174 protein-coding genes, 1 tRNA gene and 1 other RNA gene (1 of these 176 cut by a window edge) are annotated in these 230,686 nt (G+C 39.8%); 55 read left to right on the top strand and 121 right to left on the bottom strand.

Translation table 11 applies throughout. The annotated features are described in order from the left end of the window. Positions 1-1,422 carry the beginning of a ligand-binding sensor domain-containing protein gene (locus WG954_RS21425; protein WP_340439156.1) on the bottom strand. The gene continues 1,647 nt to the left of window position 1, outside the view, so 1,422 of the gene's 3,069 nt are visible here — the first part of the coding sequence; it begins with the start codon at positions 1,420-1,422; the stop codon falls past the left edge of the window. A 256-nt stretch (positions 1,423-1,678) separates the two neighbouring features. Between WG954_RS21425 and WG954_RS21420 the strand changes: the two genes are divergently transcribed. The 8 genes from WG954_RS21420 (at position 1,679) to WG954_RS21385 (ending at position 10,362) form a co-directional block, all read left to right on the top strand. Next, positions 1,679-2,158 carry a GIN domain-containing protein gene (locus WG954_RS21420; protein WP_340439155.1) on the top strand — a complete coding sequence of 160 codons (480 nt, stop codon included), beginning with the start codon at positions 1,679-1,681 and terminating at the stop codon, positions 2,156-2,158. A 191-nt stretch (positions 2,159-2,349) separates the two neighbouring features. Further along, positions 2,350-2,637, top strand: a complete 288-nt coding sequence (locus WG954_RS21415) for a hypothetical protein (RefSeq protein ID WP_340439154.1) — start codon at positions 2,350-2,352, stop codon at positions 2,635-2,637. Positions 2,638-2,803: 166 nt separating this feature from the next. Continuing rightward, positions 2,804-5,344 (top strand): phosphoenolpyruvate carboxylase, encoded by a 2,541-nt coding sequence (locus WG954_RS21410; protein ID WP_340439153.1) that lies wholly within the window; start codon positions 2,804-2,806, stop codon positions 5,342-5,344. A gap of 214 nt (positions 5,345-5,558) precedes the next feature. After that, entirely contained in the window at positions 5,559-6,044 is a 486-nt protein-coding gene (locus tag WG954_RS21405) for a hypothetical protein (RefSeq protein ID WP_340439152.1), read from the top strand. A 150-nt stretch (positions 6,045-6,194) separates the two neighbouring features. Further along, positions 6,195-6,860 carry a hypothetical protein gene (locus WG954_RS21400; RefSeq protein WP_340439149.1) on the top strand — a complete coding sequence of 222 codons (666 nt, stop codon included), beginning with the start codon at positions 6,195-6,197 and terminating at the stop codon, positions 6,858-6,860. 78 nt (positions 6,861-6,938) lie between these two features. Further along, complete coding sequence (gene gltS / locus WG954_RS21395) at positions 6,939-8,171, top strand: sodium/glutamate symporter (RefSeq protein WP_340439148.1); 1,233 nt, start codon at positions 6,939-6,941, stop codon at positions 8,169-8,171. A gap of 197 nt (positions 8,172-8,368) precedes the next feature. After that, complete coding sequence (locus WG954_RS21390; protein WP_340439147.1) at positions 8,369-9,244, top strand: carbon-nitrogen hydrolase; 876 nt, start codon at positions 8,369-8,371, stop codon at positions 9,242-9,244. Positions 9,245-9,312: 68 nt separating this feature from the next. After that, positions 9,313-10,362: an agmatine deiminase family protein gene (locus tag WG954_RS21385; protein ID WP_340439146.1), complete on the top strand. Its 1,050-nt coding sequence runs from the start codon at positions 9,313-9,315 to the stop codon at positions 10,360-10,362. Positions 10,363-10,599: 237 nt separating this feature from the next. Here WG954_RS21385 and WG954_RS21380 read toward each other — a convergent pair whose 3' ends face one another. From WG954_RS21380 to WG954_RS21320, 13 genes are all read right to left on the bottom strand, one after another. Next, the gene (locus WG954_RS21380; protein ID WP_340439145.1) at positions 10,600-11,676 is read right to left on the bottom strand and encodes a porin; all 1,077 of its coding nucleotides are present in this window, start codon (positions 11,674-11,676) and stop codon (positions 10,600-10,602) included. A gap of 119 nt (positions 11,677-11,795) precedes the next feature. Beyond that, positions 11,796-13,196 (bottom strand): ammonium transporter, encoded by a 1,401-nt coding sequence (locus WG954_RS21375; RefSeq protein WP_340439144.1) that lies wholly within the window; start codon positions 13,194-13,196, stop codon positions 11,796-11,798. Positions 13,197-13,421: 225 nt separating this feature from the next. Then, positions 13,422-14,927 (bottom strand): glutamate synthase subunit beta, encoded by a 1,506-nt coding sequence (locus WG954_RS21370; protein WP_340439143.1) that lies wholly within the window; start codon positions 14,925-14,927, stop codon positions 13,422-13,424. A 39-nt stretch (positions 14,928-14,966) separates the two neighbouring features. Beyond that, on the bottom strand, positions 14,967-19,484 hold the full coding sequence (gltB, locus tag WG954_RS21365) for a glutamate synthase large subunit (RefSeq protein ID WP_340439142.1): 4,518 nt from the start codon (positions 19,482-19,484) through the stop codon (positions 14,967-14,969). Positions 19,485-19,618: 134 nt separating this feature from the next. Then, positions 19,619-20,872: a threonine ammonia-lyase gene (gene ilvA / locus WG954_RS21360; RefSeq protein ID WP_340439140.1), complete on the bottom strand. Its 1,254-nt coding sequence runs from the start codon at positions 20,870-20,872 to the stop codon at positions 19,619-19,621. Position 20,873: 1 nt separating this feature from the next. Continuing rightward, on the bottom strand, positions 20,874-22,358 hold the full coding sequence (ilvC, locus tag WG954_RS21355; RefSeq protein WP_340439139.1) for a ketol-acid reductoisomerase: 1,485 nt from the start codon (positions 22,356-22,358) through the stop codon (positions 20,874-20,876). 34 nt (positions 22,359-22,392) lie between these two features. Next, positions 22,393-22,857 (bottom strand): DinB family protein, encoded by a 465-nt coding sequence (locus tag WG954_RS21350; protein WP_340439138.1) that lies wholly within the window; start codon positions 22,855-22,857, stop codon positions 22,393-22,395. 6 nt (positions 22,858-22,863) lie between these two features. Continuing rightward, positions 22,864-23,454, bottom strand: a complete 591-nt coding sequence (gene ilvN, locus WG954_RS21345; RefSeq protein WP_182801680.1) for an acetolactate synthase small subunit — start codon at positions 23,452-23,454, stop codon at positions 22,864-22,866. A 36-nt stretch (positions 23,455-23,490) separates the two neighbouring features. Beyond that, positions 23,491-25,272: a biosynthetic-type acetolactate synthase large subunit gene (gene ilvB / locus WG954_RS21340; RefSeq protein ID WP_340439137.1), complete on the bottom strand. Its 1,782-nt coding sequence runs from the start codon at positions 25,270-25,272 to the stop codon at positions 23,491-23,493. A gap of 55 nt (positions 25,273-25,327) precedes the next feature. Next, the gene (gene ilvD / locus WG954_RS21335; RefSeq protein WP_340439135.1) at positions 25,328-27,010 is read right to left on the bottom strand and encodes a dihydroxy-acid dehydratase; all 1,683 of its coding nucleotides are present in this window, start codon (positions 27,008-27,010) and stop codon (positions 25,328-25,330) included. A 52-nt stretch (positions 27,011-27,062) separates the two neighbouring features. Then, positions 27,063-27,986: a branched-chain amino acid transaminase gene (locus WG954_RS21330; RefSeq protein ID WP_340439134.1), complete on the bottom strand. Its 924-nt coding sequence runs from the start codon at positions 27,984-27,986 to the stop codon at positions 27,063-27,065. Between the two features lie 287 nt (positions 27,987-28,273). After that, positions 28,274-29,389: a 3-isopropylmalate dehydrogenase gene (gene leuB / locus WG954_RS21325; protein WP_340439133.1), complete on the bottom strand. Its 1,116-nt coding sequence runs from the start codon at positions 29,387-29,389 to the stop codon at positions 28,274-28,276. Between the two features lie 31 nt (positions 29,390-29,420). Beyond that, positions 29,421-30,581, bottom strand: a complete 1,161-nt coding sequence (locus WG954_RS21320) for a 2-isopropylmalate synthase (protein WP_340439131.1) — start codon at positions 30,579-30,581, stop codon at positions 29,421-29,423. Positions 30,582-30,778: 197 nt separating this feature from the next. On the opposite strand from WG954_RS21320, the gene WG954_RS21315 reads away from it, so the two are divergent. The 3 genes from WG954_RS21315 to WG954_RS21305 all read left to right on the top strand — a co-directional run bounded on the left by WG954_RS21315 (position 30,779) and on the right by WG954_RS21305 (position 35,057). Further along, positions 30,779-32,332: a hypothetical protein gene (locus WG954_RS21315; protein WP_340439130.1), complete on the top strand. Its 1,554-nt coding sequence runs from the start codon at positions 30,779-30,781 to the stop codon at positions 32,330-32,332. 21 nt (positions 32,333-32,353) lie between these two features. Then, complete coding sequence (locus tag WG954_RS21310; RefSeq protein WP_340439128.1) at positions 32,354-34,408, top strand: penicillin acylase family protein; 2,055 nt, start codon at positions 32,354-32,356, stop codon at positions 34,406-34,408. Positions 34,409-34,622: 214 nt separating this feature from the next. Continuing rightward, positions 34,623-35,057, top strand: a complete 435-nt coding sequence (locus WG954_RS21305) for a response regulator (protein ID WP_340439127.1) — start codon at positions 34,623-34,625, stop codon at positions 35,055-35,057. Between the two features lie 87 nt (positions 35,058-35,144). Here the strand turns inward: WG954_RS21305 and WG954_RS21300 are convergent, their stop codons facing one another. From WG954_RS21300 to WG954_RS21285, 4 genes are read right to left on the bottom strand one after another with little or no spacing between them, the layout of a single operon-like run. Next, complete coding sequence (locus WG954_RS21300; RefSeq protein ID WP_340439126.1) at positions 35,145-35,756, bottom strand: hypothetical protein; 612 nt, start codon at positions 35,754-35,756, stop codon at positions 35,145-35,147. A gap of 3 nt (positions 35,757-35,759) precedes the next feature. Beyond that, positions 35,760-36,302: an RNA polymerase sigma factor gene (locus WG954_RS21295; RefSeq protein WP_340439125.1), complete on the bottom strand. Its 543-nt coding sequence runs from the start codon at positions 36,300-36,302 to the stop codon at positions 35,760-35,762. An 8-nt stretch (positions 36,303-36,310) separates the two neighbouring features. Continuing rightward, a complete protein-coding gene (locus WG954_RS21290) occupies positions 36,311-37,162 on the bottom strand; it encodes a hypothetical protein (protein ID WP_340439124.1) in 852 nt (283 codons plus the stop codon). A 37-nt stretch (positions 37,163-37,199) separates the two neighbouring features. Continuing rightward, positions 37,200-38,747, bottom strand: coding sequence for a hypothetical protein (locus tag WG954_RS21285; protein WP_340439123.1), 1,548 nt, complete (start codon positions 38,745-38,747; stop codon positions 37,200-37,202). 306 nt (positions 38,748-39,053) lie between these two features. Between WG954_RS21285 and WG954_RS21280 the strand changes: the two genes are divergently transcribed. Both WG954_RS21280 and WG954_RS21275 read left to right on the top strand, forming a co-directional pair. Beyond that, complete coding sequence (locus tag WG954_RS21280; protein WP_340439122.1) at positions 39,054-42,752, top strand: M4 family metallopeptidase; 3,699 nt, start codon at positions 39,054-39,056, stop codon at positions 42,750-42,752. A gap of 181 nt (positions 42,753-42,933) precedes the next feature. Then, entirely contained in the window at positions 42,934-45,858 is a 2,925-nt protein-coding gene (locus tag WG954_RS21275; RefSeq protein ID WP_340439121.1) for an FAD-binding and (Fe-S)-binding domain-containing protein, read from the top strand. 8 nt (positions 45,859-45,866) lie between these two features. Here WG954_RS21275 and WG954_RS21270 read toward each other — a convergent pair whose 3' ends face one another. From WG954_RS21270 to WG954_RS21215, 12 genes are all read right to left on the bottom strand, one after another. Continuing rightward, positions 45,867-47,195, bottom strand: a complete 1,329-nt coding sequence (locus tag WG954_RS21270; RefSeq protein WP_340439119.1) for an alpha-L-fucosidase — start codon at positions 47,193-47,195, stop codon at positions 45,867-45,869. Positions 47,196-47,291: 96 nt separating this feature from the next. After that, positions 47,292-48,692 (bottom strand): TolC family protein, encoded by a 1,401-nt coding sequence (locus WG954_RS21265; RefSeq protein ID WP_340439118.1) that lies wholly within the window; start codon positions 48,690-48,692, stop codon positions 47,292-47,294. A 7-nt stretch (positions 48,693-48,699) separates the two neighbouring features. Then, a complete protein-coding gene (locus tag WG954_RS21260) occupies positions 48,700-49,380 on the bottom strand; it encodes an ABC transporter ATP-binding protein (RefSeq protein ID WP_340439117.1) in 681 nt (226 codons plus the stop codon). A gap of 14 nt (positions 49,381-49,394) precedes the next feature. Next, entirely contained in the window at positions 49,395-51,758 is a 2,364-nt protein-coding gene (locus tag WG954_RS21255) for an ABC transporter permease (protein WP_340439116.1), read from the bottom strand. 11 nt (positions 51,759-51,769) lie between these two features. Next, a complete protein-coding gene (locus WG954_RS21250) occupies positions 51,770-54,124 on the bottom strand; it encodes an ABC transporter permease (protein WP_340439115.1) in 2,355 nt (784 codons plus the stop codon). A 9-nt stretch (positions 54,125-54,133) separates the two neighbouring features. Further along, positions 54,134-56,539 carry an ABC transporter permease gene (locus tag WG954_RS21245; RefSeq protein WP_340439113.1) on the bottom strand — a complete coding sequence of 802 codons (2,406 nt, stop codon included), beginning with the start codon at positions 56,537-56,539 and terminating at the stop codon, positions 54,134-54,136. Between the two features lie 32 nt (positions 56,540-56,571). Next, complete coding sequence (locus WG954_RS21240; RefSeq protein WP_340439112.1) at positions 56,572-58,998, bottom strand: ABC transporter permease; 2,427 nt, start codon at positions 58,996-58,998, stop codon at positions 56,572-56,574. 10 nt (positions 58,999-59,008) lie between these two features. Next, on the bottom strand, positions 59,009-61,462 hold the full coding sequence (locus tag WG954_RS21235; RefSeq protein ID WP_340439111.1) for an ABC transporter permease: 2,454 nt from the start codon (positions 61,460-61,462) through the stop codon (positions 59,009-59,011). Positions 61,463-61,473: 11 nt separating this feature from the next. After that, entirely contained in the window at positions 61,474-63,903 is a 2,430-nt protein-coding gene (locus WG954_RS21230) for an ABC transporter permease (protein ID WP_340439110.1), read from the bottom strand. Between the two features lie 74 nt (positions 63,904-63,977). Beyond that, complete coding sequence (locus WG954_RS21225; protein WP_182801700.1) at positions 63,978-64,655, bottom strand: ABC transporter ATP-binding protein; 678 nt, start codon at positions 64,653-64,655, stop codon at positions 63,978-63,980. A gap of 12 nt (positions 64,656-64,667) precedes the next feature. Further along, positions 64,668-64,838, bottom strand: coding sequence for a hypothetical protein (locus tag WG954_RS21220; RefSeq protein ID WP_340439108.1), 171 nt, complete (start codon positions 64,836-64,838; stop codon positions 64,668-64,670). Between the two features lie 3 nt (positions 64,839-64,841). Continuing rightward, positions 64,842-66,095 (bottom strand): efflux RND transporter periplasmic adaptor subunit, encoded by a 1,254-nt coding sequence (locus tag WG954_RS21215; protein ID WP_340439107.1) that lies wholly within the window; start codon positions 66,093-66,095, stop codon positions 64,842-64,844. A 302-nt stretch (positions 66,096-66,397) separates the two neighbouring features. Here WG954_RS21215 and WG954_RS21210 point away from each other — a divergent pair, with 302 nt between their 5' ends. Further along, the gene (locus tag WG954_RS21210) at positions 66,398-67,789 is read left to right on the top strand and encodes a sigma-54-dependent transcriptional regulator (protein ID WP_340439105.1); all 1,392 of its coding nucleotides are present in this window, start codon (positions 66,398-66,400) and stop codon (positions 67,787-67,789) included. 56 nt (positions 67,790-67,845) lie between these two features. Then, the gene (locus tag WG954_RS21205; protein ID WP_340439104.1) at positions 67,846-69,186 is read left to right on the top strand and encodes a sensor histidine kinase; all 1,341 of its coding nucleotides are present in this window, start codon (positions 67,846-67,848) and stop codon (positions 69,184-69,186) included. A gap of 12 nt (positions 69,187-69,198) precedes the next feature. On the opposite strand, the gene WG954_RS21200 is transcribed toward WG954_RS21205, so the two are convergent. Beyond that, a complete protein-coding gene (locus WG954_RS21200; protein ID WP_324228353.1) occupies positions 69,199-69,621 on the bottom strand; it encodes a DM13 domain-containing protein in 423 nt (140 codons plus the stop codon). Between the two features lie 10 nt (positions 69,622-69,631). Then, positions 69,632-70,357, bottom strand: a complete 726-nt coding sequence (locus WG954_RS21195; protein WP_340439101.1) for a hypothetical protein — start codon at positions 70,355-70,357, stop codon at positions 69,632-69,634. Between the two features lie 167 nt (positions 70,358-70,524). Between WG954_RS21195 and WG954_RS21190 the strand changes: the two genes are divergently transcribed. Both WG954_RS21190 and WG954_RS21185 read left to right on the top strand, forming a co-directional pair. Beyond that, entirely contained in the window at positions 70,525-70,974 is a 450-nt protein-coding gene (locus tag WG954_RS21190) for a YHS domain-containing (seleno)protein (protein ID WP_340439099.1), read from the top strand. 80 nt (positions 70,975-71,054) lie between these two features. Further along, positions 71,055-72,401 carry a GH1 family beta-glucosidase gene (locus WG954_RS21185; RefSeq protein WP_340439098.1) on the top strand — a complete coding sequence of 449 codons (1,347 nt, stop codon included), beginning with the start codon at positions 71,055-71,057 and terminating at the stop codon, positions 72,399-72,401. A 15-nt stretch (positions 72,402-72,416) separates the two neighbouring features. Here WG954_RS21185 and galA read toward each other — a convergent pair whose 3' ends face one another. From galA to WG954_RS21160, 5 genes are all read right to left on the bottom strand, one after another. Continuing rightward, positions 72,417-75,818 carry a beta-galactosidase GalA gene (galA, locus tag WG954_RS21180; RefSeq protein ID WP_340439096.1) on the bottom strand — a complete coding sequence of 1,134 codons (3,402 nt, stop codon included), beginning with the start codon at positions 75,816-75,818 and terminating at the stop codon, positions 72,417-72,419. A 219-nt stretch (positions 75,819-76,037) separates the two neighbouring features. Then, positions 76,038-77,084 (bottom strand): glycoside hydrolase family 53 protein, encoded by a 1,047-nt coding sequence (locus WG954_RS21175; RefSeq protein ID WP_340439095.1) that lies wholly within the window; start codon positions 77,082-77,084, stop codon positions 76,038-76,040. Between the two features lie 88 nt (positions 77,085-77,172). Beyond that, entirely contained in the window at positions 77,173-77,910 is a 738-nt protein-coding gene (locus WG954_RS21170) for a GDSL-type esterase/lipase family protein (protein ID WP_340439093.1), read from the bottom strand. Between the two features lie 255 nt (positions 77,911-78,165). After that, positions 78,166-79,692: a RagB/SusD family nutrient uptake outer membrane protein gene (locus tag WG954_RS21165; protein ID WP_340439092.1), complete on the bottom strand. Its 1,527-nt coding sequence runs from the start codon at positions 79,690-79,692 to the stop codon at positions 78,166-78,168. An 18-nt stretch (positions 79,693-79,710) separates the two neighbouring features. Then, positions 79,711-82,812, bottom strand: a complete 3,102-nt coding sequence (locus WG954_RS21160; RefSeq protein WP_340439091.1) for a SusC/RagA family TonB-linked outer membrane protein — start codon at positions 82,810-82,812, stop codon at positions 79,711-79,713. Between the two features lie 491 nt (positions 82,813-83,303). Between WG954_RS21160 and WG954_RS21155 the strand changes: the two genes are divergently transcribed. Beyond that, positions 83,304-87,437: a two-component regulator propeller domain-containing protein gene (locus tag WG954_RS21155; RefSeq protein ID WP_340439089.1), complete on the top strand. Its 4,134-nt coding sequence runs from the start codon at positions 83,304-83,306 to the stop codon at positions 87,435-87,437. 199 nt (positions 87,438-87,636) lie between these two features. After that, a complete protein-coding gene (locus WG954_RS21150; RefSeq protein ID WP_340439088.1) occupies positions 87,637-88,425 on the top strand; it encodes a GDSL-type esterase/lipase family protein in 789 nt (262 codons plus the stop codon). Positions 88,426-88,518: 93 nt separating this feature from the next. Here the strand turns inward: WG954_RS21150 and uxuA are convergent, their stop codons facing one another. The 9 genes from uxuA to WG954_RS21105 all read right to left on the bottom strand — a co-directional run bounded on the left by uxuA (position 88,519) and on the right by WG954_RS21105 (position 103,665). Continuing rightward, a complete protein-coding gene (uxuA, locus tag WG954_RS21145) occupies positions 88,519-89,697 on the bottom strand; it encodes a mannonate dehydratase (protein WP_340439087.1) in 1,179 nt (392 codons plus the stop codon). Between the two features lie 164 nt (positions 89,698-89,861). Beyond that, positions 89,862-92,126, bottom strand: a complete 2,265-nt coding sequence (locus WG954_RS21140) for a GH92 family glycosyl hydrolase (RefSeq protein ID WP_340439086.1) — start codon at positions 92,124-92,126, stop codon at positions 89,862-89,864. Between the two features lie 96 nt (positions 92,127-92,222). Then, positions 92,223-93,980 carry a hypothetical protein gene (locus WG954_RS21135; RefSeq protein WP_340439085.1) on the bottom strand — a complete coding sequence of 586 codons (1,758 nt, stop codon included), beginning with the start codon at positions 93,978-93,980 and terminating at the stop codon, positions 92,223-92,225. 36 nt (positions 93,981-94,016) lie between these two features. Then, complete coding sequence (locus WG954_RS21130; protein ID WP_340439084.1) at positions 94,017-95,648, bottom strand: sodium:solute symporter family transporter; 1,632 nt, start codon at positions 95,646-95,648, stop codon at positions 94,017-94,019. 36 nt (positions 95,649-95,684) lie between these two features. Further along, positions 95,685-96,890: an acyltransferase family protein gene (locus WG954_RS21125; protein WP_340439083.1), complete on the bottom strand. Its 1,206-nt coding sequence runs from the start codon at positions 96,888-96,890 to the stop codon at positions 95,685-95,687. Between the two features lie 7 nt (positions 96,891-96,897). Next, the gene (locus WG954_RS21120) at positions 96,898-97,890 is read right to left on the bottom strand and encodes a purple acid phosphatase family protein (RefSeq protein ID WP_340439082.1); all 993 of its coding nucleotides are present in this window, start codon (positions 97,888-97,890) and stop codon (positions 96,898-96,900) included. Positions 97,891-97,978: 88 nt separating this feature from the next. Further along, complete coding sequence (locus WG954_RS21115; RefSeq protein ID WP_340439080.1) at positions 97,979-99,652, bottom strand: RagB/SusD family nutrient uptake outer membrane protein; 1,674 nt, start codon at positions 99,650-99,652, stop codon at positions 97,979-97,981. 19 nt (positions 99,653-99,671) lie between these two features. Beyond that, positions 99,672-102,713: a SusC/RagA family TonB-linked outer membrane protein gene (locus WG954_RS21110; protein ID WP_340439077.1), complete on the bottom strand. Its 3,042-nt coding sequence runs from the start codon at positions 102,711-102,713 to the stop codon at positions 99,672-99,674. 76 nt (positions 102,714-102,789) lie between these two features. Then, positions 102,790-103,665, bottom strand: coding sequence for an inositol oxygenase family protein (locus WG954_RS21105; RefSeq protein WP_340439076.1), 876 nt, complete (start codon positions 103,663-103,665; stop codon positions 102,790-102,792). Positions 103,666-103,961: 296 nt separating this feature from the next. On the opposite strand from WG954_RS21105, the gene WG954_RS21100 reads away from it, so the two are divergent. Continuing rightward, entirely contained in the window at positions 103,962-104,987 is a 1,026-nt protein-coding gene (locus WG954_RS21100; protein ID WP_340439075.1) for a LacI family DNA-binding transcriptional regulator, read from the top strand. A gap of 163 nt (positions 104,988-105,150) precedes the next feature. Here WG954_RS21100 and WG954_RS21095 read toward each other — a convergent pair whose 3' ends face one another. The 12 genes from WG954_RS21095 to WG954_RS21040 all read right to left on the bottom strand — a co-directional run bounded on the left by WG954_RS21095 (position 105,151) and on the right by WG954_RS21040 (position 128,853). Beyond that, positions 105,151-106,413, bottom strand: a complete 1,263-nt coding sequence (locus WG954_RS21095) for a serine hydrolase domain-containing protein (RefSeq protein ID WP_340439073.1) — start codon at positions 106,411-106,413, stop codon at positions 105,151-105,153. A 154-nt stretch (positions 106,414-106,567) separates the two neighbouring features. Then, positions 106,568-107,578 (bottom strand): GntR family transcriptional regulator, encoded by a 1,011-nt coding sequence (locus WG954_RS21090; protein WP_340439072.1) that lies wholly within the window; start codon positions 107,576-107,578, stop codon positions 106,568-106,570. Between the two features lie 115 nt (positions 107,579-107,693). Next, positions 107,694-109,097: a sulfatase family protein gene (locus tag WG954_RS21085; protein ID WP_340439070.1), complete on the bottom strand. Its 1,404-nt coding sequence runs from the start codon at positions 109,095-109,097 to the stop codon at positions 107,694-107,696. A gap of 53 nt (positions 109,098-109,150) precedes the next feature. Further along, positions 109,151-110,269: a glycoside hydrolase family 88/105 protein gene (locus WG954_RS21080; protein WP_340439069.1), complete on the bottom strand. Its 1,119-nt coding sequence runs from the start codon at positions 110,267-110,269 to the stop codon at positions 109,151-109,153. Positions 110,270-110,278: 9 nt separating this feature from the next. Then, entirely contained in the window at positions 110,279-112,882 is a 2,604-nt protein-coding gene (locus tag WG954_RS21075) for an endo-acting ulvan lysase-like protein (protein WP_340439068.1), read from the bottom strand. A gap of 87 nt (positions 112,883-112,969) precedes the next feature. Then, positions 112,970-113,869, bottom strand: a complete 900-nt coding sequence (locus tag WG954_RS21070; RefSeq protein ID WP_340439067.1) for a DUF5017 domain-containing protein — start codon at positions 113,867-113,869, stop codon at positions 112,970-112,972. 15 nt (positions 113,870-113,884) lie between these two features. Next, positions 113,885-116,002, bottom strand: coding sequence for a RagB/SusD family nutrient uptake outer membrane protein (locus WG954_RS21065; protein WP_340439065.1), 2,118 nt, complete (start codon positions 116,000-116,002; stop codon positions 113,885-113,887). A 9-nt stretch (positions 116,003-116,011) separates the two neighbouring features. Further along, complete coding sequence (locus WG954_RS21060) at positions 116,012-119,323, bottom strand: SusC/RagA family TonB-linked outer membrane protein (protein WP_340439064.1); 3,312 nt, start codon at positions 119,321-119,323, stop codon at positions 116,012-116,014. Positions 119,324-120,212: 889 nt separating this feature from the next. Continuing rightward, positions 120,213-121,487, bottom strand: coding sequence for an MFS transporter (locus WG954_RS21055; protein WP_340439062.1), 1,275 nt, complete (start codon positions 121,485-121,487; stop codon positions 120,213-120,215). A 115-nt stretch (positions 121,488-121,602) separates the two neighbouring features. Beyond that, the gene (locus WG954_RS21050; RefSeq protein ID WP_340439060.1) at positions 121,603-124,056 is read right to left on the bottom strand and encodes a hypothetical protein; all 2,454 of its coding nucleotides are present in this window, start codon (positions 124,054-124,056) and stop codon (positions 121,603-121,605) included. A 41-nt stretch (positions 124,057-124,097) separates the two neighbouring features. After that, entirely contained in the window at positions 124,098-125,783 is a 1,686-nt protein-coding gene (locus WG954_RS21045; RefSeq protein WP_340439059.1) for a RagB/SusD family nutrient uptake outer membrane protein, read from the bottom strand. A 28-nt stretch (positions 125,784-125,811) separates the two neighbouring features. Then, positions 125,812-128,853, bottom strand: a complete 3,042-nt coding sequence (locus WG954_RS21040; protein WP_340439058.1) for a SusC/RagA family TonB-linked outer membrane protein — start codon at positions 128,851-128,853, stop codon at positions 125,812-125,814. A gap of 166 nt (positions 128,854-129,019) precedes the next feature. On the opposite strand from WG954_RS21040, the gene WG954_RS21035 reads away from it, so the two are divergent. Next, positions 129,020-130,366 (top strand): hypothetical protein, encoded by a 1,347-nt coding sequence (locus tag WG954_RS21035; RefSeq protein ID WP_340439057.1) that lies wholly within the window; start codon positions 129,020-129,022, stop codon positions 130,364-130,366. A 91-nt stretch (positions 130,367-130,457) separates the two neighbouring features. Here the strand turns inward: WG954_RS21035 and ssrA are convergent. After that, positions 130,458-130,830, bottom strand: a transfer-messenger RNA (tmRNA) gene (ssrA, locus tag WG954_RS21030). Between the two features lie 114 nt (positions 130,831-130,944). Here ssrA and WG954_RS21025 point away from each other — a divergent pair. After that, the gene (locus tag WG954_RS21025; protein ID WP_340439056.1) at positions 130,945-132,747 is read left to right on the top strand and encodes a MutS-related protein; all 1,803 of its coding nucleotides are present in this window, start codon (positions 130,945-130,947) and stop codon (positions 132,745-132,747) included. Between the two features lie 138 nt (positions 132,748-132,885). On the opposite strand, the gene rseP is transcribed toward WG954_RS21025, so the two are convergent. The 3 genes from rseP to WG954_RS21010 form a co-directional block, all read right to left on the bottom strand. Beyond that, positions 132,886-134,256 carry an RIP metalloprotease RseP gene (rseP, locus tag WG954_RS21020; protein WP_340439055.1) on the bottom strand — a complete coding sequence of 457 codons (1,371 nt, stop codon included), beginning with the start codon at positions 134,254-134,256 and terminating at the stop codon, positions 132,886-132,888. Positions 134,257-134,349: 93 nt separating this feature from the next. Next, positions 134,350-135,516: a 1-deoxy-D-xylulose-5-phosphate reductoisomerase gene (locus tag WG954_RS21015; protein WP_340439054.1), complete on the bottom strand. Its 1,167-nt coding sequence runs from the start codon at positions 135,514-135,516 to the stop codon at positions 134,350-134,352. A gap of 70 nt (positions 135,517-135,586) precedes the next feature. Then, the gene (locus tag WG954_RS21010; RefSeq protein ID WP_340439053.1) at positions 135,587-137,083 is read right to left on the bottom strand and encodes a GH3 auxin-responsive promoter family protein; all 1,497 of its coding nucleotides are present in this window, start codon (positions 137,081-137,083) and stop codon (positions 135,587-135,589) included. A 139-nt stretch (positions 137,084-137,222) separates the two neighbouring features. Here WG954_RS21010 and rplU point away from each other — a divergent pair, with 139 nt between their 5' ends. The 3 genes from rplU (at position 137,223) to WG954_RS20995 (ending at position 138,059) form a co-directional block, all read left to right on the top strand. After that, positions 137,223-137,525 carry a 50S ribosomal protein L21 gene (gene rplU, locus WG954_RS21005; protein WP_182801766.1) on the top strand — a complete coding sequence of 101 codons (303 nt, stop codon included), beginning with the start codon at positions 137,223-137,225 and terminating at the stop codon, positions 137,523-137,525. Positions 137,526-137,580: 55 nt separating this feature from the next. After that, positions 137,581-137,847 carry a 50S ribosomal protein L27 gene (gene rpmA / locus WG954_RS21000; protein WP_324228328.1) on the top strand — a complete coding sequence of 89 codons (267 nt, stop codon included), beginning with the start codon at positions 137,581-137,583 and terminating at the stop codon, positions 137,845-137,847. A gap of 77 nt (positions 137,848-137,924) precedes the next feature. Next, positions 137,925-138,059: a hypothetical protein gene (locus tag WG954_RS20995; RefSeq protein WP_340439051.1), complete on the top strand. Its 135-nt coding sequence runs from the start codon at positions 137,925-137,927 to the stop codon at positions 138,057-138,059. 71 nt (positions 138,060-138,130) lie between these two features. On the opposite strand, the gene ftsY is transcribed toward WG954_RS20995, so the two are convergent. The 4 genes from ftsY to rpmB form a co-directional block, all read right to left on the bottom strand. Further along, positions 138,131-139,096 carry a signal recognition particle-docking protein FtsY gene (ftsY, locus tag WG954_RS20990; protein WP_340439050.1) on the bottom strand — a complete coding sequence of 322 codons (966 nt, stop codon included), beginning with the start codon at positions 139,094-139,096 and terminating at the stop codon, positions 138,131-138,133. A 114-nt stretch (positions 139,097-139,210) separates the two neighbouring features. Further along, positions 139,211-139,384, bottom strand: coding sequence for a DUF4295 domain-containing protein (locus WG954_RS20985; RefSeq protein ID WP_129132649.1), 174 nt, complete (start codon positions 139,382-139,384; stop codon positions 139,211-139,213). A 60-nt stretch (positions 139,385-139,444) separates the two neighbouring features. Next, positions 139,445-139,627 (bottom strand): 50S ribosomal protein L33, encoded by a 183-nt coding sequence (gene rpmG, locus WG954_RS20980; RefSeq protein ID WP_182801770.1) that lies wholly within the window; start codon positions 139,625-139,627, stop codon positions 139,445-139,447. Between the two features lie 24 nt (positions 139,628-139,651). Then, complete coding sequence (gene rpmB, locus WG954_RS20975) at positions 139,652-139,888, bottom strand: 50S ribosomal protein L28 (RefSeq protein WP_182801771.1); 237 nt, start codon at positions 139,886-139,888, stop codon at positions 139,652-139,654. Between the two features lie 151 nt (positions 139,889-140,039). Here rpmB and WG954_RS20970 point away from each other — a divergent pair, with 151 nt between their 5' ends. From WG954_RS20970 to WG954_RS20960, 3 genes are all read left to right on the top strand, one after another. Beyond that, entirely contained in the window at positions 140,040-140,456 is a 417-nt protein-coding gene (locus WG954_RS20970) for an OsmC family protein (protein ID WP_340439048.1), read from the top strand. Positions 140,457-140,513: 57 nt separating this feature from the next. Continuing rightward, positions 140,514-143,111: a DNA mismatch repair protein MutS gene (mutS, locus tag WG954_RS20965; protein ID WP_340439047.1), complete on the top strand. Its 2,598-nt coding sequence runs from the start codon at positions 140,514-140,516 to the stop codon at positions 143,109-143,111. Positions 143,112-143,189: 78 nt separating this feature from the next. Beyond that, positions 143,190-144,191, top strand: coding sequence for a helix-turn-helix domain-containing protein (locus WG954_RS20960; protein WP_340439046.1), 1,002 nt, complete (start codon positions 143,190-143,192; stop codon positions 144,189-144,191). A 115-nt stretch (positions 144,192-144,306) separates the two neighbouring features. Here WG954_RS20960 and WG954_RS20955 read toward each other — a convergent pair. Continuing rightward, positions 144,307-144,380 (bottom strand) — tRNA-His (locus WG954_RS20955). A 99-nt stretch (positions 144,381-144,479) separates the two neighbouring features. Here WG954_RS20955 and WG954_RS20950 point away from each other — a divergent pair. The 7 genes from WG954_RS20950 (at position 144,480) to WG954_RS20920 (ending at position 152,616) form a co-directional block, all read left to right on the top strand. Next, positions 144,480-145,085, top strand: coding sequence for a DUF445 domain-containing protein (locus WG954_RS20950; protein ID WP_340439045.1), 606 nt, complete (start codon positions 144,480-144,482; stop codon positions 145,083-145,085). Between the two features lie 136 nt (positions 145,086-145,221). Further along, positions 145,222-147,849: a TonB-dependent receptor gene (locus tag WG954_RS20945; RefSeq protein ID WP_340439043.1), complete on the top strand. Its 2,628-nt coding sequence runs from the start codon at positions 145,222-145,224 to the stop codon at positions 147,847-147,849. Positions 147,850-147,990: 141 nt separating this feature from the next. Then, positions 147,991-148,668 (top strand): NAD-dependent epimerase/dehydratase family protein, encoded by a 678-nt coding sequence (locus WG954_RS20940; protein WP_340439042.1) that lies wholly within the window; start codon positions 147,991-147,993, stop codon positions 148,666-148,668. 9 nt (positions 148,669-148,677) lie between these two features. Next, the gene (locus tag WG954_RS20935) at positions 148,678-149,532 is read left to right on the top strand and encodes an endonuclease/exonuclease/phosphatase family protein (RefSeq protein ID WP_340439040.1); all 855 of its coding nucleotides are present in this window, start codon (positions 148,678-148,680) and stop codon (positions 149,530-149,532) included. Positions 149,533-149,600: 68 nt separating this feature from the next. Next, on the top strand, positions 149,601-150,293 hold the full coding sequence (locus WG954_RS20930) for a RibD family protein (protein WP_340439039.1): 693 nt from the start codon (positions 149,601-149,603) through the stop codon (positions 150,291-150,293). 277 nt (positions 150,294-150,570) lie between these two features. Beyond that, positions 150,571-151,392: a toll/interleukin-1 receptor domain-containing protein gene (locus tag WG954_RS20925; RefSeq protein WP_340439038.1), complete on the top strand. Its 822-nt coding sequence runs from the start codon at positions 150,571-150,573 to the stop codon at positions 151,390-151,392. A gap of 228 nt (positions 151,393-151,620) precedes the next feature. Beyond that, a complete protein-coding gene (locus WG954_RS20920; RefSeq protein ID WP_340439037.1) occupies positions 151,621-152,616 on the top strand; it encodes a hypothetical protein in 996 nt (331 codons plus the stop codon). A gap of 421 nt (positions 152,617-153,037) precedes the next feature. Here WG954_RS20920 and WG954_RS20915 read toward each other — a convergent pair whose 3' ends face one another. The 6 genes from WG954_RS20915 to WG954_RS20890 form a co-directional block, all read right to left on the bottom strand. Continuing rightward, entirely contained in the window at positions 153,038-155,266 is a 2,229-nt protein-coding gene (locus WG954_RS20915; protein ID WP_340439036.1) for a CRTAC1 family protein, read from the bottom strand. Positions 155,267-155,499: 233 nt separating this feature from the next. Further along, complete coding sequence (locus WG954_RS20910; RefSeq protein WP_340439034.1) at positions 155,500-158,772, bottom strand: VCBS repeat-containing protein; 3,273 nt, start codon at positions 158,770-158,772, stop codon at positions 155,500-155,502. A gap of 257 nt (positions 158,773-159,029) precedes the next feature. Then, on the bottom strand, positions 159,030-162,404 hold the full coding sequence (locus tag WG954_RS20905) for a VCBS repeat-containing protein (protein ID WP_340439033.1): 3,375 nt from the start codon (positions 162,402-162,404) through the stop codon (positions 159,030-159,032). A gap of 271 nt (positions 162,405-162,675) precedes the next feature. After that, complete coding sequence (locus WG954_RS20900) at positions 162,676-163,341, bottom strand: protein-L-isoaspartate(D-aspartate) O-methyltransferase (RefSeq protein WP_340439032.1); 666 nt, start codon at positions 163,339-163,341, stop codon at positions 162,676-162,678. A 132-nt stretch (positions 163,342-163,473) separates the two neighbouring features. Then, on the bottom strand, positions 163,474-163,776 hold the full coding sequence (locus WG954_RS20895) for a hypothetical protein (protein ID WP_340439030.1): 303 nt from the start codon (positions 163,774-163,776) through the stop codon (positions 163,474-163,476). A gap of 19 nt (positions 163,777-163,795) precedes the next feature. Further along, the gene (locus WG954_RS20890; protein ID WP_340439029.1) at positions 163,796-165,523 is read right to left on the bottom strand and encodes a phospho-sugar mutase; all 1,728 of its coding nucleotides are present in this window, start codon (positions 165,521-165,523) and stop codon (positions 163,796-163,798) included. Positions 165,524-165,591: 68 nt separating this feature from the next. Here WG954_RS20890 and WG954_RS20885 point away from each other — a divergent pair, with 68 nt between their 5' ends. Then, entirely contained in the window at positions 165,592-166,560 is a 969-nt protein-coding gene (locus WG954_RS20885) for a DUF2279 domain-containing protein (RefSeq protein WP_340439028.1), read from the top strand. A 4-nt stretch (positions 166,561-166,564) separates the two neighbouring features. After that, entirely contained in the window at positions 166,565-166,879 is a 315-nt protein-coding gene (locus tag WG954_RS20880; RefSeq protein WP_340439027.1) for a hypothetical protein, read from the top strand. 27 nt (positions 166,880-166,906) lie between these two features. Here WG954_RS20880 and WG954_RS20875 read toward each other — a convergent pair whose 3' ends face one another. Continuing rightward, entirely contained in the window at positions 166,907-167,491 is a 585-nt protein-coding gene (locus WG954_RS20875; protein ID WP_340439026.1) for a DUF6702 family protein, read from the bottom strand. Positions 167,492-167,561: 70 nt separating this feature from the next. Between WG954_RS20875 and WG954_RS20870 the strand changes: the two genes are divergently transcribed. The 5 genes from WG954_RS20870 (at position 167,562) to WG954_RS20850 (ending at position 172,746) form a co-directional block, all read left to right on the top strand. Then, positions 167,562-168,140: a HupE/UreJ family protein gene (locus tag WG954_RS20870; RefSeq protein ID WP_340439025.1), complete on the top strand. Its 579-nt coding sequence runs from the start codon at positions 167,562-167,564 to the stop codon at positions 168,138-168,140. A gap of 20 nt (positions 168,141-168,160) precedes the next feature. Then, on the top strand, positions 168,161-170,482 hold the full coding sequence (locus WG954_RS20865) for a M1 family metallopeptidase (RefSeq protein WP_340439023.1): 2,322 nt from the start codon (positions 168,161-168,163) through the stop codon (positions 170,480-170,482). Between the two features lie 182 nt (positions 170,483-170,664). After that, positions 170,665-171,480 carry an alpha/beta hydrolase gene (locus tag WG954_RS20860; RefSeq protein ID WP_340439022.1) on the top strand — a complete coding sequence of 272 codons (816 nt, stop codon included), beginning with the start codon at positions 170,665-170,667 and terminating at the stop codon, positions 171,478-171,480. Between the two features lie 39 nt (positions 171,481-171,519). Continuing rightward, a complete protein-coding gene (locus WG954_RS20855) occupies positions 171,520-171,951 on the top strand; it encodes a hypothetical protein (RefSeq protein ID WP_340439021.1) in 432 nt (143 codons plus the stop codon). Positions 171,952-171,972: 21 nt separating this feature from the next. After that, on the top strand, positions 171,973-172,746 hold the full coding sequence (locus WG954_RS20850; protein ID WP_340439020.1) for an aminoglycoside 6-adenylyltransferase: 774 nt from the start codon (positions 171,973-171,975) through the stop codon (positions 172,744-172,746). A gap of 47 nt (positions 172,747-172,793) precedes the next feature. On the opposite strand, the gene WG954_RS20845 is transcribed toward WG954_RS20850, so the two are convergent. The 6 genes from WG954_RS20845 to WG954_RS20820 all read right to left on the bottom strand — a co-directional run bounded on the left by WG954_RS20845 (position 172,794) and on the right by WG954_RS20820 (position 179,844). After that, positions 172,794-174,227, bottom strand: a complete 1,434-nt coding sequence (locus WG954_RS20845; RefSeq protein ID WP_340439019.1) for a TolC family protein — start codon at positions 174,225-174,227, stop codon at positions 172,794-172,796. Between the two features lie 3 nt (positions 174,228-174,230). After that, positions 174,231-175,592, bottom strand: a complete 1,362-nt coding sequence (locus tag WG954_RS20840) for an HlyD family secretion protein (protein WP_340439017.1) — start codon at positions 175,590-175,592, stop codon at positions 174,231-174,233. Positions 175,593-175,602: 10 nt separating this feature from the next. Then, positions 175,603-177,300 carry a peptidase domain-containing ABC transporter gene (locus WG954_RS20835; protein WP_340439015.1) on the bottom strand — a complete coding sequence of 566 codons (1,698 nt, stop codon included), beginning with the start codon at positions 177,298-177,300 and terminating at the stop codon, positions 175,603-175,605. Between the two features lie 135 nt (positions 177,301-177,435). Further along, the gene (locus WG954_RS20830; RefSeq protein WP_340439014.1) at positions 177,436-178,863 is read right to left on the bottom strand and encodes an L-serine ammonia-lyase; all 1,428 of its coding nucleotides are present in this window, start codon (positions 178,861-178,863) and stop codon (positions 177,436-177,438) included. An 83-nt stretch (positions 178,864-178,946) separates the two neighbouring features. Further along, a complete protein-coding gene (locus tag WG954_RS20825; RefSeq protein ID WP_340439013.1) occupies positions 178,947-179,459 on the bottom strand; it encodes an FKBP-type peptidyl-prolyl cis-trans isomerase in 513 nt (170 codons plus the stop codon). A gap of 58 nt (positions 179,460-179,517) precedes the next feature. Then, the gene (locus WG954_RS20820) at positions 179,518-179,844 is read right to left on the bottom strand and encodes a FeoB-associated Cys-rich membrane protein (protein WP_340439011.1); all 327 of its coding nucleotides are present in this window, start codon (positions 179,842-179,844) and stop codon (positions 179,518-179,520) included. A gap of 176 nt (positions 179,845-180,020) precedes the next feature. Here WG954_RS20820 and WG954_RS20815 point away from each other — a divergent pair, with 176 nt between their 5' ends. Genes WG954_RS20815 through WG954_RS20805 form a run of 3 tightly spaced genes read left to right on the top strand, consistent with a single transcriptional unit; the run spans position 180,021 to position 182,237 of the window. Beyond that, a complete protein-coding gene (locus WG954_RS20815) occupies positions 180,021-180,932 on the top strand; it encodes a hypothetical protein (protein WP_340439010.1) in 912 nt (303 codons plus the stop codon). A gap of 1 nt (position 180,933) precedes the next feature. After that, positions 180,934-181,605 carry a lysoplasmalogenase gene (locus tag WG954_RS20810; protein ID WP_340439008.1) on the top strand — a complete coding sequence of 224 codons (672 nt, stop codon included), beginning with the start codon at positions 180,934-180,936 and terminating at the stop codon, positions 181,603-181,605. Between the two features lie 11 nt (positions 181,606-181,616). Further along, a complete protein-coding gene (locus tag WG954_RS20805; RefSeq protein WP_340439006.1) occupies positions 181,617-182,237 on the top strand; it encodes an NUDIX hydrolase N-terminal domain-containing protein in 621 nt (206 codons plus the stop codon). A 68-nt stretch (positions 182,238-182,305) separates the two neighbouring features. Here WG954_RS20805 and WG954_RS20800 read toward each other — a convergent pair whose 3' ends face one another. The 3 genes from WG954_RS20800 to WG954_RS20790 all read right to left on the bottom strand — a co-directional run bounded on the left by WG954_RS20800 (position 182,306) and on the right by WG954_RS20790 (position 184,587). After that, complete coding sequence (locus tag WG954_RS20800) at positions 182,306-182,533, bottom strand: hypothetical protein (protein WP_340439005.1); 228 nt, start codon at positions 182,531-182,533, stop codon at positions 182,306-182,308. A 10-nt stretch (positions 182,534-182,543) separates the two neighbouring features. Next, the gene (gene groL, locus WG954_RS20795) at positions 182,544-184,181 is read right to left on the bottom strand and encodes a chaperonin GroEL (protein WP_324228293.1); all 1,638 of its coding nucleotides are present in this window, start codon (positions 184,179-184,181) and stop codon (positions 182,544-182,546) included. Between the two features lie 124 nt (positions 184,182-184,305). After that, a complete protein-coding gene (locus WG954_RS20790; protein WP_182801800.1) occupies positions 184,306-184,587 on the bottom strand; it encodes a co-chaperone GroES in 282 nt (93 codons plus the stop codon). Positions 184,588-184,902: 315 nt separating this feature from the next. Between WG954_RS20790 and nusB the strand changes: the two genes are divergently transcribed. From nusB to WG954_RS20765, 5 genes are all read left to right on the top strand, one after another. Next, positions 184,903-185,829 (top strand): transcription antitermination factor NusB, encoded by a 927-nt coding sequence (gene nusB / locus WG954_RS20785; protein WP_182801802.1) that lies wholly within the window; start codon positions 184,903-184,905, stop codon positions 185,827-185,829. A gap of 43 nt (positions 185,830-185,872) precedes the next feature. Then, positions 185,873-186,325 (top strand): DUF1573 domain-containing protein, encoded by a 453-nt coding sequence (locus WG954_RS20780; protein ID WP_340439003.1) that lies wholly within the window; start codon positions 185,873-185,875, stop codon positions 186,323-186,325. Positions 186,326-186,336: 11 nt separating this feature from the next. Then, positions 186,337-186,669 (top strand): preprotein translocase subunit YajC, encoded by a 333-nt coding sequence (yajC, locus tag WG954_RS20775; RefSeq protein WP_182801804.1) that lies wholly within the window; start codon positions 186,337-186,339, stop codon positions 186,667-186,669. 90 nt (positions 186,670-186,759) lie between these two features. Beyond that, on the top strand, positions 186,760-187,356 hold the full coding sequence (gene coaE, locus WG954_RS20770) for a dephospho-CoA kinase (protein ID WP_340439002.1): 597 nt from the start codon (positions 186,760-186,762) through the stop codon (positions 187,354-187,356). Beyond that, positions 187,353-188,033: a CPBP family intramembrane glutamic endopeptidase gene (locus WG954_RS20765; RefSeq protein WP_340439001.1), complete on the top strand. Its 681-nt coding sequence runs from the start codon at positions 187,353-187,355 to the stop codon at positions 188,031-188,033. The genes coaE and WG954_RS20765 overlap by 4 nt, the downstream gene beginning before the upstream one ends. 110 nt (positions 188,034-188,143) lie before the next feature. On the opposite strand, the gene porQ is transcribed toward WG954_RS20765, so the two are convergent. The 3 genes from porQ to pafA form a co-directional block, all read right to left on the bottom strand. Next, positions 188,144-189,187: a type IX secretion system protein PorQ gene (porQ, locus tag WG954_RS20760; protein ID WP_340439000.1), complete on the bottom strand. Its 1,044-nt coding sequence runs from the start codon at positions 189,185-189,187 to the stop codon at positions 188,144-188,146. 178 nt (positions 189,188-189,365) lie between these two features. Continuing rightward, positions 189,366-191,771: an endopeptidase La gene (lon, locus tag WG954_RS20755; RefSeq protein ID WP_340438999.1), complete on the bottom strand. Its 2,406-nt coding sequence runs from the start codon at positions 191,769-191,771 to the stop codon at positions 189,366-189,368. Between the two features lie 123 nt (positions 191,772-191,894). After that, positions 191,895-193,544, bottom strand: a complete 1,650-nt coding sequence (pafA, locus tag WG954_RS20750; RefSeq protein ID WP_340438998.1) for an alkaline phosphatase PafA — start codon at positions 193,542-193,544, stop codon at positions 191,895-191,897. A gap of 149 nt (positions 193,545-193,693) precedes the next feature. Here pafA and WG954_RS20745 point away from each other — a divergent pair, with 149 nt between their 5' ends. Both WG954_RS20745 and WG954_RS20740 read left to right on the top strand, forming a co-directional pair. Next, entirely contained in the window at positions 193,694-195,001 is a 1,308-nt protein-coding gene (locus WG954_RS20745; protein WP_340438997.1) for an aminotransferase class I/II-fold pyridoxal phosphate-dependent enzyme, read from the top strand. Positions 195,002-195,316: 315 nt separating this feature from the next. Continuing rightward, the gene (locus tag WG954_RS20740; protein WP_340438995.1) at positions 195,317-197,788 is read left to right on the top strand and encodes a T9SS type B sorting domain-containing protein; all 2,472 of its coding nucleotides are present in this window, start codon (positions 195,317-195,319) and stop codon (positions 197,786-197,788) included. Between the two features lie 81 nt (positions 197,789-197,869). On the opposite strand, the gene lolA1 is transcribed toward WG954_RS20740, so the two are convergent. Together lolA1 and WG954_RS20730 are read right to left on the bottom strand one after the other, a co-directional pair. After that, a complete protein-coding gene (gene lolA1 / locus WG954_RS20735) occupies positions 197,870-198,535 on the bottom strand; it encodes an outer membrane lipoprotein periplasmic chaperone LolA1 (RefSeq protein ID WP_340438994.1) in 666 nt (221 codons plus the stop codon). Positions 198,536-198,742: 207 nt separating this feature from the next. Then, on the bottom strand, positions 198,743-201,277 hold the full coding sequence (locus WG954_RS20730; protein WP_340438992.1) for an FtsK/SpoIIIE family DNA translocase: 2,535 nt from the start codon (positions 201,275-201,277) through the stop codon (positions 198,743-198,745). A 95-nt stretch (positions 201,278-201,372) separates the two neighbouring features. Between WG954_RS20730 and WG954_RS20725 the strand changes: the two genes are divergently transcribed. Further along, the gene (locus WG954_RS20725; RefSeq protein WP_340438991.1) at positions 201,373-203,286 is read left to right on the top strand and encodes a sensor histidine kinase; all 1,914 of its coding nucleotides are present in this window, start codon (positions 201,373-201,375) and stop codon (positions 203,284-203,286) included. 2 nt (positions 203,287-203,288) lie between these two features. On the opposite strand, the gene WG954_RS20720 is transcribed toward WG954_RS20725, so the two are convergent. The 3 genes from WG954_RS20720 to rpsA form a co-directional block, all read right to left on the bottom strand. Then, the gene (locus tag WG954_RS20720; protein ID WP_340438990.1) at positions 203,289-203,675 is read right to left on the bottom strand and encodes a DUF423 domain-containing protein; all 387 of its coding nucleotides are present in this window, start codon (positions 203,673-203,675) and stop codon (positions 203,289-203,291) included. Beyond that, positions 203,668-204,174, bottom strand: a complete 507-nt coding sequence (locus tag WG954_RS20715) for a shikimate kinase (protein WP_340438989.1) — start codon at positions 204,172-204,174, stop codon at positions 203,668-203,670. Before WG954_RS20715 ends, WG954_RS20720 begins: the two co-directional genes overlap by 8 nt. A gap of 159 nt (positions 204,175-204,333) precedes the next feature. Next, positions 204,334-206,238: a 30S ribosomal protein S1 gene (rpsA, locus tag WG954_RS20710; protein ID WP_340438988.1), complete on the bottom strand. Its 1,905-nt coding sequence runs from the start codon at positions 206,236-206,238 to the stop codon at positions 204,334-204,336. A gap of 291 nt (positions 206,239-206,529) precedes the next feature. On the opposite strand from rpsA, the gene WG954_RS20705 reads away from it, so the two are divergent. Further along, positions 206,530-207,096, top strand: a complete 567-nt coding sequence (locus WG954_RS20705) for an RDD family protein (protein ID WP_340438987.1) — start codon at positions 206,530-206,532, stop codon at positions 207,094-207,096. 17 nt (positions 207,097-207,113) lie between these two features. On the opposite strand, the gene WG954_RS20700 is transcribed toward WG954_RS20705, so the two are convergent. The 29 genes from WG954_RS20700 to rpsJ form a co-directional block, all read right to left on the bottom strand. Further along, entirely contained in the window at positions 207,114-207,899 is a 786-nt protein-coding gene (locus WG954_RS20700; protein ID WP_340438986.1) for a TspO-related membrane protein, read from the bottom strand. Positions 207,900-207,945: 46 nt separating this feature from the next. After that, entirely contained in the window at positions 207,946-208,860 is a 915-nt protein-coding gene (locus WG954_RS20695) for a 1-acyl-sn-glycerol-3-phosphate acyltransferase (RefSeq protein WP_340438985.1), read from the bottom strand. A 113-nt stretch (positions 208,861-208,973) separates the two neighbouring features. Next, on the bottom strand, positions 208,974-209,528 hold the full coding sequence (locus tag WG954_RS20690; RefSeq protein WP_340438983.1) for a hypothetical protein: 555 nt from the start codon (positions 209,526-209,528) through the stop codon (positions 208,974-208,976). An 80-nt stretch (positions 209,529-209,608) separates the two neighbouring features. Next, on the bottom strand, positions 209,609-210,895 hold the full coding sequence (locus WG954_RS20685) for an aminotransferase class V-fold PLP-dependent enzyme (RefSeq protein ID WP_340438982.1): 1,287 nt from the start codon (positions 210,893-210,895) through the stop codon (positions 209,609-209,611). Between the two features lie 179 nt (positions 210,896-211,074). Continuing rightward, entirely contained in the window at positions 211,075-212,325 is a 1,251-nt protein-coding gene (locus WG954_RS20680) for a BaiN/RdsA family NAD(P)/FAD-dependent oxidoreductase (protein ID WP_340438980.1), read from the bottom strand. Positions 212,326-212,330: 5 nt separating this feature from the next. Continuing rightward, the gene (locus WG954_RS20675; protein ID WP_340438979.1) at positions 212,331-213,845 is read right to left on the bottom strand and encodes a M20/M25/M40 family metallo-hydrolase; all 1,515 of its coding nucleotides are present in this window, start codon (positions 213,843-213,845) and stop codon (positions 212,331-212,333) included. A gap of 59 nt (positions 213,846-213,904) precedes the next feature. Next, entirely contained in the window at positions 213,905-214,711 is an 807-nt protein-coding gene (map, locus tag WG954_RS20670) for a type I methionyl aminopeptidase (protein ID WP_340438978.1), read from the bottom strand. Between the two features lie 62 nt (positions 214,712-214,773). Beyond that, complete coding sequence (gene secY, locus WG954_RS20665) at positions 214,774-216,114, bottom strand: preprotein translocase subunit SecY (RefSeq protein WP_340438976.1); 1,341 nt, start codon at positions 216,112-216,114, stop codon at positions 214,774-214,776. 76 nt (positions 216,115-216,190) lie between these two features. Beyond that, positions 216,191-216,640, bottom strand: coding sequence for a 50S ribosomal protein L15 (gene rplO / locus WG954_RS20660; RefSeq protein WP_340438975.1), 450 nt, complete (start codon positions 216,638-216,640; stop codon positions 216,191-216,193). 124 nt (positions 216,641-216,764) lie between these two features. After that, positions 216,765-216,947, bottom strand: coding sequence for a 50S ribosomal protein L30 (gene rpmD, locus WG954_RS20655; protein ID WP_182801827.1), 183 nt, complete (start codon positions 216,945-216,947; stop codon positions 216,765-216,767). A gap of 55 nt (positions 216,948-217,002) precedes the next feature. After that, positions 217,003-217,521, bottom strand: coding sequence for a 30S ribosomal protein S5 (gene rpsE / locus WG954_RS20650; protein WP_182801828.1), 519 nt, complete (start codon positions 217,519-217,521; stop codon positions 217,003-217,005). Between the two features lie 28 nt (positions 217,522-217,549). Beyond that, positions 217,550-217,909: a 50S ribosomal protein L18 gene (gene rplR, locus WG954_RS20645; protein WP_340438974.1), complete on the bottom strand. Its 360-nt coding sequence runs from the start codon at positions 217,907-217,909 to the stop codon at positions 217,550-217,552. Positions 217,910-217,957: 48 nt separating this feature from the next. Then, positions 217,958-218,512, bottom strand: a complete 555-nt coding sequence (rplF, locus tag WG954_RS20640; protein WP_324228265.1) for a 50S ribosomal protein L6 — start codon at positions 218,510-218,512, stop codon at positions 217,958-217,960. An 86-nt stretch (positions 218,513-218,598) separates the two neighbouring features. Beyond that, the gene (gene rpsH, locus WG954_RS20635; protein ID WP_340438972.1) at positions 218,599-218,997 is read right to left on the bottom strand and encodes a 30S ribosomal protein S8; all 399 of its coding nucleotides are present in this window, start codon (positions 218,995-218,997) and stop codon (positions 218,599-218,601) included. A gap of 90 nt (positions 218,998-219,087) precedes the next feature. Further along, positions 219,088-219,357 (bottom strand): 30S ribosomal protein S14, encoded by a 270-nt coding sequence (gene rpsN, locus WG954_RS20630; RefSeq protein ID WP_324228263.1) that lies wholly within the window; start codon positions 219,355-219,357, stop codon positions 219,088-219,090. Between the two features lie 3 nt (positions 219,358-219,360). Continuing rightward, positions 219,361-219,936, bottom strand: coding sequence for a 50S ribosomal protein L5 (rplE, locus tag WG954_RS20625; protein WP_324228262.1), 576 nt, complete (start codon positions 219,934-219,936; stop codon positions 219,361-219,363). Positions 219,937-219,963: 27 nt separating this feature from the next. Further along, the gene (rplX, locus tag WG954_RS20620; protein ID WP_324228261.1) at positions 219,964-220,296 is read right to left on the bottom strand and encodes a 50S ribosomal protein L24; all 333 of its coding nucleotides are present in this window, start codon (positions 220,294-220,296) and stop codon (positions 219,964-219,966) included. A gap of 119 nt (positions 220,297-220,415) precedes the next feature. Then, a complete protein-coding gene (gene rplN / locus WG954_RS20615; RefSeq protein WP_129132878.1) occupies positions 220,416-220,784 on the bottom strand; it encodes a 50S ribosomal protein L14 in 369 nt (122 codons plus the stop codon). Positions 220,785-220,885: 101 nt separating this feature from the next. Then, entirely contained in the window at positions 220,886-221,143 is a 258-nt protein-coding gene (rpsQ, locus tag WG954_RS20610; RefSeq protein ID WP_182801835.1) for a 30S ribosomal protein S17, read from the bottom strand. Between the two features lie 43 nt (positions 221,144-221,186). After that, on the bottom strand, positions 221,187-221,396 hold the full coding sequence (gene rpmC, locus WG954_RS20605; RefSeq protein WP_182801836.1) for a 50S ribosomal protein L29: 210 nt from the start codon (positions 221,394-221,396) through the stop codon (positions 221,187-221,189). Positions 221,397-221,427: 31 nt separating this feature from the next. Beyond that, complete coding sequence (rplP, locus tag WG954_RS20600; RefSeq protein WP_182801837.1) at positions 221,428-221,847, bottom strand: 50S ribosomal protein L16; 420 nt, start codon at positions 221,845-221,847, stop codon at positions 221,428-221,430. 71 nt (positions 221,848-221,918) lie between these two features. Further along, positions 221,919-222,713, bottom strand: coding sequence for a 30S ribosomal protein S3 (rpsC, locus tag WG954_RS20595; RefSeq protein WP_324228260.1), 795 nt, complete (start codon positions 222,711-222,713; stop codon positions 221,919-221,921). A 17-nt stretch (positions 222,714-222,730) separates the two neighbouring features. Further along, positions 222,731-223,081: a 50S ribosomal protein L22 gene (gene rplV / locus WG954_RS20590; RefSeq protein ID WP_182801839.1), complete on the bottom strand. Its 351-nt coding sequence runs from the start codon at positions 223,079-223,081 to the stop codon at positions 222,731-222,733. A gap of 11 nt (positions 223,082-223,092) precedes the next feature. Further along, positions 223,093-223,365: a 30S ribosomal protein S19 gene (rpsS, locus tag WG954_RS20585; RefSeq protein WP_182801840.1), complete on the bottom strand. Its 273-nt coding sequence runs from the start codon at positions 223,363-223,365 to the stop codon at positions 223,093-223,095. 36 nt (positions 223,366-223,401) lie between these two features. Then, positions 223,402-224,241 carry a 50S ribosomal protein L2 gene (rplB, locus tag WG954_RS20580; RefSeq protein ID WP_340438967.1) on the bottom strand — a complete coding sequence of 280 codons (840 nt, stop codon included), beginning with the start codon at positions 224,239-224,241 and terminating at the stop codon, positions 223,402-223,404. Positions 224,242-224,301: 60 nt separating this feature from the next. Next, positions 224,302-224,601 carry a 50S ribosomal protein L23 gene (gene rplW / locus WG954_RS20575; RefSeq protein ID WP_182801842.1) on the bottom strand — a complete coding sequence of 100 codons (300 nt, stop codon included), beginning with the start codon at positions 224,599-224,601 and terminating at the stop codon, positions 224,302-224,304. Positions 224,602-224,633: 32 nt separating this feature from the next. Then, complete coding sequence (gene rplD, locus WG954_RS20570) at positions 224,634-225,266, bottom strand: 50S ribosomal protein L4 (protein WP_340438964.1); 633 nt, start codon at positions 225,264-225,266, stop codon at positions 224,634-224,636. 22 nt (positions 225,267-225,288) lie between these two features. Continuing rightward, positions 225,289-225,906: a 50S ribosomal protein L3 gene (gene rplC, locus WG954_RS20565; protein WP_182801844.1), complete on the bottom strand. Its 618-nt coding sequence runs from the start codon at positions 225,904-225,906 to the stop codon at positions 225,289-225,291. Positions 225,907-226,189: 283 nt separating this feature from the next. Next, entirely contained in the window at positions 226,190-226,495 is a 306-nt protein-coding gene (rpsJ, locus tag WG954_RS20560) for a 30S ribosomal protein S10 (protein ID WP_129132889.1), read from the bottom strand. Between the two features lie 648 nt (positions 226,496-227,143). On the opposite strand from rpsJ, the gene WG954_RS20555 reads away from it, so the two are divergent. Further along, positions 227,144-228,646, top strand: a complete 1,503-nt coding sequence (locus WG954_RS20555) for an Ig-like domain-containing protein (protein ID WP_340438962.1) — start codon at positions 227,144-227,146, stop codon at positions 228,644-228,646. 74 nt (positions 228,647-228,720) lie between these two features. Here WG954_RS20555 and WG954_RS20550 read toward each other — a convergent pair. Next, positions 228,721-230,686, bottom strand: a 1,966-nt coding sequence (locus WG954_RS20550; RefSeq protein ID WP_340438961.1) for a T9SS type A sorting domain-containing protein, incomplete at its 5' end; no start/stop codon positions are given.

Here is a 230,686-nt window from a genome sequence, read left to right as displayed (position 1 = left end):
ATAACGGACCGTGCGTTTATCAAAAATTTCCGGACGTTGATATTCTGTTTTACCTGTTGCAGGATCGTAGATCATTAACAGGCCACTCTGGCAGCCGATAAATATTTTACCTGTTTCTTTTTGCTGACACATGCTCCAGGTTAAACGATAACCATTGGCAGTGCCAGCATCCATAGAAGGCATGTTTTTATAAAGCGGTGAAGGATAGGGCTTAAAATTTCTATTGAATGTGATGATGCCTTTGCCCCAGGTGCTCAACCAGTAATCGCCGTTCTTCAATTCCATCAGATCGGTTACACTGTAGTACCCGGGTAAATTCGATAAATAAATATTTGTGATATCAGTCGAGAATGTTGAAGTATAATACAAACCCTGGTCTGTAGCAATCCACAACACACCATCCATATCTTCAAACACCTGATTTACTGAACCATATCTGATACCATAGTTATCAAGATACTGTGTACGGTGAAGCTCAAAATTTTTATTCATCGCATCAGTTCTGTTGTCGAGGCTATAAAGATTGCCCAAACCGTAGATCCACAAAATGCCGCTCCTTGTCTGGTAAAAACTTCTCAGCTCTGCATAAGATGTGTTAACATCTACAAGACCTGCCGTATCATTCAAAGGATATTTCCCTGTTGCATCAAAGCAATGAAACTTCTGCGAACCCGCCCAGTTAAACACCCAATGACGACGTTGCTGATCTATGTAAAACTCTGAAACATTTGATTGCACAACTTCATTATTCAACAATGGAAGATTAGCAGGATTATAATTCCTGGTCCACATTTGTTTGCTGGCTTCATCATATACACTTAAACCGCTGTCGCAAACAATCCAATATTGTTTTTTCAGTTTATCATGAAATGTATTGAAAGTGGCCTTCCAGTTTTTGGGTAATTTATTGAGCGGTGTGTTTTCTGTAAACGCATTCACCGTCTTATCGTAACGCAATATTTTTCCGTAATGATGAATATTGATATACGTTTCTCCATAAGCATCCTGCCACATTTTGAACTCTGATCGTGGTGGTAATGTTGCAGATGTCTTAATGGGTATTTTGCGATAACTGTAAGTTGAAGGATTGAAAATACCAAACTCCTTTAATGAGTAAGCCGCCAGCCACATGCTGTTACTGTCGGCCGGTAATATCTGGTTTACGGTTACAGTAGGTAAGGGATCGCCTTTTGTTCCATCAGGACTGAATGTAACAAACTTGGCGCCATCAAACCGTTGCACACCATTACTTCCACCCACCCAAATGTATCCTTTCTTATCCTGGTAGATACTGAAGAGAACATTTGATTGCAAACCAATACCATCGTCGGTACTTATCCGGTTGAACGCATAAGAAAATCGTTGTGCAGAAAGTGGAAGCACAGCAAGGATTAAGAAAACAAAGGATACAATGACTCTCATGCGGTTGTTAGTTATTCAAATGTAAACAACCGTTTTAATATTCTGTCACCCTGGCAATAAAACCACATGATTATGTGATAGCTATCGTGTAACCAATTTAAAATACAGCTCCAGCAAGGTTTTCAGCCAACAACTCGTAATTCATTTTTACCGCTTCAACATGTTTATGCGATTGTTTTGGCCTTCTCCATGATGCATCTTTGTATTGTTAAACTAATCATCAAAACACGGCTGCAAAGCCAAAAACCTTATTATCATGAAACAATTATTTAGTCTGCTCATCGGTGTGCTTACAATGGCCACTGTTGCAAATGCAGAGAACATTACACGAGAAATGGATCTCACAGCTTCTGTTTACAGTATTGAAGTAAGCGACGACATTAATGTAGTGCTTACACAAAGTACCGATGCAAAACTTCGTATCACCGGTGAAGAGAAAGACAACAAAGCAGTATTGTTTGATCAGAAGAATGGTCGTGTACGGCTCTTAAGCAAAAAAGGTTCACTCAAAAACAGGGTAACTGTTTATGTTCCTGTACAGAACCTTCGCCAGCTCGTTATCAACGGAAAATCTTATGTACGCAGCAACGGAGTTATTGCTTCAAAAAATCTGCAGGTAATAGTTGCAGGTGAAGCAAAAGTAGAGATCAACAACCTGGGAGATATTGCTTTTGAAGCTGATCAGGATATTGATCTGCAGATAAAAAAATGGCACAAATCTTATAGCAAACAGTAATCGTGAGTATCAACAAAGAAAAACCATCTGCTTATGCAGGTGGTTTTTTTGTTATTTACCAAGAACGGTTTATTCATGGTTTACTACAGTTCACTCAACAATTTGTACTATTCACATATTTATGCTATTGTGCAGGCTTACACGCAGTATATATTTGTTCTGTGATTGATTGATCACAAAAAACAAACAACATGAAAAAAGGTATAATGATGGTAACAGTACTGGCGGCCTGGTTCCTGGTAAAAAACCCGGGGTATACGCAACTGGTAAAAGGGAATAAAACTACCCTTCCTGAAAAAGCAATGGTGTTTGCAAAAACGGTAAAGAAAGATCTGTTTCAATTTACTACCGTTCATTTGCCTGAAGTAAAAATAAAAACAAACAATAGCAAGCATAAAACACACTCCTGCTTTCTGCAGGCAACCAATGACAAACATTTGCATAACCATGAACCCTTATTGATCGTAAACGGCCTTTAAAAAACACTTCTTCGTTATTAGTCACACCTATAATTACTTCAGTCTAATCTGGAAAGACACAGCCGCCCCGTAAGGCGGCTTTATCGTTTGCGTAAACAAATTTTTTCAACCCTTCAATTCTTTTTATCTTTCGCTCCACGATTGCCTGCCTTAAAACAGGATTACTATGTCATTTTCACATGCAGCAAGGCTGCAACAGTTTAAGAACCTCGTAGGGATCAGATTTCAACTCTACAACAGTTTATTTACATCGCTTCCGTTTCATCGTATTGAGCGGACAGGTATTTTGTTGTCTTTACTACTCAACAACAGTGAAGATGGGTATAAGAAAAAACTTAGCCCTGTAGAAATACTTGAAGATTTCTTTACACGCCACACGGTGTATCAGAAAGAACAGGAACAGATCGATCTGCTCTTTCGCTTTGTGCAATATGCCGAGCGCCAGATCGTGTTGTTTGATGCGTTGGAAGATGCTTCATTTCGTGAAGTGAACGATATGCAGGGATCAGGTTCGTTAAAACAACTTTTTAATGAAGTGCAGATAAAGCACAAAGAAAAAGAGCTGGAACAAAAGCTGAACGATTATTGCATCCGTTTGGTACTAACGGCACACCCTACTCAATTTTATCCCGGTTCGGTGTTGGGTATAATTCATGATCTGTCGAAAGCTTTGGCCGATAATAATGCAGGACTCATCAATACCTATTTACAACAGCTGGGTAAAACGCCGTTCCTAAAAAAGCAACGCCCTACTCCGTATGATGAAGCTGTGAGTTTGATCTGGTATTTAGAGAATGTATTTTATGCCGCTGCAGGCAAAATTTACACTTCTATCAAGAATCAGTTACAATTAGGTATTGATTTTAACCAACCATTGATCCGTATGGGTTTCTGGCCTGGTGGCGACAGAGATGGCAACCCGTTTGTTGTAACTGATATTACATTGAAAGTTGCATCGCTGTTACGTGGTTCTATTATTAAATGTTATTATTTAGAAGTTCGTCGTTTAAAACGCAGGCTCACCTTTACCGGTGTGGATGTTTTACTCGCAGGTCTTGAAAAGAAATTGTACGATAACATTTTTATCCCCGGTCATACAACCAGTTTAAGCAAAGATGAAATACTTGCTACGCTGTTTGAAATAAGAAGCATTCTCATTCATCAGCATAATGGCTTATTTCAACAATCAGTTGAGCAACTGATCAACCGTGTGCAGTTATTCGGTTTGCACTTTGCTTCACTCGATATTCGCCAGGACAGTTCAGTACACAAACAGGTATTGGCAAACATTGTAGCGAAAGACAGCAGCATTGCATTACCTTATTTACCCAACTACAAGACCAACCCCGAAAATAAAGCCACCGATGAACTGGTGAAAGAAACATTGGATGTAATGAAAAACATCCGTACCATTCAGCAGGCAAATGGTGAAGATGGTTGTAACCGTTACATCATCAGCCAGTGTACCAGTGCAGAAAATGTAATGGAAGTGTTTCAGTTATTATTGTTAAGTGGATGGAGCAAAGAAGTATTGCCGATTGATATTGTGCCTTTGTTTGAAACAGTGGAAGATCTGCGACAGGCTCCAACTGTAATGAAAGAGTTGTATGAGAACGAAGTGTATAAAGAACACTTACAGCAACGCAAGAAACAACAAACCATCATGCTTGGTTTTAGTGATGGCACAAAAGATGGCGGTTACCTCATGGCCAACTGGAGTATTTTCAAAGCGAAAGAAGAACTCACCCGCATTTCGAGTGAGTATGGCTATAATGTTGTGTTCTTTGATGGACGTGGCGGCCCTCCTGCACGTGGCGGTGGTAAAACACATCGCTTCTACGCATCAATGGGTAAACAAATTTCCAATAAAGAAATTCAACTGACGGTACAGGGACAAACTGTAAGTTCCAATTTTGGCACACATGATTCAGCACAGTTCAATATTGAGCAACTGCTCAATGCCGGTATCAGTAACGATCTGTTCTCTTCAACAAAAGCATTGCAGAAAGAAGAAGAAGCATTGATAGTGGAAGTGGCGAAGAAAAGTTTTGATGCTTATGTTGAATTGAAACAGCATCCTTACTTTATGCAATACCTGGTTGATGTGAGTCCGTTGAAATATTACAGTGATACAAATATTGCCAGCCGTCCTGCAAAGCGTGGCGGCTCTTCACGTCTTGAATTGAAAGATCTCCGTGCAATTCCCTATGTGGGTGCATGGAGCCAGATCAAACAAAACGTAACGGGTTACTATGGTGTGGGCACAGCATTAAAGGCATTAGACGACCAGGGACGCTTTGCTGAAATGAAACAACTGTATCAAAATTCGCTCTTCATTAAAACACTCATGGACAATTGTGAGATGGCGATGAAGAAATGTTTCTTTCCGTTAACAGAATACCTTCGTGATCACCCGGTGTATGGAGAGATATGGCAGAAGATCTATAACGAATATGAACTCACGAAGAAATATGTATTACTGCTGAGCGGTAATACCGAGTTGATGGAAGATTTCCCGGTTGAACAATTATCCATTCAAATGCGTGAACGTATTGTAATGCCACTTATCACCATACAGCAATATGCTATTGCAAAATGCAGGGAGATGAACGAACGTGGACAACAATCGCCACATAAAGCAGCATACGAAAAACTGATCATCCGCAGTTCATTTGGGATTATTAATGCGGCGAGGAATTCAGCGTAAGCGATCGTGTTTAGAGATATTGAAAATCCGTGTACTGGTTGTGCACGGATTTTTTTGTTGTTGACCTCCACAATAGTTGCCATGGATAGTCATTAGATATTAAAGACTAAACAATCAAAATTTAGAAAATTTATTTTTTCATACTAGTTTTATATTAGTTGGTCAGATAATCTACTTTATGAAAAAGCAGTATTTTATTTAATAGATTTATAAGATGAAAATTAAAACCCTACTCTGCATTACAGCACTTCTACTTTTTTATTCCTGCTTAAATAGAAGCAAAACTCCTGTTGAGGTTCTTACATTCCGCTTCGGAGATATTAAAACGAGGCTTGGACAGTCTGGGTACTACATAACAATTAACGAAAAATATCAAGTTAAAAATGATAGCACCATTAGACAAAGTAACTCATATCGGTTTTATAAACCGGGTTACGAATTTATAAGTTATGGTGTAGCAACATTAGAAGACAAAGGCAAAACGAAATATGAGTCAGACCCATTTCTTGACGACGCAAGTCCAATCAAAATAATTCAATCAGTAATTCTTGGAAAAAAACAGGATTGGAAAATTTACAACGCTGGGGTATTGGGATATTGTGGAATAATAAGTGGCGATATGAGTAGTTTGGTATGTTCACCTGATTTAAACAACATTGATACGCTTATCTCTATAGCCTCGTCGGTTTCAAAAGAATAAAGAATGTTCGGCAGTCAGAGAATATTTTCTTTTTAGCGCAAGCATCTACTCAAACATTCTCATCATGGCACAAGAATGAGGTGCTGGAAAAGAGTGTCGAACTCTTGTACCGAATAATCAACTAAATTTGATACAGTCTCCTATTTAGAAATGGATTATCAATTAGAAAAAAAAGTTTGGACTGATGCAGATTTTGAACAAATGGGTTGGCACGATTGCAACATTTACAAAATCCGTCTGGCAAAAGATCTGGAATTAGACATTGACTATATCCTCCAATGGAATAATCCAGAACTTGAAGGAATACCTTTTACTTTTTGGGTAGCACCTGCAACTTTAGTGTTTACATCAACTCAAAACTTAACATTTGAGTTTGACTTTGGATTTGAGGATGTTTTTGAAATTGAAGACATCGAAAGGGAAGGTAACAATCAATGGACGATCATCACCAGACAAGGCAACCTTCAGTTTACATGCAATGGGTATGAACAGTTTATTCGTCAGGAACCATCTTTTCAATTTGAACAGAGAATTTCCTACATAGAACGAAATGGCTATTCTCTTGACAGAGTTACAAACCAGGAAAATCCGAACTTAATTAGAGAAGATGTTTTGGAACAGCGCAGGCAAAATTTAGAGCATTACGAAAACGCAAAAAAGAGACATCTTAAAAAACTGGAATTAGAAGAACTTATAAAATCCAGAGAAAATAATGAAATTGATACAAAGGCATACCTCATAAAGAAAAAAGAGATCAACGAGTTATTGTTTTCCTATGACTTTTTTCTCAAGGGAACACTGTTTGAAAGTTGGTGAAGTTTCATTCCTAACAAAAAAGGATTACCTGTTCTTGTTTTGTTGAAGTAACTTGTTTTGTATACAATGTAAAACTTTATGCCTGCAACGGAAACGCAGATACCCCAAATTAATCTTGATCTCATTCAGACTCTTGCAATCGCCGGTCTTATTTTCTTAACAGGCATGTTGCTCAAAAAGAAAATCTCTGTTTTTGAACGACTCAATATTCCATCCGCCGTTTTAGGCGGATTAGTTTTTGCAGCTTTCAATCTCATTGCACACGACAGGTTCCTGAACATCCAGGTAAATACGTCCATGCAATCTTTGTGTATGATGCTGTTCTTTACTTCCATCGGAACCAATGCAAGTTTTGGATTATTAAAAAAGGGAGGAAAACAGGTGATGGTATTCCTCGTTCTTTCATCGGCATTTTGTGTGATTCAAAACCTTGTGGGAATAGGCGTTGCCAGCTTATTTGGTATGCCGAAATTGTTTGGTGTGATGGCCGGCTCTGTAACATTGGTTGGAGGTCCTGCAACAGGTTTAGCATTTGCGCCTTTATTTGAAGAGATGGGATTAACTGGTGCGGAAACAATTGCCATTACATCTGCAACATTTGGTATTGTGTTCGGCGGATTACTTGGCGGACCTGCTGCCACTTTCCTCATCAATAGGTTCAACTTAGAGAAAGATGCGAAGAAGAACCATACGAAAAGAAAAACCTTAGCCAGCGAAAAGGATGAGCTGCTTGGTGTTGATATTACACATGAAAATTCAGGTTTCACTATCAGCTTGGTTAACATCGGCATCATCATGGGCCTGGGAAGTGCGGTGAGTTTTTTTATTGCAAAAACAGGCATCACACTTCCTGCATATATCGGTGCCATGATCGTGGGTGCAGTATTCAGAAACATCAACGATAAAAAAGAATGGACGGCGATGGATCAGAAGACGATTGATTTTGCCGGTGGCATTGCTTTAAATATTTTTCTTACCGTTGCATTAATGGACCTGCGGTTATGGGAGCTGTTTCATTTGGCATTACCACTTTCTGGAATACTTATAGCGCAAGTGATCGTTGTTATTTTATTTGCACTCACCATCACCTTTGTGCTGATGGGAAAGAACTATGAATCGGCTGTAATGTCAAGCGGCTTTATTGGCTTTATGTTGGGAACTGTTGCAAATGCAATGGCGGTGATGAAAACAATAGTAGATAAACATGGTGTTGCACCAAAGGCATTCCTGGTTGTTCCGTTGGTGGGTGCTTTTTTTATTGATTATATCAATGCACTTGTGATAACTGTTTTTGCCAATTTTTTGAAGTAGAGGAATTGAGCTCTGGCAATAATAAAACTATCTGTACAATCCGGATGAAAGTTACGCTTCAGAAGACTTATAAACTACCATTCGAAAAACAAGAATATCAGTTCCAAAGTCTCCCCCAATTCCAAACGCCCGATTCCTAATTCCTAACACTTCCCTCCCAACTATTTCTGTATTTTTGCCCGTCTTAAAAAAGCACTATGAGTAAAGTACAAGTAGGGTTGGTGCAAATGAGCTGCACGGCCAATAAAGAAGAGAACCTGCATAAGGCAATTGCCAAAACAAGAGAAGCGGCGGCCAAAGGCGCACAGATCGTTTGTTTGCAGGAGCTGTTTACATCGCTTTATTTCTGCGATGAGGAGAACTATGATAATTTCCTGCTGGCTGAAGCCATTCCCGGTCCGTCGACAGAAGCTTTGAGTGCTGTGGCGAAAGAACTCGGTGTGGTGATCATTGCTTCGTTATTTGAAAAACGTACACAGGGTTTGTATCATAACACCACAGCGGTGTTGGATGCTGATGGAACTTATCTGGGCAAATACCGCAAAATGCATATCCCCGATGATCCTGCGTATTATGAGAAATTCTATTTCACACCCGGTGATTTGGGTTATAAGATCTTCAAAACAAAATTCGCCAACATTGGTGTACTCATCTGTTGGGATCAATGGTATCCTGAAGCAGCACGTATCACTGCATTGATGGGAGCAGAAATATTGTTTTATCCAACAGCAATTGGCTGGGCAACTTCACAAGATGAAGCAACGAATACCGAACAATACAACGCATGGCAAACGATGCAACGCAGTCATGCTGTTGCAAACGGCATTCATGTGGTAAGTGTAAACCGTGTAGGATTAGAACAAAATGGTGCGATGCAATTCTGGGGAGGCTCGTTTGTAAGTAATCCGTTTGGGACGTTATTGTATAAGGCAACCCATAATGAAGAAGAGGTGCATGTGCAGGAACTGGATCTGAAAAAAACAGATCAGTACAGAACGCATTGGCCGTTTTTACGTGACAGAAGAATTGATTCGTATCAGCCAATTACGAAACGGTATATTGATGAAGACTAAACAGTTCATAGCTGATGGTTTATTGTTAATAGCAAGAGCCGTCAACAATGAACTATTAACAATGAACAATGAACTCAAAACTTACTCCTAAAGATCTCGGTTACTATTTTCCTGCTGAATTTGCACCACATGTTGCAACATGGCTTTCGTGGCCACACAAAGAAGCTTCATGGCCCGGGAAAATTCATACTATCTTTCCTTACTATGCAAAGTTTATTAAAACGCTTTCATTGAGTGAGCTGGTGCGTATCAACGTTGCTGATGAAGCAATGAAGAATTTTGCATTGGGTCATTTGCAAACAGCAGAAGTTGATCTTAGTAAAGTTGAGTTCTTTTTTCACCCAACAAATGATGCGTGGTGCAGAGATCATGGACCTGCATTCCTCATCAACCCAAATGCAGAGCAGAAAAAAGTAATTGTTGATTGGGGTTATAACGCATGGGGTGGAAAATATCCTCCGTTCGATCTTGATGATGTAGTGCCAACACTTATTGGAAAGCATTATAATATTCCGGTGTTTAACCCCGGTATTGTCATGGAAGGTGGTTCGGTTGAATTTAACGGCAAAGGAACATTAATGACATCAACAGCTTGTTTGCTGAATCCAAATCGTAATCCGCATTTGAATCAACAACAGATTGAAGAATATCTTATCAACTATTATGGTGTAGAACAAATACTTTGGATCGATGAAGGAATTGTTGGTGATGATACCGATGGACATATTGATGATACGGTTCGTTTTGTAAACGAAGACACGGTGTTAACTGTGATTGAAGAAAACAAAGCCGATGAGAATTATGAGCTGTTGCAGCACAACTTAAAACAGCTGCAGCAAATGCGTTTAATCAATGGCAAGCAACTCAACATTGTAGAACTACCAATGCCGGATGAACTGGTATATGAAGATCAACGCCTCCCCTGCTCTTATGCAAATTTTTATATTTCAAACAAGCATGTAATCGTTCCAACGTTCCGTTCTGCAAAAGATGACAAAGCATTACAGATCATTCAGCAATGCTTTCCTGAACGTGAAGTGGTTGGCATTGATTCAACAGAGATCATCTGGGGATTGGGAAGTTTCCATTGTTTAAGTCAACAGGAGCCGGCAGTATAATCATTCTGTTTAAAATACAGCAGAAGGAAATAATGTTCAATCATTGTTTCCCTTTTTTTGTTTAGTAAATAATGCTCACAGATTTGTAAAGGAAAAAATCTGTGACATCAGTTAGAAAGAAGATTTCATTAAAACGAAAAACCTCCCGTAAATACGAGAGGTTAATCGATTGCCCACTATAGAAAGAGCGGGCCTGCCATATATAAAAAAGGAAACTAAATAACTTTAGATCCTCCCTTAAAAACTTAATACGGCAGCTAAAATAAATGAACCCGTACTTTTTTGTGATGCTGCGCCTGGTGCATCACTGTTCTTGTAATAAGTAGCTGCACCTGCTCCGTCTAATCTGAATTCAGGAACAATCATGATACCTGGTACTGGCTTAATGTTGAATGAAAGTGTACCAGCGGTTACTCCGGTTCCAAAACCTGCAAGGCCGTCATCATCAGCAAAATGTTCGCCTCTGAGGGTTATACCAAATTTATCTGAAGGGTCGATATTAACATACAAAGCAGTACCCCACCATGATATATTTGAACCTGCTGCTGATGGGTCAACTGTTTTATAAGCAGCATCAAGACCAAGGCCAAACTTACTGGTAACCGGTGCCAACAGAGTTAAGCCAATCTGGTTAACTGAATTGTCGTCTAAATCTTTACCACCAACATAATTGAGGTAAGCGTTTAAGTGATCTGATGTTTTGCTCACCTGTGCAATTACATTCTTTTTCGCAAAAGGAGCAGAAACATAATCAGTAGGGTTTGCAACCCCCACCATTAAACCAAACCCACTACCTAATGTGAAATCAGCTTTAAGACCGGTATGAGTGAATGGTCCGTAAGTGAACAAATGGCTCATGCTGTAGTTGCGGTTTAGTTGCGGATCAACTAACTCATAACCCATATGGGTAGCCCATTTACCAATTGTGAACTTCACTTTATCTGAAGGGGCGTAAGTAACATAAGCCTGTTTAATTGCAGATCCAAGGTATTGTCCGTTTGCTGTTTCAACATAAGAAAACTCAGCAGCACGTGTGCCAAAACCGAGATCAGCAACAACACCTATTTTTCCTTTTGTATATTCAGCTTTCAGACTAGCCATACCTAACTCAAATGAATTAGATGAGTTAGTGAAACTTGTTCTGCTGTTGTGATTTAAAGGATCGGCAACATCTTTTGCATTGTTAAAATTATAACGGTAGTAAGCGTCAACATATCCTGAAATCTTCAACGAACCAGATGTTGAATCCTGGGCCTTAGCAGTTAGAAATAATGACGAACATACGATAGCTAATGCAGAAATTTTTCTTAACATTGTATATTGCTTTTAAGTGTTAATAAGGGTACAGCCGATCTATTGCGTCAACAATACATCATCAGGCTGTACCTTTTTTGGTTTGTGAATGTTATACTTTTTTAAGCTGAGAATTAAGCTTACTCAGCAGTATTTGCTACTTCTTCTTCTTTCATTGAACCGTTCTTAGATACCAACAGCGTACCCTGTAAGTACTTTTCGTTGTGTTGAGTGGCATCGAGACCAAGTTCTTCTTCTTCTTCAGTTACACGCATTGGAAGAATGAAGTTGATGAATTTGAAGATGAGGAATGAAGCGGTAAAGCTGAATGCTACAACAATTCCGAGTCCTTTCAATTGTGTAAAGAAGAAGTCAGGATTGCCGTAGAACAAACCGTCGTTACCGGCTGCATTTACTGTCTTTGTTGCAAATAAGCCAGTCATGATCATACCAACAATACCACCAATACCGTGGCAAGGGAATACATCGAGCGTATCATCAAGACTTGATTTTTGTTTGTAATAAACAGCAATATTAGAAATGATGGCCGCTACTGCGCCAATGAAGATACTTTGAGGAACTGCTACAAAACCGGCTGCAGGTGTAATTGCTACCAGACCAACTACCGCACCAATACAGAAACCAAGTACAGAAGGTTTTTTACCACGTACAACATCAAAGAACATCCAGCTTAAACCTGCTGCTGCAGCTGCTGTATTGGTTGTAGCGAATGCAGAAACTGCAAGACCGTTGGCACCTAATGCAGAACCTGCATTAAAACCAAACCATCCAAACCATAAAAGCCCTGTACCAATCAAAACGTAAGGAACGTTTGCAGGTGGAATCTCTTTATTTTCAATGTGTACTTTTCTACGCTTTAATACCAATGCACCTGCAAGTGCAGCACAACCTGCTGAAATGTGTACCACTGTACCACCAGCAAAGTCAAGAACACCCCATTTAAATAAAAATCCATCAGGATGCCAGCTCCAATGCGCCAATGGTGCATACACGAGCAAACAGAACAATACGGTGAACAGGATGTAAGAGGTGAAACGGATACGTTCAGCAACAGCACCTACTACCAGGCCTGGGGTGATGATCGCAAACATCATTTGAAACAATGCAAACAATGCAAGCGGAATGCTTGGCGCTAAACTCCAGGGAGCACCTGAAACAACATCTTTAAAGAAAAGGAATGTTGTTGGGTCGCCGATGAAGCCGCCTTGAGACTGTCCGAACGCAAGGCTGAAACCAACTACTACCCAAAGAACACCTACAACGCCTGCTGCTACCACACTTTTGATCATGGTAGAGATCACGTTCTTACGGTGTACCATCCCGCCGTAAAAAAAGGCAAGACCTGGGGTCATCAAGAATACTAAAGCAGTTGCTACAATGATCCAGGCAATATCTGCCCCATTGTAAACACCTTCTTTGTCTTCAAATGCTGAGGCAGCCGGAATAAAGAGTGCTGCGATGGCAACAGCCGCCAAAATAAGGAAGGGGGCAATTTGCCGGGGGGTTACTTTTTTAATCATGGTCGATCGATTTTTGGTTTAGATATTAATTAATTTTTTAATTAATTATTATTAAACTAAACTACATATAAAAAACAATAGCATCAGTTAGTTTTTTTCACATTTTATATTTTATAATATTTACTGAATGGGCGTAAAAAAACAGGTGCAATATTTTGTTTTTCAACAAATTGCACCTGCTTTTACCAGTTGGGCATCATAAAACACCCGTATTAAATTCTCTAATTAAATAGCATAAAACGTAGCTGTCTGATCTTTTGTTTCCAATAAAGACGTTCCAGAAAGGAATTCATCCACTTTTCTGGCACACTCTCTTCCCTCGCTAATTGCCCAAACAACCAATGACTGCCCTCTGCGCATATCACCTGCAGTGAATACTTTATTGATACTGGTTTTGTATTCCTTCTCGGTTGCTTTTACATTCTTGCGCTCATCCAACTCAACACCCAATTGCTCCAGCAAACCTACATATTGCGGATTTACAAAACCCATGGCCAGTAAAGCAAGTTCACATGGAATAGTGCGCTCGCTGCCTTCTCTTTCAACAAAAGATGAAGGACGTCCATCTTCACTACTCTTCCATTCCAGGTCAACGATCTTTAATGCTTTCAGATTTCCATTTTCATCGCCAATAAATTCTTTTGTTGCAATGGCCCATTTACGATCGGCACCTTCTTCATGTGAAGAGGATGTTTTCAACGTCATTGGATAGGTAGGCCAAGGCATAAATGCTGTTCTGTCTTTTGGTGGAGTTGGCATCAATTCAAACTGTGTAACAGATGTTGCCTTGTGACGGTTACTTGTACCAACACAATCGCTTCCTGTATCACCACCACCAATTACCACTACATTTTTACCGGTTGCAAAAACATCTTCAGAAAGAATATTACTTTCTATGGAAGCATTTGCTAAAGGATCAAGTTTTGCATTACGTTTATTCTGCTGCTTTAAGAATTGCATGGCGAAATAAACTCCTTTCAAGTCACGACCGGGAACATTCAGATCTCTTGGTACAGTAGAACCTCCAGCTAAAACAATTGCATGATATTCACGCAAGAGATCGTTAACACTAACATTTACACCCACATTGGCATTACACTTAAATGTTACGCCTTCATCTTCCAGCACTTTCAACCGACGATCGATCACCCATTTTTCTAATTTGAAATCAGGGATACCATAACGCAACAAACCACCAGCCTGATCATCACGTTCAAATACAGTAACTGTATGACCGGCATAATTTAATTGCGCTGCCGCAGCAAGTCCGGCAGGACCACTGCCAACAACTGCTACTTTTTTACCAGTACGTTTGTTGATCTTTTTCGGTTGTACAAATCCTTTATCGAAAGCAATTTCAATGATATGCTTTTCAATTTCTTCAATTGCAATGGCAGGTTGATTGATACCTAACACACATGCAGTTTCGCATGGTGCAGGACATATCCTTCCTGTGAACTCAGGAAAGTTATTGGTAGATGAAAGAATATCATATGCTTCTTTCCACTCCTTACGATACACTGCATCATTGAATTCAGGAATAACATTACCTAAAGGACAACCATTATGACAGAAAGGAACACCGCAATCCATGCAACGTGCACTCTGCTGGTTGAGCTTTTCATCAGGGTAACGATTTACAAATTCATTGTAATCATTCACCCTTTCTTCCACACTTCTTTTGGTTGGAAGCTCTCTTGTAAATTCTAAAAACCCGGTTGGCTTACCCATGAGAACGATTTATTTTTTCCGTTTCTTAGTTAGTGATAATTATTTACCGACAGTGATTGTTTGTTTGCTCTTCAGAACAACTTTCTTGTAATCGCTTGGGAACACTTTCACAAAATGCTGAAGCTGATTTTCAAAATCATCTAACACAAATTTTGCAACTGTACTTCCCGTGTATTCGTAATGCTTGCTGATCATTTGCTTTAACTCAACCGCATCTTCATCACTCACCGGATCAAGATCAACCATTTCCTTATTGCAGTTAATTGCAAATTTTACTTTCACATCATATACATAAGCAATACCACCACTCATACCTGCAGCGAAGTTGCGTCCGGTATCTCCAAGAATCACCACTCTACCGCCTGTCATGTATTCGCAACCATGATCACCAACACTTTCAACAACCACACTTGCTCCTGAGTTTCGAACAGCAAAACGCTCACCTGCTTTACCACGAATGAACGCTTCACCATCTGTTGCACCATAGAACGCAACGTTTCCAATGATGATGTTTTCTTCAGGTGTAAATGTTGAAGCTTTTGGAGGATAAACAACCAGCCTTGCACCACTTAATCCTTTACCGAAATAATCATTTGCATCACCTTCCAGTTCCAGGGTAACACCTTTGGTATTAAATGCACCAAAGCTTTGTCCGGCTGTACCTGTGAATTTGAAATGAATGGTATCAGCAGGTAATCCTTCTGCACGGAATTTCTTCGTGATCTCGTTTGATAAGATAGTACCTGCAGTACGATCAGTATTCTTTATTTCGAATGAAGCAGTTATTTTTTCTTTCTTCTCTAATGCCGGTTTTGCAGCTGCTAATAATTTCCAATCGAGTACTTCTGTTAAACCATGATCCTGTTCTTCAGTGCGATACAATCCTGTAAATTCTGAAGCAGGTTCTTTGTATAAAATCGGCGAAAGATCAAGTTTGCTGAATTTCCAGTGATTGATATTCTCTCTCATCTGTAAACAATCAACCTGGCCAATCATTTCATTTACTGTTTTGAAACCAAGTTCTGCCATGATCTCTCTTAACTCCTGCACCATAAAGCGGAAGAAGTTAACCACATGATCTGCATTACCTGTAAAACGTTTACGTAATTCGGGATCTTGGGTAGCAACACCAACAGGGCAAGTATTGAGATGACACTTACGCATCATGATACAACCTTCAACAACAAGAGCTGCAGTTGCAACACCCCACTCTTCTGCACCAAGTAATGCAGCAATGGCAATATCACGACCGGTTTTCATCTGTCCATCGGCCTGCACAACTACACGACTACGTAATTTATTTTTCACCAGTGTTTGATGTGCCTCAGCCAAACCAAGTTCCCAAGGAAGACCGGCATGTTTGATCGATGAAATTGGAGATGCACCTGTACCACCATCATGTCCGCTAATCAATACCACATCAGCCTTCGCTTTTGTAACACCGGCAGCAATGGTACCCACACCTGCTTTACTTACCAGCTTCACATTGATACGTGCAGCACGGTTTGCATTCTTGAGATCAAATATTAATTGAGCAAGATCTTCAATTGAATAAATATCGTGATGCGGAGGCGGAGAGATCAACCCAACACCAGGTGTTGAGTGACGTGTTTTACCGATCCATTCATCAACTTTATGACCGGGCAATTGTCCACCTTCACCAGGCTTAGCACCCTGCGCCATTTTAATCTGTAATTCATCAGCTTCAGTGAGATACAAACTTGTTACACCAAAACGTGCAGATGCAACCTGCTTAATTGCAGAACGCATGCTGTCACCGTTTGGTAAACGATCATAACGACGTTCATCTTCACCACCTTCACCGGTATTGCTCTTACCGCCTAAGCGGTTCATAGCAATAGCCAATGTTGTATGTGCTTCCCAGGAGATAGAACCAAAGCTCATAGCACCTGTAGCAAAACGTTTGTAAATAGCTTCAGCAGATTCAACTTCATCAATACTGATTGCAGGGCGATTGCGTTTAAACTCAAACATACTTCTGAGTGTTGCCGCTTTTTCGCTCTGATCATTTACATGCTTCGTATATTTTTTGAACGTTGCATAATCATTCATCTTGGTTGCATATTGCAACAAGTGAATAGTAGTTGGGTTGAACAGATGGAATTCGCCTTTGCGTTTCCATTGATACACACCACCAACAGGCAATCGATCAACAGGCACATCTTTTTTGCTGAAAGCAAAGTAATGTTTCACCAATGCTTCTTTTGCAATTTCTTCAAGCCCTATACCTTGTATACGGCTTGTTGCACCTGTGAAATATTTATCAACCACTTCCTGGTTCAAACCAAGTATTTCCAATATCTGTGCACCTTGATATGATTGCAAAGTAGAGATTCCCATCTTAGAGAATACCTTCAACAAACCATCACAAACTGCTTTCACGTAATTCTTACGCAACGCTTCCCACTCAAGATTTGTTTCAAGTGATCCGTTCACTTTCATATTACGTATTGAAGCCAACGCTAAGTATGGGTTAATAGCTGTTGCACCAAACGCAAGCAAACATGCAAAGTGGTGAACTTCCCACACATCACCGGCTTCTACAACAATACCAACCTGTCCACGTAATCCTTTACGAATAAGATGATGGTGTACGGCAGCAGTTGCTAACAAAGAAGGAATAGCAGCATGGTCACTATCAACAGCACGATCGCAAAGAATCAATACTTCAAAGCCATCATTCACCGAATCTTCTGCATAACGGCAGATACGATCAAGACCAGCTTTCAAAGAACCTGGTTTGCCATCTGCACGGAAATAGATCTGAATCGTTTTTGCCTGGAACTTACCTGTATCAATACTTCTGATCTTTTCCAGATCACTACTGGTAAGAACCGGTTGCTTTAACGCAACTGTATGGCAATGCATCGGATCTTCTTCCAGCAAATTACCGTTGTTACCAACGAAAGCAGCAAGACTCATCACCATGCGTTCACGAATAGGATCGATCGGTGGGTTTGTTACCTGTGCAAATAATTGTTTGAAGTAAGAAGTTAAATGCTGAGGTTGATCACTGAGTACTGCCAATGGCGTGTCAGTTCCCATCGAACCAATTGGTTCTTTCCCATCAATGGCCATTGGCTTAATGATGGTATCAATATCTTCAGTTGAATAACCGAATGCCTTTTGATATTTATGAATGCTTTCATCACTGAGATGCGTAAACGCAACACGTGGTTCAGGCAATTCTTCAAGACGAATTTTATTTTGATTCAGCCAATCTGCATATGGTTTTTGTGAACAGATGGTTTGTTTCAGTTCTTCATCACTGATGATGCGTCCCTGCTCCATATCCACCACAAACATTTTACCCGGATGCAAACGACCTTTCTTCACAATTGTTTTTGGATCAACCCACACAGTTCCTGTTTCACTTGCCATGATCACACGATCATCGGAAGTAATGCAGTAACGTGAAGGACGAAGACCATTACGATCTAACGTAGCACCAATAATTTTTCCATCAGTAAATGAAATGGATGCAGGACCATCCCATGGTTCCATGATCGATGCATGGTATTCATAGAATGCTTTCTTCAACGGATCCATCTGATCATTATCATCCCAAGCTTCAGGGATCAACATCATCATTACATGCGGTAATGAACGGCCTGTCATTGCCAGTAATTCGATCATATTATCCAGACATGCAGAATCTGACTGACCACCTGTTACAATCGGCAACAACATCTCCATTTCATCTTTCGTGAAGTTGGGAGAAGTGAAACCATGCTCACTTGATTTTAACCAGTTGAGGTTTCCTTGCAACGTATTGATCTCACCATTGTGTGCAATGAAGCGGAATGGCTGTGCCAATTTCCAGGAAGGAAATGTATTGGTAGCAAAGCGGCTGTGCACCAAGCCAAAAGCACTCACCACTCTTTTATTATTAAGATCAGGAAAATAACCACGCACCTGTCCGCTGGTCAGTTGTCCTTTATACACAACTGTTTTATAAGAAAGTGAGGCAATGTAAAAACCAATGGCATCTTTCTTAACAGTGCTGTTAATTAAATGTGTTGCATGATTACGTAACACAAACAACTTGCGTTCAAACTCATCAGGATTGGTGATATGATCAGGACATGCAACAAAGACATGTTCCATTTCAGGCTCAACACTCAACGCTGTTGGACCGATACCATCAGGATTTACCGGCACTTTCCTGTAGGTCAAAATTTCCAATCCCAGCTTCTCAGCTGTGCGATTGAAAATATCACGACACTCTTCACGGAGTTTTATTTCCTTGGGGAAAAACAAAACGCCCACGCCATACTTTCCAAATGATGGGAGATGAACACCCAGCTTTAAACATTCTTCAAAGAAGAACTCATGTGGAGTCTGAATCATAATACCTGCGCCATCGCCGGTATTATTTTCACAGCCACACGCACCACGATGCTCCATGTTTTCCAACACAGTTAACGCATCACTGATATGCTGATGTGATTTGTAGCCTTTAATACTCGCTACGAAGCCGATACCACAAGCATCGTGTTCAAATGCCGGGTTATATAAACCTTGGTTGCCTGCCATTCTACATGCAAGTTTTGATGAAAAATATTATTCAAGTCAGGTTTTTAAACCTGTAATAGCAAGCAATCGCTTAAAATTACCAAATAAAACAACTAACACCTGTTGTAGGATATGTGATATTTCTAACAGAAATATCACACCAGGTAACCAAATAGGTTGTCGTTCTTATTCAGTTCCGTAAAGTTAATCTGGTACTTTTTCATATTGGTTAAAAGCGCATCATAGTCCGTCCTGCTCCGCAGCTCAACTCCCACCAATGCCGGACCTGTTTCCTTATTATGCTTCTGCATGTACTCAAAACGTGTAATGTCATCATTTTCACCGAGTACATAATTTACAAATTCTTTTAATGCACCGGGACGTTGTGCAAAACGGATAAGGAAATAGTGTTTCAGCCCTTCATGCTGGAGGCTTCGTTCTTTGATCTCCTGCATGCGATCGATATCATTATTACTGCCACTTACAATACACACAACAACTTTTCCTTTGATCTCATCGGCATAATCATCCAAAGAAGCTATACTTAATGCCCCGGCTGGTTCAACTACAATGGCATCTTCGTTGTACAGCTTCAGAATTGTTGAACATATTTTTCCTTCGTTAACAAGGTGCATATCGTCCAACACATCCTTACAGATGCTGAAGGTTACATCGCCTACACGTTTTACCGCAGCACCATCAACAAAACGATCAATATTTTCTACTGTTACCGGATGACCAGCTGCCAACGCTTCTTTCATTGAAGGAGCACCTTCGGGTTCGAGACCAATAATTTTTGTTTTGGGTGAATAAGTTTTGAAGTAAGAGCCAATGCCTGCACTTAACCCACCACCGCCAACAGGAATGAACACATAATCAATATCACTTTGTTCTTCCAACACTTCAACGCCAACAGTACCCTGCCCTTCAATGATGCGCAGATCATCAAAGGGCGGGATAAATGTTAAGCCATTTTCTTCTGTATAAATTTTGGCTGCTGCTGCACAATCATCAAACGTGTCGCCCACCAAAAGCACTTCAATAAAATCCTCGCCAAACATTTTTGTTTGTGTGATCTTTTGATTAGGCGTTATCACCGGCATAAACACCACACCTTTTGCATTGAGCTTTTTACAACTGTATGCAAACCCTTGCGCATGATTACCGGCACTGGCACAAACTACGCCTTTTGCTAATGTGTCAGCAGGCAAACTGCTCATCATATTATACGCACCACGAATTTTATAGCTGCGTACCACCTGCAGGTCTTCCCGCTTGAGATAAACCTTGCATTCATACTTCTTCGATAGACTGCGGCTTAACTGCAATGGCGTTTTGTGCACTACTTTTTTAATACGCAGTGCTGCGCCGGTGAAGTCAAGCTTTGTATCGTTCGAAGTTATATACATGTTATGCGGATGTATTGATCACTTTCATATCCGTCATTGCTTTACGCAATACCGCACCTACTTTTTCGACGGGGTGTGAACGGAGAATATGATTTACAGCAATCAGTTCTTTGTTATCAACACCGGCATCTTTGCCTTCGTTGAAGTTTTTACCGATCACATCTGTATCAATCGTTTTCATGAATTCTTTCAGCATTGGTTTAGCTGCATGATCGAACAGGTAGCAACCATACTCAGCTGTATCAGAAATTACACGGTTCATTTCAAACAACTTCTTACGTGCAATCGTGTTTGCGATTAACGGAGTTTCGTGTAATGATTCGTAGTAAGCAGATTCTGCTTTAATACCTGAAGCCACCATGGTTTCAAATGCAAGCTCAACACCTGCACGAACGAACGCAACGAGTAACAATCCATTATCGAAATATTCCTGTTCAGAAATTTTTGCTGATGTTGGTGCAGTTTTTTCAAATGCAGTTTCACCGGTTGCTTTGCGCCATGTCAAAAGATTTTTATCATCGTTCGCCCAGTCTTTCATCATGGTTGAAGAAAATTCGCCGCTCATGATATCGTCCTGGTGCTTCTGGAACAATGGACGCCAGATATTTTTAATTTCGGTTGACAGTTCAAATGCTTTGATCTTAGCCGGGTTTGATAAACGATCCATCATTGCAGTAACACCACCATGCTTCAACGCTTCGGTTACAACTTCCCAACCGTATTGAATAAGCTTAGATGCATAAGAAGGTTCAATTCCTTTCTCAACCATTTTATCAAATGCAAGAATAGAACCTGTTTGTAATACACCACACAAAATGGTTTGCTCACCCATAAGATCCGATTTTACTTCGGCAACAAACGATGAACGCAACACACCTGCACGATGACCACCGGTTGCAGCAGCATATGCTTTTGCCTGGATCAAACCTTTTCCTTCAGGATCATTTTCCGGATGCACAGCAATAAGTGTTGGTACACCAAAGCCACGCTTGTATTCTTCACGCACTTCAGTACCCGGGCATTTAGGTGCCACCATGATCACTGTAATATCTTTACGGATCTGTGTGCCTTCTTCAACAATATTAAAACCATGTGAGTAAGACAAAGTAGAACCTTGTTTCATCAATGGCATGATAGCTTTAATTACTGACGTATGCTGTTTATCGGGAGTTAAGTTTAATACAAGATCAGCAGTAGGAATCAGTTCTTCATAAGTACCAACAGTAAAACCATTCTCTGTTGCATTTTTCCATGACGCACGTTTTTCGGCAATTGCTTCCTTACGTAACGTGTACGAAATATCCAATCCTGAATCACGCATATTTAATCCTTGGTTCAAACCTTGTGCACCGCAACCTACGATGACGATCTTTTTTCCCAATAATGCATTCACACCATCCGCAAACTCACTACGATCCATGAATTCACATACACCAAGCTGGTTCAACTGTTCCCTGAGCGGAAGTGTGTTAAAGTAATTTGCCATTTTCTGTTCTTATTTTTTGTTTGATTTTAAATGTTTATTTTTTTGAAAGATTTCTTCTGATTGCCATTGCGTAACCGAGGTGTAATGCATCATGTACCATCACAAACCGAACGGCGTCTTCAATGTTATTTAATGTATAGCCATAGGATGTTGTATAGGTCTTGTATTGAACAAAAACGTTTTCACTCAATCCTTTTTCAAGCTCATCAATGCACGACATTGCATACTCTTTCAACACTTCAATTTCTTCCTGGCTGATAAACCCTTCAGGCTTTGTTCCTTTTTTAAACCCTGCAGTAAGTTCATCCGGCACATCCAATTCAACTCCTGAAAGTCCATTGCACAACCCTTGTTGAGCTGTAATGATATGGCCAAAATTCCAGGCAATATTGTTGTTCATGCCTGCAGGAATTTCATTCAGTTCTTCAATGGATAACCCATTTACAAGATCAATGAAACGTGCCCTTGTTTGTCTGATTAAATCAAATTGCTCTTTCATCCTGTTTTACATTGTAAATACTTCTTCACCTTTATCCAGGTATTCGTTCTCGATCACTTCTTCACTTGGCTCACGGTATTCAAACTCTTTCAGTTTTTTGTGGAAGCCATCACTTGCTTTAATGATCGCCACTCTTGCAGAGCGTACAAATTCAATCAATCCGTAGGGTTCGAGTACCTTAATGAATGCATCAGTTTCATCACGCTGACCACTTACTTCAAACACCGTATAGTCTTTACGGATCACTACTGCCTTTGCACCGTACTGACTTAAAAGGCGTTCTACTTTTACTTCTTCTGCAATAATTTCTGTCGGCACTTTGTATAATGCCAGCTCCTGCCAAATGATCTCTTCATTTGTATTGTAATATGCTTTCAATACTTCCACCTGTTTTTCGATCTGGCGGCAGAGTTTACGCACCACTTCTTCTGTTTCGTTGATCACAATCGTGAAACGATGCACACTGTCCACTTCGCTCGGCGATGTATTTAAACTTTCAATATTGATCTTTCGCTTGGAAAAGAGAATAGCGATACGGTTCAATAAACCGATCTGGTTCTCTGTATATACCGTTATGGTGTATTCCTGTTTTTGCATATGCTTTGTTTTTACTAAACCGCCTGCCGGGGTTCTTTAGATTTCTTCTTTGCTTAATACGATTTCCGATACGCCTCTTCCCTGTGGCACCATCGGGAATACATTGTTTTCTTTACCAACCATTACTTCCAGCAAATAGCTGCCGTTATGATCGATCATTGTTTTCAATGCAGTTTTTAATTCTGAACGTTCGCTGATGCGTTGTCCATCGATATAATATCCTTTCGCCACTGCTACAAAATCAGGACTGGTGATATCAACAAACGAATAACGTTTTTCATGGAACAGTTGCTGCCATTGGCGCACCATACCTAAAAACTGGTTATTCAGAATTAAAATTTTTACGTTTGGTTTAAATTGCATGATGGTTCCTAATTCCTGTAAGGTCATCTGGAAACCACCATCACCAATAATGGCAACTGTTGTTCTTGACGGATCACCATACGCTGCGCCAATTGCTGCAGGCAATGCATAACCCATTGTACCCAAACCACCACTTGTGATATTACTTTTCGTTTGATTCATTTCTGCATAACGACAAGCTACCATCTGGTGCTGACCAACATCCGTTACAATGATTGCATCACCGCCTGTTAATTCATTCAATGCTTTTATCACTTCACCCATCGTAAGAATATCTGTTGATGGATTCATTTCCGGTTCAATGCACAAGGACTTTTCTTTCGTCATGCAATCATGGAACTTCTGTAACCATTGCGGATATACTTTGCTTTCAACCAAAGCAGTGAGCATTGGTAAAGTTTCTCTGCAATCGCCCCAAACAGGAACAGTTGTTTTTACATTCTTATCAATTTCAGCAGGATCAATATCCAAATGAATCACCTTTGCCTGCTTGGCATATTTATCTAAACGACCCGTTACACGATCATCGAAACGCATACCAACAGCAATCAACACATCACATTCATTCGTCAACAAATTCGGACCATAGTTACCGTGCATGCCCAACATTCCAACACCTAACGGATGATCTGTTGGAATTGCACTCATCCCCATGATAGTCCATGCAGATGGGATACCCGCTTTTTCAATAAAGGCTTTGAATTCTTTTTCTGCTTTACCAAGAATTACACCTTGACCAAAAATCACAAATGGACGCTCTGCTTCATTGATCAGCTTTGCTGCTTCTTCAATATATTTTTTACGAACAATTGGTTTTGGACGATAGCTTCGGATATGCTCACACTTTTTATAACCTTCATAATCGAACAACTGCATTTGTGCATTCTTGGTAATATCTATCAACACTGGGCCGGGACGACCACTACCTGCGATGTAAAATGCTTTTGCCAATGCAGCAGGAATCTCCGTTGCATCTGTTACCTGGTGATTCCATTTTGTTACAGGTGTCGTAATGTTGATCACATCAGTTTCCTGGAATGCATCAGTACCCAACAAATGTGCAAACACTTGTCCGGTGATACATACCAATGGTGTTGAATCGATCATAGCATCAGCCAAACCTGTTACAAGATTTGTTGCACCGGGACCACTTGTTGCAAACACAACACCTGTTTTACCACTTGCTCTTGCAAAACCCTGTGCTGCATGAATAGCACCTTGCTCATGACGAACAAGAATATGCTCTAAACGATCATTGTAATCGTACAATGCATCATAGATCGGCATTATTGCACCACCCGGATAACCGAAGATGGTCTTTACATTTTCATTGATTAAAGCATCTAATACAGCTACACTTCCGGATACACTCCCCACCAAGCCCGAGGCTTTCGAACTCTCAGCTTTCTTTTGAATATCTTTTTCTTTAATCGTCAATTCTGTTGTATTTGACATAACACGCTTTTTCGATTTTTAATGCTGTTTCATAACCGCTTTCAGGGGTTGAGGTTTACGCCTCATCTGTTACGCAACCTTGTGAAGCATCCTTCACGCACATTGCATATTTATACAATACACCTTTCTTTTCTTTTAATGCAGGCTGCTTCCAATTCTTGCGTCTTTCTGCTATCACTTCGTCAGCTACTTTCAGGTTGATCTTGTTGTTGGCTGCATCCAATTCAATAATATCATCGTCTTGTACCAATGCAATCAAACCTCCTTCAAATGCTTCCGGAGTGATGTGACCGACGACGAAACCATGCGAACCACCACTGAATCTTCCATCAGTGATCAACGCAACATCTTTACCCAAACCTGCACCCATAATTGCTGAAGTTGGTTTCAACATTTCAGGCATGCCCGGTGCACCTTTTGGTCCTTCATATCTTATTACTACTACATCACCTTTCTTCACTCTTCCGTTTGCAATACCTGCTACCAGATCTTTTTCACCATCAAATACTCTTGCAGGTCCTTCAAAACGTTCACCTTCTTTACCACTGATCTTTGCAACACTTCCTTTCTCTGCAAGATTGCCGTATAAAATTTGTAAATGACCGGTTACTTTCAATGGAGATTCTAATGGGAAAATGATTTTTTGCGTTTCGAAATTTATCGGCGCAATGTTTTCTAAATTTTCTGCAACTGTTTTGCCGGTTACTGTTAAACAATCGCCATGAAGCAACCCTTTCTGTAATAAATATTTCATTACAGCAGGTACACCACCATGCGCATGTAATTCCTGCATCAAATATTTTCCGCTTGGTTTAAAATCTGCCAACACAGGTGTTTTATCACTGATGCGTTGAAAATCATCTTGCGTTAAATCTACATCCACACTTTTCGCCATGGCGATCAAATGCAAAACAGCATTTGTACTTCCGCCGAATATCATGATCGTAACAATGGCATTTTCAAATGCCTTCTTTGTCATGATATCTCTTGGCTTAATGTCTTTTTCTAACAACACTTTTATTGCTCTTCCTGCATCTAAACATTCATTCTTCTTATCATCGCTAATTGCAGGATTAGATGATGAATAAGGTAAACTCATACCCAATGCTTCAATAGCAGAAGCCATGGTATTCGCTGTGTACATACCACCGCATGCACCTGCACCAGGGCAACTATGTTTCACTACTTCCTTAAAATCTTCAGGCGTAATAGCACCTGCTAATTTTTTACCTAATGCTTCAAATGCAGAAATGATATTCAACTCTTCTCCTTTGTGATGGCCTGGAGCAATTGTTCCGCCATACACCATAATAGAAGGACGGTTCAAACGCCCCATTGCCATAATAGCGCCCGGCATGTTTTTATCACAACCCGGCAATGCAATTAATCCATCATAATAAAATCCTCCGCACACACTTTCAATACTGTCTGCGATAAGATCACGGCTTACCAACGAATAACGCATACCATCAGTACCATTGCTGATACCATCACTTATACCGATCGTATTAAATATTAAACCAACGAGATCATTCTTCCACACACCTTCTTTCACAACCTTTGCAAGATCATTCAGGTGCATGTTACAGGTGTTACCATCGTAACCCATACTTGCAATACCCACCTGTGCTTTTTTCAGATCATCTTCTGTTAAGCCAATACCATACAACATTGCCTGTGCTGCCGGTTGTGTTTCGTCCTGTGTTAATACTTTCGAATACTTGTTTAATTCAGCCATTTTATTTCGTTGTTATTCTACCGATCAATTGTCCCTTCGGGACATAATATAATTAAGCAACTGCTTCTTCTTTCTTCGCTTCTTCCTGTCTTTGTGGTTCAAAATTTTCTACCACTAAATTTTTATACGCTGTTTGAATCTTTCTGCTCAGACTATCACTCCATTTTAATGGAAACTGATGATCGTCTAAACTATCAAACCCAATTACCTCTGCTGCAGTTCCACAATAAAAAACTGCATCTGCATTTTTCAACTCATCTATTGTAAACACTTTTTCTTCTACTTCTATTCCTAACTCAGCACACAATTCAAATACAGTTGCTCTTGTAATACCGGGAAGGATATTTCCTTTTGCTGGCGTAAACAGCTTGCCGTCTTTCTCAAAAAACAAATTAGCACCAGGCGCTTCTGCAACATTGCCATTCATATCGAGCAACAATGCTTCATCAAAACCTTTTGCTTTTGCTTCATGACTGGCGAGTAATGAGTTTACATAATGACCCGCTGCTTTTGCTTCGATCTTGAACGCTTTGGGATTCGGACGTTCAAACGAACTGGTCATAATGCGTAACAACTTATCGCCAAGAAAAGGTTGCATGGCCCATACTTCAATTACAAGAAACGATTGCTCATTCTGCACAAAACTCATATTCGCAGGTGCGTAAACTACGGGACGGATATAAGCATCCTGCAAATCATTGCGCTTCAACACTTCGTATGTAACAGCAGTTAACTCTTCTGTTGTCCAGTGATAGGGAAGATTCACCAACTCAGCCGAACGTTGTAAGCGATCGTAATGCTCTTTGGCTTTGAAAATTTTCGTTTCGCCATTCACTGTTTTGTACGAACGGATTCCTTCAAACACGCTGTAACCATAATGAAAACTCTGGCTGTAGAGATCCATCTTTGCTTCTGACGCCTTTACATACTCACCGTTGAGATACAAAATCGTTTCACTGTTGTAATAAGTTGCCATACTCTTTTTTCTTTTTTAGCGGTAATAAAAAAACCCGCCTCTTTTGGAGGCGGGTCGTTATGTTTAATTTAAACGTTCGTTTTACATACAACTTGCACCTCCGTTGATAGCAGGAATAATAATGACTACCACAATGACAATTGTGTTTACAAGTAGTAGATTATTTAATTTGCTTTTCAACATAGTGCGTTGTTCGAAAAACGAATATACCGCCTTATTGAAAATAAACAAAGAACTTTTTAAGACAGAAGGGTAAAGAATGTTGACATCACCCTATTCTGTCTTCATTATATAATGGTTGACTTACGCAACTCAATATTTTCTTTTTTGATCGTACCCGGAATTTTACCGGCAACATATTCACTGATGAGATCACCAATGGTGCTGGTGAAATAAAAATTCATCGGATCAATATCTTTTGTTACGAAGTTGTGTTGTAAGGTCCAGTCAATTGCTTCACGAATCACTTGTGCTTCATCGGTTAAACCAAAGTAATCAAGCATCATTGCTGCTGAGAGAATAGAGCCGATGGGGTTGGCAATATCTTTTCCTGCTGCTTTTGGAAAAGAACCATGGATCGGTTCGAATAATGCCGTGCCGTTACCAACCGACGCCGATGGCAGCATACCCATTGATGCATTCAATACACTTGCTTCATCACTGATAATATCGCCAAACAAATTCTCTGTTAAGATCACATCAAACTGCTTGGGATTTAAGATCACCTGCACAGCTGCATTATCAACATACATGTATTCAGCAGTTACATCAGGATACTGCGTTGCAATTTCCTGCACCACCTTACGCCAGAGGCGTGATGTTTCCAACACATTCGATTTATCAAGCAGTGTTAATTTTTTCTTTCTGCCCTGCGCATGTTTAAATGCAAGATGAGCAATGCGTTCAATTTCCGGGCGGCTGTACACACATTCATCACTTGCATTATCTCCATCTTCACTTGTATGCTTGTTGCCGAAATAAATGCCACCTGTCAGTTCACGAAAGATCACAAGGTCAACACCTTCAAGATGCGATGCTTTGAACGGAGATAAATGCTGCAAACCGCTATAAGTAATAACCGGGCGGATATTTGCAAACAAACCTAACGCCTGGCGAATACCAAATAAACCCTGCTCAGGTCGAACCTTAGCAGAAGGATCGTTATCATATTTCGGATCGCCCACTGCACCAAACAAAACAGCATCACTATCCAAACAAATATCAATTGTTTCAGACGGCAATGCAGTGCCTGTTTTATCAATTGCAGCAGCTCCAACCAATGCTTCTTTGTAATGAAAGATATGCCCGTACTCCTGCGCAATTGCATCCAATACTTTAATAGACTGGGCTGTTACCTCCGGTCCTATTCCATCTCCGTTTAATATTGCGATCTTCTTTTCCATGATGAGGTTGGTGTGTTTCCTTAGTTTATGTTTAAGCGCTTACAGTAACCTGTTCAGCCAATACTTTCAAATCCGCATCTTCCACTTCTTTCTTCGAATCTGCCAATGCAAGAAAGCGTTCATATAATTCATCAACCTGGTTACGATCGAAACTGTAACCAAGATTTTTAAAACGGTAAGCCAGTGCGCTTCTTCCGCTGCGTGCAGTCAATACAATTTTAGAAGTATCAGCTCCCACTTCTTCCGGTGCGATGATCTCGTACGTTGTTGCTTCTTTCAAAAATCCATCCTGATGAATACCTGATGAATGAGAGAAGGCATTATCGCCCACTACTGCTTTGTTTGGTTGCACCACCATGCGCATGGTTTCGCTTACCAACCGGCTCATTGGTAACAGTTGCTTTGGATCAACATTGGTATAAAGTCCGAGTTCAGGATGTTTGCGAATCGTCATCACAACTTCTTCCAATGATGTATTACCTGCACGTTCACCAATACCATTGATGGTACACTCGATCTGGCGTGCACCTGCAATAGCACCTGCAATAGAGTTGGCAGTTGCTAATCCAAGATCGTTGTGACAATGGCAGGAAAGAATTGCTTTATCGATATTGCTTACGTTGTTCATTAAGTAAGCCATCTTTTCTGCATACTGATGAGGTAAACAAAATCCTGTTGTATCAGGAACGTTTACAACTGTTGCACCCGCAGCAATAACTGCTTCTGTCAACTGAGCCAAAAACTGCAGGTCTGCACGACCTGCATCTTCGGCATAGAACTCTACATCGGGCACATAATTACGGGCAAGCTTAACCGCTTTAACGGCACGTTCAAGTATTTCTTCCCTCGTGGAATTGAATTTGTATTTGATGTGGTTATCAGATGATCCGATACCTGTGTGGATACGTGGGCGGCGTGCTGGCTTCAATGCTTCTGCCGCCACTTCAATATCTTTCTGCACTGCACGGGTTAAACCACATACTGTTGCATTCCTGATCACTTTGGAAATCTGATTTACACTTTCAAAGTCGCCTGGACTTGAGATCGGGAAACCTGCTTCAATAATATCAACACCTAACGCCTCCAGTTTCAATGCAAGCTCAACTTTCTCAGTAGTATTTAACTTGCAACCCGGTACCTGCTCCCCGTCTCTGAGAGTGGTATCAAAAATGAACACTTGTTTGTCGGCCATAACAATCTTTAATGTGTAAAAAAAGCAGGTTTATTACTTCAAAATCTTGTTAACGGCTGAAGTAACAACCTGCAACATAAAATTATTTAATATTGAAGCGGTTCGCAAACCTTATTTCATGTATTTTACGACAGATAAGCGATACCCTTTTACCGAAAACGCTTGCCTGTAAAGGATTATAGCAGAAACGAATTACGATGCCCAACAGATCGACCGATACGACCTTTCAACTGGTGAAATCGCTGGAAAAGAGCGAAAAGCGCAATTTTAAGCTTTATGTTCAGCGAAACTCAGCCGATCCGAATCTTAAGATCATCCAGCTTTTTGACGCCATGGACAAAATGGATGAGTACGATGAGGCCGCCCTTTTGCGCAAAAACCAGAGCCTGGCCAAGCCCCAGCTCTCCAACCTGAAGGCCCATTTATACAAATCGATACTCAGCAGCCTCCGGCTTATTAAGCAGGAAGACAATATCACGATTCAGCTGAACGAACAAATGGATTTTGCCCGCATCCTCTACAACAAAGGTCTTTATCTGCAAAGCCTGAAGACACTGGACAAGATGAAGGAACAGGCCCGTCAGTTTGAACAGGTGACCTACCTGCAACAGATCCTTTTCTTTGAAAAGAAGATCGAAGCATTGTACATCACCCGAAGTATGCAGGACAGGGCCGATAAACTTTCGAAAGAATCAACTGCGGTTGAAGAACAGCTCACGAACATTTCACAGCTTTCAAACTTGTCGCTACAACTCTACAGCTGGTATATTAAAAATGGTGTGGCAAGAAATGAAAAGGAAGGTGATGAAGCCAAGGCTTATTTTGAAAATCATCTACCAAAGAACGCCGAAAAACTCACCGGCTTTTATGAGCAGTTGTATCTATATCAATCACATTGCTGGGTTGCATTTATCCGCCAGGATTACTTGCTCTATTATCGTTACACACAAAAATGGGTGGATCTGTTTGAAAAATACCCGGCGATGATGGAAGCTGAAACAGCTCACTACATCAAAGGCATGCATAACTTAATGAGTGCGCACTTTGATCTGAGCAACGAAGCCAAACTCAACGAAAGCATTGAGCAGCTCGAAAAATTTTCGCACAGGAAAGTTGCACAGCAAAATGAGAACTACCGCATTCTTTGTTTTGTGTATTTGTCCATTGCCAAGATCAACAAACATTTTTTGGAAGGAACATTCACACAAGGGTTGCGACTTGTACCAGGCATTGAGGAAAAGCTCGATGAATATGGGCTCTTCCTCGACAGGCATCGTGTACTTACCTTCTATTATAAGATCGCCTGTTTGTATTTCGGCAGTGGAAATAATGAAAAAGCAATTGAATACCTCAACAAGATCATCAACTGGAAAGTTGACCTGCGAACCGATTTGCAATGTTATGCACGACTCTTGCATTTGATTGCTCATTTTGAATTGGGGAATTATGATTTGCTCGAATACCTGATCAAATCGGTTTACCGTTTTATGGGCCGGATGGAAAATCTGAGTGGTGTGGAAGAAGAGATGTTCAGCTTTTTACGTAATGCATTGCAATTATCACCTGCACAGGTAAGACCTGCTTTTCAAACACTGCTTGAACGAATCAGCAGATACGAAGGCAACCGGTTTGAAACAAGAGCATTTGTGTACTTAGATGTGGTAAGCTGGCTCGAAAGTAAAATTGAAAATGTACCGGTGCAGGATATTATTCATAGTAAATACAAGCGACAGAAAAAAACAATTGCCTGATCATTGTTGTTATAAGCAAGCATGAAAAAATCACTCACTCTTTTAACGTTCATAATACTTCTTGTTTTAAGCAGTACTGCACAAAACATAAACCCCAAAAACATTGAGATCGTCCGTGACAGTTTTGGCGTGCCGCACATCTTTGCCAAAACCGATGCAGAAGTAGCTTATGGCTTAGCGTGGGCACATGCAGAAGATGATTTTAAAAGTTTGCAGGATGTTGTGTTGCCTGCAAAAGGTCTAATGGGCAAAGTACAAGGCAAGGCCGGCGCTGCAGGCGATTATGCATTCGCCTTATTCCGCTGCATGGAAATTACCGAAGAAAAATGGAACACTCTCACACCTGCTTTTCTAAAATTGATCGATGGTTATGTGCAAGGTATCAACGCTTATGCAAAAGCACATCCCAATGAAGTAGTGCATAAAAAAATATTTCCCATCACTGCGAAAGAATATATTTCGTCTTCTGTTTTGGCATTAACGGCCTTCAATGGAGGCGACAAAGCACTCATGGCTATTTTCAATAATGCGGTTGAAACTGATCCTGATTTGAACAAGAAAGGAAGTAATGCCATGGCGGTACATCCTACGAAAACAACTACAGGCGAAGCGTTTCTGTTGATCAATGCACACCAGCCTAATACAGGTTCACAAGCATTTTATGAAGCACATATTAACAGCGAAGAGGGATTGAATGTACATGGTGGTTTGCTCGCAGGGGGCCCTTGCATTTTACATGGTGTGAATGAAAACCTTGGTTGGGCACATACCGTCAACTATGTTGATCGTGTTGATGTGTTTCAGTTAAAGATGAATCCTGCCAACGAAAAGCAATACAGGTTTGATAATGAATGGATCGATCTGGAAGAGAAAACCATTACGCTTCATATTAAAGGAATTCCTGTTGGCGTAAAACGGAAAGTTTACTGGAGTAGGTATGGAGCAACGATGAAGAATAAACAAGGCTATTTTTCTATTCGACTTGGTGCCAACATGGATATTCGTGTGCTTGAACAATGGTATGAAATGGACAAAGCAAAAAATTTCACCGAGTTTTATGCAGCCATTAAAGATCAGCGATTGTCGATGTTCAACATTACCTATGCTGATAAACACGATACGATCTTTTATGTAAACAATGGATTGGTGCCGGTGCGCAATCCGTCACCGAAGTACAACTGGAAATCAACTTTACCCGGCAATACGTCACAAACATTATGGACAGCATTTCGAAAGTTTAATGAACTGCCGCAATATCTAAATCCGAAAAGCGGTTATCTGTTCAACACCAATCACTCATCCTTTTTTGCAACAGCAACTGCTGATAATTTAAGCGCCGATAAATTTCCTGCTGCCGATGGTTGGGAAACCTGGCATAACAACCGCAGTATTCGTGTGGTTGAACAAATGCCTGCTGCACCATTAGATTACCCAACGTTTAAGCAAATAAAATTCGATAAGCAACTGCCGGCTACACTTCGTTATCCGCATAATATTGATACGTTGTTTTTGCTGAATGAAACAGAATATCCGTTGTATGCGACAGTTATTAAAAATTTGAAAGCATGGGATAAAAAAGGAACAGCCGACAGTAAAGGTGCAGCTGTATTCCTGTTAAGCTATCTGCATCTTGCAAAGAAACTGGGTTATGGTGAAGCACGAACTATTACAAAAGCTGAAGCAGTTGAAACCTATGCTTATGTGTATGATTACATGATGAAGCATTTCAGCAGAACTGATCTTGCCTTAGGCGATATTCAAAAATTAGTACGTGGCGATAAGGAATGGCCACTCTGGGGATTTCCTGATCTGCTCTCTCCGCAATGGACTTCCAACTATAAAGAAGGTAAATTAAAATCGGTTGGTGGTGATGGATTGATCATGTTCATTCGCTTTCAGAAAAATGCATTGCCGCAAATTGAAACAGTAAACATGTATGGTGCTTCTGCTAAAAAAGGCAACAAACATTTTGACGACCAGGTGGAAATGTATATCAACCAAAAAACAAAACGCATGACATTGAATAAGGAAGAAGTGTATAAAATGGCGGAGCGGGTTTATTGGCCGGGTGAATGAGGTATAACCGTGTCAAGTACTCAACAGTTTCCTCCTTCGTCTCAATGACAACTTTGTTGAGCTTTTTACAACAGCTCATCTTAAATTACTTGGCCAAATCTTTCTGTCAACCTAAGATCTTAAGAATCTGCTAACAAAACCCGGACCGCAAATCAAGGGTACCTTTCCTCAGGAAACATGTATATCTTACAATAGGTTATCTAAAAAACTGCACATGAATAAAACAGGACCAATTGTTATTATTGAAGACGATATCGATGATCAGGATATTTTGACGGAAATTTTTAAAGAACTGAATTACGAGAACGAACTTATTTTCTTTAGCGACAGTGTGCTGGCGTTGGAGTATTTGACCGACACCGCTATTCAGCCGTTCCTGGTACTCTCCGATATAAATATGCCCAAATTAAATGGAATGGAATTGCGGGAGAAAATTCATAATAATGAAGACCTGCGAATGAAATCCATTCCTTATCTTTTCTTTTCTACAAGTGGAGAACAAAAGCATGTGGTTGACGCTTATTCAAGGTCGATACAAGGTTTCTTTGTAAAACCAAACAATTACGACAAGCTTAAAAAAATCATCGTAAAAATTGTAGAGTATTGGCAAGAGTGTGAATCACCAAATTATATTAAAAATTCTCAATAACATAAGGGCGGACGCCTTTATCCTTCACCTGATTGCTTGACTCCAACCTGCTACCTTTAACAAATTGGCGGAATGCGAACGTGAGCATTAATACTTACTGCTATCCTTCTTAGGCACAATTTTATAATCAGCATCAGTAATACCTTTTACGCCTCTGCCCTTCTTGGTTGAATCGGGAGGCGCATTTTTTTGCGGTGTAACCAACGGCGGAGTAATAACGGGAGGCGCATTTGTTTGTACAGCATTACTGTCGGGTTGTAATAGCACAGGACCCGTTACAGAGGCAGCACTATCAACAGGCAGTACATTGGATGAATTTGATGGTGCAAATGTATTATTCTGTGGTGCAACTGCATTGTTTGTACCCGGCGAATTATTGCGTACAGGATTATCATTATTGTTCGGTGTTGTTACAGGTGCATTGATCGTTGGTTGATCGTTAGAAGTTGTTGTTTGTTTACGGTTGTTGAAAAAATAAATGAATACAATTGCAACAGCAGCAATCATGAATCCACGGTTGATCCATTTTGCAGGACCTCTCTTTGGTGCAGGTGGCGGATTGTTTGAACCATCATCTGTCGGCAGATCAATATCGAGCTGTGTTTCGATACGTGCCCAGATAGCATCCACCATATCCGGTGCCGTTAGCTGTTCCAGCTTTTCGGTAATGGTTAATTCGTATGTTGCTTTTTGATTCATCCGCTATGTTATGCGACTGAGTTGTTGTTGTAATGTTTTCCGGGCTTCGCTGAGGTGCCATTTCGATGTACCCTCACTGATGTTTAGTTTCTCGGCTACTTCCCGGTGATTATAGCCTTCCACTGCATACAATACAAACACTGCATGTGTGGCAGGTGGCAACTGGTGAATGAGTTTCATGATTTCATCCGCACCCATCCGTTCCAGTACCGTATTGCTGATCTGGGGTTCTTCCACCGTTTCCAGTTCGATGTCTTTGCTGAAACGTTCTCTTGCTTTGAGATGATCGAGCCCTTCGTTCATCACAATGCGTTTGATCCATGTTTGCAATGCACCTTTATTTTTATCGAACGTTTGCATGCTTTTAAAGATCTTCACAAATGCATGACTCATGATATCAGCAGCATCGGCTTCATCACGGGAATAACGCAGTGCAATGTTCATGGCATAGTTATAGAACTGCCGGTACAATTGTTCCTGTGCCCTGCGGTCATTGCGTTTGCAATCTTCCACCAACTGATCAATATCGAGTGCTTCAGCAATCACTTCCGTTCTTAGAAATTATTGTCTTTATCTTTTTCAACATCCTGCATACGTTTTAACAGGATGGCCGATGAAACGGATGATAAAATAAGTTTATCTCTTGCATCAAGATTATTTGCAAACCAGATACTGTTATCAAGTATATCAATAATAGCTACTACTCCATCGTCCCAACGTAATTCGTAACCGGTAAGCATGGGCCCGCCCAATACTTTTGTTTCTTTTCCGCTTTTTGTGGTCAACTTCTCTAAACGTAACGGACGAATGCTAATGTTTTCTTTTCCATTGGTAGCATACCCTTCTTCTTCTACATACGGACGATCAAAGATGCGGCGTGCAGTGTCTTTTCTTGCATCATATTTATTCATCAACACAACCGACCATGGATCGTTTTCTTTTGCCATTAACGGAAGGATGGCTGCAGTGAATGCATATTCATAACGTTGCGTAGCATTTGCCTGACCGAGAAAAGGATTATTGCTTTTATATACCAATTGGTTTTCACTGAACTTTTCTGTTGCAAAAACTTCAGCAACTAAATTTCCATCCTGGATCGTGTATTGAAATTTGTTGCGTTGTTTGAGATTGCGTACATCAGTATCAATATTGAGCACACGCAGCAACATGGTTTGCGGATCGAGACTGAATTTTGTATACTGAAATGAACTGCTGAAATCCCAACCACGTTTAACTGCTGAAGTAGAAAATTCGCCAAAGCTTAATTTCTGGTTGATCATCCAACCGTTTAAGCCCTTCACTTTCATGTTGGTTGCCTCCGAGCTGAAGCTCGCAGGAACCGATACCTTGGCTGCTGTGCAGGAAACCAGGAACAGTAGCGCTATGAATGATAATTTGTGTAACATAGAAATCGTTTATGAAAATAATAAGAATTGATATTTTTTAGTAGTTGTACACGGTCTTTGTTGTAAACAAATGTTGTCCGGTGATATACGATCTGTAACGGCGAATTAACTCCACAGGATAACCTTCGCTATCATACTTATATTCGAAACTATAGGCAACATTTACAGGATAGCTACCATAGTAGGTACGTGCCTGCCAGTTAAGATTGTTTTTGGAACTGTTGCTTAAAAACAAATCGGGCCAGTTCATGTGTACATACGGGTTGATGTTGTTATCGTGCTGGTAACTGCCGGTTTCAGTATCCAGATTGCTGGTGCGGCTGTTATCAGAAAACAGGTTGCCTTGTCTCCAGCGCTGATAATAGTTCATGGTAAGTGATGTGTGTGAATAAATGAAGTTGAAACTCACTTCGTCCAGTCCGTCGCCGTTTGCACCATGATGTGCAATGTCTACTTCTGTTTTGCTTACGTTAAGCATATCTTCTGTAATGTGATTGATTTTACCGGCTGCATTGTAACGGATGCTTCTTGTACCGGCAAACACATTGCCTTCGTTATAGATGCTGATTTTTTCTACTCGTCCATCTGTGTATTCCAGGTTTTCTGTTTTTGCAACAAACGGTGTACCATCAGCCGGGCGCTTCTGCATAAACTCAACTTTGGTAAGACGACCTTTCCCATCATAGATATAGTTATTCTTCGACTCGGCTTTGTACATATTACCATCCCAACGTGCTGTGATCTCCGACTTTAGTTTTTTCGCTTCTTTTTCTTCGCCAAATTCGTACACCATATCTTTTTTCAATTCTTCTTTTGCATAACGTTTGGTGTAAGTACCACCCCATTTTTGAACAATAAACTCGTGGTAGGCTGCCTCCTTTTTTAAGTTTACTGTATTGGTACCGGGTAACAGGTTGATGAATTGTGTACTCTTCAATTCATTGGAAGCATCAAATGTGCGGTACACCAATGAAGACTGAATACTGTCGTACAGAATATCACCCACCTTTATGCGTGTACGCATTTTAATGCTGAATTCTGTTTCGTCAGGTATGTTGCTGTTACCAAATTCTCCTGCCGCATAACCAAAATCAATGGCTTTATCGGTAGCTTCTACTTTCAGAAAATCAGCTGCAACAACCAACGAAGTAGCGGAAGGCAATACCATGGGATAAGCCAAAGGCTTGTTTACCTGCGTTGCTTTGGGCGAATTGGTTACAGGCACTGCATATAATACATTACCGGTGCCCGATACGATCATGAGTTTGCTGATGCGATACGTGCCTGCAGGCAATTCCATTTCTTCGGTTGTAAATTTTCCGTTGAAGCTGATGGCTGCGAGTTTATTGTTTACCACCAGTTCGTCCTGTGCGTTTACCACATCGAATTTTGCAAACAGGTTGGCCATGGGTTGGTTGGGTAAGCCGGGCAATGCATCGGCCGTGATACGATACTTGTGCGAAAGACCAGGCTGCGGACCGGGACCTCCGCCTGGTTTGTTAGGTTCTATCGGTTTCTTACAGGAAACCAGGATGATAAGGCTTGCGATGAAAAGCGTGAATACGCTGCGAAATGTCTGTTTCATATTCTTTGATTATAAGGTTTATAAATGCCGTTTTTGTGGCGTTTGTTAGAGATACCCCGTACGGGCACAAAAGGGTTGGGTAGAAAACGTGGCGTTAACATAATTTTAACAGTTTGAAAAATCCATGTTAGATGCCGTTTCTAAACAAAAGAAATTAACTTATTGATAAATAATTAATTAGGGCGACACCCCTTATTCAAATAGCAGAAAAAAATATTTGTAAAAAACAGACAAAACTAAAAACCGTTAGGTTTTCGACTTCGTAAATACGGTGTTCCCAATTTTTTATTACCTAAACAACCTGCTATGTTCAGCTTACATTTTGTGATGCGAAAGCGCATGCTTTTAACGGTAACTTATTTAGTTATGGTAACCGCAGCTTTTAGCCAGGAGAATCTCCGGCAGAACCAAATGAAAGAAAACCTCCGCAAAGACAACCGTGTAAGACAGTTTGAAATCGATCCCCTAAGAAACACCCCCTCCTTCCTGTCCTTCAAAACCACTTCAGTCATTTCTCAAAATGAAGCAGCCGCAACCTTAAGAACAACCTTTGCCAGCCGCACTGCAATTGACGATTGGAAACAAACATCGTTAACAAAACATGCTACCGGAATCACCGTTCAGAAATTTCAACAATACTACCGTGGCATTAAAGTAGAACATGGCCAGTATATGGCCAGTGCTGTTAACGGCAGATTGCAGTCATTGAACGGAGCTTACTATGAAATTGCATCATCATTTACAACAAAGCCCGGCATTAAGGAAGCAACTGCAGTTCAAAAAGCGATTGCATTTGTGAAGCCACAAAAAATGGCATGGCAGGCAGTTGAAGAAATGATCAAGAAACAACCACAGCATGCAGAAGCTTTACGTATGCAAATGGAACAATACAAACCAAAAGGTGAATTAGTGATTGTAAAAGATTTTATCGGCAAATCAAATCAACTACGTCTTGCTTACAAATTCAACATTTATGCAGCGGAGCCTTTATACAGAGCCAATGTATATGTTGATGCAAAAGACGGTCGTATTCTCTTGCAGGATATGATCATTAAACATGCTGATGGTACAGTACAAACACGTTACGCCGGACAACGCACTGTTAAAACAAAACAAGTAACAGCTGGTTTGTTAGGTTTAAATGATCCTGCAAATGGTTTCCTTCCTTATGCATGGACGGGTAATAGTCTTCGTCCGCCAATTATCAATTCATCTTTCTTTATTCTTCACGATGAAACGAGAGGTAATGGAGTAATGACGTTTGATATGAATGCCGTTGGCGGATTACCATTAAGTATACCGGCATTATACAGTCAGGCTACTTCGTTTACTGATCCTGATAATAATTGGGGCGATGGCGATGCATTAACCAATAATGATCATAAGCGTGGTGTTGATGTTAACGGACCGGGCGCCGGTGGCATTGGTGAAGCAGAGAACGATGATATTGCGTTTGATGCACATTGGGGAGCTGAAATGGTGTATGATTATTGGAAAATTATTCATGGCCGTTTGAGTTTTGATAATAATAATTCAGCCATAAAAAGTTTTGTACACTATGGTCCTGCATATGATAATGCATTCTGGAATGGTGAAGTAATGACGTATGGCGATGGGTCAGGTGATGATAGCCCGGCATTGGTTGGGTTTAAACCATTAACATCACTTGATGTCTGCGGACATGAAATTGGACATGGTGTTTGCGAATTCACTGCCAATCTTGTGTACGAAAAAGAATCAGGTGCCATGAACGAAGGCTTCAGTGATATATGGGCAGCCTGTGTTGAAAATTATGTATTAAGTCGTGTTGATCCTACTCTCCCCTATGATGTATGGGGTATTGGCGAGCAAATTGATTTGCGTGCAGGCCGTGCTTTACGCCGTATGGATAATCCGAATGCAGAAGGCAACCCCGATACATATGGCGGCATGTTCTGGAGCAATCCTGATTGTGATCCAACACTTGTAAACGACTATTGTGGTGTGCACAATAACAGTGGTGTACTCAATCATTGGTTCTATCAACTGGTTGCAGGGAATGATATGGCGCAGCTGAATGATATTGGCCAGACATTTCGTGTTAAAGGAATAGGTTTTGCTGATGCAGAAAAGATCGCATATCTCACTGAACTGCGTTTATCTCCTACTGCAACATTTGCAGAAGCAAGAATGATTTCTATTCAGGCAGCAATCGAATTGTTCGGGCTTTGTTCACCACAACATCAAAGCACAACCAATGCATGGCATGCAGTTGGTGTAGGCACTGCATTTGTGAGTGAATGTGCACCATCTATTACGTTTGCAGCTGCAACATCTTCTACATCAGAAATTACCGGAGCAAATGGTTGTGGTTCACAAAAAACCTATACCGTATTTATTGGCAAACCTGTTGATAATGGTATGGCCGCAAACGTAACAATTACTGCTGCCGGTACTGCTGCTAACGGAAGTGACTATGTGTTACAATCATCAACAGTAAGCTGGAGTGCAACTGAAAAAGGATTGAAACCAATTACGCTGTTTATTAACGGTGATAATTATATTGAAGGCGATGAAACAGTGGTGTTGAACTTTACCGCTCCGGCAGGTTTCAGTGCGGGCATCTCATCGCATACGCTTACTATTGCTGATGATGATTATGCACCACAGATCGGTTCAACACCTGTAACACTACTCTCCGAAAATTTTGATGCAGGTGTACTGCCGGCAGGTTGGAATGCTGCAAAAGGTATTGCTCCGAATACCACCAACGTTTGGATGGTGGGTGATGCTTCAAGCTTTGGTAATGGCAATGCAGCTTTCATTAGTGCATTAGGAACCGGTGTTCCTGCATACGAATCTGCAACACCTACTGATGTAGTGTTGAGTACAAACAAGCTTGATGCAAGAACAGTGAGCGGTCTTACAGTAAGCTTTACGTTTGCTGCAGGCGGCGAGCGTGATGTTCCTGTTGGTTTAAATCCTGATCTGAATGGTGATGGAGCTGTTACTGCTGATGAAATTGTACAACTGCCAAACAGCGGCCGTCCATTTGACTATGGCATATTGGTGTATTCATTTGATGGTGTACAGTACTTCGATTGCAGTGATCCGTTATTATTGTTACCGCAGAAACAAAGCAAAACAGTTGCACTTCCTGCAATTTTAAACGGCAAAGAGTTTTACCTCGGCTTCCGTTGGTTGAATGATGCCAATGCTGCGTTTATTGCTGCACCTGCTTTTGTAGTTGATGATATTTTGGTGAAAGCTTCACCAAAATCAATCCAGACAACAGCGGGACGTTTTGCTGAAACAGGCATTGATAAAAACACCGAAGCATGGCAATACAGTGTGGAAGATGGTAAAGTACTTGGCAAGGTCAGGAGTATCAATACAGATCTTGGTTGTACACGTATGAATATTTCACAAGCTGGAAACGGCACCAGCAGTTTTGTGTATGGCACTCGTTCCGATAAAACGTTTGAAGTAGCATCGGCTACAACCGCTAAGAAAGTAAGTTACGAAGTAACCATGTTGTTTACCAACGAAGAACTGGCTGCATGGGGTGCAGATCTTTCAACCTTGAAAGTATTGCGCACCACTTCACCAACACTTACGTTACTGAACAGCAGAAACTCGCAGATACTTACACCGGTTATCAGCAACAATAACGGTAAGTATTATTCGGTTACTGTTACAGCTGATGGTTTTGGTAAATTCTATCTGTATAAACCAACCGGCGCTGCAAGATTAAGTGCAAACGGAGAAAGCATTGCAACAGTTGGAGTTTATCCGAATCCCGCAGTTTTCTCATTGCAGGTAAATGTAGATGCAGCTTCAAAAGGATCGCTTGTTATGACCATGTTTGATGTAAATGGCAAACAGGTGTATAACAAATCGACTGCTGTTGAAAACGGACGCTTTAACACAAGAATTGATGTTAGCTACTTACCGGCAGGTACATACCTGTTACAGGTTAAAAATGCCGGAAATAGCTGGACTCAACGGGTTGTTGTGCAGCATTAAAAAAGGTGATGAGAAATAGAAAAGAGCAGCTTCCGAAAGGGAGCTGCTTCTTTTTTTGAGAGATAAAATTTATTCCACATTTATCTAAACCTATTTACCCGGGATCGTTCTTATCCTGCACAACTAACACCCGCAAGTTTCAAACCACGTAAATTTGGGCCGCCCAACTGCAGCAGCAAACATGAACGAACGATTACAACAACTGGCACAGCAACTCGAAGGAGAATTTTATTTCGATACCACCATGCGTACGCTCTATGCCACCGACGCATCGGCATACCGTGAGTTACCATTGGCAGTGGCTATTCCCAAAACAAAAGACGATATTAAAAAGCTCATCGCTTTTGCACATACAGCCAAGACATCGTTGATTCCACGTACGGCCGGCACATCGCTTGCCGGACAGGTGGTAGGCAGCGGTATTATCGTTGATGTGTCGAAATACTTCACCAAAATTCTTGAACTCAATCAGGAAGAGAAATGGGTACGGGTGCAACCCGGTGTTATCCGTGATGAGCTGAACATGTTTTTGAAACCGCATGGTTTGTTCTTTGGTCCTGAAACATCAACGGCCAACCGTGCCATGATCGGTGGTATGGTGGGTAATAATTCCTGCGGCAGTAATTCTGTTTTATACAGAAGCACAAGAGAGCATTTATTGGAAGTGAATTGTTTGCTAAGCGATGGAACAGAGACAACATTCAAAGCTTTGAACATTGATGAGTTTCATGCAAAGTGCGAAGGAGAAGGACTGGAAGCAAATATTTATCGTTCGCTCCGCAGTATGTTGAGTAATTACGACAACCAGTTAGAGATACGCAAAGAGTTCCCGAAGAAAACAGTTGAACGCAGGAACACCGGTTATGCAATTGATCTCTTATTGGAAACAGCACCATTTACTGCAGGCGAAGAAGATTTTAATTTCTGTAAACTGATTGCAGGCTCAGAAGGAACATTGGCATTTATTACAGAGATCAAATTAAATGTTGTACCCATGCCGCCGAAAGAGATCGGTTTGTTGTGTGTCCATTTTAATTCTGTTGATGAAGCATTACGTGCAAACCTGATCGGTTTAAAATATAATCCCGGCGCAAGTGAATTAATTGATCATTATATTCTCGAATGCACGAAAGAGAACAAGGAGCAAATGAAGAACCGCTTCTTTGTACAGGGCGATCCCGGTGCAATATTAGTGATTGAATTTGCACGTGAAACAAGAGAAGAAATTACTGCAACAGCAATACAGGTAGAAGCAGAAATGCGTGCCGCAGATCTTGGTTATCATTTTCCTCTGTTGTTTGGCGAAGACAGTAAAAAGATATGGACACTGCGTAAAGCAGGTCTCGGTTTGCTGAGTAATTTACCCGGCGATGAAAAAGCAGTGCCGGTTATTGAAGACACTGCTGTTGATGTAAATGATCTGCCCGATTTCATTCGTGACTTTAATGTGATCCTGAAACAGCATAATCTCTATTCGGTGCATTATGCACACGCAGGTTCAGGTGAAATTCATTTACGTCCAATAATCAACTTGAAAACAGAAGAAGGCAACCGTCTCTTCCGTGTAATTGCAGAAGAGATTGCTACGCTTGTTAAGAAATACAAAGGTTCTTTGAGTGGTGAACATGGTGATGGTCGTTTGCGTGGAGAGTTCATCAAGCAAATGGTTGGTGAAAAGAATTACCAGTTGTTGAAAGACGTGAAGAAAACATGGGACCCTGAAAACATTTTCAACCCTAACAAAATTGTTGACACACCGCCGATGGATACCATGCTGCGGTATGTGCCCGGTCAGCAAACTCCTGCATTTAAAACAGTGTTCCGTTTTCATAACCAGGATATCCTGCAACATGCAGAACAATGTAATGGCAGTGGTGATTGCAGGAAAACACATTTATCAGGTGGAACGATGTGTCCTTCGTTCATGGCCACACGAAATGAAAAAGAAACCACAAGAGCAAGAGCAAATATTCTCCGTGAGTTTTTAACCAATTCTACCAAAGCAAACCGTTTCGATCATAAAGAAATTTATGAAGTGATGGATCTTTGTTTGAGTTGCAAGGGCTGTAAGTCTGAATGTCCAAGTAATGTTGATGTTGCCAAACTGAAAGCAGAGTTCATGCAGCATTACTATGATGCAAATGGCGTACCCTTCCGTTCAAAACTCATTGCAAACTTTACCAATTCATCAAAGCTTGGCGCCATTGCTCCATCGATCTACAACTTTGTGATGACGAACAGTGCCATCAGCTCATTGGTAAAAAAAGCATCGGGCTTTGCAACAAAACGTTCAATGCCGACGATGTATAAGACGACGTTGGAAAAGTGGTGGAAGAAACAAGGCACAAGGAACAAGGAACAAGGCGCAAGTGGTAAGAAGCGAGTGTATTTATTTTGTGATGAGTTTACAAATTACAACGATACACAGATCGGAATCAAAGCAGTTGAGTTATTAAATAAGCTTGGTTACGAAGTGATCATTCCTGAGCATATTGAAAGCGGTCGTTCCTGGTTATCGAAGGGATTAATTCGTAAAGGAAAAGAAATTGCGAATAAGAATATTGAATTGCTTCATCCAATTATAACAGCTGATACACCGTTGATTGGTATTGAACCTTCAGCTATTCTCACCTTCCGGGATGAATATGTTGACTTAGCAACAGATGAGAATTTTGAGAAAGCCAAACAACTTGCTGCAAACGTGTTCATGATCGATGAGTTTATTGCAAACGAAATCGACAAAGGCCTTATCAGCAAAGGGCAATTTACTTCTGCTGAAAAGAAAATTAAACTGCATGGTCATTGTCAGCAAAAAGCATTGGCGGGCACAGCAGCAACCGTGAAAATATTATCGTTCCCTGAAAATTATTCAGTTGAAACAATTCCTTCCGGCTGTTGTGGCATGGCCGGTTCATTCGGTTATGAAGAAGAACATTATGAACTCTCGATGAAGATCGGTGAAATGGTTCTCTTCCCTGCTGTGCGAAATGCAAGTGCTGATACCATCATTGCAGCACCGGGCACGAGTTGTCGCCACCAGGTGAAAGACGGTACCGGTAAGAAAGCATTACACCCGGTAGAAGTATTATGGGATGCGTTGAAGTAGAAAGGTTGTTACAATTCGGCTTCCAATATTGTATCGATCTCGTCCAGCTTGATACCATCGAGATAAATAAACGTCCCCTCTTGCTGTTGCTTAAAACGTACGCTTTTGTTAGAACCAAAAAGCGTAACTGATTTCAGCTTTGTAGTAAAGTCAGGAATAAAAATATATTTAGGATTCTCTGTTTTGAAGACATGCAAGTACAAACGTTTTTCTTTTGCTGTACCTACACCCCATTTTTGTGTAGCGATCGTGTTTCCTCTAGTGCCGTAAATGGTTTGGCCATTTTTCTGCAACCAGTTGCCAACCATTTTCAATGTATCTACAAATTCAGTTTGAATTTTTCCGTTTGGCATGGGACCGACATTCAATAGAAGATTTGCATTCAACGAAGCAGCATTCACTAAATAATGAATGATCTCTTTGGTTGTTTTATAACGGTCGTCGGTAATATTATAACCCCATGAGTTGTTGATGGTTTCACAGGTTTCCAATGGTAACTGATCTGACGGTGCATGATAGCTGAAGCCTGATTTATTCTGTCCGGGCAAATCCTTTTCAAACATCTGAAAATCTTCCCCATCGATCGGATCAAGATGATGATTGTTACCGATCATACACTGCGGCTGCAGTTTGTGAATGAGCGAATAAATTTCATCGTACTTCCAATCGATACGGGAAGTTCTGTCTTTACTGCCCTCTACATTTGTTTGATCCCAATGTCCGTCAAACCAGATCGACATCACTTCCCCATAATTCGTTAATAACTCAGTGAGCTGGTTTTTCATGAACTGCAGGTAAGAAGCATAATTACTTTTTTCAGTGCGACCTGTACCTTTTCCTGTTCTTCCTGTTTCATAAGGATAATCGTTGCGGTACCAATCCAATGTTGAATAATACAACCCGAGTTTCATGCCTTGCTTTTTACATTCATCTGCCAATTGACGTAATGCATCTTTGCCGTAAGGCGTATTGGTGATCTTCCAATCAGAATATTTTGTATCCCAGTTTGAAAAACCATCATGATGTCTTGTGATAAAAACGATATAATGCATACCTGCATCTTTTGCAGTCTTCACCCACTCGGCTGCGTTGAACTGTTCCGGATTAAAGATGTGCAACAACTGCTGGTAATCTTTGATCTTGATGTTACGGTTGTTCATTACCCACTCGCCTGCACCAAGTACGCTTGATGCTCCCCAATGAATGAACATTCCAAACTTATCATTCTGGAATTGTTTACGGGCTGCAATATTCGCTGCTGATGGATGGTAGGTTTGCGCATGAAGAGAACCAATAATATTGATGAAAACCAACAGGCTGAAAACTTTTTTCTGCATGATAATCGTTTTGGATGAAGCGGGCTTCGCTTCACCTAAAGATTATTAAAATGCAGCAAAAAACAAAATGCAATCGGTTGTTCAAATCATTTACTATTATTTGCCCTGGTAAAAATCGAGCAGCCTTGTTCTGAAGCTATACTCGTATTGCGTTTGCACAAGATTGATCTTCGTCCGGTCGAGATTATTTTTTGCAATGAGAAATTCCGCAGCATTGATCACACCACTTTCAAAGCGAACCTCAGCAGCCCGGAATGATTCTTCAAAATTCGAGAGCTGCTCTTTTATCATTGAACAGCGGTTATAAGCAGCCTGCATATTTAGCCAAGCCTGCTCAATGTTTTGTTTCAATTGATAGTTCGTGTTCTCTGCATTGAGCTGCGTATTTTTGAGCAGCAGCCTAGCCTGTTTTACACGGTTCTTCGTTTGCAGATTATTAAAAATGGGTATCTGCATATTTAAACCTGCAAAAAAACCAAGGTTGTTTTCCATCTGTTTAAAATAACCAACGGAAGAAGTGGAAAAGTTTTGTATCTCCCTGTACACAGGCGTGCGAGCACTACCACTTTTGATATAAGTTCCTGTTTCTACTTCAGAAATAGTTGTAGGTATCAACCGGGTAAACAAATTTGAATAACTGCTTCCTGCACTTGCACCTAAACTGATCGTTGGATAATAACCGCTTTTTGCGATCTGTATATTTTTCTCAGCACTTTTCACTCTAAACTCATTTGCTTTCACCAACGACATGTATTCCATTGCAGCTGCAATTACTTCCTGCGAACTTTGTGCATAGAACGTTTCATTCAATTGAATATCCCTTTCTAACTGCAACGAAGCAGTATAAGAAATATTCATCAGCTGACCTAACGTAAGCTTTGCCTGCTGCAAACTGTTCTCGAGGTTCACAATGTTGATCTGCTCATTTGCCATTTGCCCTTTCATATCTGTCAACTGAAAATTTCCTGCTGAACCTTCTTTCACCAAGATTTCCATTCGTTCGATCTGCTTTTTGGTCACCAGCAATTGTGCACGGGATACATTCAAGACATCATCGCTTACCAGCACCTGCATATAAGCCAATATCACATTCAGCACAAGATTATCTTTTGCCTGTTTATAATCCAACTCCGCTGCCTTATGCGAAAAATTAGTTTGCTGAATTAAATTCTGCAACCGCATGCCATTAAATAAGATCACGCCGGCATCTAAACCAGCATTGGAAGACGATAGTTGATTATTGGTATAAGTGTTTGTAATGGGATCAACGTTACGACCAAAGTTGTTGCCGTAGTTCCAACGGCTGTTTACATTGGGCAACAGGTTCATCCTCGCCTGGTTCTTATCAACTTCAGCCGATTGCATCGCCAATCCTGTTTGCTGCACAAGAATATTCCGGTTCAATGCTGTATCAATACATTGCTTTAAACTAAACTGCTGTGCTGTTGAAATAAAACCGATCACAATAAAGCACAGAGCTAAACTGACTATCCGCATAACTATTTTATTGATTTTTTACCTGTTGTTCAACACGTCCATCGAGCAAATGAATCGTTCGACCTGCATACGCTGCATTCTTTTCACTATGGGTAACCTGAATAATGGTTACTCCTTCTTTGTTAAGTTCTTTAAATAATTCCATTATCTCTTCCCCTTGTTTGGAGTTGAGATTACCTGTTGGCTCATCCGCAAGGATCAATTTGGGCTTTGCAATTAATGCACGTGCAACACCTACAAGCTGTTGCTGTCCTCCACTCAATTGCGTCGGATACAAATCTTTTTTTCCTACGATATTGAAGCGATCAAGCATATCGGCCACCATTGCTTTTCGTTCACTGCCTTTTACATCCTGGTATAGCAATGGGGTTTCAATATTTTCATACACAGTCAACTCGTCGATCAAGTGATATTGTTGAAAAACAAAACCGATGTATTGCTTATACAACTGTGCCCGCTGTTTCTCTTTTAACTTGTGTACACTTTCATGCAGGAAATTATACTCGCCTTCATCAAAACCATCTAGCATACCAACTACATTCAGCAAGGTGGATTTTCCTGAACCTGATGGGCCCATGATGGAAATAAATTCCCCTTCTTCTACTTCAAGATTAATATCCTTCAGCAGAAATGTACGGTTACCACCAACTGTAACCCATTTAAATAAATTCTTAAGTTGAACTAACATATCTTCCTTTTTATTTATTCGGTTCTTAAACTTTTGATCGGATTGGTAACCGCGGCTTTTATTGCCTGCAGGCTTACAGTAACGAGTGCTATCAGTAATGCGAATACACCTGCAAACATGAATACCCACCAATGTAAATCAATACGGTAAGCATAGTTCTGCAGCCAGCCATTCATAAAGTAATATGCTGGAATAGCAGAAATCAATATTGACAAAAGCACCAGTACTACAAATTCTTTTGACAACATCGTTACAATACCCAATACAGATGCACCCAGTACTTTTCTAATACCAATTTCTTTTGCTTTTCTTTCAACTGTGTATGCTGTAAGACCAAACAATCCCAGACAGGAAATAAGTACCGCAAAAAAAGTAAACCAATTGACCAATATACCGATCTGCGATTCACTTTTGTACAATCGCTCATATTCCTTATCCTGAAAATTATATTCAAATACAAATCCGGGTGCCATCTTTTTATAAACTTCTTCAACTCTTGCAAGTGTTTGTTGCATGTTGTTCCCATCGGTGCGTACATACATCAGCCATGTCCAATCCGGTCTGCACATAATAATAGCAGGAGCGATCGGGCTGTGTAACGATTCAAAATGAAAATCTTTCACTACTCCCGCAATTGTTGCTTTTCCATAATAAAGATCCAACGTTTGTCCAACAGGATTCTTTAAACCCATACGTTTCACTGCCTCCTCATTAACCAACACCTTGCTTGTATCTGCTGAATAATTACCAGTGAATGTATTGCCCTGAGTCAATGTTAAACCCATAGTCTCTACCAAATCGCTGCTGCTTGCCACAAAACTGAAGAATACATCCTGCCCTTGCTTTTTTCCCGGCCAGCTAACCTGTGTGCCACGACTATTTGACATGGTAAACGTAATTGATGCCTGCGATGCGCTGATAACACCCGGTACTTTATTCAACTCACGAATGAATGTTTCATTTTTTTCCGCTGGCACATGGTTAGGAAACCAAATCAAATGTTCTTTATTAAAGCCAAGGTCACGGTTCTGTATATAATTTACCTGTTGCGAAATGATGATAGTGCCAACGATCAATGCAACTGACACCACAAACTGTGCAACCACCAATCCCTTTCGTATAAAAACAGAACCCTTATCTGGAGATACAAATACATTCTTTAAAACCTTTATTGGCTTGAACGATGAAAGTACGAATGCAGGATAACTGCCTGCAAGCAATCCGGTAATGAGTATAATTGAGAGAAAGGCACATACATTTTCCCAATCAGTAAAATCAATATTGATATTCTTACCAAAAAATGAATTGAACAGAGGCAGTGTGAACAGCACAACAGCTACAGCAATAATTCCCGAAATGAGTGAAAGAAGAATTGACTCACTCATGAATTGCTTTACCAATGAACTGCGGCCTGCACCAATTACCTTGCGCACACCTACTTCCTTCGCTCTCTGCGTTGCCCTTGCAGTTGATAGATTCATGAAATTGATGCAAGCCAATAATAAAATAAAGAAGGCAATAGCAATAAACAGTTTTACATAAGCGATTCTTCCTCCGCCAGCATACTTTCCATCTTTAAAATCATAACGCAGGTACCAATCTTCAAGTGCCCAAAGAAAATTAGTTGTTTGCGGCTGCTTATTCGTATACTTTGCAAGTATGTTTGTAAAGCTCTTTTCGAATTGCTCTTTGTCAACACCCGGTTTCAACTTTAAATAAGCACGCATATTACTTATTTCCCAGTTTGCACTTCCACCTTCCGATCCGTTCAAATAATCGCTTACCGGCATCAGGTAATCAAACCGCAAAGTTGCATGCTCAGGCACATCTCTCAGAACTGCTTCAACCCGGTATGCTTTATTTTGTTCAATTGTTATTACTTTTCCAACAGGGTTTTCATTGCCAAAATATTTTTGTGCAAGCTTTTCAGTAATCAATATCGTATTTGGCTGTGTTAAGACATCCTTTGCGTTTTCATTCAGCAATGGGAAGTTGAAAATTTTCAGGAACTCCGGGCTAACATACAATCCATTCTCCACAAAATTTTTATCACCAACCGTAAATTGTCTTTCGTCGCCCCATGATACATTAGCTGCATACTCAACAGCTGACAGGTCTTTTTGAATTGCCGGCGCTAATAAAGCCGGAACAGCGGGGAAAGTTTGCACTTCACCATTCTCAAACTTTTGATTGCTCATAATCGCAGCAATCCTATCCTTGTCTTTATGAAACCCATTATAATTCATCTCATATTGCACCCAAAGCATTATAAGAATAAAAACGGCTAACCCGAGTACAAGACCAATAACGTTGATCATTGCAAACGTTCTGTTTCTACCCAGGTTGCGCATTGCTGTTTTGAGATAATTTCTAAACATATTGATAAGGTTTATTCTGTTCGTAAATTTTTAACCGGGTTAGCTGCTGCTGCCTGCATTGATTTATAGATAATGGTAAACAAGGCTATGGTGAAAATACTGCAGAAGAGCAGGCACAACATCAGGATATTGATCCCATCATTATATGTAAACAGGTTGATGAAAACATAACCTGCCATATAACTAACAGGCAATGCAATGCCGGCAGAAATAATAATGAGCTTTACAAAACTCCTTGATAATTCTTTTATGATCGCAGGTACTGATGCACCCATTACCTTACGTATGCCAATCTCTTTCACACGTCTTTCTGTATGATAGGTAACAATACCCAATAAACCCATTACCGCAATCACTAACACAACAACGCAAAACATTCCCATGAACCGCATATCTCGTCCGGGAAAATAACGATCATACAAATCTTTTTGATAATTGGAGAATGCCAGTTCTTCATGTGGATGATATTTTTTCCAAATGTTGTTAATCTCACTTTTAAATACAGCATCTTCCACAGCTGTTTTGGTTTTAATGCTCAACACATGAAACTGTGATGGATTGTATTGTAACACCAGTGGCTTTGTTTGAAACTGGTACACGTAGTAGCAGAAATCTTTTACTACACCATGAATGGTAACCTGGCGGCTGTTATTTAAGTGAATCACTTTACCGATCGCTTCCTGCGGTATACCTAAGCCCAACCATGCCAATGCCTGCTCGTTAACCAATACAAAATCAGAAATTGAATCGCCGACTGATGATGGAAGATTTTTACCCGCAATGATCTGCAAATTCATGTTGGTCACAAAATCAGCATCTGCAGCATAATAGCTAGCTTCAATATTTTTTTCCTGGTTATTTTTTTTGATGGCACATTGAGCCGAGCTCCCGCCAAATGGAGTTGAAACCATCCCTACCCGCTCCACGGATTTGTTCGCTGCAATATCATTCTTCAACAACCTGTAATCACCATTAAGCGAAATATTGTAAATCTGTTCCCGGTTAAAATTTTCATTATCTGTTGCCATGTATTTAAACTGGCTGTACAACGTTGCGGTAAGAAAAATAAAAAGAGAAGTTGCTACAAACTGGATAACAACGAGGGTGTTTCGTAAACCCATCTTACCAAATGAAGACGGACTTATTGTTCCCTTCAACACTTTTGCCGGTTGAAAGCTTGAAAGTATTCTTGCAGGAATAAAACCAGCAAGCATGCCGATAAAAACGGCGAAGACAATGAACACAACCCAAATAACAATTTTATTATCAACATCCCACGCAAACCAGTTTACATAACTGAACTGCTCCATGAGTTTGAGCATAATAAAACCAACTATCAATGCAAGCAATGCAACCAGAATTGCTTCGCAAATAAACTGCCACACCAATTGATAACGCAATGCACCTGCAACTTTGCGCACACCTACTTCTTTTGAACGACTTAATGAACGGGCCAATGTTAGATTCACATAGTTAAAGCCGGCCAACAAGAGCAACGCCAATGCAAAACCAAAGTTAACAGCTAGGTCAAGTAACGATTCTACATAAGCATTCCCACGCAGATCGTCAAAGTCAGGAGCGAGTTTGCTGATGTATTGTTTTCTGAATTGAAGCGTTTGTTTCTGGGAAAGCGATGCAGCTTGTTTATTTAATTTAGAAGAAATAGCTGCTAATGCAGCATCAAGGTTTTTGTCTTGAAGTCCTGGCTTGAGTAATACATAAGTGAACCCACTCAATGATGCAAGCACTGTATCTTTTGATATACGCTTATAGGTAGCCATTGAAACCATGATGTCGCTACGTAAATGCGTATTACGTTTATAAGGTTTTAATACACCTGTTACTGTAAACTCGCCATAATCGGGATGGCTGAGTGTTTTACCAACAGGATCACCAGTTCCGAAAAACACTTCAGCTTTTTCTTTCGTTAACACCAATGTGTTTGGCTCAACGGGTTTTGTGCCTTTATCCAACTGAAATCCAAACATGTCGAAGAAACCGGGTTCTACATAAATGCTGTTTACATCGATCGTTTTCAAACGGTTGTTTAACTGCCAACCAAAATCACGCACCACAAAGGTGGATTGTTCAATATAGGGATAGCCTTGTTTTAATTGTTCTGATGCGGCAACCGGCGACAGAGCATATTTTGTTTTTGTGCCCACATTATCTGTTACATCTGTAATGATCCTGAATGTACGTTCGGGATAAGGATGAAAATTATCAAACTCATACGCACTTTGCACCTGCATTAAACTCAGTAATGCAAATGGAATCGCAAGCCCCAGCCCCACTATGTTGATAAAGGAGAATAATTTATTCTTCCACAGGTTACGCCATGCTACTTTTAGAAAATTCCTGATCATCGGTTTAATTTATTCTGTTCGTAAACTTTTTACCGGGTTTGCCACAGCAGCCTTCACCGTGTTATAACAAATAGTGATGAGCGCAAACAATAGTGCTATTACTGCCACGAGTATAAACATCCAGATATTTATATCGATGCGATAAGCAAATGATTGCAACCATTTATTCATAGCGAGCCATGAAATTGGTGTAGCGATCAATACAGCAATCAGCACCAACAATAAAAACTCTTTTGAAATGAGATAAGAGATGTTTGGTACGCTTGCACCTAACACTTTACGCACACCAATTTCCTTTATGCGTTGCTGAATAATGAGTAATACCATTGCCAGCAAACCCATGCAGGATAATGTGATAGCAATAGCGGCCGCAATGCTCAGTATGATCGACATCATTTTCTCCTGCTTGTACCAGTTGTTGATATTATCATCCATGAACGATCCTTTGAATTCACGTCCCGGTTCAAGGATGGCCATTTCTTTTTTTACCGCTTCCATTACCGCTACTTTGTTCTGCGCATTGGTTTTAATGAAACAGTAACGCACTTGTTCATTCTTGTTCATTACAAGAGCAATCGGCTCTTTTGTTTCACGCATCGAGTACATGTGGAAATCGGGAATCACGCCCACAATATTCCATGCGGGGGAACTACTGTCCACAACTATTTTTTGCCCTGCAATTTGCTTTTCGTTGAATTGCTTCGCTACACTTTCTGTGAGCAATACATGCGGTAAGCTATCGGCCGCATAAGAAAGATCGATATCCTTTCCTTCAATTGGTTTGATGTCAAACGTTTTTAAATAATCATAGTCAATATAAGCCAGGTTCGTATTGATCTCTCCGCCCTTGTAACCAAAACGGTTAGTCATTTTTGTAGTAATACCGTCTTTACCTACACCAATATTTACACTGCTGCCCGTTAAAGAAATAATAGCAGGATTTGACGAAAGTCGTGAACGCAGCTTCTCAATATTACTCAACCCTTTTTCCGGTTTATGAAATGGAATTACGATCACATATTCTTTGTTAACACCCAAATCGGCGTTTTGCATAAACTTAAACTGACTGTAGATAATTAGTGTACTGCTGATCATGATACAGGCTATCACAAACTGCATGACGATTAACGAACTGCGTGCAATGCTTTTCCGCTTGAGCGATATTTTTCCTTTGAGTGTTTCCACCACTTTCAGCTTTGCCATCAACCATGAAGGATATCCACCGGCAATGAAGGAAACCAGTAACAACAGGCCAAACGTCATCAACAAATAGCCCGGGTTCCATAACAATTCATCCAACGGCATATTCGATGGCGACTGACGTTGTATAATGCCGATAATAATATTTGTGAGAACTAATGAAAATACAAATGCAATGCTGCATACAATAAAACTTTCGCTCCACAATTGCAGAAACAAGCTGTCTTTTGCTGCACCCAGGCATTTGCGTACACCAATTTCTTTGCTCCTTGTAAATGCATTCGCCAGGTTGATATTTACAAAATTGAAACACGCAATTAAAATGATCAACAAACTGATTGCCAGCATGGCAACGAGTTCAGCTTTGTTCACCGAGTTTCCAATATTGTTAATCCGTGGTGAAAAATGTACATCTTTCAACGACAGCAAATGTGTGGTGAATAAATCTCCCTTCTTATCAGGAATTGCTCCTTCACGTTTTAAACTTGCCGACCACTCTGTGAGATATTTTTGATTGATTGTGCGTAATTGCTGCTCAGCTTGCTGCACGGTGCCTGTTTCCTTCAACTGAACAAATACAGGATGATGCTGGTTGTTCCAGTTTGTTTTGTCTACGGTATAATCAGGCCGAACTTCAGTGCGGGCCAACGCACCAAACCGAAACGATGAGTTTTTTGGAATATCTTTTACCACTGCAGAAACAATCATTTCTTTTAACTCATCACCAAGAGGCAACTTGATCGTTTTTCCAATCGGATCTTCGTCACCAAAAATGATCTTTGCTGTTTTTTCAGTGATCACAATATTTGAGAGATTGCTTAACGGATTAGCAGCGTTACCTTTTACGACAGGGAATGTAAACATTTGCAGAAAATCCTCATCGACCAACATTGTTGTGATATCAACTTCCTTTTCATTATACAGCACTGCATTACTTCCATGTAAGAATCGTGTTGCTTTGTCGACAGCGGTTGCTTCCGCTTTAAATTTTTCGGCAGCAGGAAATCCAAAAGTATTACCGATTTCATCGCCACTTGCTTTATGAAATACATGGTATGCCTGGTAAATCTTATCCCGGTTAATATGATTTTTGTCAAACGTGAATTGACCATAAACAGCAAGTAATACCACAAGGCCAATGGTAAAACCAATCACCAAACCAACCAAATTGATAGTGGTGTGAAATTTATTCCTGAACAGGCGTCTAAATGACAAGCTCAAATAATTTTTGAACATGATGTAAGTTTTTATTCTGTTCGTAAACTTTTTACCGGGTTAGCTACGGCCGCTTTGATTGCCTGGAAACTTATGGTAATAACTGCAATGCCCAGTGCAGCAATACCAGCTACTACAAATACCCACCATGACAAATTGATGCGATAAGCAAAATCCTGTAACCATTTATTCATTGCAAACCACGCAACAGGTGTAGCAATTACAAATGCAAGAAGAACCAGCCGCAAAAAATCTTTTGATAATAATTGTGCAATGGTGAGTACACTTGCGCCTAACACTTTGCGTACACCAATTTCTTTTGTTCTTGATTCAACAGTATAAGTAGCCAATCCAAACAATCCCAAACAGGCAATGATGATGGCCCATACCGATGCAGTTGTAAACAGGCGACTGTACTGTTGTTCGGTGATATACTGTTTATTAAAATTATCATCCGCAAAAAAATACTCAAATGGATTGTTGATGAAATAGGACTTAAATAACTTCTCCAGCCTGGCTACGTTGTCCTGTATTTTATCTGAACTCAGTCGTACAGTAAAGTAAGCACTGTTGCTTTGCGGATAGAAAATGATCGGTTCAATGGCACGTTGTAAACCGGTATGATGGTAATTCTTTACCACTCCCACAATCTGCAGCTTACGCTCATCCCATTGTATTTTTGTATTCAAAGCATCTTCTACCGATTTAAAGCCCAGCTCTTCAATCGCTTTTTCATTCATCAGCACTTTATCATTGTCATTCCACTCCACCATAGTTTCTGCCTGTGTAAATGTGCGACCACCTGCCAAGCCGATCTGATAAGTATTGAGATAGCGATCATCGATCAATGTAAATGAAAACGATTTAAACTCATCTCCCTTTCGTGAACCCGGCTGAGTGAAACCTGATGTCGCAAAATTGAATCCATTACCCGGCACGCTGCCACTCAACGCATAATCTTTTACAAAACTCTGTTGAGCGATCATATTAACGAATGCATTCCTTCGGTCTTTATACGTACTGTCACGCCCCACCTGCGGGCCGCGGATCACCAGCAATTGTTCTGTATTTACGCCAAGGTTCTTATTCTGCATATAATTTAATTGCTGATAAATAAATGCAGTAACGAGCAGTAAGCCAATTGAAATGGCAAACTGAAAAACAACCAGCGACTTTCGTAACACCACGCCCTTTGTTGTTTTGATAAATTTACCTTTCAATGTCTCAATAGGATTGAAACCCGACAGACTGAAAGCAGTATAAGCACCGGAAAGCAATGAGCCTGTTATCAGCAGCAGCAATCCGATCATCCATGTTTTTGTATATAACAAGGACGACAACGAAAGCTCTTTGCCAACAATATCATTGAACAATGGTTGGATAAGTTGAACGATCAACAAGCCCAGCCCAAATCCAATCAGGTTTACCAATAACGATTCGCCGAGGAACTGCATCACCAGCGATTGACGGGATGCACCTACTACTTTTCGTACTCCAACTTCACCGGCACGTTTCAATGAATTAGCGGTTGAAAGATTGATATAGTTAAACCATGCTATTGCAAGAATCAATAACGCAATAATACCAAGGATGTACACATATTTCAGATTGCCGCTTGTTTGATAATAATCGCTGAACGATGCGGGCAAATGCACATTGGCAAATGATTGCAAACGAAACTGCAATCCATCTTTATCTTTTTTAAGCTGTGTTCTGAGTGTGGTTAATTTTTGTTCCAGTAGTTTATGATCAGCACCTTCACTTAACCGGAAATAGGTATTGATGTATTGTGAATTGAGATTATCAAGTTCGGCCCAATCATTTCCGTTGAGGTTAGCAGGATTTTTCAATGTTGCCAGCGAAAAAACCATATCAAACCGGATGTCTGAATTCTCAGGTATTTCATACACCCCTTCTACAACATAGGTTGCTTTACCAAACTGGTTGTACAAAGTCAATGATTGACCCATTGGATCATCTTTCGCAAAATATTTTTTTACGGCGGCTTGTGAAAGAAACACAACATTTGATTTTTTAAATGCTGCTGCCTGTCCTTCAATTACTTTAAAACTAAAGAACTCAAAGAAATTCCCTTCTGCATAACCAATCTCTGTTTCTCTGAATGGTTCCGCTTTCTCTATATCACGACGAACAATTCCTTGTCCGGCACCTTCTTCAAATCTGCAATAGTCTTTTATTTCGGGAAAACTTTCTTTTGCCCGTTGTGCCCAACCCGGCTCAACCTGGGGCCATGTTTGTCCTTTTTGATCTTCATTCAACAATCGATAAATCGATGACAGGTTTTTATGAAACCCATTTACGCTCTTCTCAAAACTTACATATTGCAGTATCAACAGGAATGCTGCAATACCCATTGCCAAGCCAGAAATATTAATGAAGCTATACAGCTTGTTGCGCCATAAATTTCTGAAAGCGATCTTGAAATAGTTTTTGAGCATAAAGTTAGTTTTATTCGGTGCGTAAACTTTTTACGGGGTTAGCAAGTGCGGCTTTCACTGCCTGGAAACTGATCGTAATAAAAGCAATGGCAATTGAAACAAGCGTTGTTAATACAAACACCTGCCATGTAATGGAAGTTTGATAAGCAAAATTCTGCAACCACTTGTTCATTACAAACCATGCAAGTGGCGATGCAATTAAGACAGCAACGGTTACCAGCTTCAGAAAGTCTTTTGACAGCAATGCAACAACTCCATACACACTGGCGCCTAATACTTTTCGAATACCTACTTCTTTTGTTCTTTGCTCTGCAGTGAATGTTGCGAGTCCAAATAATCCTAAACAGGAAATAATGATCGCCACCAGTGTGAAATAATTAATGAGTGTTGCCTGCCGTTGCTCAGCTTCATAATTCTTTTGAAAATCCTGGTCGAGAAAACTATATTCAAACGGTTCGTTGGGGTTCATTTTGTTCCAGGTAGATTCTAAAGTTGTTAACGCAGCTTTTAACCCGGTGGCTTTTGTTTGTGCGATCACGTAGTTAAAGCCCGCTGACGGATCGTTATAAAAACGAAATGCAAAAGGTTCGATCGTTTCCTGCAACGCTTTAAAATGAAAATCTTTTACAACACCAATAATATTGAAACGGTATTGTTCACCATCCATATCAAAACCAAGCCACTTCCCTACTGCATCCTGCGCATTGGCAAATCCAAATTCCTTAACTGCCTGTTCATTGATCACAAAACTTGTAAGTGTGTCAGCCGAAAATTGAGCTGAGAATAAACGACCGGCCAATAGTTTTACACCAAGCGTTTGAAGGAAGCTATTATCAACCATGTTAATGAACACTTGTTTGGAGTTGTTCATATTTTGGCCTTGCCGATACATCAACCAATCCTGCGGATTAAAAATGCCGGGATAAGCCATGGATGTGCCAATAGAATTAATACTGGTGCTGTTGGCTATCTCATTTTTAAACGTCTGGAAATTATTTTTTGCGTTGGATGTCCGCAACGGGATAACGATCTGTTGATCTTTCTGAAAGCCGAGATCTTTCTCCTGCAGGAAAGTCATTTGGTTGGCAATAACCACAGATGCTACGATCAACACAATAGAAATAATGAACTGAAACACCACTAAACCTTTCCTTAATGAAACAGCAGAAAGTGAATTGGACAATTTTCCTTTCAACACCTGTATTGGCTTAAATGCAGAAAGATAAAATGCAGGATAGCTGCCGGCTACCAAACCGGTAATGATCGTTAATACAATAAACAATCCACCCAGCAATAATTTTTGTTGCAAGTTGAGTATAAAAACTTTACCGGATACATTCTCGAACAAAGGCAGTAACAACAACGTAAACCCAAGTGCAAAGAATAAACCTATCATTGCCATTACCAGAGATTCACCAAGGAACTGTCTTAACAGCGATTGCTTTTCCGCGCCTAATACTTTGCGTACGCCAACTTCTGCGGCACGCTTTGCAGAGTTTGCAGTTGAAAGATTCATGAAGTTGATACAGGCAATGAGTAAAGTAAGAACAGCAATTGAACCGAGAATGAACAGCGATGTTTTACTGCCACCTTTACTCACACTGCTGTCAACGCCTGATAAATAAATATCTGAAACAGGTGTGAGGTAATAACGACGTTGCTTTCCCATTTGCTTCAAACGATCGCCAAGATGTTGCTGGATAAAGGCCGGAAATTTTGCCTGCAGTTTAGCAATATCTGTTCCCTGCTTCAACAATACATATGTGTTAAACATGTTATTGTTTACTATGCCTGGGTTATCATTAGCAAATCCGTTCATATTACCACCTTTGAACGAAAGGAAAAATCTTGCTTCAAGGTGTGTTGGACCGGACGCATCTGCAAACACACCTGTAACTCTGAAACTAGTGTCACCATTTGTACTGCTGCTGATGCGGATAATTTTATTGAGTGCCGGTTCGTTTCCAAAAAGTTTTTCAGCAATGGATGAATGCAGTACAACAGTATTTGGTTCTTGCAAAGCAGTTGCAGGATTACCTTCTGTAAATGGATAGCTTAAAACCTTAAAAATATTTGAATCGGCCAATAACCCCTTTGTTTCATAAATGGAATTAACTGCACCGCTCTGTTCTTTTACCTGCAGTAATGTTTTATCATCACGGAATAAATGAAGAACACGTGCAGATGCTTCAATTTCAGGATATGCCTGTTGCAGCATTCTTCCAACAGGTGCAGCTGTAGTTGTTCCCATGTCTTCTACTCCTTGGTCAATGAAAACTGTACCTAAGCGATAAACACGCTCCCCATTTTTATGATAACTGTCATAACCTGTTTCATGAAAAATATAAAGGGCAATGAGCATACAACAGGTAAGCCCAACAGACAAACCAAAAATATTGATGAATGAAAACACTTTGTTCTTCATCAAAGAACGCCATGCAATTTTTATATAATTTCTGAACATAGATGTAAGGTTTATTCGTTCCGTAAACTTCTGACAGGATTGCTCAATGCTGCTTTCACCGCTTGCGAACTCACTGTTAACACGGCAATGATCAATGCAATAACAGCAGCAGCTGCAAATACCCACCAGCCAATACTTACACGATACGCAAAGTTTTGCAACCATTGGCTCATAGCCCACCATGCAAGTGGTATTGCAAATACGCAGGCAATCAATACAAGCTTCACAAAATCCTTGCTCAGCATTTGCACAATACCTGAAACTGATGCACCTAATACTTTACGGATGCCGATCTCTTTTGTGCGTTGCTCGGCCATATAGGTTGCAAGACCAAACAAACCCAGACATGCAATAAGAATCGCCAGGAATGAAAATGCAAACGCAATTTTCCCAATGCGTTGTTCACCACGATACATTCTGTCGAACGATTCATCAAGAAAGTTGTAAGAGAATGGCATGCCGGGTGCCATTGCTTTGAATTTTGATTCAACCTGTGTCAGCAGATTTTTCATATCCTTTGTTTCAACACGAAACGCTGCAGCCCACCTGTTATTACCAAGTCTGAAAGCAAGTGGCGATACATTTTTCCTCAGCGACTCATAGTTGAAGTTTTTCACTACACCTATCACTGTATAAACAACGGGATTCTGCCCGTCGGATGAATAAAGTTTTCTTCCAACAGGATCGCCACCACCAATTAATGCAGCAGTGGCTTCATTGATAATTAAAGCTGTTGAATCGCCACCGTATTGCGGAGAAAAATTACGTCCCTTAACTATTTCCATTCCAAGTGTTGGAATATAATCATAGTCAATTCGCCAGTTCTGCATATTGAATCCGTTCTTTTCTGTCATTACAGATTCTGTTGACCATGTATTATCATTACGTGCTGAATTACTCACCGGCAAAAAACCCGCAAAGGAAGCAGACTTTACGCTACTAAGTTTCGCAACTTCCGTTTTGAACGACTCTGCTGTGGATCCGCTCATAGATGGAATATCAACCACCAACACCTGCTCTTTGTTGAAGCCGATCTTTGTTGATTGTATATAATTCAGCTGTCTGTAAATAACAATTGTTCCTGTGATCAATAAGATGGTTGTAAAAAACTGGAACACCACCAACGTACTGCGCAAATTACTCTTTGAAAAACCCGTGTTCATTTTTCCTTTTAAAACCGCTATGGGTTTGAAGGAAGAAAGAAAGAAGGCCGGGTAACTTCCTGCAACAAGACCAACTGCTATTGGCATTGCTAATAAGAATAAGAGGAAGCCGGGTTGCAATAAATCAGTTATATGAAATTCTTTTGCTGCAAGATCGTTGAACCAGTTTAGTGTGAGCCATGTGAATGCTACCGCCAGCAGCAATGCAATAAAGCTGGTAAGCGTTGATTCAGCCAAAAACTGGCGGATCAACGATTTTTTTTCTGTCCCCAACACTTTCCGTATACCAACTTCTTTTGCTCTTGATGCCGAACGTGCAGTGGAAAGATTCATAAAGTTGATACATGCAATAAGCAATATAAACAGCGCTACGGCACCAAAAATATAAACATACTGTATACTGCCATTCACGCCAAGCTCTACACCTCTTTCGGAATGCAGGTGAATACTTTTTAACGGAATCAACGAATACGCAAGTCTGTTACCTGTTTTCTCAAAATCTTTCATGCTTTCAATCTGCATGAATTGTTTTGCCTGTGGCAACATGTATTTATCAATTACCTGTACAAAGTTTTTCTCAAATGCTTTGTAGTCTGTGCCTGGTTTCAGAATAACGTAGGTATGAAAATTATGACTCAGAAAATTATTAAAGTTATACTCCACATTATCCATCGACAAGAACATATCAAAGATGAAGTGAGAATTTTTGGGAATATCCTTTATCACTGCCGTTACTTTATACAGCCTGTTTCTTTCATCATTACATTCCATGGTTTTTCCCATGGCAGCTTCAACCGAACCAAAATATTTTTTTGCTGTGCTTTCAGTAACAACAACTGTATTGGGTTCACTCAACGCAGTTTTTGGATTACCGGCAATGGCAGGAAATGTAAACACGTCAAATAAGGTTGAATCAGCATACACTACCCTTTCTTCAGTAATGTAAACGTTGTCTTTTTTAAACAGCTTGGAACCTTCGCTTGCATAAATTCTTGTAAACTGTTCAACCTGTGGATAATCTTTTTTAAGTGTAGCTCCTAACGGATCGGGACTCACCGCCATATTTAAAGCTGTACCGCCAAAACGTATATCAGAATTGATGCGATAGATACGATCGGCTTTTTCGTGGTAGCGATCGTAACTCACTTCGTCCGTGATGTAGAGTGTAATGAGTATAAAACATGCAAGCCCGGATGCAAGGCCGATGATATTAATGAGTGAAAAGGTTTTATTCTTCAGCAGGTTTCGCCAGGCAATCTTTAAATAATTACTAAACATGATAACAAGGTTTAATGGTTGGCAAAGAGAGCTAAATGATTATGGTTAATGGTTAATTGACGGCGTCAATCTGTTTATACCAATATATTTTCTGTAACCGAATGCCCATCGAGCATACGGATAATACGATGACTGTATTTTGCATCATGCTCACTGTGCGTTACCATGATGATGGTTGTACCCTGCTCATTCAGATCAGTAAGCAATTGCATTACTTCATTACCATTTGATGAATCAAGATTACCCGTTGGCTCATCTGCAAGAATAAGTTTAGGATTGTTCACCACCGCACGGGCAACTGCCACACGCTGTTGCTGGCCACCACTTAGCTGTTGCGGGTAGTGGTTACGACGATGCATGATCTGCATTTTGTCTAGCACTTCTTCTACTTTTTTCTTGCGCTCATCAGCTTTTATATTGCAATAGATCAACGGTAACTCAACGTTCTCGTACACAGTTAACTCATCAATGAGGTTAAAGCTCTGGAACACGAAACCAATATTGCGTTTACGCAGATCGGCCCGTTTACGTTCGTTAAAACCTGCCACTTCAATACCATTAAAGAGGAAACTGCCGCCATCAGGATCGTCGAGCAAACCAAGAATATTCAACAAGGTTGATTTGCCGCAACCACTTGGACCCATTACAGCAACAAACTCTCCTTCTTTCACTTCCATTGACAGTTTGTTCAACGCAACAGTTTCAACTTCTTCTGTACGATAGAATTTTTCGAGATTGGTGATCTTTATCATTGATGTGATTTTTTATAATTGGAAATAGTTTAACGGGCCATGCAACAGAAAATCGTTTGTTGGCGCTTGTTTTACTTCTTTTTTATCAAGGCTGCATGTACGGTTGTTGCTCACAGCAACAGATGTTGCGCCAAGCAAACAGATCAATACAAAAGCCATCAACAAAATGAATTCCTTTTTCATGATTTACTTCTTTAAAATTAATTCCTGCATGTTACCATAGTTCTCATAGCTGCTGGTTACCACTTTATCGCCAGGTTTTAATCCACTCAACACTTCGTAGTAATCAGGGTTTTGGCGACCAAGTTGAATATCTACTTTGTAAGCAACTGTTCCGTTTTCATTCAACTTAAATATCCAGTTGCCACCTGTCTGTTGGTAGAAACCTCCTTTCGGTAAAAGAATGGCCTGTGTTTCTTCACTCAAAGCCAAACGCACTTGTAATGTTTGTCCACGACGGATACCTTCCGGTACTTTATCAGCAAATTCCATATCAACCTGGAAACGGCCATTGGTAACCTGTGTATATACTTTTTTAATTTTCAGTTGATACGTTTTACCTGCCACATCACAATTACCAAGCAGCCCTGCAAACACCCGGCTGATATAATGTTCATCAACATCAACCCGAAGCTTGTAGCCACTCATCACATCGATCTGTCCAAGACGTTGCCCTTTATTTTTGTTCTCACCAATTTCTGCATCAAGCGATGTTAATTGTCCATCAACAGGTGCACGCACAATTAAGTCACCAACTTTTTTACGCATCAATGCAAGTGTGCGTTTCATCTGCTGATAACTTTCACCCATTTGATCAACCTGCTGCTTCATACTTGTTGCATCAGTTTTCATGATTTGCTCCGTTAATTTTTTACGGCGTAACTGGTAATCGTATAAATTCTTACTGCTTTGAAATTCCTGCAAGCCAATTACTTTTTGTTCATGCAATTTCTTATTGAGAATATATACACGTTCAGCTTCTTTCAATGCGTTATCAACTTCAGCATCCTGGTTCTGGCGGTTAATGGAGTTTTGCTCAGCATTATTTTTACTGATCTGCATTTGTGTTAACACGTTAAACACCTGTGTTTCCTGGTTGGCAAGTTGTAATTCAAGATCTGTATTTGATAAACGAAGAATAGGCTGGCCTTTCGTCATCATGGCTCCATCCTCTACAAATTTCTCTTCTACCCTTCCACCTTCCATTGCATCAAGATAAATAGTGCTTTCAGGCAATACCACTCCATTTAATGTAATAAACTCATGAAAGGCTGCAGTTTTAATTTCGCCAATGGTAATGCGTTCAGTATCTACATTCAACTTCGATTTGCCCGAAGTGAAATATACACTGGCAGCAATCAACGCAACTATAGCTGTAATACCTGCAATCGTTAGAATGCGTTTCGTGTTCCATTTCTTCTTTTCAATAACTCTGTCCATGTAAAATAATTTCCTTTTTAAAATCTGTTCTCTTGACGTTGAAAGTTACCCCGATGTTACAGCAGGGTAACTTTTGAAACCAAAGAAATCAATTGAGAACACGCAGATTACCCATAACACCGTGCCAACGGGCTAATACATTGGTTATCATGACAGTACTCTCTCCTTTAAATTAAAAGTGTACGGTTTCGATACAACAGGTGTACGGTTTTGATACAGTTTCCTTTGGTTGGGATTTTTGTTGAGAATTAGTTGTCAATACTTTACGAATATGGTAAACTTGTGGTGGTGAACGTACTGCCATGAATACAAACAGTACGATCGAACATAAAAGAATGAATTTAAAAAATTCCCGCATACTGATCATTGATGATGATACGGATGTTCTCACAGCTGTGCGATTGCTGTTGAAAACTGAAGCAAAGGAAGTAGTGACTGAAAAGAATCCGGAAAACATCCGTCACCTGTTGGCCAAACAAAGCTTTGATCTGATACTTCTGGACATGAATTTCAACAGTACCATTCATACCGGCAACGAAGGAATTTATTGGCTAAAAAAAATTAAAGAGCAAACACAACAACCTGCTGTAATCATGATCACGGCATATGGCGATATCGATCTTGCTGTCCGATCATTAAAAGAAGGAGCTGCCGATTTTGTGATAAAGCCCTGGCACAACGAAAAACTTATCACCACTATTCGTGAAGCATTAAATAAAAAAGGTGCAGACAAAACTTCAGGCCATCTTGTTTCCTCGACCTCTGCCGGTAAAACGATGGTGGGTGAAAGTGCTGCGATGAAAGATATTTTTGTGAAGATCGAAAAAATTGCACCCACCGATGCGAACGTTTTAATACTTGGAGAGAATGGCACAGGTAAAGATCTTGTCGCATATGCAATACATCAGCAATCATTACGGGCAAACAAACCTTTTATAAAAGTTGATGCCGGTGCTTTAACGGAAACATTATTTGAAAGCGAATTATTCGGTCATAAGAAAGGTGCATTTACTGATGCGAGGGAAGAACGTATTGGCCGGTTTGAAGCTGCCAATGGCGGTACTTTGTTTTTAGATGAGATTGGCAATATAAGTTTGCAGCAACAGGCAAAATTATTATCGGCATTGCAAAACAGGCAGATTATTAAGCTGGGAAGTAATGAACCGATTCCTGTTGACATTCGTTTGATCTGTGCAACCAATCTTCCTTTAGCTGAACTGGCCAATGAAAATCGTTTTCGTAAAGATCTCGTGTATCGTATCAATACCGTTGAAATTACATTACCGCCACTGCGTAAACGCAAAGAAGATATTCCATTACTGGCACAGCATTATGTAACGGTGTATGCTGAAAAATACATCAAGCCAAATATCCAGTTGGATAAAAAAGCAATTGATAAATTGGTAGAGCATCCTTTTCCCGGCAATGTGCGTGAACTGCAATACAGTATTGAACGTGCAGTGATCATGACAGAAGGTGATACACTCTCCGCAAGTGATCTTATTTTTTCGCCAATCGAAACTGCACGTATGCAGGCTGAAGAAGAAGAACAGGATCTTAAACTGAGCAGCATGGAGAAGAATACGATTCTCCGTGTTATTGAAAAGCATAATGGTAATATTACAAAAGCAGCAAAAGAACTTGGTTTAACAAGAACAGCGTTGTACAGGAGATTGACGAAGTATGATATTTAAAAAGTCCTTCCGACTGTAAAGGGGAACTTGTAACAGGATAAAGAGTATTAAAGATTATGTTTAAAAGATATGAGTGGCGTTTATTGATAAGATTAATATTGCTGTTTGCAATACTATTTGCTGCTGCATGGCTGTTGGTGAAAGAATACTTCTTATATGCCGGATTTCTTTTACCCATACTTGGTTACCAGTTTTATGATCTTTATCAATTACTCAACAAAGCACAGAACGAAGTAAAAGAATTTGCTGAATCAATTCACTACAGAGATTTCTCGAGGCACTTTAATGTAAAACATGCTCCTGCTGAATTGCAACCATTGCGTGAAGGATTTAATGAGATCAACTCCACGTTTAAAGTGATCAGCCGGGAGAAAGAGACGCAATATGTTTACTTACAAAAAATACTTGAGCTGGTTGATACCGGTATCATTTCCTATAAAACCGATACAGGTGAAATTGTATGGATGAATGAATCGTTCAAACGGATGATGGGCATCCCTTATTTAAAAACGATTCACTCACTGGAGAAAAGAGACGAAGGATTGTATAAAGAAGCCATCAATATCAAGACCGGCGAAAGCAAACTTGCAACTGCGACCAACGATAAAACAAGTTTTAAAGTATTACTGTCGGCCACTGCTTTTCAAACGGATGACCAAACGTTTAAGCTCATCGCCTTCCAAAACGTAAACGAAGCATTAGATGAAAATGAAGCAGAAGCATGGCGCAAGCTTTTAAGTGTAATGACGCATGAGATCATGAATTCTGTTGCGCCTATTTCGTCGTTGGCAGAAACATTAAAGAACAGGCTACATCAGAGTGTGGAGCACTTGCAAAATAAAGAAGGCTCGGTTGATGATCTTGCGCTTGGTATTGAAACAATTCAACGCCGGAGCGAAGGTTTATTGAAGTTTGCTGAAACCTATAGGAACCTGAATAAGATCACAACGCTCAACAGCAAAAAAATACTGGTACGTGATCTCTTTGAAAACCTGAACCAGTTAATGCAGCCAACACTTGAGCAGAAACAGATCGAACTGGATATTATCCTGAAAGATCCTGCCGTAACATTAGTTGCAGATATTAATTTGCTGGAACAGGTATTGATCAACTTACTCGTAAATGCAATTGAAGCAGTAAAAGATAAACCTGATCCACAGATCATACTCACTGCCAGCACAACCACAGCTGGTAAAACAGTGATCAAAGTATCAGATAACGGCAGCGGTATGTCTGCTGAAATTTTAGATAAGATCTTTATCCCGTTCTTCAGCACAAGAAAAAACGGAAGCGGCATTGGCCTCAGTCTTTGCAAACAGATCATGCTGTTACACAAAGGCAATATCCGTGTACAAAGTAAAGAAGGCGAAGGAAGTTCGTTTATACTCGTCTTCTGATTGCTGGAGCTACTACTGTACTAATGTTGCACTACCAAACAAATGGTTATACTGCTGGCAATGGATCAACGCATATTTGTATTGTGCAAAATCAGGTGTTCCCGGAATTGCATATACCTGGTTGCCACTTGTTGAACGGAGTTTTCCCAAACTTATAAAGTTGATTGGTTGTATTTCTTTTGAAAGATATACATACAGATCCGGGCCATTCGAAATATTTACATTCACAAGCGCTAAGCTTAAAGTACCGTTTGATGCACGAAGTACTCTTGCCTGTCCGCTGACAGCACCCCAAGGACCATTTACAAAACTTCCCATATACAGTACAGTTTGATTCACCGAATCAACGGGATCTGTACCCGGTGTTGTAGACGCTTCTTTTTTACAACTTACAAAAAGTAAGGCAGTAATTCCAAGAACAAAAATGTATTTCATATTGATCGTTTTAAAAATGATATGCAACACCAATGCCGCCGTTGTTCGCTTTGTTGCGGAAACGATCAACATCTTCTGGAACTGTTTGTTTTACATTGGTTGTTTTGTATTCAACAAACATGAATTGATAAACGCCTTTCACACTCCAGCGCTTGTTTAAATGATAGTAGAGGAAGAATTCTGAATTAAGCGAACCAAGATCAAGATCACCGGTGAGTAAGAGATTAAAAGGAACAGGCTTTGCTTCAGGTTCAGTTGTTGTTGCTCCGTTGCTGATGAAAATAGCGCTGCCGGTTCTTCCTACTGTAAAACCGATGAGATCAATATTAAAACCTGCATATAATTTCCTGCTGATATGATAACCAAAATTTGCAGACAGGTTCAATGAGTTGGTGAGCGGACGTTGTACAGTGAGCGTATCCCAGTTCTCTGTTTTTTGTTCTGATACCACAACAATGAATGGCACACTTGATCCACGTGCCACATCAGCAGGTGCTGTCCAGAAATCTTTTTTCACACCAAAATATGCGGTGTTGCGTACGCCAAGTCCCAATTCAAATTTTCTTTTCTCTCCCACACGCCAATTATATACATAGGAAGCGGCGAGTGTTTGTTGCGATGCTCCGATGGTTGCAGTAAAATCTGCAAAGCGATTGGTGCGTGGCAATTCTTTTACTTCCTGTGCTGATACAGAAGTACTGATAAATGCAACTAAGATGACAGATGTCCATTTCATAATAACCGTATTAACGTAAAACAAAACTAAATGCAAGTAGAAACCCGATTTGTCCTGATACTGACATTGCTACAGAAATCAGCGTTAAAATTGTTTAACGGATTTGTTGTAAGCTGCACGACCTTTTGCACACTCCTCATCTTTTAGCTTTGTTCAAATTCTTAAAGATGAAAAAACTAGTTCTGTTTACACTACTTACGATCTTTTCGACTGCACAGATGAATGCACAGCAAAAACAGATATTCACAAAAAACAATATTGCTGTGAATGGCTATGATGTGGTTGCTTACTTTACCCAGAGTAAACCGGTAAAAGGGAATGATGAACATACTGTAACCTGGAAAGAGGCCAAATGGCTTTTTTCCACAAGTGAACATGCCTCGTTGTTTAAAGCCAATCCCGAAAAATATGCTCCACAATATGGCGGGCATTGTGCCTACGGCTGTTCACGTGGTTACAAAGTAAAATCAGATCCTGATGCATGGAGTATTGTGAACGGTAAACTCTATCTCAACTATAATAAGGAAGTAAGTGAACTGTGGAAGAAAGATACTGAGAACTATATTAAAAGAGCAGATGCAGCATGGGAATCAATAAAGGACAATGAACCGAAGTAGAAAACTTGCAGGGGTTTTGGTAAACTTCATTTGTTAACATTCAGTTCACCTACAAACCACAGCTTTGTAAAAATCAATTTTTGCACTTACCCTCCTCCTCTTCGTTTGGAAAAGATTTTCTATGGGGTGTGGCTATTGCGGCTGCACAAAATGAAGGTGCATGGAATGTCGATGGACGTGGTCCTTCTATCTGGGATGTATTTGCACGACGACAAGGAAAGATAAAAGGCAGCGCCAAGCCAACAGAGAATTGCGATTTTTATCATCGTTATAAAGATGATCTCCTGCTTGTAAAAGCACTTGGCTTTAATGTATTCCGCTTTTCATTTTCCTGGAGCCGCATTTTTCCTGAAGGGACAGGTAAAGTAAATAAAGAAGGTGTTGCTTTCTATCATCGTATGATCGATGAATGTTTGCAATTAGGTTTAACGCCATTCGCAACACTTTATCATTGGGATCTTCCACAAGCATTACAAAAAGAAGGCGGCTGGACAAGCGTGCACATGCAGAAATGGTTTACACGTTATGCAACATTCTGTGCAGAAGAATTCGGAGACAAAGTAAAGCACTGGATCGTCCTTAACGAACCAATGGGTTTTACTTCACTTGGATATATGCTTGGCAAACATGCACCAGGCAAAACAGGCTTGGAACATTTTTTTCCTGCGATTCATAATGCGGTACTTGCCCAGGCTGAAGGTGGAAGGATTTTGCGTAAACGTGTTCGGGATGCTGTCATCGGAACAAGCTTTTCGTGCAGCGAAGTTGTGCCGTTCACAACTAAAAGAGAAGATACAGAAGCAGCTAAACGTTTGGATATTTTACTCAACCGTTTATTCATTGAACCAACGCTTGGACGGAATTATCCAAACGAAGATTTTCCGTTGATCGATAAGCTGCATCTTAAAACAAAAGCGTGGCGATATACTGAACGGATGCAGTTCGATTTTGATTTTATTGGTTTGCAGAATTATTTCTCTGTAACAGTAAAACACAATTCACTTATTCCATACATACAGGCAAGTGAAGTGCCTGCCAAAACAAGAAAAGCACCACATACATCACTGGGCTGGGAAATGAATCCTGATTCATTTTATCGTTTATTGAAACGTTACTGGAACTATGGCAGCGTAAAATCAATTATTGTTACCGAGAACGGAGCATGTTTTAAAGACACACTGAAGAATGGTTCTGTTCATGATACAGAACGGATCGGATATTTCAAACAATACCTCACTGCCGTGTATAAAGCCAAACAGGAAGGCGTTAAGATACAAGGCTATTTAGCGTGGACACTCATGGATAACTTTGAATGGAATGAAGGTTTTAACGCAAGGTTCGGTTTAATACATGTTGATTTCAACACACAGCTCCGCACTATTAAAGACAGTGGCTATTGGTGGAGAGATTTTTTACTTGCCAAATAAGTGAATAGTCATCGATTATTTCTTCAGATACTTCTTGCTCATTTCATCGTAAAGCAGCAAATACTTATTTGATTTACCATCTCTATCGAAGAACTGTTCCCATGTACTGAGCGGCTCCCAAATACAGGTGCCCTTTCCTTTTCCATTTGGCAGACTGAATGCAATTTTATTTACTTCTTCTTTCAACGCTGAATATTCTACCACAATCACATCTTTGTTATAACGGCGAACAAGATCATTCAGATTATTTTCAAGATCAGCTAATGTGCCATGCCATTTAGGGTAATACGACTGACCGATGACATCAAAATGTACACCACGTGCAAGCATGTTATCAATAAAGAAAACAGATTCATTGTTTTGTCCGCCAAGTGCAACATGCAACATCATTTGTGTTGTTGGTTCAACCGCTTTTACAGCAGCTGTACCTGCACAAAGTAATTGTGCCAGCTGATCAATATTTGCCACATTTCCATCGGGCCATACAATACCATGATTGATCTCATTGCCCACCTGCACCATATCAGGTGTTGTGCCCTGTGCTTTTAGTTCCTCCATCACCATCTTGGTATAATCGTACAAGGCTTGCTTCAACTCTTCAAACGAAAGACCTTTCCATGCAGCAGGTTTATATTGCTTACCGGGATCGGCCCAGTAATCGCTGTAATGAAAATCGAGTAACAGTTTTAAACCGGCCGCTTTTACTCGCTTCGCCATTTGCTTGGTATAATTAAGATCGCAAAAACCTTTCTTTGGTGAATAGCCGCTGTCTTGTGCAGGATCATGAAAGATGCGTAAACGCACATAGTTGATACCATGGTCTTTGATGATCTCAATTGCATCTTTTGTTACGCCTTTATCAGAGAATTTGACTCCTCTTGCTTCCAGCTCAGGTAAAAAAGAAATATCAGCACCCATCATTTGATCAACCGCTCTTGGTTTCGCCGCTTCGCCTTTCAGTTTAAACTTTTCATCAATGGTTACAACACTTGCTTTTGCAGGATCAACAGTGATCACATCGGTTGAACCGGTAAATAAATTATTTGCACTTGCTTCTACTTTTAAAATGCCTGCCTTGGTTCCAGCTTGAATAATCACCTGGCATTTACCATTAAACAAACTGCGTTGCCATGCGCCATCAGCACATTTATCTGCTTCGTGACTGCTGGGATCACCATTGCCGACACCAATGATTTTTGCATCACCTTCAATTTTGAATTTGATAAGATTATCAGCAACCGGCACTTCACGACCTTCACGATCAACAACTGAGACATTCATCACCGTTATATCTTTACCATCAGCCAGCATCGTTGTTTTATAAGGCGTCAACACCACTTCAACCGGCACACCCGTTGTTTCCACTTTTGATGTAAGCTTTCTTCCTTTTTTATACGCAACTGCTTCCAGTTTACCCGGTTCAAATTCTACTTTCCATTGTAAGTGACCATTGCGTGGCATGTCTTTCTTGCCTAAACTTTTTCCATTCAGGAACAATTCAACATCATCAGCATTGCTATTCACCCACACATCAATTTGTTTTTTCGGTTGTCCCCACTCGTTACGATGATTCCAGTGCGGAGAAATATGCAATACATCTTTATCTGTCCACCAGCTTTGATAGTAGTAGTAAATATTTTTTGGAAAGCCACACACATCCATGATACCAAAATGCGAATTGATATTCGGCCATTTGAATGGAGTTGGTTCACCACGATAATCAAAACCTGTCCAGATAAAACCACCGAGCCAGTAATCATTCGTAGCAGCTAACTTCCACCATTCTTCTGCACGACTTGCCCACCACGGTGCAGTAATATCCTGATCGGGTAAGTATCCACGGATAGAATCTTTTACTAACTCACCACGTGTGGTTACAGTGCTTCCCATCTCTGTACCGATAATTGGTTGATTGGGATGATCTTTATGATAATCTGCAACTGCAAATTGACGGTAGTTGAAACTGCGAACAGGAATTACTTCGTTCACGCCTTTATATACATTCGCCAGATCAGCAGCATACGTGCTGGTGCGTGTAGGATCGAGTTGTTTTAATTTACTGATGAACGTTTCTGCAATCCGCTTTCCATGTGATGTTGTATGGATCCAGCCCTCTTCGTTACCAATGCTCCACATAAATACAGAAGTGCGGCTGCGGTCCCGTTTCACCAAACGTTCAAACTGATCCATGTATTCTGCACCACTGTTAAGCAAGCGTTGTTCATCCATTACCAGCATACCCAAACTATCACATGCATCCAGCAACTCGGGTGTTGGCGCATTATGACTCGTACGATATGCATTTGATCCAAATTCTTTCAACAAACCAATGCGATAATATTGCAGGTAATCGGGCAATGCACTTCCGACACCTGCATGATCCTGGTGGTTGTTTGTACCAAATATCTTTACATGCTTTCCGTTTAAGAAAACACCGTTGGGTTTAATTTCAATGGTTCGGAAACCAAAACGAAGTTTCTTGCTATCCACCACCACTCCATTTTGTTTTAACTCCACTACTACACGATAGAGATAAGGATTCTCTAATGACCATAATGTTGGATTAACCACATTAATGATCTGTTTCATTGTCTTCTCTTCATTTGTATTGATTGCAAGTGCTGTTTCTTTTGCAGCACCGATCTTTACACCAGCTCTGTCAGTTAAATAAGTATTGATGGAATAATTCCCGGCAGCGGCATATTCATTAGCCACTGTTGTTTCTACGTTGAGTGTTGCGTTGTTACCATTGATGTTTGCATATGCAAATACGCCGTCAGTTGCTATATGCGTGTTGGGATAACTGTTGAGCCATACATGGCGATAGATACCGGCACCTTCGTAAAACCAACCTTCGTATTGTGTTGCATCAACACGAACAACAATCACATTGTTACGATCGTAATTCAGAAAATCAGTTACATCATAATTCACACCTACATAACCACTCTTGTTATTGCCGAGATAAAATCCATTGATCCATACATTGGCATCACGAAAAATCCCATCAAATTGCAATTGAAAACGACGGCCAGAATCTGCTTTCGCAACATTGAATTGTTTACGATACCAACCGATGCTTGTTGCAGGAAATAATCCACCCACCGGTTTGTAACCATGACTCTCCACATCAAAATTATCTACATAAGCAAAAGGTAATTCAACAGCCCAATCATGTGGCAGGTTAAGTGTGCGCCAGCTACTGTCGTTAAACCGTGCATCGATGGCTGTGCCTGCAGCACCACCTGATTTCGAAAAGATGGTTTTAATGCTGTAGTTGAAATCTTTTTCAGGATTTGCTGCATGACCAAATGCAAATTTCCAGTTGTTATCGATGTTGATCTGTTTGCGTTGTGCAAAAGAGCAAATACATAAAAGCATTGTTGCTGCAAAAAATGCAAGTTGTTTCTGTTTCATTCTATATTCTTTCCTGCTTATCCGAAATTGATCTTCGGTAAATAAGCTGTTTTCATAATACTACTTTTCTAACCCTTGTAAAAGTATTGCTGTTAACCGGATATAGCTAAAAATTTCCTCCGTAGAAACGGAGGAAATTATTTAAAAACTACTGATATGAATAAATGATATCAGTCTCCTGATGCTGGTAACGGCACATATTATCTTTTTTAAGGAACCCTAATTTTTAAATGCATCCATGGCAACAGTTGGTTTACCATTGTTATCAAAAGCACCAAGTGTATATCCTTTCCATCCGCCATACGCTTGCGGCTCCCAGTACAACACACCCAGGCCTTTCTTATTGGTTACTGATTTTACTTTAGCAATCAGATCGGTGATGAATAGTTTACATTCGGTAGCACTATCCCACGGCATGCCAACTTCCACCACCATCACTTCTTTATTGTAAAGTGCAACCATATCATTCATATTATTCAGACATTGTTGATTGGCACTTGCCCAACCCGCTGCAACGTAAGAAGGATATAACGACATACCGATCACATCAAACTTTGCACCGTTACTGATGAGTCCGCCAATGTTCCAGCGGAACAAAGAGTTATCCCAACCATTTGATACATGCACGATCACTTTTGCAGAAGCAAAAACTGCTTTCACGGCATCGTAACCTGCAGTTACCAATTGTGCATAATTGCTCATACTCGTTGATGCTCTTCCTTCGGGCCACAACATGCCATTATTTGTTTCGTTACCAACCTGCACCCACTCCGGTGTTACACCTGCCGTTTTTAATTGTGTCAACACATCAGTTGTATGTTGCGCCAATGCATTTTTCATATCTGTAAAACTCATAGCAGACCATGCAGCTGGCTTTGTCTGTTTACCGGGATCGGCCCAATTATCACTGTAATGAAAATCGATCATTACACGCATGCCAAGATTTTTTGCACGCACTGCTTTTGCTACAACATCCGCTGCATTGTTCCATGCCGGACTTGGATTTACCCACACACGCAAACGAATGGTATTCACGCCAAGTGATTTCATCAATGCAATACCTTCTGTTTCCACACCTGCTGCATTGTAAAACTTTTTACCTGCTGCTTCCATTTCAGTGATCCAACCAACATCAGCCCCTTTAGCAAAATCTGTTTGCATTACAGGTGTTTCAGGTGTTGGGGCAATGGGTTTCTTTTTCTGACAACCACCTGAGGCAACAATGGCAAAGATGTACAATGCAGTTATAAAACATAATTTACCCATAGAAGTTGTTGATTTTATAAGAATCATTTTTGTTGCGGTTACGTGGCACAATTTGTTAACAGTTTCTGCATATAAATCCTTTCCTGAATTAGTTTACATAGCTTGCTACAACATTCACCCAAAGCTTATATCCCTCTTCTGTTAAATGAACGCCATCATTTGTCAAGTCTTTTTTTATCAGATCGTTTTCATCTGCAAAAAACGAATGAAGGTCAATCAAAGAATATGTTTCAGAACCAGCATTACTCTTCAGTTTATCATTTACCGCTTTAATTTTTAAAATTAATCTCTGATGGGATGTAGGCAGAATCGTTTGTATAAACAGTTTAGTCCGCGGCGATTGTTTATGAATTGCCGCAGCAATTTTAATATTGTTATTGGCTATGTACTCATCGCTCAAAGATTCATTGAATATATCATTAATGCCGATCAGTATAAAAACTGCTGTTGGCTTGTAAAAATACAGTTCGCCTAATCTCATTAAGACACCATCTGTAACATCTCCGGCAATGCCACGATTTTTTACTTTAGGATTAGTGAAACGCTTGCCCCATTCACCTCCAAGTTCAGTGAGACTATTGCCAATAAAAACAATATCCCCCAACTCAAGGGGATGCTTTTTAAATTCTTTAATCATTTCCGGGTAATGTCCCCTGGTCCAATCAGAATGATAAGAAATAACTAAATCCGGAGATGGATACAAACTATCAATTACCTGAGATCCCATCACTGCAGACTTGTTTTGCGCTAACTGTTTTGATGAATTACTGCAACCGTTATGAATAAATGTGCTTATTAAAAAAACGAAGATTATGACCTTTTGCATTTTAAAAATGATTGATTAATAATTAAACGTAAATGCTTTATCAGTGGCGGCGCATGACCGTTACAAGCAAAGCAGTCGAAGAGACAGCCTCGCATGAACCTCGTTGTCTATTGGCTCAGCATCCTGCACTCAACCGCTTGTTGCTTTATTGCCAGAATACTTAATCATATTCATAAAAAAGTGATCTCAAGTTTTAAAAAACGGGAGTTGCTTTAGAAGACAACTCCCATGTTTGCAAAAGCAATATTTTGATTTTTAGTACCCGATCGTTTGTGCCATTCCCAGATCACGCATATATTGAGGAACCGGAAAAAGACCACCAGCTGTACCCGCAGGTTTGCCAACAGCGTTCAGTCGTTGGTTCCATTTACCCATTCTCACCAAATCAATTCTTCTTTGACCTTCAAAATAAAATTCCCATGCCCGCTCCTTTAAAATTGCATCCCTGAATGCATCTTTTGAAGATATATCAGCACCACTGATATCGGCAATACCAGCGCGACGACGTACATCATTTACAAAACTTTGCGCTTCGCCATTTGGTCCTGCCTGTTCATTGATTGCTTCCGCCAACATTAATTTCACGTCTGCATATCGGCATACGGGTATATCGTTTCCTGAAAAGGCCGCAGGATCATCATCAGGATATTTTGCAATAACAGGTCCACGCATACCACCCGCACGTGTAATCGAATAACCTGCCGGAAAACCACTGCTGTTTACGGCATCATAACGATCAAGCAACAATGTTCTTCTTTTATCTAATGGATCAAATGAATCATAAAATGACCATGTCGCCGTGAACGCACCGGGCCACGCCCATCCACCGGTTTTTCTTCCTCCAACTGATGTTATATTTCCCGGAAAATCGTTAGGAAAACAATAGTATGACCAGGCATTCATATTGCCAAGTTTTTCACTCCCATCGGCAGTCGGGTCACATGTAATAGCCCAGATCGTTTCTGAATTTTTTTCCGTAGCAGTTTTAAACAAACTTGCATAATCATTTACCAAATTATATCCCAGCGGTAAAATTTCACGTGCAGCTTGTTCGGCTTTCTGCCATTCCTTTTCGTTAAGATATAGCCTTGTCAAAAATGTCAATGCACAGCCTTTGTTAAATCGTCCATACTCTTCAGGATTAACCGGAAGATTATCTGCAGCAAATCGTAGGTCACCTGCAATAATGCCAACGTAATTTACTCTGGCGGGTCTGGTTAAATCTTTCTCTGCATCCGTTCCAATTTTTGAAGCATCAGTTATAACAGGAACCGGCCCGTACATTGTCAATAAATAATACATGATAATTCCTCTTGCTGCTTTTACTTCAGCAGATAACTGCTTTTTCACCGCTTCATTGATGGCGGATTTTTCAATATCATCAATTATTTTAGTGTACTTGGTAATGAAGCGGATTTTCTCTAAATGATTTCTATCGCTGCCCAGGGTTTTCATGAAATTGAAATCAGGTTTGCTGAACCCGTCAAAAAAACCACCCCATTCAGGGAAATGAGCAATAAGGTCGGTTGGATAATCATTTAAAAAAATATTGGAATATTCAACTCCAAAAAAAAGATTTCCTGAAACTCCACCAACATCACCATAGTAACCCCATTTTGAACCAAACAATTTATAAACTCCTGTTGTAAGCAATTTAAAATCGGCTTCCGTTTTTGGGAAATTGGTCGGGTTTAAAGAACCGAAAATTTTAGCATCCAATCCTTTTTTGCAACTGCTCAACAGTATGCAAAAAAAAGTACCGAGTAAGACTATCTTTTTCATTTTATCAGGTTTAAAGAATTAGAAATTGGCTTTTATACCAAGTGAATAAGTTGTTGCCATTGGATAAGGAGCCGGGCCACCTTTCACACCAAAAGCCTGTACTTCAGGATCTGCAATACGATAGTTGGTAATTATAAATGGATTTTGCACATCGGCATACAATCGCAGGTTATTAAAATACCGATTAACAACAGACTGGTTGAACGTATAACCGAGCGTTATATTCCGGCAGCGAATAAAATCAGTTTTTTCCAATCTTGTATCAACACTTGCAGCCAGTCCTAATGCAAATTCATCATATGCCACACCCGGTAAAGTACCAGATGGGTTAGTGGTTGACCAAACATTTTTTATCTCCTGAATACCGCTTTGATTACCTGAAATAAAACCAGCAGGTGTTGCCCATGATACCAGGTTATTGTATCCCCATGCACCGACTTGACCGTAGAATAAAAAAGCTAAATCAAATTGTTTGTATTTAATATTGTTTCCAAAGCCAATGGTAAATTTGGGATCAGCATTGTATCTTACAATATCAGCCTTATCAAGTTTTTTATCACCGTTGACATCCACAAACTTTGGAGCACCCGGCTTTTGTGCATTTGCCGGCTGCCACGCAGGAGCAACTTCTCCAATTTGTAAAATGCCGCTTGTTTGAAAAACATAAATTGAATTCACCGGATCTTTTAGCTGGCCACCTTGTGGTATCACCTCAAATGGAAATCTTTCTTCATGTTTATACAATACATGAGAAACATTGATACTACTTGTCCACTTAAAATCTTTCGTATCAATGTTACCTGTGCTGAGAGATACTTCCCAACCTGTTCTTACTCTGTGGGCACCGTTTACCGGCTGTGTTCCCAAAAAACTAAGCGGCGCTGTACTTGCATTGGTAATCAGCCTTGTAATATCATCCCTGAACCAGTCGAAAGAACCGTTGATCCTGTCTTTAAGCAATCCAAAATCAAGACCGATATTTTTATTGATTGTTTTTGGCCACTGCAGTTCAGGATGGTCCAGCGATGCTAATGCATATGGTATAATCTGTCTGCTCCCACTGTTAAAAGAAACCAATGAATTGTCAGGAATATAATTTGCGTATGCATAACCTGAAGCGTCACCTGTAACGCCAATGCTTGCACGGAGTTTCAACAGGCTCACGTAAGAATTATTTTTCAGGAACGACTCATTCGATACTTTCCAGGCAACAGAGGCAGATGGGAACGGTGCATATTTATTTTGTGGAAAAAAGTTATTGAAGCCATCGTAGCGGTAGATCAGCTGCAACACATACTTATCGAGTAAATCAAAAGTTGCACGGGCAAAGTATGAACGTGTTTTGGTAAGAAACTTATACGAGCTTACCGTTACAGCACCTGATCCTGCAAAAAGATTGGAGGTACCAATTGCATCGAGCATATCAGCACTGGCAGATCCAAATCCGTAACCACTGTTTCCATACTGTCCAACACCCGTAACAGCATCAAAATTCAATTTATTATCCAGCAACTTTTTTTTGTAAGTAAGTGTTGCTTCCACAGTCGTAATGTCACGTTTTGCTTCATTAAGCGATGCTCTTGCCCTGTTCAATTGAAAATAAAAAGTAGTGGACGGGACAAAAAAATCTCTTGCAGAACTTTCACTGTTATTACCAAATAGCAACCTGCCAGTCAGTTCATTACCAATAATTTTAACTTCGAGCGAGGCCGTGGCATTCAACGATGTATAATCTGTTTTATCGCTGATGTCTAATAACGATACCGGATTACCGGTTGTTTGAAAAACACTGTATTTACCATTTGCATCATACAAAGGAATACTCCTGGGGTATGCAACTGCGGCCTGTAATGCGCCAAAGCCCTGTGTGCCGGAACCACCATTTTGCCAGCCGGCTGTAGAATTTTTAAAACTGGCTTTTGATCCGCTAATATTTGTATTGAGCGACAGGAATTTATTCAGATGAAAAGTCAGGTTCACTCTTCCTGTATATCTTTTAAGGCCAGATTGGCGCATAGTGCCTTCCTGATTAAAATAATTTGCAGAGAAAAAATATACAGCCTTTTCAGTTCCACCACTAACACTCAGGTTGTGATTATCAATTGAACCATTTCTTAATACAAGACCAAGCCAGTCTGTGCCAGATCCTGCATTTTGAATTTCAGCTGTACTGTACTTTGGCATAAACCCTGAAGCTGCATTTGAACCAAACGGCATTTGATTTTTATCAATCAAATATTTGTCTTTCGTCAACTGATTATAATAATTCATGTAATCAGCCGCATCCAACGGTTTCAGGTATTTGTTATTTTTTACAAATGATCTGCTTCCATCATAGCTTACGGACAACCTTCCTGATTTGCCTTTTTTTGTTGTGATTAAAACGACACCATTGGAAGCATTGACACCATAAATAGCAGCACTTGCGTCTTTCAAAAACTCGATTGATTCTATATCATCAGGATTAAGTCCTGCAAAACCGCCACGTCTTACACCATTCAATTCATTGGCAATTCCGCTGTTTCCAGGTTCAAGTTCTGCAAACGGTGTTACCACACCATCAATTATCACCAATGGTGCGCCTCTTCCCCTAATTGAAATATTAATATTTCCCCCCGGCTCTGCGCTTCTCTGAACAGCCTGTACGCCAGCAGCACGTCCAAAAACAAGTTGGGCTACAGAACTGTTAGCAGCTTGCGGAACAGATTTAGCATCAATTTTTGAAATGGAGGTCGTAAGATTTTTTCTTGCAGTAGTTCCATATCCAACCACCACCACCTCATTCATCATTGATGTGGCCTGGTTCATGCTGGCATTTACAATTAATGATGGGCCTACTCGTATTTCTTCTGCCTGGAATCCCGAGGAAGTGAATATTAAGATGTCAGCAACAGAAGCGACGATCCTATACTCTCCTTTTTCATTGGTGGTTACACCCGACCTGGATTTACCTTTTACAACCACGGTTGCTTTTGGGATCGGATTATTTGCTGTATCCGTCACTGTTCCTGCTACTGTATTCTGCGCCGAGGCAGAAGCGGAACAAAGCAACAAAGAAAGGATGCACAAAAGTTTTAGCGAAATGCGTAATGACCATTTTTTTATGGATTTTTTTAGCATACAGAACTTTTAATTGTTAATAATGGTGATGAAGAATACATCATATCTGGTGCTTCATCGATAGATTACAGTAGCAAATTTTTCTTGCTTTGCTGTTAGCGATCCCAGTCCCGAAGGCCTTATAACGCAAAAGCATCCAGTGCCGGAAATAAAAGCATCCGCTTTTGGAGTAGCGTCAATGACCATCAATGAAGATTGTGTTCATTGCGGGATGTACCGAAGGCGGGAGAAGAACAAGGCCTTATTGGCTCAATCGTTTTTTTTAAATTTCATCATATAGCAGTTTTGGTTAAAAAAATCTATGGCTTGCTTGCAATACCAAAACTAACCTCCACGCTGCCGAAACATTTATCTCAGCATTCACAAGTTTGTTTCTATCCATCATTCCTTTGTGACGTGTACTTTTGAAACAATCTTTTGCTATATCTTGACCAGAAACGATTACTTTTCAACTGCATTCTTCTTACGCCATGTGTTTATCTTCCTTTTTTTTGCGCATCAGTTGTTTGATTTCTACCTGTTTTCTACCTATTTGTATCGTTGCACAAAAACCTGCTATCAACTTTCGCCATATTAAAAGTGAAAACGGACTATCAAACAGTACGATTGAAACAATTCTGCAGGACAACCGTGGCTTTCTTTGGTTTGGAACAAGAGATGGGTTGAACCGATATGACGGGTCGCAGATAGTTATTTTCCGTAACAACAGCACAGATAGCAGCAGCATCAGTGATAATTATATTACCAGCCTTTACGAAGACAAGCAACATACCTTATGGGTGGGCACAATCAATGGCCTCAACAAATTTGATCCGAAGCTGAACCGTTTTATGCGATTAAAGCAAAAGCGAAACGATGCAAAGAGCATCAGCCACAATCACATTTCGGTAATTTATGGAGATACCAAGGGCGGCATCTGGATTGGCACAACAGGCGGCGGAGTAAACAAGCATCAACCGGAAACAAAAACCTTCAAGCGGATTGCCTGCCAGAAAACTGCAAACGGTCCGGTAACGGAATTAAACATTTATACTTTTTTTGAAGATAGCCGGAGCAATCTGTGGGCCGGTACGGAAAGTGGTCTTTATATATATAATAAAAGGAGTGACGCATTTTTAGCGATCAACCCGCAACCGGTTCAAACAGGTAAACAAGGCATACGTTCTATTGCTGAAGATTTGCAGGGAAGGTTACTGTTAGGCACGGAGTACAATGGATTAATCATTATGCACCCAACGCAGGGCATTATTAAGCATTATCTTCATAAGGCTGCCGATCCAACATCCATCAGAAGCAATATGCTGCGATCTGTTTCTGTAAGTAAAAATGGAGAAACGTGGATTGGTTGTGTAAATGGCGGGCTTGATAAGTTTGATGCCGCAACAGGAACTTTTTATAACTATCAATATGAACCCGATAACCCTAATAGCTTAAGCCAGCGAACTGTTTCTGCATTTTATCAGGACAAACAAGGCAATTTATGGATTGGCACTCACCGGGGTGGTATTAATTTATATACACCGGGTTCGGAAAAATTTAATCTATACCGGCAAAAGCCTTACAAAAACAGTTTAAGTTATAACGATGTAAAAGCGTTTTGCGAAGACAGGCTTGGAAGCATCTGGATAGGCACCGATGGAGGTGGTTTGAATTTATTCAATCGTAAGCAAAACAGTTTTACCCATTTCAAACATGATCCATTTAATCCATCCACGCTTGGTTCAAACGAAGTGCTGGACATAACGGAAGATAGAGATGGCAATTTATGGATCGCTACATGGGGTGGCGGATTGGGATTGTATAACAGAACTGCAAATAATTTCACCCGGTTTAATAGTGCTGATAAAAGATCAGGCATTCTTACTTCCGACTTTATCCAATGCATTTTTGAAGATAAAAACGGCAACCTGTACATTGGTACCTATTTTGGCGGGCTGCATCTGTTCGATAAAGTAAGCCGAAAGTTCTCCCCTGTTCAAAAAAGTAAAACCGGTGCCACATCTATAATTGGCAACAATATCATTTCAATCATACAAGATGGAGAAGGCAATATATGGATTGGTACAGATGATGGTGGATTGAATAAACTGAATGCAGCAACCGGAGAGTTTGAACATTATTTTCACCAGGATGATAAGAAACCTGATCTACGTGTATTGTTTACCGATAGTAAAGGCAATTTGTGGGCAGGACAAGCAGGCTTGTATTTGTATGACAAGAATGAAAACCGTTTTTCTGTTTTTACTGAAGCAGGCGGATTAGCTTCCTTATTCATCAAAGGAATTCTGGAAGATAACAATGGGCATCTATGGATCTCTACTTCCAATGGATTGAAACAACTCGATCCGAAAACAAAAACAGTACGAACGTACAATACAGGTGACGGCTTGCAGGATATGGAATTTGAAGCCAATGCCTATATGAAAACAAGAGATGGGCAAATATATTTTGGTGGTGTAAACGGTTTCAATAGCTTTTATCCAGCTGATATTTCTGTAAATACATTTGTGCCGCCTGTGTTTGTTACCGATTTGCAAGTACACAACAAACCCGTGATCGGTGGTAATAACGAATTGCTTGATCAGGATATCAGCTTTACCAATAAACTGAAACTCAGTTACAAGCAAGCTACTTTCTCTTTAGGCTTTGCTGCATTAAATTATGTGGCTTCCGAAAACAATCGCTTTCTGTATAAACTTGAGAATTGGGATAACGATTGGATAACTGCAGGTATTGAACAGCGGGCATCGTATACAAATGTAAGTCCGGGTACTTATACATTTACGGTGAAAGCATCCAACAACGATGGCGTGTGGAATGAAAAAGGCTACAGTATCCAGGTAATCATTACCCCACCCTTTTGGGCAACCTGGTGGTTCAGGTTATTAGTAATAGCGGCTTTGTTTGCTGCAGGTTTTTACATCTATCGTATTCGCAGAAAAATTCAGTTACAACGTTACGAAGAAGAAAAGAAGGAAGAAATTCACCAGATGCAATTACAGTTCTTCACCAATATCTCCCATGAATTCCGGACACCGTTATCGCTGATTACCGGGCCCGTTGAAAAATTATTAAAGGAAGATGCAAGCTCAACGAACAACCACTTGTACCGGGTGATCCAACGCAACGCCAATCGCCTGCTCCAACTGATCAACGAACTGATGGATTTCAGAAAAGCAGAATCAGGTGTATTGAAATTACAGGTAATGCCCGGAAATATTCCGCTGTTCATTGATGAAATTGCAGAAGAATTCAGCGAACTCGCCCTGCAGAAAAATATATCCTTTACAGTTTCCGGAACAACAGATTTCAATGAAGTGTGGTTCGACCGGCAAGTATTGGAAAAGATCATCATCAACCTGCTGAGTAATTCGTTCAAGTACACGCAGGACTATGGAAAGATCGAATTGCAGGTGCTGGATTCATTAGAGAAGTTTCAACCGAAGTTTGAAAATGAGTTGTTGATCAAACACAACTATTCAACTGAACCATTTATCTACTTCCGTATAGCAGATAACGGCACCGGTATTTCAAAAGAATCAATACCGCATTTGTTTGAACGTTATTATCGTGTATCAGACACACATCTTGGTTCTGGTATTGGATTAGCCTTTATTAAAACACTTACCCAACTGCACAAGGGAAATATTTCTGTTTACAGTGAATATAACAAGGGTACTGAAATCATCATTGCTATTCCTGTAAGTAAAACGTCTTATGGCAAGAAAGAACAGTGGATGAAGAATACTGAATCGCCTGTGCGACTGGAGAGTTTAGCTACACAACCAACACTGCCATCTGCTGTTGAAACAACTGCTGCAGCAATAACAGATCAAGAGATCAACAATACAAAAGAATATCTCGTACTTGTTGCAGATGATCATGCAGAGTTACGCTCGTTCCTGAAAGAATCGTTGGAGCAGCAATACAAGATCATTGAAGCAGCTGATGGAAAAGAAGCAATGGAGAAAACACTGGAGTATTTTCCCGATCTTATCATCAGCGATATTATGATGCCGGTGATGGATGGTATTGAATATTGTCGCCTGATAAAAACAACTGTTGAAACGGCGCATATCCCGTTCATTCTACTAACCGCAAAAGATGGATTGGAATCACGCATTGAAGGAACGGAGACCGGTGCTGATTATTATTTTTCAAAACCGCTCAGTATTGATCTGCTGCAATTAACCATGCGGAACATTTTTGCACAAAAAGAGAAACTAAAGGAACATTACCGCAAAGATCAATATGCTGAAGTGAAGGAACTGGCACATTCCACGAAGGACAAACAATTTCTGGAGGAGCTTCTTTCGATTATTGAAAAGAATCTCCCGAATCCTGAAATGGATATTGATTTTGTATGCACCGAAATTGGTATGAGCCGGACGAAACTGTATAATAAAATCAAAAGTATAACGGGCCAGCCTATTGGCGATTTCATCCGAACGATTCGTTTGCGGCAAGCAGCTCTATTGATGACGCAGGGCGAGCATTCAATTACAGATATCATGTACAGCGTGGGCATTCAAACGCAATCTTATTTCTCAAAAGCCTTTAAGCAGGAATTTGGTAAATCACCAACTCAATATTTGAAAGAAATAGAGGCTAACGGTAAATCTTAGAAATCTAACATTCAAAAGTATATACTGGCTGCTGCAAAGAAAGCAGTCAGAAATTGAAGTTTTAACCGCTTCAAGTCGCTTCTTTTCTAAAAATGATGAATAAGAACAAAACTATGAATGCAGAGATAAGTGGTTCGAGAGCCGTCGCTTTACATTTAAGCTCACAAACGGTTACTTAACTTATAAAATTTCTTACATCATGTTCAGGTATCTAACATCCGAAGTCGTTTTGCAATTGAAGTATGCACGCAGACAGCTGTCATTAAATCATTTCAATTTATGGCTATTACTGGCCTTCTTAACTTACGGTTGCCAAAAAACCAGCAGCGGACCTACAAGAGAAGGATTAGATACACTATATCCCTCAGCAACTACAGTGATACAACATCACAATAATGAATGGTCGAGGAATAACTATATTGTTAGAATTAATTCCTTCAAGAATAACCCATTGAAGTTTGGTGAAATAGTGTTTATAGGCAATAGCTTAACAGAACAAGGCGGAGACTGGAGTGTGAAATTCGGCCTGAACGGCATACGTAACCGAGGCATAGCCGGAGATTTAACAGATGGCGTATTGATGCGGCTCCAGGAAATTATTTATTACAAACCAAAGGCGGTGTTTCTTCTCATTGGCGTTAATGATATTTATAATTTACAAGGTGGAGGCGGAATAACATCTGCAGATTACATAGCAAATAATATTTTGAAGATTACGAAAAAAATAAAAGCCGGATCACCTTCAACACGAATTTATGTGCAAACAATTCTACCCGCTACTGCCGAAATACAAATGAATACCCAGCTCATCAATACCATGATCAAACGCAACGGAGAAGCTGGCATTTATACTACTATTGATCTTCATGCAGCATTTACAAACAGCCAGGGGCTTATGCGGCAGGATCTAACAACCGATGGCCTCCACCTCAACGATCGTGGTTACAAAGTGTGGGTAGACGTGCTTGATCCATTTGTGAGACAGTAAAAAAAGTTCCGGGAGATATTGTTTGAGGAACGATCGTTAATGGATACGATCGTTCCTCAAAGAATTGCGTGAACAGCATTCTTTCTCATTGAATCAGAGAGAACGGGCAATACCTAATTCCAACCCTCTCAATTCAGCCAAACCACGTAAGCGGCCAATGGCACTGTAACCGGGATTAGTTTTTTTGCTGAGATCATCGAGCATTTGATGACCATGATCAGGTCGAACTACAATTCGCCTGTTCTCTGTTTTCATCAGCAGCACTACTTCTTTCATCACAGCATACATATCTACGTTGCCTTCGAGGTGATTAGCTTCATAAAAATCACCGTCTGCATTTCGTTGTGTACTGCGTAAGTGTAAGAAATGAATACGGCTACCCAAACGTTTCACCATACCGGGCAGATCATTATCTGCACGCACACCAAAACTTCCTGTGCAGAAACACAATCCATTTGCAGGTGATGGAACAGCAGCGATGAGATCATTGATATCTGCTTCAGTACTTACTACCCGTGGTAAACCAAAAATTGCATGCGGCGGATCATCAGGATGAATCACCAATTGCACACCTGCTTCCTCAGCGACAGGGGTGACCTGTTGCAGAAAATAAATTAAATGCTGTTTGAGTTTTGCTGCATCTATTGTATCATAAGCAGATAATGCTTTTGCAAAATCAGCAACGGTAAAACTTTCTTCACTGCCGGGCAATCCTGCAATGATAGTGCGGATGAGTGATTGCTTTTCATCTTCCGTCATTGTTTGCAATCTTGCTTTTGCTTTTTCCAATTCAGTTGCAGTGTATTCATCTGCTGCGCCTTTGCGTTCGAGAATAAATACATCAAACGCAATGTATGCAGCACGTTCAAAACGTAAAGCTTTGCTGCCATCAGGCATGGTGTAATAAAGATCTGTTCTTGTCCAGTCAAGAACAGGCATGAAATTATACGTGACTACTTTGATTCCACATGCACCAAGATTACGAAGTGACTCTTTATAGTTATCAATGTATTGTTCAAAGCCTGCTGATTGACGACGGATAGCTTCATGCACCGGTACACTTTCCACTACATCCCATGTTAAACCGGCAGCTTCTACTTCCGCAATACGTTTGTTGATTTCTTCCACTGTCCACACTTCACCATTGGGAATATGATGTAGTGCAGTAACAACGCCACTGCAACCCGACTGTGCAATATCTGACAGTGATACGGGATCGTTCGGGCCATACCAACGCATTGTTTCAATTAAGCCTGCTGATTTCTGATTCATAATAAATGTTCGTTCGTTTAATCGTTGAGAGCCTTCAACTTTACTGGAAAAGCCGATATGCCAGCGAAATTAATGCGTTCAGGCATTGCAATATTTATTTTGTGACAGCATTTGAAAAATAAGATAGCCTTTGATTGACCTTTCCTGGTGCGAGCAATTCTTTCTTAATTTGTTAAACCATCCGGACGACTCTCAGCAGATGAACCCCATTTTGTTGGATCGTCTGTTAACCACAACTCCAGTTTGCCGCCCTGCATTATCATGGAGTAAGTGATATAGTTTTTATTGTACAGTTTGCCGTTCCATTTTACCTGCCGAATATAAATAGCCGTTGGAGATGTTTTATGTGTAAGAAGTTCAAATACTTTATTGCCTTGCAACTTCATGTTTACTTTATCAAACAACGGAGAACTTAATTGGTAGTTGTTTGAAACCGGATCAACCGGATAAAAACCCATGGCAGCAAATACATACCATGCACTCATTTGTCCTGCATCATCGTTACCACTTAATCCTCCTGCACCATCGCTGTATTCTTCGGCCAAAATCTTTCTTACTTCACGTTGTGTTTTATAGGGCGAAGAAGTATAGTTATACAAATATGGAATCTGGTGACCGGGTTCATTGCCATGCCAGTATTCATTATTGCTGAACAAACTATCTAATGCATTTTCAAAACTCTTTGTGCTGCCCATCAGCTTTGCCAAACCGGGAATGTTCTGCGGTACATAAAATGTATATTGTCTTGGCGTGCCTTCGGTGATATAGGATTCACGTTTGTCTGCATTGAACGATACAAACCATGAACCATCTGCATTTCTTCCACGCATCATACCAACAGCGGGATCAAAAACATTTCTATAATTGAGTGACCGTTGCTGCAGTTGTTTATGATCAGCTTGCTTATTCAAACCTTTTGCAACAACTGATAATGCATGATCATCAAATGCATATTCCAATGTGCGGCTCACCTGTTCTTTTTTATGAAATGCTTCCTGCACACTGTCTTCCATTGGTATAAAACCATATTTGAGATAAGAAGTCAACGCTCTTCGTCCCATGCCATTTTTGTATTCTGCAAAACTTGCCGGTGTTTCAAATGCATTCTTCCGCATGAGTTGATACGCTGATGCAACATTGTAATTACGAATGCCTTTGTTGTAAGCTGATGCAATAAATGCTGTTACATGATCCCCAATCATAGCTGCTGTATAACTATTCCAGCAAGGGAAGATGGGCAACCACCCACCCTGCTCTCCTTTTAAGATCAACGAACGAACAAAATCGTTCGTCATACCCGGTTTTAAGATTTCAAATAAAGGAAGTTGTGCCCGATAAATATCCCACATCGAAAAATCATCATAATAATTTCCATTGATCTTTTTCAATTGTGCATTACCGGCAAATGCAGGAAAAGTTCCATCAACATCATTGAACAAACGGGGATGCTGCATTGAATGATACATGGCCGTATAAAAAATGCATTTGTCTTTTTCATTTGACGTTTGCACCTGTACTTGTCCCAATGCTTTCTCCCATGTTTGTGTTGCTGCAGCACGAATAGTGTCAAAACTTTTTGTACCAATTTCTGTCGCAAGATTTTTCTTTGCTCCTTCCAGGCTGCTGAAAGATGTACCGATACGCAAACGAAGCTGTTCGCCCTTCTTCAATACAAAGCCAACAAATGCACCAGCATTTTTTTTATTCTTTATAGTATCACTTGTAAAAATTTCCGTATCACTAAACGTTCCACTCTTTGTAGATGGTCCTTCGACTTTAATGTAAAACCATCCGCTGAAACCGGTTGGTTCCCCCCAGCCCTGGTAAATACGATGAGCAGGATTATAGCCCCATATCTCCCCTTTCTTCGCATCCACTTTTACAAATCCTTTTGCATAATCACTATTGGGTGTAACAAGTACATACAAACTATCATCTTTCAACATGGTAAACTGCAACAGTCCACAACGTAACGTGGAAGTAATTTCTGTTGTAACAGATCCAGCAGTGAGTTTATAATAACTGGGTGAAGTAAATTCATCTTTATGCGAAAACGGAACAGCATACTCTTTCACTATTGTTTTTAATTTCCCAACAACAGGCATAATGGTAAAGCTGCCATAGTCCTGCGTGCAGGAACCACTCAGCCAATGTGTTCCTCTGAATCCTGTGAGCAATGAATCTTTATAAAAATATGGCGGTATACATTTGTTTTCGGTGAGTCTTGTTTGTGCCGTCCATTGTGTCATGGCAAAAGGCAAAGTAACAGCCGGAATAGTGTTTGCGTTTTTCTCACTCCCTGCTTCACTGTGTTTAACTGCTGTGATTGTGGTTGATGGAGCAGTACCTGATAGAGGCTGCACATACTGTACTAAATTCTGTGCAAATGCATTTTGTAACCAAACAGCAATGAATAACAAGGCTATCATTTTTTTTATGTACCCTGCTGTACTACTTCTATTTAACTTTTGTTGCGTCGCACACTTCATCGTTAGTACTTCTATTGTGTTTTTATTTAGCACCGTTTAACTAAATGTAAGCTTGTGCTTAAACGGAGTCTTACCCGTAATATACACATGCTCTCCTTCTGTACGTAAGCTGCCGAAATGTGTACCGTAACGTTCGCCTTCGAGATTTGCAATCATTTTATGTGCTGCATTACCAGGACCAAAACGAATCACATCTCCACCGGAACTATATTCGCCTGTACCTTGCTCCAGGAGGTTATTATTGTTTTCTGCGGCAGTTGTGCCGGTTAATGTTCCGCCTTTTGCAAAACACAATTCAATTGTTACAGGTACTTCTTTCAAACCGTTGACCTCAAACTCCAGTTCAATAGTTTCACCTGTTTTTGAAAGTGTAATGGTTGTATCCAATGTCTTTACGTTACTTATCGGTCGGTTTTTAAAATCCATTTTATTCCAGAAACGATCATCAATACTGGGCGATAGCTTGTAATCGCCTTTCTTATTCCGTTTATCTTTTGGCAATGGCTGATAGTAAGGTATGTCCAGTTGTTTATGCAGTACATATTTATTACCAACTTTCTTTAGCCCTTCGCTGTAGAAATACCCCATGCTGAAAAAGCTTGTTGATAAACGCATGTATTTCAAAATGGCATTGCCTTTACGATACGAAAAGAAGTCGGGTGAATTTGAACGGCCTGATGCGATGATTAAAGGCCAGTCAACACCGCCAAATAATGTAGCAGTCATATTCTTTTCCTTGATCCGTAACAGATGCGAAGTAGAGAATACTTTTTCATACCTGTCGGGTAATGATGCAGCGGAAGGCAGTTGCTGCTGTAATGTTTCATTCTCTAAAAAATAAAACAGCGAACGGGTAAGAATATCTTTTTCAAAACCGGGTAATGCTTCAATCATTTTTGCAATAGCAGCAAAATGTTTGTTGTTATCACGAATAGCCATGTACCTGTATTGCAGATATAATAAGGTAACAGGCTTTTGTGCTGCTAAATACTGATCCTGTCTTCTTGAATCGTTTGTGACAAGGTCTCCGTTTGGTTCAATGTAATAATAATACATCGAAAGATTCTTGCGAACAGGTTCAAACAGTTCTTTTTTATTTGCTAATCTTCCAATTGTAATAAACGCTGTGTTTTCTACACCTGAATAAATACCGCTTCGTTCAGGATAATGTCCATCATCATCAATGAACACGCCTTCATCCAACCAATCATTGATACGATCAATATATTTTTTGTTAGGATAGAGTGAATTGATCCCAGACAAGGCAGCTGAGATCACCCAACGATGATTGGGCGTGTGCACACCTCCTACAACCAATCCCTCGCCTGCTTTCAGAATGATCCTTTTCAGTTGTTGATTGATCGCATCAACATCCTTCGTTTTTTCTTTCTTCAAAATCTCTGCAGCCGGACAAAGAATCTCAATTACAAACGCAGTATCGGGTGGCGATTCAAGATTACCAACATTCACCGTTCCATCTTCTGATTGTGCGGTTGCTAAAAATTTCGTGAGCAGATCTAATTTCTGAATAAGCAACGGTGTATGATAGTAGGCTGACCCAACTGCACAATATGATGCTGTCAATACCGCAATATCATAAGCGATCATACGGCTGAACCGCAACTTCCCTTCCTGAATAGATTCTAACAATAATGCAACCTGCTTGTCATTTGCAGCGATCAAGCGTTTCATCAGACCACTGTCAATCGTTGGTGTATCTGTTTCACTTGCCCTTACAAACAACGGACTCAATGCCGCCATGGTTCCTATTTTCAAAAACTCATTTCTGTTCATGTTCACTTCAAGTTAAAATGAATAATCAAATAACTATTACCAAAATACGGTATACAATGCTGCCAATATTCCACAAATTATAATAGAGCCAATAATAAAGCCTGTTGAAACTTTAAACATTGAGTTATCAACTTCAATTGTATGTGTATCTCCGGGTTTATTTGGTTTTGCTAAACTCATTGCAACCATCATAGCAACTATCAGAAAAAAAGTAATGGTCATGCGATCAAGGAATGGATAATCAGGAAACCATCCGTTTGTCCACACCGGTAAAAACTTTAATACCGTTGACACAGGAATGGTTAACACTGCACCTGCTAATGCAGCAGCAGCAGTTGTACGTTTCCAGAACATACCCAATAAGAAGATGGCTAATACACCGGGTGAAAAGAATCCTACATATTCCTGTATGAATTGATAAGCCTGGTCGAGTGATTTTAACGCAGGTGTTACAATAGCTGCAATAACCATAGAAATAATTACTGCCCAACGACCTGTAAGTACCAGCTTTCGTTCAGATGCTTCTTTGTTGAAATACTTTTTATAAATATCAAGTGAAAATATAGTTGAGATGCTGTTTGCTTTTCCTGCAAGCGATGCAACAATGGCTGCTGTTAATGCAGCAAAGGCCACACCTTTTAAACCTGCAGGTAATAAGTTCATTAAGGTTGGATACGCATGATCGGGTTTAATATTACCTGCTGCATCGGCCATCTCCTGTTGAAACATACCGTTCTGATGTAACACATACATAGTGATACCGGGCAATACTGCTATAAGAGGAATCAACAGTTTTAAAAATGCGGCAAATAAAATTCCATTACGTGCAGTTTTAAGATCGGCACCCAATGCACGTTGAACGATGTATTGATTACAACCCCAATACGCAAGGTTATTAATGAGCATACCACCGATCAATACCGACATGCCCGGCAACTCTTTATAATGCGGACTTGTTTTATCAAAGATCATATGAAAATGTTCAGGCGCTTCTTTGCGTAATACACCTAACGCTTCAAGAATATTTCCATCAAAGCCAAACTTATCTGCCAGCAACGAAAGTGCAAGGTATGTAGTTACCAATCCTCCGATCAACAATACCAATACCTGTATCACATCGGTATATCCGATCACTTTCATTCCACCCAATGTTACAAGGATCGAGAACACACTCAGTCCAACAATGCTCCATTCAAAGCTAATGGGCGAAATAGATGAAATAGCTAATGCTCCCAAATAAATAATGGACGTAAGATTTACAAACACATACACCAGCAGCCAGAACACAGCCATGATGGTACTCACCTGGTCGTTATACCGCTTTGCCAGGAACTGCGGCATGGTATAAATTTTATTCTTGAGATAAAGTGGAATGATGAACACTGCTACAATGATGAGCGTAGCAGCAGACATCCATTCGTATGTAGAGATGGCAAGACCCAACGCAAAACCGGAACCACTCATGCCAATAAAATGTTCAGCAGAAATATTGGATGCAATGAGTGATGCACCAATGGCCCACCACGTTAATGAACCTTCGGCTAAAAAGAAATCCTTTGAGCTGGCAGTTTTTGATTTCTTTTTATGAAAAATATAATAACCGTAAGCCGATATAGCAATGAAGTAAACAAAGAAAACAATGTAATCAGCAAGTTGTAATGTATGCATGAGCTATTTCGTTAACGCTTTCGCTTTGATAGATTGTTATAGTTTTAAAAACCATTTTCGTTTATACAGGAAATATAATCCTGCAAACTGTATAAGAGCAACCCCGATCCATAAAAAAGCTTCCTGCCATTTGGCATCCAGCAACTGAACTGTGCCGCCAAATAAAAATTCAGAAGTCGACATAAAATTTATCACACCATGTGCAGCCATATAAATCAGGATTGAATTGCAACCCAACCACACAAAAGGCATACTCCATTTTTTGAAGCCCAACACATCAATTACAAAATAAAACAGCGCAAGCAGCAACAAGCTCCATCCACCGGTGAAAAGGACAAAAGAACTCGTCCACATGTTTTTGTTAATGGGAAATACAAAACCCCAAAGCCAACCAACAAATACAAGTACCGCTCCGGCAATCATCATGTACAATGCTTTCTTTTTTGCTGTTGTTTCTTGTAAACGCAAGAACTCACCTGTAAAAATACCTAACAGCGCAGTCGCAATTGCAGGAATGGTAGATATCAATCCTTCCGGGTCATATACGGTGCGATGCAGTTTGCCCGGCAGCAACAAACGATCAACATACGCTGCAAAATTTCCTTCAGGAGTTAGTACGCCTGCACCAAAGCCGGGAACAGGAAAAACAATCATCACTAACCAATAGCCGAGTAAGATGAATACAAACCATGCATTTCTCCACCTGAATGAACTGTTGAGATAAATCAATGCAGCAAAAAAACAACTGAGTGCAATTCGGCCCAACACACTTGCAAAACGTGTTTCTTCAAATCCTTTCCATTGCAACAATCCATTTACAATCATACCAAGCAAGAGCAACAGTATTGTTCGCTTGATGAGTGAACGATAAATTTTCTTTTTTGCATGAGCACCGGCACTTAATTGTTTACTAAAAGAAAATGGCATACTGATGCCTGCAATGAAAATGAACAAAGGAAAAATAAGATCATAAAATGTAAAGTCGTTCCAAACAGTATGATGCAATTGGTTACTCGCATGCACCGCCAGTTTTTCAAAGAAACCAAGTTCATCAGTTGCCTGCATTTGCCAGCTTACTGCATCCTGCTGCAATCCATGAGTTTGCTTTACAGCATTTGCAAATCCGTGAATAATTCCTTCTCCGCTTACGATCCAGAACATATCAAAGCCACGCAAGGCATCAAGCGATAAGAGCCTGTTGCTTGTTGTAATTGGTTGATTATATGCTGCGGCCTGGTTCAAACAGAAATTATTTTTTTATCGTGTAGCTGTAAATAATTCTCCCGGTATCATTTACTGTTTGCAGTAATAATTCATTTCCGGTAACTGAAAATACAAAGAAGCCGTATTCAGAAGCAGACATCAAACTGTTTTCAATTAAACGTGCAGGCGTTTTTTCTGATGCTGCACCGGAAATGATATGATGCATGTTCGCACCAGATTGCATGTGCTGCAAACTATGTTCATGCCCGGCAAGATAAACATCTACTTTATACTTCTCGAACATCGGCTTCAATGTATTGCGTATGGCTTTGGTATCGTAGCCTTCTGTACGACTGCCGCCTGAATACATGGGATGATGTCCTACCACAATTTTCCATTTAATGTTGGATGATGTTGTGCTGAGGAGTTTCTCCATCCAACGTTTTTGCTTTATTGTGTCTTGCCCTTTTACGTTTGGGCCATACTCTGCATTTTTATAAAATTCAGGTATCAATGGATTTGTATCAATAAATACAAGTAATACCTGTTGTGTTGTATCTCCGTTGATCGCTATTGTTTTACTGTAATAGCGTGCAGGCATTTTCCATCGTCTGCTGATGGTTGAATATTTTACCTGTGCATCGGGATTACTTTTGTAATCATGATTGCCAAGTATGGGATACCAATCCCATTGCAAATGAAAGTCAGTATAAATATCTTCAAAGGAATATTTCCATAGGGGATCCCATTCGCTGATAACACCACTGGGATAAAAATTATCACCTGTTGCGATCGTAAACATCGAACCGATTTCTTTAGCTGTCAAACCCATTTGCTTAGCTACCTGCCGCTGATGATCGGCACCATTCCTTCCCCAATCGCCCATGGCAATAAAATGCAGCGCCTTCTCTTTCTTTATCAACTTTGCATCTGCCTTTGGTAAAGCAGCTGAATCTTTTACCAATACCTGTGCCTGCATAAAGTGTTGACACAAAACAAAAGCAAAAAACAGCATTGATTTTCGGAGTAGCGATTGCATGCTATAAATATAAGTGATAGAAAAATCCCGGGGCTTGACAACCCCGGGGTGATTAACTATTGATTATAAACCTAACTACTGAGAAACATTAATTGGGATACCCCGGGTTTTGTGTAAGCTTTGGATTTGTTGCCATTGCTGCATTTGGAATCGGGAATATCCTGCGATACGTATCAGCGTTTGTTTTGAAACCATAAGCGGCTTCATACTTACCAAAACGGATCATATCATTTCTACGCCAGCACTCCCAGGTAAATTCACGTGCACGTTCAGCATACAGATCGTTAAGTGTTACTGCTGTCCAAGCAGGTGAAGTACTGCGATTGCTGCGTACCATATTTACAAGTGAAAGAGCAGTATGACCGTTTGTTGCTGTACCACCACGTAAAATTGCTTCGGCTTTCATCAACAGAATATCTGAATAACGGAATATCGGCGCATCATTACTTTGGTTACGGCTTGATGAATTTGCATCGGGATAAAACTTGATATTCCGGATACCCATATTCCAGGCAATTTCATCGTTACCCAAGTCTATGGAAACGGGATTCAATCGTGCCGAAATAACAGAATCGATATACAGATGATAAGTATAATCACCATCAGTACCGGTAAAAAACTGATCATAACCTTTTTTAGTAGTTTTCACCATGATCGGGCTTCCATCAGGCCAGTATTGATTACCTACCAGCCATTGATTATTCCTGATATCATTAGCATCGGCTGTAAAATAACTGTTGTAAAAACTAGATAGCGTTGCACGTGGGCCACTGGGTCTTGCATTGATCAAACCATTTCCTGAAGTTTGATTCATGATGATTTGATTGAACGTATAGCTACCCGGTGTACTTCCTGAATAACGATACTTAATACCAAGGTTACGGTTCAGATCGTAACGGCCATGAAACAAATATCCATTGCTTGTTGATGGATCGTAAGGTATAGCGAAAATAAATTCTTTGTAAGAAGGGCCGTTTGTTGGAGAAAACTGGTTGAGATATGTACTCCTTGATTCCACTGCAAAATTTCCTGAACTGATAACTGCATCACATGCTGCAATCGCTTCATTGTATTTAGGAGTGCCTGCATACACCTCAGCATTCAAATAAAGTTTTGCCAGCAATGCATTGGCCATCCATTTTGTTACTTTACCATATGTGCTGCTGCCGGTTGCAGTTTTCAAATAAGGTATTGCTGCTTTTAATTCAGATTCTACAAAGTTGAATACCTGTGCACGTGTTGCTTTTGCCTGCACGCCGGGGCTTGGATAAATGGTATCTAAAGGAACATTTCCAAACATGTCCAGCAGTTCCCAATAAGCAAAGGCTCTTAAAGTTCTCAATTCTGCAAGGGCTGTATTTTTTGAGTCACCTTCCGGTGAGCTTCTGAAAATATACATGGTTTGGTTACAAAGACCTGCAATTGAATTCGCATCATTCCACACTGTTGTTATCCATCCATGATCTTTGTTCCATTCGTGGCGGTGCAATTGAATGTACCCTTGTCCATCGAACCAGTTACCACCATAAACAGGCAATATCGATTCATCCGAACTGAGTTCCTGTGCAAACCAGTAACCGAGCGAATAATGCCCTCTCAAACTGGTATAAATAGTACCCATTACCGACTGAAATTCCGCATCAGTTTTTGGGAACACCGCTTCTGTATAAAGTGAATTAGGTTTCACCTCAATTTTGTGGCAGGAGCTTATGGCGAAGCCAGCTGCTATCACTATTAACAATTGTTTCAAATTCTTATTCATAAAAAAGTTTTTTTAATCATTAAAAGCCAACTGATACACCAAAAAGAATAGTGCGTGTTTTAGGATAGAAACTATTATAGTCTACGCCCAATGATGCACCACCCTGGTTAATTTCAGGGTCAATGCCTTTATACTTTGTTACAACAAACAGGTTGTTTACTGTTGCATACAAGCGCAGATTACTGATGTACTGGTTTTTAATATTGAAACGGTAACCTAATGTTGCGTTATCGAAACGCAGGTAAGAACCATCTTCTACATAACGTGATGAAAAGTTGTTGTTACGTGTATCGGTTTTTTTATCATCGGCTGCATATGGGCTGATGTTTGTTTGTCCGGCAGTTACAACATAAGAAAGATCAGCACGGGTAGCATTAAATATTTTATTTCCAAGTACACCTCTTACAAAGAAGTTAAGATCGAAATTCTTGTAACGGAGATTGTTGTTCCAACCAAACATCAACTTTGCATGCGGACTGCCTAATGGAAAATAATCGGAGATCTGAGTTGGGTTAGTTGTAGTTGTTTTATCTCTCTTGTAAAACAAAGAATTACCGGAAGCATCTTTACCTGCGTACTGGAATGAATAGAACTGACCTAATGGGCCACCTACAGCTAAAATCTGAAGACGGCTTCCTGTTGTACCAGGTCCATCCAATTGAGTATACTTCGTTGAATCAGCATTAATACCAAATTGCTCAGGTCCTTTTAAATCAAGGATAACGTTTTGGTTAGTTGCAAGGTTTAAACCGGTGTTCCAGCTGAAGTTCTTTTGGCTGACTGCATTTACATTTACGCTAAACTCAATACCACGGTTCCTGATTTCACCAACGTTAATATATAAGAATCCACTGGGGTCAATTGATTGGGCAACATTGTAACCAAAAATCATATCGGTCGTGTTTTTTTCATACAGATCGATAGAACCACTGATTTTCCCTTTCAGAAATCCATAATCCAAACCAATGTTTTTGGTTGCAGTAACTTCCCATTGTAAATCCGGGTTAGCTCCCTGCGTAGATCTGAAAGCTGATTCAAACGTACCACCATTGTAATAAGTACCTGATTTATTGTAAAGGCGTTGAGCAGTGTACGCTCCCAAACCAAATGCGTTACCAGTTTCACCATAGCTCACCCTTAATTTTAAATCGTTGATGAATGTAATGTTCTTCATGAAATCTTCTTCTGATAAACGCCAGGCCACACTTGCTGCAGGGAAATAACCCCATTCTTTATTTTTACCAAATACAGAACTGCCATCTCTTCTAACAGATGCCTGCACCAAAATCTTTTCGTTGAAATCGTAGTTCACACGGAAGAAGTCGGAGATGAAATTTGTTTCTTCATATACGGCTCCGCCAAAGTCTACTGCAAAACCATTTATTGTTTGATAGTTTCCTAAACCAAAATTATTATACCCTGTGTAGTCGTTAACAAAATTGGTTTGACTTGCCTGTAAGCCTTCGTTGTTGGTATTTTTTTGCCAGCTGTAACCCAACACTGCTTTGATATTATGTGCACCAAACTTTTTTGCCCAGGTTAAGTAAGATTCCAGTGTTTTGGAACTGCTTTGGTAATAGCCTCTGTAAGCAAGACCATTGGAATAAAAATTACGCAGGCTGCGGCCACCACCCGGATCACCATTGGTATAAAAGCTACCGGTGCTGTAGTTCTGAGAATAGTAGCGATTGTAATATTCACCATGCAGCCAGGTACCACGCTGGTAAGCAAGGTTTGTATTGTATGTTAAGTTAAACGGCAGTTTAGCTTCTATTGTAAAGTTACCCTGCAAGGAACCATACTTTGTATCGTCTTGAGCATTTTTAATAATTGATACCGGGTTAAAATAACCGGGATTATTAAAGTTTTCGAAGAAGGTACCATTTGCATTATATACCGGTGACATCGGATTAAATTTAACAGCTTGCTGAAATACCATGTTCTGTAATGGAACATTCGAAGCTTTGCTGTTGCTGCTCATAATATTCAAACCGAAAGTCAATCTGTCGTTTAAAGCATGCTGCTCCGCACTGATTCTGCCCACAACTCTTTCCAAACCACTTTGCAACATAATACCATCTTTTTTCAGGTAGTTAAGGCTGGCACTATAAGTACTTTTGTCTGTACCACCACTGAAAGAAATATTATGGTTGTGTGATAATGCTGATTCTTTTTGTACAGCCTTCATCCAATCAGTATTGGCACCTTTATCATCATTCGTATTAGGCGTGTAATTATTTTTTTGTGAATAAGCTCTTAACTGATTTGCATCCATCAGATCGAGACTGCTGCTCACAGTTTCAAAACCTACATAACCGTTGTATGTAGTCTGCAGTCTTCCTTTTTTACCTTTCTTGGTAGTAACCATGATAACACCATTAGAAGCTCTGTTACCATAAATGGCCGTTGCAGATGCATCTTTCAAAATGTCCATTGATGCAATATCATCCGGAGCAACTCCATTAATATCTGCACCGGGTATACCATCAATAACATAAAACGGACCTTGCGGACTGTTTACGGTTGAGGCACCACGCAGAATAACTGCAGCAGGTCGGTTAGGGTCACCACTGGCTGTAATATTCAAGCCGGGTACTTTACCCTGCAACAACTGGCCCACATCACCAATTGCACCACGATTAAGATCTTCAGGCTTAATAGAAGTGATGGCACTGGAAACTGTTCTTTTAGAAGAACGACCATAACCCACCACTACCACATCAGTTAATGCAACAGATGAAGATGACAATACAACATTGTAGGTTGAAGCAGATGTAATTCTTATCTCTTGAGTTGCAAAAGAAACAGCACTGATCTCCAGCACATCGTTTGCCTTAGCAGAAATCGTAAATGTACCGTTAGCTCCGGTTGTTGTAGAAACATTTTTGCCTTTTACAGATACAGTGGCAGATGCTACAGGTTCACCTTTATCATCTTTTACTGTTCCGGTAACCTGTGTTTGTTGTGCACTTACACCTGACGAAACAAGTGCAAGAAAAAGAACCATTATACCAGGTAATGCATAACGGTAAATCAATCGTTGTTTAAAAATTTGCATCATAGCAGTTTGTTTTAGGAGTTATAGTAAGAAACTGTTGAAGGATATTGGACTCCATATTTATCGATCATGTGGTTGTTTAAAATTTGATTTTTGCCGGCAGATATTTTGCAACCAGTTCTTCATAATATGGTCGCAGTTTTTTCCAATCCGGTGGCTCAGGGCTTTTTGAATAGAGGTCATAAGGGTTAAAGAGTTGTACCCATTTCAACATATTGCGATCATGATCATCTAATAAATGATCATACGCTCCTTCCCGATGCCATGCATAAAATGAATGATAACGGAGCATGTATAATCCTTCTTCAGGAATATGACCTTTCAGCATATGATACACATATTCATCGTGTCCCCAACTCATATCTACATTGCGCAAACCACAGTTGGGTTCATATACACCATGCTTTGTCTGGTAAACAGGATCATTGAAATCGGGGTTGGCCGAAAAATATTCCGGGAATACAATTTTATCGGAATACGCACAACCAACCGGGAAGGTATCTCCCACCACAGCCCATTGTGGTTCACCAAAAAGACAAAGCACTTTTCCCATGTCGTGCATTAAACCAACAAGTACCATCCAATCAGGATGGCCATCACGACGGATAGCTTCTGATGTTTGAAGCAAATGCTGTAACTGATCAAGATCTGTATCCGGATCAGAATCATCAACCAATTGATTAAGGAAATCAAACGCATCCCAAACCGTCATTTCTTTTTTATTGAACTGAAGAAACTCTTTACGTTTCTCCTGCACAAAAGCATAGGTTTGGTAAGTATGATTCAAGCGATAAAACTCTTTTACCGTATCCCTTGCCGGTTCTTCATAGTTCCTGTATTCTTCAGTTGACTTTGCGGTGGCAATAGCTTCGGGATCGGGATAGCGCCTGAGCAAATCATCTTCCCATTCATCAAGGTTATTGAGCGGCACTGCCTCAAAGTTGTTTTTACTCATATAGCTTATTTAAAAGTGATTAATGTTGGTATACTGTGAACGACAAACTGTAGTTGAGACGGTCTTTTCGCCGGGAAAATAAGTGGCGATAAAGAATACAGGAAAAAGCAGAAGTTGCTTCCTAGTTTCATACGCAATGCAATTCGTTAGTGATTGTTAAAGGTTAAAATGACAATTTTTTATTGGATAATGCCGTTAGTTTCACTCACTTTATTTACGAAACCGTTTTCGGTATTCGGCCTATCTTTACCTTTCAATCAGAGTGTTAGACCCAACCACAGATCTGTTTCGAACGTATGAGTAAGCTTACAATTAAGACCCTGGCAAAAGAACTTGGCCTTTCTATTGCAACTGTTTCGAAGGCGTTAAAAGACAGCCATGAAATAAGTGCAGAGACCAAGAAAAAAGTATTGGCAATGGCGGAGCAATTGAACTATGTGCCCAATCCATATGCCAGCAGCTTACGTAAACAAAAAAGTAAAACCATTGCTGTTATTTTACCTGAAGTGGCTGACAACTTTTTCTCTTTAGCCATCAACGGCATACAGGCAGTGGCAGTTCAAAAGAATTATCATGTGCTTATTTATCTTTCGCACGAAAGTTTTGAGATCGAGAAAGCAGTAGTGAATCATTGTTACAGTGGCCGTGTTGATGGCGTGCTGATTTCTATCTCAAGCGAAACAACGGATGCAGAACATATTCAGAAATTACAAAACGAAAATATTCCGGTTGTTTTTTTCGACAGGGAGTTTGAAAGTTTAAAAGCCCCTAAAGTAATCACCAACGATTATGAGAGCGGTTATCTTTCAGCAAAACTGTTACTGGAGAAAGGATGTAAGCATCCTGTTTTTCTTTCTACTTCACTTTCCTTATCTATTTGTAGTAAACGGGCAGCAGGTTTTGCTGCGGCACTTTCAGATGCAGGGTTACAGACAGAAGATTATCAATACGTGATCGATTGTACGGGAACACAGGAAATGATCTTTGAACAGGTGAAAGAATTACTGCAACAGCACAATGAGATCGATGGTATTGTTGCATCGGTAGAACGCCTGGCAATGCAGATCTATATGGTGAGCCTTTCAGGACACATCAATATTCCAAAAGATCTGAAAGTTGTTGCGTTCTCTACACTTGAAACAGCTCCCATCTTAAATCCATCACTCACCACTATTACACAGCCAGCTTTTGAAATTGGTAAAAGTGCAGCTGAAGTTTTGTTCACCATGATCGAAAAGAAGAAGCATACCATTACAGCTGACACGACTGTAATGTTACCCTCAACATTAATTGAACGTGATTCAACCATGTTGAAAGCTTAATATCATCAATTGAAATTCTCCGTTTTACTCGTTGGGAATATTCAGTGATTTCAGAAAAGCTGCAATAGCTTTATTCAATTCGGAATTTTTCTCTTTATAAACTTACCATGCTCTCCGCCTTACATGGTAATAAATTCGGAATGCCTCAGGTTTAAACTGTTTTTTATTTCAAACTTCCGTAAATGCTGTTTGTGATTTGACTAACAAAGTTTATGTGAGAATTGGGTGTATGCTGGGTCATGATCAGGCAAATGAGTTTTTCTTTTGGATCGGCCCAATAGTATGAACCGTAGTAACCACCCCATGAAAAAGAACCCTTGTTCTGCATCTTTAAGTTTGCAGTTTTTTCGGTTGTATATTCAAACCCAAGACAAAAATTATTATCACCAAATACATTGTCAGCCAACTGAGGACTTAACATCAATTCTACTGTACGCCTTCCCAATATTTGTTTACCATTATATCGGCCGCCATTTAGCAGCATTTGGAGAAATATGGAATAATCAAAAGCCGTGGAAGATAAACCTGATCCACCTGAAAAAGTATTTTTTCGAAAGAGCGGATACCTGGGATCGATATTTCTAAATGTGGACGACCATTCAATGATCTGATTATTTTCATCTTCCGTATAAACGGTGGGAAGCCTTCCGGCCTTTGTTGACGGCACATTGAAATAGGTATCTTTCATGCCAAGTGGTTCAAAAATATTCTTATGAAAATAAGTTTCTAACGACTCTCCGCTGATTATCTCAACTAAGCATCCTAAAACGTCAGTACTTAAGCCATAAGTATATTTTGATCCGGGATTATGTTTTAGAGGCAGCGCTGCTACTTCTTTCATCGTGGCCAATGCATTTCCTTTAAAATAACCAAGTCCAGATGGAATATTATTCTTAGCATAAATAGCCCTCATCGTATCGGACCCTGAGGCTGGGTAGCCGATGCCTGATGTATGCGTTAACAAATCCCGAAAAGTGATTTCACGTTTGGCCGGAGTAGTTGTATAGCTTGTATCAGAAGCATTATAGCTTTTGATCAGTTTTGGGTTTTTAAACTCAGGTATAAAATCTGAAATAGGTTGGTCGAGGCTTAACTTTCCCCGCTCAAGTAACTGCATAATTGCAAAACTTGTAATGGCTTTGGTCTGGCTCATTATCCTGAAAATTGCGTCGGCCTGCATTTTTGTTTTACTCAAACGATTTGCATATCCACTTCCCTTATAATAAACAACCTGATTGTCTTTAACTATAATTACAACAGCTCCAACAAGCCAGTTTTGATCCTGATAATTTTTCAAGATGGTATCAATTTGCGCCAACCGTTGATAATTAAACCCATTATGTTGTTTTACTATTGGTGAAAGCGTTTGTGCAAAGGCACAGTGTAAAGCAAAGAAGGTTAAAACCAAACCATGTATTTTTTTCATTCCTGAGTATAATTTGTATGAGTTGAATTGGAATTAATGGTCATAAGATTTATATCCAAATGGAAAAAACTTCAGACGGAAGCTGCTTTCATTCAATGGCTTCCTTGCTTTGAGCATTGTGTAGCAGATAACAAATACACAGATTAATTATCAACTAAAGCGTTTTTCTTCTGATCATATAAAACGGGTTCCGGATCTTTCGAAAATTATTATCAAGAATACATTTTGCAGCAGTCCTTCCCATCGCTTCGAAATCGGTTGTTATCACGGTAACATCCAGTAGTTCTTTTAACACTGTTTCATTGAATGAAATAATACCAATGTCTTTACCAGGTATCATTTTGGATTGGCGTGCTTTCTTTATCAGCAATGCGAGATCGGCCTCAGTTGTTTCAATATAAACTGTTCCTTTTTCAAGTTCTAATGTATCAGTATTCGAAAGTACTTCCAACTCCTTTTTAAATTCGAAGCAATACTGCTGAACTCCTTTAATAATTTCTCTTGGGTGGTGGCCTTCTTTTTTAAGAACAACTACAACTCGTTTATATTTTAACAATAAATCATCAGCATCTGACAAGGCCGAATAAATATCATTTTGAAAATCCTGGTACACCTCAATACAGTTCTTCTTAAATCCTTTAACCTGCTTGTCTAAAATAACGAGCTCCTGCTCAGGGATCATCTCGAATATCTTACGGTATTCTTCAGGTTTTGCATTTAGATAGAAATGAGGCATGATAACATAATAATGATATTTCCCCAACGCATTCTCAATTATCTCCTTTAATAATTGAGGATTATAATGATGAATCTGCAGATCTACTTTGCCATGCTTACCCAAGGTTTCAATAAAACTATCGTAAACCATTTTTTTGTATGTGCTCAGCTTATTAAAAACTAAAAGCACCTTTAGTTTCATTTCTTTCCTACCTGCAACATAATAGCCTTTACCTGCAAACGAATTAATATATCCTTCCTTTTTCAGCAACCCGTATGCTTTTTCTATTGTATCTCTCGCAACTTTGTATTCAGAACTGAATTCGTTAATGGATGGCAATTGTTCATTTCTCTGCAACACTCCCTTCTCTATATCACGCCGGATCGATTCAGCAACCTGCTGAATTCTTGTGAGCCCCCTATCTTCTATAATTTGAAATTTATGCATACCGGCCTTTTAATCAACCTTTTTCAAACGCAGTTAAGATAGAATTTTTCTTCTTTACTTTAAATGTTTTTAAACCCAGGTAGTGCTGTAACAACAAATCAAAGAAATCTTTCTATCAAAACCTTACATTGTTTTGTTCAGAAGCTCCCTGCAGCTCATTTACACCATACTGCTTCCTCATCGATTCAAATAATTTACGCATCTTCTTTAGTTTATTACTGTAGGAAGAATTTTGCGAAAGGTTATCAATTTCATGAGGATCTGAATCAATATCAAACAGCTCTTCGTAATTATGCTCGATAAACTTCATGTACTTTAAATCTTTTGTTACTACTCCTTCTACCTTGGGGATACGTGGGCTACCAAGGAAATAGTGCTGATAGAAAAAATATTCTCTTTCCGGAATTTTTCCCTGAACAACATCCATCAGGTTCATACCCTGCATCATGCCGGGCGCTTTAATGCCCGCCATTGACAGAATAGTTGGAGCAATATCAATATTCAACGCAATCTGTTTGGCTTTCAGATTTTTGATTTTATCAGGTGTCCTTGGGTCATAAATAATAAGTGGCACACGAATAGATGCTTCATAACCAAACCACTTCCCCTCTATATTTTTTTCCCCCAATATCATTCCATTATCGCCTATAAAAATGATGATTGTATTTTTATCAATACCGGTTTCCTTCAGCTTGTTCATCATCCTCCCTATTGCTGCATCTACACCGGTGATTAAGCGGTAATAATTTTTTACATTTTCCTGGTATGATTCAGGTGCTTCAAAAAGACCCTTCCAACGAAGTCTTGCAAAGTTGGAATCGGTTCTGAAAAAATCAGGGAATTGATTCCAATATTTTTCATTGGCAGTTATAGGATAAGGTATGGTTACATCTTTATATAAATCTTCGTAACCCGGTTGTATAAAATATTGAGGCGGATTTCCATCTTGCTCATGTGGTGCTTTAAAGCTAACTGAAAGATAAAACGGTTCTTTACCTGCATAGCCATCCAGAAAAGTTTGTATGGCATTATCCAGTGTATCGGTATCATGCATTCTTCGTCCGTTCGCAAAAGTTTGAATGTAATCGGGCTGCATCTTACCGCCTTCTTCTGTATTGATCCAGAAATCATAAACCTCTTTAGGCGGGTTAACACCTACCCCATATTTTCCAATAAATCCAAGTTTATACCCGTTTTGTTTTAATTGATATGGATAAGTTGTTTTTAAAACATCCGGTGACATGTCCGTTTCGAAGTCATGTATTTTATGTTTGGATTCATAAGCGCCTGTCAATATACTTGCCCTGCTTACACAGCAAATAGATGTAGTGACGTAAGCATTTTGAAAAAGAATTCCATTACCGGCAAGCTTATCTAAGCTGGGTGTTTTCAGAATTGTATTACCCATAACACCAAGTGCATCCCAGCGCTGATCATCCGTTATAATAAAGATGATATTTGGTTTTTTATTTTGTGTAAAAACAAGCAATGGCAAAAAGCCAATGAAAACAAATACCAAAAAATATGTCTTGTAAAACCTTATCAAAATCAAATTATATAAAAAGTCAACAATTAAAACTTCAATACCTCGCTGCCGGCTAATAAAAAAGCACCGGTACCATAATTCTGCCAGCTGTCTGCAGTTGCAGGTCCTGGATCAGCACCAATATTCTGAACCCATCCTACTTTTCCATTTTCCTGCTGGCATGCTACCATTGCTTTCCATGCTTTTAAAACAGCAGGTTGATATTCATTTTTATTTAGCAGTCCATTATTTACACCCCATGCCAATGCAAATGTGTATAAACCACTACCGCTTACTTCACCATGATTGTACGATTCAGGATACAATAAACTTGTTCTCCATAATCCATCTTCATGCTGAATACTTTTGATTTTCTGTGCCATTTCCTTAAACAGGTTTTCATAGAATGGCCGGTTGGAATAATTCTTGGGCAGGTCATTTAATAACAAGGCCAATCCACCTAAAACCCAACCATTACCTCTTGCCCAAAATACTTTCTTACCATTCCCTTCTTTTTTATCATTCACATTACCTCTCCATAAAAACCTTGTATCTCTTGCAAACAAATGCTCTTCTTTATCATACAAAAGTTTATACGTTTCAGCATAATACTTATCCATTTCCTTTAGAAGAGAAGTATCATTTATTTGTTGCGCATACGAAACAATTACCGGAGGAGCCATAAACAATGCATCGCACCACCACCATAAAATATTTTTTTCCTCAGGTTCATTTCCTTCTTTCAGTGCAGTTTTCCATTCGTGTGGTTTATATAAATGGTCTTTTATAATATTAACCGTTGGTTCTAATTTTACACCTGGTTCGCCTATTGAATTTAAATAGAGGTAGCTAAAGCTGATAATGATATCATCAGCATGATAAAATCGCTCCCATGGCTTCCAGTCATTTTTAATGGCCATGTTTTTTAAAGCGTCTGCATACGTTCTGTCTTTTGTTGATTGGTGCGCTTTTGAAACCCCTGTGTAATACACACCGTTTGTCCAATCAGTAGGCGACTTTGCCATAATGGGATTTGCTTCCTGCCATTTTAAGGCTTTCAGCATCGCTTCTTTTGTAGCATTTTGATCTGTTGACTGTGTTTTTTGTGAAACTTTGCAGGCATTTAGTCCCAGGCAGATTACTATTATTAAAAAAACTCTGTTCATATACTTTAATTAATCATTATTAATAATTGTTTCACTTAAGTTGAATCCTTCAGGATGTGAAATTTTGAATTTACCGTTAGCGTTTGAATTGCCGTTCTTACCCTTTATAGTTAAACTCAATGAAACCGCCTTAGTATCAGCTGCCGTTACCGACCATTTTTGATGTGAAAACTGAGTGCCGTTTCCAATATACAATTCGGCCAGTTGCGATTTAGCATTTAACGTTAATACCGCATACCTGCCTTTGAATTTAATACCTAAAGCTTTGTCTTCAAACACAGATTCATCACTATCCTGCGAAATAATTATTTGTTTGATGGCTTTTCCGTTAACGATGCTGTTGACGATTACTCCTTTGAAGATACCTTTCTGTAAAATATTTTCTACTGATTTTATCTGGCCTTCATTTTTAGTTCCGGTAAATGATTCATACACTACAACAAATGGATTTTGCCATGCTTCTCCTTTCTTTCTTATGACCAGTGTGGGTGTTGGTTTGTCACTGTAAGCTTTTACAGATTCAACACTTGGTGGCGCTAATACTTTTGTATACTCTCTGTTTTTATCCCCGGTAACAAAAAGTTTCATTTTAACCGGCTGCTTCCCCAGCGCATTTGCTTCAAATAAAACTTCAAGATTTTTCTCATGTTTATTTGAGGTTTGTACTGAATTAAAATAATGCCAGCCCGGATTTAAAAATTTTCTTTCTCTTCCCCATTTTTCTGGTCCTGTGAATTTATATCTGTCTTCATCTGGTTGTAAAACAAAATCCTGATCGTTTGTATTAAAAATTAACGAGTCACCAATATTATGATAGATATAATCATGATATTGATTGGGCAGTTTTGATTCAGACCTGAAAATATCTACATAATAGCCCGTAGCCGTTGAGGTACGAATAATGCCCACTGTTCTTTCCTGCTTTGCTTCTGCACTATCACCCTTATCATCTATAAAGCTTGATGTAGTAAATGAATAATTACCTGATACCGGTTTTTTATACGCAACAGGTTCCATAGCTACTTTATTAACCGTATTAATGGCTAGGTTTACCCATCCGCCTTCTCCACGGGAGTAACCATTTACAACTACAGTATTATGACTTGCAAAAAGCCTGTAATAATTTTCATGAATTTCAGTTGTGTAAGAACCTTTTCCTGCTTTCGTACCTAATACATGTCCTTGTCCATAGAGTTCCATATTCATGCCGCTTGCATGTCCGTGAATAAAAGCACCACCACCAACAAATGCCATGAGCCCATGCTTCGGATTTGCTGATGAACTTAAATTCCTTTGCAACAGAATACCTGCAAACGGCAGTTCAACTGTTACAGGTTTCGGATAGGCTTTTACTTCTCCAACAATTTCCGGGCAATACCAGAGCAACTTCAGCGGCTCTTCGAAATAAGGTTCCGGCACATAAGATCTTGCAGCGAGTGCAGATCTTTTATAAGCGGGTTCCTGTAACGCTGTATTCAACAAACTGCCAAATTCATTTTTGATGGAAGAAGAATTTTCCAACGTACCGAGATAATAGGCCAGCTCATAATTAACAATTGGATGACGATAGTTGCGACCTCCATCTCCAAAAAGTATTTGTTGTGTATTGTTTGGATAGGTGAGATAATACGCAAGTGTAACTGCACTCAAAATTTCAGGATACTTACGGCCAAGATGCATACTTGAATCTAATTTTGTCAAAAGCGTCATTAGGTATGTACTCAGTTTTGCAACACCAGATGAATAATTTAAACTTTCAGGCCAGTTGATTTCTTTCTTATATACCGCTGCAACTTTTGCTAATGCATCCTGGTGAGTAGTATCTCTGGTAAGATAATATTGCAGGAAATGTTTTCTTTCCGTTTCACTGTTCAAGGCAAGTGTATTACACACCAAACTTGAACTTTCTAATACAGGCCAGTTACAATCTACAATCCCTCTGCCCAATGCCAGATTCACATACGTTCGAAAAATTGATTCTGCTTCTGTAACAGAAACTGTTTCATAAGTATCAGTTACAAAATTATACCCCTTACCTCCTTTTGAGATATAAGGATAAATAAAATCGTACAGAACCGGCATTTGTGCACCAACTTCTCTTGATTCACGCAAGTGATCGTCCTGGTAAATGAGACCTCCGTTAAACGGCGTCTCAGAAGCTTTCAACTGCAACATTGATTTTAAGAACGTATAAAACACAGATGTACTGTATTTCACATACTTTTCATCATTCGTTAAAAAGTAAATAATACTGCAATCAATGGCGTTTTTTAAATAATGCTGTAATTTATTTCTTCTGTAAGCGGCTTCTTTATCAGGATTATTAATATAAAAAAACGGAGGTATTTGCCCGGGCTTTTGTGCACTCAGGTTAAAAGGCAAACCACTTAAATACTGTTTTGGATTTTCATAATAGGCAGCAACATCGGCCTGCACCCTGTTTACAAAAGCCTGATAATATTCTTTTTTCCATGTATGTTTCTCAATATCATCAAGGATTCTCTGCTTGTCTTCAGGCTTCACCCAAATCATTGGCCGAACCGTAGTTTGTGCAGTGACAGCATTTGAAAAACCAATAATAAAAAACAATGCGCAACAAAAAAACTTCAGCATAATTATGAATTATATAAAAATCAGTTTGATAATTAATCTACTTATTTAACATGGGTATAATCATTAACCAATGAACTAAGCAGGTTCTTAATTTACAGTAACATTAAACTCTTTCACTACCTCTTTAGAATCAGTTTGGTTATTGTTGCTTGCTACAAAAACCACTTTATAAGTACCGGCTTTCGTAAATATATAACTGTAGTCTGTAACCGGATTAGAGCTGAGTGCTTTTATAGCAATTCCTGTACTGCCCATAACTGAATTAGTATTAAAACCTTTTGATATGGCCCAATCATCATCCTTTGTACTATTGGCAGCTACCAAAGGGTGAGTAAAACTGTTATTCGTATTAGATGTAACCGGAATGTTCCAAACATTAGCTGCATCCCCTGCAAAATCAAAAGAAGCAAATCCTGCGAAGTATACATTATTGGCATTGGTGTAATTCTGATTCGGAAAAGCTGTTCTGACACTAAAACCACTTACAGTTACCTGTCTTTGAATCTTTGTTTCATCTTCTGTCTGAAATCTGAAAGCTACATAGATCGGTTTGCCTTCAGCTTTGTATGGATTCAACTCAACAGTATCAGTTCCGGGAACTGTTACCTGGCTGCTAACATCAACCCAATTTGCTGCTGCTATTTCTGTTTGATTATAGTTACCCGAAAAATTATTTGAAACTAAAATCTTCAAATTAGTAGCAGTACTGCTGCCTGCAGCTGTTGCTAAGGCAGTGGTAAATATCATGGAGCTAACACCTCCTGAAGCAGTGTAAACATTTCTGCTGTAATAATCGTTACCCGGTTCTCCTGAATAAAAAACAAGATTGTAGGGAAGACCACTGATGATAAATTTAGCAGTATCGCCCACATTGAATGTTGTTTTATTGATCGCAATATCAACTTCAGGATTTTTTACAGCATCCTTTAAGCAGGATGAAAAACTAATTACACCAACAATACATAGATATAAAATGAGCTGTTTCATAATAATTATGATTTTTTAAAACCCTGGGTTTTGAGTTGATAATTTGTTATACAGTATTTCTGAAAGAGGGATTGGTAAAAAGATATCCTTTTCAGTAATACTATTGGGACCGGTAGAAAAAATATTAGAAGCTGCGTTAAATGGTGCTGCGTTTCTTGGAATTGTGTAAGGCCCATAAAGCTTCGTACCATCAGGATTCAATTCGTCGCTGCCTGCTCCTACCTCAACACCAATTTTTCTAACAGTTTCGATTAAAATACCCCAACGTTTTAAATCTTGTCTTCTTAAATTTTCAAAAGCCAATTCTCTTAAACGTTCATCTCTGATTAATTTGATAAACTTTTCAGATGTGTTATAATCATTCGTGCTTAAGTCGGCTGATGGTGGAAATTCTGCAACTGCTGTTGCAGCAACACCGGCATACGTTAAAGTGGCCGTACCATTTGCCACAGCACCGGTAGTGTGTGTTGGGCCGGCAGATCCTGAAGTGCCTGCCGTTGTTACCGTATATAAACGGCCACCATTTACAACCTGAGTATTTAGTGTATATGCTGTACTGGCAGTCCATGCAGTACCTACCACAACGGTTGGTAAAGTTTGGTAGCAGTCACCTGTCGTAATTAAGTTTATTTTAGTTATTGCTCCACCCGAAACAATACAGGTTGCTCTGGGATCTTCATTCAGGTATGGTCTGCCGGCAATAGTTTGTGTGCGTAAGCTTCTCGTTCCACCAACAAATGTAATGGGAGGCGTTGTGCCTGCTCTGTATCCGGAACCACCTGTTAAAATTGTTACAGAAGCTAAACCTCTTGAATTTTTTGTTTCACCATACCCTCTTCTCCGCACTAAATTTATAGCATCTACCGGACTGATTCCTGCAATGCTGCCAATTGCTAAAGGTCCGTTAACCATACCCTCAGCTTCAGCAAACATCAGTAATACATCTGCATACCTTAATAAAGGAAAACATTGTGATGATGCCAATCCTCCACTGCTTGTAATGGGTTCGTAATATCTTCTCCATTTGCCCGGCTCTCTGTTCCATTTGGAATCAGCAGCTGCAAAATAAGTCATAGGATTTGGAGTTGTTGCAGAAGAAGTACCATACCAAAAAGGAGCAATATTCCAGTCTCTGCGTAAATCGCCTGATGCATATGTGTAGTATGCCCTTGGATTGGTACGCTCCCAACCTGAAACAGTAGCTAGCAAACCACTGGTGGCGGTAATGCCAACCCTTGGCACCCATTGTTCACGCAATGTTGCATCAGTTAAACCTGTGATAGCTGATATCTGCCACATCGTTTCCCTGTTTACATTGTCATAAACATTAGAAGAATGATTAATAAAAACCTGCTGATAATCGGGAGTAAGTTTATGTAAGCCGGAAGCAATTACTTTCTGAGCCCACTGTGATGCTTCTGCATATCGCTTTGTATCGTTAACAGGTGCACCTGCGGCAAATAAACACACCCTTGCAAGTATCCCTTGCACTACTGTTTGTGTAACTCGTTCATTGTAGGAAAGTTTCGACGCTGTTCTTGAAGATAAAAGCGCTTCTGCTTCCGTCATTTCTGCAATCGCATAGTCATACACTTCTTTCGATTTAGTAAAGGCAATCTGGGCATCAGCCAAAGACTTTGTGGAGCTTTTTCTTAAAGGAATATCACCGAACCATTGGGTAGCAAGAAATAAATAATGTGCCCGTAAAAATTTTGCCTCTCCTATATAGGCATCCTTTTCTTCTTTAGAAAGTGATGTACTGTTTCCAATACTTTCGAGGAAGATATTAGCCCTTTCTATACCACCAAAAAATATACCCCACCAACCTCTTACATAGGAAGAGGCACTTGTTGAATTGTAGTGCGTAGGATAATCATTGTTGCTTACCCTCTGGTTTGACGTTGATTCGTCTGTACCTAAATAGGCGTGTCTCGCTCTTTCATTTAAGCCCTCCTGATAAAATGGATATCCACTAAACAAAGGGTCATAAATACCATTAATAGCGAGTTCAATTTCCTGTTTGTTTCTAAAGAAATTAGAGGTAGTTGGAAATCCAGGCTCAGTTTCCAGTACTTTCTTACAAGATACGTTTGCCAATAAGACAAGAAAAATGAGTATGTTATAATTCTTCATGACAATAGATTAAAAAGTAATGTTTACACCAAATGTTAAAGTAGTAGCGTATGGGTATGCAGAAAAGTCATAGGCAGGAAACAGACCAGTACCCAATGTATTTATTTCAGGATCGGTTCCTGTATATTTTGTAAGGATAAACAGGTTTTGTCCTGATGCATTCACCGAGAGAGATTTCATTCCTAATTTCTTTACCGCCTTTGGTGAAATGGTATATGAAATTTGTGCTGTTTTCAACCGGATGAAAGATGCATCCTCAATAATTCTTGAAGTACTCACATTAATTGAATTAGCTCTTACACGTGGAGCGTAGTTACTTGGATTTGTGGGAGTCCACCGATCATTATAACTGGCAAACTGATTCTGCGAAATCGTTGACCCGCTTTCAAGATAAAAGCGATTCATATTCATTGCCTGGTTTCCGTATGAAAAATTGAAGAATAAGGTTAAACTGAAATTCTTATAACGGATATTATTATTAAACCCACCATAGAACTTAGGAAGTGCCCGGCCAATGATACCCTGATCGTTATCATCAATTACACCATCATTGTTGATGTCTTTATACTTAGGATCACCGGGCATTACTGTAGTTCTTGTGGCACCAAGCAATCCACCATTGGGAGCTATTACATCATCTTTTAAAGTATATACTCCATTGGGTAATTTATTAAAATCTGTGTATTGATAAACACCCGTGTAAGTGAATCCGTAAAATTGTCCGATAGATTGTCCAACCTGTGTAATGTAATTCGGAAATGTATATTTAGTTTCTGCAGCATTAATTAAATTCTGTGCACCATCTGCCAATTCCAACAATTTGTTGTTGTTAAAGGAAATATTAAAACTATTATTCCAGTTAAAATTTTTCTTACTTATAACTTCTGTGTTAAGCGTGATTTCAAATCCGGTATTTTGAATTTTACCAACATTGATGAGTCCGCTGGTATAACCACTGCTTACCGGAAATGATGCATTCAAAAGTAAATCACGGGTTTTCTTTATATAGTAATCCAGTTCTATTCCCAAACGTCCTTTAAAAGTTGAAAACTCCAGGCCAGCATCGAATTGTGATGTAGTTTCCCACTTTAAATCTTTATTACCCAAACGCTGTACATAATAGCCGTTCAAGTATTGGTTGTTGACTACTACACCAGATACATTGCTGAAGCCGATAGGTGACAAAAATGGAAAATCTGAAATGCGGTTATTGCCCGTTAATCCGTAATTCACCCTTGCTTTTAAATCCTTAATAAAATTCACACCTTGCATGAATTTTTCCTCATCAACTCTCCATGCAATTCCTCCCGATGGAAAATAGCCCCACTTGTTTCCTTCTGCGAATTTGGATGAGCCATCTGCTCTGAAACTTCCCTTTATAATATATTTTCCAAATAGTTTATAATCTGCAGTAGTTCCAAATCCTAATAAATTAGCATCGGAGTAGCCCTGTTGAAAAACAGGCTGAATAACGCCGGAAGTAAGCCCACGAATTCCCAAGCCGGAATTTACAACCTGGTTAGCAGTAATAGATGTGTTGTGCGTACGCCTCCATTGTTGCGATGCCAAAGCGGTAATACTGAATGATGATTTTTTGCGTAATGATTTTGTGTAGGTAAGAATATTGTCAAGTGTAAAGTTGTTCGTTTGCGTGTTGGTAAGGGATCCATTTGGGCCTAATGTTGTTGATCTGCCTGAATTGGTAAATTCATTATCAAACTGTTCGTTTCTGCCGTTAGCAATTGAAACGCCTGCATTCAAACGATATTTAATTTGTTTCGTGACATCATAAATGAATACAATACTTGAAAAAAATGTATTTGTAAATCGTGCGTTATATTGATTTTTTAATGAAATAAGAGGATTAATCACCAATTGCGGATTGCTCCCTGCTCCGGGTTCATCATCAAATAATGCTTCGTCAAGGCCACTGCTGTCAAAGTTGATCGTGGTGGGTCTGTAAATCCAGGCTCTGTACAGTAAGTTATTACGGGGATCATTCGCCAGTGAACTCATCGACTCCTGGTTTCTGGGAAATGTACCATATGACTTGGTGTGTGAGTAATTAATATTAGCGGTAATCTTCATTTTATTATTAAGCCGCTGATCCAGGTTTAGTCGTCCCTGGTACCTGGTAAAGCCTGAGTTTACTAACAAACCTTTTTGATTAGTAAACCCGCCGGAAACAAGATACTTCGTCGATTTACCATCACCACCATCTACAGAAATGAAATGATTTTGAAAAGGAGCATCCTGAAAAATCAAATCCTGAAAATCTAATGACTTAGCCCTTGCATAATCTTTTGCTGAATAAACAGGTCTTGCCGGATCCACTGGCAAGCCGGTTGTACTGTTCTTGTTGAAATATTTTTCATTCGTAAAAACTGAATCTATTTCAAATTGAAGGTTGATGAATTCCTCTGCATTCATCAAATCAAATTTTTTCGTTGTACGGCTTACTCCGAAAAAACTCCTGTAAGAAAATACGGCCTTTTTACCGCTGCCCTGTTTGGTATTAATAATTACAACCCCATTGGCAGCCCTTGATCCATAGATGGCGGTGGAAGATGCATCTTTTAAAACAGTAATGGATTCGATCTCGTTTGGATTGAGATTATTATTATTTGGATCTTCTACTGCCAACCCATCAATAATGTACAAAGGCGCATTTGAATTATTAATTGAGCTGGCTCCCCTGATGACAATGTTGAAATTATCTCCCGGTTGTCCATCACGTGCCTGCACCTGCACACCTGCTATCCTGCCACCTAAAGCTTCCTCGAATGAACGTACAGGTGCTTTTTGAATTTCTTTTACACTAACTGTACCAATTGAGCCTGTTAAATCTTTTCGCTTTTGCACATTGCCATAACCAAGATCAACTGAAACCACAACTTCAGATAATTCGTTGACAGATTCTTTCATTTTCACATTCAGTATAATCGTGTTGGAAACACGGATTTCCTGTTGTTCATATCCAACGGAACTAAAAACTAAAACTGCGTTTTTTACAGGAACTTTAATGGAAAACCCACCGTTAGAATTTGTGCTTGTAGCTATCCTGGTACCTTTCAATGCTACTGTAACATCAGCTAATGGATTGTCACTATCTTCTGCTGCAACAGTTCCGTTAACGACTACTGAATCAGCAGCAAAAAAATCATTCCTTGAAAAAAATCCATAGCTCCCTGTTGATTTTGCGGTGCCTGCTAAAGCAGAAACTTGCGATAGTGATAGTAAAATCAGAACGAATGATATCCTGAAATTAGCATTACCAAATATGCAGGTGTATTTTTTAATAAAGAGATCGAAACGACTCATTGTAGTATCAATTTATTTTTTAGAAAAAAAAATCCCATGTGCGAAAATCTGATGAGAAATTCGGCAGGTGAATTCACAAGTAATTTCTGATTTAGATAAAAGACGATGCGTTTGTTTTAATGAAGATGGACATACGGTGTAACAATACATCCAAAGGATGAATCATGTAAACCGCAAACGGCATATCTGTTTTACTTAATCACATAAACTTTTAAACACAGTAAAATATCAACTATGTTGAAGTTTGTCCAATACCCCTTTGAGGGATTTCTTTGCTATCCGGAAAAGGTTCCGGCAGCCGGGAAAAATGTAGAATTTTTGAATGACTGTGCGAAACAAGAATTTCGCTGATTGGCGATGTCTCAATGTTCAGCATCATTGAGAATAGCCTTTGTTTTGAAATAAGCATAGCAATCGATTTTGAATTTTAAATTTCATGTAAATTTATTATTTCACTATCCCGTACTGTATGTTATAAAATAAAGTTTTCATAGAGATATAAGAATATTTATTGTTTAATTGTATAAGCATTTAATTTTTAAATAAATGTATTCGCTTCATTAGTAATGCTTTTTTATACATTCATCCTCGTTTATAAATTCTTCCCGTCTATCGACTTTTACGCTTTGTTTTTATTAAATATGATTAAAAAAAATCTACCTCCATTTGCGTTTAACTTTAAGTAGAATTCTTATAAAAAAAGTGAACAATACAATCCAGCTATACAATGAAAGCAGGCAGAACTGACTCTACGCTTGACAACTAAAAACAATAAGAACTTTACCAGTTTTCAAAACACTTGTCAACATTATAATGCTGCACTATTTTCAAAGTGGCACTATAAACTTGCGGACTATAATCAGTTTGTGTGTTTAATACAATTAAACAATTATTCAACAAAATCAAGATCCTTATGAAATGTTTCCTTTGATAAAACTGCAGCAACGATTGCTATTGCCATAATAATTATTGCTGCAATCCATCCACCTGTATAATAGTCTGTAGCGCCTCTCAATAATTGAAACAATGGAAGTATAAGTATAGCTAGCATACCTCTTACCATATTCGGTATTGTAGTTGCTGCTGTTGCCCGAATGTTGGTGCCAAACTGTTCTGCACCCATTGTTACAAAAATGGCCCAAAAGCCTGCACCAAAACCAAGGCCTCCGCAAATCCAGTACATCCTGCTTGCAGATCCATTCCATTGTGTTGTAAAAAACAAAAGCATGAAGAGTATGGTAATGCCATAAAATATATACAATGCTTTTTTCCTGCTCTTCAACCATTGACTAAGCACACCAATAAGTATATCACCAATTGAAATACCTGCATAAGCAAACATGATTGATTTACCGGGGTCGATTTTTTCTGCAATGCCCATTTGCTTACCAAACTCATTGGAGAATGTGATCAATACACCAATAACAAACCAGGTTGGTAAGCCAATAAGAATACTTAACAGGTAACGTTTAAAACGATCTTTGTTATTAAACAACATGAAGAGGTTACCTTTTTGCACGTTTGCTTTTTGTACTGTATTAAACATACCCGATTCAGACACAGAAACACGCAGGAGCAATAATGCAATACCCAAACCTCCGCCCACGAAATAGCAGGTTCGCCAATCGAAATAAAGTTTTAATACGAAGGCAGCAACAGCGCCTGTTAAACCAACACCAGCAACCAATGATGTAGCCAATCCTCTTTTTTCTTTTGGAGTAAGCTCAGATACCAATGTAATACCTGCGCCTAACTCTCCCGCCAAACCAATACCTGCAATAAAGCGGATGACTTTATATTGATCTGTTGTTTGCACCAATCCATTGGCAATATTGGCAATTGAATATAAAAGTATAGAACCAAACAACACACTTAATCGTCCTTTCTTATCGCCCATTACACCCCACAATACTCCACCAATTAGCAAGCCCCACATCTGCCATTGAATAATAGCTTCACCTTCTGTTAGTAATTGAGCGTCTATTAGATTTAATGATCGAAGACTTTCCACTCTTACAATGCTGAACAGTAACAGATCGTAGATGTCAACAAAATAACCCAATGCAGCCACAAGCACGGCCACACTAAAAATTGATTTAGCCTTTTGTTCAGGCATTGTCAATGGCCTGCTGATTGCGGTTTGCTTTTGTTCTGTTGCCAGCATATAATCGTTCTTAACAATAATAGGAAAATGAAAGGGATGTGCTTTAAAATAGCCCCGGCACACCTCACCGGGGCATTTCTAACCGCTGCTTATCAAAAACCCTCTTTATTAATTTTTATTGATAAATAAACCAGGCAGTTGCTTTACAATCTTTATCAGCTGTTGCTCTTACCCAATGTGCACTGTACCCATCAGGAAAAACATATTCAACGGTCTTACCTGCAGGCACTTTTATTTTTTTGTATTCATTCCAGCCGTTATGATCTACATCTACTTCCAGGGTTATCGTTACATCCTTATCTGCTGTTAAAGAGATTTTCTTTTTATCATAACCAGTCATCAGGTATGGAAGTGATGGTTGTTTTGCTACTACCTGACTGTTTTTCCAAACACCACCTTCACCAACAGGCTTGCCTAATTTCCAAACATCATCAATACCACCAAACCAAAGACCGTTGCTGTTATTAGTACTGTTGAAATAATGTCCGTCTTTTGCAGCATTTATTTTTGTTCCGCTTATCACCAATAAACCACGCCAAGTACAGTAATCAATAATTTTCTTTTTATGTGTTGTAATTGGGCGGATGGCTGCAAAGCCAGACTCTCTTCCTATTTCATACAAAGTGCCATGCGCATTCAACATATATCTTTCCGATTCCAATTCTCTTGCATTACGATAAGAAAATGTTTCATACTTGGCTGAGGTTTTAGGTAAACGAAAAGTACCCGTCTTATCTTTTACAATCACTGATGCTTCATCTACTTCAAAATCTTTCTTGAAGGAAAGTAACTTCTCCATTTGTTTGGTACTGTCGGCAACAGCAGTCATAAATTCAAGTTTCTCATCTAACTCCGCATATTCTTTTTTACCGTTACTGATATTGAGCACTTGTAAATTTTTATTATGCCCTGCAGGACGAATTAAATTTGTATGTACATCTCCTGCTTCATCAATACCTGCAATTGAATTAAACATTGCATCCTGTTTTACATGCGGTTTACCGGTAAAATGAAAGAATGCTGAAGCTGTGCAATTTTTATTTGACTTTACTCTTATCCAGTTTGCAGAAAAATCAGCAGGGAAAATAAGATATTGGTAACCTTTTGCAGCAACAGTGATTGTTTTATTGGTCTCCCATTTGTTATTACCTGCTTTGTCAATTTCCAATGTAAATGTTACTGCTTCTGTTGCATCATGACTAAGATGCAGTATTTTTTTACCAAAGCCATTCACTAAAAAAGCATCTGAAGGCTCGCCTGCTTTTACTGCATCTTTTATCCATGGTCCGCCCCAACCATTTGTTGCGCCCCATTGTTTCAGATCGGCAAAATTTCCAAACCATAAATTGGATTGCGAACGGCCGGCCATTGGATTTTCAAGAATGGAAGTTTCATCTGTTGCAATGACCAGCTTCCCATTCCAGTTACAAAAATCAGGAACATAACGAAGGTGATTGCTGATAGGTGAAATACCTCCTGTGTTTTTGTAAGAAAATGTTTTAGGAAAGTCATAGAACATTCCAAACATATCCATCAGCATTTTATTGTTACCAACTTCTCTTATACGTGGCCACTCGGTAAACCATCCGCCCAATCCTTCATACGTGCGGGTTGATTTTGGCAAACGGAAAGTGTACCATTTACCATTATCCAATAATTTTAAAATAACGGAACGTTTATCCCAACCCATACTCCATGCCGGAGCATTATCATCGGGTGAACCATAAATACCACCCGGGCCTGTTACATCGGTAAATTGTCTTCTTTCAATGATCCTCCATTCTTTTCCATCCCACTCAGCTAATACACCTTTCTCTTCATCATTTTTTGGTGCACCGCCAGCTTTCAGATCTTCATTTCCTATATCAAAAACTTTATGCTCGCCATTGTTCGCAATGATCAATCTCTTTTGTGCAGTATAACCGCCTTTTCCATGCCAACCGGGTACTGGTTTATTGAAAAGTTTTTTTACCGCAAGCGTGTGCACATTCACTTCATACAGCATACCTTCCATGTCATAGAAATAAACCATGTTGGCAGGGTCAAATAAATGTCTTGCAGTTGCAGTCATTCTTCCGGGCATCACTGTGAGAGGTACAACTCTTACTTTTCCATTAGCATCTATAAAATAAGAACCGGTAATCAACTGATTTGATTCTTTATGTATCATCCTGTTTGCAGGTGTTCCTCCAACGCTTTCGGGATGAATAATCATATTCAAATTTGAATCGATGCTGTAAAGTTTATCTGAACTTCCATTCGGGCAATGTGGTGAATAAGTAACCATCCACAATTTACCGGCCCATGGCACTGTGGCACCAATACCCACCTCTCGGCCTTCTAACTTTTTATCATAGTTTACATCTGTCCCAACTGGTTCGCATGCTGTTGATCCGCCTTCATTAAACACAGTAAGATGCGGATATACACCACTGATCTGTAACGGTTTTTTTGATGATGGTTTCAGCGCAATGCCTTTTGTTGTAGTTGTTTGAGCCGTTAATGTTGCAGCAGCAATTATGGCTATTGCGCACATAACGCTCCCTGCTGAAAATTTCTTTCGCTTCATATCTTAAAAATTAATTGAATTATATTTTTGAGTGCTTGCGCTTACTGATAGTTTGGATTTTGTGTAAGACCAGGATTTTGTATACGGTCAACATTTGGGATGGGCCATAAGTATTGCCTGTTTTTATCGAAGTTTCGGTCTGCCAGTTTTTTTACATCAGTGCCAAAAACAGAGTAATCAGGAACACCATCATCATCCAACGGTGTAACGCCGGGGAAAGGCCATTTGCTTCGGTTTTGTGCTGCAGGATCAGGCAATCCAATCACCGGTTTTGTTAATGCTTTTTCTGCAAGCTTCCAGCGGATAAGATCCATATAACGCAAGCCCTCCAAAGGAAACTCTACTCTTCTCTCTCTGCGGACAATCCTTTTCAATTCAGTTGCATTGACTGTTGTTACTGAGGGATAAGATGCAACTGCTGTTACAGCTACACCATAAGCTCTTGCACGTACCAAATTAATTGCGTTGAGAACAGATGCATCGATTTCGCCCAATTCAATTTTTGCTTCAGCATATGTCAATAATATTTCTGCATACCTGAATAAAATAGCATCATTATCTTCTCTTAAACGATCGGCCCATGTCTGATCAATTCCTTTGCGCCATAAAAAACCGGTAAAGCTTGCAAACTGAGCAACAGCACGTGTGTCTCTGTTACTCACTCTCCTGTTTTCTTTTGAACTGAATACAGTTAATGTATCGGGATGTGGTTGATAAGAATAACCTAACCATTGTGTATTGAATTCAACAATGTTTGCAGTAAGACGTGGATCACGGTTTGCAAACGGGTTCTTCGGATCGTATAAAGGCGATTCATCAATAGGTAATCCATCTCTGCATTCATACGAATCAAAAATTTCACGTGTTGGAATCTGGGCACCGAAACCACCTGCATTTCGGCAAATAAAGTCCTGCACAAACCCACCGGCATTAAATACTTTTTGCGCTTCATCTCTCGGAATGCTGATGATGATTTCTTTACTTGTTTCACCTGCTTTCAGAAACAGATCACGATAGCTTGCATGTAAAGTATATGTACCTCCTGTTGCCAACTGCATAACTGCAGCTGCAGCATCTCTTGCTATATCCCATTTACCTTCATACAACGCAATCCTTGCTTTAACCGCAAGTGCCGAACCTCTTGAAAAACGCTTAACCTGCGAAGTTGTAAATGATACAGGAAGATTTGCTATAGCAAAATCAAGATCTGCAAAGATGAAAGTCAACACCTCACTCTTCGCTGTTCTAGTAACATCATAAGCTTTCGAAATTTCAATAGGTTCTTTTATTAAAGGCACATCACCAAAATGGGTAATTAAACGTCCGTATTCGTAAGCACGCACCAAACGAACTTCTGCTTCAAGCCTTGTTATAACAGAAGCAGGTGTATTGGCTGCTGCACGATCTTTATTTGCAATAAATGCATTCGCCCTTGCAATTGCTTTGTAAGCATTCGTCCATAAACTCAAAGCAACCGCATCATCGGCATTCATGGTACCAAAGGTTACGGTATTGCCTAACTGTGCACGATGCCATGCATTATCACTAAAGTATTCATTATCGTTTGCCCAGAAATCGGCACGGTAAAGATCATTCACCGCAAGTTCGAGTTCTGTCTGGTTTGAATAGAAACCACCTGTTGATGGTTCTGAAAGCGGATTAAGATCAAGCTTGGTGCAGGCACTCAAAGCTGTTGATAGTAATAAAGCAAAATATATTTTTTTCATTGTTGTTTTATTTAGCAGTAACAATCGGTTAAAACTTAACGGTTATACCACCCATGATTGTTGTAACAATCGGGTAACCTAAATTGGCCGCTTCAGGATCAGCACCAATGTATTTCGGGAAATGATGAATAGAGAACAAATCATTTACAGCAGCATAAAAGCGGATCGATTGAATAGCAGCACGCTTCAGTAATGCCTGCTTCATGTTGTAACCAAGCGTAATATTCTTAACTCTGAAATATGCACCGTTCACAAGCCAATGATCTGACACCAGGTAGTTGTTGCCGTTTGATGTTCTTGATAAACGGGGAAATGTTGCTGCTTTATTTTGTTCTGCAGAATTGTTGACACTCCACAAACGTCCTACCATTGCGCTTGGCATATTACCAAATGCTTCAGCAAATGGTTGTATAGATTCACTTGGTAATAAACTCAGTTTTTTACCTACTCCCTGAAATACCAATCCGAAATCAAAATTCTGATAGTCGAGACGGATGTTACCACCATAAATATATCTTGGCAATGAACCGCCTAATACTTCTCTGTCTTTATCTGAACTGATACTGCCATCTTTATTCAAATCATTATACTTCATATCACCCGGCTTTGTATTAGGGAAGATCGGGCTTGCTGCTACTTCTGCTGCATTCTGGAAAATACCGCCTGATCTGTAACCATACCACGAATTAAATTCATAACCTTTCAGGTTTACAATACTTCCTAATGAGCCGGGGTTACTGATTGTAATTACTTCTGTTTTTGCATCAGACAGGTTTGCAGCTACAGAATAATTCAGCTTACCAAAATGATCTCTCCATCCTATTTCAAGCTCCCAACCTTTTGCACCTATTGTACCGAGGTTATCGTATGGATCATTAAAGCCAACATAGTTTGGAATATCAGATATGAGAAGAATATCTCTTGTTCTGCGAACAAAATAATCTGCAGTAACAGTAAGTCTGCTGTTAAGTAATGTCATGTCAACACCAACATCGGTAGTGCTGGTTGTTTCCCAACTGATATCTTCAATGGCAAAATCAGTTTGTGCATAACCTGTAAGTGGCACAACTGCAGTCCCCTGATAAAACAAAGCTGTGCTTGCAGCAAGTGAGGCCTGGTAAGGATAATTACCGATACGCTCGTTACCTGCTTCGCCGTAAGAAGCACGCAGTTTAAGAAATGAAAGCCATTTCACATCTTTCAAAAATGTTTCTTCTGAAAGCACCCAACCTGCAGACACAGAAGGGAACATTGCATCACGATAATTCTTTCCAAAGCGTGAAGATTTATCGTAACGTATATTACCCTGAACAAAATATCGATCATTAAAACTATAATTCACTCTTCCAAAAAAAGAACGCAGTGCCGATTCTGAAGCATTACCTGAGTTGTCACGAAACTCCTGCGAACCAACACTCAGGTAGGGAAATGTTGTTAACGGAAAGCCATCTCTTGATGCAGAAATCGATTCGAAGTAATTATAATTTTCTTCATAACCTGCCAATGCCTCAATGCTGTGATACTTACCAATTTCTTTGCGATAGTTTGCAAGAAACTGTCCGTTCATGATCAGGTTTTCTGTGCGCCCTTCGTTTAAGAAAGTAGTTGAACGGAGGTTTGTGAAAATTACACGTGACGGATCATTTATATCTGTGAACCTGATTTGTTTTGCAAAGGTTTTATTTTTATCAAAATCAAAACTGGGCGAAATCAAAGCAGTTAATGTAAGATCTTTAATAGGTTTCACATTAATCGCTAACCTGCCAAGCAGTTGGCTTTGTGTACTCTTTCCAAAACCACCTTCATAAATCTGTGCAAGTGGATTACGTCCATCCTTACCCGGAGCATATCGACCGTCAGAATAGTAATCATCATAAATGGGCGGCAGTACTCTTCCTTCATACACAGGGCTGCCAAAACCTGGTGTTGAAACTGTTGATTTTGTTGTGGTACGTCTATATGCAATATCAAGATTTACAGAAATGCGATCGTTGATCTGCAGATCATTGTTGAGACGCACGAGGTAGCGGTTATAATTAAAGTTATCATAAAACGCACCTGCATTCTGATAACCCAACGATGCTTTTGTTTTCAGTTTACCGGTTCCCATTGTAAATACAAGGTCGTGCCGCTCACGTGGTGCAAACCTGTACTTCATTGTTGCACGTTGCCAATCGGTATTTGGAAATCTGTCGGGGCTTACCTTGTTACTGTCTAGATAAGAATTAATGAACGCCTGTGGATATGGCCCTGATGAGGCTCCATCGTTAACCGACTGCTCATTAAAATAGCGCATGTAATCCTGTACACCAACAAAAGATGGTAATGATGTTGGCGTTTGTACAGCATACTCATAATTATATTCAAGACTTGACTGACCATTCTTTGCACGCTTGGTGGTTACCAGTACTACACCGGCCGCACCTCTCGAACCATAGATTGCTGCAGAAGCTGCATCTTTCAACACCGAAATACTTTCAACATCATTTGGGTTTACATTATCGATGCTGTTTACAGGAACTCCATCAACCAAAATCAACGGACTGTTTTCACCGGTAGTTGTAATCCCACGTATACGGATAGACGCACCTGAACCCGGTGCGCCGCTGCTGCGTGTAACAGAAACACCTGAAATACTTCCCTGCAATGCTTCAGACACCTGAACGGTTTGACGGCCGCCAACATCTTTTGCACCAATGGTTGATACAGAGCCAGTGAGATCTTTCTTCTTTTGAGTACCATAACCTACTACTACTACTTCATCCATCCCTTTAACTTCAGCAGTAAGGCGGATAGAAAGATTGTCTTCTGTAATATCCACAGTTGTGGTTCGGTAATTCACAAAGGTTATGGTCAATTTTTTTACAGATGTGGCAACCTGTAATGTGAATTGACCTGATTCGTTTGTTGTTGTACCAACAGTGGTGCCCTCTGCTACCACACTGACACCTGCTAATGGCAGATTGCTGGTGGCATCGGTTACAGTACCCTTTATTGTTTTGTTTTGTGCCAGCACGGGTAGTGTAAGTAAAAGGCAGAGGGAAAAGAATAGCAGCAGTTTTTGTTTCATTTTGCAATCGTTTTTGGATTTGAGCCTTTAACAGGAAAGGCTTAAATAATAAATGAGGATATAAATTTAGATTTGCAGTACAGGGTATTCCAACTTTTGACCTGTGCAATACCCAACCAAAAGTTTGAACAACTTAACTAACTGCAAATAAGTACTTTGCATACCCATGCCACAGCAAAATGAACAATATGAAAGCAAGGAATCGTTCTATCATTTAGACCTTTGTTGCCGTATGGCAGCAGAAAAAATTGGGAAGGCCTCATTTGAGAGCTGGACCAATGGAGATTACCTGCGTTTAAGTGGCCAGCTTTTCAGACAAACTAATGTGCAGATAAGCCCAAGTACATTGAAGCGCATTTTCGGCAAACTTAAAACAACCGACAGGTACTACCCTCAAAAAGCAACACGTGATGCACTTGTGCAATACAGTGGTTATAGCGATTGGGATGCGTTTTTAGCAAAACACCCTAAACCTGTAGCAACTAAAGAAGAGGAGCCGGTTGCTGAGGCAACAAAAAATATTTCAGCAAACCCGGTTTCTAAACAAAGAAGGAATATCTACATTATAATTGCGCTGTTACTGATCGCTGTAATTATATTTTGGGTTTTGCAAAAAAACAAATCAGTCCAAAGCGTTACTTCTGCTGATGTCGACTTGCTTTGTAGTAAGCCGGAAGGTGAAGCACCTCACTCAACTACATTTACCATAAAACTTGCAAATAGTTTTAAAGGAGATAAAGACAATTTTACGATTGATTTTGGTGACGGTCGACGGGAGAAAGAAATAGATGAAGGTTTAACTATTTCACATTTTTACGAAATACCTGGTCGGTACTATGCACTTTTGAAATATGATGGTATACCTGTTGACTCTGTATCGGTTTATCTCAAAACAAATGGATGGACAGCTACCGCACAAATTCAATTCGACACTGCAAAAGTTTATCCTGTTAATATTAATCGCTATACCAAAACCGGAAAGCTTGAAGTAATGGCAGAGGAAGTAAGCGCTGCAGGTGTTGACACAAGCAAAGCCTTTTTTGTACATTTCGTAAACACAAAACCGTTACCGGTTGATGCTGATAATTTTGAGTTGAATCTTTGGTTAAGCACTTCTCTTCCCCGCCCGGGAATACGTTGTTCGCAGGCAGACATAACAGTTTATGGTGAACAATCTAGCCACTTCGCCAGGTTCATTAAACCAGGTTGTGTAAGCTGGTCATTATTAAATTTTTCTGAAATTCATCATGAAGGCGAAAGAGAAGACCTGAGTTTTCTTGGCGTAGACCTCACTGCAGGTGGCAGAATAAAATTGAAAGTTGTTAATAAGAAAGCAACACTTTCTATCAATGACAAAATAGTTCATGAAACAACTTACCGCTTTCCACTAAAGAAATTCTATGGCATGCGAATTACGTTTGGAGGAATTGGGGTTATTAACGGATTTGCTTTAAAAGATCTCCAGACCGGGAACATCTACTCAGAAGGTTTAGCGAATATCCAATCTCAATAATTTATTATCGGCTGAAATATAATTGTTCGAAAACTGATAAATGCAATTGAACGGACAATCCGATTTTTGAAGGATTGTCCGTTAAGGTGTGGCGTGGAGCTGAGCGGATTCGAACCGCTGTCCAAACATATTCGCCGAAAGCTTTCTACATGCTTATTTCATGATTGTTTGTCGGCACTGCGCAGGACATGAACTTACCAACGCAATACTTAGCTGAATAGTCTTTTGCAACAGTCACAGCCTTCTGCTACAGCAACCTGTTTTGTGTTTGAGTCGGCGGCGGAACCTGGTAACAGATCAACCTGTTCGGCGGCCCTAATGACTACTTAATCACTGATTAAGCGGCCATGGCATACTGTGTATTGCCATTTGAGTTTTTGAATATTCAGATTAAAGTGCTAATTATCCAACGCACTGCATGCTTACACCTTCAAAGATCTATGCTGTCAAAACCAGGCAGCCCCATGTTGAAATACGAAGTTGGAAGTACAAAGTATTTTCGGACAGCAAAAATACATTTATTTCTGTTGACAAACGCCAAAGAAAAACCATGCAGCATTCTTTCTTAGTTTTACAGCATGGCAGAAACGATCAAAGCGGAATCATCCTACAGGCAACGGATCAACGACCTAAACATCAAACTCAATCATTTACTGAAACGTAAACAGCTCCTTGGGTGGACAAGATTTGGCCTTTTAGCAATAACTGCATTACTCATCTGGCTGCTTTCATCTTATGGTATTTTTGTTTCAGCAGTTATTTTTTTCATCGGGTTGGCGATCTTTTTATTAGCCGTGCGAAAAGATCTTGCAAACAAAGACGCCATCAGTCACCATGAACGCTTGATCGCTATAAACGAACAGGAATTACTTTACCTGCAACACAAGTACACACATCAAAAAGATGGCAGTGAATTTTATAAAGATGAACATCCTTACGCAGGTGATCTTGATATTTTCGGTAGGGCATCTCTTTATCAATACATCAACAGAACACACTCTCAACAAGGCAATCGATTGCTTGCAGATTGGTTGCTTGCTCCTGCAACACCTGAAGTAATCCAGGCACGGCAAAAAGCTGCGCAGGAATTAATGCAACAAATTAACTGGAGGCAGGAGCTGCAGGCGCATGGCTCTTCTTCTACCATTACTGTTGCAACCGAAAAAAAAATGGAAGAATGGTTAAAAGAAGACAACCAGTTCATCGATAAAAAAATATGGCAGATTGTTCGTTATATTTTACCAGTTGCTGCAACAGGCGCATTGATCTCTTTTCTATATGATATAATTACTTATCAGCGATTTCTTCAATCGTTGCTTGTCTTCACTATCACTGCTTTTGCCATCACACGTTTGATTGTTCCACTCTATCGCAAGTTGAATAAGATCACCGAACAGATGGAGGTGCTTTCGAACAGCATTGCCTGTATTGAGCAGGCAGAATTTAAAGACCCATTGCTGGTTGAACTGAAACATCAATTTCATTCCGGTTCAAACAAAGCGTCACAACAGATACTGCAACTGAAGAACATTTTTAACCGGTTCGATTATCGTTTAAATCCTGTTGTATTTATTCCACTGAATATTTTTCTGCTGTGGGATCTGCAACAGGTACTTCAACTTGAGAAGTGGAAGCAAAAAAATAATCAGCAGATCAATCATTGGTTTCATTCATTAGCTGAACTGGAGGCACTGAACAGCATTGCAATACTTGCATTCAATCATCCGCACTGGACTTTCCCGCAATTAAAAACAGATGATCCAACTTTTATTGCTGAACAATTAGGCCATCCGTTAATTGATGAGCAAAAGAATGTATTGAATGATTTTTCAACGATCGGCAAAGAACAGATCAATCTCATCACAGGTTCAAACATGGCCGGCAAGAGTACATTCCTGCGAAGTGTGGGTGTAAATATGGTATTAGCTGCAATGGGTGCGCCTGTTTGTGCAAAGCAATTAACCGTAACTCCGTTGAAAGTAATGAGCAGCATGCGAATTAAAGATAATCTTGAAGAAAGCACTTCCACGTTTTATGCTGAGCTGAAAAAACTGAAGCAGATTATTGATGCAGTGAACAACAACGAAGCTGTATTTATTTTGCTCGATGAGATTTTACGTGGTACCAATTCAAACGACAGACACACGGGTTCAAAAGCATTGATCAAACAATTACTGCATCACAAAGCAATGGGCATTTTAGCAACGCATGATCTGGAGCTGGCAAATCTTGCACATGAATTTCCTGCCGGTATTCATAATTATCATTTCGATGTGCAGGTAAATGCTGATGAATTATACTTCGACTATAAATTAAAAAGAGGCATCTGCCAAAGCATGAATGCCTCTATCTTAATGAAGAAAATAGGCATCGAGTTATAAGGAGAATGTTTGATGTATGATGGATGATGTACGAACCTGATTAAATTGTATTTCCTGTAATTCTAAATTGCCTGCAAAAAAAATGAGAAAGCAACAACGCTTTCTCATTTTTAATTATCACATAAATAATTATCAATTCTATTTATTCCAGCCAAACAGATCGTTTCCGTTTGCATAGATCAACAATCCAAACAGGATCACCATACCAACGATTTGTGCATATTCTAAAAACTTCTCATTTGGTTTACGTCCGGTGATCATCTCAATCAAAGTAAACAAAACGTGTCCACCATCCAATGCGGGAATTGGCAACAGGTTCATGAATGCAAGAATAATGCTGAACAGTGCAGTAATGCTCCAAAAACTTTCCCAATCCCAAACAGCAGGAAAGATTGACCCCATTGATTTAAACCCGCCAATGCCTTTGTATGCTTCAGTATCAGGATTAAGAATCAATTTAAACTGATCAATATAATCACCCAGCTTGCGGAATGTTTTACTTACACCTGCAGGGAACGATTCGAAGAACCCATAACTGTGATGTTCAATTTTGATCACACCCATATCAGCATATTGCTGATGTGATAAATAAGGAATACCTGCACGGCCTTCTTTATCAACTTTTGTTGTAAGCTGTAATGTATCGTTCTTACGTACAACAGTCATTTGGGCCGTTGCACTCTTCTTTTGTTGAAAAAGAGGAGGCATTTCATCGTAAAAGGAAACCAGCTTCCCATCTACTGCAATAATTCTGTCGTACTCCTGCAAACCTGCCTGTTTGCCGAAGGCAGTATCTTTTGGATCGTATGCACCAACAACAGATGGTATGCGGTATGCTAATAATCCTCTTCTTCTTTTACTTTCAACCAGTTTGCCTACAAGACGAACAGGAATATTTACTTCCTGTTGTTTACCATTTCTCTCAACTAAAATTGTTCCACCGGAACCGGTAAGTACTTTCAGATTCAGATTTTCGAGATAGTCAATTGATTTGCCATTCACCTGGAGAATTTTATCACCATTGCGCAAACCAATTTCACTCATTAATTTATCCTGTGTCCAGATACCATCTCTCATACTGTTCATTGGTATTCTGTCTTCGCCCCACACAAATAAGATCATTGCGTAAATGATAAAAGCAAGCAACACATTCACCGTTACACCGCCAATCATAATGATCAAACGTTGCCAGGCCGGTTTACTTCTGAATTCCCAATCCTGTGCAGGAAGTTTCATGGCTTCTTTATCCATGCTCTCATCGATCATTCCTGAAATTTTTACATAGCCGCCTAATGGCAACCAGCCGATACCGTATTCGGTTTCGCCAATTTTCTTTTTGAACAACGAGAACCAGGGATCGAAGAAGAGATAGAATTTTTCAACACGACACTTAAACCAACGGGCAGTGATGTAATGACCGAATTCATGAAACACAATAAGAATAGAAAGAGACAATAATAATTGTGCTGCTTTAATTCCGAATTCGGCCCAGTTAATTGCTAACAACATAGTTAATAAATTAGTCCTTGTTTTTCACTTTTTGATATGGAATCAGCAAATATCGCTGAAAAAAGGAAGGTTACTGAGAATTTTTTGTGAATGTTAGAGTTGAATAAGTGAAGCGGTATAGTTGCGGGCTTCGGCATCACTTTCAAAATATTGATCAAGTGTTGGCTTAGCAATAAACGGAACATGATTCATTGTTTTTTCAATGATGTCTGTCATATCTAAAAACCCTACTCTGTTTTTGAGAAAAGCCCATACGGCAATTTCATTGGCTGCATTCATGATACACGGAAGGTTTCCGCCTTTTTGCAATGCATCAATAGCCAACGCAAGGTTACGGAATGTTTTAAGATCGGGTTCTTCAAACGAAAGTGTATTGATCTTTTTAAAATCGTAACGTGGAAAATTATTAGCAAGACGCTGTGGAAATGACATAGCATACTGAATAGGCAACTTCATATCGGGCAAACCCATTTGTGCTTTAATGCTGCCATCTTCAAACTGCACCATACTATGAATAATACTTTGCGGATGAATAACAACCTGAATTTGCTCTGGTGCAAGATTGAACAACCATTTCGCTTCGATCATTTCCAGGCCTTTGTTCATCAATGTTGCAGAATCGATAGTGATCTTTGCACCCATGCTCCAGTTGGGATGTTGCAATGCATGATCACGTTTTACATTGAGCAAAAAGTTTGGTTTACGGCCACGGAAGGGACCACCACTTGCAGTGAGTATGACCTTATCAATTTTATTGCGATGCTCACCAACCAAACATTGAAAAATAGCTGAGTGCTCACTATCAACAGGTATGATGGGCACACGGTTTTCAACTGCTTTCTGCATCACAATATCACCTGCCACTACCAATGTTTCTTTATTGGCAAGCGCAATTGCTTTTTTATTTTCGATTGCTCTCAGTGTAGGTTTTAATCCTGCAAAACCAACAATTGCAGCCAGCATCATATCATAGGTATCAAATGCTGCAGCTTCTTCCAATGATTGTTCGCCGGTAAAAACTTTTACATCGGTTGAAGCTAATGCCTGTTTAACTTTCTCATATTTCTTTTCATCAACAATCACTACTGCATTTGGATTAAACTGCAGGGCTTGTTTTACCAGGAGTTCATCATTGGTATGTGCAGTGAGAATTTCTACTTCAAATAATTCGGGATTTGCTTCAATTACATCAAGGGCCTGCGTTCCAATGGAACCGGTTGAACCAAATATTGCGATGCGTTTCTTTTGTTGTTCCTGCATAATCTGGGAGTGGAATGGTAGCTGCAAACCTATTGGAAAAACAGTTACATAATATCCGGCTTGGGTCGTTTTAGTTTTCTACCCACTTCATTAACCCATCAGCGATCTTACGATCGTTGCTGAGACGTGGTACTTTATTTTGTCCGCCCAATTTACCGATACTTTTCATGTAATCGATAAATCCATTCTTTTTAACGGGCGTGATCTTTAAAGGTTGCAAAATATTTCCAACAATCAGATCATCGTAATAAATATTCTTATCACGGAGATTATCGTTGAGCCTTGCCGCAAACTGTTCAAGGTTATGTGGTTGATGTTCAAACTCAATAAACCATTCATGGTAACTCTTTCCCTCTCCCTGCTGGATCATGGGTGCGACTGTAAACTCGGTAATATGAATGTTTTCTTCTGTTGCTGCTTTCATTAAGCTTTGCTCCACTTCTTCGCCAATCACATGTTCGCCAAAAGCAGAAATAAAATGTTTAATACGGCCAGTAACAACCAGTCTGTAAGGATTGGTGGAAACAAATTTCACGGTATCACCAAGATTATAAGACCAAAGCCCGGCATTGCTATTAATGATGAGGGCATAGTTTTCACCCACTTTCACATCATGAAGAGATAAGCGGGTTGGATTATCTTTGTGAATTTCAGCAGCAGGCACAAACTCATAAAAAATACCATCGTTGGTATTTAATAACAACCCTTCAGCTTCCTGCGAATCCTGGAAGGCGAAAAAACCTTCGCTGGCAGGGAATACTTCAATCGTATCTACTTTGCGGCCAATACTTTCAAAAAGCTTGGCTTTATAAGGTTCAAAATTCACCCCGCCCTGGATCATGACATTGAAATTCGGGAAGATTTCCCCTACTTTTTTGCCTGTCCGATTGATCAGTTCATCAAAATACATCTGCATCCAAGGTGGAATACCGCTGATGAGGGTCATATTCTGGTTAATAGTCTCATCCACGATCTTTCCAAGCTTGGTTTCCCAATCTTCAATACAATTTGTCTCGTAAGAGGGAAGCTGGTTGGTGCGTAGGTATTTCGGGATGAGATGATTTGAAATGCCACTCAATCGGCCGGTTGGAATATTTCCTACCCTTTCAAGCTCGGGGGAGCCAGACAAGAAAATGAGTTTTCCATCAAAAAAACGGGTGTTTCCGGTTTCAGCTGCATAACAAAGGGCTGAGTTTCTTGCCGTACCGAAATGATTTCCAACCGATTCTTTGGTGATGGGGATGTATTTCACCCCGCTTGTTGTGCCCGAGGTTTTAGCAAAGTACATGGGCATTCCTTTCCATAGAACATTATGCTTGCCTTCGATGATCTTGTCGATCCATGGCCGGATCTGCTCATAATCCCTGATGGGAACCGCCTGCTTATATTCATCGTAGCCATTTACTTTCGCTAAACCCAACTCTTTGCCGTACTCGGTATCCTTGCCTGTTTTGAGGAGTTGTTTCAGGATCTGGTCCTGATCGGCAAGTGCCGTAAGCTTATTTTTTTGGATCGATTTATAGATATAGCCTGCAAACGGCTTAGCAAGCACTGATTTAATTTTCATTCCGAAACCCAGTTTGAGCACACAAATGTAGCTTTACCAGCTCAAAGCATCCCGTTAAAATCAGAGCAAATTTTTTAGGTTGAAACTTGTTTTCAAAGCAATTTTATCCCTACCTTTGCAGCCCTAATATTGGAAAGTTATGTTTGCAGTAGTTAAAATAGCCGGTCAGCAATTTAAAGTATCAGAAGGTCAGAGCCTGTACGTTCCTCACATTGAAGGTAACGCTGGTGATCAAGTTGAGTTTTCTGATGTATTATATGTTGATACAGATGGAAAGATCAGTGTTGGTGCTGATGCGAAAGTGAAAGTGAAAGCAGAGATCGTTGCTGAAAGAAAAGGCAAAACAGTGATCGCTTTTAAAATGAAACGTCGTAAAGGTTTCCGTAAGAAGAAAGGTCACCGTACGCTTTATACACACATCAAAGTAACTGGTATTGCGTAAAATTTGAAGTTGGACTTCGGATTTATAAATTCTAAAATTTTCAAATTCTTATAAAATGGCACATAAAAAGGGTGAAGGTAGTGTAAAGAATGGTCGTGATTCACAAAGCAAACGCCTTGGTGTAAAGATCTATGGTGGTCAACCTGCTGCTGCTGGTAACATCATTATTCGTCAGCGTGGAACCGTGTATCATCCAGGTAAAAACGTTGGTGTAGGTAAAGACTTTACCATCTTTGCAATAGCTGATGGTGTTGTAGAATTTAAAAAAGGTAAGAACAATAAGACTTTCGTTTCTGTTGCCCCGGTTGAGGCAGGTGCTTAAAAAAATTTTTTTAAATAAAAAATTTTTTTATTTTTACCCTGTTAAGTTTTTTTACTAACTATTAAATTCTAAAAAAAATGGCAACAAAAAAGAAAGCCGCTAAAAAAGCTGCTCCTAAAAAAGCTGCGAAAAAAGCCGCTCCTAAAAAGAAAGCTGCTAAAAAAGCTGCTCCTAAAAAGAAAGCTGCTAAAAAAGCTGCTAAGAAAAAATAAGATTCTAACGAATCAAAAAAGAAACCTCCTGATTACAGGAGGTTTTTATTTTTCCAGAATGTTTGTACGTTCTACTTGTTTAGATTGAAAAGACTATCGGCAAACTCATGTTTATCGAATACCAGCAGATCTTCTACTCTCTCACCCACACCAATAAACTTAACCGGTATTTTGAACTGGTGAGCAATTGCCAATACAACTCCACCTTTAGCCGTACCATCAAGCTTGGTGATCACCAAACCGGTTACATCTGTTGCAGCTGTAAAATGCTTTGCCTGCTCAATGGCGTTCTGCCCGGTTGATCCATCGAGCACCAATAGAACATCATGTGGTGCATCAGGAATTACTTTTTGTATTACTCTTTTGATCTTACTTAATTCTTCCATCAGGTGAGTTTTGGTATGTAAACGACCTGCCGTATCAATAATCAACACATCAATATCTTTTGCAACAGCGCTGCTTACAGCATCAAACGCAACGGATGCAGGATCGCTACCCATCTCCCGTTTTACAATAGGCACACCTGCACGTTCACTCCAGATTGTTAGCTGATCAACAGCTGCTGCACGAAAAGTATCAGCTGCACCAAGCATAACTTTCTTACCGGCTTGTGAAAAATGATGAGCTAGTTTGCCAATGGTTGTTGTTTTACCAACACCATTCACACCAACCACCATCAATACAAATGGTCTTTTGCCTGCAGGCAAATCAAAGTTTGAGTAAGTGGTATCAGCAGGAGCATCAACCAATATGTTTTCAATCTCCTGCTGAAGTATTGAATTAAGTTCTGATGTATTTATGTATTTATCTTTTGCAACACGTGCTTCAATACGTTCAATGATCTCAACAGTTGTTTCAATACCCACGTCGGCGCTCACTAATGCTTCCTCCAGGTTATCGAGTACTTCTGCATCAACAGTACTTTTTCCTGCCACCGCTCTTGCAATTTTGCCGAGAAATCCTTCCTTGGTTTTTTCAAGTCCCTGGTCCAGGCTTTCCTTTTCTTTCTTTCCGAATAGCTTTCCAAAAAATCCCATCGTTTATGTTTTACATTACAATATTACAATGAACCATGAAGAGTATAAAAACAACAAAGCCGCTCCATGTTTAAGAACTTGGAACAGCTTTGTAATATACTGATCAGGTATAAGTTATTTTTGAGCCAGGTAATCCTTCACCTTATCCTTGTGCACAATTTGCTCCTTAAAGGTATATGCACCAGATTTAGGACTGCGTACGGCCCTGATTACTTTCGTCCAGTTTTTAGATTCTGCCGCTGCTTTGGCGTCTTTAATCTTTGCGTTCTTTGAAGCTGCTTTTGCCATGACTTCTTAATTTTTAACCCAGTGGGTCAGTTTGAATAATTCAAATGTGCACCAAGCACATTATTTGATTTCTTTGTGCGTCGTTACTTTTTTCAGAATTGGGTTGAATTTTTTCAACTCCAGACGCTCCGGTGTGTTCTTTTTATTCTTGGTGGTGATATAACGACTTGTACCAGCCTGACCTGAAGTCTTGTGCTCTGTACATTCGAGGATCACCTGAACACGATTACCTTTCTTTGCCATTTTAGCTCAATTTAAATATGCTTATTAAATATGTTCTCCTCTTGCTCTTAATTCCTTCACTACATTGTACAATCCTCTTTTGTTGATTGTACGGATAGCTTCAGTAGAAACTTTAAGTGTTACCCACTTATCTTCTTCAGCCAGGAAGAAACGCTTTGTTTGCAGGTTAGGCAAAAAACGACGCTTTGTCTTAATATTTGAGTGCGACACCTTGTTTCCACCAACCGGCACCTTTCCTGTAAGCTGACAAACTCTAGCCATGATACAAATTTTTTGGACGGCAAAGGTAGGAGAATTCAGCTAAAAAATTGAAATAAAATCTGTTTTTTCTTTGAAGGATTTGGCTCCCAGGCCAACTTGTGTAAAACTCGGGCATATTTGCATAGGTTTGCAGGCTTAAAACCAGAAATTCATGGCAGATCATAAAGTAGTGACCCGATTTGAAGGCGGTATGCGTTTCAACAGCCAGGTCGATAATCACACCATTATAATAGATACTCCTGAAAACGATGGGGGCACGAACATGGGCCCCCGCCCCAAAAAACTCATGCTCTCTTCACTTGCCGGCTGTACCGGGATTGATGTGGTAGGTATACTCAATAAAATGCGGGTTGAATTCAGCGATTTCAGCATGGATATTGAAGCCGACCTGAGCGATGAATCTCCCAAGACCTATACTGACGTTAAGATCACCTATATTATTAAGGTAAAAGAAGAAGACCAGGATAAAGTTAAAAAGGCTGTACTGCTTTCAAAAGAGAAATACTGCGGTGTAAGCGCCATGTTCAGCCAGTTTGCTGATATGGATTATGAGATCCTTTTTCTCTGATAAAAGTCTGAACAATTAATCTGTTGCTGAACAATCTGCTTCCTTATTTTTGCCGCCATGGCAAAGGCAGGCGCAGATACTCCATTGATGCAACAACACAAGGCGATCAAGGCAAGATATCCTGATGCAATTCTATTATTCCGGGTAGGTGATTTTTATGAAACCTTTGGTGAGGATGCAATCGTCACGTCACGTGTACTCGGCATAACATTAACCAAACGGAACAACGGCTCTGTTGATAGTAATGAACTGGCCGGTTTTCCTCACCATGCATTAGACACCTATTTACATAAGTTAGTAAAGGCTGGTCATCGTGTTGCCATCTGCGACCAATTGGAAGATCCTAAACAGGCCAAAGGAATTGTAAAGCGTGGTGTAACTGAACTCCTCTCCCCCGGTACTGCCACCAATGATAAATTATTGGAACACGACAGTAACAATTTTCTTGCTGCCATTCATGAAGAGAATGAACGATATGGTCTTGCTTTTACCGATATCAGCACCGGCGAATTTTTTATTGCTGAAGGCAACAAGGAATATGCTCATAAACTGTTGCAGAGTTTAAAACCGGCTGAAGTTGTTTTTCAACGCAACAAACAAAAACAATTCAAAGAAAATTTCGGACCTAAATTCTATACTTACCATTTAGAAGAATGGATCTTCAGCGAAGCATACGCCACTGAATTATTACTTAAACATTTTCAAACACATTCATTAAAAGGATTTGGTATTGAAGAACAAAAGCTGGGAACTATTGCAGCCGGAGCTGTTCTTCATTATTTGAGAGATACAGAACATCCAAACCTGAATCATATCACTTCAGTTCAACGATTGGATGAAGCTGATTATTTATGGATGGACCGCTTTACCATTCGTAATCTTGAAATACTTGGCAGCAATGCAGATGGAGGCAACTCTTTACTGAAAGTGCTCGACAATACTGTTTCGCCAATGGGAGCAAGATTAATGCGCCGCTGGATGGTATTACCATTGAAAGATATGGAACGGATCAACGAACGGTTAGATGCTGTGCAATCGTTGATACTTGAAACAGAACTTCGCAAGCAACTTCAATCGCTTATTAAACAAAGTGGTGATGTGGAGCGATTGGTAGCAAAATTGCCACTAAAGAAGATCAACCCAAGAGAAATTCTTCACCTGGCGAAAGGATTAGGCTTTGCAGAGAAGATAAAAGAACAATGCGCCACCTCTTCAAATAGTTACTTGAAACGTTTGAGCGATACCATCAATCCCTCACATTACATTGCGGAAAAAATTCTGAAAGAAGTTGTTGAAAATCCACCTGTGATGATCAGCAAGGGAGATGTGATAAGAGATGGTATTAACAGTGAGCTGGATGAACTCAGGCGCATTGCCCATCATGGTAAAGAATATTTAGTAGAGATACAACAACGTGAAAGCGAAGCAACAGGTATCCCTTCTTTAAAGATCGCTTTCAACAATGTGTTTGGCTACTATTTAGAAGTAACAAACACGCATAAAAACAAAGTACCGGCTGAGTGGACAAGAAAACAAACACTGGCCAATGCTGAACGTTATATTACACCTGAATTAAAAGAATACGAAGAGAAGATCACCGGTGCAGAGGAGAAAATATTAAAGATCGAATCAGAACTGTTTGAAAAAATATTGATCGAGCTGCAGGAATATATCGGCCCTATCCAAACTAATGGACAGGTAATGGCCATTCTTGATTGCCTCTGTTGTTTTGCAGAAAATGCATTGCAGTTTAAATATGTTCGACCACAGATACAAGATGATGCAACATTGGAATTGAAAGATGCACGTCATCCGGTAATTGAACGTCATCTTCCCGTTGGCGAAAGTTATATTGCCAACGATATTGTACTGGACAAAGAACAACAGCAGATCATCATTCTCACAGGTCCGAACATGAGTGGTAAAAGTGCCTTGCTGCGTCAAACAGGATTGATTGTGCTAATGGCCCATATGGGAAGTTTTGTTCCGGCTAGTGCTGCTACTATTCCATTGACTGATAAAATTTTTACCCGTGTTGGTGCCAGCGATAATTTAAGTGGTGGCGAAAGTACATTCATGGTGGAGATGAATGAAACAGCGAGCATTATCAACAATCTTTCATCACGCAGTTTGATACTGCTCGATGAAATTGGTCGTGGTACATCTACCTACGACGGTATTTCCATTGCGTGGAGTATCGCTGAATTTCTGCATCAATCTTCTTATCAACCCAAAACATTATTCGCTACACACTATCATGAACTAAATGAATTGGAAGAAAAATTTCCACGTATTAAAAATTATCATGTCACCAACAAAGAGGTTGGTAACAAGGTCATTTTCTTACGAAAACTCGCACCTGGTGGAAGCACTCACAGTTTTGGTATACATGTAGCAAAGATGGCCGGTATGCCGGTTTCATTGATCAACCGTGCCAATGAAATTCTTAAACAACTCGAAGATCAACGCAGCAGTGGCGATATTAAAGACCAACTGAAACAATTGCCTGTACAAAAAATGCAGTTGAACATTTTTGACATACACTCGCAAACATTTGATGAAATAAGAACCATGCTCGATGGTATAGATATCAATCGACTCACACCTGTCGAAGCATTACTAAAGTTGCAAGAGATAAAACAACGGTTAAATTGATAATTTAAATATGATAATAAAAATTATCATATTCAGTTCTACATAATATAACACTTGTTTATTGTAGCTTAGCAGCGGATGTATATTCGTTTTAAACAGAAAAATTTTAAAACCTGGATACAGGAGCTGAGCCAGGTCACTGGCATCAAAGCAAAACACAGCCTGCTTACGTTAACTGAAACCTTTGGCAACGGTTATTGCTTTGCTGACAGTATAGACCGCACATTCTCCTATGTAATGATGGATGTTGAGCTGAACAGTGATTGCACTCTGCACCGTGTCAGCAACAACCAAATGGGTTTACTGATTTTCTTCAACCAAACACAGATCAGCGATTATATCCGACTTCGACATAAAAAAGATTCGCTTACCGATAGCCTCAACAAAAAACGCAGTAATATTTTTGTTTCATCTACAAATACAGAACTGGAAGTGAACTATCGTGCCGGTTCAAAATTGAAGCGGCTGGGTATTTATTTATCACCCCAATGGATAGCCGATCATTTCGATGCCAACACCAAACTCCAGGTTGAATTACTAACCAGCCAGGGACTTGAGCTGATCGAGAAACTTCCCATCAACCAGGAAATACAAGAGAAACTAAACCGCATTTTTGATACACAACTTAGCAGCGAACCTGATAGACTTGCTTTGAAAAGCAGGATCATACTGTTGCTTGAATACTTTTTCAGCACCTACCTGAATGAATCACTGGTGATCAAAAACAAAAAGATCATACCAGATGAAGACATCACACGCCTCCGTAGTATTGAGGCGCTGCTTGTAAATGAAGAGACAGAAAAATTTCCATCGATTATTAAATTGGCACGTATCGCTCAAATGAGCAGCACCAAACTAAAGCAACGCTTTAAACAGGTTTATGGTTATCGCCTATATGAATTCTACAATAAGCAACGGCTGGAAAAAGCAAGAGAATTAATTACCCGTGGCGTAACACCTAAAGAAGCAGGCTACACAATTGGCTTTAGTGATGTGTCAAACTTTACCAAAGCATTTAAAAAAGAATACGGTTTTACACCGGGAACGTTATTTGAGAAATCAACTAAATCCATGCAGTAATGCGGGGTTTATTTTTAGCATATTCATTCTTTATCAACGTCTAAACATTTGGTAACAAAATTTCCCGCATCACCTAAAATAAAAAATCCCCACACAACATGTGCAGGGATTTACGGGAGATTGAAGGGTTTCGAACCCTCGACCCTCAGAACCACAATCTGATGCTCTAACCAACTGAGCTACAACCTCCGTCTTTGGGACAGCAAAAGTAATGGAAATCACTTTTCCAAGCAAATCACTTCTATAGAAATCAAAAAATAAACGTTCTTTGCACCCATTTACAAATTTATGAATTACTGGCTTATACTGATTCCTGTTATTTCTGCTTTTATTGGATGGGTTACTAACTGGGTAGCAATTAAAATGCTTTTTCATCCACGAAATCCTGTTAACGTGTTGGGAATTCGTATTCAAGGTATTTTCCCAAAACGCCAGGAACAATTTGCCGAAAAGCTGGGAAAATTAGTTAGCCGGGAGCTTCTCTCTTTCTCTGATATAGAAGAAAAGATCAGCAATCCTGAAAATCTGAAAAAGGTGTTACCGATGGTTGAAACACATATCGACCATTTTTTGCGGGTGAAGCTCGGCGAAAGTATGCCCATGATCAGCATGTTTATTGGCGATAAAACCATTGAAAAGCTGAAAGTTACTTTTATGGAAGAACTGGAAATCCTATTCCCGAAAGTGATGAAAGATTATACCAACACCCTCAAACAGCAACTTGATCTTGAACATATTGTAACTGAAAAAGTAAAAGCTTTCTCAGGCGATAAGCTTGAAGAAATCCTTTACCAGGTTATGGCCAAAGAGTTCAGGTTTGTCGAGATCATCGGCGGTGTACTCGGCTTTCTGATTGGCATATTACAGGTGCTCCTCACCCTTCTTACGCAATAGTTTCCACTCATCACAAACAAAATGGGGTCGGCAGAACATTTGCCGTCTAAAACGGTTAATTAGTCATTCATACTAAATGAGCTTCATTATTAATCAATTACGCAGAAATTTGCGCCTCAATTCTAAAAAAAGTATCATGAGATTCATCCTAGGTTTTGTTTGTTTATTCCTCAGTCTACATTTAATTGCACAGGTTCCCGGCGGCGGTCGTCCCGGTGGCGGTGGCCAAATGAATATTGGTCGTTTTTATGGCAAGATTGTAGATTCAAAAACAAATAAGCCGATTGACGCAGCGTCAGTTCAACTCTACCAAAACCGGGTTGACACAGCTACGAAAACAAGAAAAGAGCTTTTGGTAAACGGACAATTAACGAAAGCCAACGGCGATTTCAGTCTTGAAGGATTGAGTCCCATGGGTAATTATAAATTATTAGTTACGGCCATAGGTTTTAAAACAATTGAACAAACTATCAGTTTTGGTTTGAAGCCAGGAGGTGCAGCAGAAGATATGATGGCCATGCTCGATAAAGATCTTGGCAACATCAAATTAGAAACCGATGTGCAGCAATTAAGTGAAGTTGTTGTAACGGCTGATAAACCTACATTACAGTTAGGCATCGATCGTAAAATATTTAATGTTGAAAAAAATATCGTTTCACAAGGTGGAACCGGTGTAGATGTTATGCGTAACGTACCAACAGTAAATGTTGATATTGATGGCAACATCACCATGCGTAACAGTGCACCACAAATTTTTGTGGATGGCCGCCCCACTGTATTAACACTTGACCAGATTCCTGCTGATGCTATTCAAAGCATTGAACTCATCACAAACCCTTCTGCAAAATTTGATGCGAGTGGTGGTCAATCTGCCATCATCAATATTGTATTAAAGAAGAACCGTCGTGTAGGTTACAGTGGCAGTGTTCGTGTAGGTGTTGATATGCGTGGCCGGGTGAACGGCGGTGGCGATATTAATATTCGTCAAGGCAAGGTAAACTTCTTTGCAAATATTGGATTGAATCAACGTAAAGGCATTGGCTTTGGTGAAACAGACCGTAACAACTTTGGCGATAACGTGGCAAATAAACTCTTTACACGGAACCGCAATATCAGTGAAGGTATGTTCAATTTTGGTCGTGCAGGTTTTGATTTCCTGCTCGATAACAGAAACACACTTACAATTTCGGGCAATTTTGGTGGCGGTAACTTTGACCTGCTCGATCAGAACTATATCCGATACGATTCAACATACAGTACCCCAAAAACCATTTACGAATACCGTGAAACAAACGGTATGAATAAATTCCGCAATGCTGGTGCATCTATCAGTTATAAATATAATTTCCCGCGCGCCGGAAGAGAATGGACAGCCGATGTAAACTACAATAAGAGTAGAAGTGAAAATGATCAATCAATTGATTTCACGAAATGGTTCGATAAAGATTGGACAAATGTTTACATCCCTAAACAAAATCAAATCAATAATGGAGGTGGAAACAATAGCTTCGTTGTAGCACAAACAGATTATACTGATCCCATTAACGAAAACATGAAGATAGAAGCTGGGTTACGCACACAGATCCGCTTATTTGAGAGTTTCCAGAATGTTTTTAATAATGGACTTGCTCAAACGGGCTTAAGTAATCGCTTTGAATATGTAGATTATGTTCATGCTGCTTATGCAAGCTTTTCGCAAAAGATCAAAAAAGCAAACTTGAACTACCAGGTTGGTTTGCGTGCAGAAAGTTCAAAATACGAAGGCGAGCAAGTTGGCAAACCGGGAACATTTAATAACCAGTTTCCATTGGCATTGTTCCCGAGTGTATTTTTATCAAAAGCATTAGAAGGAAAACAAGATCTGCAGTTGAACTACAGCCGTCGTATCAATCGTCCAAGCTTCTTTCAGCTATTGCCGAATACTGATATCAGCGACATCTTCAATTACCAAACCGGTAATCCAAATCTGAAGCCTGAGTTTACAAATTCATTGGAGTTGACTTATCAAAAAACATACGGCGAGAAAAACAATACGTTCCTTGCTACTTTGTTTGGAAAGCAAACCAATAATCTTATTTCACGTTACCAGAACAGGGAACAAATCGGTAATACAAAAGATACAGCTGTTATCAGTACATGGGTGAATGCCGACAGAAGCTATGCAGCGGGACTTGAACTTGTTTTCCGTAACACAGTAAGCAAGTGGTGGGAGATCAACTACAATGTAAACGTTTACTACTCTAAGATCGATGGCAGCAGTGTGTTGCCTGAGTTGAAAAACGAACGCACCAGTTATACGATAAAACTTAATAACTCATTCCGCTTAGGTAAAGGTTGGAGCATGCAGTTGAGCGGCGATTATAATTCACGCTCGATCCTGCCAGTATCATCTGGCGGCGGTGGTGGACGTGGCGGCCGTGGTGGCGGTGGCTTTATGGGTGGTGGCGGATTTGGCGGTGGCGCTGTTTCAACCACACAAGGTTATATTGATGATAACTACTATGTTGATTTTGGTGTTCGTAAAGAATTTAAGATCAAAAAGAATACAGCTTTCGTATCATTAAACTGGAGCGATGTATTCAGTACACGTCGTAATAATGTGTTTTCTGAATCACAATATTTTGATCAATACAGCTGGAGAAGAAGAGACCCCACATTTGTACGTGTTAACTTCAACTACCGTTTTGGTAAGTTTGATGCTTCACTTTTCAAACGTAAGAATACACGTAGCGAAGGTGGTGGTGATGAAATGCAGATGCAATAAGAAATTACCCATGATATACACTTATCCCTCTCCATTCAAACGGAGGGGGATTTTTTTGTATCATCATTTTCAGGTGAACTAAAGTAAATTCAATTATTAAACGTTTTTCTTTTCAGGATAATAATACTAAAATCAACTTATATGCAAACAGCCACAACACCCATGCGTGTAATTGTAACAGGAGCAAGCGGAATGGTAGGCGAAGGTGTGTTACACGAATGCCTCAATAGTCATCTTGTAAGAGAAGTAATAGTGCTTGGACGGAAGAGTTGTGGCGTTACACATACAAAGCTGAAAGAAATACTGCACAGTAATTTTCATGATCTCTCTCCAGTTGCCGATCAATTGATAGGATTCGATGCCTGCTTCTTTTGTGCAGGTGTATCATCTGTTGGAAAAAAAGAAGAAGAGTTTTACCATCTTACCTATGCACTCACCATGCATGTTGCTGAAACATTGGCAAAACAAAACAACAACATTACTTTTTGTTATGTTTCAGGTGCCGGTACCGACAGCAGTGAAAAAGGCCGCCTCATGTGGGCAAGAGTAAAAGGCAAAACTGAAAATGACCTGATGAAACTTCCATTTGCACAAGTGTATAATTTCAGGCCGGGAATTATTGAGCCTGGCAAAGGCTTAAAGAATACCATTAAAATGTATAACTATTTTATGTGGCTGTTACAGATTGTAAAACGCATCAATAAAAATTCTGTGGTGAGTTTGGCAGAGATTGGTCAGGCAATGATAAATGCAGCAACAAAAGGTTACAAAAAACAAATACTGGAAGTGAAAGATATTAAGGAACTTGCTGCATCTTAATATTGCCGTATGAAAAAATTCATCTTTTTCATTTTTACAATTCTCATAAGTGTACAACTGCTGAATGCACAAACTCCCCTGCGTGTGATGACGTTCAATATCCGTCTCAACACTTCATCTGACAGTTTGAATGCATGGCCCTACCGTAAAGACAAAGTTTCTTCGCAAATATTATTTCATAAGATTGAATTATTGGGTGTGCAGGAAGCATTGCATGATCAGATGATCGACCTGCAACAACGTTTACCACAGTTCAAATACACAGGTGGTGGCAGAGACGATGGAAAAACTAAAGGAGAATACTCTGCCATTTTTTATGACACAACAAAAATGCAATTACTTTCAGCAAGTATGTTCTGGTTAAGTGAAACACCCACCGTTACTGGCAGCAAAGGCTGGGATGCAGCCATTACACGTATTGTAACATGGGCAAAATTTAAAGACCGCAGAACAAAAAAAATCTTCTTTGCTTTTAACACACACTTCGATCATATGGGGAAAATTGCACGTAGAGAAAGTGCAAAACTGGTACTACAGAAAGTAAAAGAAATTGCCGGCTCCACTCCTGCTGTTATTACGGGTGATTTTAATGCAGAACCGGGCGACGAACCGATACAGGTGATCGTTGATAAAAGAAACCCTCTTCATTTAACCGACGCTAAACAACTTTCACAAGCACCGCACTATGGACCAACAGGCACCTTCACCGGCTTTCAAACCAAAGAACGCAACGATCAACCCATCGATTATATTTTTCTGAAAGGCAGCTGGAAGGTATTAACGCATGCTGCTATTTCGCAAACATGGGGCGGTCGTTTTGCAAGTGATCATTTTTCAGTGATAGCTGAATTACAGTTTAAATAAATGTTTTGGGTTAGTCAACCAATGAAGGCAACCGAAACTAATATACATTCAAATTAAAAGAGATACACATGAAGCCATACGTTATTTGCCACATGCTTGGTTCGGTCGACGGACGTATTAAACAAAACATCTGGGGATTTAAAGATCATCATAAATACTTTGAAGAACCGGCATCGAAAATAAAAGCAGATGCATGGCTCGTGGGTCGTAAAACCATGCAGGAATTTTGCAGCAAAAAGAAACACAAGCTCGAAAAGCCGAAAGAAAAAATTGCAAAAGAAGATTTTGTTGCAGCAAAAGTTGCCAGGCAATATGCAGTTGTCATTGATCCGTCGGGTAAATGTTTTTGGGATACCAATATGGTTTCTACCGAACAGGTAATTGAAGTGTTGAGCGAAGAGGTAAGCAGCACTTACCTGGCACACCTGCGCAGTAAAAATGTGTCGTACATTTTTGGCGGCAGGAAAGAACTCGATCTTGCATTGGTGTTGAAAAAACTAAACAAACATTTTGGTATTAAACGTGTGCGTATTGATGGTGGCGGACATGTAAACGGTTCGTTCCTGAAAGCAGGACTGATTGACGAATTCAGTTTAGTATTAGCACCACTAGCCGATGGCACCATTGGTGCACCAACCGTTTTTGAAGCAGAAGAAGGTTATGGCAAACGCAAGGCAACACACTTTACATTAAAATCGGTAAAGCGTATTTACAACGACTTTTTGTGGTTGCGTTACATAACCAAACGTGGTAAACAGTAAGATTAATGTTGCGGTTGATGTATAAAACAAAACGAAGTGGCCTTGTGCTTACTGAAAAGATACCCGCTTGATGATTTATGGAGAACAGGAAAGATAGACTGTAATGATGTTTAAATTCATAAGCAATATGTAGGCGAAATGGCTTTGTGACACTACAATGAAGATGGCGAATTACAACTGCTTAAAAATCAATTGCTGTATTTTTTTGAAACGTGTGTTTGTGTAGTATATTTATGTGTTAGCAGCTATACAAAACGACCACTAACTACGATTTAAAATGGGACAATCTGTTTTAGTTTTTATTAGTCACTCTTCGGAGGACAAAGAGGCTCTTGTGGAGCCTATCGTGACCGACCTAGAAAGCTGTTATATTAATGTTTGGCTTGATAAGAGTAAAATATTACCTGGTGACAATTTGAGAAAGTCAATATTCAGAGATGGGTTAGACAAAGCAGATGTCGTATTAATTTTCTTTACTCGAAATTCATTAAAGTCCTCATGGGTTGACAGAGAGATTAAACATGTTCTAAGGGATGAAACAAAAAAAGGCAACAATTTTGATTTGAATAAAATCATTTCAATATTTGATTGCCAAGAAACTTACAACGAAATTGCAGAAAGATATCCTGAATTAACTGATGATTTACTTCATTTAATGCCCGTAAATTATTCTAAGATTCAACTCGGACAGTTAATTTCTGCAATATGGAGCAAATATCTATCATTACAAGGCGGTGATGTCGCAACTCAACGACTTCTTCTTGAAAAGGACAAAGAAATATTCCAAAAAGATAAAGAAAATCAGGAGTTAAAGAATCAAATAGAACAGGACGGACACTCTAGTGAGTATGCAAATAAAACAGCTGAGTTCAAAGCAATTCTGGATTCTGGTGTCTTAAAGCAATTTATTGGAGATAAGAATAAAATACTTAGTGGAGGGTTAATTTTTCCTAATGAAATTAAGGGAACAGCTGAAGCTATGGCATTAGGCTTAATAAAGGATAACCCATCTGACGACAGGTGCATATCTATTTCTGAGAAAGGAAAAGAATTTTTTAAATGGTATCTTTTTGAAAATGCAAAGAAAGCTACAGAATAGTACAGCTGCTAACATTGCATTGGCAATATGGCGGGGCGACGAATATATTCTCAGCTTTTTAGTCGCTAATCAGCTTCAGTTTCGGCAGACGAATAACGCTGAGCGGCAGAATAAACAATGAGCTTTTGTATCTTTAATCAGCAGCGGCACCAGGCTGACGGAACACAGAATACCGCCACATCGCCAATGCTTTAACGTTGCCTGTAATGTTATTGGACATCTTACACTATGACAAAATTATACCTTGATTGGAACGTTATTACAACCCTTAGACAGCCTGAGAATTTATTAAGCCAAGATGACATTCATACTTTTAATACCTTAGGAGCAATAATAAATTCATCGAGTGAAAATTTAATTATTCCATACTCAAATGCTCATCTAAACGACTTACTTAAAAGTTACAAAAAAGGCGAAAGAAAAAGAGTTGCAGAGTCTTTACAGTTCATTTCAATTTTGACAAAGGACGTTTGTCTTACACAATACTGGAATGACGAAAATGCAAAGTGGCACCAACGAAATCCAGAAGAGTATTTTCAAGACTTAATTGACAATGGCGAAGATGTAGATATGACAAGCCTTGATACAATTCTTGAACCACTAAAAGAGTATGGTTTGGGAGCAATCTTTGACACTTTTAAACAACTTCCTCACGATATTAATTTTGACGAAATAGAAAAATACAACCCTAACTTTTTATTATTTTTTAAAAAAGCCAAGCTTGAAAATAGTATATATGCAGTAATGGAAGATTTTATAGGTCTTACGAACGAAATGAAGACAAATCCAACTGTTTATAATGAATTAAGGAATTTATTCAAAACAGCAATCCCATTAGACTCAAGTATACATAATGTTGACAACGTAATTGAAATGCTCGATAACACTTTACCCAAAACGATGTTGAATAAATCTTTTACACAACTCTATCTAGAAAACGATAAAACCGAAACATCTAAAAACAAAGACTATTCAAAAATAATTGGAACATTTATGCAGCTTGACTTTGTAGGATATGGCTCGGACAAGTTAACCGAGAAAAATCAATACGACAATTTATTTAACGACTCATTACATTGTTTTTATGCTGCACATTGCGACTATTTTGTAACATCAGACAAAAAAATTTATAAAAAGGCTAAAGCTGTTTTTCAAAATGAAAAAATTAATACACGAGTAATGAAACCAAAAGAATTTATTGACTTTGTGCAAAGTGACATTTAGTAAGCACTACAGGCAACAAGAGGTTTTGTGCAAGTTGGGCTTGACGGAATTAGCCATCAACATTTGTGCTACTATTTAACTTCAGTCCCAGATCGACAGAACGCTATTCGGCAAATGAATAAAACATCAACTTAAACCTATAAATTTGGCTAACGTTATCAAGCAGACGGAACTCGAAATCCCAACCTGCACAATGCGCTGAACGTTGTAACACACCTACAACAGGGTCAGCAGCATTGATAAAAAAAGCGGGTTGCTTAAGTTGGTTAGGTTTGCATCAACAGCCTCGGCCATTCTACTTACTGTTCTGCCTGGTAACGCCAAAATTGTTGTCTTCACAAAACACTCCCCTATAAACTGTGGATTTCAATATCTGTTCAATTGTAGCAGTACGTTGTCGTAAATCATCCTTTAAAAACTGTTACGGAGTTGGCCTACATGGAATTAATCCTGTTTTTAATTGTTGAAAATCATATTGAGCAAGTTTATAAGTAGTGAAGTTTGAAGCACCCTCTTTGATCTTAATATTTAAGCCCGCAGGAATGTTTTTAAAGACTTGTGTTTGATTGGTAGCCGGCCAATGAATTTCTATCTTATCAATAACGGAAGCCTGGCCTGTGCCGATATGCTGGCGTAAAGGATTAGAACCAAAACTTCCTCCCGAATTTACCTCCCTGTAAACAGATCTTTCTTTATTATTTTCTTTGAAGGTTACTTTCATTTTTGCTCCAATGGCCGCCCGGTTAGAACTTGTTCCTTCTAATGTTATCCTTATCCAATGGTTATTGTTTTGCCCGGGATTGAGGTACAAAGAGTTTTCATAAGCATCTCCGGAATATGCACCTCCCATTTCAATATAAATATCCTGGTCACCGTCATTATCAAGATCGGCAAAAGATACGCCATGTCCTTTTTGCAAATTACCTACCCTTGCAGACGTTGTGACATCTGTAAATTTTGTGCCGCTGCTATTTCGAAATAATTTATTCGGCACTAAGGATCTGAACGAGGGGTTGCCCGTTCCAAGATAAAAATCGAGATACCCATCGTTGTCTATGTCGCCAAAATTAGAACCCATTGCAAATGCGATATTGTTTAATCCCATTTTATCAGACACATTTTCAAACGTACCATCGTGATTATTTCTGTATAATATTACTTTACCGGAGTTACCCTGAATATCATTCGACTGCATGGCTTCTGCGGCTGCGTAATAAGCCAGGGATTTCGTGAACTCATAACCGCAAACGAGAATATCGAGCCAACCGTCATTATCATAGTCGAAAAACCAACCGGGAAAAGTGCGGGTAACGTCGTTTAATTTAGCCAGCCGTGTTACTTCTTTAAATTTAACCGGGCCGTTTTTAACGGTCTCGTTTTTAAATAAGTATTTTTTCCCGTTCATGGTTGAAATAAAGAGATCCATCTTACCATCATTATCATAGTCGCCTGAAGTAACACCTTTTACAAAGTCCCTTATATTGCAATCGGCTAATGCTGCCTGTTGAGTAAAGGTTCCGTTTTTGTTATTGATGTATAATTCTGAAATGTTCCTCTCCTCTGCTCCCTGTATCGATTCATTGCCAATAAATACATCGAGCCATCCATCATTATTAAAATCGGCCCATGCAGCTGTTTGTGTAGGATGAATTGATAACAAACCGCTGGCTTTGGTAACATCGGTAAACGTTCCGTCTCCATTATTTCGCAACAATGAATTTGGTTCGTTTCCAAAACTTTCCTTCCAGCCTCCACGTAATACAAATATGTCTTTAAACCCATCGTTGTTGTAGTCGGTCTGCATCATGTTTAACCCGCCGGTGAAGTAGCCCAGTCCTGAAGAATCGGAAACATCTGTAAATGTGCCGTCCCAATTATTTCTGGAATAGTGCATCGGTTCTTTCAGCGACCAACTGCTTGTAATAATATCATCATAACCATCATTATTAAAATCATCTACAATACTGCCACCTGCCTGGTTATTTATGTTTACGCCAATATTAGCAGCAACATCAATAAAAGGTTTCATACGGGTAAGCGTATCTTCCTGTGCAATTTTCAGCAACATTGCAGCAGGCACCTGTTGCGGATATGTGCCAATGGTCATGTAAGCTATGTTTAAAAGCCATCTTGATTCAAGATCGCCGGGATCATCCGTCAACAGTTGTTGATATAATTCAATTGCTTTTTGTGAACCGGTTTTGTCAAGATGTACACCCGCCATTGAAATAGGAAAAATGCAGGATTCAGCAGAGTGATTGCGAACACAATTTGTTCTTTCTCCCAACCGCAAATAAGCCATGGCCAGGTCTTTCATAAGAAATCTCCTCTGCCCTGTTTCGGAAGCCGGTGTTGCAGTTAACAATTCCTGGAAGACATCAACGGCTTTTTGTTCCTGCCCCAACTGTAACAGGGCCGTTGCTTTTCTATATTTAAACTTCATTACATCGTCCTTTGCCAGAGACGTATTGAGCAATGAATCGCTAAATCTCAAAATTGCTTCAGGAGAAAAGGGATTTTCAGGGTTGTTCTCATAGGTATCTATTGATTGCAGAAGATCAATCATTTCCCTGTTAGAAGACGAAGTGCGGCATGAGCCCACTAGCATTACAAGTGTGCAAAGAAAAGCTGTGATTTTATAGTATTTCATTACTGGATGTAAATTATCGGGGCTTTGAGTTTGTTGGTTTGTGCTTTCAATTTGAAAATGAAATGTACTAAACTTATAAGGATTTGAATAACCGAAATATAACAGCGGTTTGAAAGAAAAAGTAAGGTTTTGTATTGCCTCTCAAAAGCATTCACCATTGCAATTAAAAGAACTTTTAAACATTGTTTGTGATCTGTCCTCCCGGAAATATAATGACCAAACCCGGCTGATAACTATTTTATGATTAAAGCACTGCCGTTATTTCTTGCAATTATATATGCCTGTTGGTTTTTTATGGTGATCTTTTTGATGCGTCTTGACTGACCTTTAATTGCTAACCCGTTTATTGTTTCGCAAAAAAAGTTATTGTTTCCCCTGTTGATCAGAACGGTGCCGAAATCAGCATCATTTCGCCCGAGTTCAGTATTGTTGTCGTGGTAGTTACCAACGAGTAAAATATCCGGAAGGCTATCATTGTTCGCATTACAAACAACAGCATCTTTAAGAGGCGAAAGTTGTGCCTGCCAGGGCAAAGGCTGAACAGAAAATTTCAGGTTACCCTGGTTAATTAATAATGAATTAGAAAAGTAATCTGCAGTTAACACAGTTGATTGAGCAAGCTTCTCCTGTCCAAATAAATCTGTGACAGATGCTTTTGCAAAATCTTTCGCATATAAAAAGTTCTTTTTAAGAAAGGGCAATTGCTTATCAAGATCACTCTTGCCCATAAACAGTATTTCCCTGTTTGCTACATGGTAAGTAAGTATCTGTTCGTATTTACCATTGCCGTCAAAATCGTTATAATATAATTTTACAGGTTGTTTCTGCGATGCTTTCAGGCGACTGTTTTCTCCTGAATTACCGGCAATTAAATCTATATCACCGTCACCATCAAAATCATAAGGCAATATAAAATTCCACCAGCCTTTTTTATCTGTCAACACCTGTTTTTGAAATCTTCCTTTATTGTTTATAAAAGCATAAATGCCGCCCCATTCCAGCGACACAATAAGGTCCTTATCACCATCTTTATCAATATCAAACCAAATACTGTTTGTTACAAAACCAATGTCAGTTAATCCCTTTGCAACAGTATTTGCCACGTCTGTAAATTTACCGTTGCCGTTATTTTGTAATAAATAAGATTGAGGAATTTTACCATAGTTGCCTGAAACCGATCTAGCACCCACAAACAAATCGGGGAAACCATCATCATTAAAATCTGCTGCAACTACAACAGAAGCTGAAAGGTTGATGTTGGTAAAAGCGTTAACCACTTTTGTTAACTTTCCTTTGCCATCATTTAAGAAAATACGTGGCGTGCCGTAATCGGCTTCGTTATAGTATTGATCAACTCCATTCACAACAATTAAATCCGGATGGCCATCATTATTTATATCGGACCATATTGCAGAAACAGCTTCGTAAGTACTGTCTTCATCAAGGTCGTGTTGGATTGTCTTTACAAAAGTTCCGGAAGCGGTTTGAAGGTATAAACTACTTTTACTATCCTTTGCCGATCCAATGAAAACATCATCCAGGTTATCGTGGTTCACATCAGCAACGGCAAGTGCAGGGCCTTCTGTTGAAACCATGTGCGGCAATAAACGTTCACTATTGAAATCAACAAATGGATTTTCTTTATGTACATAATTAATTCCGGTTGAATTTGTAATATCAGTGAACGGAAAAGATTTATTTACATGAATCTTCTGTAAGCTGCTGTAATCGAATAAAGATAATCCTTTCTGATATGTAACTGTAATGCCTGCCTCTTTTGCGGGAACACTCATTTTCTGAAAAGAATTATCAGGCCAAACCAATAACATCGAATCAATGCCGGTAATGGGAATTCCAACCAGCAGGGGTTCATCCATGCTTGAAAGGAAACCTTTCACCGGAAACTTCTCGTAAGTTCTTACCTCCTCTTTTACATAAACAATTACTTTGGCACCAATGGCACGCTTGTTTTTTATATCTCCAACCAAATTAATTTTTAGTGATGTTCTTTCTCCCTTTTTGTTATGTGTATTTTCATAAATAAAGGCTTGTGCATTAATATTGTTTACAACAATATCAAGGTCTCCATCATTATCCAAATCGGCATACACGGCACCGTTTGAAAAAGTTGGCCGATCGTTCTCTATTCCGGCTGCCTCATCTTCAAATACCAAATCGCCTTTGTTGCGGTAAAATTTGTTTGGCACAGGAACTTCGGGGAGTTTTTTAATGAGATCAACATCATTGTTAAAATCCGTTCTTTCTTTAACATCCATTTGCCCTTCAGTGTTTGCCACATAATTTACATAATCAAGATCGTTCATTTTTTTAGGGATACCATTTGAAATAAAAAGATCTTTTAACCCATCGTTATCAAAGTCCATCCATAAGGGAGCCCAGGACCAGTCTGTAGCGGCAATGCCACTATAAAGACCTACTTCACTAAAGAGCCCGTTCCGGCGGTTAAGCTGAAGGTTGTTTCTCGTATATTGATAGAAGTATCCTTCTCTCAGTTTAGACTGAAACAAATCATAATCATCTTCACCTGATGACCTTTTGAGAATAGCAGGATCAGCAGGCAACATATCCAAAGAAACAATTTCCGGAAAGGCATCATTATTAACGTCTGCTATATCCACACCCATTGAATAATAGCTGGTGTGCATCAACTGGTTTGCGGCCTCCTCTTTAAAGCTGCCGTTTTTTTGATTGATGTACAGGTAGTCACTCTCATAAAAATCGTTGCCTATATAAACATCGGGGTAACCATCCATGTTTATATCAGCAACAGTAATTCCTAATCCATAACCTATAATCGAATTATTAATTCCTGTCTCTTTTGTCGCATCAATGAAATGACTGTTTTCATTCCTGAAAAACCTTGCACCAACCACAGGGTTAGTTATTTTTAAATAATCGCTTCTTGGTCGTAACGATGTAAATCCATTGGCAGAATGATTGAGAAGAAACATATCTAAATCGCCATCGAGGTCATAATCAAAAAAAGCAGCTTGTGTGGAAAGCCCCATAAAATCAATTCCATATTGCCTGGCCTCATCTTTATAGTGGGGAACTCCGTTTTTATCGATACCCGTGCAAATTAAAAGTTGGTTTTTACTGCGCAGTGTTTCGTAATAACCTACCCGGCAGATATAAATATCCAACAGCCCGTCAGCATTTACATCTGCCACTGACACGCCTGTTGTCCAGCCTTTATCGTCAGGTATTCCCGCTTCAGCAGTAACGTTTTTAAAGTGCATACTTCCTTCGTTCAGGTAAAGCTGGTTCTGCTTTTGATTTGAGCCTAAATACAGATCAATTTTTCCATCATTATTAAAATCGCCGCTGCCAACCCCACTGCCATTATAGAAATAAATGTATTTAAGAAGATTAAAATCTTTATCGTAGCTAAGATCGTTGCTGAAGTGCAGGCCCGTTGTTTCACTTTCCAATACTCTGAATGTTGACTTGCTGTCTTTCTTCACTGCTGATGTACATGAGATCATATGTATCACAGTATAAAAAAGAACCATATAGCCTGTTGCAGAACATCGGTTGACAACCCGGTGCATCGCATGATTAACTATTGTGCCTTTCTTTGATCTCTTTGCAGTTAACATTTGTATCAGCATTCTATAAAATTCATTTAGTATAATTGAATTGGTCACAAGGTTTTTTCGGATGCTGATTGTGTGAGCCCGAAAAAGGTTGACAGATTTCTATCAGCTTCATGCTGTTATCTCTAAATCCTCAAGGCAACCTTTCATTTCTTTAATCTAAAAATCTTCATTCTATCATTATTTACTGCAACCAATAATAAACGTTCCTTTGAAGCTGTGGTAATAATTTTCATATCCTTTACATCGCCGTCAATAATTAATCCGCTTTGAAGCGGAGATACCGGCTTGAAAGTACCTTTACCATCTCCCATTAATAATAAACCATAAGATGCATCGTACCTGCCGGTCATTACCTCAGCCTGGTACTCATTTCCTGCCAGAATGATGTCTGCTTTTTTATCGCCATTTACATCGGTACATACAATACTGTTAACCGGGGAGAATTGTGCCTCTATGGGCAAGGCATGCAGTTCAAATTTACCATTGCCCTTGTTCTCAAGCCAACAGGTGCGGGTTTCTTCGCAGGTTAATTCTAACATACCTTCTTTATACTCTTTTATGATATCTTCCATTTTTGCCTTCGAGTATATTTCATGAAGTTGATACTTTTTTTTGATGGAAGGTACCTGGACAGCAAACTGTTGACGATCGATGGCGGGATACAAATGCCGTTCGCCTTTTTGATTGCTGATATAGTATGCTATTAAAGGATCAACATTGCCATTATCATCTAAATCTTTTGCAAAGAGTTTCATTGGTTCTTTTGCTGAAGCCTTGTACCTGTTATTTAGCCCGAGGTTTCCGGCAACAATATCAAAGTCTCCGTCATTGTCTAAATCAGCCATTGCGAGGCTTCTCCATTGGCCGCTCATATTTTGTAACCCTGTTGTTTCGGTTACTTCTTCGAGCCGCTGCCCGGTGTTTTTAAAAAACCGGATTTTCGTCCATTCACCTGCAATTATCAAGTCGGGTTTTTTATCAGCATTAAAATCTGTCCATACTGCCGATGTTATCATGCCGGCATCGTGCAAAGCCTGACACACGATTTGTGTTACATCCGTAAAGGTTCCTGTTCCATTGTTTTGCAAAATATAGCTAAATGGAGATAAAGGATATTGAGTAGGTATTATGCGTCCTCCAATAAACAGGTCTATGTCTCCATCAGCATCATAATCTGCGCCAGCTACTGCCTGTGCACTTGTATGTAATGTTTTGGGAAATGCATTTGCATCTAAAGAAAAAAGCCCCTTGCCATTATTCCTGAACAGCCTTGGACTATAAAATGTTGACCCTGCAGGAAACTCGTTGCTTCCGCTGTTTATAAACAAGTCGACGTCATTATCGCCATCTGCATCAAAGAACAATGAGCCGAGGTCTTCTTCTATTTTTTTGTCTTTAATTAATTCTGCAGAGGTGAAAAATCCATTGCTTTGTTGTGTAAAAATTTGTCCTGATTGAAAGAAAGCGCCGCCTGCAAAAAAATCTGTAAGCCCGTCGCCATTTACATCAGCTTCAGCTATAAATGGGCCAAGCTGCGAAAACTTTTGCGGCAACAAACCTTGAATACCATAATCAAAAAATAAAGAGTCCCTGTGTTTAAAATCAATCACATTTTCACCTGTAATGTCTGTAAAAAATTGTGGCGATGCCTGCATTGGTTGCGCCCTTTCCCTGCTGGCATCTTTTTGTTTAAGCAGTATGAGTTTGTTGCACTGCAAATTATATAATGCCTGTTCTTTATTATCGGGCCATGTTATAATTAAAGAATCAACTACTGTTTCCTTGCCCAAACCAAAATGTACTATTTTATCAACTGTGGATGCATATCCTCTTACCGGGGCCTGTTCTACAATCTGCAACTTCCCTTTGCTATACAGCTTTATTACGGCACCAAAACCATTTCTGTTTAAGCTATCACCTTGCAGCTTTATTTTTAAGTAGTGACTTGCAGTATCGTTCTTTGAAGTGATAAGTTCATTGCGTAATACAGAAGCTTGCTGGTTAATGTTGTTCGTCATCAGGTCAAGGTCACCATCATTGTCAAAATCGGCATAAACGCAGCCATTAGATACCGTGGGTGTGATAATGCCGGCTGCTTCGGAAAGGTTCGAGAAACTGAGATTGCCATTATTCCTAAAAAAGTAATTAGGTAATTGACGACTGCCATATTCATCTAACTTTTTTCTTAATGCGCTGTCTTTTTGTTGTTGGGTGTTGAGATTTCTGAGTTTAGCATCAGCTTGAAACTGCAGGAAATCGTTATTCAGCATGTTCTTGCCAAACCCGTTTGTGATATGCATATCTTTCCAGCCATCATTATCAAAATCAGCAATTAATACACTCCAGCTCCAATCTGTTTCATGTATGCCGGCCAGCTGTCCTATCTCACTGAAAAAAGGTTCAGTGGTATTACCGGTTGTTCTCACTCCGTTGTTCAGTTGAAGCATGTTGCGCATGAAAGCCGACTCATACTTCATTTTACGCTCCAGTTCATAACGGTAAAAGTCCATTGCCGCATACATCATTTTCTTGCGTTCATTATCCTCAGGCAGCATATCTAATGTAGCAATGTCAATCAATCCATCATTGTTGATATCTGCAGCATCTACTCCCATGCTTGAATAACTTTGGTGTTTGATGGAAGAAGCAATGGCATTTCGAAAACTGCCGTTTCCATTATTCAACCATAGTTTATCATTCACGATGTAGTCATTGGCTATATAAATATCCGGTCGGTTGTCGTTATTAAGATCGCTGATGGCAATACCCAAACCATAACCTATTTCTTTAATGCCAGCTTCAACAGAAACGTCTTTAAAAACCGGGTGGCCATTTGATAAAGTTTCGTTGCGGTAAAGTTTATCGGCTGCAATGGGATGCGCAATACTGTCAGCAGGTATAACATTATTCATGTTCTCCTCATACATCGAATGGTTAAGCAAGTACATATCAAGATCGCCATCACCATCGTAATCAAAAAAAGCAGCCTGCGTGGATAAGCTGGTGTCGGCAAGCCCATATTCTTTTGCCTGCTCAGAAAAGGTAAGGTTACCATTATTGATATATAGCCTGTTTCTTCTTTTTTCCGGATCCTTGCTCCCTGTTGCACACACGTAAATATCATCGAAGCCATCGTTGTTGATATCCGCTACACTTACACCAGTTGCCCAGTAGTCAGTTGTAATACCTGCAGTTTGGGTGATGTCTTTAAACCTGAAGTCGCCCTTATTGATGTATAACTTAGCACTTGATTGTGTAGCAGCAAAAAACACGTCGGGTAATCCGTCATTGTTAAAATCTCCCACGCCTGCACCGCTGCCCATATAAGTATATTCGTTAACCAACAGGTTTACTGAATCGTTTTCTATAATTGCATTGTTGAAGGTAATACCGGTTTGCGATGATGGCATCTCTGTAAAACGTACAGGACTTTCTTCAATTATTTTGTTCTGGCTACAGGAATAAAACAGAAAAATATTACTAACTGCGGCAGCTAACACAATGCGCACCTTTTTCATAAGTACACAATTTAAATATTTCATTCTAAAACCCATTAGTTTCCTTATGATTCGATGAAATAGCTGGCCACTACATTATGCTTAGCTAATAAGGATCAATGATTGTTGTAAACCGACTGGCACGGCAACTATTACCGAAGTCACGGGTATGATAGTACAGGATCAGTACCAATGAAAGCATACCATCTGAAATGCGTGGATGAGTTTTTTTTATTTGATTCGTGAGGATAAGAACAGCAGCGGCTGCATAATAACAACGGTTCGTTTTTTATCATTTTCCATTCTGCTTTCCTCCCAGCATAGGAACAAATGAAAATGAATCGAAAACTTCTTCGGTATAAGAACCATCTTCGTGTTTGGTTAAACGCTTCATACGTTGAGAATCGCCTTCATCAACAGGTATAACCATCTTCGCACCTGGTTTCATTTGTTCGATCAACTTCGGTGGTACAAACGGTGCGGCTGCAGTGATGATCACTTTATCAAATGGCGCATAAGTGGGCAGCCCTTCAAACCCGTCACCATAGAAGAATTTGATGTTGAGGTATTTTTTTAAAAAAGGGAAAGAGGCTTTATTGAAATCGAATAATTTTTTCTGACGTTCAATGGTGTACACTTGTGCATTCATTTCGGCAAGTACACAAGCCTGGTAAGCACTGCCGGTACCGATCTCCAATACCTTATCATAGGGTTTTATTTCAAGTAACTGTGTTTGGTAAGCAACGGTATAAGGTTGCGAAATAGTTTGTCCCTCACCAATTGGAAATGCACGGTCTTCGTATGCAATTTCATCAAAGGCCGTATCTAAAAAATAATGGCGTGGGATGTTATTGATGGCTTCCAGCACCCGTTCATCTGTGATGCCCTTACTACGCAACAGATCAACTAACTTCTTGCGTAATCCTTTGTGTCTGTAACTATCTTCAAATCGTCTCATAAAGCGGGTGCAAAATAAGAAAGCTGCACCAATTGATGCAGCTTAATATTTTCTTGTCATTTGGACGGAAGGAGAAATCTCTTGAACTAATGTACTTTGCCCGGCAGTTTCCTCTTTCGCCGAGATGACAGTTCATTGTTGTTCTTCTTCTCCAATTTCATCAATAGCATCTAATATTATTTCTCTTTGCAATTCTTTTATTTGACGATTCATTAAATAGACTCGCAGAAATAAGAACGCCCCAAAAAGTATGAGAAAATGGCGGCTGAGAAAATAACCCATTTTTTGTACCCAGGTACCATAACTGTCAAAAAAGACACCCAATCTATAGTACGGAAATAATATAAACCCATTAATTACAATAAGCACGAAAGCAACCACAACATAAATCGACTTGTAAATTTTAAGGCGCCTGATTTTAATTTCCTGAGTCATTTTTTCATCAATCATCAGTTTACTTCAACTTCATATCCTTAACAATTCCATCGATTCTTTCGTTAAGTTGCACATGTACTGCATCAAAATTTTCTGCTTTATCAAGTTTTGTGTTTACACTAAAGTAGAATTTGATCTTTGGTTCAGTACCGCTTGGACGTGCTGAAATTTTACTTCCATCAGCTAAAATAAACTGCAACACATTCGACTTTGGTAAGTTAATCGTCCACTCCTCGCCTGTTTGAATATTCTTTCCTTTCTGCAATTGGTAATCGAGCAACTGCACCACAGCCGAACCGTTGATGGATGTTGGCGTGTTGTTACGGTAACCTTCCATCATCGCAGCAATTTCTGCTTGTCCGTTCATTCCCTTCTTGGTAATGGAGATGAGACTTTCTTTATAAAAACCATGCTGCACATACAGGTCGATCATTTTCTGAAACAGGCTTCTGCCTTTGTTCTTTTCATACGCTGCCATTTCGCATAACAATGCAACTGCACTGATGGCATCTTTATCACGCAGCTGGCTGCCGATCATCAAGCCATAACTTTCTTCACCACCAACAATATAATTCTCAGTGGCTTCTTTTTCTTTAATGAGTTCAGCGATCCATTTAAAACCGGTAAGTACATTGTAACAATTAATATTGCTTGCTTTTGCAATGGCATCGATCATTTCAGTTGTTACAATGGTTTTCACTACCATATCGTTTGGTTGATTGATGCCTTTTGCTTTGCGTGCCTCGATCATATAATTGAAAGCAAGCACAGCAGTTTGGTTTCCGTTCATGAGCACCCAATTGCCTTTATGATCCTTAATGGCAATACCCACACGATCGCTGTCAGGATCAGTTCCCAATAGAATATCAGCATCCATTGCTTTGGCTTTATTTAAACCAATATTCATGGCTTCTGCTTCTTCAGGGTTTGGATACACAACAGTGGGGAAATTACCATTGGGTTCTTTCTGTTCATCAACAATGGTTACGTTGGTAAAACCAAAACGCTCCAGCACTTGCGGAACAAGTGTAATACCTGTACCGTGTATAGATGTATATACAATTTTCAGATCATGTTGAGCTTTACATACTTCAGGATACACACTCAGGCTTTGTATCATTTGCATGTATGCTTCATCCATTTCTTTACCGATCAATGTAATGTTGCTTTCACCACCACTCCACTTTACATCGTCAACACCTGCAATTTTATCCACTTCTATAATGACGTTCTTATCATGTGGTGGCACTAACTGTCCACCATCACTCCAATAAGCTTTGTAGCCATTGTATTCTTTAGGATTATGCGATGCTGTACAAACAACACCACCCTGGCAACCCAAGTGACGGATAGCAAAACTTAATTCAGGCGTTGGACGTAATGCTTCAAACAAATACACTTTAATACCGTTTGCCCCCATTACATTGGCAACGATCTCTGCAAACAGCCGGCTGTTATTGCGGCTGTCATGACCAACTACACATTTTACATTGCCTTCGCCAAAACTTTTATTGAGATAGTTGGCATAGCCTTGCGTAGCCATTCCCACTGTGTATTTATTCATGCGGTTGGTACCAATACCCATGATGCCACGTAAACCACCGGTACCAAATTCAAGGTTACGGTAAAAAGAATCTGCCAGTTCATCGGGGTTATTTTGTTGAAGTGCTGTTATCTCATCTTTCACCGATTGTTCAAAATTGCCAGTGAGCCACTTTTGTACATTGGCCTGAATCGTTGCTTGCATACAGTTATTTTTTAGGAAATCAAATGTATGATTCTCCTGCTTTTGTTTCAAGTGCAATTTCAGAAAGAATGGATATTTTCTGCAGCTTCCGTATTTTGCAGCAGCCTATGGCGTTTAAGCATTATATCAGCAGGATTATTTTATTGATTTTTATTGCATCCATCACGGTGCAGCAGGCAGGTGCACAGCAGTATTTCCTGCCACCAAGTGATCAGTTTCGTCCCGATCGTTTACGGAAAGTAGTGTGGACAGAATCGTCAGTTTTTGTATTAACATCTGTTGGCTTGTATTTTCTCTGGTATAAAAAATTTCCGAAAAGCAAGTTTCATTTTCTGAATGATAACAAGGAATGGTTCCAGATGGATAAGCTGGGACACGCCACTACGGCCTATAATGTATCAGTTATGCAGCACGATCTGTTACGATGGAGTGGCGTAAAACCCAACCAGGCAATAGTTGGTGGTGCATTAACCTCACTCGCCTTTTTAAGTATTGTGGAAATGATGGATGCTTTTTCCCGTGATTGGGGTTTCTCCGGTGGTGATATGCTGGCCAATATTTCAGGTGCGGGTTTGTTTGCTGCCCAACAGTATGGGTGGGGGCAACAGCGAATGGGATTGAAATTTTCGGCAAGCTTTTCGCCGTATGCGCAGTACAATCCCAAATTATTAGGGAAGAAATGGGCCGAACGTTTAATGAAAGATTATAACGGACAAACGTATTGGCTATCTGTTAACCTTCGGTCATTTATGAAGACAGAAAGTAATTTTCCTGATTGGTTAAATGTGGCCGCAGGTATTGGTGCCGACGGCATGATCGGTGCATTGAAAAACCCTGCTGAGATTAACGGCAAAGAGATACCTTCGTTTAAACGTACCCGTCAGTTTTACCTGGCACCCGATGCCGATCTGCACAGGATACGTTCCGTACAAGCTTTGAATGCACCTTTGTTCCTGCTGCAATATTTTAAAACACCTGCACCAGCCATTGAGTGGAAAACCGATGGCAAACTTAAATTGAAACCACTACAATTCTGATTGCATGCTGATGCTTTTACTATATGGGTCTTTTGCTTTGTTATTTGTTCTGTATGTGATGCGTGCGTTGCTTATGGCAGGTTATGACAATCTTAACCTCAAACACATTCAACGAAACAATAACTCAGTGATGCGTGGATGGGTTCAGAAGATGTTGCAGTTGAAACCAATTACGCAAATGAAACTTAACCCCAGAAGTATTGATCATAAAATACATATACGCTTTCAGAAAAAAGCTACGCTTTACTATTATGGCATCTGGGTTTGCCTGTTTGCAATTCTTCTTTTAGCAGCAAAGATCTATTTGGATGCATTTTAATCTTTCACGCAAAGGCCACAAAATAACTTACCAGCTTAACGTGACTTCTTTATTGGGAAATGTAAACCGGTGACTCTTACGTTCACCTTTATTTTTGAAATGGATGATGTTTAACTGATCTTCTCTGTAACTATACAACAGATCATTAAACACAATAGCCGATTTAAATGCAGCGGTATTACTTGCAACAAGATAGATCCATACGGCTTCACCTTCCTGTTCAAAGCCGATCATTTGCAATGCAGCAGTCTTTCCATCGAGCTGTAAACGCAAATGCTGCTGCAGGTAACGGTTGAGCAGTTGTTCATTTTCTTTTTTCGATGAAGCATTGAGTATGTCAACTTTTCGTTTGTATTCCTTTTTCAATGTTTCTTCCAGGTCATCAGTAAAAATTTTACATGCCACCTGCACTTCTTTCTCAGCAGGTTTGTATTCAAATTCCGTTACGCTCATGTAGTAAGGATGAAGAGCGAAAGCCGTTAGGCAGAAGACGACAGCCATCATTAAAAACAGACGACGGACGATCGACCACGGACGATTCACCACTGCCGACTCTCTACTCACCACTCCCGGCTTGCTTTCACCGAGCCGTTTATATAATTCTGCCACCATCTTCGTATTAGTTTTCAAGATTACAAACTTCTGGTTTATTTTCCGAGTTCAACCACCGCTACCGTAAAAAATGGGGGATTTTGGGTTTTATTTAAGGGAAGGTTTTTATCATATCACCGATTGGAAAGGTTACGATCATATCTTGTTCGTAATGGCGCTTTGCCTCCCCTATTTTATGAAAGACTGGAAACAGGTATTATTGTTGATCACTGCATTCACTATCGGTCACAGCGTTACATTGGCATTAAGTGTATTCAATAAAATTCTGATCTCCAGTACATGGATCGAATTTCTGATACCCATCACCATTATCATGACCGCACTGGAAAATTTATTCCGCAACAACACTCAACCAAAGTATGTAAGGTTTCGTTATGTTTCTGCATTGTTGTTTGGGTTGATCCATGGTCTTGGTTTCAGCAATTACCTGAGAAGTATGATGGGCAAGAGCGAAAACATCATCTCTCAACTGCTTGCATTCAATATTGGCCTGGAACTTGGTCAGTTATTGATTGTACTTGCTGCGTTGATGGTTTCCTTCATCTTTGTGCGCCTGCTGAATATAAAGCAAAGAGAATGGACTGTGTTTATCAGCGGCAGCATTTTTGGTATTTCATTTATTATGGCGCTTGAGCGCTTACCGTTTTAAAAAGCAAAAAAATCTGAACTATGCACATTCGTTTTTTACTTGGTTGTTTATTGCTCACTGTGGTGGGTATGGCACAACCGCCTCAGAGTAATCCCGGCAGTAATCATGGCAACCGCTTTGAACAGTTGGGATACCTGTTACAAAGCCCCAATGAATACCGTACTGCCAGTGGTGCACCCGGTCCAAAGTATTGGCAACAAAAAGCCGATTACGACATCAGTGTTGAATTAGATGAAACCAATCTTCGTTTAACCGGCACAGAAACAATTACGTATTTCAACAACTCACCTGATCAGTTGACTTACCTGTGGATGCAGCTTGATGAAAACATTCACAATCCTGATCATGATTACCTGCGCAATAGCCGTAACCGTATTGAAGCGAACATGAGTAATACTCAACTCGTGAACATAGAAAAATGGCGCACTGCACAGGAATCAGGTCTTGGCATCAAGATCACAAAACTTACTGATGCTGCAGGTAATGCATTGAAGTATACCATCAACCAAACAATGATGCGTATTGATCTGCCCGTTGCATTAAAGCCCGGACAAAAATTTGTTTTCAAGGTCGATTGGAATTATAAAATACCTGACCGTTTGGTATGGGGCAGCCGTGGTGGTTATGAATTGTTTCCGGAAGATGGGAATGCAGTATTTACCATGAGCCAGTTCTATCCACGTTTGGCTGTGTACAGCGATTTTCAAGGTTGGCAGAATACACAGTTCAGTGGTGGTTCAGAGTTTGCACTCACCTTCGGCAACTTCAAAGTGAAGATGACTGTGCCAGGCGATTTTGTTGTAGCAGCAACCGGTGAATGTCAGAACTATAAACAACTTTTAACTGCTGCACAATTTCAACGCTGGCAACAGGCACAATCGGCAAAGGATGTTGTTGAAGTTGTTACGCTCGATGAAGCAACAGCAAACGAAAAAGACAAATCAACTGATAAGAAAACATGGATCTACTCTGCTGAGAACGTACGTGATTTTGCATGGGGTGCAAGTCGCAAATTTGTATGGGATGCCATGCCAACTTATGTGGAAGGCAAGAAGATCATGAGCATGAGTTATTATCCAAAAGAAGCGTATACTCTCTATCGTAAATATTCAACGAAGGTAACAGCTCATACGTTGAAGATCTATTCAAAGCATACCATACCTTATCCTTATCCTGTTGCTATTTCAGTTGAAGCATCGCAGGGTATGGAATATCCAATGATCGCTTTCAACTATGGCCGTACAGAAAAAGATGGTACGTACAGCGAAGCAACAAAGTACGGAATGATCGGTGTGGTGATCCATGAAGTGGGTCATAACTTTTTCCCGATGATCGTTAACAGCGATGAACGCCAGTACTGGTGGATGGATGAAGGTTTGAATACATTCACACAATTTTTAACGGAAGGTGAATTTGACAACAATTATCCTTCACGTCGTGGTCCTGCGCATTTGATCACTGATTACATGAAGTTGCCAAAAGATCAACTGGAACCAATTATGACCACGGGCGATAACGTTACGCAGGTTGGTGCCAATGCCTATGCAAAAGCGGCAACCGGTTTAAATATTTTACGTGAAACGGTAATGGGTCGTGAGTTGTTTGATTATTCATTCCGTGAATATGCACGTCGCTGGGCATTCAAGCATCCAACACCTGCAGATCTTTTCCGTACGATGGAAGATGCAAGTGCAGTTGATCTTGATTGGTTCTGGAGAGGTTGGTATTACGGAACTGAGCCGGTTGATATTTCACTCGACACTGTGCGTTGGTTCAAGATGAACGATGCTGCAAACGCAACTGCTTTCCAGCAAAAACAATTTGATGCAGTGCATAAGCTCCGTAACAAAGATGATAAGAGCATTACATATGCAACAGATGCTGATACAAGCCTGCGTGACTATTATTATTTCAATCCCGGAGCAGATGCAAAGTTTACACAACAGCAAGCTGATGCAACTATTCCTGTTGATAACGAAAACAAAGGCAAATGGGCGAATAAGAATTTTTACGAGCTGAGCTTTACCAACAAAGGTGGCATGGTAATGCCGGTGATTGTTGAGTGGACTTTCAAGGATGGCAGTAAGGAAGTTGACCGTGTACCGGTGAGTATATGGAAATTGAATGAACAAAAGTTTACCAAAGTATTCATTAAGGATAAAGAAGTAGCCGCCATCCGTATTGATCCAATGCGTGAAACTGCTGATATTGATGAAAGCAACAACTTATGGCCAGTGAAAGAAATGCCATCGAAGTTTAATTTGTTCCGCCAAGGCAGTGGCCCAGTGCGTGGTGCAAGTGCGGGTGGTAATTCAATGCAGCGGGCACAGAAGAAGAACTAAATACTTTTTACCGCAGAGAACACTGAGGTAACGCAAAGGGCACGGAGAAAAAACTCTGTGCCCTTTTTATTGTCATCCCGACGAAGGAGGGATCTGTTGAGTAGAATTACAGCAGCCAAGCAGTTCCCTCCTTCGTCGGGATGACAGCTTTTTTGAACAACAGAAATATTTATCTTCAACACATGAAACGATCAAGCACAGTCCTCTTTTTCTTTTTTCTCTCATTCCATCTCTTAGCAGCTAAAGTTGATACCGTTACTGTGTTCAGCAACAGTATGCAGAAAGAAATTAAATGTGTGGTGATCACACCAAAGAGCTACAAGAAAAGTAAAGAACGTTTCCCTGTAGTTTATCTTCTGCATGGTTACAGTGGTAACTATGGTGGATGGATAAAAGAAGCACCGCAGCTTGCACAAAAAGCTGATGAGCTAAAAATTATGATCGTTTGTGCCGATGGTGGTTTTTACAGTTGGTACTATGATAGTCCTGTTGATCCGAAGATGAAGTATGAAACTTTTGTGAGCAGAGAGCTGGTGAGTTATATCGATACGCATTACAAAACCATTGCTGATAAAAAAGGAAGAGCCATCACCGGTTTGAGTATGGGCGGACACGGTGCACTTTATCTTGCAGTTCGTAATAAAGAAGTGTATTCACAGGCAGGTTCAATGGCTGGCGGAGTGGATATTCGTCCATTCCCAAACAACTGGCAGATCAAACAGGTGTTGGGCGATATTAATACGAACAAAGAAAACTGGGATACGTATACATTGATCAATCAAATAGAAACGTTGAAGAATGGTGAATTGAAACTGATCATTGATTGTGGTTTGGGTGATTTCTTTTTAGAAGTGAATCGCAACCTGCATCAAAAATTGATGACCTTGAAAATTGATCATGATTATACCGAACGCCCCGGTGCACATAACGGAGCTTATTGGGGCAGTGCGGTTGATTATCATTTATTGTTTTTTAAAAAGGGGTTTGGGAAGAAATAAAATTGGTGCGCTAAAAACAAATTATAAATTCGAAGCAATATGAAAAAACTATTCACGATCACAGGATTAATGCTGCTTACATTCTTCGCAAACGCTCAATCAGATTACTTAATAAGTGTTTCAGAAACTAAATCTTTCTCCGAAAAAATTACCAAACTTTTTTTTGAGCAAAAAATATCAGAAGCAACGAATGAGCTTAAAAAATTCTGGCCAATACCCGAAAATGAAGTCTCTTCGTTTGAAGAAAAAACTATAAAATATCTCAACCTAATAAGTGACAGATTTGGCAATCCAATTAACTACGTTAAAATAAAGAATGAAGTTATTTTAGACTTCGCTATAAGAGAAACCTTCTTAATTCGATATGATAATACAGCAATTCGAGTCCTTTTTACATACTACAAAAATAAAAACGGGTGGATTGTTAATGCTTTTAAATGGGATGACACATTTACTGAAGAGTTTAAGTAGCTTCACTCTCAATCATCACACATGCTTCAACAGGCATTCGCTGCACATGCAGCCATCATTGCAGAAGACGATCCTTCCATCGAAGGATTAGCTGTAGCAGGCTCCTGGCTTACACAGGAGCTAGATGAATTTTCTGATCTTGATCTTATACTCATCACTACTGAAAAAGTGGACAGCGATAAAGCAAAGATGATGGCTTATGCAAGTAAGTTCGGCAACCTGTTGAATGGATTTACCGGTGAGCATGTGGGTGAACCACGCTTACTCATTTGTTTATACAACAACCCGCTGCTACATGTAGATATTAAATTTATTACAGCTGAGGAATTAAAAACAAGAGTAGAAAATCCGGTGCTGCTGTTCGACCGAACAGAAAGTTTACAGCAGATCATTGATTCAACTTCGTATCAATTTCCTCACCCCGATCATCAATGGGTCGAAGATCGCTTCTGGACATGGGTGCATTATGCCTTGCTGAAGATCGGTCGTGGTGAATACATGGAAGCACATGATTTTCTTGCGTTCCTGCGCATGGTTGTATTTGGACCATTACTGCACATTAAGAATAACAATTTACCAAGAGGTGTACGTAAAGTGGAAACAACAATTGCAGCAGAAGATTTCAAGCAATTGCAACAAACATTAGCAGTGAATAACAAAGAATCATTGCTTGCTGCATTAGATCAGTCTGTACAACTCTACCGTTCATTACGTAACAAACTGTTTACAGCTGATACAATTCTTCAACAGCAAACAGAAGAAGCGGTGATGAAGTATTTTGAGGAGATGAAGTAAGAAATACAATAATACAGTGAAAGAAGTATTCCGTCTGACGGAGCGTGTTACTGCAAGCCACCCGTAGACCAGTTCAATGCTGCAAATGATTGGTAAAACTTTACTTTCAGTTCAAGTAATTTCTGTTTGGCTTCCAGCACTTTTGTTTCACGTGAGTTGAGCAAGAACAAGGTTGTTTCGCCCAATGAAAATTTCAGTTGTTCCGCTTCAAACAGTCGTACATAATTGCGATAGGCGTTTTCGTAAATGCTGATCTGCTTTTGCAGGTTCAGCACTTCGTTATAATGAAAACGGACTTTGTTTTCCAGATTCAGTTCTGTAAAGCTGCGATCAAGTTCAGTTGATTTAATTTTAATTCGTGCTGCACGGTAATCACCAATGCCGCTACGGTTAGGAATAGGAATAACTGCATTCAAACCAAACTTGTAATTATTCTCAAAGAAATTAACATTGAAAGCATTCGACACATTATGTCCTTTTTGCAGAAAATTATATTTCAGATCAAGCTTGGGCAACAGATTCTGAAACTTAAGTCTGCGTTCAACTTCCAGCGATTGTAATTTAAAATCGATCTGTTGCAGCTTCGGATGATTGGTAACTGTTTGTGTGAGCCAGTCACTGAGTTGGTCAACTTTAAAGTTCGTGAATGATTGGGCGGTCCATACAGTATCAGGTATCACACGTTCGCTTAAATACACCGGCTTGTTTCCCTGCAGCCATAAAAATGTTGACAGTTCCAATGTTGACTTTCTGAACTTCAACCACGCTTCTTCACGCTGCTGTTGAAAGTTCTGCAACTGCGCCAGTGCTTCGGTGGTATCAACTGCCGCACGGTCGCCCTGTTGATATGAAATGCGCACCAGTTCATATCTTGCTTCATTCAAAGAGATCGTTGTATCAAGTACCGTCAGCAATTGATAATCTCTTGCCCAGCTCCAATAAGCTTTGTATGCATCAAACAACAAATCGTTAATAACAGTACGCCGTTCAAATTCCGATTGTTGTGTGAAAAGTTTTCCCTGTTGCAATGCTGCACGACGTTTATCCAATACCAGATCTTTTAACAACGGCAAACTGATGCCTGCATAACTGGTTCGGCTTGCTGATACTTCAGGATTAATAAAATCACCAAAATTATTTTCAAGCCCCGCATACAATTCCACACCAAACCATGTAGGAATTCCTAACTCTGCATTGGTATAATTATAATAGTTCTTACCATCAAATGTTTTCTGATCATTGTTCAAAAAAACAACAGGATCAAAATTTCCACGGATGGAAAGCAATTGTGCCCTTGCAGCATCAACTAATAAACCGGCTTGCTTTGCAACAGGATGATGTTGTTTTACAATCGCAATAAATTCATCTTCTGCCAACACACGTACTGTATCCTGTGCATACAAGGCTTTACTCATCACTACACCGAGCAGTAGTAAACTCAAAATTCCTTTCTTCATCATGTATGTCGGGCTGTTTGTCATTACTTATTTTTTTTCTTTTTCCTCTTTCCCGTTTGCAGTAGTTTGCGGACGGTAATAGTCAGGAGGAAAACCATTGATTTGCCGCCACAATTCATACCACACCGATACATCTTTCAGCAATGTAAAATTTACAGCCCCTGTGCCGAGTTTCATATTCATTGGCCATGGCCGTTCGTTCTTATCTTCGGCAACCAATACACGAAACATGCCATTGCTGCTGAGGTTCGATTCGATCGCTACAATTTCACCGGCATAAGTTCCATACGATGCCTGCGGCCATCCACTGAAAACAATTGCAGGAAATCCATCGAACATAAAACGTGTTTTCTGACCAATGTTCAACAGTTGCAGATCCATTGGCTTTACCCAAACTTCAACTGCGAGTTGATATTGCTTCGGTACAACTTCAACTATCATGTCGCCTTCTTTCAGCATTTCATTGATACCGGCTTTCATTGCCTTTATCACTTGCCCATCTTGCGGAGCCAACACAAAATATTGTCCGTTACGTATCCTGTAATTATCATATTGATTTTGCAGCTTGGCTACTTTACCCTGCCCTGTTGCAATTTGTGATTGCGATTGAAAACGATCTCCAGATGCTTTTGCAATCTTCTCTGCATATTCCTGAATGGCTGCATTACGTTCCAATTGCAGTATTAGTAAATCCTGTTTGCTATTGTTGAAATCGTTTTGCGCACCAATCATTTTTGCATTCACATTCTGATGCAACACTTTCCTTCGTTCAAATTCAGTCAACGGAATTACACCCTGTTCATACATTTTCACAGCGCCTTCGAGTTGGCGATCAGCTACATTCATTTCATTCATTGCTGCATTCACTTTCATACTGTCACTCTGCACTTTCCTTTTTGTCTGTATGAGTTTATTATCGATTGAACTTAACTTTAATTCCCGTTCGTTTTCCAGTGCTTCAATTTGTTGACCGGTAGTATTTACTTTGCCTTCATAATAATCGATCGTCATTTTTTCTGCGCTCAATTGCTGTTCGGTGCGCTGTAATAAATTCGGATCGAGGTAATCATCTTTTATTTCTGCCAACTGTACAATGGTATCGCCCCTCTTCACAAAGTCGCCTTCTTTCACCCACCATTTTACGATACGACCGGCAATAATATTGTTCACCTGTTGTGGCCGTTGCTCCTGGCGAAGCGTTGTTACGGTGCCGTTACTGCGGATGTTTTGTGTCCACGGTAAAAAAAGTATAATAATGGTAATGCAAATAATGATAAAAAAGTAACGCCGTATTTTACTGGATTTGTGTTGCCGGTAAATTTCATTGAACGAACGAAGCGGCTTACCTGTTTTTTCCTGTATATCGGGAGTAAGTAATTGAAACGACATGTGGTTTAGTTTAAGGGTTTACAGTTGGTTGCTCTTCTTTTACAATGCGTCCGTCCTGCATATATAAAACACGATCACATTTACGGGCAAAAGCTTCATCGTTTGAAATTACCAATACAGTTGTGCCGGGTATTTGCTGCAGAAGATATTGCTGCACTTTTTCACGGCAGTCTGCATCAAAGCCAAACCATGGTTCTTCAAGTAAGAGTAATTTTGGATGCGATACCAACGCACGGAGAAGCAATACCTTTCGTATAACGGCACTGGACAATCGCTTTCCTGCAGCATCGATTTGTGTATCGAATCCGTTTTTGAGTGATGAAATAAAATCACTGATACCAAGCTGTGTTGCAAGTGATGTTATTTGGGGAATTGTTACTGTTGTATCGCCCAGCGCAATATTTTCATACAAACTACCCTCGAAGATATCCTGCTGATGAAACAGGATACCTGTTTCTGCACGCAGCAATGCAGGATTATAGTTGCCGATAGGAATATCGTTTATGAGAATGCTTCCTCCAAAGTCTGCATAAGCTCCTGTTAGCAATTTCAAGAGTGTGGATTTACCGGAACCATCCCCGCCATTGATACAAACTTTCTCGCCCTGTTTTACGTTGAATGAAAGTTGATGCAGGATAGATGTTTGATCGTTATAACTGAAATGCAGATCGTTTACAGTAATTGACAATCCGTTTGCAGAAGGATCCGGTTGTAATGTTCCTTCAGATTCTAATGGCTTATCTATAACCTTTCCCAGTTTTTCTACACTGGTGAGTATATCATAAACCTTATCAAGACTCCTGATCAGTTTTTCCACCGACGCAAGTACCAACAGGATCACAATTTCCGCCGCCGCAAACTGACCTACATTTATTTCATTACCCACAAGCAATACTGCACCAACAATCAACATACCTGCAGTGATCAGAATTTTAAACCCGATCAACGTCCAGTATTGCATCAGCAGAATACGGAAATGGCTGGTACGTGCATGAAGATATTTAGTTACCAACGCATCAGTTTTATCAATGGGTAATGACGAGCCACGGGAAAACTGGAACGATTTCAGTACACGTGCTATTTCCTGGAGCCAGCCGGCAACTTCATATTTGTATTCGCTTTCATCGAGGCTGGTTGATAAACCTCTTGCATACGTTACCCGAATAATAACAACAAGGATCAATACCACCAATAAGCTGAAGATGATGAAAACATTTGCATACAACGAAAGCAGGATCAAACCAAACAATACCTGTATTAATGCAGCAGGAATATCGAGCAGCAAACGGCTTAAGCTTTTTTCTAAATTAACGGTATCGAAAAAACGGTTTACAAACTCAGGTAAATAATACTGATCGATCTTTTTAAGATCGAGCCGGGGAATACGCCATGCAAATTCAAATGAATAACGGGTGAATATCCGTTGCTGAATTTTCTCAATGATCTTCATTTGGTTTACCTGGAGCAAACCTGTAAGAAACACACTGATAACAACAAGAATAATTAAGACTATGATAGAAGTTGATAAACGGCCGGCGAGTACAAAATTGATAATGGCTTGTATACCCAATGGCATAGCAAGCTGCAACACCCCTGCAAGAATTGCATAAAAATAAATTGCACCTATCTCCTTGCGCTCCAGGTTTAATACCTGTAGTAAGCGTTGCAGCGGACGTTTCAGGTCTTTCGCTGCCTGGTTGTTTGCCATTATTTAGACCGTTATGTTAAAGAAAGTTATTGATTTTAAACCGCTCTTTTGAACAGGTTTTTAAATCGTTTGCAAAAGAACAGCATTTCTTAATAATTGTTTGCTGATTTTGTTTTTTTTAACAACTAACGGTAATCAACACTCACTTAGAGAAAGGGGGATATTGATGGCCAACCCACCTTCGGCAGTTTCTTTGTATTTGTGATTCATATCCTTGGCGGTATCCCACATGGTTTTTACCACGCCATCTAATGAAACCTTAGCATAATCGGGTGTGCTTTGTAAGGCAAGCTGAGAGGCAGTGATGGCTTTGATGGCGCCCATTGTATTACGTTCAATACATGGCACCTGCACAAGGCCGGCAATAGGATCGCAGGTTAAACCAAGATGATGTTCCATTGCAATTTCTGCAGCCATTAATACCTGTCGCTGTGTGCCACCCATACATTCAGTTAGTGCAGCAGCAGCCATTGCGCTGGATACGCCGATCTCGGCCTGACAACCACCCATGGCTGCAGAAATAGTTGAGCCTTTTTTAAAGATGCTGCCCACTTCAGAAGCCGTTAATAAGAAGCGAATGATCTTTTCTTCATCAGCACCATCGCAAAAACAAACATAATACATCAACACAGCAGGTATAACACCCGCAGCTCCATTGGTTGGTGCAGTTACTACCCTGCCGAACGATGCGTTCTCTTCATTCACGGCCAAAGCAAAACAACTTACCCAATCGAGGGTATATTTAAAATCATTTCCGCCGTTGCGTATGGCACCTGTCCACTCCTGGAAATTAGAATATGGCTTTTGTTGTAATAATTTTTTATTCAACCCAGCACCTCGTCTTTTAACATTCAAACCGCCGGGTAAATATCCTTCTGTATGGCAACCTTTGTACATACACTCCTGCATTACACGCCAGATATTTAGTACGCCTTGTTTAGTTTCTTCTTCACTGCGCCATGCATTTTCATTTTCCATCACTATTTCACTAATGCTCATGCCTGTTTTCATGCACCAATGCAATAGATCTTCGGCTGCATCAACAGGGAAGGGCAGCTGCACCTGTGCATGGCCGGTAGCTTCTTCGTTCTCTTTTACCACAAAACCACCGCCAATGGAATACCATGTTTCTGCTATAGACGTATCATCTTTAAAAGAAGCAAGAAATGTAACTGCATTGGGATGAAAAGGCAAACTCTCTGTCATTAAGAAATCAATATCCTCTCTAGGGTCAAAAGCCACTTCATGTTTTCCTCCCAACAGAAGTTCATTCATGTCAGCAATATCTTTGATGCGTGCATCAATTGCATTTACATCAAACGTAACTGGATCCTCGCCACACAAGCCTAACTGAATAGCAACATCAGTTCCATGTCCCTTACCTGTTTTTGCCAATGAACCATAGAGTAATACACGCACAGTTTCCACCTTTTCCAACGGTTGTATTGTTTGAATGGATTGAACAAAACGTTGAGCGGCTCGCCACGGCCCAAGCGTATGACTGCTGGATGGACCAACGCCAATCTTAAACATATCAAAAACGGAAATGGGTTCGTACGACAAGTGATTGAGTTTTTACAAAAGTAAGTAAACAAAAAAGCTCCCCGTTATTTGGGAGAGCTTTTCTACTAGCTTGTTGCTACTACTTATTTATAAACAGCGACAATTTCAACATCAAAAATGAGCATCGCATTTTGAGGAATTGTGTATAAGCCGGTATTCGGATTAAAGGACCCAGCTGCGCCATAACCCAATGAAGATGGAATATACAACCTGATCTTACCACCCTCTCCAACTAATTGCATACCCCGGTTCCAGCCTTCAATTAAACCGCCCAATGTGAAAGATGCTGTGGATGTTCCGGTTGTTTGATCGAAAATTGTTCCGTTTGCAAGTTGCCCTTTATACTTTACCACTACGGTATTGCAAAGCGCAGGTTTATTTGTGTTTCCTTGTGCGTCTATAACGTAATACAATCCCGAAGTACCCAACTCTACGGCTCCTGTAATGCTATTTGCCGCAATATAATCTGTTACCACTGCTTCTTCCTGTGCAGAAGCTGATGTGTTCTCAGCCGAGTAAGGGCATTCATTGCTGTTTTTTTTCTTACAAGCACTTAACATAGCTACTGCCATCAATAATCCAACTACATACTTCATGTTAACTTATTTTGTTTTTGTTCAAATTCTTTTAAAATGACCTGCTTTATTTTGACAATCATTTTTCTTCTAACGTTGCCTCAATCTCCAATTTTTGCTTCAGTTCAAGATAACGCTGTTCGTTCATCTCCCATTTAAAACGCATCTTGAAAATAGCATAGAAAACTACTACCAGTAAAACAGCGATGAGGATAATGGTTAATTGTGATCCGGAAACATAAGGCATATTTTTATACCAGCCCCTGAACATTACACTCAGCAAAATAGGAAATCCAAATGCAAGACCTAATGGCAACCCTATTGTGAGCTGACTCAATAATCTCTTTTCCTTGCTACGGTTTTGCTCCCACCATTGCATAAACTCTTTTTCCTCTGCCGACAGCATCTGTTATTTTTTGGCAAATGTAAGCAAGAGCGTTCAGCCCTATGTCTTCTTTAACGAAGATTTGCGGAATCAGTAAAATCACTGGATTTGGCCGTTTAAAATGGTCCGATCGGGTTGAGGCCATTCTATTTCTATGATAAAAGCTGGTTTTTAAGTATGTTTGAAAAAAATTATCCGTGAAAATCCAGGAAATATTATCACAGTATTTGTACAAGGAGAAAAGTCTTACTCTTCCGGGGCTTGGCCGTTTTGATCTTAATCCTTCGGTAAACATCTACGATCTGAAAGAAGAAGGATGGCCGGCCGACACAATTTCATTTACTACCAACCGCAACGCCACTGTCGATGAAGGTTTACTTCTTTTCCTGATGCAACAGACAGGAAAAATGAAACCACTTGCCATGAGCGATCTTGAATCGTATGTGAACAATGGAATGCAGTTGATCAATATTGGCAAACCCTTCCCCATTAAAGGTATTGGCTCCATCAATAAAACAAAAGACAACCAGTTTACATTTGAGCAAGGTAGTCCTGCATTGGAAAAGATAGACTCAATTAATACAGATCATGTGAGGGACCGTACTGTATTGGCTGAAGGTGAAAAGGAAATTGATTTTTCACATGAAGAACTGAAGAGTTCGAAAAAGCCGATCATTATTATTGGAAGTATTGTGGCGTTGGCTCTTGTGGGATGGGCCGTTTACTTGGCCATCCCCAAAAAAGACAAAGCCCCAGAGCCTGAAACAACACTTGTTGAGCAGGTTACTCCGGTTGATACTACTGTTCAACAGTCAGATACAACTGCAATTCTTGCAAAGGATACTTTACTACCTGTTACTCCACCAACTGTTGTTGATACTAATTCTCTGAAACTTGTTATTGAAACCGCTACAACAAAAGCGAAAGCAGATGCCCGCATAGCTTTTCACAAAACGAGAGGCAGAGAACTTTCATTAAACATGAAAGACAGCAGCACTTACCAACTTATTTTGCTCGTGCAAAAATCACTTTCCGATAGCAGCAAAGTGAAAGATTCGCTCCGCAATTGGTATGGTATTAAAGCAGATGTTGTGAAACAAGGGAACTAGTATGAAGCAGCAGGCCAGGATCATCTTTAGCATCTATGCGTTGGTGGTGGTGCTTGAATTATTATTCATTTATTTTGATCAGCCACAATTACGATGGTTTACCAAACCATTGCTTATGCCATTGTTGATGATTGGGTTTTATACTGCATCAGCTAAACGCAACGGCCTCTTATTCACTCTTATACTTTTAGCATTGTTTCTTTCGTGGGCAGGCGATGTATTGCTGCAAATGAAAGGAATGTTTATTCCCGGCCTGGTTTCTTTTCTACTGGCTCATATTTTTTACATCGTTTACTTTATTAAATCAGGAAATAACAAGAAGGGATTGCTACAATTACAACCATTGACCGGCATTCCAGTATTGGTTTACATTCTGATTTTCCTGTGGCTTCTCTACCCTTTTCTTGATGCACTAAAAATACCCGTAACCGTTTACGGCTTTACCATTGGCACGATGCTGCTGATGGCTATTAATACAAGACGGAGATTGAGTAATGATGCAGCTGTTTTGTTTTTCACAGGAGCTTTACTCTTCGTCATTTCTGATTCACTCCTTGCAGTTAACCTGTTTGCCATGAATCATGTTGCGTTAAGCTTATGTGTAATGCTCACTTATGCATCTGCACAGTACCTGATTGTGAAAGGCGCATTGACAAATCAGAAAAAGAACTAACCAGTTAAAGTATGAACAATGACCTTATACGTGATATTGCAAGACTTAAATCAATTGCTGATCTTGGACTACTCTACCATAATAATGAATTTGATAAGGAGCGTTATGAAGAATTAAGAGAAATATCTCTTCGCCAGTTAAGTACATTCAGCATTAACAGTGTTGAAGAGTTGAATATATTACTTCCTGTTGCAAAAGATTACCCAACAGCAAAGGTTGATATACGTGGATTGATATTAAATGCAGATAACAAAATTCTGCTGGTAAAAGAATCAACTGATAACAGATGGTCGTTACCGGGTGGCTGGGCTGATGTTGGTTATAGTCCAAAGGAAACCATCATCAAAGAAATAAAAGAAGAAACGGGGCTGGATGCAGAAGTAAAACAATTGCTTGCTGTGTTTGATAAGAACAAACATGATCATCCACCTGAACCGCATTATGTATTTAAAATGGTTTTCTATTGTACTGCACTTTCAATCAATCTGCAAAAAGGGTTTGATGTATTAGATATTGGTTATTTTGACATTAACGATTTACCTGAGCTTTCCACTAACCGAATTTTAAAAACACAGCTTGATTTGGTTTACGAGAAAGTAATAACTAAAAATATTGAACCGTATATTGACTAAAGCAATAACTCCCGCAGTGACGGGAGTTATTGCTTTAATAGATCAAATAAGGGTTGTCAAAAGAATCATCATCTCTCTTCCTTATCCTTAGTAATAACAAATCTAATTTGCTTTTCAATTTCTGCATAAACGGTAAAAGCATGTTTACTTTTTTCATTTCTCATGGTTTTTATCGTGATGAATAATTGAATTGCAAAGTCCCCTGTATTACCAGAGGACTTTTCTTTTATTTTCAAGCTGTTACTATTTGCCTGGGTGAAGAAAAATAAAAGCACTTCGTACTTCCAACTTCTCACTTTGCATTTTTTAGTAACCACCCATGCCGCCCATATCAGGAGCACCATGTGCATGTGGCTCTTCTTTCTTTGGCTTGTCAGCAATTACAGCTTCTGTTGTTAACAACATACCTGCAATAGATGCTGCATTTTCCAAGGCAACACGGCTAACTTTAGTAGGATCAATTACTCCAGCTTTAAACAGGTTCTCATACACTTCTGTACGTGCATTGAAACCGAAATCGCCTTTACCTTCTTTGATCTTCTGTACAACGATAGAACCATCAATACCTGCGTTTGCAGTTAATGTACGCATTGGTTCTTCCAGTGCACGACGAACGATCTGCATACCGGTTTGCTCATCTTCAATTTGTCCACGAACTTTTGCTTCCAATGCATCAATTGCACGGATGTAAGCAACACCACCACCTGGAACAATACCTTCTTCAACCGCAGCTCTTGTTGCATGTAATGCATCATCAACACGGTCTTTCTTTTCTTTCATTTCCATTTCAGTAGCAGCACCAATGTACAATACAGCAACTCCACCAGCTAACTTAGCAAGACGCTCTTGTAATTTTTCTTTATCGTAATCAGAAGTTGTGTTCTCAACCTGTGCTTTGATCTGGTTTACACGTGCAGTGATGTCGGTTTTCTTTCCTTTGCCACCAACAACTGTTGTGTTATCCTTATCAATTGTTACAGAAGAAGCCTGACCTAAGTAAGTCAAATCAGCATTCTCTAATTTGTAACCTTGTTCTTCGCTGATAACTGTACCTGCAGTGAGAATTGCAATATCAGTAAGCATTTCTTTACGACGGTCACCAAAGCCCGGAGCTTTTACAGCAGCCACTTTCAATGTACCACGCAGTTTGTTTACAACCAATGTTGCCAATGCTTCACCTTCAAGATCTTCAGAGATGATCAACAACGGACGACCGCTTTGAGCAACTTTCTCAAGAATGTGAAGAATATCTTTCATTGCAGAGATCTTCTTATCGTAGATAAGGATGTATGGGTTCTGCAATTCAACTTCCATTTTTTCGCTGTTTGTAACGAAGTATGGAGAAATGTACCCACGATCGAATTGCATACCTTCTACTACATCAACAGTAGTATCAGTACCTTTTGCTTCTTCAACAGTGATCACACCTTCTTTACCAACTTTTGCAAATGCTTCAGCAATCAGCTTACCGATTGTTTCGTCGTTGTTTGCAGAAATCGTAGCAACCTGTTGAATTTTTTTGCTGTCGTTGCCAACAGTTTGTGATTGGCTTTTTAAATTTTCAACCACCAATCTTACAGCTTTATCAATACCACGTTTCAGATCCATTGGGTTTGCACCTGCAGCAACCATTTTCAAACCTTCGCTGATAATTGATTGCGCCAATACAGTTGCAGTAGTAGTACCATCACCTGCAATATCTGCAGTTTTAGAAGCTACTTCTTTCACCATTTGAGCACCCATGTTCTCAATAGGATCTTCCAGTTCAATTTCTTTTGCAACAGTAACACCATCTTTTGTTACCGCTGGTGCACCAAATTTCTTTTCAATTACTACGTTACGTCCTTTAGGACCGAGTGTAACTTTCACAGCGTTGGCCAGAATGTCAACACCTTTTTTCATCTTATTTCTTCCTTCAATGTCGAAGAAGATTTGCTTTGCCATAGTTATACAATTTGAAAATTAATTAATTTGAAAATTTGAGAATTGAAGACTTGAAACTTGAAGCAGCTAAACAATTTCTCTGCCTACTTCGGGCAGGAAATTAGCACAACTTCAAATTTTCAAATTATACAATTGCTAAGATGTCGCTTTCACGCATGATCAACAGATCATCGCCATCAATAGCGATTTCCGTACCGGCATATTTACCGTAAAGAACGGTATCGCCAACTTTCACAGTTACGGGTTCATCTTTTTTACCAGGACCTGCAGCTACTACAGTACCACGTTGTGGTTTTTCTTTTGCTGTGTCGGGGATGATGATACCACCGGCTGTTTTTTCTTCAGCGGGGGCAGGCTTCACAATTACCCTGTCGTGTAATGGGGTAACACTTACCTTCTTAGCCATAGTTATTCTTGTTTTAGTTTTAAAATGAAATTAGTTCTTGCCCGATTTGCGGGGCAACGAAGGTAAGCGAATACAGTGCCAGCACGCCAGAACAGGAAAAAATTACAGGATTACATTGAAATGAGTGCTATACCCTCTAATTTCCTGACAGAGTAAAGACAATTTTTCAGACAAAATGCCTTTTTAGCCTGATTTAAAAGAACGGACAGCTTCGATTAAATATGTGGGTCGCCGCTAATTTATATTTAAGCATGTTTTGCCCCTTCTAAAGGATTGGGAATACTTATCTTTGCCGCCGATTAAAGTTCTTTCCACATGATCAGCAGAAGAAACATACGGGTTAAGGTGATGCAGACGTTGTACACTTGTTTTACGAGAGAGGGTGATATTACTAAAGAAGAGGCCATTCGAACATTAGATAAGCACATCGACCAGAGCCGCCAGCTTTTTGTTTTCCTTATTTACATACTTACAGAAACAGCACGCTATGCTGAGGCCGATGCACGGCAAAAGGCATCGAAACATTTGCCCACAGCAGCTGACCTGAATATCAATACCAAAATTTCCGGCAACACATTGCTTTGGCAATTGCTGGAACATACCTCGTATGACAAAGCTGCCAAGGAAATAAAACCTGAACTGATGGGTGCCGAAGACTGGATCAGGAAGCTTTATAGCGAATTGGTTACGTCGGATGTTTATAAGCAGTATATCAAAATTGAAGGACGTGAAAAGAAGCAGGAGAAGGAAATTCTTGAATTTATCTTCACCGATTTAATGCTGCCCAACGAAGATTTCATCAGCTTTATTGAAGAGCGTTTTCTTCATTGGGAAGATGACGCAGACATGATCAACCTGCTGATGCTTAACCTACTTCAAAAACCACACAATGGTGATTTCCAGCAATTCGTAAGTAACGAAAAATTAAAATTTGCAAAAGATCTGTTGCTGAGTGTTATTGAAAAAGAAGAGGTATGTAATGATTATATTAAGGATAAACTTCAAAACTGGGACCCTGAACGTACCGCCATCCTGGATATGATTCTGATGCGTATGGGCATTTGTGAGTTCTTGTTCTTTGAAACCATTCCGCCAAAAGTGACAATCAACGAGTATATTGATCTTGCAAAAGACTACAGCACCCCCCAAAGCGGCCACTTTGTAAATGGTATTCTGGATAGTATTCATAAAGAACTTGCCACTCAGAACAAACTCCACAAAGTGTCTTTTAAGAAACCATAATCATCGCTTTCCTTTACATTTGCAATCCGATAAACAAACAGATATGAAATTACTCATCGTATTATCAACCTTCATTGCATTTCTTACAGCTTGTGGGAATGCTGACAAGAAAACTGCTGAAGCAGCTACAACAACAACTGAGCAATCGGAAGCCGCAGAAGCTGCAGCGCAGGCTGATGTAACAACTGTGCAATGGCTTGATTCTTCACAGAACTTCGGCAAAGTAACTGACGGTGAAAAAGTAATGATCACTTTTCATTTCAAGAATACCGGCACAAAGCCATTGATCATTTCAAATGTGCAGGCAAGTTGCGGTTGTACCGTTCCTTCAAAACCAGAAGAGCCAATTGCTCCCGGTGCTGAAGGAAAAATCACTGCAGAGTTTAACAGCGAAGGCCGTGTTGGAAAAGCATCAAAAAATATTACTGTAACAGCAAATACAAAAGAAGGCGTCGCAGTTCTTATGTTTGAAGGCGAAGTACTTCCTAAAAAATAAAACAAATACACATGTACGAATTACTCTTATTTGCAGGCGATCCCAAATCAGGTGGTGGAAGCATCCAGTTAGTTTTTCTTGGATTGATGATCTTAGTATTCTGGTTATTCATGATCCGTCCGCAAGCTAAAAAAGCAAAACAACAAAAAACATTTATTGAGAACCTTCAGAAAGGTGATAAAGTAGTAACCATTGCGGGTATTCATGGCGTGGTGAACAAAGTGAATGAAGACGGTACACTTTCTTTGGAGATCAACCCGGGAAGTTATATCAAAATTGAACGCAGCTCTATCAGTATGGATTGGACAGCACAACTGAACAAGACAGCTGAAGTAAAAAAATAAATACAGCCGATAGTAAATAGCCGATAGTTATTAGTTAAGTAGTCAATGGGCTAACAACTAAAAACTATCGGCTATCGGCTTCTTAAAACAATGTTGAAAATCGGATTAACAGGAGGCATTGGCAGCGGCAAGAGTACTGTTGCGAAAGTACTGGAAGTGCTGGGTGTTCCTGTTTATTATGCCGATGAAGCCGCAAAAGAATTAATGTATTCAAATGAGCTGTTAAAACAACAGCTCATTTTACATTTTGGCAAGGAAACTTATTTTGAAGACGGGCAACTGAACCGTAAACATCTTTCGTCTATTGTTTTTAACAACAAAGAAAAACTGGAGTTACTCAACAGTCTTGTGCACCCCGCCACTATTGCCGATGCAAAAGAATGGTTCAGTAAACAACAGTCGCCGTATATTGTAAAAGAAGCGGCTCTTCTGTTTGAAAGCGGAACTGCTGAAGGATTGGATTATGTAATTGGAGTAACAGCGCCATCTGCCTTACGTATTAAACGTGTAATGGATCGTGATAGAGTAACGGCAGATGAAGTAAAGAGAAGAATGGCCAACCAGGTTGATGAAGCATTGAAAATGAAACTTTGCGATTTTGTATTGCATAACAATGAACAGGAATTATTATTGCCGCAAGTATTGGCATTGCATAACGAACTGATCAAACGATCAAAAGAAAAATGAGTTTATTATTTATCATCATTATTGCAGCAGGGCTTCCGTTTCTTACGGCGCAGAGCTATAAGAACATTAAAAAAATGGAAGCTGAAATGGAAGGCGCACAGATAGCCAAGATACCTGTGTACCTGCAATCGATGCTGATGCAGATCATTCTTTGTGTGCTGGCATTCTTTGCTGCCCGTAGTGAAAAGATCGAGATCCCTTTCAAAAGTAATTTCAACTATACCTCCGTTGCTGCAGCTGTTGCTTTAATTGGTATTGCGCTTGGTATCGCATGGGCATCGCAGAAATTTTCAAAAGAAAAAGATGAAAGCACCCTGCATCATATTTTACCCGACACAAATCTTGAGCGTTTAATCTGGATACTGGCCTGTGTAGTTGCTGCTTTTTGCGAAGAGTATATTTATCGTGGAGTATTGTTCCAGATGATCATGGGTTACATGGAAAACATGTGGTGGTTAGCTGCGATTTTAAGTGCTGTTGTATTTGCTTTTGGTCATGGCACACAGGGTGAGCGGGCCATTATACAGATCATACCATTTGCAGTGGGTTTTCAATTTCTTGCATGGATCAGCGGCGGGTTGATATTGCCAATGATCGCACACTTCATCTACAATATTTTAGTGGAAGTTCTCTTTGGTGAAAAGATCAAAAGAGATGCTGCCGAAGATAAGTTCTGAAGTTTTTGACTTCTAAGTTATTACTCTGCGTAAGCTCTGTGCACTCCTGTTCTCTATGCCAGAGAAAACCATAAAACTTAGAATTTCAGAACCAAGAACTTAAAACTATTCTACCATCCTACCTTCTCTCCCCAACTACCCAACCCAAAATATTTATTGAGCGGCATGGTCAATCCAATTTGATTGTAAGCTGTATTGTTTTGAAAATAGGTCCTTGCATAACGAAATTGCAGCTTTGAGAATAAAACACCGGCGCCTAACGAAAAACCTGTAAGACCGTTTCCGCCATTACTTACTTTTAATTCTCTTCCACGTAAGATATTATACGCAGCAGTTACCTCTACCCTTTCTCCTATGAGTATTTGTGTAGAGAAAACAAAATGTTGAAATATTTTATCAAGTGTGATCTTTTTTGTGGAAGCATTTTCATAGCCGTTATCGTTATTGAACAACGTATCGTTATACAAAATATCAAAGCGATGAAGATGATGAGCAGTTACAGAAAAACGAATGGGTGCTTTTGCCAAACGTTTGGAAATACCTGCCTGCAGATCAAACGGTAATTCTTCCGGTTCAGCTGGGTTGTAACGCTTTAACTGACCACCCATGTTTACAGCAACAATACTCGCCTGTAAAAGATTTGCAGTATCTCTGTACAACACACCCACATCAGCTGCAATGGCCGATGAACGATACTGCCCATAATTACTTGCTAAGAATTTCAAGGATACACCATACTTCCATCGATTGAGATATTCTCTGCTTGCCTGCACCTGCAAAACAAAATCACGTGGCCGATAAACACCTTCAATATTTCCCGATGCATCTGTTTGCTGTGTTGCGCCATAATCGAAATACAAAATACCGGCAGCAAAGTTCGTGTTTAACTTATTACTTCTGAAAGCAAGCATCCATTGAACATTTTTTACACCAGCATACAAAGCATTGAAGTTTGCTGCCATTTGTGTGTGCATACTTGAATCAAGTTGAGCAGGATTTGAAAAAGCAAGTGACACATCGTTTGACTCATTGGTAAGATTGATACCGCCCAATGCGGAGAGTTGTGGTGATGCAGGAAACTTCAGAAAATTATATGCAGTTCTGCCACCCAGTGTTTGTGCAAACAGGCCAGCCGAAACAAACGAAATAATCATGAAACAAATTAATCGACGCATAGCGGGAGTAACTAAGGCTGTAATTTAGGCAAAAAAATATCCCCCATAGAAATGGGGGAATCTCTTTAACCCTTAAAACAACCAACATGAAATGAATTCGTGTCGATCTGTTATTAACAGTTTTATAAAAGCTTAGTTCACTAAACCGAAAAAAACTTTACAACAAAGCCAGATCAAGCACCTGCTGCATTGTTTTTACGTAATGAAATTTCATGCCCTTAATGTATAAAGAATTGATTTCCTGAACATCTTTTTCGTTCTGCCAGCAAAGAACCACTTCTTTAATTCCGGCACGTTTAGCAGCTAATATTTTTTCTTTGATCCCGCCAACAGGAAGTACTTGTCCACGTAACGTGATCTCACCAGTCATTGCAAGAAATGGTTTTACCCTTCGACCCGTAAATGCACTTGAAATGGCAGTGAGCATTGTAATACCTGCGCTTGGGCCATCTTTGGGCACAGCACCTTCAGGCACGTGAATATGAATATTCTTCTTTTGAAAATCTTCCAGCTCAACACCAATTTTTTTGGCGTTTGCCTGCAGGTAACTCAAAGCAGTAGATGCACTTTCCTTCATCACATTGCCAAGATTACCCGTTAAACGTAACTCACCTTTTCCTTCGGCTAAACTGGCTTCAATAAATAATATTTCACCGCCAACTGCCGTCCACGCAAGACCAACAGCCACACCAGGCATATTGGCCGTTTTATACAGTTCATTGCTGTATCGTGGCTTACCCAATATTCTTTCAATATCATTTGCTGTAAGTGTTGGCTTCAGCTTTTCTTTCATGGCATATTCCTTTGCCTGTGATCGCATGATGGACGCAAGTTGCCGGTCGAGTTCACGCACACCACTTTCTCTTGTATAATCTTCAATGATTTTACGCAATACCGGATCACTCATTTTGAACGGGAGGTTCAGTAAGCCATGTGCTTCTTTTTGTTTTGGAACTAGATAGTTTTTAGCGATCTCAATTTTTTCTTCCACAGCATAACCACTCAGATCAATAATTTCCAAACGATCTCTTAATGCAGGTTGAATGGATGCCAAACTGTTTGCTGTTGCAACAAACAATACTTTGCTGAGATCATATTCCAGTTCAAGATAGTTATCATAGAACGTATGATTCTGTTCCGGATCAAGTAACTCAAGTAATGCACTTGAAGGATCGCCACGAAAATCATTACCCAGTTTATCAATTTCATCAAGGATCATTACGGGATTTGATGTTTTTATTTTTCGTAACGATTGTAAGATACGGCCGGGCATTGCCCCGATATATGTTTTACGATGACCTCTTATCTCACTCTCATCATGCAAACCACCTAAACTAATACGAACATACTTACGGCCAAGTGCACTCGCTATACTTTTTCCCAACGATGTTTTACCTATACCGGGAGGACCAAGCAAACAAAGGATTGGGCTCTTCATATCACCTTTCAGTTTCAAAACTGCGAGATATTCAAGAATACGTTCTTTTACTTTTTGTATTCCGTAATGATCCTGATCCAGTACTTTCTTTGCTTTCTTCAAATCATATTGATCATTAGTGTATTCTCCCCATGGAAGATCAAGCATTAAGTCAAGATGATTGTACACAACTGAATAATCCGGTGTTGATGGATGCATACGTTCCAGTTTCTCAATGCCTTTGCGGAACATCTCTTTTGCAGCATCACTCCACTTTTTCAATTCTGCTTTCTTTTTCATCTCCTGGATCTCCAGGTCGTTTGCATCACCACCCAATTCTTCTTTGATGCTTTTCATCTGCTGTTGCAGAAAATATTCACGCTGCTGCTTATCAAGTTCAGTTCTTGTCTTGTTGGTTACTTTATTCTTCAGTTCGGTGTACTGCAATTCTTTCTGCAATAATGTAAGTAACAACTCTGCACGTTGCTTAATAGTATTTGTTTCAAGCAAACGCTGTTTCTCCGAAATGTCACTGTTAAGATTATTACTTACAAAGTGAACAAGGAAAGCAGGGTTCTCAATATTTTTTAAGATGATAGATGCTTCGCTTGGAATATTCGGCGACAGTTGAATGATCTGCGCCGCCATATCTTTTATTGATCCTGCGACGGCTTTAAAATTTTCATCTTCCGGTGTTGGCTCTTCCTGCAATACTTCAATACTTGCCTTAAAAAACGGATCATCGGAAGTAAGCATGTTGATGCGGAAACGTTTCTTACCCTGTATGATCACGGTAGTTCCGCCATCGGGCATCTTTATCAGCTTCACTACTTTGGCAATAGTGCCTGTATATTCCAAATCAATGACAGTAGGATCCTCAACATTGCTGTCTTTCTGAGCCACTACACCAACCAGTTTGTTGGTCTTGTAAGCTTCGTTTACTGCTTGTATACTTTTATCACGACCAACAGTTATGGGCAACACAACACCGGGAAACAACACGGTATTTCGCAAAGGTAGAATGGGCAATTCTGCAGGAATTTCAATATCCTCATCGCTGTCGCTCTCAGCTTCATTTAATGGAATGATGGGTAAAAAATCTACATCTTCCTCGCCAGGTCTTAAAAACAAACTCTTTTCGTTCATAGTTTTCGCTTTAGTCATTTTGACAGATAAGCCCCTCGAAAAGGGGCTTTCTGCAATTTATTGTAGAAGTGCCAAGATTAATGCCAGAGGCAGGCATACTGCTAAATCTTCATATCAATATTCTTATTGCTGAAGCACAGCAAGAATAGGCTTTCCAACACAACCACTCGGCATTTGTATTCGTAACAAGGCCGCAACAGTTGGAGCAATATCTGTCATGTTTACTTCCTGATTACTTTTTCCTGCTTTAATTCCCCAGCCATACCAAAGTAATGGAATATGACTGTCGTATGGATTCCAAAGTCCATGTGTCGTGCCCGTAGGTCCGCCGTCGATCCAACCAGGTGCAAACATGATCTGTATATCACCGCTTCGTTTAGGATGCCAACCATTTGCCAGACGCTCTTTTACTAATACCGGCATTGGCTGTTCTGTCAACTCCTCTATTTCAAATACACGATCCACGCCTTTAATGCCACGTGCATAACTCAAAACTGTTTGCATAATAGCTGAACGATTGAGCTTAGCCGAATCAATAGTGTGATTGTTTAAAGTAATTTGATAATTGTATGCACTCAATACAAGATTATCTGCACCATACGATGTTTTCAATTGTTTATTTAAATCACTCACCATTTTATTATCATCTACTACTCCTCCGGGCAATTTATATTCGGTTGAAAAACCAGGTACATGCGCCACACCATGATCGGCAGTAAGAAAACTTACATATTCTCCCTTTCCAACTGTTTTATCAAGATAATCAAAAAGTTCTCCAAGATCTTTATCTAAACGCAGAAAACCATCTTCAGCTTCAATTGAGTTAGGACCAAATGCATGACCAATATAATCTGACGATGAAAAACTTACTGCAAGAAAATCTGTAATAGCATCTTTGCCTAATGCTTCATTTGCGATAGCTTCCTTTGCCAGCATCATCGTTAAAGTATTACCGTAGGGTGTTGAAGAAATCGAACCATAGTTTTTTCCAACAAATTTTTTCAGATCATACGGAAACCCTTTTTGATCTGCACCAAAAGGCTTCGCTTCATAATCATTTTCATCTTTTGTACTTTGCACATATGTGTTGATGGGATAAACAGTATTCCATCCTTTTTCATAAAATGCATCCACATGTTTTTTATCGTTGAAAGATTTTACCCACTGTGGCAAATCGTTCATGTAGTAAGTTGATGTGATCCAGTTGCCATTTCGTCCATCATACCAATAAGCTGCATTGGCACTATGCCCTGCAGGTAAAATTCCACCTCTGTCCTTAATTGCTATTCCAATTACTTTGCTGCGAAAATTTGTTGCCAATCGCAATTCATCGCAAATAGTAGTTGTAAGCATATTACGGGGACTCATTTCTCCGGCTGTAGATGTGCTGCCAACAGTCTTCACTGTTTTATCTTCACTGCAATAAACTATTCGTTTGAGTTCGTTGTCAAACCAAGCATTACCAGTAATACCATGCATTGCGGGCACAGTTCCTGTATAAACGCTTGTGTGGCCGCAAGCAGTTACTGTTGGCGCATAATTGATAAATGCATTTTCGCAACTCATTCCCTGGTTAAGCATTCGTTTAAACCCTCCGTTGACCGCATAACGTTCGTAATAGCGGTAGAGATAATCCCAGCGCATCTGGTCAACCATAATTCCAACTACCAGTTTGGGGCGTGGCACATTTGCATTGGGTGGATTTGGGGGAGTTTTTTGAGCTGATATATGTACAGAGCAAAGGATTAAAAGAAAAGAAAAGGCAAAACGCATACATTTGATTTTGAGGGGTAAAGATACCGGTGATTGACTGTTTACAAAGTGATTTTTATGCAAACGAATCTCTTCGTTTTCATCCTTTTCAGATCAGCATCAAAACCTTACCTTTGCCGCAAATTTTTCACCCTTAACAATTTCATCATATGGCAGACATTTTTGAGAAGATGCTTAAGAATTCCGGACCTATTGGTCAGCACAGAGAAAGAGCACACGGTTACTTTGCTTTCCCAAAACTGGAAGGCCCAATCAGCAGCCGTATGATGTTTCGTGGCAAAGAGAAAATTGTGTGGAGTCTTAACAACTATCTCGGTTTAGCCAATCATCCTGAAATACGTAAAGTAGATGCTGATGCGGCGAAAGAATGGGGACTTGCTTACCCAATGGGTGCCCGTATGATGAGTGGTAACTCAACGCTGCACGAACAACTGGAAAGAGAACTTGCAGCGTTCGAAATGAAAGAAGATTCTATTCTTCTGAATTTCGGTTACCAAGGTATAATGAGTACGATCGATGCGATTTGCGGACGTCATGATGTTATTGTGTATGATGCAGAAAGCCATGCTTGTATTATTGATGGATTACGTTTGCATCCCGGCCATCGTTATGTATTTAAGCACAACGATGTTGAAGATTGCGAAAAACAATTACAACGTGCGACAGCACTTATTGAAAAACAAGGTGCAGGTGGTATACTATTGATTACTGAAGGTGTGTTTGGAATGGCTGGTGATCAAGGTAAATTGAAAGAGATCTGTGACCTGAAGAAACAATACGATTTCCGTTTATTGGTAGACGATGCACATGGTTTTGGTACGCTTGGCAAAACAGGCGCAGGTGCAGGTGAAGAACAAGGTTGCCAGGAAAAGATTGATCTTTACTTTAGCACATTTGCAAAATCAATGGCATCCATCGGTGCATTTTTGGCCGGACCAAAAGCAATTATTGATTTTATCCGTTACAATATCCGCTCACAGATATTTGCCAAGAGTTTACCAATGCCGATTGTTGTTGGTAATCTGAAACGTTTGGAAATGTTGAAGACAATGCCTGAGTTGAAAGAAAAGCTATGGAGCAATGCTCAAAAACTGCAAACAGGTTTAAAAGAAAGAGGGTTTGATATAGGTAAAACAGATAGCCCGGTGACTCCAGTGTACATGAGTGGCGGCGTTGAAGAAGCAACTGCAATGGTGATGGATCTGCGTGAGAACTACCACATTTTTGCGTCGATTGTTGTGTATCCTGTTATTCCAAAAGGACATATCATTTATCGTTTGATTCCTTCTGCTGCTCATACAGATGAGGATATCGAACAAACATTAACTGCCTTCTCCGAAACAAAAGCAAAGCTTGATGCTGGTGCTTATAAAGTTGAAGCTATTCCTGATATGGCTGAAGACACGGTTAGTGGTAAAAGATTTGATTATATGCTTGACAGACCAAAAAATAAGTAAGGTCAAGAAGGTCAATTAACTAAAAGAGGCTGTATCAAATGATACAGCCTCTTTTTATTTCCTACAGCAAAAGCGTTTACAGGAATGTAGAAATTACGGTAAAACGTTACGAGTTTTCCTAATATCTGCTAATTGTTCCCTACTACTACATACGATAGGGTTGTATTTTTCGTTTCTCTTGTTTATTTTCGGGCATTATCATGACATAGCTATGTGTCAGGATAATTACTCAATCATAAAATCCATTGAGTACATATCAGAAAAGCTGATATCGCTAAAAAACCAATATTCTATTCGACCCAAAAAAAATACCGCATGACTTGGCTTAGAAAAACCATACTACTAACCTGCTTTTTTATTGCAACATTTACATCTTTTGCACAAATTGATACTGAGTTTTGGTTTGCAGCCCCGGATATAACCTCGTCAGGGAACAAAGATCGACCGATTGTATTCCGCATTACTTCGTTCAAAGAAGCTGCAACGGTAACAATTTCACAACCGGCGGGTGGCGGATTTGCCACTCAAATTATTAATCTGGCCGCTAACTCCAGTGCAAAAGTTGATTTGACTAATCTTATTGCATTGGTTGAATGTAGTCCGGGAAATGTGATACAAAACAAAGGCATTCGAGTAAGTTCTACAGCTCAAATTTCGGTGTATTATGAAGTTAATAACATCAACAATGGCTTAAACCCTGAGATGTTTGTTTTAAAAGGTAAAAATGCCGTTGGCAATAATTTTTTCATATCATCTCAGAATTTTGGTAATAATGGAGCTGGAACTCCAACGCCTTATTCCTCGTTTAATATTGTTGCTACTGAAGATAATACCAGCGTTACAATAACACCATCTAAGAACATCGTGGGGCATGCAGCAGGTGTGCCGTTTACAATTACACTTAATCGTGGGCAGACTTATGCAGCCGTAGCAACATCACAGGCTGCCGCTCAACATCTCGAAGGGTCTAGGGTTACAGCAAACAAACCAATTGCCATTACTCTGGCAGATGATTTTATAAGCTCTCCTGGATTTGGATGTTCCGATTTAATCGGCGATCAAACAATTCCGGTAACAGTAACAGGTACTGAATATATTGCAACGAAAGGATACCTTTTAGGATCTCTCGAGAAAATTTATGTAACTGCAACTGCAAATGGCACAACAGTATCTCAAGATGGAATGTTAGTAACCACTCTGAATGCAGGACAATCATTTCAAATAAGTCTTGCGAATACATCAACCTATATTCAGGCGTCAAATCCCGTTTATGCCTACCAAGTTTCGGGTATTGGCTGCGAACTAGGCGCTGCAATACTGCCACCCATCAAATGCACAGGTAGTCTTTCGGCAACATTTGCTAAAAGTACCAACCGTGAGATATATATGAATGTCATCGTACGTAGTGGAGGTGAGACATTTTTCAGGGTTAACAATAACAGTAATATCATTACCGCAAATAAGTTTACGCCTGTACCAGGGACCGGCAACCAATGGTTATCCGCAAGTGTTCTATTATCTAATTCATTTTCACCGCTTGATTCTCCTGTGACCATAACAAATTCCCGCACATTTTTCCATTTGGGAGTTTTAATGGGTAACGACAGAGAGGGAACCGGCTACGGCTTCTTTAGCAGCTTCAATAATAATTATGCGAATGCAAGTACAACTACTCCGTTTATTTGTGACGGAGGTAAGGTTTCGCTATTTGCAGACACATTGCTGACTGCAACTTATCAATGGACGGGGCCGAATGGTTTTACAAGCAATCTACAAAACCCTACCATCAATAATGCCTCTGTGGCAAGTGCAGGAAAATATTATCTGACGGTTACACTACCTGGCTGCGGCAATCAGCTCGATTCTGTAACAATTGGCATTGGCGGAAGCAAAACATCAAACGTTAATCGAACAATATGTGAAGGTGATACAGTTGAGGGTTATACAACCAGCGGAACATATATTGATACTTTAAATACTGCTCTCGGTTGTGATAGTATCCGCACATTAAATCTTATTGTGTTGCCCAAGTCTGTTCTTACACTCACGCAAACTATTTGTGAGGGTGATTCAGTTTTCGGTTATACTCAAACCGGTATATATATTGATACTTTAACAGCAGCAAACGGTTGTGACAGTATCAGAACAATTAATCTAACGGTATTACCAAAATCAAGATCAACACTTACTGAAACCATATGCCAGGGACAATCTTATCTCGGATATTCAACTGCAGGAATACATGTAGATACTTTAGTAGCAGCAAATGGTTGCGACAGTATCAGGACATTGATCTTAAATGTTGATACACAACCTCAACCCAACTTGGGCCCTAACAGAGAATTGTGTGTAGGAGATACTATACAACTTTATCCGGGATTATATGCTACGTATCTTTGGCAGGATAATTCAACCAACGATCGGTTTGTTGTTAATCAAACAGGAAACTATTCTGTAACTGTAACGAACGCATGCGGTTCGGCATCGGATAACGTTGCAATAAACAGTGTGGATTGTGTAATTCTCTTCCCCAATGCTTTTACACCAAACGGAGATGGAAGAAATGATTACTTTAAAATTCTTAACGCATTTAATCTCACAGATTATAAGTTAACCATTTATAACAGGTGGGGACAGCTTGTCTATTCAACTAGCGATTTTAGACAAGGTTGGGATGGACAATTGAAAGGCTTGCCTCAAGATCCGGGTATGTTTGTTTACTATTCAAGTTATAAAAAGGACAACATCCCAGTTACAACAAAAGGCACTTTTATCTTGATCAGATAAATTGAAAATAAGATTAATAATAAAGAAAGCCACAATCATATGATTGTGGCTTTCTTTATTATTCTTATGCTCTGATTTCTTTTAGCGAAGATCAACTACTTCTACACCGGGGTATTTTGCTTTATCAAACACAAACTGTGCATCTGCTACAGCGGCTTTTCCATTAAGTGTTGCAACAGTATAAGTATATTTGTTACCACTCTTCTCTAATACTTTGGTACTGTAGATCGTTTGAGCAGCTTTATCTACCCACACAATTACTTTGAAAAAAGACTTTGTTTTATCAACTGGTGTTAATTCAATTTCCTGAAGTGTTTTACCAGCTTCTTTCTTTTCGCCATTCAGCTTGTAAAGAAAATCTTTGTCGTAGAAATTGGTAAACAACTTTTGGGGTGTAATAGAATTTTGTGAAGCATCGTATTTCGAAATAGTTACTTCATTCACCGATTTATCGTAGTTCCAGATATTAGTCCCATCACAATAAATATCCTGACCACCTGTGATGTTTACACGATACTTTGTGCCCTTTGTAAATAAAGAGCCTTTCTTGATGCCAAGCACCTTTCCTTTTGCATCTTCATTCTTAAAAGAAAAACTTGCCTGCACTGCTTTAAACGTCTTGAACTTTGCACTTACTGCATCAAGAATTTTTTTAGCTGCCGGATCACTTTTACCCAAACTCTGGTTCTGGGCCATGATCGATAAACTAAAAATCGCAGCTATTGCTGTTAAGAGGATTGATTTCATTCCAACGGTTTTCATTCTGTTCTCTGGTTTTTATATATGGATCGCTTGCACAATCCGGTTGTTTAGTATTCAGAGTGCTATCCTACATGATTGGTTGCAACTGAAAAACTTAAGAATTTGTAAAGGCTGTTTAACAAATCTAAGGCCGCAAAGATAGGTATCTGCCGGAAAATGGTTGAGCGGGTGCCGTCAGGCAAACTTTAACAACTATCCCATCATTTCAAGATGCTGATTCAGCTCCGATTCTGTTTTGATGAGTACATCCCTTGCCTTACTGCCTTGGCTCGGCCCTACAATTCCAGCTGCTTCCAGCTGATCCATTAAGCGACCGGCTCGGTTATAACCCAGCTTCATGCGGCGTTGCAGCAGCGAAGTAGAGCCAACCTGGTTCTGTACGATCAAACGGGCGGCATCTTCAAAGAGAGCATCTCTGTCTGATAAATCAAAATCCTTTCCCTCCAGTTCTTTCTCATCAACATACTCAGGCAGTAAAAACGGTTGCGGATAACCACGCTGTTTACTGATGAATGAAACGATATCATCTACTTCAGGTGTATCAACAAAAGCACACTGCAAGCGGGTAAGTTCACCATTATAGCTGATAAGCATATCACCTTTACCGATCAACTGTTCAGCGCCTCCCGTATCAAGGATAGTACGACTGTCGACCTTGGACGATACTTTAAATGCAATCCTTGCAGGGAAATTGGCTTTAATAGTACCTGTGATGATATTTACGGAAGGACGTTGTGTTGCAATAATTAGATGAATGCCAACTGCACGAGCCAACTGTGCTAAACGTGCAATGGGCATTTCAACTTCTTTACCCGCTGTCATGATCAGATCAGCAAACTCATCAATAACCAATACAATGAATGGAAGATATTGATGACCTTTTTGTGGATTGAGTTTACGTGCAACAAATTTTTCATTGTATTCACGCAGGTTACGACAACCAGCTTCTTTCAACAGATCATAACGGTTATCCATTTCAATACACAAAGCATTAAGTGTATTGATCACTTTTTTGGTATCAGTAATAATCGATTCTTCTTCGCCTGGAAGTTTCGCCAAGAAATGATTTTCGATATGTCGATATAAACTCAACTCTACTTTCTTGGGATCGATCAACACAAACTTCAATTGCGATGGATGCTTTTTATACAAGAGTGAAACAAGTATCGCATTCAATCCAACTGATTTACCCTGCCCCGTTGCACCAGCCATAAGCAAGTGAGGCATTGTTGTAAGATCAACAATGAAGTTTTCGTTATCGATCTTTTTACCGATGGCGATCGGCAAACCAAAATTGTTATGCTGAAATTTTTCTGAAGACAATAATGTTTTCATACTCACCACCGTCTTCTTCACATTCGGCACTTCAATACCAATGGTGCCTTTACCGGGAATTGGCGCAATGATACGAATACCTAATGCTGCAAGACTTAACGCAATATCATCTTCCAGGTTTTTGATACGGGAGATACGCACACCAGCAGCAGGAACAATTTCATACAGCGTTACTGTTGGACCAACTGTTGCAAATATTTTCTGTATCTCAATATCGTAGTTGCGGAGTGTACTGATGATCTGGTTTTTGTAACTCTCCAGTTCATGCGGATCCTGTACAATTTTTTCGCTGCCGTGATTCTCCAGCAAATTCAATGATGGGAATTTATAATCTTTCAGATCAAGGAATGGATCGTACGGAGGTAAATTTTCTACTATTTTTTTAACGGGAGATTCGTCCTCATCATCGTCTTCTTCCTCATCAGTTAAGTTTTTTATTTCTAATGGAGGCCCAACCTCCTCTTCATCCATCTTCGCAGGCTTCTTTGGTTTATCTGCATATGGAATGGTCATTTCAACCGATGGTTCTGTATGCGTTTGTTCTTTGACAGGAAGCGGAGTTACAGCAATAACATCTTCTTCCTTTTCATTAATGACAAAGCTATGGAGCGGATTTTCTTTTTCTTCTGCTAATGGCAATGGCGTAAAAGAAGATTCCTTTTTGAGTTGATTTTTTGCCTGCTCTTCAATTGCAAATTTTTCATTAACGTCAATGGCTACACGTTCAGCAATTTCTTCCGGTATTGGATCAACAATAATTTCTTTAGGTTTTTTTGCAGGTAATTTAAACACCGGGTTAAAACGCCAGATAAGGTAAGAAACTGCTGCCAGTGACAAGATCAACCCCGTACCGGCAGTACCAACAAAACCATTTAACCAGCTGGCTGAATAATTACCAAAAGCCCCACCCCATGGAAAACCAAATCCTTTCATAAAAAATGAAAAGAACACAGGCAGCACCAACAAACCAACCAACACATACTTGAGATTGCGGGCCATTGAAAAAACTTTCTTCCCGAATAAAAAATTAGTGCCGATTATAAAAAAGAAACTACAAATGAGGTAAGACGAAACACCAAATCCTTTGTAAAAAAACAAATGCGATACCCAGGCACCAAAACGACCCAACAGGTTAGAGACAGCTATTTCTTCGTCGAATAAAACTCCCGCTCCATGACGCAGCACTTTGTCCTGGTCTTCTTTCCAGGTAAACAGATAAGATGTAAATGCAATAAACAAAACAAGCGAAACAATAAATAAAGCAATGCCGGCGATCTTATGTGTTCGCTCGTCCTTCACCAGTTCCTTTACGTTTATCTGCTCCTCTTTTTCCTGCTTCAGCTGTTCAGGGCTTTCCTTTTTCTTCTTGTCTTTCGTGCGGTTTGAGGCCATAAAAACAAAGATAAAGAATGGAAACTTCCTGACAACGGTCAAAAGGAACCTGCTTTCCGCAAAAATTTCTATCTTTCTGCTGAACTTTCTGCTACATGAAAAAATACTTTCTACCCATTATTCTGTTCTTCCTGAATCTTTCTGTGGCCAGTGCCCACCAGGACACAAGTTTGTCGGTGATCTATACTTCCAAAGTCATTAACCTGCATTTTCTTCAACCGAACATGCACGTGTTTGTTGATAAACAAAACAACACCGATATACAGACTCTTCGGGGCTCGATGTTTCTGCACCTTAATGAAAAACCTAGGCGGAGTATTTCGAAAAACTCTCTCAGCGGCTCAAATATCTATCTCCTCTTCTGGATCAATAACGATGAAGATAAACCACGCAACTTTTATATTTCTCCAGGCATTTATGCAAGGGAATGCGTGGTGTTTTCAAGGATCAACAACGATTATCCGTGGGTAGAGATTCCCGGTCAGATCGACCCTTCCAAAAACGAAAATGCTTATCGCTTCTTTACTGTTCCTCCTGGTGTTGAGATGCAAATACTTGTCCGTTGCCGTTACGCAAGGGCCGCTGTTGTATCGCTAAAACCGTTCCTTATTAATCCTATCTATTTCGATGATCACATTAATAAGATTCACAACAACTGGTATGGTTTAAATACGTTTACCTATCTGCTATGTGGATTGTTATTAATGATGCTGCTCTATTCATTTGCAAACTTTGTGCAGAATTATAAAAGATCTTTCCTGTATTATTCAATTTATGCACTTTCCATAGGAGCACTTCTGTTTTTAAAAGCAATTTTATACCAACGATCAATACCTTTTAACTTCTTTTATGAAGAGTATTTCGATTACTTCCTGCAGATCATAGGTTACATTTTCTACATCGGCTTTACGAGAATGTTCCTTGATACGCCAAAGAATTATCCTCTGCTGAACAAGATGTTCATTCTTGCAGAAATAATACTGGCCATATTCCTTATTGCTTTTACAATATTATATTTTACCGGCGCATCTTACAGCAAACTTGAATCAACTGAAAATGCCAGCAAGTTCTTCCTGATCTTTCTTGGAATAATGTATCTGGTATTGGGTATTGTGAAACGTAACAAACTGATGAACTATTTGCTGGCAGGCAATATTGCAAATTTGATCGGCGGTGGTATCTCCATGTTTCTTATTTCATTTCCATCAACAAGTATTTTTCCTTCAACAGGCTTATTCCGTCAATCACTGTTTTATTTCGAAGTAGGTATTTTGTTTGAATTGGTTTTCTTCCTTCTTGGCCTTGTTTACAAAAACAAAATTGAGCTGATCGAAAAAGTAAAAATGGATGAAGCCATTAAACAGGAAGCTGATCGTCAAGAGTACGAAAAACAAATCGCTATATTAAGTGCGCAGCAGGATGAACGAAGCCGAATTTCGGCCGATATGCATGATGAATTAGGAAGTGGTGTTACGGCCATTCGTTTGTTGAGTGAAATTGCACGACAGAAAACAAAACAACAACCTGTTGAAGAAATTTCACGCATTTCCTACAATGCAAATGAACTCATGACCAAGATGAATGCGATCATCTGGAGTATGAACCCCGGCAACGATACCGTCAATAGCCTTGTTGCTTATATACGTTCTTATGCATCGGAATACCTAGATAATTTTGATATGGATTACACCATCAATGTGGCAACAGATATCCCTGATACAGACGTTTCGGGTGTCAAGCGCCGTAATATATTCCTGGTGTTAAAAGAATCGATCAACAATGTAATGAAACATGCAAAGGCAACGGAAGTAGAGATCAATATTCGTTTTGCCGGCAATACCATGCTCATTGAAATTGCAGATAACGGCAAAGGAATTGATTCTGAAAAACTAAACCAATTTGGAAATGGCTTAAAAAATATGCAGCGACGTATGGAAGGTATTGGTGGAAGTTTTACAATTCTAAATCATAATGGAACAACTGTAAAGCTGGAAATGCCGTTGCACTGATCTTAGTTTTTTCTTACTCCAATAAATAAACTCAACCAGCCGGCAATAAAACATACACCGCCAATTGGTGTAATAGCACCTAGCCAGTTTACTGATGTTGCTCCTGTTGCTTTTAAAAGGATCATCGTATACAACGATCCGCTGAAGACAAGAATACCTGCAATAAATAAATAACCAGCACGCTTATACCAGGCATTTACTCCCTGCTTTAACAGTAAGCCCACAAGAGCTATTGCAAACAAATGATAGAAATGATATTGCACCGCAGTTTGCCATGTTTGTATAGCTTTTTCATCAACCAATTCTCTTAATGCATGGGCACCAAAAGCACCAAGGGCAACTGCAATCGCTCCCAGTATAAAACTGATGCTTAAAAACTGCTTATCCATTCCTGCGTATGATTTTTTGAAAGTTATCGAGACTCATAAACTCAGCCGGCAAATGATACATGGCCTGGTGATAAAAATGTTCCCGCTCTGTAAGCTTACCTGAAATGAATTGTGCCAGCACTTCATCGTTCATACCAGCTATCAGTGGTCTTGTTTCTTTTTCTGTATGTAAACGTTGCACTAATAATTCAACCGGGCTTTTAATATAAATAGTTACACCAGCTTCGTTCATCCGTTTCATGTTGTTATGAAAGCAAGGAGTGCCACCGCCACAACTGAGAATAAAATTATCAAGCTTCATATATGTGCAAAGCGTTTCTTTCTCCATCTTCCTGAACGCTTCCTCTCCTTTCTCTTCAAAAATTGCGGTGACCGCTTTCCCTTCACGCTTTTCAATTTCTTCATCAAGATCGTAAAACTTCAATCCAAATTTTTCACTCCATTGTTTACCCCAATATGTTTTACCACTGCCCATAAACCCTGTAATGAAATATCGCATGAAGGAGTTAGTTGTTTGCTACGAAGGTAATGAGTGATGAGTGATGAATGATGAGTTGGCGTATTTTATTTCCGGCCTCTGCTCTTACTCATCACTGATCATAAAAAAAGCCCATCGTTTTTCAACGATGGGCCATATGAAGATCAGTTATTACTGTTCTTATTCTGCGCTCTTGCTTTCTTCAGCACCGCCATCTAACTTTTTCTTCAGATCGGCGAGAACACCTAAGTCTCCAAGCGTGGTTTTTTCCACTTTGCTTTGTACTTCTTTCACCGCTTTTTTGGTGCGTACAGCATCAGCTTGTTTTTCTTTGAACTCAGCGTTCTTTTCATCTGCAATTGCTTTTTCCCAGATACGAGCATGACTGATAACAACACGTTTTTCGTTACGATCGAATTCGATCACTACGAACTGTGCTGTTTCATCTGCCATTACCTGTTTGCCATCTTCCTTGTTCAGGTGACGGTTAGGAGCAAAACCTTCAATACCGTAAGGCAATTGAACAATCGCACCTTTGTCGTCTTTTCTTGTTACATGACCTTCATGAACAGTTCCAATTGCAAATGTTTCTTCCAATGCATTCCAAGGATCTTCTTCCAGTTGTTTGTGACCTAACTGAAGTTTGCGATTTTCCTTATCGATGCTGAGGATCATTACTTCAATATCCTGTCCAACCTTTGTGTATTCACTTGGGTGGTTGAAACGCTTAGTCCAGCTAAGATCACTGATGTGGATCATACCGCCGATACCAGCTTTCAATTCAACAAACACACCGTAAGGAGTAATGTTTTTCACTAAACCTTTGTGCTTGCTTTCTACAGGGAAAGTTTCTTCAATTGTGCTCCAAGGATCCTGGCTCATTTGCTTGATAGAAAGACTCATCTTACGAGCGTCTTTATCAAGTGTAACGATCTTCGCTTCGTGCTCATCACCCATTTTGAAGAATTCTTTCGCATTAACCGGAGTGTTAGCCCAGCTGATTTCACTTACGTGAACCAGACCTTCAACACCAGGCATAATTTCTAAGAATGCACCGTAATCTTCGATGTTTACAACTTTACCTTTCACGGTATTACCTTCAGCAATTGATTCGCTGAGTGTATCCCATGGATGAGGAGTCAATTGTTTCAGACCAAGGCTGATACGTTTTTTATCATCGTCGAAGTCGAGAACTACAACATTCAATTTCTGATCCATCTTCAACACTTCTGTTGGATGGTTGATACGGCCCCAGCTGATATCAGTGATATACAACAAACCATCAACACCACCAAGGTCAAGGAACGCACCGAAATCAGTGATGTTCTTGATAGTACCTTCCAGTACCTGACCTTTTTCCAGTTTACCCATGATCACCGCACGTTGTGCTTCAATATCGCTTTCGATAAGTGCTTTGTGACTTACAACAGCGTTCTTAATGGTTTCGTTGATCTTAACCACTTTAAACTCCATTGTTTTGCCAACAAACTGATCGTAATCTGTAACAGGCTTCACATCAATTTGTGAACCTGGTAAGAATGTTTCCATTCCAAATACATCAACGATCAAACCACCTTTGGTTTTGCTTGTAACAGTACCGGTAACAATTTCACCAGTTTTGTGCACTTCCATAATACGCTCCCAGGCACGTGTGATACGGGCAAGTTTGCGGCTAAGGTGTAAGTGACCTTCTCTGTCTTCTTTTTCAACAACCATTACTTCAACAGTGTCACCAACTTTTAAACCTGGTAAATCACGGAACTCGTTCAAAGAAACGAGACCATCACTCTTAAAGCCGATGTTTACAACAACATCAGTTTTTGTTAATGCCACAACCTGGCCATCAACAATTTCAGCATCGTTTACCTGCTTGAACGTACCATCATAAACTGAATCGTACTTTTCACGCTCTTCTTTGCTGTAAATGGCAACGTTACGTTTGTCAACGCTCCAATCAAAATCATCATGAGCAGTTTGCTCAATTACAGGTGCCTTTGTTGTCGCTGTAGATGTTTCGGCAACTGGTGTTGCTTCCACGTTCTCCTGTGCATCAGCGTTTGAGTTAACAATTTGATTTTCTGACATAAAATAGCCCCGGTTTGTTTAATTGATTCGGGGGTGCAAATGTAGGCTAAAAAGCTGTTGGGGCAAGGGTTTTGAGGCTGGTTTTTTTAGAGAGGAAAAGGCATTTTTTGTGACCAGCTCTCGCATTTCATGGAATCGCCTGTTGCCACGCTCGCTTCAGGGTTCCGAATTCTGATTGTCAGCGTGTTATGAATCTACCAAGGTATACTATAGTTGCCGGCGAATAATTCCAATTGTTTGGCTACTTGAAGGATGGTATACCTAATTGCGTTTCCATTATTTTTATGATCTATGGAACAAATGGAAAACTTACTCAACGAGTTTGAAGAGCCACAGTACAGCTATGTGGGGTTTTGGTCACGCTTTGGCGCACTGCTCATCGACGGAATTATTCTTGTTACTGTTGCTTACTTTCTGAGGCTTTCACTGGCAGAACTGGAGAATAGTCTGGTGCTGCTGGTTGTAACAGCAATTGTTCCTTTGTTCTATAACCTGTTTCTTGAATATAAATATGGGGCAACGCTTGGCAAAATGTTACTGAAGATAAAAATTGTGAACTACGAGTTGCAGCCTCCCACCATCAGCAATGTTGTTCTTCGCAATATCATCTACATAGGATTACAGTTAATTTCGTTTGCAGTTGAATTAAACAGTTATTTCAAATCGCAGTCATCCGATCCTTACGAGTTCACAGGGTTCAATAATTTTTTTACGCCAGAAGTAGTTATCGGTATTATCTACGGCGTCTGCGTCTTTGTCATTTACATTATTGAACTGGTGTTCCTGTTGAACGATCCAAAGTGCAGAGCATTACATGACAGAATTGGGAAAACGTATGTAGTGAAAAGTATAATGTGAACAGTTAAAACCAAGGGTTAAGCCTGCTTAAGTTTGGTTCTTCTCATCAACCCAATCACAATCATCAAAAGACAAAGTCCAATTCCTCCATAAGCAATGGTTACAATTTCATTGTAATTCGATTGCGAAACTGAAATACCATACAATGCCCAAGCAACAACAAGTGTGTAAAAAAAATCTCTGCGAAAGATGGAAAAGAATGCTCCAAGCAGCGCTGCTGTTGTAATCATGACACAACTCCACATCACTTCACCAACGCCAAAGCCATTCCAGTTATAATGAACCAATAAAGCTGTTGTGTTAGCAATGGTTGCAACGCTTATCCAACCGAGATAAACAACAAACGGAACATACAGGAATATTTTTTTTACAGCTTTCAACTTTGATCTGTGCTGTTGCAATTTTATATAAATGAGGATCAGCGTTGCTAAAAACCACAACATAAAAACCAACGACAACTCAATTAATAACATATGCCACATTATGATCCACACACCGTTTAATGCACAGGTGAGTATAAAATAAGGCGCAATTGTTTTTACAAGTGGCATCATCGCATCAGCATCATTTTGTTTCCATAAAACCGATGAGCTGTAAATAACATAACCAAGCAACAATAAATAGATAACGCCCCATATACTGAATGTAAAACCAGCGGGAACAAATAAGTTAGGATACATGGCACTAATCTCGCCAGTTGTATAACCATTCAAGGGCATGCCATTGGCCAATGCATTCATGGCGATCATAAAAGCAAAAAACAAAACCTGGTAAATTGTAAGATGGCGAGTGTTTGTGATCATTGCTGTTATTTATAAAATAATTACACCTGAACAGCCATACTGTTCACTATTTCCACATCACATAGCTCTTTGCCAGTAATGGAAGAACTGCTAAAGAAGCAAGCGCCCACCATCCACCAACAAAACAATACAGCAATGCAGCAACAGACAACAAATAGAGAGGATATAAAAAGGCCATCAGGCAAAAAAGGATACTATCATAGTATTGCTCGCCACGTAGTTTCCATGCAAGACGCTCTAAAGGAAAATAGAAAAGTATATGTGTGAGCACGCCCAGCATTGCAGGAACAAAAAGGAAGGGCTTGGGAATTTTCAGGCTGTTATCAGCATTGGTTATCTCTGATAACTCCTGCAATTGCACTTCTGCAGCTTTATTAATTGCCACCGAAGCTACACCGCTTTCCATATTTGCCGAGATCACTTCTTTGCCAAACTGCTTACCGAAATTGATATCAAACGTTTTAGGGAAATCAACAAATGAATTATACCTGACCCAGACAGGCAAAAAAGTTACATCCAATCCATCGGCCCATGCCTGCATCAGCATTCGTGGTGCACCTTTTTTTAATGGCAGCTGCAAAGTGGTTTGGTGTTTACAAAATCCTTCCACAAAAATGAGCACGTGTTCGCCACGTTGCAGGATCTTCCTTACTTCTTCAAATGTTGCATCGTTATTTGCAAGTTGACCCTTACCGTCACTCATGCGATAAATGGGTATCATATTTACTGAACGTAATATCTTTCTTACAATGGGATTCTTAAACACACCACTTCTGGTAATAAAATGAACCCGATGGTCCATGACCGTACCAACAATAACAGCATCGAGAAATGAATTAGGATGATTAACACCCAGCACCATGGGCGTTATAATCTTTGTTGCGTCTGGATTGTAAATGCTCAGTCGTTTTGTGAAAATCCAGAAATAAAACTTTGCCAGGATCTTGGTAAAAATATACATCCGGTGATAAACATTAAGTTGGCAAAGTAAGGGAAAAATCCAATGACGGAATGCCGTCAACTAAAAACGCCACCCCGAAACCGTGGTGGCGTTTATTCACTTACTGTTATTTTTTACTGTTCTGACACCAGCTTTCCGCTTTCATCAAACACAAAAGTTCTTTTCTTACCTGCCTGATCCATGATGATCTGGAAAAGATTCGGGTTCTTCGGCTTTTCGATCTTGATTACATCTGTAGGGCTTCCTTTCGGAAAGCGACGCAGAATTTCATCTAACACCGGGCGTGGAGCTTGTTCTCTTGCCATGGGTGTTCTGGTATCAACACGTTCGCCATTGCTGTGGTAAGTTGCAGTTGAACGCCATACACCATTGCCAAATACAACAGTCCAATCACCACGGTTCTTTGTCCATGTAGCATTAACGGCATTAGGATATTCACCGGCAAACGCACTTCCTACTTTTGTAGGTATGTTTTTTCTAATCTTGCTGTTACCATTTTGTTGTGCGTTAGCAGGATTCTGTCCACTGTTCTGATTGTTGTTACCGTTTGTTGTTTGAACAGCTTTATCCGTCTTTTGCTTGTCTTTGGTTTTTTCTTTGCTTTTCCCCTGGGCAAAACCAATAACACCTGCCAGAAGAAAAACACTTAGTGTAATAAATTGTTTCATACGTTTATTTTTTGTTTACAGCCAAGTAATGCTTAGCCGCAAGTTAATAAGACCAATTAATATACCAATTGGTTGCAGCATTAACTTGCTATCCGCCTGATGGCCGCTACTAACCGGTCGAGATCTTTTGTTGAGGTATACACATGTGGTGTTATTCTTACACCATGAATATTTTCCCAATCAATAGAAACCGTATGAATTTTATGTTTATCATGCAATTTTTTAGCAACCTCACCGGGGTTCATACCTTCAATGGCAATGTTGGCAATTGCACAATAGAACTTCTTATTTTTTGGTTGAAGGAACGACACACGTTTGAGGTCACTTACTTTATTCACCCAGTAATCAGTTAAATAGCGAAGCCTTTCTTCTTTTCGTTTTGATCCAATGATGTTGTGAAAATCAACGGCATTACCAATGGCCATTTCACTTGCGAATGAACGTGTTCCCAATGATTCGAACTTTCGTATATCCGCACCATCTGGTTCTACACTACTCAGCAACGCCCAGATATTTTTGATCTTTTCTTTTTTGATCCATAACAAACCGCTGCCGAATGGTGCGCATAACCATTTATGTAAAGAAGTAGCAAAGTAATCGCAACCAAGATCGGGTATATTGAAATCAGTATGTCCAAATGTATGTGCTCCATCTCCTATTACTTCAATGCCACGTTTGTGTGCTTCATCTGCAATTTTTCGAATAGGAAGTATTTGACCCGTCCAGTTAATAAGATGGGTTATGTGTACAATTTTTGTTTTTGCTGTAAACGCATTTATATATTGACGAACGATCTCATCTTCATTTTCAATTGGCAAATCAAGATTCAACCAAATAAGTTTTATACCATCTCTTTTTTCACGCTGTTTCCATGCATTTATCATGTTGGGATAATCCTGCCTGGTCAATACCACTTCATCGCCTGCTTTTAAATTCAATCCAAAGATCACCGTGTTCAATCCTTCTGTTGCATTACGGTTGATCGCTAACTCATCTGCATCACAACCTGCAAGCTCAGCCAACTTTACACGTAATCCTTCTCTTCCTTCATCTAATGTTCGCCACATATAATATGAAGGCCCTTCGTTACTGAATTGATAGAAACGAATATGTGCATCCTGCACAATCTTTGGTTGAGGACTTACGCCACCATTGTTGAGATCAAGTAAATTAGGAGAAACTGTGTATTGCTCTTTTACCCATCCCCAAAAATCCTCGTCCGTCATTGCTTCATTGGGAGATAGTTGCTTGAACTCATGATATTTTTGTTCTGCCTCTTTTGCAAACAATGAATTGGTGAATGGAAGGAAAGTAAAAACCCCTGTTGTTGCTGACAGATTCCGGATAAAATTTCTACGGGACGACATGCTTTTTGGTTTAGCTAAAGATAGTTTTTTTGAACAAGTACAAGACTGATAAAAATCACTCCCTTCATAAGTGTACAGGACTGTTTTTCATCAAACCGGACTGCTAATTAACCATAAAAAAGCGGAGATATTTTTTTATTTATTATCCGTGACGAATAAGTTTATATCTGTGCAAGTGATCAGGAATTTGCTGCTAATGTTGCGATGGTTTTTGCCGCAATAAAACCACTCGTCCATGCATGTTGAAAATTGAAACCACCGGTAATACCATCTACATCAAGTATTTCACCGGCAAAAAATAAATTAGGGTGCTGTTTGCTTTGCATGCTGTTTGGATCAACCTGTTTCAGATCAACACCCCCGGCAGTTACAAACTCTTCTTTAAAGGTTGTTTTACCTTTCACCTGGAATTCATGATTGCACAAAAGCTGGATAAGTTTGTTCTGCTCCTTTGCAGGAAGATCGGCCCATCGCCATTCTTCTTTTATACCTGCTTCCTTCAATAGGAATACCCATAGACGATTGGGCAGTTGAAACAGGTTATTGTTGTAGATCTTTTGTGAACCTTTAGTATTACGTATTAATTGCAACTCATCTTTTACTGACTGCTCTTTTGCATCACTCAGCCAATTAACATTGATGGTGAAATCATAATTACGTTCCTGCAATTCTCTTGCACCCCATGCTGATAATTTCAATACGCAAGGCCCACTCATTCCCCAATGGGTAATAAGCAATGGGCCGGTATTCTTTAATTTAGTTGATTGAATTTTAATGGTTGCTTCCTGCACTACTACGCCCATCAATTCTGTGATCGGGTGCTTCGGCATATTAAACGTAAACAAAGAAGGTACAGGTGAAATGATCGTATGATCTGTTCCTTTCAACCAATCAAATTGCTGCAGCTTGGGAAAGCCGCCGCTGGCAATGCAAACAAAATCTGCTTCCATGATCTCATTATTGCTTAATTCCACTTCCCACTTTCCACTTCCCACTTTCAATTTCTTCACCTCCCTGTTCATTAGTATTTCAACGCAATGCTTGTTAACTTCTTTCATCAAACAATCAATAATTGTTTGCGATGAATCAGTAACAGGAAACATCCGTCCATCAGCTTCTGCTTTCAACTTCACTCCTCGCTCGTCAAACCATTTAATGGTGTCTGTTGTAAAGAATTGATGAAAGGCTTTGCGTACAAAATGTTCGCCACGGGGATAACGTTTGCTCATCTCCAGTATTTCGAAGCAAGCATGTGTAACATTGCATCGGCCCCCACCACTCACTTTCACTTTTGATAATAGCTTGTTTGATTTTTCAAGAATAGCTACCTGCAATGAGGGATTCATTCGTGCTGCATTTATAGCACAGAAAAAACCTGCAGCACCGCCGCCAATCACGATTAAACGTTTTTGATTTCTTTCTCCTGTCATTAGTTTCATTTCATCATCATCAAAGCAGCCATTGTTTCAATTCCATTCCAGAAATTCAACAACCTGATATTCTCATTCTCTGCATGCTGGTTGTTATCATGATTTGCAATAGGAACAGAAATTGTTTTTGCATGGAGGTATTGTTCAAATAAAAACAATGGCAGGCTTCCCCCTGCTGTTGGCATCAAAACAATGGATTCAGTAGTTGTTGATTGTATTGCTGCAATGATCTTTTTTGCAATAGGCAGATCCATCGAAGTTTTCTGCGCATTGTAACCACTTTTCAATTCTATTTTTGCAATTTTATCGTACCTGCTTCTTTCTTCTTCAGTTGGCTCTGCTGTTGTAATATAGTAGCCCTGGCTCCTGACATGTTCAACTACACGTTGCTGCTGCTTTTTCCAATCGTTACCTGCAACCAATCGTAAATCAAGAACTGCTGTTGCAGTTGTTGGGATTACATTACTTGCATTTTTGCCAACATTCGCACTGTTTATTCCATTAATGTTAAGTGATGGCAAGCCTATCGATTGCACCAGGTTATAATCTTTCATCTCCCGTTTATTAAACCCCAATTCCTTTTTCATTTGTTCATCTACCGGAGGTATTGCTTCAAGGGCTTTCTTTTCCATTTCACTTAACGGTATAACATCAGCATAAAAATCTTTGATGGTAATGTTGCCATCTTTATCTTTCATGGAAGTTAATAGTTGCACCAACATCATGGCAGGGTTTGGCGCCCAGTTTCCGTAATGGCCACTATGCAGGGGACGCTTAGAACCATACACTGTTATATCCACACGTGTATCGCCTCGAACACCAAACACTACCTGCTTTTTTCCTGATTGATGAACAGGTCCGTCGCAAATCAACCAAAGATCACTTTGCAATAAGCTTTTGTACTGCTGTAATATTTCGTGTAAAAAATCAGATCCTTTTTCTTCTTCTCCTTCAAAAAAGAACTTGATGTTTACTGAAGGCTTCATACCCGTTTTTACAATTGCATCATAAGCATTCAATATCGCCATTACACCGGCTTTATCATCACTTGCACTTCTTCCATAAATTCTCCATTGCGGGTCAAATGATTTATTAGCAGCCGGAAACTCAATGAAACTTCCGTTTTGTTCCAGTGATTTGGTCAGCAGCTTTGGCTCAAATGGTGAAAGTCCTGTTGCCCATTGCGCAGCATTCACCGGTTGCCCATCGTAGTGTGCATAGAAAATAATTGTTTGCGTTGCCCCCGGTGTTATTACTTCCCCATAAACGGCAGGCACTGCTTTGTTTGATGCAGGTGTTAATAGTTGAATATTTGTAACTCCACGCTTCTTCATTGCATCCATAATAAACGTTGCATTCTTATAGATGCCTACTGAATCTCCAACAATATTGGGCAACTTCAGAAAAGAAACAAATTCTGAAATAATGGCGTGTTCATTGGCTTGCCTGTATTGCCTGATTTTTAACACATCCGGGCTTTGTGCCAATAAAAAATGAGTGCAGCAGATTGCAACACTCATGAATATTATTTTTCGCATCATACACTTTTATTAGAAGTGTAAATTACTGATTTGTGCATTCAGTAGTAAGAAGAGTCAAGATTTGTATTTGCTTTCTCTGCCGCTTCAATAGAACTGAACGATGAGAGTATATCAGCTTTCCCTTTCTTGATACAAACGTCGTGTTCATAGTGAGCAGATGGTAAGCCATCAACAGTACGGATCGTCCAGCCATCCTGATCATGATAGATCTCTTTCTTCCCAAGGTTGATCATGGGCTCAATAGCGATCACTGTGCCTTCTTTCAATTTTGAACCCGTTCCTCTCTTTCCATAGTTTGGTACCTGCGGATCTTCATGAAGATTACGCCCTAAGCCATGTCCTACCAATTCACGCACCACACCATAACCATGCTGCTTCTCTGTATAATCCTGAATAGCAAATGAAATATCACCAACACGATTACCATGCACGGCTTTTTCAATACCCTTGTAAAGCGACTCTCTTGTTACCCGTAACAGCTTCCTCACTTCATCAGATGTACTTCCGATGATGAATGTATAAGCACTATCACCATGATAACCGTTCATAAATGCTCCAACATCAACTGATACAATATCTCCTTCCTTCAACACATTATTTGTGGGAAAGCCATGCACAACCGCATCGTTCACAGAAATACATGTTGCAAACGGATAAGTGCCCTGGTAGTTCTTAAAAGAAGGTACAGCGCCATTATCACGAATGTATTGTTCAACCCTTGCATCAACCTGCATTGTAGTAATGCCTGCTTTCAGCATTTTCGCAGCTTCTGCCAGTGCATCACCAACAAGCAATGCGCTTTTACGAATCAATTCTATTTCTAACGGGGAGCGGTAATGAACCATAATTATTTTATCAAAAAAACCCCGGCTTATATGCCAGGGTTTCTTATATGTTAAGCTGTTTATTAAATAGCTGAGGAAGATACGGTCTGGCGTCCTTGTATCTTTCCGCCTTTCATCAAACCATCATACTGTCTCATCAACAAATGTGTTTCAATCTGCTGGAGTGTATCAAGGATTACACCTACCATGATCAAAAGTGATGTACCACCAAAGAAGGTAGAGAAACCACTTGTTACACCAAGGTTCTTCGCAATACCAGGTAAAATACCAACAACTGCAAGAAACACAGCACCCGGCAATGTAATACGATCCATGATCTGGCCAATATAATCAGCAGTTGGCTGACCAGGTTTTACACCAGGAATGAACCCATTGTTCTGCTTCAGGTTATCAGCAATCTGTTTTGGATTAAAGATCAAGGCTGTGTACAGAAAAGTAAATCCAATTACAAGAATTGAATAAATAACCATGTACCAGATATTTCCATGATCACTTAATGTAACTGCAATACCTTTTGTGGCATTGAAACCAGTAAGCAATGTAGGAAGGAACATGATGGCCTGCGCAAAAATGATTGGCATTACACCCGAACTGTTCACCTTAATTGGTAAGAACTGGCGTGCACCACCAAACTGACGGTTGCCAACGATCTGCTTTGCATAGTTGATTGCGATCTTACGCACACCTTGCACAAGGATAATTAAACCCATGATGATTGCAATGAGTACAGCGATCTCGATCATGAAGATCAATAAACCTCCACCTGCACTACCGCTCTTCGCATCAAATTCCGCAGCAATAGATGCAGGGAAACGTGCAAGGATACCGATCATGATGATGAGTGATGTACCATTACCTAAACCTTTATCTGTAATACGCTCGCCTAACCACATTACAAACAAAGTACCTGCAGTCAAAACAATTGTAGTAGATAACCAGAAGAATGGGCTGAATGCAGGAATAACAGCAGCACCTGCAATTTCAGGGCTCTTTAAATAAGTTACATAAGCACTTGCCTGGAAAATGGTTACAATTACTGTGAGGTAACGTGTCCATTGATTGATTTTCTTGCGGCCGCTCTCACCTTCCTTTTGCATTTTCTGTAACTGAGGAACAAGAATGCTCATCAATTGCATAAAGATCGATGCAGAGATATAAGGCATGATACCTAATGCAAAAATGGACGCACTCGAAAATGCACCACCTGCAAATGAATCAAATATTCCGAGGATACCTTCTTTAGCTTTTGTGTTTAATTGCTCTAGTCCGTTTGGATCAACACCTGGCAAAACAATATGTGAACCCACACGGTATACCAGTAACAATAAAAGAGTGTACACAATTTTGTTGCGCAACTCTTCAATGCTCCAGATATTCTTTAGGGTCTGTATGAGTTTTTTCACTGGAAAAAATCTTTTTAAAAATTTGCTGAAAAGAAAAAAGACGCATTTTCATGCGTCGGGCAAATATCGGGAAAATTTACTTCACAATTTCAACGGAACCACCAGCAGCTTCAATAGCAGATTTTGCTTTTTCGCTGAGTGCGTTTACTTTGAAAGTAAGTTTTGTTTTGATCTCACCATTAGCAAGGATCTTAACCTTATCTGTACGGCTGATTAAATTATTCACATACAGGTTTTCAATAGAAACCTCAGTGATACCATATTTTTCAGCAAGTTGTTCAATTTGTCCGAGGTTGAATACACGGTACTCAACACGATCCGGATTTTTGAAACCACGCTTAGGAACACGACGTTGAATTGGCATCTGACCACCTTCGTGTGCCATTTTGCTTTTGTAACCGGCACGGCTCTGACCACCTTTGTTACCTTTTGTAGATGTACCACCCTTACCGGATGCTTCACCACGACCTAAACGTTTTTCTTTGTGTGTAGAACCTTCAGCAGGTCTTAAATTGTGCAGTTTCATCTTTAATTGATTTTGAACTTTCGGGGAATCACCCCTCGCATTAATAATTTGAAAATTTGGAATTGGATAATTTGATGATTACCGACTTAAGAATTTCAAATTCGAAATCTTCAAATCTCCAATTTTAAGCTACTTCTTCAACTTTCAGGAGATGGCTCACTTTGTGAATCATACCTAAAACTTGTGGAGTTCCTTCAACTTCTTTACTTGAGTTTGTCTTGTTCAAACCAAGCGCTTTCAGTGTTTGCTTCTGACGCTCTGGTCTGTCAATTGGACTCTTTACCAAAGTGATTTTTATCTTTTTCATATCTAAGTCTTTTTTGACTGTCGGCTGTCGGCTAACGACATTCGACTGTATTCAATTATCCGTTAAATACTCTCTTTAATCCAAGGCTACGCACTTTTGATACGGCGATTGGTTCACGCAACATTGCTAACGCTTTGAAAGTAGCTCTAACTACGTTGTGAGGATTAGCCGATCCCAGTGATTTTGCCAATACGTCGGTAACACCTGCGCTTTCCAATACGGCACGCATACTACCTCCGGCAATTACACCTGTACCGTGTGCAGCTGGTTTGATCAACACTTTAGAAGCACCTTCTTTAGCCAATTGATCATGAGGGATTGTACCTTTCATAACCGGAACCTTGATGAGATTTTTTTTCGCATCTTCAATTCCCTTCTGAATAGCCATTTGTACTTCTTTCGCTTTTCCTAAACCATGACCTACCACACCATTCTCATTTCCTACCACAACTACTGCAGAGAAACTGAAGGCACGACCACCTTTTGTTGTTTTAACAACACGGTTAATGGCAACTACTTTTTCTTTCAGTTCCAGGTCACCTGCTTTTACTTTGTTTACAATTACTTTCGACATTTATGCTTTATTAAATGTTTACAATTGATTAGAAATTTAAACCTGCTTCACGTGCGCCTTCAGCAACCGCTTTTACACGGCCGTGGTATAAGTTACCACCACGATCAAACACAACAGCTGTAAGACCCAGCTCAGTTGCTTTGCGTGCAATAGCAGCGCCAACCAGTTTGCTTTTCTCAATTTTTGTTACTTTCTGTGCCAGAATCTCTTTGTCTTTTGATGATGCAGCTGCTATTGTTAGACCTGTAACATCATCAATCAACTGAACATAAATATCAGAGTTGCTGCGAAACACACTTAAACGTGGTCTCACATTAGTTCCTGCTACTTTCTTGCGAATTGAGTAGCGGATCTTTTGCCTTCTGACTAATTTGTTATCTGTTTTCATCTTTCTGTATTTAATATTCCTGATTCTGCCAGGAACTTAGTTTAATGATTATTTACCTGCTGCTTTACCTGCTTTACGACGGATGTATTCACCAACATATTTAACACCCTTTCCTTTGTATGGCTCAGGCTTGCGCAAGCTGCGGATCTTAGCTGCAACAGCACCTAATAATTGTTTATCAATACCAGTGAGAGTAATGGTAGGGTTCTGACCTTTTTCCTGGGCAGTAGCTACTTTCAATTCACTTGGTATTTCAACGATGATGTTGTGTGAATAACCTAAAGCAAGATCAAGAATGTTTCCCTGGTTTGCAGCTTTATAACCCACACCCACCAGTTCAAGTTTCTTTTCGAAACCTTCTGTTACACCTTTCACCATGTTTGAAACAAGCGAACGGTATAAACCATGCATTGCACGGTGACGGCCCTGGTCAGTTGGACGGTTGAACGTTACTTCACCATCTTTTACTTCAACAGTAATATCACGATCAATTGATTCTTTCAATTCACCTTTTGGTCCTTTAACTGTAACCACGTTATCTTTTCCAAGTGTAATAGTGACACCCTGTGGAATTGAAACCGGATTTTTACCTATACGAGACATAACTTATTCGTTTTAATTTATTTTGATTTGTTGTTGACCGGTCAGCTTAGTATAGTTCAGCTTAATGTATCAGCAACTTTTACTTCTTAGTAGATATAGCAAAGAACTTCACCACCTACATTGTTTGCTTTCGCTTGCTTATCTGTCATTACACCTTTCGATGTGCTGATGATAGCAATACCCAAACCATTTTTCACACGACGGAAATCTTCAGGCTTAGAATACTGACGTAAACCGGGACGGCTTACACGCTCTAATGATTGAATAGCCGGTACACGTGTTTGTGGATCGTATTTCAAGGCAATTTTAATAACTCCTTGTTTGCTATCGTCTTCGAATTTATATTTTAAGATATACCCTTGGTCGTACAAAATTTCAGTCATACGCTTTTTGAGGTTTGAAGCAGGAATCTCTACAATTCTGTGACCTGCCATCTGCGCATTACGAACACGGGTAAGAAAATCTGCAATAGGATCTGTAACCATTTTATTCTTTAATTGAATGATTTAAAAATTGTTTGCTTTGTGCATCATATTCAATACCTGCACAAACTTCCCTTTCGGGGTTGGCTGTAATTACCAGCTCGCTTTTTTAACACCTGGTATTTTACCATTCAGTGCCATGTCACGGAACATCACACGTGATATTCCAAAGTAACGAATGTAACCTCTTGGACGGCCAGTCAATTGGCAACGGTTCTTTAAACGTACTGGCGATGCATTTTTTGGAAGTTCATCCAAAGCAGCATAATCACCAGCAGCTTTAAGAGCAGCACGCTTCTCAGCATATTGTGCTACCTTCTTTTCCCTTTTGGCTTGACGAGCTATTATTGATTTTTTAGCCATAACTTATTGTTGATCTTTTTTAGCATTTTTGAAAGGCATTCCCATTTCTTTCAGCAACTCGTAAGCTTCTTCGTTTGTAGAAGCAGTAGTTACGAAAGTGATATCCAAACCTGTGATCTTATTCACCTTATCGATATCAATTTCAGGGAAGATGATCTGCTCAGTAACACCCATTGTGTAGTTACCACGACCATCAAATGATTTATCGTTGATACCTTTAAAGTCACGTACACGTGGTAAAGATGCAGAGATCAGTCTGTCGAGAAACTCGTACATGTTTACACCACGTAAAGTAACACGTGCACCAATCGGCATGTTCTTACGGAGCTTAAAGTTTGAAATGTCTTTCTTAGACATTGTAGCAACTGCTTTCTGACCGGTAATTGTAGTCAGTTCTTCAATTGCAATATCAACCAGTTTCTTATCGTTCACCGCACCGTTAACGCCACGGTTCAAACAGATTTTTTCCAGCTTTGGAACCTGCATGATGCTTTTGTAACCAAAACGTTTCATTAAAGCAGGTATAACTTCTGTTTGATACTTGCTTGCCAAACGGGGTGTATATTTTACAGTACTCATTTTCTTCTTGTTTTAACCTTCGTTAAATTATTTTACAGGCTGACCTGATTTTTTTGAAACCCTTACCAGCTTACCTGTTTCACGGGTACGCTTTACTTTAGTGGCTTGCTTACCATCCCACAACATCACGTTAGAAATGTGAATTGGAGCTTCTTTCTTTACAATTCCACCTTTAGTATTTTGAGCGCTCGGCTTTGTGTGTTTGGTTACGATGTTTACACCTTCAACCAATACACGTGCAGCGTCAGGAAATACTTCCAGAACAGTGCGAGGCTTCTTTACATCTTTATCATCACCGGCAATTACAACTACTGAATCGCCTTTCTTGATGCTAAACTTGGGTTTAAATCTATTACTCATTGTCGTTTACTTTATCTCAGTGAGAGATTGTTGTTTATGTTGTTACCGGCCTCCGGTACATTTATCATCTGTTGTTGCGTCGCACTCTTCATCGATCAGTATTTTACTGATCATTCACTTTACAATACCTCAGGTGCCAATGAAATGATCTTCATGTAACCTTTATCACGCAACTCTCTTGCTACTGGCCCAAAGATACGTGTACCACGAGGCTCATCAGAAGCGTTAAGAATTACTACTGCATTATCATCAAAACGGATGTAAGAACCATCCTTACGACGTAACTTGTTTTTTGTGCGTACAATTACAGCTTTAGCAACAGTACCTTTTTTGATACCGCCACCTGGTAATGCATCCTTTACAGTTACTACGATCTTATCGCCAATCTTTGCATAATCCTGGCCGCTGTTTCCTAATACTTTGATGCAAAGCACTTCTTTGGCACCACTATTATCGGCTACGTTTAATCTACTTTCTTGCTGAATCATTTCTTTAAACTTTTAACCCGTTGTTGTTACGCAGAGTATTTAAAAATTTTATTGGTTGCAGAGGCTTGCAGCTTATCGCCAAAAGCATACGACAGATTTGGTTATTTCGCTTTTTCTACTACTTCTACCAGTCTCCAGCGTTTTGTTTTGCTGAGCGGACGGCTTTCCATGATCTTCACTGTATCACCAATACCGCACTCATTCTTTTCGTCATGAGCATGGAACTTGGTCGTTTTCTTTACGAACTTTCCATAAATAGGGTGCTTCACCTTACGTTCAACAGCTACAGTAATGGTTTTATCCATTTTGCTGCTGGTTACTACACCTGTCTTTGTTTTACGCAAATTTCTTTCTAACATTTTTTTGCTTTTTATCTTTATTCCCTGCCGGGATTAGGGTCAATCAGATACCCATTTGTTTTTTTCTTAACTCAGTTTTCAAACGGGCAACGTCACGACGTAAACCACGGATGCTCACCGGATTCTCCAATGGAGAAATAGCGTGTGCAAATTCGAGCTTTTTCAAACGCTGCTCATCTTCTTTGATGCGTGCAGTGAGATCTGTAACATTCAGCTCTTTTATGCTCTTTAAAAAATCAGTTGTCTTTGCCATGTTAATCAGTTTAATCAGTTCAACTTGTTAATTACGCAACCAAATCTCTGCGTACAATGAATTTTGTTTTAATCGGAAGCTTTTGTGCAGCCAGTTCCATTGCTTCTTTAGCAACAGTTTCAGGTACACCATCAGCTTCAAACAAAATGCGTCCTGGTTCGATAATAGCAGCCCAACCTTCTGGGTTACCTTTACCTTTACCCATACGTACTTCAGCTGGCTTACGGGTAACAATCTTGTCGGGGAACACACGGATCCACACATTACCTTCACGCTTCATCGCACGTGTCATTGCCTGGCGGGCACTTTCAATCTGGCGGTTGGTTAACCATACAGGTTCCAAGGCCTTCAAAGCATAAGAACCAAATGAAATGCTGGTTCCACGCTTCGCCACAGCACGGATACGTCCTTTCTGTGATTTTCTGTGTTTTGTTCTTTTCGGCTGTAACATTGCTTAATATATTTCTTGTTACTGTTTGTTGTTTTCTTCGTACTTCTTACTTCGTAATTGGTACTTATTAATTATCCTTTACGGCTGTCTCTGCGTTGGCCACCACCTTGTCCACCACCACGACGGTCATCTCTTCTGTCACCGCCTCTTCTGTCGCCACCACCATCTTCACGACGATCTTTACGATCGCTTACATCGCTCTTACCACCAATAAAGTTGGGGTTAAGATCACGCTTGGTCAATACTTCACCTTTACAGATCCATACTTTGATACCGATTTTACCGTAAACTGTTAATGCAAACAAGTTAGCGTAATCAATATCCATACGGAATGTATGTAATGGCGTACGGCCTTGTTTAATTTCTTCAGTACGGGCAATTTCAGCACCGCCTAAACGACCAGCCACTTTAATTTTAATTCCTTCAGCACCCATGCGCATAGCAGAAGCAATTGCCATTTTAATAGCACGCTTGTAGTTGATACGGTTTTCAATCTGGCGTGCGATTGTATCAGCAACAATTGTTGCATCTACTTCCGGACGACGGATTTCAAGAATGTTGATCTGCACATCATCTTTACCAGTCAATTTCTTCAACTCTTCTTTAATACGATCAACTTCACCACCACCTTTACCGATAATGATACCAGGCTTAGAAGTGTGAATGGTTACAATCAATTTGTTGAGTGTACGCTCAATCACAATTTTAGCGATACCGCCTTTATTGATACGGGCATTGAGATAGGTTCTGATCTTGTTATCCTCGATCAATTTACCAGCATAGTCTTTTTTGCTACCATACCAGTTACTCTCCCATCCGCGGATGATCCCTAACCTGTTACCAATTGGATTTGCTTTCTGACCCATAGAATGGTTTATAAGATTTAATCAATTAATTTTTTGTCTACGATAATTGTTACGTGGTTGCTGCGCTTTCTTACTCTGTAAGCACGGCCCTGTGGTGCAGGACGCAAACGTTTTACCATACGTGCACCATCAACAAAGATTGTTTTTACAATCAATGATGAATCAGCTGCACTTTGTCCACTATTCTTTTGCTCCCAGTTGCTGATAGCACTTTTTAAAAGTTTACCAAGTGGTGTAGCGGAATGTTGTGGATGAAAATCCAGCAAAGCCAACGCCTTTTCAACATCCATTCCACGGATCTCATCAGCCAACAGACGCATTCTGCGGGGCGATGTGGGATAATTTCTGAGTTTTGCTACTGCTTCCATTTTAAATCTATTTAAGAAATCTTCTTACTTGAGTGTCCTTTAAAGTTTCTTGTTGGTGCAAATTCACCAAGCTTATGACCTACCATAAATTCGGTTACATAAACAGGGATGAATTTGTTTCCGTTGTGCACCGCAAAGGTGTGACCAACAAAATCCGGAGTAATTGTAGAGCGACGGCTCCATGTCTTAATTACACCTTTCTTTGATTTACCCTCGTTAATAGCTAACACCTTTGTTTCAAGGTGAGCTGCCACATAAGGACCTTTTTTAATCGAACGAGCCATGTTATATTTTCGATTTTAAGTTTTTCGATTTCAATTTTACTTCGCCAGTTTTTTACCATCCTTACGTTGGATGATGAGCTTGTTAGAACCCTTATGCTTAGAGCGAGTTTTTTCACCTTTTGCATATTTACCGGTTCTGCTACGTGGGTGACCACCACTGCTACGGCCTTCACCACCACCCATTGGGTGATCAACAGGGTTCATCGCAACACCACGGTTACGTGGGCGGATACCTTTCCAACGGTTTACACCGGCTTTACCAGCTTGTTCCAGGCTATGATCGCTATTTGATACCACACCAACTGTTGCATAACAATTGATCAATACTTTACGCAATTCACCACTTGGCATTTTTAATACAGCGTACTTCTCTTCCTTGTTGGTTAATTGTGCGCTTGTACCTGCACTGCGTACCAACTTACCACCCTGGCCAGGCTGCATTTCAATGTTGTGAATGTTAGTACCCAAAGGCATGTTCTTCATTTGAAGAGCATTACCTAATTCAGGTGCTACTGCATCACCCGCTACTACTGTTGCACCAACCTGTAAACCGTTTGGAGCAATGATGTAACGTTTTTCACCGTCAACGTAATTCAGCAATGCGATGAAAGCTGTACGGTTCGGATCATATTCAATAGATGCTACTTTAGCAGGAACATCTTTCTTACTGCGTTTGAAATCAATTACACGGTATTTCTTTTTGTTACCGCCGCCAATGTAACGCATAGAACGACGACCTTGAGCGTTACGGCCACCTGTTGACTTTACATTTTCAAGCAAAGACTTTTCAGGAGTATCAGTGGTGATCTCAGCATAAGCGTTGCCGATTCTCCATCTGGTACCTGCGGTTACCGGTTTGTATTTTTTTAATGCCATTTTTAAAAACTTTTATTGTTCAACTTTTGCGGTAGTTGACCTACCATTCTTTGTTTCTTATTACACTGTACCGTACAGGTCAATTGCTTCACCTTCAGCAACTGTTACGTATGCTTTTTTGTACGCTGGTTTGCTACCCTGGATATAACCGGCCTTAGTCATACGGTTTTTCGCTTTACGGGGAGCTACCATTGTGTGAACATCAGCAACTTTCACGTTGTAGAATTCTTCTACTGCTTTTTTGATCTCGAGCTTGTTAGCTTTACGACCAACACGGAAAGCGTATGTGTTCTTCTTCTCTGTTAAACGATTGCTTTTTTCAGAAACAATCGGCTTTATTAAAATTTCACTCTGTCTCATCTGGACGTTGTTTATTCAGTTCAATGATTCAATTAAGCTGCAGCTTCATCTTCAGAAAAAACTTTAGCAGCGCTTTCAGTTAATACGAGTACATCGCTGTTCACGAGATCGTATGTATTTACATCGGCCAACAAAGTACCAACCACTCTAGGAAGGTTACGGAGGCTGAGGTAAAGATTATCGTTATAATCAGGGATAACTACCAGTGCTTTTTTACCTGCAAGGTTGAGGTTGCTCAATACGCTTACAAATTCTTTTGTTTTAGGCGTATCCATGTTCAGATCTTCCACAATAACAATTGCATTTTCTTTTGCTTTATAAGAAAGCGCACTCATTTTAGCAAGATCCTTCACCTTACGGTTCAATTTAAAATCGTAACCGTGTGGTTTAGGTCCAAACACAGTACCACCACCTTTATACAAAGGGTTACGGATGTTACCCTTACGAGATCCACCAGTACCTTTTTGACGGTGAAGTTTACGGCTTGCACCTTTTACTTCTGCACGTGTTTTTACTTTATGTGTACCCTGGCGTTGTGCTGCCTGGTATTGCTTTACAGCGAGGTAGATAACATGATCATTTGGTTCGATACCGAAGATCTCTTCGGGTAATTCGATCGAACGACCTGTTGCTTTTCCTGATTTATTTAAAACGTCTACTTGCATGACTTCTTGAATTAATTAGTGATTACTTCTGGATGTATACGATTGAACCGTTATAACCTGGTACAGAACCGCTCACAAGGATGTAATTCTTTTCAGGGAAAATTTTCAACACTTTCAATCCTTTTACTTTCACTCTGTCTGCACCCATACGGCCAGCCATACGCATACCTTTCATTACACGTGAAGCATCAGAAGAGTTACCAAGTGAACCGGGAGCACGCTGACGATCATGCTGACCGTGCGATTGACCGCCTACACCGTGGAAGCCATGACGTTTTACAACACCCTGGAAACCTTTACCTTTTGTAGTACCAACAACTTCAACTTTATCGCCTTCAGCGAAGATGTCTGTTGTGATAGTTTCACCAATATTTTTTTCGAGAGAATAGTTGCGGAATTCTTTTACGAACTTCTTGGGAGAAGTGTTTGCTTTTGCGAAGTGATTTTTTTCAGCGGAGGTAGTGTTCTTTTCTTTCTTTTCGCCAAAAGCTAATTGTAATGCGCTGTATCCATCAGCGTCTTGTGTTTTGATCTGTGTAACAACACAGGGGCCAGCTTCAATGATGGTACAGCTCTGCTGTTTACCATCGGGACTGAAGATGCTGGTCATGCCAATCTTTTTACCAATAATACCTTTCATTTGTTTACAGTTTATGCCCTGTAAGGTTGTTGAGACATGACGCTGGCGGCGTCATTCAATCCCCGTTTACCATCGACCTTTTCCTTTTTTCCACTTTGGATCGGAAGTACCGATGGTAAACTAACCACGAAGGGCTAGTTTATATGTTCCTCAACTTTTGGTTGAGAATGTTTTTAAAATTCAGAGCTCTTTTTTCGCTCCTGATCTGATCAGGACGATTGAGAGATGAAACAATACTTATTTATAAGAACTATAGACGAGTAGTCCGCCGGGCGGACAATCATCATGCTTTAATTTCCACATCGACACCGCTTGGCAAGTCTAACTTACTCAGGGCATCAACTGTGCGGCTGCTGCTGGTATAAATATCCAGTAAGCGCTTATGTGTGCACAGTTGGAACTGCTCACGGCTCTTCTTGTTTACGTGTGGTGAACGCAATACAGTAAAGATTCTTTTACGAGTAGGTAAAGGAATAGGTCCTGTTACTACCGCACCTGTACTACGAACCGTTTTCACGATTTTTTCTGCAGATTTATCGACCAGGTTGTGGTCGTATGATTGCAATTTTATTCTGATACGTTGAGCCATAAGATCTGTCCCAAATTTTCAATTGGGAGCGCAAAGGTAGGGTTTGAAATGTTCCCTGCAAAAAGTTTGGGAAAGTTTTTTCCAGAAAAAAAGGCAAAAAGGCCTCATTTTTTAGCTAAACGGGGAGATTAGATCATTACTCTCAAATAAAAGCCGGATTTAGCCGGATCCATGGGGGCTCATTTCCCTCTCATTTATTACAAACAGCCTCCCTCATTAAAGAGAATGCTTCTACTAATCATTCACTTTGGAGAAAATAGCAACCAAAGCCCCTTTTTCCATCAAGTCACATACATTAAAACGGACCTGCTATTATCTTATAACTAAATAATGGTATACCCTGAGGGAGTAATTCTAACTGATTGGCAGTTACATTCCAAGAGAAGAAAATTCATGTTTTTCTATCGTAAATATTCGTTTTTTCACTACAAAAATGTAGTAGTTTGTCCTAGTGCTTAAACTTGTTCACTTGATTTTGCTTGTTTAATTTTACTGAAGATTCAATAGTCCAATATCCGACCCTTTAGAAGAACCATTCTCCATCAGTAAGGACTTGCTAATTACAGGCATTCCAAGTTTCACTTAAGAATTGAGTGAAAAAATTTCCAAGCGTTATTTCTTATTCGAACATATCTAAAAAATCCGTCAATGAAAACCGTAATCCGATCCTGTGCTATGCCCATGCTCCTTTTGTTCACCCTTTTGGCAGCATCTTGTTCAAAAGAAAAATCATCCCAATCGCCTGAAGATCAAACAGAAATTCTGCAAACCCGAAATGGAGGTGTTGTGGATGATGATTCAGCGCTGCAGGCTAATGTACCAGTAATTGTATCGTCTGGCTTCCTTAAATCAGGTTCTTTAATTGAAAATATTCCGATTTCAAGAATTGCTGCAAAAGGTAAACCCGATGCTATCCCTCCAACTGTAAGCATCATCTCGCCGGCCAACGGAGCCTCTGTTTCTGGTACAATCAGCGTACTTGTTTCTGCAACTGACAATGTTAAGGTTACTTCGGTAACGTTAAGTGTTGACGGAACTGCAAAAGCCAGCAGCACAATTACTCCTTTTACAAATGTGTGGAATTCTGGCACAGTACCCAACGGTAACCATACTTTAACGGTAACGGCTAAAGATGGTAAAGGAAACAGTAGCTCAAGCTCCATACAGGTATCCGTAAATAATGTTACAGTAGGCGACATTACTGCTCCCAGCGTAAACATCACTTCACCGGGTGATGGAAGTTCCTACGATGCTAATACCACGTTAAACATCAGCACTTCAGCATCAGACAACGTTGCCGTAACTTCATTAAATATCAGTATTGATGGAACCGTTGTTGCCAGTTCTTCAAACTCATCTCACAGTTATTCATGGAATACCAGCACAGCCGGAAGTGGAATTCACACCATATCTTCTACTGCTAAAGATGCTGCCGGAAATCAAACAATAAAGTCTGTAACTGTAACAATCAATACCGTTGTTATTGAGCCGCCTTCTAATTCAGGTGTTCGATTAACAATGCCCCCTGTCGGTAACCAGGGAAGCGAAGGTTCGTGTGTTGCGTTTGCAGTTGGATATGCAGCCCGTTCTGCTGAACAATATTATCGTTCAGGCGCCAGCAGTTACAGCAACGCAACAAATGTTTTCAGTCCTGAATTTTTGTACAACCAAATTAAATTCAACAGCGATTGTAATTCCGGAACAGCCATGCAAACTGCACTTGACTTTATCAAGTTAAATGGTATACCAACTTTTCAAACCATGCCTTACAGCAGTAGTAATGGGTGTTCAGTATTACCAACTACGAGTCAAATTACCGAGGCGCTCAATTATAAGATCGGGACATACTCGAAGCTTTACTCTGCTGACAAGGCAGCTATTAAAGCAATGATATCACAAAATCATCCTGTCATAATCAATGTGATTGCCGACAATTCATTTATTTCAGCGAAAGCTGGGTTTATCTGGAAAACCTATTCAGGATCTGGATCATTGCCGCATTGCATTGTTATTTGCGGATATGATGATGCGAAAAATGCATACCTGATCATGAATTCATGGGGAACAGGATGGGGTGATGCCGGTTATAGCTGGATTGATTATGACTTCTTCACTACAAGAACTGGAACTTATTGTTACGCAATTAACTAACGTATTATCTCTATTCATAATAAAAAAAGGCTGCCTCTTTGAGGCAGCCTTACTAGTTGGTTTTAATTCGCTAGTTATTGTTTAAGATTAACCAGTTTACCTGTTACCTGCTTACCTGCAACATTCAATTTGTAAACCAGAGTACCGGCGGCAATTGTGCTACCAGGTCTGAATTCAACAAGCTGAGTTCTGCCTGCAGTTAAGTAACCTTCGTAAACAGTTTGGAGTTTTTGACCAAACATGTTGTAAATCTCAAGCGAAGCTTTTCCTGATACAGGTGATACTATCGCAAAACTTACTTTTTCAGCAAAAGGATTAGGATATGCTGATACACGAAGGCTTTCAACTGATAGAGCTGTTACATCGGCGCTGTTAATTACACCTGAAGAATTAATATTGATTCTTCTTGATGGAACTTCACATGGGCCAACATTCCAACCGATGAAGATTCTGCATTCATCGAATCCTTCATTGATACTAGCTACTGCATCTGTTATAGCACCAAGGCTTGCACCTCGCTCCTTACCTGTTTCAAGATCAGTATTACCTAAAGCATCATTTGCCAATGCGTACAATCCACCCACTGTAAGATCATATCCGCCTGCATTAAGCGCATCAATGATACTTTGTGGTATTGTTTTGTAGACGTATTCGTTCACAACTACCAATTGGCCAAGTTCATTCAGGTAACAGCTGCGTTCTTTTGGTATGGTTGATCCACAACCACCATCGGCTTTTGCTGTTGCAAATGTGCCAGCTTCAATTGCAAAGTCACCTAAACCACCACTTACTCTCAAATTCAATCCAAGAGTGATCGTTTGTGATAAGAGCACATTGTTGATCTTTCCTTGTTTTGTAATGTAGGTAGTTGATGTATTTGTACCAGGAGTCCAACATAGTGGCAAACTTGGTACGTTGTCAACTGTACAGCTACCAAACAATTCTCTTGGGTTACTTCCACCTGGCATTGAAGCATTCAATAATACAGCAGCAGATGCTGTTGCAGGTATGGTAATAAACTTACCGTTACTTCCAATTACCAACGGATTTCCAATACCACCTACACCAAGCATGGCCTTAATCATATCAACAACTGTTGGATATTTAATAGCTACGCCATCACCAATTCCATCACCATCACAAGCCGGGCTCTTATTACCATACTTACCTTGAGTGTATGTGCAATAACCACCACATGGTACAACTGTAACTTCATATGTACAAACACTTGGACTGATATCTGTATTTGCATACGAAATAGTAAGTGTCAATGTGAAGTTCTGACCACCTGCTTTTACCTTAACAGTTTGAGCATTATCAGCACCATCAATGGTTGCACCATTGTTAACAGACCACTTCCATGTTTCATTAACCGATGGTGCTCTGCTTGCTGTGTACTCGTTGGTTGATCCATTACATATTTCCGCTGTTGGAACTTCCGGACAACTACCAATTGTGTTCACTGTAAGTGAACAATTAGAAGTTGATACACATCCTGTCAAAAGATTTGTAACCGTAACAGTAAATGAAACTGTTTGAGCTGCATCTAATATACCGGCTGTGTAAACAGGATTCTTCACGTTATTGAAGTTGAATGAACCTGCTCCATCTTCTGTCCAGGAATAGCTGTAATGCGTAGGATCACTATCTGCATTTGCACTAAGATCCACATTCAATTGCGAATTGTGTGCAGCGGACATGATATCGATCTGTGATGGAGTTGCTGAACAACTGATGATTGGCAATGGATTTACAGTTAATACAGCACTCTTAATTGTCGTATTACATGCTCCTGTTACCTCCACGCTATAGGTTCCGGAATGATCCATGGTGATCGGTCCGTTAACTGTATAACTGTTTGTTGTTGCTCCTACTATCACCACTCCATTCTTCTTCCATACATAGGTGAATGGTCCGGTTCCGCTCGCTGTTGTTGTAAAGGTTACTGCTATTGTACTACCTACACAACGATTCGCATCGGTTAGGTTAGTTGCAGTTGTAGCAGTCTTCACGTCAAGTGTTGCACTTTCGGTAGAAGTG

The sequence above is a fragment of the Lacibacter sp. H375 genome (genome assembly GCF_037892425.1).
Lineage (GTDB): Bacteria > Bacteroidota > Bacteroidia > Chitinophagales > Chitinophagaceae > Lacibacter.
This window is presented reverse-complemented; position numbering and strand designations above follow the sequence as displayed.

Coding starts and splice junctions, on each gene's coding strand:
- WG954_RS21420 (WP_340439155.1), top strand. CDS start 1,679: ATGAAACAATTATTTAGTCTGCTCATCGGTGTGCTTACAATGGCCACT.
- WG954_RS21290 (WP_340439124.1), bottom strand. CDS start 37,162: ATGTTACACAAATTATCATTCATAGCGCTACTGTTCCTGGTTTCCTGC.
- WG954_RS21405 (WP_340439152.1), top strand. CDS start 5,559: ATGAAAATTAAAACCCTACTCTGCATTACAGCACTTCTACTTTTTTAT.
- WG954_RS21370 (WP_340439143.1), bottom strand. CDS start 14,927: ATGGGTAAGCCAACCGGGTTTTTAGAATTTACAAGAGAGCTTCCAACC.
- WG954_RS21110 (WP_340439077.1), bottom strand. CDS start 102,713: ATGATGCAAATTTTTAAACAACGATTGATTTACCGTTATGCATTACCT.
- WG954_RS21080 (WP_340439069.1), bottom strand. CDS start 110,269: ATGAACAGAGTTTTTTTAATAATAGTAATCTGCCTGGGACTAAATGCC.
- WG954_RS21285 (WP_340439123.1), bottom strand. CDS start 38,747: ATGAAACAGACATTTCGCAGCGTATTCACGCTTTTCATCGCAAGCCTT.
- WG954_RS20805 (WP_340439006.1), top strand. CDS start 181,617: ATGAACAATGACCTTATACGTGATATTGCAAGACTTAAATCAATTGCT.
- WG954_RS21220 (WP_340439108.1), bottom strand. CDS start 64,838: ATGAAAAAGGAATTCATTTTGTTGATGGCTTTTGTATTGATCTGTTTG.
- rplW (WP_182801842.1), bottom strand. CDS start 224,601: ATGAGACAGAGTGAAATTTTAATAAAGCCGATTGTTTCTGAAAAAAGC.
- WG954_RS21045 (WP_340439059.1), bottom strand. CDS start 125,783: ATGAAAAAAATATATTTTGCTTTATTACTATCAACAGCTTTGAGTGCC.
- rpsQ (WP_182801835.1), bottom strand. CDS start 221,143: ATGTTAGAAAGAAATTTGCGTAAAACAAAGACAGGTGTAGTAACCAGC.
- WG954_RS21240 (WP_340439112.1), bottom strand. CDS start 58,998: ATGCTCAAAAACTATTTCAAGATCGCTTTCAGAAATTTATGGCGCAAC.
- yajC (WP_182801804.1), top strand. CDS start 186,337: ATGTACGAATTACTCTTATTTGCAGGCGATCCCAAATCAGGTGGTGGA.
- rpsH (WP_340438972.1), bottom strand. CDS start 218,997: ATGGTTACAGATCCTATTGCAGATTTTCTTACCCGTGTTCGTAATGCG.
- map (WP_340438978.1), bottom strand. CDS start 214,711: ATGGTTCATTACCGCTCCCCGTTAGAAATAGAATTGATTCGTAAAAGC.
- WG954_RS21350 (WP_340439138.1), bottom strand. CDS start 22,857: ATGAAAGAGCAATTTGATTTAATCAGACAAACAAGGGCACGTTTCATT.
- WG954_RS20985 (WP_129132649.1), bottom strand. CDS start 139,384: ATGGCAAAAGCAGCTTCAAAGAACGCAAAGATTAAAGACGCCAAAGCA.
- gltB (WP_340439142.1), bottom strand. CDS start 19,484: ATGGCAGGCAACCAAGGTTTATATAACCCGGCATTTGAACACGATGCT.
- WG954_RS20900 (WP_340439032.1), bottom strand. CDS start 163,341: ATGAGACGATTTGAAGATAGTTACAGACACAAAGGATTACGCAAGAAG.
- WG954_RS21200 (WP_324228353.1), bottom strand. CDS start 69,621: ATGAAATACATTTTTGTTCTTGGAATTACTGCCTTACTTTTTGTAAGT.
- WG954_RS21060 (WP_340439064.1), bottom strand. CDS start 119,323: ATGAGTCGTTTCGATCTCTTTATTAAAAAATACACCTGCATATTTGGT.
- WG954_RS21310 (WP_340439128.1), top strand. CDS start 32,354: ATGAAAAAATCACTCACTCTTTTAACGTTCATAATACTTCTTGTTTTA.
- rpmG (WP_182801770.1), bottom strand. CDS start 139,627: ATGGCAAAGAAAGGTAATCGTGTTCAGGTGATCCTCGAATGTACAGAG.
- rplR (WP_340438974.1), bottom strand. CDS start 217,909: ATGAAAACAGATAACAAATTAGTCAGAAGGCAAAAGATCCGCTACTCA.
- WG954_RS21050 (WP_340439060.1), bottom strand. CDS start 124,056: ATGAAGCGAAAGAAATTTTCAGCAGGGAGCGTTATGTGCGCAATAGCC.
- WG954_RS20725 (WP_340438991.1), top strand. CDS start 201,373: ATGAAAAAATACTTTCTACCCATTATTCTGTTCTTCCTGAATCTTTCT.
- rpsJ (WP_129132889.1), bottom strand. CDS start 226,495: ATGGCTCAACGTATCAGAATAAAATTGCAATCATACGACCACAACCTG.
- WG954_RS20950 (WP_340439045.1), top strand. CDS start 144,480: ATGAATTACTGGCTTATACTGATTCCTGTTATTTCTGCTTTTATTGGA.
- rplO (WP_340438975.1), bottom strand. CDS start 216,640: ATGAAACTGCACAATTTAAGACCTGCTGAAGGTTCTACACACAAAGAA.
- WG954_RS21385 (WP_340439146.1), top strand. CDS start 9,313: ATGAACTCAAAACTTACTCCTAAAGATCTCGGTTACTATTTTCCTGCT.
- WG954_RS21070 (WP_340439067.1), bottom strand. CDS start 113,869: ATGAAACAGCTCATTTTATATCTATGTATTGTTGGTGTAATTAGTTTT.
- WG954_RS21255 (WP_340439116.1), bottom strand. CDS start 51,758: ATGTTTAGAAATTATCTCAAAACAGCAATGCGCAACCTGGGTAGAAAC.
- rseP (WP_340439055.1), bottom strand. CDS start 134,256: ATGTTGTTAGCAATTAACTGGGCCGAATTCGGAATTAAAGCAGCACAA.
- WG954_RS21010 (WP_340439053.1), bottom strand. CDS start 137,083: ATGAAAATTAAATCAGTGCTTGCTAAGCCGTTTGCAGGCTATATCTAT.
- WG954_RS21090 (WP_340439072.1), bottom strand. CDS start 107,578: ATGCATAAATTTCAAATTATAGAAGATAGGGGGCTCACAAGAATTCAG.
- WG954_RS21315 (WP_340439130.1), top strand. CDS start 30,779: ATGCCCAACAGATCGACCGATACGACCTTTCAACTGGTGAAATCGCTG.
- WG954_RS20855 (WP_340439021.1), top strand. CDS start 171,520: ATGAAAAAACTATTCACGATCACAGGATTAATGCTGCTTACATTCTTC.
- WG954_RS21280 (WP_340439122.1), top strand. CDS start 39,054: ATGTTCAGCTTACATTTTGTGATGCGAAAGCGCATGCTTTTAACGGTA.
- WG954_RS20810 (WP_340439008.1), top strand. CDS start 180,934: ATGAAGCAGCAGGCCAGGATCATCTTTAGCATCTATGCGTTGGTGGTG.
- WG954_RS20895 (WP_340439030.1), bottom strand. CDS start 163,776: ATGACTCAGGAAATTAAAATCAGGCGCCTTAAAATTTACAAGTCGATT.
- WG954_RS21040 (WP_340439058.1), bottom strand. CDS start 128,853: ATGAAACAAAAACTGCTGCTATTCTTTTCCCTCTGCCTTTTACTTACA.
- ilvB (WP_340439137.1), bottom strand. CDS start 25,272: ATGTCAAATACAACAGAATTGACGATTAAAGAAAAAGATATTCAAAAG.
- WG954_RS21095 (WP_340439073.1), bottom strand. CDS start 106,413: ATGAAAAAAATACATGGTTTGGTTTTAACCTTCTTTGCTTTACACTGT.
- WG954_RS21410 (WP_340439153.1), top strand. CDS start 2,804: ATGTCATTTTCACATGCAGCAAGGCTGCAACAGTTTAAGAACCTCGTA.
- WG954_RS21115 (WP_340439080.1), bottom strand. CDS start 99,652: ATGAATAAGAATTTGAAACAATTGTTAATAGTGATAGCAGCTGGCTTC.
- groL (WP_324228293.1), bottom strand. CDS start 184,181: ATGGCAAAGCAAATCTTCTTCGACATTGAAGGAAGAAATAAGATGAAA.
- WG954_RS20765 (WP_340439001.1), top strand. CDS start 187,353: ATGAGTTTATTATTTATCATCATTATTGCAGCAGGGCTTCCGTTTCTT.
- rplX (WP_324228261.1), bottom strand. CDS start 220,296: ATGAGTAATAGATTTAAACCCAAGTTTAGCATCAAGAAAGGCGATTCA.
- WG954_RS20925 (WP_340439038.1), top strand. CDS start 150,571: ATGGGACAATCTGTTTTAGTTTTTATTAGTCACTCTTCGGAGGACAAA.
- rplU (WP_182801766.1), top strand. CDS start 137,223: ATGTTTGCAGTAGTTAAAATAGCCGGTCAGCAATTTAAAGTATCAGAA.
- rplN (WP_129132878.1), bottom strand. CDS start 220,784: ATGATTCAGCAAGAAAGTAGATTAAACGTAGCCGATAATAGTGGTGCC.
- rpmD (WP_182801827.1), bottom strand. CDS start 216,947: ATGAAAAAGATAAAAATCACTTTGGTAAAGAGTCCAATTGACAGACCA.
- uxuA (WP_340439087.1), bottom strand. CDS start 89,697: ATGAATCAGAAATCAGCAGGCTTAATTGAAACAATGCGTTGGTATGGC.
- WG954_RS20790 (WP_182801800.1), bottom strand. CDS start 184,587: ATGGCTAAGAAGGTAAGTGTTACCCCATTACACGACAGGGTAATTGTG.
- mutS (WP_340439047.1), top strand. CDS start 140,514: ATGGCAAAGGCAGGCGCAGATACTCCATTGATGCAACAACACAAGGCG.
- WG954_RS21150 (WP_340439088.1), top strand. CDS start 87,637: ATGTTCAGGTATCTAACATCCGAAGTCGTTTTGCAATTGAAGTATGCA.
- WG954_RS21130 (WP_340439084.1), bottom strand. CDS start 95,648: ATGCATACATTACAACTTGCTGATTACATTGTTTTCTTTGTTTACTTC.
- WG954_RS20880 (WP_340439027.1), top strand. CDS start 166,565: ATGCTGATGCTTTTACTATATGGGTCTTTTGCTTTGTTATTTGTTCTG.
- WG954_RS20675 (WP_340438979.1), bottom strand. CDS start 213,845: ATGAGTGTTGCAATCTGCTGCACTCATTTTTTATTGGCACAAAGCCCG.
- WG954_RS21105 (WP_340439076.1), bottom strand. CDS start 103,665: ATGAGTAAAAACAACTTTGAGGCAGTGCCGCTCAATAACCTTGATGAA.
- WG954_RS21135 (WP_340439085.1), bottom strand. CDS start 93,980: ATGAACAGAAATGAGTTTTTGAAAATAGGAACCATGGCGGCATTGAGT.
- WG954_RS21035 (WP_340439057.1), top strand. CDS start 129,020: ATGCCACAGCAAAATGAACAATATGAAAGCAAGGAATCGTTCTATCAT.
- rplD (WP_340438964.1), bottom strand. CDS start 225,266: ATGCAAGTAGACGTTTTAAATAAATCAGGAAAAGCAACAGGTCGTTCG.
- WG954_RS21230 (WP_340439110.1), bottom strand. CDS start 63,903: ATGTTTAGTAATTATTTAAAGATTGCCTGGCGAAACCTGCTGAAGAAT.
- WG954_RS21055 (WP_340439062.1), bottom strand. CDS start 121,487: ATGCTGGCAACAGAACAAAAGCAAACCGCAATCAGCAGGCCATTGACA.
- ilvA (WP_340439140.1), bottom strand. CDS start 20,872: ATGTATATAACTTCGAACGATACAAAGCTTGACTTCACCGGCGCAGCA.
- WG954_RS20825 (WP_340439013.1), bottom strand. CDS start 179,459: ATGAAGTATGTAGTTGGATTATTGATGGCAGTAGCTATGTTAAGTGCT.
- WG954_RS21215 (WP_340439107.1), bottom strand. CDS start 66,095: ATGGACAGAGTTATTGAAAAGAAGAAATGGAACACGAAACGCATTCTA.
- nusB (WP_182801802.1), top strand. CDS start 184,903: ATGATCAGCAGAAGAAACATACGGGTTAAGGTGATGCAGACGTTGTAC.
- rplC (WP_182801844.1), bottom strand. CDS start 225,906: ATGAAAGGTATTATTGGTAAAAAGATTGGCATGACCAGCATCTTCAGT.
- WG954_RS20970 (WP_340439048.1), top strand. CDS start 140,040: ATGGCAGATCATAAAGTAGTGACCCGATTTGAAGGCGGTATGCGTTTC.
- WG954_RS20730 (WP_340438992.1), bottom strand. CDS start 201,277: ATGGCCTCAAACCGCACGAAAGACAAGAAGAAAAAGGAAAGCCCTGAA.
- WG954_RS21165 (WP_340439092.1), bottom strand. CDS start 79,692: ATGAAAAAGATAGTCTTACTCGGTACTTTTTTTTGCATACTGTTGAGC.
- pafA (WP_340438998.1), bottom strand. CDS start 193,544: ATGCGTTTTGCCTTTTCTTTTCTTTTAATCCTTTGCTCTGTACATATA.
- WG954_RS20960 (WP_340439046.1), top strand. CDS start 143,190: ATGTATATTCGTTTTAAACAGAAAAATTTTAAAACCTGGATACAGGAG.
- WG954_RS21380 (WP_340439145.1), bottom strand. CDS start 11,676: ATGTTAAGAAAAATTTCTGCATTAGCTATCGTATGTTCGTCATTATTT.
- WG954_RS21170 (WP_340439093.1), bottom strand. CDS start 77,910: ATGCAAAAGGTCATAATCTTCGTTTTTTTAATAAGCACATTTATTCAT.
- WG954_RS20915 (WP_340439036.1), bottom strand. CDS start 155,266: ATGAAATACTATAAAATCACAGCTTTTCTTTGCACACTTGTAATGCTA.
- WG954_RS21270 (WP_340439119.1), bottom strand. CDS start 47,195: ATGCAGAAAAAAGTTTTCAGCCTGTTGGTTTTCATCAATATTATTGGT.
- WG954_RS21175 (WP_340439095.1), bottom strand. CDS start 77,084: ATGGGTAAATTATGTTTTATAACTGCATTGTACATCTTTGCCATTGTT.
- WG954_RS20555 (WP_340438962.1), top strand. CDS start 227,144: ATGAAAACCGTAATCCGATCCTGTGCTATGCCCATGCTCCTTTTGTTC.
- WG954_RS21415 (WP_340439154.1), top strand. CDS start 2,350: ATGAAAAAAGGTATAATGATGGTAACAGTACTGGCGGCCTGGTTCCTG.
- WG954_RS20870 (WP_340439025.1), top strand. CDS start 167,562: ATGGGGGATTTTGGGTTTTATTTAAGGGAAGGTTTTTATCATATCACC.
- WG954_RS21400 (WP_340439149.1), top strand. CDS start 6,195: ATGGATTATCAATTAGAAAAAAAAGTTTGGACTGATGCAGATTTTGAA.
- WG954_RS20875 (WP_340439026.1), bottom strand. CDS start 167,491: ATGGTGGCAGAATTATATAAACGGCTCGGTGAAAGCAAGCCGGGAGTG.
- WG954_RS20690 (WP_340438983.1), bottom strand. CDS start 209,528: ATGAAACAATTTATTACACTAAGTGTTTTTCTTCTGGCAGGTGTTATT.
- WG954_RS20705 (WP_340438987.1), top strand. CDS start 206,530: ATGGAACAAATGGAAAACTTACTCAACGAGTTTGAAGAGCCACAGTAC.
- rplV (WP_182801839.1), bottom strand. CDS start 223,081: ATGGAAGCAGTAGCAAAACTCAGAAATTATCCCACATCGCCCCGCAGA.
- WG954_RS21075 (WP_340439068.1), bottom strand. CDS start 112,882: ATGCTGAAGTTTTTTTGTTGCGCATTGTTTTTTATTATTGGTTTTTCA.
- WG954_RS20930 (WP_340439039.1), top strand. CDS start 149,601: ATGAAGCCATACGTTATTTGCCACATGCTTGGTTCGGTCGACGGACGT.
- WG954_RS20910 (WP_340439034.1), bottom strand. CDS start 158,772: ATGATCTCATGTACATCAGCAGTGAAGAAAGACAGCAAGTCAACATTC.
- WG954_RS21275 (WP_340439121.1), top strand. CDS start 42,934: ATGAACGAACGATTACAACAACTGGCACAGCAACTCGAAGGAGAATTT.
- WG954_RS20890 (WP_340439029.1), bottom strand. CDS start 165,523: ATGCAAGCAACGATTCAGGCCAATGTACAAAAGTGGCTCACTGGCAAT.
- WG954_RS20740 (WP_340438995.1), top strand. CDS start 195,317: ATGACTTGGCTTAGAAAAACCATACTACTAACCTGCTTTTTTATTGCA.
- WG954_RS20715 (WP_340438989.1), bottom strand. CDS start 204,174: ATGCGATATTTCATTACAGGGTTTATGGGCAGTGGTAAAACATATTGG.
- gltS (WP_340439148.1), top strand. CDS start 6,939: ATGCCTGCAACGGAAACGCAGATACCCCAAATTAATCTTGATCTCATT.
- WG954_RS21140 (WP_340439086.1), bottom strand. CDS start 92,126: ATGATAGCCTTGTTATTCATTGCTGTTTGGTTACAAAATGCATTTGCA.
- rpsA (WP_340438988.1), bottom strand. CDS start 206,238: ATGTCAGAAAATCAAATTGTTAACTCAAACGCTGATGCACAGGAGAAC.
- porQ (WP_340439000.1), bottom strand. CDS start 189,187: ATGATTATTTCGTTTGTTTCGGCTGGCCTGTTTGCACAAACACTGGGT.
- WG954_RS20885 (WP_340439028.1), top strand. CDS start 165,592: ATGGATATTTTCTGCAGCTTCCGTATTTTGCAGCAGCCTATGGCGTTT.
- WG954_RS20720 (WP_340438990.1), bottom strand. CDS start 203,675: ATGGATAAGCAGTTTTTAAGCATCAGTTTTATACTGGGAGCGATTGCA.
- WG954_RS21300 (WP_340439126.1), bottom strand. CDS start 35,756: ATGAATCAAAAAGCAACATACGAATTAACCATTACCGAAAAGCTGGAA.
- galA (WP_340439096.1), bottom strand. CDS start 75,818: ATGAAACAGAAACAACTTGCATTTTTTGCAGCAACAATGCTTTTATGT.
- WG954_RS20865 (WP_340439023.1), top strand. CDS start 168,161: ATGCACATTCGTTTTTTACTTGGTTGTTTATTGCTCACTGTGGTGGGT.
- rpmB (WP_182801771.1), bottom strand. CDS start 139,888: ATGGCTAGAGTTTGTCAGCTTACAGGAAAGGTGCCGGTTGGTGGAAAC.
- rplF (WP_324228265.1), bottom strand. CDS start 218,512: ATGTCTCGTATAGGTAAAAATCCGGTTTCAATTCCACAGGGTGTCACT.
- rplB (WP_340438967.1), bottom strand. CDS start 224,241: ATGGCATTAAAAAAATACAAACCGGTAACCGCAGGTACCAGATGGAGA.
- lon (WP_340438999.1), bottom strand. CDS start 191,771: ATGAACGAAAAGAGTTTGTTTTTAAGACCTGGCGAGGAAGATGTAGAT.
- WG954_RS20835 (WP_340439015.1), bottom strand. CDS start 177,300: ATGGCAAACAACCAGGCAGCGAAAGACCTGAAACGTCCGCTGCAACGC.
- WG954_RS21250 (WP_340439115.1), bottom strand. CDS start 54,124: ATGATCAGGAATTTTCTAAAAGTAGCATGGCGTAACCTGTGGAAGAAT.
- rpmC (WP_182801836.1), bottom strand. CDS start 221,396: ATGGCAAAGACAACTGATTTTTTAAAGAGCATAAAAGAGCTGAATGTT.
- lolA1 (WP_340438994.1), bottom strand. CDS start 198,535: ATGAAATCAATCCTCTTAACAGCAATAGCTGCGATTTTTAGTTTATCG.
- WG954_RS21195 (WP_340439101.1), bottom strand. CDS start 70,357: ATGAAATGGACATCTGTCATCTTAGTTGCATTTATCAGTACTTCTGTA.
- WG954_RS20850 (WP_340439020.1), top strand. CDS start 171,973: ATGCTTCAACAGGCATTCGCTGCACATGCAGCCATCATTGCAGAAGAC.
- WG954_RS20680 (WP_340438980.1), bottom strand. CDS start 212,325: ATGACAGGAGAAAGAAATCAAAAACGTTTAATCGTGATTGGCGGCGGT.
- WG954_RS21025 (WP_340439056.1), top strand. CDS start 130,945: ATGGCAGAAACGATCAAAGCGGAATCATCCTACAGGCAACGGATCAAC.
- ilvD (WP_340439135.1), bottom strand. CDS start 27,010: ATGGCTGAATTAAACAAGTATTCGAAAGTATTAACACAGGACGAAACA.
- WG954_RS21390 (WP_340439147.1), top strand. CDS start 8,369: ATGAGTAAAGTACAAGTAGGGTTGGTGCAAATGAGCTGCACGGCCAAT.
- WG954_RS20780 (WP_340439003.1), top strand. CDS start 185,873: ATGAAATTACTCATCGTATTATCAACCTTCATTGCATTTCTTACAGCT.
- WG954_RS20845 (WP_340439019.1), bottom strand. CDS start 174,227: ATGACAAACAGCCCGACATACATGATGAAGAAAGGAATTTTGAGTTTA.
- WG954_RS21305 (WP_340439127.1), top strand. CDS start 34,623: ATGAATAAAACAGGACCAATTGTTATTATTGAAGACGATATCGATGAT.
- leuB (WP_340439133.1), bottom strand. CDS start 29,389: ATGGAAAAGAAGATCGCAATATTAAACGGAGATGGAATAGGACCGGAG.
- WG954_RS21265 (WP_340439118.1), bottom strand. CDS start 48,692: ATGCGGATAGTCAGTTTAGCTCTGTGCTTTATTGTGATCGGTTTTATT.
- ilvC (WP_340439139.1), bottom strand. CDS start 22,358: ATGGCAAATTACTTTAACACACTTCCGCTCAGGGAACAGTTGAACCAG.
- WG954_RS21260 (WP_340439117.1), bottom strand. CDS start 49,380: ATGTTAGTTCAACTTAAGAATTTATTTAAATGGGTTACAGTTGGTGGT.
- rpsE (WP_182801828.1), bottom strand. CDS start 217,521: ATGTCGAAAGTAATTGTAAACAAAGTAAAAGCAGGTGACCTGGAACTG.
- ftsY (WP_340439050.1), bottom strand. CDS start 139,096: ATGGGATTTTTTGGAAAGCTATTCGGAAAGAAAGAAAAGGAAAGCCTG.
- WG954_RS21375 (WP_340439144.1), bottom strand. CDS start 13,196: ATGATTAAAAAAGTAACCCCCCGGCAAATTGCCCCCTTCCTTATTTTG.
- ilvN (WP_182801680.1), bottom strand. CDS start 23,454: ATGCAAAAACAGGAATACACCATAACGGTATATACAGAGAACCAGATC.
- rpsN (WP_324228263.1), bottom strand. CDS start 219,357: ATGGCTAAAAAATCAATAATAGCTCGTCAAGCCAAAAGGGAAAAGAAG.
- WG954_RS20840 (WP_340439017.1), bottom strand. CDS start 175,592: ATGTCGTTTCAATTACTTACTCCCGATATACAGGAAAAAACAGGTAAG.
- WG954_RS20685 (WP_340438982.1), bottom strand. CDS start 210,895: ATGTCGTCCCGTAGAAATTTTATCCGGAATCTGTCAGCAACAACAGGG.
- rpmA (WP_324228328.1), top strand. CDS start 137,581: ATGGCACATAAAAAGGGTGAAGGTAGTGTAAAGAATGGTCGTGATTCA.
- WG954_RS21100 (WP_340439075.1), top strand. CDS start 103,962: ATGAGTAAGCTTACAATTAAGACCCTGGCAAAAGAACTTGGCCTTTCT.
- WG954_RS21120 (WP_340439082.1), bottom strand. CDS start 97,890: ATGCAATCGCTACTCCGAAAATCAATGCTGTTTTTTGCTTTTGTTTTG.
- WG954_RS21065 (WP_340439065.1), bottom strand. CDS start 116,002: ATGAAGAATTATAACATACTCATTTTTCTTGTCTTATTGGCAAACGTA.
- WG954_RS21190 (WP_340439099.1), top strand. CDS start 70,525: ATGAAAAAACTAGTTCTGTTTACACTACTTACGATCTTTTCGACTGCA.
- WG954_RS20945 (WP_340439043.1), top strand. CDS start 145,222: ATGAGATTCATCCTAGGTTTTGTTTGTTTATTCCTCAGTCTACATTTA.
- WG954_RS21160 (WP_340439091.1), bottom strand. CDS start 82,812: ATGCTAAAAAAATCCATAAAAAAATGGTCATTACGCATTTCGCTAAAA.
- rplP (WP_182801837.1), bottom strand. CDS start 221,847: ATGTTACAGCCGAAAAGAACAAAACACAGAAAATCACAGAAAGGACGT.
- coaE (WP_340439002.1), top strand. CDS start 186,760: ATGTTGAAAATCGGATTAACAGGAGGCATTGGCAGCGGCAAGAGTACT.
- WG954_RS20695 (WP_340438985.1), bottom strand. CDS start 208,860: ATGTATATTTTTACCAAGATCCTGGCAAAGTTTTATTTCTGGATTTTC.
- WG954_RS21015 (WP_340439054.1), bottom strand. CDS start 135,516: ATGCAGGAACAACAAAAGAAACGCATCGCAATATTTGGTTCAACCGGT.
- WG954_RS20935 (WP_340439040.1), top strand. CDS start 148,678: ATGAAAAAATTCATCTTTTTCATTTTTACAATTCTCATAAGTGTACAA.
- rpsC (WP_324228260.1), bottom strand. CDS start 222,713: ATGGGTCAGAAAGCAAATCCAATTGGTAACAGGTTAGGGATCATCCGC.
- rpsS (WP_182801840.1), bottom strand. CDS start 223,365: ATGGCTCGTTCGATTAAAAAAGGTCCTTATGTGGCAGCTCACCTTGAA.
- WG954_RS21205 (WP_340439104.1), top strand. CDS start 67,846: ATGTTTAAAAGATATGAGTGGCGTTTATTGATAAGATTAATATTGCTG.
- WG954_RS21330 (WP_340439134.1), bottom strand. CDS start 27,986: ATGGCAACTTATTACAACAGTGAAACGATTTTGTATCTCAACGGTGAG.
- WG954_RS20745 (WP_340438997.1), top strand. CDS start 193,694: ATGGCAGACATTTTTGAGAAGATGCTTAAGAATTCCGGACCTATTGGT.
- WG954_RS20860 (WP_340439022.1), top strand. CDS start 170,665: ATGAAACGATCAAGCACAGTCCTCTTTTTCTTTTTTCTCTCATTCCAT.
- WG954_RS21210 (WP_340439105.1), top strand. CDS start 66,398: ATGAATACAAACAGTACGATCGAACATAAAAGAATGAATTTAAAAAAT.
- rplE (WP_324228262.1), bottom strand. CDS start 219,936: ATGAGTACTGTAAAATATACACCCCGTTTGGCAAGCAAGTATCAAACA.
- WG954_RS21235 (WP_340439111.1), bottom strand. CDS start 61,462: ATGTTCAGAAATTATATAAAAATTGCATGGCGTTCTTTGATGAAGAAC.
- WG954_RS20940 (WP_340439042.1), top strand. CDS start 147,991: ATGCAAACAGCCACAACACCCATGCGTGTAATTGTAACAGGAGCAAGC.
- WG954_RS20920 (WP_340439037.1), top strand. CDS start 151,621: ATGACAAAATTATACCTTGATTGGAACGTTATTACAACCCTTAGACAG.
- WG954_RS20995 (WP_340439051.1), top strand. CDS start 137,925: ATGGCAACAAAAAAGAAAGCCGCTAAAAAAGCTGCTCCTAAAAAAGCT.
- WG954_RS20700 (WP_340438986.1), bottom strand. CDS start 207,899: ATGATCACAAACACTCGCCATCTTACAATTTACCAGGTTTTGTTTTTT.
- WG954_RS21320 (WP_340439131.1), bottom strand. CDS start 30,581: ATGGCCGACAAACAAGTGTTCATTTTTGATACCACTCTCAGAGACGGG.
- WG954_RS20820 (WP_340439011.1), bottom strand. CDS start 179,844: ATGCTGTCGGCAGAGGAAAAAGAGTTTATGCAATGGTGGGAGCAAAAC.
- WG954_RS20905 (WP_340439033.1), bottom strand. CDS start 162,404: ATGAAAAAGGTGCGCATTGTGTTAGCTGCCGCAGTTAGTAATATTTTT.
- WG954_RS21225 (WP_182801700.1), bottom strand. CDS start 64,655: ATGATAAAGATCACCAATCTCGAAAAATTCTATCGTACAGAAGAAGTT.